The 227,852-nt window shown below is 55.9% G+C and carries 219 protein-coding genes, 2 tRNA genes, 1 other RNA gene and 1 riboswitch (1 of these 223 only partly in view); of the genes, 144 read left to right on the forward strand and 78 right to left on the reverse strand.

Annotation, left to right across the window (positions count from 1 at the left end; translation table 11 throughout):
* The 18 genes from AC2Q8J_RS13320 to lipA form a co-directional block, all read left to right on the forward strand.
* Nucleotides 1–1,248 carry the 3' portion of a bifunctional protein-serine/threonine kinase/phosphatase gene (locus AC2Q8J_RS13320; RefSeq protein ID WP_486451503.1) on the forward strand. It extends 447 nt beyond the left edge of the window, so only the last 1,248 of its 1,695 coding nucleotides appear in the window; its start codon lies beyond the left edge, outside the window; the stop codon is at nt 1,246–1,248.
* Between the two features lie 401 nt (nt 1,249–1,649).
* Entirely contained in the window at nt 1,650–2,849 is a 1,200-nt protein-coding gene (locus AC2Q8J_RS13325) for an alginate export family protein (protein ID WP_486451504.1), read from the forward strand.
* Between the two features lie 154 nt (nt 2,850–3,003).
* On the forward strand, nt 3,004–4,374 hold the full coding sequence (mpl, locus tag AC2Q8J_RS13330; protein WP_486451505.1) for a UDP-N-acetylmuramate:L-alanyl-gamma-D-glutamyl-meso-diaminopimelate ligase: 1,371 nt from the start codon (nt 3,004–3,006) through the stop codon (nt 4,372–4,374).
* Nucleotides 4,375–4,376: 2 nt separating this feature from the next.
* Entirely contained in the window at nt 4,377–4,976 is a 600-nt protein-coding gene (locus AC2Q8J_RS13335; protein ID WP_486451506.1) for a flavin prenyltransferase UbiX, read from the forward strand.
* Between the two features lie 60 nt (nt 4,977–5,036).
* A complete protein-coding gene (locus AC2Q8J_RS13340) occupies nt 5,037–7,694 on the forward strand; it encodes an efflux RND transporter permease subunit (protein ID WP_486451507.1) in 2,658 nt (885 codons plus the stop codon).
* Entirely contained in the window at nt 7,684–8,286 is a 603-nt protein-coding gene (locus tag AC2Q8J_RS13345) for an LON peptidase substrate-binding domain-containing protein (RefSeq protein ID WP_374973737.1), read from the forward strand. The genes AC2Q8J_RS13340 and AC2Q8J_RS13345 overlap by 11 nt, the downstream gene beginning before the upstream one ends.
* Nucleotides 8,287–8,337: 51 nt before the next feature.
* Nucleotides 8,338–9,657: a glutamate-5-semialdehyde dehydrogenase gene (locus AC2Q8J_RS13350; RefSeq protein ID WP_084498004.1), complete on the forward strand. Its 1,320-nt coding sequence runs from the start codon at nt 8,338–8,340 to the stop codon at nt 9,655–9,657.
* Nucleotides 9,658–9,663: 6 nt separating this feature from the next.
* Nucleotides 9,664–10,338, forward strand: a complete 675-nt coding sequence (nadD, locus tag AC2Q8J_RS13355; protein ID WP_486451508.1) for a nicotinate-nucleotide adenylyltransferase — start codon at nt 9,664–9,666, stop codon at nt 10,336–10,338.
* On the forward strand, nt 10,338–10,700 hold the full coding sequence (gene rsfS, locus AC2Q8J_RS13360; protein WP_286694603.1) for a ribosome silencing factor: 363 nt from the start codon (nt 10,338–10,340) through the stop codon (nt 10,698–10,700). The genes nadD and rsfS overlap by 1 nt, the downstream gene beginning before the upstream one ends.
* Nucleotides 10,690–11,157, forward strand: a complete 468-nt coding sequence (gene rlmH / locus AC2Q8J_RS13365) for a 23S rRNA (pseudouridine(1915)-N(3))-methyltransferase RlmH (RefSeq protein ID WP_286694602.1) — start codon at nt 10,690–10,692, stop codon at nt 11,155–11,157. The genes rsfS and rlmH overlap by 11 nt, the downstream gene beginning before the upstream one ends.
* Before the next feature lie 3 nt (nt 11,158–11,160).
* Nucleotides 11,161–13,026 carry a penicillin-binding protein 2 gene (mrdA, locus tag AC2Q8J_RS13370; RefSeq protein WP_486451509.1) on the forward strand — a complete coding sequence of 622 codons (1,866 nt, stop codon included), beginning with the start codon at nt 11,161–11,163 and terminating at the stop codon, nt 13,024–13,026.
* Nucleotides 13,023–14,168 carry a rod shape-determining protein RodA gene (gene rodA, locus AC2Q8J_RS13375; RefSeq protein ID WP_027873963.1) on the forward strand — a complete coding sequence of 382 codons (1,146 nt, stop codon included), beginning with the start codon at nt 13,023–13,025 and terminating at the stop codon, nt 14,166–14,168. The genes mrdA and rodA overlap by 4 nt, the downstream gene beginning before the upstream one ends.
* Before the next feature lie 108 nt (nt 14,169–14,276).
* Nucleotides 14,277–15,236 (forward strand): lytic murein transglycosylase B, encoded by a 960-nt coding sequence (mltB, locus tag AC2Q8J_RS13380; protein WP_204996346.1) that lies wholly within the window; start codon nt 14,277–14,279, stop codon nt 15,234–15,236.
* A complete protein-coding gene (locus AC2Q8J_RS13385) occupies nt 15,233–16,051 on the forward strand; it encodes a septal ring lytic transglycosylase RlpA family protein (RefSeq protein WP_486451510.1) in 819 nt (272 codons plus the stop codon). Before mltB ends, AC2Q8J_RS13385 begins: the two co-directional genes overlap by 4 nt.
* A 52-nt stretch (nt 16,052–16,103) precedes the next feature.
* On the forward strand, nt 16,104–17,264 hold the full coding sequence (locus AC2Q8J_RS13390) for a D-alanyl-D-alanine carboxypeptidase family protein (RefSeq protein ID WP_204996324.1): 1,161 nt from the start codon (nt 16,104–16,106) through the stop codon (nt 17,262–17,264).
* A gap of 10 nt (nt 17,265–17,274) precedes the next feature.
* Entirely contained in the window at nt 17,275–17,544 is a 270-nt protein-coding gene (locus AC2Q8J_RS13395) for an HP0495 family protein (protein WP_027873959.1), read from the forward strand.
* Nucleotides 17,544–18,215 carry a lipoyl(octanoyl) transferase LipB gene (gene lipB, locus AC2Q8J_RS13400; protein WP_486451511.1) on the forward strand — a complete coding sequence of 224 codons (672 nt, stop codon included), beginning with the start codon at nt 17,544–17,546 and terminating at the stop codon, nt 18,213–18,215. The genes AC2Q8J_RS13395 and lipB overlap by 1 nt, the downstream gene beginning before the upstream one ends.
* A gap of 25 nt (nt 18,216–18,240) precedes the next feature.
* Complete coding sequence (gene lipA, locus AC2Q8J_RS13405; protein ID WP_204996325.1) at nt 18,241–19,224, forward strand: lipoyl synthase; 984 nt, start codon at nt 18,241–18,243, stop codon at nt 19,222–19,224.
* A gap of 1 nt (nt 19,225) precedes the next feature.
* On the opposite strand, the gene AC2Q8J_RS13410 is transcribed toward lipA, so the two are convergent.
* On the reverse strand, nt 19,226–20,203 hold the full coding sequence (locus AC2Q8J_RS13410) for an integron integrase (protein ID WP_486451512.1): 978 nt from the start codon (nt 20,201–20,203) through the stop codon (nt 19,226–19,228).
* 228 nt (nt 20,204–20,431) lie between these two features.
* Between AC2Q8J_RS13410 and AC2Q8J_RS13415 the strand changes: the two genes are divergently transcribed.
* From AC2Q8J_RS13415 to AC2Q8J_RS13440, 6 genes are all read left to right on the forward strand, one after another.
* A complete protein-coding gene (locus tag AC2Q8J_RS13415) occupies nt 20,432–20,836 on the forward strand; it encodes a hypothetical protein (protein ID WP_486451513.1) in 405 nt (134 codons plus the stop codon).
* 93 nt (nt 20,837–20,929) lie between these two features.
* The gene (locus tag AC2Q8J_RS13420; RefSeq protein ID WP_486451514.1) at nt 20,930–22,060 is read left to right on the forward strand and encodes a GIY-YIG nuclease family protein; all 1,131 of its coding nucleotides are present in this window, start codon (nt 20,930–20,932) and stop codon (nt 22,058–22,060) included.
* 134 nt (nt 22,061–22,194) lie between these two features.
* Nucleotides 22,195–22,515, forward strand: coding sequence for a hypothetical protein (locus AC2Q8J_RS13425; protein ID WP_486451515.1), 321 nt, complete (start codon nt 22,195–22,197; stop codon nt 22,513–22,515).
* Nucleotides 22,516–22,651: 136 nt separating this feature from the next.
* Nucleotides 22,652–22,981 (forward strand): hypothetical protein, encoded by a 330-nt coding sequence (locus tag AC2Q8J_RS13430; RefSeq protein WP_486451516.1) that lies wholly within the window; start codon nt 22,652–22,654, stop codon nt 22,979–22,981.
* A 112-nt stretch (nt 22,982–23,093) separates the two neighbouring features.
* Nucleotides 23,094–23,285, forward strand: coding sequence for a hypothetical protein (locus AC2Q8J_RS13435; protein WP_486451517.1), 192 nt, complete (start codon nt 23,094–23,096; stop codon nt 23,283–23,285).
* A gap of 345 nt (nt 23,286–23,630) precedes the next feature.
* Nucleotides 23,631–23,876 (forward strand): hypothetical protein, encoded by a 246-nt coding sequence (locus tag AC2Q8J_RS13440; RefSeq protein WP_486451518.1) that lies wholly within the window; start codon nt 23,631–23,633, stop codon nt 23,874–23,876.
* Between the two features lie 107 nt (nt 23,877–23,983).
* Here AC2Q8J_RS13440 and AC2Q8J_RS13445 read toward each other — a convergent pair whose 3' ends face one another.
* Nucleotides 23,984–24,385: a helix-turn-helix domain-containing protein gene (locus AC2Q8J_RS13445; RefSeq protein ID WP_486451519.1), complete on the reverse strand. Its 402-nt coding sequence runs from the start codon at nt 24,383–24,385 to the stop codon at nt 23,984–23,986.
* 94 nt (nt 24,386–24,479) lie between these two features.
* Between AC2Q8J_RS13445 and AC2Q8J_RS13450 the strand changes: the two genes are divergently transcribed.
* The 12 genes from AC2Q8J_RS13450 to AC2Q8J_RS13505 all read left to right on the forward strand — a co-directional run bounded on the left by AC2Q8J_RS13450 (nt 24,480) and on the right by AC2Q8J_RS13505 (nt 35,306).
* Nucleotides 24,480–25,555 (forward strand): IS3 family transposase gene (locus AC2Q8J_RS13450; protein ID WP_486451520.1). Its coding sequence is split into 2 segments (ribosomal slippage): nt 24,480–24,729 and nt 24,729–25,555, totalling 1,077 coding nucleotides; the frame shifts between segments, so codons are not numbered across the junction.
* Between the two features lie 54 nt (nt 25,556–25,609).
* Nucleotides 25,610–27,247, forward strand: a complete 1,638-nt coding sequence (locus AC2Q8J_RS13455; protein ID WP_486451521.1) for an alkaline phosphatase D family protein — start codon at nt 25,610–25,612, stop codon at nt 27,245–27,247.
* 225 nt (nt 27,248–27,472) lie between these two features.
* Complete coding sequence (locus AC2Q8J_RS13460; RefSeq protein WP_486451522.1) at nt 27,473–27,658, forward strand: type II toxin-antitoxin system RelE/ParE family toxin; 186 nt, start codon at nt 27,473–27,475, stop codon at nt 27,656–27,658.
* Complete coding sequence (locus tag AC2Q8J_RS13465) at nt 27,658–27,951, forward strand: HigA family addiction module antitoxin (RefSeq protein WP_486451523.1); 294 nt, start codon at nt 27,658–27,660, stop codon at nt 27,949–27,951. Before AC2Q8J_RS13460 ends, AC2Q8J_RS13465 begins: the two co-directional genes overlap by 1 nt.
* 83 nt (nt 27,952–28,034) lie before the next feature.
* Nucleotides 28,035–28,730 carry a dioxygenase family protein gene (locus AC2Q8J_RS13470; RefSeq protein ID WP_486451524.1) on the forward strand — a complete coding sequence of 232 codons (696 nt, stop codon included), beginning with the start codon at nt 28,035–28,037 and terminating at the stop codon, nt 28,728–28,730.
* Between the two features lie 98 nt (nt 28,731–28,828).
* Nucleotides 28,829–29,140 (forward strand): YdhR family protein, encoded by a 312-nt coding sequence (locus AC2Q8J_RS13475; protein WP_486451525.1) that lies wholly within the window; start codon nt 28,829–28,831, stop codon nt 29,138–29,140.
* Between the two features lie 88 nt (nt 29,141–29,228).
* Nucleotides 29,229–29,993, forward strand: coding sequence for an exodeoxyribonuclease III (locus tag AC2Q8J_RS13480; RefSeq protein WP_286839161.1), 765 nt, complete (start codon nt 29,229–29,231; stop codon nt 29,991–29,993).
* A 44-nt stretch (nt 29,994–30,037) separates the two neighbouring features.
* Nucleotides 30,038–30,481, forward strand: coding sequence for a hypothetical protein (locus AC2Q8J_RS13485; protein WP_204997221.1), 444 nt, complete (start codon nt 30,038–30,040; stop codon nt 30,479–30,481).
* Nucleotides 30,482–30,548: 67 nt separating this feature from the next.
* Nucleotides 30,549–31,259 (forward strand): SGNH/GDSL hydrolase family protein, encoded by a 711-nt coding sequence (locus AC2Q8J_RS13490; protein ID WP_486451526.1) that lies wholly within the window; start codon nt 30,549–30,551, stop codon nt 31,257–31,259.
* A gap of 250 nt (nt 31,260–31,509) precedes the next feature.
* The gene (locus AC2Q8J_RS13495; protein ID WP_486451527.1) at nt 31,510–33,888 is read left to right on the forward strand and encodes a DUF6351 family protein; all 2,379 of its coding nucleotides are present in this window, start codon (nt 31,510–31,512) and stop codon (nt 33,886–33,888) included.
* A gap of 83 nt (nt 33,889–33,971) precedes the next feature.
* Nucleotides 33,972–34,835 carry a lysophospholipase gene (locus AC2Q8J_RS13500; protein WP_486451528.1) on the forward strand — a complete coding sequence of 288 codons (864 nt, stop codon included), beginning with the start codon at nt 33,972–33,974 and terminating at the stop codon, nt 34,833–34,835.
* A gap of 87 nt (nt 34,836–34,922) precedes the next feature.
* Nucleotides 34,923–35,306 carry a VOC family protein gene (locus AC2Q8J_RS13505; protein ID WP_486451529.1) on the forward strand — a complete coding sequence of 128 codons (384 nt, stop codon included), beginning with the start codon at nt 34,923–34,925 and terminating at the stop codon, nt 35,304–35,306.
* 15 nt (nt 35,307–35,321) lie between these two features.
* On the opposite strand, the gene AC2Q8J_RS13510 is transcribed toward AC2Q8J_RS13505, so the two are convergent.
* A complete protein-coding gene (locus tag AC2Q8J_RS13510; protein ID WP_486451530.1) occupies nt 35,322–36,146 on the reverse strand; it encodes an MBL fold metallo-hydrolase in 825 nt (274 codons plus the stop codon).
* Between the two features lie 166 nt (nt 36,147–36,312).
* Here AC2Q8J_RS13510 and AC2Q8J_RS13515 point away from each other — a divergent pair, with 166 nt between their 5' ends.
* Nucleotides 36,313–36,924, forward strand: a complete 612-nt coding sequence (locus AC2Q8J_RS13515; RefSeq protein ID WP_027874621.1) for a response regulator transcription factor — start codon at nt 36,313–36,315, stop codon at nt 36,922–36,924.
* On the opposite strand, the gene AC2Q8J_RS13520 is transcribed toward AC2Q8J_RS13515, so the two are convergent.
* Nucleotides 36,911–38,662 (reverse strand): ATP-binding response regulator, encoded by a 1,752-nt coding sequence (locus tag AC2Q8J_RS13520; RefSeq protein WP_486451531.1) that lies wholly within the window; start codon nt 38,660–38,662, stop codon nt 36,911–36,913. The genes AC2Q8J_RS13515 and AC2Q8J_RS13520 overlap by 14 nt on opposite strands.
* Before the next feature lie 152 nt (nt 38,663–38,814).
* On the opposite strand from AC2Q8J_RS13520, the gene AC2Q8J_RS13525 reads away from it, so the two are divergent.
* Together AC2Q8J_RS13525 and AC2Q8J_RS13530 are read left to right on the forward strand one after the other, a co-directional pair.
* Entirely contained in the window at nt 38,815–40,401 is a 1,587-nt protein-coding gene (locus AC2Q8J_RS13525) for a hypothetical protein (RefSeq protein WP_486451532.1), read from the forward strand.
* 238 nt (nt 40,402–40,639) lie between these two features.
* Nucleotides 40,640–41,155 carry a hypothetical protein gene (locus AC2Q8J_RS13530; protein ID WP_486451533.1) on the forward strand — a complete coding sequence of 172 codons (516 nt, stop codon included), beginning with the start codon at nt 40,640–40,642 and terminating at the stop codon, nt 41,153–41,155.
* On the opposite strand, the gene holA is transcribed toward AC2Q8J_RS13530, so the two are convergent.
* The 9 genes from holA to miaB all read right to left on the reverse strand — a co-directional run bounded on the left by holA (nt 41,145) and on the right by miaB (nt 52,137).
* Complete coding sequence (gene holA, locus AC2Q8J_RS13535) at nt 41,145–42,164, reverse strand: DNA polymerase III subunit delta (protein ID WP_486451534.1); 1,020 nt, start codon at nt 42,162–42,164, stop codon at nt 41,145–41,147. The genes AC2Q8J_RS13530 and holA overlap by 11 nt on opposite strands.
* On the reverse strand, nt 42,148–42,675 hold the full coding sequence (locus tag AC2Q8J_RS13540; RefSeq protein WP_374973708.1) for an LPS-assembly lipoprotein LptE: 528 nt from the start codon (nt 42,673–42,675) through the stop codon (nt 42,148–42,150). The genes holA and AC2Q8J_RS13540 overlap by 17 nt, the downstream gene beginning before the upstream one ends.
* Nucleotides 42,665–45,115, reverse strand: a complete 2,451-nt coding sequence (leuS, locus tag AC2Q8J_RS13545; protein ID WP_486451535.1) for a leucine--tRNA ligase — start codon at nt 45,113–45,115, stop codon at nt 42,665–42,667. Before leuS ends, AC2Q8J_RS13540 begins: the two co-directional genes overlap by 11 nt.
* A gap of 103 nt (nt 45,116–45,218) precedes the next feature.
* Entirely contained in the window at nt 45,219–46,691 is a 1,473-nt protein-coding gene (gene lnt, locus AC2Q8J_RS13550; protein ID WP_288364724.1) for an apolipoprotein N-acyltransferase, read from the reverse strand.
* A gap of 37 nt (nt 46,692–46,728) precedes the next feature.
* Nucleotides 46,729–48,291: an FMN-binding glutamate synthase family protein gene (locus tag AC2Q8J_RS13555; protein ID WP_486451536.1), complete on the reverse strand. Its 1,563-nt coding sequence runs from the start codon at nt 48,289–48,291 to the stop codon at nt 46,729–46,731.
* A 67-nt stretch (nt 48,292–48,358) separates the two neighbouring features.
* The gene (locus AC2Q8J_RS13560) at nt 48,359–49,216 is read right to left on the reverse strand and encodes a CorC family transporter (protein ID WP_204997236.1); all 858 of its coding nucleotides are present in this window, start codon (nt 49,214–49,216) and stop codon (nt 48,359–48,361) included.
* Nucleotides 49,217–49,243: 27 nt separating this feature from the next.
* Nucleotides 49,244–49,735, reverse strand: a complete 492-nt coding sequence (gene ybeY, locus AC2Q8J_RS13565; RefSeq protein ID WP_486451537.1) for an rRNA maturation RNase YbeY — start codon at nt 49,733–49,735, stop codon at nt 49,244–49,246.
* Between the two features lie 2 nt (nt 49,736–49,737).
* Nucleotides 49,738–50,709: a PhoH family protein gene (locus AC2Q8J_RS13570; RefSeq protein WP_486451538.1), complete on the reverse strand. Its 972-nt coding sequence runs from the start codon at nt 50,707–50,709 to the stop codon at nt 49,738–49,740.
* Nucleotides 50,710–50,799: 90 nt separating this feature from the next.
* The gene (gene miaB / locus AC2Q8J_RS13575; protein WP_486451539.1) at nt 50,800–52,137 is read right to left on the reverse strand and encodes a tRNA (N6-isopentenyl adenosine(37)-C2)-methylthiotransferase MiaB; all 1,338 of its coding nucleotides are present in this window, start codon (nt 52,135–52,137) and stop codon (nt 50,800–50,802) included.
* 169 nt (nt 52,138–52,306) lie between these two features.
* On the opposite strand from miaB, the gene AC2Q8J_RS13580 reads away from it, so the two are divergent.
* On the forward strand, nt 52,307–52,648 hold the full coding sequence (locus AC2Q8J_RS13580; protein WP_027874607.1) for a DUF1820 family protein: 342 nt from the start codon (nt 52,307–52,309) through the stop codon (nt 52,646–52,648).
* A 57-nt stretch (nt 52,649–52,705) separates the two neighbouring features.
* Here the strand turns inward: AC2Q8J_RS13580 and AC2Q8J_RS13585 are convergent, their stop codons facing one another.
* The 15 genes from AC2Q8J_RS13585 to AC2Q8J_RS13655 form a co-directional block, all read right to left on the reverse strand.
* Nucleotides 52,706–53,986 carry an aspartate aminotransferase type Ic gene (locus AC2Q8J_RS13585; protein ID WP_486451540.1) on the reverse strand — a complete coding sequence of 427 codons (1,281 nt, stop codon included), beginning with the start codon at nt 53,984–53,986 and terminating at the stop codon, nt 52,706–52,708.
* A 109-nt stretch (nt 53,987–54,095) separates the two neighbouring features.
* Complete coding sequence (locus tag AC2Q8J_RS13590) at nt 54,096–55,559, reverse strand: DUF1631 family protein (protein ID WP_486451541.1); 1,464 nt, start codon at nt 55,557–55,559, stop codon at nt 54,096–54,098.
* Nucleotides 55,560–55,747: 188 nt separating this feature from the next.
* Entirely contained in the window at nt 55,748–56,731 is a 984-nt protein-coding gene (gene cmoB / locus AC2Q8J_RS13595) for a tRNA 5-methoxyuridine(34)/uridine 5-oxyacetic acid(34) synthase CmoB (RefSeq protein ID WP_486451542.1), read from the reverse strand.
* Complete coding sequence (gene cmoA, locus AC2Q8J_RS13600) at nt 56,728–57,450, reverse strand: carboxy-S-adenosyl-L-methionine synthase CmoA (RefSeq protein ID WP_204997243.1); 723 nt, start codon at nt 57,448–57,450, stop codon at nt 56,728–56,730. The genes cmoB and cmoA overlap by 4 nt, the downstream gene beginning before the upstream one ends.
* A 69-nt stretch (nt 57,451–57,519) precedes the next feature.
* Nucleotides 57,520–58,101 carry a hypothetical protein gene (locus tag AC2Q8J_RS13605; RefSeq protein ID WP_486451543.1) on the reverse strand — a complete coding sequence of 194 codons (582 nt, stop codon included), beginning with the start codon at nt 58,099–58,101 and terminating at the stop codon, nt 57,520–57,522.
* 104 nt (nt 58,102–58,205) lie between these two features.
* Complete coding sequence (locus tag AC2Q8J_RS13610; RefSeq protein WP_204997245.1) at nt 58,206–59,882, reverse strand: Ig-like domain-containing protein; 1,677 nt, start codon at nt 59,880–59,882, stop codon at nt 58,206–58,208.
* 469 nt (nt 59,883–60,351) lie between these two features.
* Nucleotides 60,352–60,428 (reverse strand) — tRNA-Met (locus tag AC2Q8J_RS13615).
* Nucleotides 60,429–60,498: 70 nt separating this feature from the next.
* Nucleotides 60,499–61,590, reverse strand: a complete 1,092-nt coding sequence (gene ychF / locus AC2Q8J_RS13620) for a redox-regulated ATPase YchF (RefSeq protein ID WP_486451544.1) — start codon at nt 61,588–61,590, stop codon at nt 60,499–60,501.
* A 4-nt stretch (nt 61,591–61,594) separates the two neighbouring features.
* Entirely contained in the window at nt 61,595–62,182 is a 588-nt protein-coding gene (gene pth / locus AC2Q8J_RS13625; protein ID WP_204997247.1) for an aminoacyl-tRNA hydrolase, read from the reverse strand.
* 23 nt (nt 62,183–62,205) lie between these two features.
* Complete coding sequence (locus AC2Q8J_RS13630; RefSeq protein WP_486451545.1) at nt 62,206–62,853, reverse strand: 50S ribosomal protein L25/general stress protein Ctc; 648 nt, start codon at nt 62,851–62,853, stop codon at nt 62,206–62,208.
* 83 nt (nt 62,854–62,936) lie between these two features.
* Nucleotides 62,937–63,869, reverse strand: a complete 933-nt coding sequence (locus AC2Q8J_RS13635) for a ribose-phosphate pyrophosphokinase (protein WP_239547908.1) — start codon at nt 63,867–63,869, stop codon at nt 62,937–62,939.
* A gap of 332 nt (nt 63,870–64,201) precedes the next feature.
* Nucleotides 64,202–64,276 (reverse strand) — tRNA-Gln (locus AC2Q8J_RS13640).
* 8 nt (nt 64,277–64,284) lie between these two features.
* Entirely contained in the window at nt 64,285–65,127 is an 843-nt protein-coding gene (gene ispE / locus AC2Q8J_RS13645) for a 4-(cytidine 5'-diphospho)-2-C-methyl-D-erythritol kinase (protein ID WP_286839126.1), read from the reverse strand.
* Nucleotides 65,124–65,693, reverse strand: coding sequence for a lipoprotein insertase outer membrane protein LolB (gene lolB / locus AC2Q8J_RS13650; RefSeq protein WP_486451546.1), 570 nt, complete (start codon nt 65,691–65,693; stop codon nt 65,124–65,126). The genes ispE and lolB overlap by 4 nt, the downstream gene beginning before the upstream one ends.
* Nucleotides 65,686–67,398, reverse strand: coding sequence for a tetratricopeptide repeat protein (locus AC2Q8J_RS13655; protein WP_486451547.1), 1,713 nt, complete (start codon nt 67,396–67,398; stop codon nt 65,686–65,688). Before AC2Q8J_RS13655 ends, lolB begins: the two co-directional genes overlap by 8 nt.
* A gap of 233 nt (nt 67,399–67,631) precedes the next feature.
* Between AC2Q8J_RS13655 and hemA the strand changes: the two genes are divergently transcribed.
* The 6 genes from hemA (at nt 67,632) to rhlB (ending at nt 74,054) form a co-directional block, all read left to right on the forward strand.
* Nucleotides 67,632–68,909 carry a glutamyl-tRNA reductase gene (gene hemA / locus AC2Q8J_RS13660; RefSeq protein WP_286693832.1) on the forward strand — a complete coding sequence of 426 codons (1,278 nt, stop codon included), beginning with the start codon at nt 67,632–67,634 and terminating at the stop codon, nt 68,907–68,909.
* Between the two features lie 66 nt (nt 68,910–68,975).
* Nucleotides 68,976–70,058, forward strand: a complete 1,083-nt coding sequence (gene prfA, locus AC2Q8J_RS13665) for a peptide chain release factor 1 (RefSeq protein ID WP_486451548.1) — start codon at nt 68,976–68,978, stop codon at nt 70,056–70,058.
* A gap of 22 nt (nt 70,059–70,080) precedes the next feature.
* On the forward strand, nt 70,081–70,932 hold the full coding sequence (gene prmC / locus AC2Q8J_RS13670; RefSeq protein WP_486451549.1) for a peptide chain release factor N(5)-glutamine methyltransferase: 852 nt from the start codon (nt 70,081–70,083) through the stop codon (nt 70,930–70,932).
* Nucleotides 70,929–71,684 (forward strand): HesA/MoeB/ThiF family protein, encoded by a 756-nt coding sequence (locus tag AC2Q8J_RS13675; RefSeq protein ID WP_286839115.1) that lies wholly within the window; start codon nt 70,929–70,931, stop codon nt 71,682–71,684. Before prmC ends, AC2Q8J_RS13675 begins: the two co-directional genes overlap by 4 nt.
* A gap of 57 nt (nt 71,685–71,741) precedes the next feature.
* Complete coding sequence (locus tag AC2Q8J_RS13680) at nt 71,742–72,620, forward strand: HvfX family Cu-binding RiPP maturation protein (protein WP_486451550.1); 879 nt, start codon at nt 71,742–71,744, stop codon at nt 72,618–72,620.
* A gap of 246 nt (nt 72,621–72,866) precedes the next feature.
* A complete protein-coding gene (gene rhlB, locus AC2Q8J_RS13685; protein WP_286693908.1) occupies nt 72,867–74,054 on the forward strand; it encodes an ATP-dependent RNA helicase RhlB in 1,188 nt (395 codons plus the stop codon).
* Between the two features lie 5 nt (nt 74,055–74,059).
* Here rhlB and cysZ read toward each other — a convergent pair whose 3' ends face one another.
* A complete protein-coding gene (gene cysZ / locus AC2Q8J_RS13690) occupies nt 74,060–74,803 on the reverse strand; it encodes a sulfate transporter CysZ (protein WP_204997259.1) in 744 nt (247 codons plus the stop codon).
* Between the two features lie 153 nt (nt 74,804–74,956).
* On the opposite strand from cysZ, the gene AC2Q8J_RS13695 reads away from it, so the two are divergent.
* Both AC2Q8J_RS13695 and AC2Q8J_RS13700 read left to right on the forward strand, forming a co-directional pair.
* A complete protein-coding gene (locus tag AC2Q8J_RS13695; protein ID WP_286693837.1) occupies nt 74,957–75,214 on the forward strand; it encodes a hypothetical protein in 258 nt (85 codons plus the stop codon).
* Nucleotides 75,214–75,570, forward strand: a complete 357-nt coding sequence (locus tag AC2Q8J_RS13700; protein ID WP_424144650.1) for a hypothetical protein — start codon at nt 75,214–75,216, stop codon at nt 75,568–75,570. Before AC2Q8J_RS13695 ends, AC2Q8J_RS13700 begins: the two co-directional genes overlap by 1 nt.
* Here AC2Q8J_RS13700 and AC2Q8J_RS13705 read toward each other — a convergent pair.
* Nucleotides 75,567–75,818, reverse strand: a complete 252-nt coding sequence (locus AC2Q8J_RS13705) for a cysteine-rich CWC family protein (protein ID WP_372879651.1) — start codon at nt 75,816–75,818, stop codon at nt 75,567–75,569. The two genes, AC2Q8J_RS13700 and AC2Q8J_RS13705, sit on opposite strands and share 4 nt — an antisense overlap.
* A 17-nt stretch (nt 75,819–75,835) precedes the next feature.
* Here AC2Q8J_RS13705 and smrA point away from each other — a divergent pair, with 17 nt between their 5' ends.
* The gene (gene smrA / locus AC2Q8J_RS13710; protein WP_204997263.1) at nt 75,836–76,411 is read left to right on the forward strand and encodes a DNA endonuclease SmrA; all 576 of its coding nucleotides are present in this window, start codon (nt 75,836–75,838) and stop codon (nt 76,409–76,411) included.
* A 16-nt stretch (nt 76,412–76,427) separates the two neighbouring features.
* On the opposite strand, the gene AC2Q8J_RS13715 is transcribed toward smrA, so the two are convergent.
* Genes AC2Q8J_RS13715 through gatC form a run of 4 tightly spaced genes read right to left on the reverse strand, consistent with a single transcriptional unit; the run spans nt 76,428 to nt 79,993 of the window.
* Nucleotides 76,428–76,721, reverse strand: coding sequence for a PA4642 family protein (locus AC2Q8J_RS13715; protein WP_204997264.1), 294 nt, complete (start codon nt 76,719–76,721; stop codon nt 76,428–76,430).
* Between the two features lie 29 nt (nt 76,722–76,750).
* Entirely contained in the window at nt 76,751–78,199 is a 1,449-nt protein-coding gene (gene gatB / locus AC2Q8J_RS13720) for an Asp-tRNA(Asn)/Glu-tRNA(Gln) amidotransferase subunit GatB (protein WP_486451551.1), read from the reverse strand.
* A 12-nt stretch (nt 78,200–78,211) separates the two neighbouring features.
* Nucleotides 78,212–79,666, reverse strand: coding sequence for an Asp-tRNA(Asn)/Glu-tRNA(Gln) amidotransferase subunit GatA (gene gatA, locus AC2Q8J_RS13725; protein WP_204997266.1), 1,455 nt, complete (start codon nt 79,664–79,666; stop codon nt 78,212–78,214).
* A 39-nt stretch (nt 79,667–79,705) separates the two neighbouring features.
* Nucleotides 79,706–79,993: an Asp-tRNA(Asn)/Glu-tRNA(Gln) amidotransferase subunit GatC gene (gene gatC / locus AC2Q8J_RS13730; RefSeq protein WP_286693841.1), complete on the reverse strand. Its 288-nt coding sequence runs from the start codon at nt 79,991–79,993 to the stop codon at nt 79,706–79,708.
* 249 nt (nt 79,994–80,242) lie between these two features.
* Between gatC and AC2Q8J_RS13735 the strand changes: the two genes are divergently transcribed.
* The 7 genes from AC2Q8J_RS13735 (at nt 80,243) to AC2Q8J_RS13765 (ending at nt 89,389) form a co-directional block, all read left to right on the forward strand.
* Entirely contained in the window at nt 80,243–81,280 is a 1,038-nt protein-coding gene (locus AC2Q8J_RS13735; RefSeq protein ID WP_027874581.1) for a rod shape-determining protein, read from the forward strand.
* Nucleotides 81,281–81,351: 71 nt separating this feature from the next.
* Nucleotides 81,352–82,185 (forward strand): rod shape-determining protein MreC, encoded by an 834-nt coding sequence (mreC, locus tag AC2Q8J_RS13740; RefSeq protein WP_204997318.1) that lies wholly within the window; start codon nt 81,352–81,354, stop codon nt 82,183–82,185.
* 3 nt (nt 82,186–82,188) lie between these two features.
* On the forward strand, nt 82,189–82,674 hold the full coding sequence (gene mreD, locus AC2Q8J_RS13745; protein WP_204997268.1) for a rod shape-determining protein MreD: 486 nt from the start codon (nt 82,189–82,191) through the stop codon (nt 82,672–82,674).
* A gap of 1 nt (nt 82,675) precedes the next feature.
* Nucleotides 82,676–83,257: a Maf family protein gene (locus tag AC2Q8J_RS13750; RefSeq protein ID WP_486451552.1), complete on the forward strand. Its 582-nt coding sequence runs from the start codon at nt 82,676–82,678 to the stop codon at nt 83,255–83,257.
* A 4-nt stretch (nt 83,258–83,261) separates the two neighbouring features.
* Nucleotides 83,262–84,737 (forward strand): ribonuclease G, encoded by a 1,476-nt coding sequence (gene rng, locus AC2Q8J_RS13755; RefSeq protein ID WP_204997270.1) that lies wholly within the window; start codon nt 83,262–83,264, stop codon nt 84,735–84,737.
* Between the two features lie 33 nt (nt 84,738–84,770).
* The gene (locus AC2Q8J_RS13760) at nt 84,771–88,583 is read left to right on the forward strand and encodes a YhdP family protein (RefSeq protein ID WP_486451553.1); all 3,813 of its coding nucleotides are present in this window, start codon (nt 84,771–84,773) and stop codon (nt 88,581–88,583) included.
* A complete protein-coding gene (locus AC2Q8J_RS13765) occupies nt 88,580–89,389 on the forward strand; it encodes a carbon-nitrogen hydrolase family protein (protein WP_486451554.1) in 810 nt (269 codons plus the stop codon). The genes AC2Q8J_RS13760 and AC2Q8J_RS13765 overlap by 4 nt, the downstream gene beginning before the upstream one ends.
* Nucleotides 89,390–89,391: 2 nt before the next feature.
* On the opposite strand, the gene yjgA is transcribed toward AC2Q8J_RS13765, so the two are convergent.
* From yjgA to AC2Q8J_RS13825, 12 genes are all read right to left on the reverse strand, one after another.
* The gene (gene yjgA / locus AC2Q8J_RS13770; RefSeq protein WP_286839096.1) at nt 89,392–89,916 is read right to left on the reverse strand and encodes a ribosome biogenesis factor YjgA; all 525 of its coding nucleotides are present in this window, start codon (nt 89,914–89,916) and stop codon (nt 89,392–89,394) included.
* Nucleotides 89,917–89,953: 37 nt separating this feature from the next.
* Entirely contained in the window at nt 89,954–91,312 is a 1,359-nt protein-coding gene (gene mgtE / locus AC2Q8J_RS13775; RefSeq protein ID WP_027874574.1) for a magnesium transporter, read from the reverse strand.
* A gap of 130 nt (nt 91,313–91,442) precedes the next feature.
* A complete protein-coding gene (locus AC2Q8J_RS13780) occupies nt 91,443–91,712 on the reverse strand; it encodes an HPr family phosphocarrier protein (RefSeq protein WP_027874573.1) in 270 nt (89 codons plus the stop codon).
* 18 nt (nt 91,713–91,730) lie between these two features.
* Nucleotides 91,731–92,588: an RNase adapter RapZ gene (gene rapZ, locus AC2Q8J_RS13785; protein WP_424144642.1), complete on the reverse strand. Its 858-nt coding sequence runs from the start codon at nt 92,586–92,588 to the stop codon at nt 91,731–91,733.
* Between the two features lie 2 nt (nt 92,589–92,590).
* Nucleotides 92,591–93,040: a PTS IIA-like nitrogen regulatory protein PtsN gene (ptsN, locus tag AC2Q8J_RS13790; RefSeq protein WP_204997274.1), complete on the reverse strand. Its 450-nt coding sequence runs from the start codon at nt 93,038–93,040 to the stop codon at nt 92,591–92,593.
* A 29-nt stretch (nt 93,041–93,069) separates the two neighbouring features.
* Nucleotides 93,070–93,357 carry a ribosome hibernation-promoting factor, HPF/YfiA family gene (gene hpf / locus AC2Q8J_RS13795; protein ID WP_204997275.1) on the reverse strand — a complete coding sequence of 96 codons (288 nt, stop codon included), beginning with the start codon at nt 93,355–93,357 and terminating at the stop codon, nt 93,070–93,072.
* A 69-nt stretch (nt 93,358–93,426) separates the two neighbouring features.
* Nucleotides 93,427–94,920, reverse strand: coding sequence for an RNA polymerase factor sigma-54 (locus AC2Q8J_RS13800; RefSeq protein WP_204997276.1), 1,494 nt, complete (start codon nt 94,918–94,920; stop codon nt 93,427–93,429).
* A gap of 143 nt (nt 94,921–95,063) precedes the next feature.
* Nucleotides 95,064–95,789 (reverse strand): LPS export ABC transporter ATP-binding protein, encoded by a 726-nt coding sequence (gene lptB, locus AC2Q8J_RS13805; protein WP_204997277.1) that lies wholly within the window; start codon nt 95,787–95,789, stop codon nt 95,064–95,066.
* A gap of 1 nt (nt 95,790) precedes the next feature.
* A complete protein-coding gene (gene lptA, locus AC2Q8J_RS13810) occupies nt 95,791–96,348 on the reverse strand; it encodes a lipopolysaccharide transport periplasmic protein LptA (RefSeq protein ID WP_204997278.1) in 558 nt (185 codons plus the stop codon).
* Complete coding sequence (gene lptC / locus AC2Q8J_RS13815; RefSeq protein ID WP_486451555.1) at nt 96,335–96,907, reverse strand: LPS export ABC transporter periplasmic protein LptC; 573 nt, start codon at nt 96,905–96,907, stop codon at nt 96,335–96,337. The genes lptA and lptC overlap by 14 nt, the downstream gene beginning before the upstream one ends.
* On the reverse strand, nt 96,908–97,429 hold the full coding sequence (locus AC2Q8J_RS13820; protein WP_204997280.1) for a KdsC family phosphatase: 522 nt from the start codon (nt 97,427–97,429) through the stop codon (nt 96,908–96,910).
* Between the two features lie 13 nt (nt 97,430–97,442).
* Entirely contained in the window at nt 97,443–98,411 is a 969-nt protein-coding gene (locus AC2Q8J_RS13825; protein ID WP_286839086.1) for a KpsF/GutQ family sugar-phosphate isomerase, read from the reverse strand.
* A gap of 202 nt (nt 98,412–98,613) precedes the next feature.
* Between AC2Q8J_RS13825 and AC2Q8J_RS13830 the strand changes: the two genes are divergently transcribed.
* From AC2Q8J_RS13830 to hisC, 6 genes are all read left to right on the forward strand, one after another.
* Nucleotides 98,614–99,288 carry an MlaC/ttg2D family ABC transporter substrate-binding protein gene (locus AC2Q8J_RS13830; protein ID WP_204997282.1) on the forward strand — a complete coding sequence of 225 codons (675 nt, stop codon included), beginning with the start codon at nt 98,614–98,616 and terminating at the stop codon, nt 99,286–99,288.
* A gap of 85 nt (nt 99,289–99,373) precedes the next feature.
* Entirely contained in the window at nt 99,374–99,601 is a 228-nt protein-coding gene (locus tag AC2Q8J_RS13835; RefSeq protein ID WP_027874562.1) for a BolA family protein, read from the forward strand.
* A 35-nt stretch (nt 99,602–99,636) separates the two neighbouring features.
* A complete protein-coding gene (murA, locus tag AC2Q8J_RS13840; protein ID WP_486451556.1) occupies nt 99,637–100,902 on the forward strand; it encodes a UDP-N-acetylglucosamine 1-carboxyvinyltransferase in 1,266 nt (421 codons plus the stop codon).
* Nucleotides 100,903–100,965: 63 nt separating this feature from the next.
* Nucleotides 100,966–101,613: an ATP phosphoribosyltransferase gene (hisG, locus tag AC2Q8J_RS13845; RefSeq protein WP_027874560.1), complete on the forward strand. Its 648-nt coding sequence runs from the start codon at nt 100,966–100,968 to the stop codon at nt 101,611–101,613.
* 2 nt (nt 101,614–101,615) lie between these two features.
* Nucleotides 101,616–102,938 carry a histidinol dehydrogenase gene (gene hisD / locus AC2Q8J_RS13850; protein WP_486451557.1) on the forward strand — a complete coding sequence of 441 codons (1,323 nt, stop codon included), beginning with the start codon at nt 101,616–101,618 and terminating at the stop codon, nt 102,936–102,938.
* On the forward strand, nt 102,931–103,992 hold the full coding sequence (hisC, locus tag AC2Q8J_RS13855; RefSeq protein ID WP_486451558.1) for a histidinol-phosphate transaminase: 1,062 nt from the start codon (nt 102,931–102,933) through the stop codon (nt 103,990–103,992). The genes hisD and hisC overlap by 8 nt, the downstream gene beginning before the upstream one ends.
* Here the strand turns inward: hisC and AC2Q8J_RS13860 are convergent.
* Entirely contained in the window at nt 103,989–105,044 is a 1,056-nt protein-coding gene (locus AC2Q8J_RS13860) for a trypsin-like peptidase domain-containing protein (RefSeq protein ID WP_286693855.1), read from the reverse strand. The genes hisC and AC2Q8J_RS13860 overlap by 4 nt on opposite strands.
* A 121-nt stretch (nt 105,045–105,165) precedes the next feature.
* On the opposite strand from AC2Q8J_RS13860, the gene AC2Q8J_RS13865 reads away from it, so the two are divergent.
* On the forward strand, nt 105,166–105,939 hold the full coding sequence (locus AC2Q8J_RS13865) for a Nif3-like dinuclear metal center hexameric protein (protein WP_414711274.1): 774 nt from the start codon (nt 105,166–105,168) through the stop codon (nt 105,937–105,939).
* A 6-nt stretch (nt 105,940–105,945) separates the two neighbouring features.
* Here AC2Q8J_RS13865 and AC2Q8J_RS13870 read toward each other — a convergent pair whose 3' ends face one another.
* Entirely contained in the window at nt 105,946–106,422 is a 477-nt protein-coding gene (locus AC2Q8J_RS13870; protein ID WP_204997286.1) for a Z-ring associated ZapG family protein, read from the reverse strand.
* Nucleotides 106,423–106,568: 146 nt separating this feature from the next.
* On the opposite strand from AC2Q8J_RS13870, the gene zapE reads away from it, so the two are divergent.
* From zapE to AC2Q8J_RS13905, 7 genes are all read left to right on the forward strand, one after another.
* Nucleotides 106,569–107,675, forward strand: a complete 1,107-nt coding sequence (gene zapE / locus AC2Q8J_RS13875; protein ID WP_486451559.1) for a cell division protein ZapE — start codon at nt 106,569–106,571, stop codon at nt 107,673–107,675.
* 117 nt (nt 107,676–107,792) lie between these two features.
* Nucleotides 107,793–108,221 carry a 50S ribosomal protein L13 gene (rplM, locus tag AC2Q8J_RS13880; RefSeq protein WP_204997288.1) on the forward strand — a complete coding sequence of 143 codons (429 nt, stop codon included), beginning with the start codon at nt 107,793–107,795 and terminating at the stop codon, nt 108,219–108,221.
* A gap of 12 nt (nt 108,222–108,233) precedes the next feature.
* Complete coding sequence (gene rpsI / locus AC2Q8J_RS13885; protein WP_204997289.1) at nt 108,234–108,626, forward strand: 30S ribosomal protein S9; 393 nt, start codon at nt 108,234–108,236, stop codon at nt 108,624–108,626.
* A 231-nt stretch (nt 108,627–108,857) separates the two neighbouring features.
* A complete protein-coding gene (gene petA, locus AC2Q8J_RS13890; protein WP_204997290.1) occupies nt 108,858–109,454 on the forward strand; it encodes a ubiquinol-cytochrome c reductase iron-sulfur subunit in 597 nt (198 codons plus the stop codon).
* Entirely contained in the window at nt 109,454–111,508 is a 2,055-nt protein-coding gene (locus tag AC2Q8J_RS13895) for a ubiquinol-cytochrome c reductase (protein ID WP_286693857.1), read from the forward strand. Before petA ends, AC2Q8J_RS13895 begins: the two co-directional genes overlap by 1 nt.
* Before the next feature lie 97 nt (nt 111,509–111,605).
* A complete protein-coding gene (gene sspA / locus AC2Q8J_RS13900) occupies nt 111,606–112,250 on the forward strand; it encodes a stringent starvation protein SspA (protein WP_204997292.1) in 645 nt (214 codons plus the stop codon).
* A 5-nt stretch (nt 112,251–112,255) separates the two neighbouring features.
* The gene (locus AC2Q8J_RS13905) at nt 112,256–112,663 is read left to right on the forward strand and encodes a ClpXP protease specificity-enhancing factor (RefSeq protein WP_204997293.1); all 408 of its coding nucleotides are present in this window, start codon (nt 112,256–112,258) and stop codon (nt 112,661–112,663) included.
* Nucleotides 112,664–112,698: 35 nt separating this feature from the next.
* Here AC2Q8J_RS13905 and AC2Q8J_RS13910 read toward each other — a convergent pair whose 3' ends face one another.
* The 4 genes from AC2Q8J_RS13910 to AC2Q8J_RS13925 are packed head-to-tail and all read right to left on the reverse strand — an operon-like array spanning nt 112,699 to nt 116,172.
* Complete coding sequence (locus AC2Q8J_RS13910; protein WP_486451560.1) at nt 112,699–113,271, reverse strand: BON domain-containing protein; 573 nt, start codon at nt 113,269–113,271, stop codon at nt 112,699–112,701.
* Nucleotide 113,272: 1 nt separating this feature from the next.
* The gene (locus AC2Q8J_RS13915; protein ID WP_204997294.1) at nt 113,273–113,860 is read right to left on the reverse strand and encodes an SIS domain-containing protein; all 588 of its coding nucleotides are present in this window, start codon (nt 113,858–113,860) and stop codon (nt 113,273–113,275) included.
* Nucleotides 113,861–113,872: 12 nt separating this feature from the next.
* The gene (locus AC2Q8J_RS13920; RefSeq protein ID WP_486451561.1) at nt 113,873–114,232 is read right to left on the reverse strand and encodes a YraN family protein; all 360 of its coding nucleotides are present in this window, start codon (nt 114,230–114,232) and stop codon (nt 113,873–113,875) included.
* A gap of 2 nt (nt 114,233–114,234) precedes the next feature.
* Nucleotides 114,235–116,172 (reverse strand): penicillin-binding protein activator, encoded by a 1,938-nt coding sequence (locus tag AC2Q8J_RS13925; protein ID WP_204997296.1) that lies wholly within the window; start codon nt 116,170–116,172, stop codon nt 114,235–114,237.
* Nucleotides 116,173–116,187: 15 nt separating this feature from the next.
* On the opposite strand from AC2Q8J_RS13925, the gene rsmI reads away from it, so the two are divergent.
* The 21 genes from rsmI (at nt 116,188) to mutT (ending at nt 140,056) form a co-directional block, all read left to right on the forward strand.
* A complete protein-coding gene (gene rsmI, locus AC2Q8J_RS13930) occupies nt 116,188–117,033 on the forward strand; it encodes a 16S rRNA (cytidine(1402)-2'-O)-methyltransferase (protein WP_486451562.1) in 846 nt (281 codons plus the stop codon).
* Between the two features lie 45 nt (nt 117,034–117,078).
* Nucleotides 117,079–117,429: RNase P RNA component class A (rnpB, locus tag AC2Q8J_RS13935), an RNA gene on the forward strand.
* A 291-nt stretch (nt 117,430–117,720) separates the two neighbouring features.
* Entirely contained in the window at nt 117,721–118,164 is a 444-nt protein-coding gene (gene mraZ / locus AC2Q8J_RS13940) for a division/cell wall cluster transcriptional repressor MraZ (protein ID WP_027874545.1), read from the forward strand.
* Between the two features lie 9 nt (nt 118,165–118,173).
* The gene (gene rsmH, locus AC2Q8J_RS13945; protein WP_486451563.1) at nt 118,174–119,106 is read left to right on the forward strand and encodes a 16S rRNA (cytosine(1402)-N(4))-methyltransferase RsmH; all 933 of its coding nucleotides are present in this window, start codon (nt 118,174–118,176) and stop codon (nt 119,104–119,106) included.
* Nucleotides 119,107–119,442, forward strand: coding sequence for a cell division protein FtsL (gene ftsL / locus AC2Q8J_RS13950; protein ID WP_204997299.1), 336 nt, complete (start codon nt 119,107–119,109; stop codon nt 119,440–119,442).
* Nucleotides 119,426–121,147, forward strand: coding sequence for a peptidoglycan D,D-transpeptidase FtsI family protein (locus tag AC2Q8J_RS13955; protein WP_204997300.1), 1,722 nt, complete (start codon nt 119,426–119,428; stop codon nt 121,145–121,147). The genes ftsL and AC2Q8J_RS13955 overlap by 17 nt, the downstream gene beginning before the upstream one ends.
* Nucleotides 121,144–122,634, forward strand: a complete 1,491-nt coding sequence (locus tag AC2Q8J_RS13960; protein WP_486451564.1) for a UDP-N-acetylmuramoyl-L-alanyl-D-glutamate--2,6-diaminopimelate ligase — start codon at nt 121,144–121,146, stop codon at nt 122,632–122,634. Before AC2Q8J_RS13955 ends, AC2Q8J_RS13960 begins: the two co-directional genes overlap by 4 nt.
* A complete protein-coding gene (locus tag AC2Q8J_RS13965) occupies nt 122,631–123,992 on the forward strand; it encodes a UDP-N-acetylmuramoyl-tripeptide--D-alanyl-D-alanine ligase (protein WP_486451565.1) in 1,362 nt (453 codons plus the stop codon). The genes AC2Q8J_RS13960 and AC2Q8J_RS13965 overlap by 4 nt, the downstream gene beginning before the upstream one ends.
* Nucleotide 123,993: 1 nt before the next feature.
* On the forward strand, nt 123,994–125,076 hold the full coding sequence (gene mraY / locus AC2Q8J_RS13970; RefSeq protein ID WP_486451566.1) for a phospho-N-acetylmuramoyl-pentapeptide-transferase: 1,083 nt from the start codon (nt 123,994–123,996) through the stop codon (nt 125,074–125,076).
* Nucleotides 125,077–125,089: 13 nt separating this feature from the next.
* A complete protein-coding gene (murD, locus tag AC2Q8J_RS13975) occupies nt 125,090–126,436 on the forward strand; it encodes a UDP-N-acetylmuramoyl-L-alanine--D-glutamate ligase (protein ID WP_486451567.1) in 1,347 nt (448 codons plus the stop codon).
* Nucleotides 126,429–127,568 (forward strand): putative lipid II flippase FtsW, encoded by a 1,140-nt coding sequence (gene ftsW / locus AC2Q8J_RS13980; RefSeq protein WP_486451568.1) that lies wholly within the window; start codon nt 126,429–126,431, stop codon nt 127,566–127,568. Before murD ends, ftsW begins: the two co-directional genes overlap by 8 nt.
* Nucleotides 127,558–128,643: an undecaprenyldiphospho-muramoylpentapeptide beta-N-acetylglucosaminyltransferase gene (gene murG, locus AC2Q8J_RS13985; protein WP_486451569.1), complete on the forward strand. Its 1,086-nt coding sequence runs from the start codon at nt 127,558–127,560 to the stop codon at nt 128,641–128,643. Before ftsW ends, murG begins: the two co-directional genes overlap by 11 nt.
* The gene (gene murC, locus AC2Q8J_RS13990) at nt 128,633–130,051 is read left to right on the forward strand and encodes a UDP-N-acetylmuramate--L-alanine ligase (protein WP_286838422.1); all 1,419 of its coding nucleotides are present in this window, start codon (nt 128,633–128,635) and stop codon (nt 130,049–130,051) included. The genes murG and murC overlap by 11 nt, the downstream gene beginning before the upstream one ends.
* A gap of 3 nt (nt 130,052–130,054) precedes the next feature.
* Nucleotides 130,055–131,008: a D-alanine--D-alanine ligase gene (locus AC2Q8J_RS13995; protein WP_486451570.1), complete on the forward strand. Its 954-nt coding sequence runs from the start codon at nt 130,055–130,057 to the stop codon at nt 131,006–131,008.
* Complete coding sequence (locus AC2Q8J_RS14000) at nt 130,998–131,777, forward strand: cell division protein FtsQ/DivIB (protein ID WP_286693872.1); 780 nt, start codon at nt 130,998–131,000, stop codon at nt 131,775–131,777. The genes AC2Q8J_RS13995 and AC2Q8J_RS14000 overlap by 11 nt, the downstream gene beginning before the upstream one ends.
* 84 nt (nt 131,778–131,861) lie before the next feature.
* On the forward strand, nt 131,862–133,091 hold the full coding sequence (ftsA, locus tag AC2Q8J_RS14005; RefSeq protein WP_204997309.1) for a cell division protein FtsA: 1,230 nt from the start codon (nt 131,862–131,864) through the stop codon (nt 133,089–133,091).
* A 97-nt stretch (nt 133,092–133,188) separates the two neighbouring features.
* Nucleotides 133,189–134,346: a cell division protein FtsZ gene (ftsZ, locus tag AC2Q8J_RS14010; protein WP_204997310.1), complete on the forward strand. Its 1,158-nt coding sequence runs from the start codon at nt 133,189–133,191 to the stop codon at nt 134,344–134,346.
* Between the two features lie 90 nt (nt 134,347–134,436).
* Entirely contained in the window at nt 134,437–135,351 is a 915-nt protein-coding gene (gene lpxC / locus AC2Q8J_RS14015; RefSeq protein WP_027874531.1) for a UDP-3-O-acyl-N-acetylglucosamine deacetylase, read from the forward strand.
* Nucleotides 135,352–135,617: 266 nt separating this feature from the next.
* Nucleotides 135,618–138,362, forward strand: a complete 2,745-nt coding sequence (secA, locus tag AC2Q8J_RS14020) for a preprotein translocase subunit SecA (RefSeq protein ID WP_486451571.1) — start codon at nt 135,618–135,620, stop codon at nt 138,360–138,362.
* A gap of 45 nt (nt 138,363–138,407) precedes the next feature.
* On the forward strand, nt 138,408–139,625 hold the full coding sequence (gene argJ, locus AC2Q8J_RS14025; RefSeq protein WP_486451572.1) for a bifunctional glutamate N-acetyltransferase/amino-acid acetyltransferase ArgJ: 1,218 nt from the start codon (nt 138,408–138,410) through the stop codon (nt 139,623–139,625).
* A complete protein-coding gene (gene mutT, locus AC2Q8J_RS14030; RefSeq protein ID WP_486451573.1) occupies nt 139,625–140,056 on the forward strand; it encodes an 8-oxo-dGTP diphosphatase MutT in 432 nt (143 codons plus the stop codon). Before argJ ends, mutT begins: the two co-directional genes overlap by 1 nt.
* Here mutT and AC2Q8J_RS14035 read toward each other — a convergent pair.
* The 5 genes from AC2Q8J_RS14035 to pilB form a co-directional block, all read right to left on the reverse strand.
* Nucleotides 140,041–140,268, reverse strand: a complete 228-nt coding sequence (locus AC2Q8J_RS14035) for a DNA gyrase inhibitor YacG (RefSeq protein WP_348655233.1) — start codon at nt 140,266–140,268, stop codon at nt 140,041–140,043. The two genes, mutT and AC2Q8J_RS14035, sit on opposite strands and share 16 nt — an antisense overlap.
* Nucleotides 140,265–140,879, reverse strand: coding sequence for a dephospho-CoA kinase (coaE, locus tag AC2Q8J_RS14040; RefSeq protein WP_486451574.1), 615 nt, complete (start codon nt 140,877–140,879; stop codon nt 140,265–140,267). Before coaE ends, AC2Q8J_RS14035 begins: the two co-directional genes overlap by 4 nt.
* Nucleotides 140,880–140,898: 19 nt before the next feature.
* A complete protein-coding gene (locus AC2Q8J_RS14045) occupies nt 140,899–141,777 on the reverse strand; it encodes a prepilin peptidase (RefSeq protein ID WP_486451575.1) in 879 nt (292 codons plus the stop codon).
* Between the two features lie 71 nt (nt 141,778–141,848).
* Nucleotides 141,849–143,063, reverse strand: a complete 1,215-nt coding sequence (locus AC2Q8J_RS14050; protein WP_204997315.1) for a type II secretion system F family protein — start codon at nt 143,061–143,063, stop codon at nt 141,849–141,851.
* Between the two features lie 20 nt (nt 143,064–143,083).
* Nucleotides 143,084–144,802, reverse strand: coding sequence for a type IV-A pilus assembly ATPase PilB (gene pilB / locus AC2Q8J_RS14055; protein WP_486451576.1), 1,719 nt, complete (start codon nt 144,800–144,802; stop codon nt 143,084–143,086).
* 299 nt (nt 144,803–145,101) lie between these two features.
* On the opposite strand from pilB, the gene AC2Q8J_RS14060 reads away from it, so the two are divergent.
* The 3 genes from AC2Q8J_RS14060 (at nt 145,102) to AC2Q8J_RS14070 (ending at nt 148,819) form a co-directional block, all read left to right on the forward strand.
* Nucleotides 145,102–146,259 (forward strand): O-antigen ligase family protein, encoded by a 1,158-nt coding sequence (locus AC2Q8J_RS14060; RefSeq protein WP_486451577.1) that lies wholly within the window; start codon nt 145,102–145,104, stop codon nt 146,257–146,259.
* A 131-nt stretch (nt 146,260–146,390) separates the two neighbouring features.
* Nucleotides 146,391–146,894 carry a pilin gene (locus tag AC2Q8J_RS14065; protein ID WP_486451578.1) on the forward strand — a complete coding sequence of 168 codons (504 nt, stop codon included), beginning with the start codon at nt 146,391–146,393 and terminating at the stop codon, nt 146,892–146,894.
* Nucleotides 146,895–147,067: 173 nt separating this feature from the next.
* Nucleotides 147,068–148,819: an LTA synthase family protein gene (locus tag AC2Q8J_RS14070; RefSeq protein WP_486451579.1), complete on the forward strand. Its 1,752-nt coding sequence runs from the start codon at nt 147,068–147,070 to the stop codon at nt 148,817–148,819.
* Between the two features lie 7 nt (nt 148,820–148,826).
* On the opposite strand, the gene nadC is transcribed toward AC2Q8J_RS14070, so the two are convergent.
* Complete coding sequence (nadC, locus tag AC2Q8J_RS14075) at nt 148,827–149,666, reverse strand: carboxylating nicotinate-nucleotide diphosphorylase (RefSeq protein WP_204997409.1); 840 nt, start codon at nt 149,664–149,666, stop codon at nt 148,827–148,829.
* 399 nt (nt 149,667–150,065) lie between these two features.
* Here nadC and AC2Q8J_RS14080 point away from each other — a divergent pair, with 399 nt between their 5' ends.
* The 4 genes from AC2Q8J_RS14080 to AC2Q8J_RS14095 all read left to right on the forward strand — a co-directional run bounded on the left by AC2Q8J_RS14080 (nt 150,066) and on the right by AC2Q8J_RS14095 (nt 154,805).
* Complete coding sequence (locus AC2Q8J_RS14080; protein WP_486451580.1) at nt 150,066–152,330, forward strand: DUF1631 domain-containing protein; 2,265 nt, start codon at nt 150,066–150,068, stop codon at nt 152,328–152,330.
* Nucleotides 152,331–152,453: 123 nt separating this feature from the next.
* Nucleotides 152,454–153,002, forward strand: a complete 549-nt coding sequence (gene ampD, locus AC2Q8J_RS14085) for a 1,6-anhydro-N-acetylmuramyl-L-alanine amidase AmpD (RefSeq protein WP_204997411.1) — start codon at nt 152,454–152,456, stop codon at nt 153,000–153,002.
* A 35-nt stretch (nt 153,003–153,037) separates the two neighbouring features.
* Entirely contained in the window at nt 153,038–153,889 is an 852-nt protein-coding gene (gene ampE, locus AC2Q8J_RS14090; RefSeq protein WP_204997412.1) for a regulatory signaling modulator protein AmpE, read from the forward strand.
* Nucleotides 153,890–153,926: 37 nt separating this feature from the next.
* Nucleotides 153,927–154,805, forward strand: a complete 879-nt coding sequence (locus AC2Q8J_RS14095; protein WP_486451581.1) for an ROK family protein — start codon at nt 153,927–153,929, stop codon at nt 154,803–154,805.
* 1 nt (nt 154,806) lies between these two features.
* On the opposite strand, the gene AC2Q8J_RS14100 is transcribed toward AC2Q8J_RS14095, so the two are convergent.
* On the reverse strand, nt 154,807–155,361 hold the full coding sequence (locus tag AC2Q8J_RS14100; protein ID WP_204997414.1) for a cob(I)yrinic acid a,c-diamide adenosyltransferase: 555 nt from the start codon (nt 155,359–155,361) through the stop codon (nt 154,807–154,809).
* A gap of 128 nt (nt 155,362–155,489) precedes the next feature.
* Between AC2Q8J_RS14100 and cobU the strand changes: the two genes are divergently transcribed.
* The 3 genes from cobU to cobC are packed head-to-tail and all read left to right on the forward strand — an operon-like array spanning nt 155,490 to nt 157,665.
* Complete coding sequence (gene cobU, locus AC2Q8J_RS14105) at nt 155,490–156,008, forward strand: bifunctional adenosylcobinamide kinase/adenosylcobinamide-phosphate guanylyltransferase (protein WP_374972705.1); 519 nt, start codon at nt 155,490–155,492, stop codon at nt 156,006–156,008.
* Between the two features lie 2 nt (nt 156,009–156,010).
* Nucleotides 156,011–157,060 (forward strand): nicotinate-nucleotide--dimethylbenzimidazole phosphoribosyltransferase, encoded by a 1,050-nt coding sequence (gene cobT, locus AC2Q8J_RS14110; protein ID WP_424144609.1) that lies wholly within the window; start codon nt 156,011–156,013, stop codon nt 157,058–157,060.
* Nucleotides 157,057–157,665: an alpha-ribazole phosphatase gene (cobC, locus tag AC2Q8J_RS14115; protein ID WP_486451582.1), complete on the forward strand. Its 609-nt coding sequence runs from the start codon at nt 157,057–157,059 to the stop codon at nt 157,663–157,665. The genes cobT and cobC overlap by 4 nt, the downstream gene beginning before the upstream one ends.
* 17 nt (nt 157,666–157,682) lie before the next feature.
* Here the strand turns inward: cobC and AC2Q8J_RS14120 are convergent, their stop codons facing one another.
* Nucleotides 157,683–158,159 (reverse strand): EexN family lipoprotein, encoded by a 477-nt coding sequence (locus AC2Q8J_RS14120; protein WP_372878479.1) that lies wholly within the window; start codon nt 158,157–158,159, stop codon nt 157,683–157,685.
* A gap of 36 nt (nt 158,160–158,195) precedes the next feature.
* On the opposite strand from AC2Q8J_RS14120, the gene AC2Q8J_RS14125 reads away from it, so the two are divergent.
* Together AC2Q8J_RS14125 and AC2Q8J_RS14130 are read left to right on the forward strand one after the other, a co-directional pair.
* Nucleotides 158,196–159,869, forward strand: a complete 1,674-nt coding sequence (locus AC2Q8J_RS14125; protein ID WP_486451583.1) for an alkaline phosphatase D family protein — start codon at nt 158,196–158,198, stop codon at nt 159,867–159,869.
* A 29-nt stretch (nt 159,870–159,898) separates the two neighbouring features.
* Nucleotides 159,899–161,929, forward strand: coding sequence for a metallophosphoesterase (locus tag AC2Q8J_RS14130; protein ID WP_486451584.1), 2,031 nt, complete (start codon nt 159,899–159,901; stop codon nt 161,927–161,929).
* Here the strand turns inward: AC2Q8J_RS14130 and AC2Q8J_RS14135 are convergent.
* The 9 genes from AC2Q8J_RS14135 to AC2Q8J_RS14175 all read right to left on the reverse strand — a co-directional run bounded on the left by AC2Q8J_RS14135 (nt 161,906) and on the right by AC2Q8J_RS14175 (nt 172,544).
* Nucleotides 161,906–163,378 (reverse strand): cobyric acid synthase, encoded by a 1,473-nt coding sequence (locus AC2Q8J_RS14135; protein WP_486451585.1) that lies wholly within the window; start codon nt 163,376–163,378, stop codon nt 161,906–161,908. The two genes, AC2Q8J_RS14130 and AC2Q8J_RS14135, sit on opposite strands and share 24 nt — an antisense overlap.
* Nucleotides 163,371–164,033, reverse strand: a complete 663-nt coding sequence (gene bluB, locus AC2Q8J_RS14140; protein WP_374972699.1) for a 5,6-dimethylbenzimidazole synthase — start codon at nt 164,031–164,033, stop codon at nt 163,371–163,373. Before bluB ends, AC2Q8J_RS14135 begins: the two co-directional genes overlap by 8 nt.
* A complete protein-coding gene (locus AC2Q8J_RS14145) occupies nt 164,023–164,820 on the reverse strand; it encodes an ABC transporter ATP-binding protein (RefSeq protein WP_286839572.1) in 798 nt (265 codons plus the stop codon). Before AC2Q8J_RS14145 ends, bluB begins: the two co-directional genes overlap by 11 nt.
* Entirely contained in the window at nt 164,820–165,809 is a 990-nt protein-coding gene (locus AC2Q8J_RS14150; protein WP_486451586.1) for a FecCD family ABC transporter permease, read from the reverse strand. Before AC2Q8J_RS14150 ends, AC2Q8J_RS14145 begins: the two co-directional genes overlap by 1 nt.
* On the reverse strand, nt 165,796–166,674 hold the full coding sequence (locus tag AC2Q8J_RS14155; RefSeq protein WP_289083574.1) for a cobalamin-binding protein: 879 nt from the start codon (nt 166,672–166,674) through the stop codon (nt 165,796–165,798). The genes AC2Q8J_RS14150 and AC2Q8J_RS14155 overlap by 14 nt, the downstream gene beginning before the upstream one ends.
* The gene (gene cobO, locus AC2Q8J_RS14160; RefSeq protein ID WP_204997425.1) at nt 166,674–167,276 is read right to left on the reverse strand and encodes a cob(I)yrinic acid a,c-diamide adenosyltransferase; all 603 of its coding nucleotides are present in this window, start codon (nt 167,274–167,276) and stop codon (nt 166,674–166,676) included. Before cobO ends, AC2Q8J_RS14155 begins: the two co-directional genes overlap by 1 nt.
* Nucleotides 167,277–167,311: 35 nt before the next feature.
* Nucleotides 167,312–169,186: a TonB-dependent receptor domain-containing protein gene (locus tag AC2Q8J_RS14165; protein ID WP_486451587.1), complete on the reverse strand. Its 1,875-nt coding sequence runs from the start codon at nt 169,184–169,186 to the stop codon at nt 167,312–167,314.
* Nucleotides 169,187–169,277: 91 nt separating this feature from the next.
* Nucleotides 169,278–169,429: riboswitch (cobalamin riboswitch) on the reverse strand.
* Nucleotides 169,430–169,669: 240 nt separating this feature from the next.
* Nucleotides 169,670–171,337, reverse strand: coding sequence for a DUF3108 domain-containing protein (locus AC2Q8J_RS14170; RefSeq protein ID WP_486451588.1), 1,668 nt, complete (start codon nt 171,335–171,337; stop codon nt 169,670–169,672).
* Nucleotides 171,338–171,629: 292 nt separating this feature from the next.
* Nucleotides 171,630–172,544 carry a 2-dehydropantoate 2-reductase gene (locus AC2Q8J_RS14175; RefSeq protein ID WP_486451589.1) on the reverse strand — a complete coding sequence of 305 codons (915 nt, stop codon included), beginning with the start codon at nt 172,542–172,544 and terminating at the stop codon, nt 171,630–171,632.
* A 103-nt stretch (nt 172,545–172,647) separates the two neighbouring features.
* Between AC2Q8J_RS14175 and AC2Q8J_RS14180 the strand changes: the two genes are divergently transcribed.
* Together AC2Q8J_RS14180 and AC2Q8J_RS14185 are read left to right on the forward strand one after the other, a co-directional pair.
* Nucleotides 172,648–173,130 carry a YajQ family cyclic di-GMP-binding protein gene (locus AC2Q8J_RS14180; protein ID WP_486451590.1) on the forward strand — a complete coding sequence of 161 codons (483 nt, stop codon included), beginning with the start codon at nt 172,648–172,650 and terminating at the stop codon, nt 173,128–173,130.
* Between the two features lie 50 nt (nt 173,131–173,180).
* Entirely contained in the window at nt 173,181–174,440 is a 1,260-nt protein-coding gene (locus tag AC2Q8J_RS14185) for an AmpG family muropeptide MFS transporter (RefSeq protein ID WP_286693904.1), read from the forward strand.
* On the opposite strand, the gene AC2Q8J_RS14190 is transcribed toward AC2Q8J_RS14185, so the two are convergent.
* The 3 genes from AC2Q8J_RS14190 to AC2Q8J_RS14200 are packed head-to-tail and all read right to left on the reverse strand — an operon-like array spanning nt 174,437 to nt 176,443.
* Nucleotides 174,437–174,763 (reverse strand): MGMT family protein, encoded by a 327-nt coding sequence (locus AC2Q8J_RS14190; protein WP_486451591.1) that lies wholly within the window; start codon nt 174,761–174,763, stop codon nt 174,437–174,439. The genes AC2Q8J_RS14185 and AC2Q8J_RS14190 overlap by 4 nt on opposite strands.
* Nucleotides 174,753–175,397, reverse strand: a complete 645-nt coding sequence (locus tag AC2Q8J_RS14195) for a carbonic anhydrase (protein WP_204997432.1) — start codon at nt 175,395–175,397, stop codon at nt 174,753–174,755. Before AC2Q8J_RS14195 ends, AC2Q8J_RS14190 begins: the two co-directional genes overlap by 11 nt.
* 32 nt (nt 175,398–175,429) lie before the next feature.
* On the reverse strand, nt 175,430–176,443 hold the full coding sequence (locus AC2Q8J_RS14200; RefSeq protein WP_486451592.1) for a phospholipase A: 1,014 nt from the start codon (nt 176,441–176,443) through the stop codon (nt 175,430–175,432).
* Nucleotides 176,444–176,590: 147 nt separating this feature from the next.
* On the opposite strand from AC2Q8J_RS14200, the gene AC2Q8J_RS14205 reads away from it, so the two are divergent.
* From AC2Q8J_RS14205 to AC2Q8J_RS14235, 7 genes are all read left to right on the forward strand, one after another.
* A complete protein-coding gene (locus tag AC2Q8J_RS14205) occupies nt 176,591–177,061 on the forward strand; it encodes an FxsA family protein (RefSeq protein ID WP_204997434.1) in 471 nt (156 codons plus the stop codon).
* 213 nt (nt 177,062–177,274) lie between these two features.
* Nucleotides 177,275–177,565 (forward strand): co-chaperone GroES, encoded by a 291-nt coding sequence (locus AC2Q8J_RS14210; protein WP_027874494.1) that lies wholly within the window; start codon nt 177,275–177,277, stop codon nt 177,563–177,565.
* A 46-nt stretch (nt 177,566–177,611) separates the two neighbouring features.
* The gene (gene groL / locus AC2Q8J_RS14215; protein ID WP_204997438.1) at nt 177,612–179,258 is read left to right on the forward strand and encodes a chaperonin GroEL; all 1,647 of its coding nucleotides are present in this window, start codon (nt 177,612–177,614) and stop codon (nt 179,256–179,258) included.
* 282 nt (nt 179,259–179,540) lie between these two features.
* On the forward strand, nt 179,541–180,191 hold the full coding sequence (locus AC2Q8J_RS14220) for an SAM-dependent methyltransferase (RefSeq protein WP_204996808.1): 651 nt from the start codon (nt 179,541–179,543) through the stop codon (nt 180,189–180,191).
* Entirely contained in the window at nt 180,184–181,059 is an 876-nt protein-coding gene (locus AC2Q8J_RS14225) for a D-hexose-6-phosphate mutarotase (protein ID WP_486451593.1), read from the forward strand. The genes AC2Q8J_RS14220 and AC2Q8J_RS14225 overlap by 8 nt, the downstream gene beginning before the upstream one ends.
* A 123-nt stretch (nt 181,060–181,182) precedes the next feature.
* Nucleotides 181,183–181,725 carry a CC0125/CC1285 family lipoprotein gene (locus AC2Q8J_RS14230; RefSeq protein WP_051171192.1) on the forward strand — a complete coding sequence of 181 codons (543 nt, stop codon included), beginning with the start codon at nt 181,183–181,185 and terminating at the stop codon, nt 181,723–181,725.
* 92 nt (nt 181,726–181,817) lie between these two features.
* A complete protein-coding gene (locus tag AC2Q8J_RS14235) occupies nt 181,818–182,183 on the forward strand; it encodes a CoA-binding protein (RefSeq protein ID WP_486451594.1) in 366 nt (121 codons plus the stop codon).
* Nucleotides 182,184–182,278: 95 nt separating this feature from the next.
* Here the strand turns inward: AC2Q8J_RS14235 and AC2Q8J_RS14240 are convergent, their stop codons facing one another.
* Nucleotides 182,279–182,938, reverse strand: coding sequence for a urate hydroxylase PuuD (locus AC2Q8J_RS14240; protein ID WP_486451595.1), 660 nt, complete (start codon nt 182,936–182,938; stop codon nt 182,279–182,281).
* 218 nt (nt 182,939–183,156) lie between these two features.
* On the opposite strand from AC2Q8J_RS14240, the gene AC2Q8J_RS14245 reads away from it, so the two are divergent.
* From AC2Q8J_RS14245 to ispH, 13 genes are all read left to right on the forward strand, one after another.
* Nucleotides 183,157–183,915, forward strand: a complete 759-nt coding sequence (locus AC2Q8J_RS14245) for a hypothetical protein (RefSeq protein ID WP_372878499.1) — start codon at nt 183,157–183,159, stop codon at nt 183,913–183,915.
* Between the two features lie 139 nt (nt 183,916–184,054).
* Nucleotides 184,055–185,572, forward strand: coding sequence for a fumarate hydratase (locus AC2Q8J_RS14250; protein WP_204996597.1), 1,518 nt, complete (start codon nt 184,055–184,057; stop codon nt 185,570–185,572).
* Between the two features lie 95 nt (nt 185,573–185,667).
* A complete protein-coding gene (gene sbcB / locus AC2Q8J_RS14255; RefSeq protein ID WP_486451596.1) occupies nt 185,668–187,104 on the forward strand; it encodes an exodeoxyribonuclease I in 1,437 nt (478 codons plus the stop codon).
* Nucleotides 187,101–187,412, forward strand: coding sequence for a GIY-YIG nuclease family protein (locus AC2Q8J_RS14260; RefSeq protein WP_486451597.1), 312 nt, complete (start codon nt 187,101–187,103; stop codon nt 187,410–187,412). The genes sbcB and AC2Q8J_RS14260 overlap by 4 nt, the downstream gene beginning before the upstream one ends.
* Nucleotides 187,405–189,213: an ABC transporter transmembrane domain-containing protein gene (locus AC2Q8J_RS14265; protein ID WP_486451598.1), complete on the forward strand. Its 1,809-nt coding sequence runs from the start codon at nt 187,405–187,407 to the stop codon at nt 189,211–189,213. Before AC2Q8J_RS14260 ends, AC2Q8J_RS14265 begins: the two co-directional genes overlap by 8 nt.
* Before the next feature lie 32 nt (nt 189,214–189,245).
* Nucleotides 189,246–190,262 carry an aspartate carbamoyltransferase gene (locus AC2Q8J_RS14270; protein WP_286696208.1) on the forward strand — a complete coding sequence of 339 codons (1,017 nt, stop codon included), beginning with the start codon at nt 189,246–189,248 and terminating at the stop codon, nt 190,260–190,262.
* A complete protein-coding gene (locus AC2Q8J_RS14275; protein WP_486451599.1) occupies nt 190,262–190,870 on the forward strand; it encodes an NUDIX domain-containing protein in 609 nt (202 codons plus the stop codon). Before AC2Q8J_RS14270 ends, AC2Q8J_RS14275 begins: the two co-directional genes overlap by 1 nt.
* Nucleotides 190,867–192,456, forward strand: coding sequence for a murein biosynthesis integral membrane protein MurJ (gene murJ, locus AC2Q8J_RS14280; RefSeq protein WP_486451600.1), 1,590 nt, complete (start codon nt 190,867–190,869; stop codon nt 192,454–192,456). The genes AC2Q8J_RS14275 and murJ overlap by 4 nt, the downstream gene beginning before the upstream one ends.
* Nucleotides 192,457–192,558: 102 nt before the next feature.
* On the forward strand, nt 192,559–193,506 hold the full coding sequence (ribF, locus tag AC2Q8J_RS14285) for a bifunctional riboflavin kinase/FAD synthetase (RefSeq protein WP_338061848.1): 948 nt from the start codon (nt 192,559–192,561) through the stop codon (nt 193,504–193,506).
* Nucleotides 193,507–193,542: 36 nt separating this feature from the next.
* Nucleotides 193,543–196,362 (forward strand): isoleucine--tRNA ligase, encoded by a 2,820-nt coding sequence (ileS, locus tag AC2Q8J_RS14290; RefSeq protein WP_486451601.1) that lies wholly within the window; start codon nt 193,543–193,545, stop codon nt 196,360–196,362.
* A complete protein-coding gene (lspA, locus tag AC2Q8J_RS14295; protein WP_286696186.1) occupies nt 196,355–196,861 on the forward strand; it encodes a signal peptidase II in 507 nt (168 codons plus the stop codon). The genes ileS and lspA overlap by 8 nt, the downstream gene beginning before the upstream one ends.
* Before the next feature lie 30 nt (nt 196,862–196,891).
* On the forward strand, nt 196,892–197,353 hold the full coding sequence (locus AC2Q8J_RS14300; RefSeq protein WP_486451602.1) for an FKBP-type peptidyl-prolyl cis-trans isomerase: 462 nt from the start codon (nt 196,892–196,894) through the stop codon (nt 197,351–197,353).
* A 3-nt stretch (nt 197,354–197,356) separates the two neighbouring features.
* Entirely contained in the window at nt 197,357–198,304 is a 948-nt protein-coding gene (gene ispH / locus AC2Q8J_RS14305; protein ID WP_486451603.1) for a 4-hydroxy-3-methylbut-2-enyl diphosphate reductase, read from the forward strand.
* A gap of 28 nt (nt 198,305–198,332) precedes the next feature.
* Here the strand turns inward: ispH and AC2Q8J_RS14310 are convergent, their stop codons facing one another.
* On the reverse strand, nt 198,333–198,833 hold the full coding sequence (locus AC2Q8J_RS14310) for a GspH/FimT family pseudopilin (protein ID WP_486451604.1): 501 nt from the start codon (nt 198,831–198,833) through the stop codon (nt 198,333–198,335).
* 286 nt (nt 198,834–199,119) lie between these two features.
* Between AC2Q8J_RS14310 and pilV (AC2Q8J_RS14315) the strand changes: the two genes are divergently transcribed.
* The 11 genes from pilV (AC2Q8J_RS14315) (at nt 199,120) to AC2Q8J_RS14365 (ending at nt 212,563) form a co-directional block, all read left to right on the forward strand.
* Complete coding sequence (pilV, locus tag AC2Q8J_RS14315; RefSeq protein ID WP_486451605.1) at nt 199,120–199,566, forward strand: type IV pilus modification protein PilV; 447 nt, start codon at nt 199,120–199,122, stop codon at nt 199,564–199,566.
* Between the two features lie 3 nt (nt 199,567–199,569).
* Nucleotides 199,570–200,598, forward strand: a complete 1,029-nt coding sequence (locus AC2Q8J_RS14320) for a PilW family protein (protein ID WP_486451606.1) — start codon at nt 199,570–199,572, stop codon at nt 200,596–200,598.
* Nucleotides 200,595–201,119 (forward strand): pilus assembly PilX family protein, encoded by a 525-nt coding sequence (locus AC2Q8J_RS14325; protein ID WP_486451607.1) that lies wholly within the window; start codon nt 200,595–200,597, stop codon nt 201,117–201,119. The genes AC2Q8J_RS14320 and AC2Q8J_RS14325 overlap by 4 nt, the downstream gene beginning before the upstream one ends.
* A gap of 11 nt (nt 201,120–201,130) precedes the next feature.
* Nucleotides 201,131–204,955, forward strand: coding sequence for a pilus assembly protein (locus AC2Q8J_RS14330; protein WP_486451608.1), 3,825 nt, complete (start codon nt 201,131–201,133; stop codon nt 204,953–204,955).
* Nucleotides 204,955–205,404, forward strand: a complete 450-nt coding sequence (locus AC2Q8J_RS14335; protein ID WP_486451609.1) for a type IV pilin protein — start codon at nt 204,955–204,957, stop codon at nt 205,402–205,404. Before AC2Q8J_RS14330 ends, AC2Q8J_RS14335 begins: the two co-directional genes overlap by 1 nt.
* 331 nt (nt 205,405–205,735) lie before the next feature.
* Nucleotides 205,736–206,107: a type IV pilin protein gene (locus AC2Q8J_RS14340; protein WP_374972773.1), complete on the forward strand. Its 372-nt coding sequence runs from the start codon at nt 205,736–205,738 to the stop codon at nt 206,105–206,107.
* On the forward strand, nt 206,095–206,550 hold the full coding sequence (locus tag AC2Q8J_RS14345) for a GspH/FimT family pseudopilin (RefSeq protein WP_486451610.1): 456 nt from the start codon (nt 206,095–206,097) through the stop codon (nt 206,548–206,550). The genes AC2Q8J_RS14340 and AC2Q8J_RS14345 overlap by 13 nt, the downstream gene beginning before the upstream one ends.
* On the forward strand, nt 206,550–207,113 hold the full coding sequence (gene pilV / locus AC2Q8J_RS14350) for a type IV pilus modification protein PilV (RefSeq protein ID WP_486451611.1): 564 nt from the start codon (nt 206,550–206,552) through the stop codon (nt 207,111–207,113). The genes AC2Q8J_RS14345 and pilV (AC2Q8J_RS14350) overlap by 1 nt, the downstream gene beginning before the upstream one ends.
* Nucleotides 207,110–208,150: a PilW family protein gene (locus AC2Q8J_RS14355; protein WP_486451612.1), complete on the forward strand. Its 1,041-nt coding sequence runs from the start codon at nt 207,110–207,112 to the stop codon at nt 208,148–208,150. Before pilV (AC2Q8J_RS14350) ends, AC2Q8J_RS14355 begins: the two co-directional genes overlap by 4 nt.
* A complete protein-coding gene (locus AC2Q8J_RS14360; RefSeq protein WP_486451613.1) occupies nt 208,147–208,698 on the forward strand; it encodes a hypothetical protein in 552 nt (183 codons plus the stop codon). Before AC2Q8J_RS14355 ends, AC2Q8J_RS14360 begins: the two co-directional genes overlap by 4 nt.
* A gap of 37 nt (nt 208,699–208,735) precedes the next feature.
* Nucleotides 208,736–212,563 carry a pilus assembly protein gene (locus AC2Q8J_RS14365; protein ID WP_486451614.1) on the forward strand — a complete coding sequence of 1,276 codons (3,828 nt, stop codon included), beginning with the start codon at nt 208,736–208,738 and terminating at the stop codon, nt 212,561–212,563.
* A gap of 43 nt (nt 212,564–212,606) precedes the next feature.
* On the opposite strand, the gene AC2Q8J_RS14370 is transcribed toward AC2Q8J_RS14365, so the two are convergent.
* Both AC2Q8J_RS14370 and AC2Q8J_RS14375 read right to left on the reverse strand, forming a co-directional pair.
* Nucleotides 212,607–213,959: a sigma-54-dependent transcriptional regulator gene (locus AC2Q8J_RS14370; RefSeq protein ID WP_486451615.1), complete on the reverse strand. Its 1,353-nt coding sequence runs from the start codon at nt 213,957–213,959 to the stop codon at nt 212,607–212,609.
* 15 nt (nt 213,960–213,974) lie between these two features.
* Nucleotides 213,975–215,567: a sensor histidine kinase gene (locus AC2Q8J_RS14375; protein WP_486451616.1), complete on the reverse strand. Its 1,593-nt coding sequence runs from the start codon at nt 215,565–215,567 to the stop codon at nt 213,975–213,977.
* A gap of 126 nt (nt 215,568–215,693) precedes the next feature.
* Here AC2Q8J_RS14375 and AC2Q8J_RS14380 point away from each other — a divergent pair, with 126 nt between their 5' ends.
* A complete protein-coding gene (locus AC2Q8J_RS14380) occupies nt 215,694–217,322 on the forward strand; it encodes an NAD+ synthase (protein ID WP_288362508.1) in 1,629 nt (542 codons plus the stop codon).
* 63 nt (nt 217,323–217,385) lie between these two features.
* Here the strand turns inward: AC2Q8J_RS14380 and AC2Q8J_RS14385 are convergent, their stop codons facing one another.
* Nucleotides 217,386–218,255, reverse strand: a complete 870-nt coding sequence (locus AC2Q8J_RS14385; protein WP_027874214.1) for an outer membrane protein assembly factor BamD — start codon at nt 218,253–218,255, stop codon at nt 217,386–217,388.
* Between the two features lie 97 nt (nt 218,256–218,352).
* Here AC2Q8J_RS14385 and rluD point away from each other — a divergent pair, with 97 nt between their 5' ends.
* The 7 genes from rluD (at nt 218,353) to AC2Q8J_RS14420 (ending at nt 226,953) form a co-directional block, all read left to right on the forward strand.
* Nucleotides 218,353–219,309 carry a 23S rRNA pseudouridine(1911/1915/1917) synthase RluD gene (rluD, locus tag AC2Q8J_RS14390; protein WP_486451617.1) on the forward strand — a complete coding sequence of 319 codons (957 nt, stop codon included), beginning with the start codon at nt 218,353–218,355 and terminating at the stop codon, nt 219,307–219,309.
* Nucleotides 219,306–220,079 (forward strand): peptidoglycan editing factor PgeF, encoded by a 774-nt coding sequence (gene pgeF / locus AC2Q8J_RS14395; RefSeq protein WP_486451618.1) that lies wholly within the window; start codon nt 219,306–219,308, stop codon nt 220,077–220,079. The genes rluD and pgeF overlap by 4 nt, the downstream gene beginning before the upstream one ends.
* A 120-nt stretch (nt 220,080–220,199) precedes the next feature.
* Nucleotides 220,200–222,788, forward strand: a complete 2,589-nt coding sequence (gene clpB, locus AC2Q8J_RS14400) for an ATP-dependent chaperone ClpB (protein WP_424143317.1) — start codon at nt 220,200–220,202, stop codon at nt 222,786–222,788.
* Between the two features lie 155 nt (nt 222,789–222,943).
* Entirely contained in the window at nt 222,944–224,485 is a 1,542-nt protein-coding gene (locus AC2Q8J_RS14405; protein ID WP_486451619.1) for a DUF4331 domain-containing protein, read from the forward strand.
* A 20-nt stretch (nt 224,486–224,505) separates the two neighbouring features.
* The gene (locus AC2Q8J_RS14410; protein WP_204996625.1) at nt 224,506–224,724 is read left to right on the forward strand and encodes a hypothetical protein; all 219 of its coding nucleotides are present in this window, start codon (nt 224,506–224,508) and stop codon (nt 224,722–224,724) included.
* A gap of 58 nt (nt 224,725–224,782) precedes the next feature.
* Nucleotides 224,783–225,889, forward strand: coding sequence for a hypothetical protein (locus AC2Q8J_RS14415; protein ID WP_486451620.1), 1,107 nt, complete (start codon nt 224,783–224,785; stop codon nt 225,887–225,889).
* On the forward strand, nt 225,886–226,953 hold the full coding sequence (locus AC2Q8J_RS14420; RefSeq protein WP_486451621.1) for a HupE/UreJ family protein: 1,068 nt from the start codon (nt 225,886–225,888) through the stop codon (nt 226,951–226,953). Before AC2Q8J_RS14415 ends, AC2Q8J_RS14420 begins: the two co-directional genes overlap by 4 nt.
* Before the next feature lie 9 nt (nt 226,954–226,962).
* Here AC2Q8J_RS14420 and AC2Q8J_RS14425 read toward each other — a convergent pair whose 3' ends face one another.
* Nucleotides 226,963–227,409 carry a DUF4124 domain-containing protein gene (locus AC2Q8J_RS14425; RefSeq protein ID WP_486451622.1) on the reverse strand — a complete coding sequence of 149 codons (447 nt, stop codon included), beginning with the start codon at nt 227,407–227,409 and terminating at the stop codon, nt 226,963–226,965.
* Between the last annotated feature and the right edge of the window lie 443 nt (nt 227,410–227,852).

Below are 227,852 nucleotides of genomic sequence, written 5' to 3' on the forward strand. Positions count from 1 at the left end.
TATTTGACCCGGGCAATGGGGCTGGACGTCAATCTCGATGTCGACTATCGCTCAGTCGATATCTGCTGTGGGGACCTGTTTTTACTTTCTACCGACGGTATTCACGACGTGCTGCCTGACGAGCAGATTCGCCAGCGCCTTGCCGAGGCGTCCGGTGCGCTGGAGCCCGCCTGCGAGCAGTTGATCGACGATGCATTGGCCGCGGGCAGCAAGGATAACCTCAGTTGTCAGCTGCTGCGTGTAGAGGCGCTGCCGCTGGCCGATGCCGACGATGTTTATCAGCAGCTGAGTGCCTTGCCATTCCCGCCGCCGCTGCCGCCGGGTGCGGTGGTCGACGGTTTGCGCATTGAAGAAGAACTTCACGCCAGCCCGCGCAGCCAGTTGTATCGGGTTGTGGATACTCGCAACCAGCGCCAGTTAGTGATGAAAACGCCGTCATTGCTGTACTTGGATGACCCGGCCTACATCGAGCGCTTTGTGCTGGAGAGCTGGATCGCGAAGCGATTGGAGCATCCGGCTGTTGTGTCGGTGGTTGAGCCGCCCCAGCGGCCAAGCTGTTTGTACTACCTTGCTGAATATATTCCCGGTCAGTCGCTGGCGCAGTGGATGGCCGCGCGCGACCGATCGGCCGTGAGTGAGGCGGTGGCGGTGCTCAGTCAGTTGGCCAAGGGCCTGCAGGCGATGCATCGGCGCGATACCCTCCACCAAGACATTAAGCCCGACAATGTAATGATGGACGGTGATGGCAGGGTGCGCATTATCGACTTTGGCAGCTGCCATGTGGCTGGCTTAGCTGAGATCGCGGTGCCGTTAGAGCGTGATCATATTCTGGGTACCGCGCAGTATTCAGCACCGGAGCACGTATTGCGCAAACCGCCGAGTGCGCGGGCTGACCAGTTTTCCCTGGCCGTCGTGGCCTTTGAAATGCTCTGTGGAACCCTGCCCTATGAGGGCAAGCTGGAGCAGTGCCGCAGCGCCGGTGATTACTCGCGCCTGCAGTACGTTTCTGCCAGTGATTACAACCCGCATATTCCGTATTGGATGGATCGCGCGCTAAAGCGTGCGTTGAGTATTAACCCCGACCTGCGGTATCACGACATCGCAGAGTTTATGCACGATCTTCATCACCCCAACCCCAGCTATCAGGTCAGGGAATTTCAGCCCTTGGTTCACCGCAACCCCCTGCGGTTTTGGCAGGGGGTCAGCGCCGTCTTGCTCGTGGCGCTGCTATGGAGCTTGAGCCGATAGCGGAGGGCTTTTGCTGGGCTGCGTGGTGGTGTGCAGTATTGTGGTGCGCCAAAAATGCCGATTGCACACTTCTACATGCAATATTTTTGGGCGCGGTCGTCTTGTTATGAGGCGCCGCTAAAGGCGCGTCGTCGTGTTTTGGGGCGGCTCTGGCTTTTGAGGTTTTTTGAGCGAATTGTTTTTCGCTAACGTATTGAAAATTATAGAAATAAATTAATTGTTTTGATCTCTTCGCGGCTGGCATACCGCTTGCTAAATATCCCTGCGATGGGCGACGTCGCCCAAACCGAATGCCCACAATAATAGGTGTTAGAGATAAACGGCGTTCTCAATTCGGCCTGATGGTCGTGGTGCTGCCGGCCTTGTGTCGGCCGATAAAAAATAGTGTAGGAGAGAACTGCATGAGAGTTATTGCAAACGCCGTACTGCTAGGAGCCGTGGCGGCAACCTTGCCAGCCACCTCATTTGCCGATTCCCTTGCCGACGCGTTGGCAAACGGCAAGGTGTACGGTGACTTTAGGCTGCGTTATGAAGCGGTGAGTCAGGACAATGCCCTGGATGATGCCAGTGCCCTTACCCTGCGTAGCCGGCTGGGATATCAGACCGCCGCCTATCAGGGTTTTTCCGCGCAACTGGAGTTTGAGGATAGCCGCATCGTCGCGGGAGAGGGCGAGTTCAGTGCGCCGCCAGCCGGGTATAAAGCCGGGCAGTACTCGGTGATTGCCGACCCGGAAACCACCGAGCTGGATCAGGCCTTTCTGCGCTACCAGCACGGTGGGCTAACGGCCAAATTAGGGCGACAGGTCATCACCTACGATGGCCATCGATTTGTCGGGCACGTGGGTTGGCGTCAGGATCGCCAGACCTTTGATGGCATCTCACTCAACTATCAAGCCAACGATGCATTGTCGCTGAGCTACGCCTACCTCGGGCAGCGCAATGGCATCTTTGCCGAACAGGCGGATAAACAGGCCAAAGATCACTTGTTAAACCTGCGTTTCAACAGTGCGGTGGGCACGGTGACGGCCTATTCCTATTTATTGGAACTGAATGAGGCGGGCGAAGACCGTCTCGATACCACTGGTGTGAGCGTGAAGGGGGCGAAGCCTCTGGCTGAGGCAAAGCTGCTATACCACGCTGAGTTCGCTCGTCAGCGGGCCGACACGCCGCTGCTCGATGCCGATGCGGAGTATATGCTGCTTGAAGCCGGGGTCGCCGCCGCTGGTTTAACCGCGAAGGTTGGCTACGAAGTACTGGGCAGTGACGACGGCAGCTACGGCTTTGCCACGCCCCTGGCGACGCTACATAAATTCAACGGCTGGGCCGATATTTTTCTCAAAACACCGGCCGGCGGTTTAGTTGACCGTTACGCCTCGCTGGGCGGCAGTCTTGCCGGTGGGAAGTGGGCGCTGATTTATCACGACTACCGCGCGGACGATGACGCCGCGGGTGCCGATGCCTACGGCAGTGAAGTTAACGCGGTGTACAGCCGAAAATTTGCCAAACACTATTCGGTGGGAGTGAAGTACGCCGCCTATTCTGCCGATGAGTTAGCCGTAGACACCGATAAGTTATGGTTTTGGGTGGGCGCGGCGTTTTAACCCTGTTGCGCTCGCTTTTGCGCAATGTCACAGCCGGCCTCTGGCCGGTTTTTTATTGCTTGAGCGTATTAATGGTAGGCGCAAGCCAGCCGTAGAGCTTACTCGGGTGCAGTGATACCATGCCCAGCTAAATTCGACGGTCGAAGCACGAGCAATGCATATTCATATCCTTGGTATCTGCGGAACCTTTATGGGCGGGTTGGCCATTCTTGCGCGCGAGCAGGGGCACCGCGTTACCGGCTCTGATGCCAATGTGTATCCGCCGATGAGCACCCAGCTCGAAGCCCAGGGTATTGCGCTGATGGAAGGCTACGACCCGGCGCACCTCGACCCCGCGCCGGACCTTGTGGTGGTGGGCAATGCCATGTCGCGGGGCAACCCGGCCGTAGAATATGTTTTAGAAAGAGGTTTACCCTATACCTCGGGGCCGCAGTGGCTAAGCGAACATGTGTTGCAGGGGCGCTGGGTGCTGGCTTGTTCCGGCACACACGGCAAAACCACCACCAGCAGTATGTTGGCATGGATATTAGAGAGTTGCGGCTATGAGCCGGGCTTTTTGATCGGGGGTGTGCCCGCCGACTTCGGGCTGTCTGCGCGTATCGGCAAGTCGGACTTCTTTGTGATCGAAGCCGATGAGTACGACAGCGCTTTCTTTGATAAGCGCTCCAAGTTTATCCACTACCGTCCGCGCACCTTGATCATCAACAACCTGGAATTCGATCACGCCGATATTTTTGATGACCTGCACGCCATTCAGCGTCAGTTTCACCACGTGGTGCGCACCGTACCCGGCAGCGGCCGCATTATCACCCCGGCGAGCGTGCCCGCTATTGAAGAAACCCTGGCAATGGGTTGCTGGAGTGAGCGCGAGCAGCTGAGCGTTAGCGGCGATACTGCCGAGTGGCAGCGCGGTGAATGCAGTGAGGACTACTCGCAGTTTCGCGTGCTGCATCAAGGGCAGGATCAGGGGCAAGTGTGCTGGCAGCACACTGGCGAGCACAATGTGGCCAACGCTTTAGCTGCCATCGCGGCGGCGCGGCATGTCGGCGTCCTGCCGGCTGACAGTATCGATGCGCTCTGTCAGTTCCAGGGCGTGAAGCGCAGAATGGAGCTGCTCGGCTGCGTAGACGGCGTGTCGGTCTACGATGATTTTGCCCACCACCCCACCGCCATTGAAACCACCTTGCAAGGCCTGCGCGGTCGTGTGCAGAAAAACGGGCGAATTATTGCCCTGATAGAACCGCGCTCGAATACCATGCGTATGGGCATCTATAAAGACCGTCTGGCAGCCTCGACGGCCTCGGCAGATCGCGTTATTTGGTATCAGCCACCCGGACTGGACTGGTCGCTTGACGGCGTGATCGCCAACAGTCCCGTGCCCGCCGAGTTAAGTCGCGACCTCGATGCCTGTCTCCAGCAGCTTGTCGCCATGCTGCGCAGCGGTGACCACGTGGTCATCATGAGTAACGGTGGCTTCGGTGGTATTCATCAGCGCCTGATGACGGCGCTTAATAACAGGGCCTAATTATGAAAGCGGTAACCTTGGCAATGACCGGCGCATCGGGCGCGCAATACGGTTTGCGCCTGCTCGAATGCCTGCTGGCCGCGGGCTGTCCGGTTCACTTTATGATCTCCAAGGCGGCGCTGTTAGTCGTGGCAACAGAAACCGACGAGCCCCTGCCAGCCAAACCCCAGGCCCTGCATAAACATCTGGTGGAGCGCTTTGGTTGCCCGTCCGATCAGTTGCAGGTGCACGGGCCGGAAGATTGGATGGCCGCCGTGGCCTCGGGCAGCGGTGCGCCAACCCGTATGGTGGTCTGCCCGGCAAGTACCGGCACCTTGTCAGCCATTGCCTGTGGCGCCAGTAATAATTTAATTGAACGCGCCGCCGATGTTGTGCTCAAAGAGCGGCGTCAGTTAATTTTGGTGACGCGAGAGATGCCCTTGTCGAGCATTCATCTGCAGCATATGCTCAGCCTCAGCCAAATGGGCGCGACCATTATGCCGGCGTCGCCAGGCTTTTATCGGCGCCCGACAAGCGTGGATGAGATCGTCGATTTTGTCGTCGCGAGAATATTGGACCACCTCGACGTAGCGCAAACGCTGCTGCCGCGCTGGGGTGAATAACGGCCGTTACCGGCCCGGACGCAGAGACCCTGTGCCCGATAATGACAATAAGGAAACACCATGACTGGGCGGCTTGCCAACGCATACCAGACACTGATTCTCCGCAATGCTACCTGGGTGTTGCTGCTGTTGATGGCGGTGACCGGATTCCTGGGTAGCCATATACCCGCGATGAAGCTCGATGCCTCCTCCGAGGCTTTGGTGCTGGAAGGGGATACGTCGCTGGAGTATTTCCGCGAAATCAGCAAGCGCTACCAGACCGAGGACTTCCTGCTGGTCACCTACCAACCTGAGGGCGACCTGTTCGCGCCCCAGCAGCTGGAAACCATCGCCAAGCTGCGCGATGACCTGGCGAAGCTGCCGCGGGTGTCGAGCATTAATTCTATTCTCGATGTGCCCTTGTTGCAGAGCCCGCCAGTGAGCCTGGGTGATGTCACTGCGGGTGAGATTCCCACCCTGGGTGACGGCACTGCCAATGTCGACATGGCGCGCGAGGAGTTTGCCAACAGCCCTATTTATCGTTCGCTGCTGACCAGCCCCGATGGTACGACCACGGCGCTGCAGGTGAACCTGGAGCGCGACCAAAAATTCTATGAACTGCTGGACGCCCGCGATGTGCTGCGCGCCGACGCGGCGCAGCGCCCCCTGACTCTGGACGAGCAGGCCAAGCTCGAGGCGGCCGAACAGGCCTTTGATGACTACGTCACCGAAATTCACGGCCGCCAGGAAGCCCTGGTTGCTCAGGCGCGAAGCGTGCTCGACAACTACCGCGACGGCGCCAAATTGTTCCTCGGCGGTGTGCCAATGATCACCGTGGATATGATCGACTTTGTAAAAAGCGATCTGAAAGTGTTCGGTACCGGGATATTGGTGTTCATTGTGGTCTTGCTGGTGGTGATTTTCGGCAGTCCGCGCTGGGTGCTGATTCCGCTGCTGAACTGCGTGGCCACGGTCACCTTCATGCTGGGGCTGCTGGCCTTTATGGACTGGCGACTCACGGTTATTTCCGCCAACTTTGTCGCGCTGCTGCTGATTATTACGCTGGCCATTACCATCCACTTGGTGGTGCGCTACCGGGAGATTTCGGCGCTGTCGCCGCAAAGCAGCCAGCTGCAGCGAGTGAGCGACACCGTTCGCCTGATGGCGCGGCCCTGTATCTACACCGCCCTCACCACGCTGGTGGCCTTTGCGTCACTGGTGGTCAGCGGTATTCGTCCGGTCATTGATTTCGGTTGGATGATGACCATGGGGGTGATGGCGGCGCTGATACTCAGCTTCCTGATTCTGCCCTGTGTACTGATGCTTTTGCCCGCCCGCGAAGAGAAAAACGGCGCCGGTGGCGAGGGCGCTTTTACCCGCTATTTTGCTGTTGCTACCGAGCGTTTTGGCGGCACCATTGTGGTGGTGTCGGTAGCCTTGCTGGCGGTGAGTGCCTGGGGTATTTCACAGCTTAAAGTGGAAAACCGCTTCATCGACTACTTCCACGAAGACACCGAAATTTATCAGGGCATGGAAACCATCGATGCCGAGCTGGGCGGCACCATCGGGCTGGATATTATTCTCAATCGCCCGAGTGAATCGTCCGCGCCGGCGGTTGCCGACGGTGCGCCTGCCGCCAATGATGCCCCTGTCGACAATGCCGCCGCCGAGCAAGCGGGCGAGGAATTCGATGCCCTGTTTGGCGACGCCGAATTCGACGAGGCTGACGACAGCTTTGCCGCTGAGCAGGGCGACGACTTTGCCGATGATTTCGCTGGCGACTTCGATGCGGGCTTTGACGATTTCAGTGCCGGCGACGATTTTGGCGGCAGTGCTGCCAGTCCCCAGAGCGAGTGGTTTACGGTGGCGGGCATGCGCCGTATTCAAGAGGTGCACAACTATCTGGACAGCTTGCCCGAGACGGGCAAAGTGCTGTCCCTGGCCACCTTCTACGAGCTGATGCAGATGATTATGGGGAATGTCGACGACCTGCAATTGGCGCTCGCTCAGCGCTCACTGCCGACGTCGATCAGCAGTATTCTGCTCGACCCCTACTTGTCTGCCGAGGTGGATCAGGCGCGGATTAGCCTGCGGGTGAAGGAAACCAGCCGCAGCCTGGAGCGCGATGCCTTTCTTAAGGAAGTGCGCAGACACCTGATTGAAGAACTGGGTTTTGAGGAAGAACAGGTGCGCCTGACGGGCTTACTGGTGCTCTACAACAATATGTTGCAGAGCCTGTTTACCTCGCAAATTTTGACCTTGGCCGCAGTGTTCGTCGCCATCCTGGCAATGTTTATGGTGCTGTTCCGCTCCTTTAGTCTGGCGATGATCGCGCTGACGCCCAACCTGTTGGCCGCCGGTGCGGTGCTTGGGGGGATGGGACTGGCCGGCATTCCGCTGGATATGATGACCATTACCATTGCGGCGATCACAGTGGGTATTGGGGTCGACGACACCATTCACTATGTGCACCGCTTCCGGGATGAATTCCCTCGCGACCGCAACTATCTGCAAACCATGTATCGCTGCCACGGCAGTATCGGCAAGGCGATGTACTACACCTCGGTGATTATCGTCTTTGGCTTCTCCATTCTGGCGCTGTCGAACTTTACCCCGAGCATCTACTTCGGCCTGCTCACCGGTCTGGCAATGATCGCTGCGCTCATGGGCGCGATGTTGCTGTTGCCGAAATTGATCCTGATGATTCAGCCACTGGGGCCGGAAGGTAATGCACGCTGAGCAACAAGATCACTACCCACTGTTTCCGCTGGGTGGTGTGTTATTTCCCGGTGGCCGCATGGCGCTGCGTATCTTCGAGCGCCGCTATCTGGATTTGCTGCGCAATACCCTGCGCGACGACGGTCACTTCGGCATTGTTCACCTGCACGCCGGCAGTGAGGTGGACGGTAAGGGCGATGAGCCGCGTATCGCCGCCGTGGGCTGCCAGGCCCGGGTCGTGGACTGGGATCAAACCGAAGACGGTTTGTTGTCGGTGGTGGTCGAGGGCGGCCCGCGTTTTCGCCTGCTGCACAGCTACCGCGACGACGCCGGGCTGAATCGCGGCCGCGTTGAATGGCTCGGCGAACAGGCGGATATTCCTCTGCCGGAAGAGGCTGAAGAGTTGTCTGCCTTGTTGGCGCAGTTGTTGGAGCACCCCCATGTGCAGCGCATGGGTTTCAGTGCCGAGGTCAGCGGCACCGGTGAGCTGGTCAACCGCCTCGCCCAGTTATTGCCGCTCAGTCCAGAGGATGTGTATCCGCTGCTGGAGATAGACGAACCTCTGCACCGGCTAGACGCCCTGCACGACCTGCTCGAGAGCCTTTCACAATAGCGAGCCTGTGCATCGCCACCGATAGTGAGTGCCGCCGCATTCCGGTATACTGTGCGTTTTTTCCGCCCCAGCACGGGCGGGCAGTTCGCGCAGTATTCAAGGGGATTCGCGTCGATGGAAGTCAAACAGTATATGCAGCAACTCGGACAGCAAGCGCGCGCGGCTTCGCGGGTGTTGGCCGCCGCCGATAGCGGGGCAAAAAACCGCGCGTTGCTGGCCATTGCCGAGGCGGTAGATGCTGCCCGGCAAACCATTGCTGACGCTAACAAAAAAGATCTACAGGCCGGTGAAGCGGCGGGCCTGGATGCCGCATTATTGGACCGCTTGGCACTCACGCCAGCGCGTATCGACGGCGTGATCGAAGGCCTTCAACAGGTGGCGGCGCTGCCCGACCCCGTTGGTGCTATCAGCGACATGAACTACCGCCCCAGTGGTATCCAAGTGGGTAAAATGCGCGTGCCCCTCGGTGTGGTCGGCATTATTTATGAGTCGCGTCCCAATGTTACCGCCGAGGCAGCAAGCCTGTGCTTGAAGTCGGGCAATGCGGCAATTCTGCGCGGCGGCTCCGAAGCTATTCATTCCAATCAGGCGCTGGCGGCGTGTATTCGTCAGGGCTTGGCGGTGGCCGGGCTACCTGAAACGGCGGTGCAAGTGCTGGAAACCACCGATCGCGCCGCCGTTGGCGAGCTGATTACCATGCCCGAATACGTGGATGTGATCGTTCCCCGTGGCGGCAAGGGCTTGATCGAACGCATTTCGCGCGATGCTCAGGTAACCGTTATCAAGCACCTCGACGGCATCTGTCATGTTTATATCGATGATGCTGCCGATGCCGACAAAGCGCGCGCCATTGCCCTGAATGCCAAGGCCCAGCGGTTTGGCACCTGCAATACCATGGAAACACTGCTGGTTGCCGAGAGCCGCGCCGAAGAATTACTGCCTGGCATCGCCGAAGATTTACAAGCCGCTGGTGTTGAGCTGCGCGGCTGCCCGCGCACCCGCCAGGTATTGATGGGCGCCGTTGAGGCCAGCGAAGAAGACTGGGCGACAGAATATCTGGCGCCGATCTTGTCGGTGAAGGTGGTGGCCGGTATCGATGAGGCGATGGACCATATCGCCCAGTACAGCTCAGGCCACACCGAATCCATCGTTACTGAGAACTACACCCTGGCGCGTCGCTTCCTGCGCGAAGTCGATTCCAGCTCGGTAATGATCAATGCCTCCACGCGTTTTGCCGACGGCTTCGAATACGGCCTGGGCGCCGAGATTGGTATTTCCACCGACAAAATTCACGCCCGTGGCCCGGTCGGTCTGGAAGGACTGACATCGCAAAAATGGGTGGTGTTCGGCGACGGCCATGTGCGGAGCTAAGCACTCTTGACGGCACCTCTGCGCAAGCATTGTTTGGTATTTGGTGGCACCTTTGACCCCATTCACCACGGCCACTTGCGCTCGGCGATTGAGCTGCGCGAGCTGCTTCAGGCCGACGAACTCAGGCTGATGCCCAGCCACCAACCGCCGCTGCGCGGCCGCCCCAGTGGCACGGCCCAGCAGCGATTGGAAATGGTGCAATTGGCCGCCGCCAATGAACCGGGCTTTGTGGTCGACGACCGCGAGCTCAGCCGCGATGGCGCGTCCTACACCGTTGACAGCTTGCAAGAGCTGCGCGCTGAACTGGGCGATGGCGTTGGTTTAACGATGGTGATGGGCAGCGATGCCTACGCTAAGCTGCACCGCTGGCACCGTTGGCAGTGCCTGCTTGATTACGCCAATGTCTGGGTGATCGAGCGCGCCGACCATCCACTGCAGGCCGATGGTGAAGTTGCTGCCGCAATGGACGCGCGCCGGCTCGCCAGCGTTGAGCAATTGCGCACGCGCGCTGCCGGTGGTTTTTTCAGCAGCCGCCTGATCCAATTACCTATCTCCGCCACCGATATTCGCGCCCGCGTTGCTGCCGGGCGCTCTATTCGCTACCTGCTGCCCGATGCTGTGGCAGAGCGTATCGCCCATTGGGGGCTTTATCAGAACATGCAAACAGGAACACAAAGTTAATGGCCGTTGAGCAATTGAAAACGCTGGTGATCGACGCACTGGAAGAAGTAAAAGGGCGCGATATTACGACGCTGGACGTACGCGGAATCAGCGGCGTAACCGACTACATGGTTGTGTGCAGTGGCACCTCGAATCGCCACGTTAAGTCGCTGGCAGACAATGTCTGGGTAGAAGCCAAGAAAGCAGGTTTTACCCCAATGGGCATGGAAGGTCAGCAGACCGCGGAATGGGTGCTGGTTGATTTTGGCGATGTGGTTGTACACGTGATGCTGCCCGAAGCGCGTCTGTTCTACGACCTTGAGCGGCTCTGGCAAGTGCCGGCGGCCGATGGCGAATCAAGCGACGGCGGCGATGAGAGTTAGCCTGCTCTGTATCGGCGGCAAAATGCCCGACTGGGTTGAGGCCGGTGTGGCGGAATACCGTAAGCGCCTGCCCCAGGAAATCCAGTTGGATATTCGCGAGTTGCCGCTGGCCAAGCGTGGCAAAAACACCGATATTCGCCGCGCCATCGCTCAAGAGGGCGAGGCGATGCTGGCGGCCATTCCCCGTGGTGACAAGATCATCGCGCTGGATGTAAAAGGTCGCTCTGTCAGTACCGAGTCGCTGTCAAAATCCTTGGCGGCGTGGCGCATGGAGGGCGATAACGTCAGCATACTGGTCGGCGGTCCCGACGGTTTGGCTGCGCCCTGTCTGGCGGCGTCCAGTGAAAAATGGTCGATGTCTGCAATGACCTTGCCGCACCCACTGGTGCGGGTTATGTTTGCTGAGCAGCTCTATCGCGCCTGGACTATCCTAGCTAATCATCCCTATCACCGTTGAGTCATGGCCACCATACCCCGACGCCAGACCCTAAAAAACACCTACCGCGAGCGCTATGTTTACCGGCGCCGAATGTTTGTGTGCATTGTGTTATTGATGGTGATGACCGGGGTGTTGGTGTCGCGCTACACCCAGTTGCAAATCCTCGACTACGACATTTACAAAACTCAGTCTGACCGCAACCGCATTCAGCTGATGCCGATAGCGCCCAAGCGCGGCCTGATCTTTGACCGCAATGGCATACTGCTCGCGGAGAATATTCCCAGCTATACACTCACGGTGATTCGCGAGCGCGTTGACGAGCTGGATGAAACGCTGGCCATTATTGGCGAGCTTATCGAACTCAGCGACGACGATATCGAGCAATTTAAAAAACGCCTGCGTCGGCGTCGGCCCTACGAGGAGGTGCCGCTTAAGTTCCGCCTCAGTGAAAAAGAGATCGCCATTATTGCGGTCAACCGGCACCGCATTCCCGGTGTCGATGTCGACGCCCAGCTGGTGCGCCACTATCCCCAGGGTGAGTTATTTGCCCATGTATTGGGCTACGTTGGCCGAATCAGTGAGCGCGAGCAAGACACCATCGACCCCGTTAACTACAGCGGCACCCACCATATCGGCAAAATTGGTCTGGAAAAATACTACGAAGACCTGCTGCACGGCACCGTCGGCTACCAAAATGTCGAGAGCAATGCCCACGGCCGAATTCTGCGCGTGTTAGAGCGCCACGACCCGCTGCCGGGCGGCGATATTCAGCTGCATATTGATGCGCAGGTGCAGAAAGTTGCCTACGACGCCATGGCCGGACGACGCGGCGCCGTGGTGGCCATCGACCCCAAAACCGGGGGCGTGATCGCCATGCTCAGCACGCCGAGCTACGACGCCAATTTATTTGTTGGCGGCATTAGCGGCAAAGACTACCGCGCCCTGCAAAACGACAACGACCTGCCGCTGTACAACCGCGCCTTACAGGGCCAGTACCCGCCGGCCTCTACCGTAAAACCGCTGTGGGCGCTGGCTGGCATGTATTACGGTGTGGTAACGCCAGCCACGCGCTACGCTGACCCCGGGTTCTTCAGTCTGCCCAACGACACCCGGCGCTACCGCGACTGGAAGCGCGGCGGCCACGGCGCCTCGGTGAATATGGATCAGGCCATTGCCGAAAGCTGCGATGTGTACTTCTACGAGCTGGCCTACAAGCTGGGTATTGATCGCCTGCATGACTTTGGCACGCGCTTTGGCTTGGGGGATGTCACTGGCATCGATAACACCAACGAGCGCGGCGGGCTGTTGCCGTCGCGGCAGTGGAAGCGCGACACCCGCGGCAGCCACTGGTACCCCGGCGAGACCATCAACGTGGGCATTGGGCAGGGCTTTATGTTGGCAACGCCGCTGCAAATCGCTGTGGCCACCTCGGTGCTGGCCTCGCGCGGCGAACTGCGTGCACCGCGGCTGTTAGCCGCCGTCGGTGGCGAACCGGTTGAGGCGCCGCTACTGGGCAAAATGGAAGATGTCCCCGAAAGTCAGTGGGATGCGATCCAGCATTCCATGGAAGAAGTGATTTACGACGTGCGCGGCACCGGTCGCTCGCTGCGCAACGGTCTGCAATATCGCATGGCGGGTAAAACCGGTACCGCTCAGGTAATTAGTATCGCCGCCGGGGAAGAGTACGACTCGGAATCCCTGGAAAAGCGCAAGCGTGACCACGCCCTGTTTGTTGCCTACGCCCCGTCGGAAGACCCGCAAATTGCCGTCGCCGTGATTATTGAAAACGGCGAGAGTGGCGGCGGTGTGGCCGGGCCGGTTGCGCGCGCGGTGATGGACGCGTATTTATTGAATTCGCCGGATGTGGCGAGCGGAGAGCAGCAATGAGCCAGTCCGATTTTCTGCGCCAGTTGCCCAGTGGCGCAGGTCCTATGTACAGCCAGCGCACACTGTCCCAGCGCCTGCGTATCGACCCGGTAATGTTGTTTCTGCTGTTGTTGTTAAGCGGTGTGGGTTTAATGGTGCTGTACAGCGCCAGCGATGAAAACGCTGCGGTGGTGTTGCGGCAGGGCCGCTTCCTCTCCGTTGCCTTTGTGGTGATGGTGCTGGTGGCCCAGCTTCACCCGGAACAGTTGCAGCGCTGGGCGCCGTTTGCCTTTATTGGCTGTATTTTACTGCTGATCGCCGTGCATTTTATGGGGGTTGGCGCGAAGGGCGCGCAGCGCTGGCTGTCGCTCGGCGGCTTTCGCTTTCAGCCCTCGGAGTTGGCAAAACTGATCATGCCGATGACGGTGGCCTGGTACTTGTCGTCGCATCCACTGCCGCCGAGCTGGCGCTATACCGCGGCGAGTTTGGTGATTATTTTTGTGCCCACCGTGCTGGTTGCCACCCAGCCCGACCTGGGAACCTCCATCCTGATCGCCGCCTCGGGCATGTTCGTGCTGTTTTTGGGGGGCATTAGCTGGACCTTTATCTTCTCCGCCTTTGGCCTGCTGTTGGCGGCCGCGTGGCCGATGTGGGAGTTTGTGCTGCACGACTACCAGCGCCGCCGAATCCTGACGCTGCTAAACCCAGAGAGCGACAAGCTGGGCGCGGGTTGGAATATTATTCAGTCCAAAACCGCCATCGGTTCCGGCGGCTTCGAGGGTAAGGGCTGGCTGATGGGCACCCAGTCTCACCTGGACTTCCTGCCGGAGAGTCACACCGACTTTATAATTGCGGTACTCGCCGAAGAATACGGCCTGCGCGGGGTGTTGCTGCTGTTGCTGTTGTACGCCTTGATCATTGGCCGCGGCATCTGGATCTCCACCCAGGCAAAACATTGCTTCGGTCGCTTATTAGGCGGGAGTATTATCCTAACTTTCTTTGTCTACGTATTTGTAAATATGGGCATGGTCTCCGGGCTGCTGCCAGTGGTGGGTGTGCCCCTGCCGCTGGTCAGCCAGGGCGGTACATCATTGGTGACATTGCTGGTGGGTTTTGGCATCTTGATGGGGATTTATGCCGACGAGCGATTGGTGCATCAGTAAACGCGCTATCGGCCGCTGTTCACGGGCCTTCAATAAAAGAGAGAATACACAGTGATTTTACGCAAATTGATTTCTTCGCCGCTGCGCTGCTTTGCTGCCGCCGTGGCTATGTCGACGCCGCTGCTGGCGTCGGCCGATTACAGCCAGCACGACAAGGCCGCTGAATTTGTCGACAAAGTGGTCGAAAAACACAGCTTTGACCGCGACTGGGTGGTCAATATTCTGCAGCAGGCAGAAAAGAAGCAGTCCATTATCGACGCCATGGAGCGGCCGGCCGAGTCGGTAATGACCTGGGCGCGCTACCGCAAAATATTTATTCAGGACTCGCGCATCAAGCAGGGCGTGAAGTTCTGGCAGGAACACGCCGACACGCTGGCGCGGGCGGAAAAAGAATTTGGCGTTCCCGCTGAAATGATCGTCGGTATTATCGGTGTGGAAACCCGCTACGGCCGCAATAAAGGCAGCTACCGCGTGGTGGATGCGCTGGCGACTCTGGGTTTCGACTTCCCCCGCCGCAGCACCTTCTTCCTCGGTCAGCTGGAGCAGTACCTGTTAATGGTACGCGAGCAGGACTTTGACCCGCTTAGCTTCAAAGGCAGCTACGCCGGTGCAATGGGTTATGGTCAGTTTATTCCCAGCAGCTATCGCGCCTACGCGGTCGACTTTGACGACGACGGCCAGGCAGACATAGTGAACAATCCCGTTGATGCCATCGGCAGCGTTGCCAACTACTTTGCCGAACACGGCTGGCGCAAAGGTGAAACCGTGGTTACGCCAGCGGTATTGAGCGAGCCAGTAGATGAAACCCTGTTTAACGCGGGCCTGAAGCCGGTAAAAACCCTTGCCGAGTTGAAGCTGGGCGGTATCAGCAGCAATCAAGCGCTGGATGAAAGCATGAAGGCCACGGCAATGAAGTTTGACGGTGCCAAGGGCGACGAGTACTGGGTAGGGCTGAAAAACTTCTACGTGATTACGCGCTACAACCACAGCTCTATGTACGCATTGGCCGCGCACCAGCTCAGCCAAAAAGTGGCCGAGGCCTACCGCAGTGAAGTCGCGCAGAAATGACGCGACGCTTATCTTATGGCCTGTTGTTGTTACTGCTGCTGCAGGCCTGTAGCCAGCCGGCAATTCGTCAAAGCGGGCCCGTTGAACCACCGGTAACGCCCACCGAGAACGACGGCGCACCGCTGCACGACGTCGACCCAAATAGCCTCGCCGATGCCACGCCGCGCCCCGAAATCATCCGTATGGCCGGCAACAGCAACCCCTACAAAGTGCTGGGAAAAACCTACCACTTGGTGGACGACCACCGCGGCTTCAAGCAGCGCGGCATCGCCTCGTGGTACGGCACCAAGTTTCACGGCAAAGCCACCGCCAATGGCGAGACCTACAGCCTCTACCAAATGTCGGCGGCGCACAAAACACTGCCCATTCCGGTGTATGTGCGGGTGAAAAATTTGGAAAATGGCCGCGCAACAATTGTTCGCGTGAATGATCGCGGGCCATTCCATTCAGACCGCATTATCGACCTCTCCTATGCTGCCGCGGTTAAGCTCGGCTTTGCGCGCAAAGGCACGGCCGCAGTGGAAATTGAGGTGATTGACACGGATAATATCGAAGGCGAACAAAAAGCCGCTGCCGATTACTATTTGCAGGTGGCCGCTTTCTCGCAGCTGGACTCCGCCCAGGCCCTGAAAGATGCACTCGGCGCCGGAATGGCCTACCCGGTATCCATCGCGAGCCAGGCGTCGTCGGAGCCGGTGATTCACCGCGTGCGCATTGGCCCGCTACCGGACTACGCAACGGCACAGGCGGCGCGCAAAGCGTTGCGCAGTCGCTGGTCTGGTGAACCGCAGTTACTGGTCGACGAGCGTCAATAGAGCGCCGTCGCGATAAATTAGCTAACGAAAACTCATCGAAAAAGGTTTTGTTTTGAAACGCTTAGTGTTGTTGATTGTCTCCGCCCTGGTCTTTGCCAGTCACGCTGCCGCCCAGCAAAGCCTGGTGCCAGCGCCACCGGCTATCTCCGCGTCTGGCTACTTGCTAATGGACGCCGACAGCGGAGAGGTATTGATTGAACACAATGCCGATGAGCGCCTGCCGCCCGCCAGCCTTACCAAACTGATGACCAGCTATGTGCTGTCATACGAGTTGGAGCAAGGCCAGGTGAGCAACAGCGACCTGGTTACCATCAGCAAAAATGCCTGGGCGCAAAACCCCATCTTCACCGGCTCGTCACTGATGTGGATCGAAGTGGGCAAGCAGGTCACCCTTGGCGATCTGCATAAAGGTGTGGTGATCAGTTCGGGTAACGACGCCAGTGTTGCCGTGGCCGAATACCTCGCCGGCAGCGAAGATGCCTTCGCGGGCATTATGAATCAACACGCACAAATGCTGGGTTTGGAAAACACCCACTTTGTGAACTCCCACGGCTTGCCCCACCCCGAGCACTACACCTCGGCGCGTGACCTGGCCATTCTGGCGCGGGCGATTATCGACTTCCCCAATGAGTACGCGCTGTACAGCGAAAAAGAGTTTGTCTACAACAACATCCGCCAGAACAATCGCAACGGCCTGTTGTGGACGGACCCCAGCGTCGACGGCCTAAAAACCGGCCATACCAATGAAGCGGGTTACTGCTTGGTGACCTCCGCCAAGCGCGAAGGTATGCGCCTGATCTCCGTGGTAATGGGCGCCTCCAGTGAGCGGGTTCGTGAGCGCGAAACGCAAAAGCTGCTGTCGTACGGCTTCCGTTATTTTGAAACCCACCACCTGTATTCGGCCGGCACTGAGCTGACCAAGGCCAAGGTGTGGAAGGGCGGCAGTGCCGATGTGGCGCTGGGCGTGCAAGACGATGTCTACCTGACCATTCCCCGCGGCAAGGCCGACGACCTGGATGCGCAGTTAATTGTTAACGAGGTGCTTACTGCGCCCATCGCCGCCGACAGTGAATACGGCGAGCTGCAAGTAAGCCTGGACGGCAAGTTGGAAGTGAGCGTACCACTGGTGGCACTGGAGTCAGTGGAAGAGGGCAGCATTTTCAAACGCCTGTGGGATAGCATCGTGCTGTTCTTCCTGAGCCTGGTGTCGTGAGGGTAAAAGCATGACGCAGCAAGAACCACCGAAAATTGAATTCCCCTGCGACTATCCCATCAAGGTGATCGCCGACAATCACGAGGAAGCGCGGGGCAAGGTACTGGCGGTGATGGAACAGCACGCCGCGCCACTGGCCGAAGGCTGTGTTACCGAGCGGCTGAGCCGCGAAGGGCGCTTTATGTCGCTCACCGTGACCATTGTGGCCACCGGCAAAGACCAGCTTGAGCGCATCCACGTAGACCTGAAGGCGACCGGCGTCGTCAAAATGGTAATGTAGTGAGCGAGAAAATCCTCTATCAGCGCCGCTTGGCCGGGCTGCAAGACTACCAGCCAGTGTGGCAGGCCATGCAGGCCTATACCGATCAGCGCGATGCTGCCAGTCCCGATGAACTGTGGTTTTTAGAACACCAGGCGGTATTTACACAGGGGCAGGCTGGCAAGGCCGAACATATTTTAATGCCCGGCGACATTCCCGTGGTGCAAGTGGATCGCGGCGGCCAGGTTACCTACCACGGCCCCGGCCAGTTGGTGGGCTATGTGCTTATTGATCTGCGGCGGCTCGGTATTGGCGTACGTGACCTGGTTACCGCCATTGAGCAGAGCATTGTCGACGCCCTTGCCGAGCTGTCCATTGCCGCTCACCCGCGTGCCGACGCCCCCGGCGTTTATGTGCAAAGCGGCGCTAAAATTGCCCAATTGGGCCTGCGCGTACGGCGCGGTTGCAGCTTTCACGGCTTGAGCCTGAATGTCGATATGGACCTGTCGGTGTTTCAGCGCATCAACCCCTGCGGCCATGTCGGTATGGAAGTTACCGACATTCTTCGCCAGGCACCGCAGCAAAACAGAGACATGGCAAGGCTGATGGACAGCCTGTCGCGTCAACTAGCCACGCGTCTGGGCTACAGCAATAGCCCCGTGCTGGACGACAATCAACTACCCGAGCTGTAGTCGCAGCCCGGCAGAGGTAATAGTAATGAGCGAGACAAGCCAAGGCCAAAAACGCCCCGCCGCCAAAAAAGTGGTGCAGGGCGAAAAATTGCGCGGCGCCGAAAAAGTCGCCCGTATTCCGGTCAAGGTCATTCCCTCGGTCGAACTGCCGGTTAAACCGAGCTGGATTCGCGCCAAGCTGCCCGCCAGCCCGGAAATCAGCCGTATTAAGCAAATTCTGCGTAAGCACAAACTCGCTTCGGTATGTGAAGAGGCCGCTTGCCCCAACCTGGGCGAGTGCTTCAGTGGCGGCACCGCCACCTTTATGATCATGGGCGAAATCTGTACCCGTCGCTGCCCCTTCTGCGACGTTGCCCACGGCCGCCCCAATGCCCTGGACGAAAACGAGCCTCGCGAGCTGGCCGAAGCCATTGCCGAAATGCAGCTGAAGTACGTGGTCATCACCTCGGTGGACCGCGACGACCTGCGCGACGGCGGTGCCCAGCACTTTGCCGACTGCATTCGTGAAACCCGTCAGCGCAGCGAAGGCATTCGCATTGAAGTGCTCGTACCCGACTTCCGTGGCCGCATGGATGTGGCGCTGGATATACTTGAGCAAGAAGCGCCCGACGTGTTCAACCACAACCTGGAATCGGTACCCAGCCTCTACAAAAAAATCCGCCCGGGTTCCGACTACCAATGGTCGCTCGACTTGCTCAAAAAATACAAAGAGCGCCGCCCCGACGTGCTTACCAAGTCCGGCTTGATGCTTGGCCTCGGTGAAACCGCCGACGAGCTGATTCAGGTAATGAAAGACATGCGCGCCCACAACATCGACATGATCACCCTCGGGCAGTACCTGCAACCCAGCCGTGACCACCTACCCGTGGACCGCTTTGTTACCCCCGAAGAATTCGACGAATTCGGCCGCATCGCCGAAGAACTCGGCTTTAAAAGCGTTGCCAGCGGCCCGATGGTACGCTCCTCTTACCACGCCGACAAACAAGTCGATCTTAGTCTGCTGAAGTAACTCAGCCCTCAGCAAGCAAACCGCTCAAGGGGCTGCGCACACCGTGCGCGCCGTGCTTGAGTACGTGGGTATAAATCTCCGTTGTCTTAACATCGCTGTGGCCCAGTTGCTGCTGAACCGTGCGAATATCCGCGCCTGCCTGCAGTAAATGGGTGGAGAAACAGTGGCGCAGAGTGTGCGACGTCACATTCTTACGCAGTTTGGCGCGCAACGCGGCGGCGCGAATATATTTGTTAAGGGCCGATTCGTCGAAATGATGGCGCCGAATCAGTTTTTCATAGGGGTCGATGCTGAGTCTGCTGGCGGGGAAGAGATACTGCCACGCAAGGCTCTTGTTGGCGTTGGGGTACTTTCTTGCCAAGGCATCAGGCATCCATACGCCAGCAAAACGCGTGTCGGCTATATCCGCTATTAAGTAGCGCTCAACAACGATTATCTGTCGGCGTAGCGCGGGTATGAGTTCAGGCGCTAACGTCACCAGACGATGCTTGCCCCCTTTGCCCTGCCATATCTGCAGTTGCAAATTATCGAAGTCGATATCCTTAACGCGTAGGCGCAATAGCTCCATACGGCGAAGGCCAGAAGCGTACAGCATAGACACCATCAGTTTCGGTGTGCCCTCCAGTGTATTGAGCAGGCCGGCGACCTCCTTTCTGGTCAAAACCACCGGCAGTTTGCGTTGTGGCTGAGCGCGTCGAAATTGAGCAATACTCCCTAAGGGTTGTTCGAGGTATTGGTTATAGAGAAACGCCAAGGCGTTGAGCGCAATGGCTTGCGTTGCCCCGGAAACGCGACGTTCACAGGCGAGATAATTAAGAAAAGCCTCCACCTCTGCGCCAGCCAACTCTGCCGGGTGGACCTTGCCATTAAAAATAATGAAAGACTTGATCCAGTAGCTATACGACTTTATCGTACGTAGGCTATAGCGACGCACTAGCATGTGCTCCCGCAATGACCGAAGGAATGGTGAAGCGCTCATAATGACAATCCCTGTCTTTATTCTGTATGTATATACAGTATATCCCGTTAAGTCCTTCTTGCCAGTGAAATGGCCCTGTTATTGGTCGCGACCAAACCAGAGTTCGAAATACTCTATAAAAAACAATGCATTAATAAAGGGTAGAAAAAGAGCCGGCGTGATAGATGGCCGCCCGATAATATTTATTATGTGGCCGCAGGCCACATAAACAGGCTGTTAGGAGTTCAAATGGATTGGCCGTCAGCATTAATAGGATTTCTCGCCGGAGCATTGACCGGGGCGGCCGGTAGCTATCTCGGACAAAGGTTTACCGACCAGAGATATCGCTCTGAGGAAAAGAAAGAGTCTGAGAAACTTTGGCTAGATTTGAAGCGCAGATATCCGGATGTCATCCGAGAAATGGAGGAAGATATTCGGAGGGAGCCTCACGTAAGAAACTTCTTCATAAAGGAATCCACAGTAGCTGTTTCAGCCTCTGGCCCTTGTTTTGAGTACAACACAGATAAACATGAGAATTTGCAAGCAGCAATCGCGTATATAGAGGAGCTGGGGTTGATTGAAGATATCACTCCGGGAAACTGCCCAATGTATCGTATCCGTGAGCATTTCTATGATCTCCTGCAAAACTCCTAACAAGGCCAAGCACCGCGACGTATTTTTCGTTGCGCCTGCGGCTCCACAAAAAATACGCGCGTGTTGGCGGCGTTAGCTGCTTGGAGGAGAACCGTGGCCGGGGTAACAATCAATCGCGCATGGTGGGAACACCTGGCGCCTAAGCGGCTGATCAAAAAGCGCAGGGAAGTAGAAGCGTTGCTCAATACTTTCGTGCATTCTTCCGACTACGGGAAAGAGTGGTTCAAGGCTGCTAGGCACCCTGGGGGAGTATTTCGGCTGAGGCCCGGGCAAGTGATACCTGAGATCAAGGTGGTTTTTCTCGGAGACTCGCCGGGCTTTGTTGCGCCACAGCAAAAATTACGGGTCGGTCATCGAACAGTTGGCGGCAGCGATACCTTCGAATCTGGGAAGGCTCTCGCCGAAGAAGAGCTCGTCTTTCCACCAGCCATTTTAGTGGATTTGGTAACAGACCCAGTTTTGCTGCATGCCGCGAAGAATCGAATCACTGATATCGATGAGCGGACTATAAAAGAGCCTAGTCAGGTGTTCTCGATCCCCGCACGAATGCTGCTATCGCCTCAGCATTTTCCGAAAAAAGCCTACGTTCTCTATCAACACATTTTTGGCCCCGGGGGTAGTTACCCTACCGACGGAGCGTTCTATGTTGGAGTGACTACACGTAGCTGGCAGAAACGTTGGGCGGAGCATCGGCGCGCAATTCACTCGGGTAGTCCTTTACTGTTTCACCGCAAATATCGTGAAGAGCAGCAGGCCGGTCGGATCTCATACGTACATCACAAAGTGATGGCTATTACCGACAATCTCGAAGAGCTATATGACATGGAGGAATTTCTAGTCAAAGGTCACTGGGACGATGAGCGTCGGTTGAACATGATTCCGGGCGGGAAATCCGGCCTAAAGTACTTGCGTGAAAATGGTCTGCTATCGAAGTCCGTCATACCTATGCCTGATGACCGAGATCGGATAGTTGGCGAGTGGATGAAAGATCATCCGAGAAAAGGACTTCCGGCTCCATGGGTTTCAGAGAAATGGCAGGATGAAAATTGGGCGGTAGCGCAAATATGCGGTCGAGATGGCCGGCTATCCGTTGAACAAGTGCGGGCAATACGAGAACTGTCCGGGCAACACTCGGCGGAGGAAATTTGTGAACGAATTGGCGCCAAGAATGTGGACCAGGTGAAAAGGGTCATTGATGGAAAGACATACACGCGCGTCACATAGAAGCCAGGCTGTGTGCCAACTCAAGCACGCAGCTAACAACATGCTGCAAGGGACGTTTGACCTGCTGGCCATTTTTGCTGGCGCAAAAACGTCCATCACCTCAAACGCCCCTGAGTATAGGTGTTAGGCATAAAATGAGATTCACCCTAGTTCCAAATATGTGGTATGCGGCTGAGATTATTGGTGAAGAGTTTTCGGAATCTATACGCAGCTATACCCCAATTAAGGTTTTTGAGGTCAAACAAAGCTCAACTGGCAACAGGATTTTTACATTAGATTTTTACCATGCGAATTATCCTGAGGGTGTGAGAGATAAGTCCTTTAGCATGAAAACTATCGAAAGAAATAGAGAGTTTATTTTTGGCTTCATCTTTAGATCACAAACCAACTCGATTTATGCTTATTTATCCAATTTCAGAAGCTTGGCTTCAAAAGCATTTTTCAGCAAGTCTTGAGGCTGGCCAAACTACAGAGCAGTGGCTTGAGAAAAATGCCTAACAAGGCCAATCACCGCGACGTATTTTTCGTTGCGCCTGCGGCTCCACAAAAAATACGCGCGTGTTGGCGGCGTTAGGCTAGGAAAGGAACGGTATGGAAGTTAAGTACAGCCTGGTGGACGGCTTAGAAGTAATGTCCAATCATCCCGATACATTTCAAATGCCAAGTCCTTTTGATATGGAAAAGATATCAATAGGAGAATATGTAAAATTGATTTTCGAAATCACTCATCCAGATGAGAGCGGTGAGTGGGTGGTAACTGGGGAAAGGATGTGGGTAAGAGTTACAAAAAATGACTTCCCTTTTTTTGCCGGGGTTCTCGACAATGATCCCTATTCCACTAATGAAATTAGAGCGGGATTAGAGCTTGAGTTCTCGATGGAAAATATAATTGCAATTTTTAGCCTTGAAGAGGAAGAATAACCTTTGCCTAACAAACGCATATTGTTCGGCCACTACGTGGCCTGGGACCTTCGTTTCGGTGCTTCGCACCTACACTGCGGCCCCAAATGCGGGCGTTATATGGAGAGACTTTATGAATATAGTTGGTAAATTTAAATCGCTGGTATCTTTCTTGTTTAATAAAGATACGCTTATCAAAATTATACTTGTCCAAGTTATTGTTGTATTGCTCGCTTCTATGGAGCGTGGTGGTTTCGTTATTTATCACAAAGGAACAGTCTTTTTAGATAGTACTTATGGCGGATTCGAAATTAAAAATCGTTAAAAATAATTTGCGAGACTAGCTAATGGATATATTAAATAAGCTCTATGAGATGAAAAGTGGTGAAGGTGTAATGTCATATGAAGAGTGCCAGAAACTCAATGTGGAGATATCCAATTTAGAGTTCGGTCACATACCAAGTGATCAATGTCGCAACGTCGCAGATTACTTGGTGTTTACTCTTAATCACCATACTGTAAAACCGGAACTGAAAAAAGCTTGAAGATTTGTTGTCGAGCCTGAACAAAACCATATAACAAGCAAAGGCAGCATCGCCCTGAGGGCTGGACGCGCTAACGCGCGCCGCTGCTTTGGGCGTTAAGTATTTGTATGAGCATGGATATCATCGTGAAGAAAAAAGGATCCGTTTTTGAAGCGACCGCTTATGATGAATCTGGGACTGAAGTAGATCGGCTGGTTGCGTTCTCTGAATCAAAAGCTAGGCGACTGCTAAAAATTCGGCTCGGCATAGAAGTGAAAAAGGAAAAGAAGGCCAAAGAAAAAAGAAAACCGTCAACGATGCTAGAAAGCAAATGCGTAATGAGCGGACTTAAAGGAAAAACTTCATCTAGGCCGTGGAAGAAAACAAAGTAGAAATACTTAAAAAGCGAAAGCAGTCGCTCCCTTTGGTCGCTGGGACGCCCAAAACCCTGCGCTTATTTGTGCGCCCCTGTTGCGGGCGTTAGGCTAAAAGCTTAACTTTAATTATTGCGTCTTTGTTGTTGATAGTTGGAAGGTGTCATTTTTATTTTCTGCTTAAAGAGACGACGAAATACGCTATCGTCCGTATAACCCAGAGAAAGGGCGATTTCCTTTACGGACGTATTGGTGGTTGCTAACAATGTGCAAGCATGGCTTATTCTAACCCCGTCAATAAAGGCTTTGGGGGTTTCTCCGGTTAACTCTTTTAACTTACGATTTAGCGTACGTTCAGAAACAGCCATTATTTTTGCCAAATCACCAGCGTTCATAGTTTGGTAGTGTGCTTTACGAATGGTATATTCCGCTTTTGCAAGGAATGGATTGTTTGAAGCCTGATACCCCTCCGGCACATACAGGTTTTGAGATTTTGGTATCGCATCAACGACAGAAAAATCAGCCACAACCTTCGCCGTTTCAATACTGACCTTTCCCCCGATTTTAGAACCATGACCACGATGAGATTTCCAGTTAACCTAACGGAATGGAGATCTCAGCATGAAGAAGCGATACAGTGACGAACAAATCATCAAGGCCATCAAAGAACATGAGGCCGGCGCCAAGGTAGACGACATCTGCCGTAACCTGGGTATCTCAAGCGGTACCTTTTACAACTGGCGTAGCAAGTTTGCGGGCATGGAGGTAAACGAAGCTAAGCGGCTTCGGGAACTGGAAACCGAGAACAACAAACTCAAGAAGCTATTGGCTGACAAGCTCCTTGAGGTTGAAGCGATGAAGGACGTACTTTCAAAAAAGTGGTGAGGCCCGCCGATCGCAAACAGGCGGCGAAGTACATGATTGCCCAGCATAGCATCAGTGAACGAGCCGCCTGCAAGTTAGCGGGCATCAGTCGCACGGCGTATCGTTACCAAGCGAGACCAAGCAATGACGAGGCTTTGAGAGCAAGATTGAAGGCATTGGCGGTTGAGCAGTCTGCCTATGGTTATTTGTTACTGCACGGCCTTCTCAAGACAGAAGGGCTTGTTGTTAATAGGAAGCGTACTTACCGGATTTATACGGAAGAAGGACTTCAGGTGCGCACCAAGAGGCGGAAGAAGCTACAACGCCCACGCCAGCCAATGGAGGTGCCTCTGAAGGTTAATCAGCGCTGGTCGATGGACTTTGTATCAGATCAACTGAGTAGCGGACGGCGTTTCCGGGTACTGAATGTCGTTGATGATTATTCCCGCGAAATGGTTGGTCAATTGGTTTCAGTATCAATTAGTGGACGGCAAGTCGCACGTTTTCTTGGCCAGTTAACTGAGGAGCGAGGCAAACCCAATACCATTATTTGCGACAACGGCACCGAGTTTACCAGTAAGGCGATGTTCTTCTGGAGCCGCGAATCAACGGTAAAGCTCGGATTCATACAGCCCGGCAAACCGACGCAGAATGCCTTTGTAGAAAGCCTGAATGGAAAGTTCAGAAATGAATGCCTAAACCGTCATTGGTTTAGATCATTAGAAGAAGCCCGAGTCGAGATCGATCAGTGGAGGCATCACTACAATCACGTTCGGCCACACAGTTCTCTGGGCTATCTACCGCCTGTTGCATTTGCAAAGCAGGCGGCATAAATTTTGGAGAATCTCATCAGGGCCGTGGTACTAACTCTGGGGAAAGGTCACGCCATGCCGCTGACCAGACGCCGTATTCTCGGTCTTGTGCCTGCTGTTGCAGGCGTATCACTATTGAGCGCATGTGGTGGTGATGCCGGGCACGGCGGTTCGCTAATGGTGGATGATGAAACGCTGTTGCCGCCGCTGGGGGCTGGCGATGCGGCGTCGGTATTTCCCTCTTCCGTGGCGAGCGGTGATCCTGCACCCTCGGGCGTTATTCTCTGGACGCGCCTTGAGCAATCGGCAATCGAGCCTGACCAGGATGTGCTTTGGGAAGTGGCCGAGGATGAACGCTTCTTGCGTCGGGTGGCGGCTGGGCGCGTTCCGGTGTCGGCATTATCTCCGGACAGTGATTACGCTCTGAGGTTGGACGTAGATGGGTTGTTGCCCGCCAACCGATTCCTTTATTACCGCTTCGCCCACGCTGGCGTGTCCAGTCGCGCGGGGCGGCTGCGAACATTACCCGAGTCGGACGATGAGGTTGCGAGCCTTCGCTTGCTAGTCGCCTCTTGTCAGGACTACACCCTCGCGTATTTCCATGCCTTTGGCGAAATGGCGCAGCGAGAGGCTGATTATGTCCTTCACATGGGCGATTTTATTTACGAAAGCGCTATCGTGCCGCTACGGCCCATAAACCTGCCCTCGGGTGGGCAATATGCGAGCTCGCGGGAAGACTTACTGACGATCTATCGCACGCATCGTAGCGACGCGAATCTGCAAGCGTTGCTGGAGGCGCACACGCTGATCTGCACTTTTGATGACCACGAGTTTGCCAATGATCTGTACTTCGATGGCGAGCGCCCACGCGGTCCCGATCATCCGCTGGACGGTGATCCGGAGGCGATGACCCAGTATGTGCGAGAGGCGTTAGATGTCTGGTACCACTATTTGCCGGTGCGAGTGCAGTACGCGCCCGAGGCGGCTTTTCCTAATGTGATGACCGCGCAGCGGAGCTTTCGTTTTGGGCGCCTGGTTGAGCTTGCAATGACCGAGCTGCGAATGCACCGCTCACCGCACCCCTGTGGAGAGGGCAATTTCGGAGAGCGTCAGCTGGTTGTTGAAAGTAATTGCGAGGCCCGGCACGACGAAGGGCGCACCTTGCTGGGCGACGTGCAGAAGCAGTGGCTGTTGCAAACACTGACCACTAGCAGTGCGCGTTGGCGGGTATTGGGGTTGCCGATTCCGTTTTCACCCATTTCTATCGCGCAGTTGCCACCCACGGTGTACGAGGTTGATCACTGGGACGGATATACCGCTGAGCGAGCAGAGCTGTTGCACGCGCTGCGCGACACCGAAAATTTGGTGGTGCTGGCTGCCGACTTGCATGCATTTGCCGCGGCGACATTGCGTGACGGCTACCCGGATGGCCCCGCTGTAGGTGCGGAATTCACCACAAGCGCAGCGGCCGCGACGCCGATCGCGACCATTAATCCGCCAGCCAATGTATTCCTGCAAAGCCCCTTTATATTGGCAAATAACCCGCATTTTTCATTTTGGGATGGCACTCGTAATGGCTGGCTTGAAGTCGAGTTTAGCTACCAGGCCTGCACCGTTACCGTACGTGCGATGCAAGCGCAGATTCCAATACCCAACCCCTCAATCGAAACGGCGCGCTTCACCGTAACAGATGGTGTTCCCGGCCTGGCTTAACGTTGGGCAGTACGCTTTCCGAGAGGCTGGGTACGAGCAGGCTGCACGCGGATACAGTCACAGGGCCTCACCAATTGTTAGCCTGTGTTGTTGCGTGGTGCGCAACGTGCTGTGGTCTGTGTATGATTAAATCATTCCGTCACAAAGGACTGAAGCGGTTTTACTTGACTGGCAACACGCCTGGAATACTCTGGAATACAAAGAGATCACGCCAAGAAGCCGCGTATGCAGCTGGCTGCTCTGGATACGGCCACTTCGGTAGAGGATATGGATATCCCCGGTTTTCGGCTTCACCCATTGGAGGGGCAAGACAAAGGGCGATGGTCGATTCGGGTTAACGGAAATTGGCGCATGACCTTCGAGTTTACAGACGGCAGTGCCTACATTCTTGATTATGAGGATTATCACTGATGACTATGCAGAGACCGCCGCATCCTGGTGAATTCATTAGGGAGGTGTATCTGGAGCCCTTCGGCATCAGTTCCCGTCAGCTTGCGTCCAGTCTAGGGGTCTCGACCTCCACGTTGTCTCGACTGCTGAAAGGGGATAGTGGAATTAGCCCTGAAATGTCTTTGCGGCTGTCCAAGGTGCTAGGGCGTGCTCCCGAGAGCTGGCTGGCGATGCAAGATATGTATGACCTGTCGGTGGCTCGCAGCACGGTCAACCTGGATGGCATTCGCCCTCTGGATTTCGAAGCAGCTTAACGAGCGGCTGTTTTCCGAGGTTGAGAGTCAATCTCCAGCGCTTGGCGCTACGGCATGCCGAAAAGTGAGGCATTAGCGATGTTATGAAAAAGCACTATTTGCCAGCGCCGACAGGCCACACGTTCACGAGACGTGAGTTAATTTTACTCGGTATTGGGGTGTCGCTGCTGCCTCCCGGTTTGGCAGCTGCTGATACCCGCCGAGGATTACTTAAAGCGACGCCGAGGCAGACGGCCGGACCCTTTTATCCTAAATGGAGCCAGGCGGATCGCGATGCCGATTTAACCAGGGTTGCCGGTCGGAGTGAGAGTGCCAGCGGTGAGCTTATTCAGGTGTCAGGCCGGGTGCTGACTCCTGATAACAAACCTGTTGAGGGCGTATTCGTCGAGGTTTGGCAGGCCAATGCTCAGGGGCGTTACGCTCACGAGGCCGATAGTAACCCTGCCCCTATTGATCAGAATTTTCAGGGCTGGGGGCAAATGACCACCGATGCCAATGGCGCTTACCAGTTCACAACCATCATGCCGGGGCCGTATCCGGTTAGCCGCAGTTGGTCGCGGCCGCCTCACATTCATTTTAAGCTGCAGAAACCGGGATTTAGTACGCTTACAACGCAGATGTATTTCGCGGGCCATCCCCTGAACGATGTGGATGCGCTGCTATTGCAGCATGGTGCTGAAGAGCGAGATCAACTTATAGTCGCGTTTGATGATCGTGGTGTGTCCAATGGTAGTCGGCCGGTGCGGTCGGGCGTTTTCAATATTGTGCTCGAAGCGTAGGTATAGTGGCGTAGAAACGGATATGTGGCCTTTCCCCTAGGGCGTTATGTTGGCAGTAAGTGCCCACAATTGATTACAGCCTCAGCGAGAGGGCGACGATGATCACCGTTATTAACAGTATTCGACTGCCTGAGCCGATCAGCGTGGCCGAAGCGCGCGCCTTATTTTTGCAAACGGCCCCCCAGTACCAGAAGCTGCCAGGGCTGATTCGCAAGGTGTATACCCTGTCGGAAGACGGCGCCACCGTTGGCGGAGTGTATTTGTGGCGCAGTCGTGAAGAGGCGTGTGCCCTCTATACCTCGCAGTGGAAAGCGCGGGTGGCTGAGCATTACGGCGCGTCGCCGACACTGGTATATCTGGAAAGCCCTGTGGTAGTGGACAACGTTAGCGGTGAGGTCATCAGCGACTAACGCGTTGTACATCCGCTGCGCCTGTTCCTTTGAGGGCTGGTAGTTTGCGTGGTATATAGTGCCCCTGCTTTGATTAAGGACGGGACATATGCGCATAGCTTCTTGGAACGTGAACGGTATTCGCGCGGTAATGAAGAAAGAGTTTCTGGAGTCGGTGGCGACGCTGGATGCCGATGTTTTATGCCTGCAGGAAACCAAGGCGCAGGACGACCAAGTGGCCGCGGCGCTGGAAACCCTTGAGGGTTACCACATTTACAGCAACTCGGCGGAGCGCAAGGGCTATTCGGGCGTGGCCATTCTGAGCCGCAAAGCGCCGCTGCGAGTGTTCGCGGATATCGGCATTGATGAGCACGACAAGGAAGGGCGCGTGCTCACTGCCGAGTTTGACGACTTTTACCTGCTCACCGTTTACACCCCCAACTCCGGCAGTGAGCTGGTGCGCTTGCCGTATCGTGAGCGCTGGGATCGTGATTTTCTGGCCTATGTGAACAAGCTCGGTGAAGACAAGCCGGTACTTATGTGTGGCGACTTTAACGTTGCCCACACTGAAATGGATATCGCGCGCCCCAAGCCCAATTACAATAAAAGCGCGGGTTACACCCAAAAGGAAATCGACGGGCTGGACCATATTCTGGCGGCCGATTTTGTTGATACCTATCGCGCCCTGCATCCGGAAACGGTGAAATACAGCTGGTGGAGTTACCGGGCCGGTGCCCGTGGTAAAAATATTGGCTGGCGGATCGACTACTTCCTCGGCAATCGCGACTTTGTCGAGCAGCGAGTGACGGCGGCAGAGATCTGGAATGATATTCACGGCTCCGATCACTGCCCGGTCAGTGTGGATTTAAGCTAGTCGGTGCAAAACAGGGCCAGTGATGATACGAGGGCGACAGGGCAATGGCATCTGAAGCGGAAAAAGGCCGTGTGGAAGTCAGCATTTTCTGCCGCTTTGCCGAGGCCGCAGGCCTGGATTACCGCGACGTTGAAAAACAATTGCCGGAGGGCGGCAAGCCGGATATTCGCTGTCGGCTCAATGAACACGTTACCTATTTTGAATTGACCGAGGCCTGCTCGGAAGACCTGGCCAAGGCGGTCGCCGGGGCAGGGCGCGTTGACAGCGAGGCCCTCGCCCGCGTTACCGACTACACCTCTGCGACCTACCTGAAGAAAATTGCCAAGCGCTACCAAGTGAGCGAGCCCGTTGAGCTACTGATCTACAACATTGGCCGCACGCTGCTGCCCGATAAGGTGATTATCGACAATCTGCGCAAGCTCGCGCAGCGTGATAAAGGCCAGTTTCGCCGTGTGTGGTATTTCGGCGACAGTGTTGTTCAGCTCTAGCGTGGTGATGTGAAGGGGGGAGTTGTCATGGAAAAGGCCGGGGCGGCTTGGCGTTGAGGCGACGTAGATGATCTATCCTCTGTCGGGAATATTGCTCGGGCCGGTCTTATTAGCTCAGGGTCGCTATGTGCGCGGCACTACGCCGCGTCTGCCCGAGGCCGCGGGGCTGCGCTCGGGGCAAATGGGCGACAGCGGGCAAGCACTGCGCTTGTTGTTGGTGGGCGACTCTGCGGCGGCGGGGGTTGGCGTTGCCCGCCAGGAAGAGGCCTTGCTGGGCCAGTTGGTCGCCGGGCTTGCGCCGTTGCGGCCGCTACATTGGCGCCTGCTGGCGCGCTCCGGCGATACCTCCGCACAGTTATTGGCACGTTTAGCCAGCGAGAGCGCTGACGCCGCCGACGCTGTGGTGGTGTCTATTGGGGTGAATGACGTGCTTGCCGCCACTGGGCGGGGCCGGTGGCGCAACAACATTAGCGAGATTATCCGCCTGCTGTGCGAGCGCTTTGCCGCCAAGCATATTTATTTTTCCGCGCTGCCACCCATGCACGCCTTTCCTGCATTGCCGCAACCTCTGCGTTGGTGGTTGGGCCTGCGCGCTCGGCAATTAAATACCGAGCTGAGACAGCTTGTTGAGCCGCTGGCAGACTGCAGCTACGTTCAGGTGCCTTACACCTTGCACCCAGCGGCTATCGCCGAAGACGGTTTTCACCCGGGTGCGGCGGCCTATCGGGAGTGGGCGCGCTATCTTGTTGACGAGGTGGGGTTGGGCCGCGGTCACTGACGCTGAGCTATACCATTACCGAATCATGAGTTGACGCGCTGCCTTGAGTGTTCGTTGGATTGTCTCGTTATTCCTTGAGTTGTAAATGAGTGCCGGCCGCTATTTTCGCGGCTTACGCCCCCCGTTTTCCGCGGCTCTACTATGCTGAATTCAGTCTTTGCATTTGACACTGCACGCTAAGTCTATAAAGTGACATAGCGGTTTGCGCGGCTAGGCGGTTGCGTCAGCCGGAGCGTGGAGGAGGACACCCGTGAATAATAAGATAATGTTAGTCGTTTTTACCCTACTGCTTGCCGCGTGCGGCGGCGGTAGTTCAAGTAGCAGTAACTCGGGTGGCAACCCAGATCCCGGCAATGGCGGTAACCCCGGTGGTCCCGGTACGGTCGATGACCGCGTAAGCCTGCAAGTGCTGTCGAACCGGCCTGACCTAGTCTCTGCTGGCGATGTGTTGGTAGAGGTGGTTGCGGAAGATGCAGCCGCCGTCGACGAGCTGGTACTGCTGCGTAACAACACCGATGTGACTCAGCTGCTGCAAGCTGACCCGGATAATCCGCTGCGCTTGTTGGCCCTGGTTGATGGCCTGAGCGTCGGCGAGAACACCCTAAGCACCAATATTGGCAACAGCCTGACGGTGGTAAACCACCCCTCTGGCGGCCCCGTGTTTACCGGCCCGCATATTCAGCCCTGGAAGTGTCAGGACAGCGCTGTGGACGAAAACTGTAACCAGCCTGTTGAGTACCGCTGGTTGTACAAGTCCAGTAACTCCCTGCAGGGCGGCTTGCAGGCTTATGACCTGGACAATCCGCCCGATGATGTGGCGATGACCACCACAGATAACGGTGAAACGGTGCCGTTTATTGTGCGCCAGGAAATCGGCTATCAGGCCCGCGATCAATACACGATATTTACGCTGCAAAAAGTCGGTGAAGACTGGACGCCAATGCAGCCGCAGTCGCAGTGGAACCGCCGCCTGTTGGTGACCCACGGCGGTAACTGTCGCGGCGACCACGACACCAGCTCTGCGCGCACAGACGATTACGCTGGCACCATTCCCGGCAACCCGCTGATCGAGCAGTCCTATATTACTGCGCTGGGGCTGGGTTGGTCGGTGCTGTCCACTGCTCAGCTGAACCTGGGCCACAACTGTAATTTGAGCTATCAGGCCGAGTCGCTGCTGATGGCAAAAGAGCGCTTTATCGAGCAGTACGGCGAGCTGCGCTACACCGTTGGTACAGGCTGTTCAGGCGGGGCGATTACCCAAAATATGATCGCCAATGCCTACCCCGGCTTGTATCAGGGCTTGCTGACCACCTGTACCTACCCGGATGTGATGAGCACCGCGACCCAGTTTGCGGACTACCACATTTTGTTGAAGTACTTCGACTTTAACGTCGATACCACCGAGCCCAGTACGCCGGAAGACCTGATCGCTCATGTGGAAAATATTGCCGGTGCGCAAGTTGCCCGCGATGGCACGCCGTTTACGGTGCTGCAGCAGAACGCCATTTACGGCCACCTTAATGGCATCGTGAATGCCTCGCTAGCCGACTCAGCGCTGTTTGCCGAAGCGGTCGACCCCGCGTCTAACTGCGGGGGAGTGAGTACCGAGGAGCGCTTCGACCAGGACACCAACCCCGGCGGTGTGCGCTGCGATGTACTGACCTTTATGCAAAATATGATCGGTGAGCGCGAGCGCTTCCCCGCCGAGGACCCCCGCGACCGCTGGAGCCAGATTGAAAAAGACCTGGGCTATGCGTTCTCGGGTTTTCCGCTGGGTAATGAAGGGGTGCAGTACGGCCTAACGGCCTTGCAGCAGGGTATTATTTCGCCGGCGCAATTCCTGGCGCTCAACACCAATATTGGCGGTGTTGACCCCAGCCTGAATGTGACCCAGGAGCGTTTAAAACCGGACTACCCGGCGCTGCCCAATGCTTACCGTACAGGCATTATGAACACCATTGTGAATATGGATACGGTGCCCATCATTAATATGACCGGCCCTGATCCCGGTGCCGCCCACGACAGCGTGCACGGTTACTGGGTGCGCTGGCGCCTGGAGCGGGAGTTCGGCCACCGCGACAACTTTGTGCACTGGGGCGGCCTGACACCGCTGGTTGGTGACCTGAATTATATGAATCAGTCGCTGGTCGCGATGGCCTCCTGGCTGGACGCCATTGAAGCCGACACCAGCGATACGCCACTGGCACAAAAAATTATCGCCAATAAGCCCGCCGATGTGCAGGACCAGTGCAATGGCATTCCCGGTGAGATGTGCCCGGAAGAGTTGATGCTGGTATTCGGCACGCCGCGCACAGTGGCCGGCGCCGATAAATATGGCGACCAGGTGCAGTGTGAACTCCGGCCTTTCAGTCGCAACGACGACTACGGTCTGGGGAACGTAATGTGGCAGGAAAGCGATTGGCAGGCGCTTGAGCAAACCTTTGCGACCGGCGTTTGCGACTGGACCAAGCGCCCGCTGGAATGGCAGCGCACGATCACTTGGCTGAAATACCAGGATGCTCAGGGCGATGTGATTACCGGTGGCGAGCAAATGACGCCCGCTGCCTTCCCGGCCGGTTGGGCGAGCCCGGCGTTTGCCAAGACCTGGGAGCCAGGCTGGCAGCAGTAAGCCGACAGTCGTAACAAGGCGACCTCAGGACGGGCGGGATAGTGAATCATCCCGCCCGTTTCTGTATGGTGTGCGCTCTTTTTGTGACTGCGACTCGCCTCATGCCCGATCACCACTATTCTGAATTGCGCCTCCTCAGTGCCGATGGCACGCCACTATTTGCACGCGAATGGCGTCCGGCAGGGCCTGCCAAGGCCTGGGTAACCCTGAGCCACGGCACCAGCGAACACTCCGGTCGCTACGCCCATGTAGCGAAGGCGTTTAACGATGCGGGCCTTGGCCTGGTGATGGCCGACCTGCGCGGCAGTGGTCAGAGCCCCGGAAAACGCGGCCATATCGAGCGGTTCTCGCAGTATTGTGACGATGTTAAGGCCGCGATCCTGCACACCCAGAGTCATCAGCCTGCCGTGCATTTTCTGGGTGGGCACAGCCTGGGCGGTTTGATCGCAGCCTGTATAGCGACTGAAAACCCCGAGGGTATCGATGGCGTATTTTTAAGCTGCGCCGCTTTTCAGTTGGGTTTTGCACCCGCGCCCTGGAAGCTGGCGCTGAGCCGCGTACTTGCCACACTGTGGCCCAGCCTGCCTATTAGTAACGAGATTGATGTCGCCCAGTTGAGCCGCGATGCCAGCGTGGGGGAGAGCCAGCAGCGCGATCCTTATAACCACGGCAAAGTGACCCCCAGTATGTTTTTGGCGTTCATTCAGGCCCAGCAGCAGGTGATGCAGGATGCGCCGAACATTGAGTTGCCGATGCTGCTGATGCACGGCGGCGCTGATGCCATCAGTGCCTGCGAGGGCAGCGAGCGGTTCTTCGCCAAATTGCGCAGTGACAATAAGGCGCTAAAGATCTACGACGGCATGTACCACGAGATCTTTAATGAACTGGGCAAAGAGCAAGTGTTTAGCAATGTGCTGGATTGGATGGCCAAAGTCGGCGAGCAATAAGCGCTATCTTGTCCGTCCTTCGCATCCACCGAATGGGAATAACGCGCTATAGTGCTAGCCGTTTTTGCTCAACAGTAAGGAAGAGATATGTTCAGTCATGTAATGGTGGGTGCGAATGATGTCGCTGAATCAAAGCGTTTTTACGATGCGATTCTCGGCGCCTTGGGCTATGAGCCGGGAATGATGGACGAGCGCGGTCGCTGTTTTTATTTCACCGCCAGCGGTGTATTCGCCATTACGCCACCAATTAACGGTGAGCCCGCCTGTCATGGCAATGGCAGCACCATTGGTTTTGCCGCGAGCAGCCCGGAACAAGCCGATGCCTGGCATGCTGCCGGCGTGGCCAATGGTGGAACGTCTTGTGAAGATGCGCCGGGCGTGCGCGAGGGGGCAATTGGCAAGTTGTACCTCGCTTATCTGCGCGACCCCTCCGGCAATAAGGTGTGCGCGCTACACCGCGTGGAAAGCTAAGTCTGTTAGTCGGCGCTAGGCCAGCCCGAGGCTGGCCAAACTGGCGCTGACCATATTGCGCTTGCTCATATGCATGAGTGAGAGCAGGGCGTTGGCGTCTTCGCGCCCGAGCAGTTTGCGCGTTATCTGGCGCTCGCTAAGGCCAGAGCGGTGCAGGGCTGCCACCTCATCGCGAAAGCCGCGAATATGGTCCAGTTTTTCCTGCAGTACGGCTTTGCCATTGCTCACAACCGCGCGGTGAGAGCAGAGCAGCGTGTCGAAGTCGAGTGATAGCACTTTCTCCAGACTGTCGATCCACTCGCCCACATTGTCTTCAATGGTCATGTATTTCAGCCGGCTGGAAACATATAAATCGCCTGAAAATAGCCAGCCTTCATTGGGCTCTAGATAGCACACCAGATCGGAGGTATGGCCGGGGGTGTGAATGGGAATCAGCCGGTGGCCACTGCTGGTGTCGATATGCGTAGGCAGGGTTGCGGGCTGGCAAGCGGGAACATTACCAAAGGTCATTCGACGGATCGCCGACAGGCGCATGCCCGCTTTTAGCCTGTCGTGATTATTCGGGTGGCTGTAAAGCGCGGCGCCGTGTTCGCGCTGAAAATAGTCGGCATTGCCGCTGTGGTCTTCGTGGTGGTGGGTCAGCACCACCTGGCGAACGGCAATGTCGGCAAAGTGCCCGCTCAATGCCTCGCGCTCGCGCGACGGCCCGGTATCGATGACGGTGTCGCCCAAACGGTAGACGATGCAACTGGCGGTAAGGTGGTAGCCGCCACGTCGGTTAACACGGCCCAGGCGTATGCCCTCGATGCCGTTGTGAGAAATGCTGTGTATCAGTGCCATAGGTCTTATCCATTATTTGCGCCTAGCCTATCACTGCATGAGCCATGGGGTAACTTAACGGCTCGTAATGATGTGCGGTGCCGAGCCGGATAAGGGTGAACCCCAGCTTATTTTGCCAGTGCATTCTGGGCTACTATGTCGTCGCCAATAACAATAGAGAAGTTCCTTGAAGGTTTTAATTGTTGATGATCATTTGATGTTTGCCGAGGCTCTGGCGCTGACCCTGCAGGCGAAACTGCCCGGCTGTGAGGTGGGGCAATACGGTTGTGCGCAGGCGCTATTGGGCGATGAGGCGGCGTTGGCCGCTGCCGATTTGTTGATCGTCGATGTGGCCATGCCGGATCTGGATGGACTGTCGCTGTTACGGATTTTGGCGAGTTCGCGGCACACGCTGCGGGTGTTGTTATGCTCTGGCGCCATCGATGAGGACGTGGTGGAAAAATCCCAGCGCCTGTCGGTGGATGGTTTTGTCGACAAGTCTGAGGCCGCTGCCGAATTGGTGACGGCGGTGACGAAGGTCATGGCTGGCGAAGGCTATTTTTCGGAATCCTACCGGCTGTTGGCTAGCCAAACCGCCGCACCCAGTATTAAGCTCAGCCGCCAACAGGGGGCGATATTGGCCCTGCTTCAGCAGGGGCAAAGTAATAAGGAAATTGCGCGCAGTCTGTCGGTGAGTTTGAACACCGTGAAAACCCATCTGCGGCTGCTGTTTGATAAATTGGATGTGCCCAACCGTACCGCCTGCCTGGAAAAAGCCCGCTCCCTTAAGCTCTTGTAAGCGTATCTGGCGCGCACAGCGAGGCGATACGCTGTAGCAGCTCCGGCAGGGCAACGGGTTTGAGTAGCAGGGCATCGGCGTTGAATGTTTGTTCATGCTGCCCGCGGCTATTGCCACTGAGCACGACTTTGAGCACAGGCTGTGGCCATCTCGACGTTAGTGCAGCAAATACATCGTTGGCAGTGTCGCCATTGGCGAGCTGGCCGTCGCTAATAATCACATCAGGGTTCATCTCGTCGGCGCCGGGCAGGTCGGCGAGCGCTTCTGCCAGGCTGTTAAAGGCGTAGACATCGGCGCCCCATTCCACCAGCGCCATCGACAATGCGTCGGTGATACGTGGGTCGTCGTCCACAACAATAATGCGCAGCTGGCGCCCAGGCGGTAGAGGAGCCCCTTCACTTGCCGGCGCCGCACTGGGTTTTTCCGCTAGCGGCAGTGCGACGGTGAAGCGGCTGCCTTGGCCGGGAGTGGAGTCCACGCGCAATGTGAGCCCGCATAGCTCGCAGACGCGGCGGACAATGCTCAGGCCCAAGCCCAGCCCATCTTCGGCGTCATTGGATCGACTGGCTAGCTGGGTAAATTCCTTAAAAATACTGTCGTGGCGCATCGGGTCAATGCCGATGCCGGTGTCACTAACGGTGAGTTCGAGCTGTTTTTCTGTGTGGTGGCTACTAAGCCGAACGGTGCCGCGTTCGGTGTACTTAACGGCGTTGCCAAGCAGGTTGCGCAATAGCTGGTCAAATAACAGCGGGTCGGTATTAAGCCAGTGTTGGCGCTGCACATCATTGTGTAGTGCCAGGCCTTTTTGTTGGGCCTGAGGTAAGCACTCATTGATGAGCTTGGCGAGGTGCTCATCCAGACTGAAGGGCTGGGGTTTGGCGGAGAAGTGCCGGCTTTGCAGGCGGGATAACAGCAGTAATTGCTCCAGCAACTCCCCGCCGGAGGCGATGGCAGTGAGGATTTTTTCGCTGAGCTCACGGCTCGGTGCATCGCCCTGCTCGTTAATCAGCGAGGCGTAAAGCGACGCGGCTTGCAGTGGCTGGCGCAGGTCGTGACTGACCGCCGCCATAAATTGATTCTTGCTGCGATTGGCGCGCTCGGCGTCGCGCCGGGCGATATCGGCCTCGATGCGCAAACGAATATTGTTGAGCTGGGCTTTGTGTATGAACAGGCTGAACGCGGTCAGTGAGCACAAGGTGAGTAAGGGGATGCCTTTGATGAACCAGCTTTGCTCTGCGTGAAAGCGGATTAGATAGAGCGACAGAGAGATAAACAGCGGCGTAATAAAACTAATGAAGATATCGGGGTACACGCCCATGGACACCGAGGGTGTGGAGCTGATCAGGGTAATAACAAGCAGGAAGACTAAAATTTTCTCGGTGCTGGCGCCGTCAAAAAATAGATAGGGCGCAACGCACCAGAGTCCGCTCCACATCAGCGCCATGCCAATATTGATGGCGTGCCACTTCTTGATTTTGCCACTTTCACTGTCGCGGTGGCGTTTGTAGAAGCTGACGACCAGCAGTGAAACGACGCTGGTTGTTAGCACCAGCGTCGCCCACAACAGTGCATCAGCCCGGCTCATGGCGCTGTTAAACGGCAGCAGCAAGGCCAGGGCTATGGCTGCGGAAACCACAATACGAGACCCCACTTCTGCCATAAACAAATTGTGCCGTTCGCGGGTGATCTGACTTTCCAGCGGGAGGTCGGGTAAGTAGTCGTTAGCAGGTGCTTTCATTGGGGCATCGTTCAGACAGAGTCAGACCATAGTGTCGCAGCCTGTCATTCTGTTGGCTTCGCCCATCAGAGTGAAGTTTTATTTTTATGGCTTTGCTTAAATTCCATCCGACGACAAGTGTTCCTGTTAGGTGACTGAGAGATTTAAGCACGATGAAGAGACCCGTTTTTTTCCAAGCAGCCCTGGCGGGCGCTATGTTCACCCTTGCTGCCTGTGGCGGTGGAAGTGGTGGTGGCAGTACCACCAGTGTGCCGGAGGGCACGCCGGGAAGTGTTGAGCGCCTGCTCTTTCCTGTGAACAGCACGTCAATTCCCAAACAGTTCGACATGTACGCCACTGACGGCAGCGCTGAGGGCACGGGCTTGCTGAAGGACTTCAATGAAGGACAGCCGGCGATACAACAATTTAACGGCCGAAACCCGATACTTTTTGATGATGGAAAGTTCTATTTTAGTGCCCAATCCCCCAACGAGGGGCGTGAGCTGCGGGTCAGTGACGGCACCGAGGCCGGCACATCAGTGCTGGTGGATATCGAAGGCAGTAGCGGTCCGCTGGATTTACAGTGGATGGATGGCAAGCTGGCGTTCAGCGCGGGTACAACGGACTTCGCTAGGGAGCTGTTTGTTTACGATCTCGACGCGGAAACGCTGACAGAGATTGATGTGGGTGGCGAGGATTCAAAAAACATTCAAGGCATGCAAGTGGTCGGCAACTCAATCTTTATCCTTGGCCGAGGGGTAAAATCAGATAGCAGTAATGTCCCTGCGTTGTACGTGAGCGATGGCAGCCAGGAAGGGACGCAGCTGGTGTTTGTTGAAGGTGAGCCGGTTGGTGGTAGTGTGGCCGTAAAGCAGCCGAACGAATCGCTGGCGGTGCAGCGCGCTGAAGCGCCAGCAAATACGCCCTATGTGCTGGCAGACGGCGATTACTACCCCACGAATATTAAGCTGCATAGCCTGACCAGCTTTGCCGGGCGGCTGTTCTTTTTGGCCAACAATGACCCCAACAACCAAAGCTCGTTGCTACTGTACAGCGTGGCGGAAGACGGCAGTGATGTGCGCCGCGAGATGGGTGAGGATGTGACCTTCGTTCAGAATTTAACGGTGGTGGGCGATACGCTGTACTTCTATGCTGACCGCAGGATCAATGCCGCTAACTTCACCCGCCATGTCTATGCCTATGACGGCACCACACTGCAGGAGAGTGGTAATTTCCCCGAGGGGCTGTTTGCCTCGAGGTTTTACGCCACCTCGCTGGGCTTGTTCGTTGTGACCACCAACAACGTGTATCGCACTGCGTTTGAAGACGGGGAGTTCACCTTTGCCTCCATGCACCCCGGCGACACTATGACCACCTACACGGGCGTGAAATCACGGACGCAGTTCGGTGAGCTGTTCACCGAAGTTGAGGGCACCATTTACTTCGTGGCTGACACCGTTATTGACGGCACGGCGGTTGGTGAAGAGCTGTGGAAAACCGACGGTAGCGCTGAAGGCACCTCGCTGGTGCTGGAAACTAACGACCTGACCACTGGCGATAATCTGTCTTCAGCGCCACGGCCGCTGTTGGCTCGCTATGCAAACGCGCCCTTAGTAAGCGGCGAGGTGGCCGGCAAGTTGTTTTTCTCAGCCTATGACAACTCGGAGACACCCACCCTGCATGCCTACATGACAGACGGCACAGCCGAGGGCACGGTTAAGCTGCTTGAGCTACCCAACCAAAGTCGCCGGGACCTGTAGCGTAAATTTCGAGTGGCCAGATAGGGATGCGCCACTGGCAGGGACTGCTCTAGGCACGGATGTCGGCAGGGAAGCACATTCACCCAAACACCGCAGGTGGCTCTCCGCCTGCGGTGTTTTTGTTTTATAAAATATTGAGAAGGCCGTGAGTAGGTCAAAGCGCATGTAGGGGGCGCGTCGCGGCAGCACCCACAATGGCTATAATAACCCGCTGGCACAATTGGTAAGTGGAGGCCTTATGAGGCGAGTTCAGCGGGCGCAGTCGCCGTGGTGGCTGTGCGGGCTCTTGTCACTCGGGATGAGCCTGATGTTGGTCTCCCTGATTAAGCCCGTGGCGCTGCCGTGGTGGGCGTGGCTGCTGATGTTCGTCGTGGTGGTGGCAGTGCTGCGGCGCGGTTATGTCACGCGCAGCGAGCTGGAATGGCGGCAAGGCGAGGGCCAACCTGTGCTGGCGGGGCTGCGAATTTTTGACCGCTATAGCGTCGTGCCGCTATCGATTGCGATGGACCAGATCGATGCGGTCTACCTCGTCCACTACGCGTCGCTTTGGCAGTGCCCGCGCGCTCGCGCCGAGGACGAAGCCAACCCCTACCATCGACCGTATAGGCAGATGGGCTATCGCGGCCCGGGTTTGGTATTGCGGTACCGCTTGCCTGCAATGGCGGGCGACCCCTCGATGCTGCGCAGTGTGCAGTTGCCGATGCCGGAAGCGGCTGATGTTGAGCGGGTGATCAGTCGCGCGCTTAGCCAGTAATAATTGGCTGACCAGCGAGGCCGGTGACAAGTTCGGTGAACAGCAGGCGAGGTGATTCGTCGCTCTGGCCTTTTTGCGCGGCATCCAGACGGCCGGCGAGTTGCAGCAGGCGAGAAAGTGAGCCGACGCTGTGTTGGCCTAGGCAGCGCTTGTAGAGATTTTTACGCTTGTCCCACACCCGCGCACCGTCGAGTACACGATCGATGCCATTGCCTTGTTCAATGGCGGCAGCGCAGTTGTAGAGGCTGCGCAGCTCGCGGCTGATGGCGCCGAGCATGGGAATTTCTTCGCTGCCTTCGGCTACCAGGCCGTTGTACATGTTCAGCGCATAGGCGGCGTTACCGGCGAGGGCGGCGTCGATCAATTTGAATACATCGTAGCGGGCGCTGCTTGCCACGGCGGCGGCGACAGTCTCAACACTGACGGCCTGCTCGCCGAGTAAAATTTTTAGCTTTTGAATCTCTTGGTCTGCGGCGAGCAGATTACCCTCCACTCGGTCGGCGAGCAGCTCGGCGGCCTCGCGGTCAGCACTCATACCATTGTCTTTAAGGCGCTGCTGTATCCAGCCGCCAAGCTGGCGGCGGTCTACCGGCCAAATTTGCATGACGGCGCCCGCTTGGTCGATTGCCTTTACCCATTTGGCATTGAGGCTGCGGCTGTCGAGACGCCCACAGGTGATAAGCAGAATATTGCTGCCGTCGGCGTGTTCTAAGTACTGTTGCAGGGCAGCGGAGCTTTTCTGGTCCATGCGAGCGCCGCCGAGACGCAGCTCTATCAGTTTGCGGTCGGCAAATAGTGATAGGGATTGGCCCGCTTCCAGCAAGGCATTCCAGTCAAAACCGCGCTCGGCCTCCAGAACGTCGCGCTCGGCGATGCCGTGTTGGCGGCAGTGCTGACGGATAGCGTCGGCGCATTCCTGCTGAATGAGCAACTCATCGCCGCTCAATAGATACACGGGCAGCAGCTGCTTGGTTAACTGGCTGGCAAGTTGCTCAGGGCGCAGTCGCATTGGCGGGGTCCGCTGGTAGCTGTCGCGACCAGTACTCAAGCTGCTGGGCGAGACGGATACTGAGTTGTTCACGCATTTCGGCGCGCACAATGCTGGATTCCGTTTCCTCGCCGACGGGGTTGTTGGCATCGTTTACAACGAGCCGGCGCTGTTCCAATACAACGGGGCCTTTGAGCAGCTGGCCCTGGGGACTGAACAGGCTGAGGCGGGCGCGTTCGAACAGGGCGTATTCGGCATCGCGGGCCTCGCGGTCGAGAGCGATACTGCGCTTGTCGTAGCGCAATAGCTGGACTTCGGCAATAAGCTGAGCTTGGCCGCGTTTGCGCGTGGTGCCCACCTGGTTGATTTGCAGTTGCCGGCGCAGGGCCTGCTGTAACTCTTGGCTGTCGCGACTACCGCCGACATAAATCGGTTGCAGCGTGCTGGCAATGCCAGTGCTGCCGCGCAGGGCAAAACCGCAAGCGCTTAGCAGCAACATGGCAGCAATGAGTACGAGCGCATTAATTCGCAACGATATTCACCAGTTTTTTGGGTACGACAATTTCCTTGCGGATAGTCAGGCCGTCGATAAATTTCTGCACATTTTCCTGGGCCTTGGCCATCGCTTTAATGGTCTCAGCATCGGCGTCGGCAGGTACTTCCATTTTAGCGCGCACTTTACCGTTTACCTGAATCACCATTTCGATACTACTGCGAACCAGGGCGGATTCGTCAACGGTTGGCCAGGAGGCGTCAATCACGGCTTCGCTGTGCCCGAGTTGCTGCCATAATTCGTGGCTGATATGCGGCACGATTGGCGACAGCAGGGCAACGGCGGCTTCCAGGGCTTCGCGTTCAACGGCGAGGCACTGATCGGTCTTACGCTCAAAGCGCGACAGTTCGTTGACCAGCTCCATGACGGCGGCAATGGCGGTATTGAACGTTTGGCGCCGGCCGAAGTCGTCGCTGACTTTGGCAATGGTTTCGTGTGTTTTGCGACGCAGGGCCTGCTGATCTGCTGTCAGTCTGCCAGTGTCGAGCGTCGGTGCGGCGCCAGCCTCCAGGTGGTTGGCAACCAGTTTCCACAGCCGACGCAGGAAGCGGTTAGCGCCTTCAACTGCGCTGTCAGACCATTCCAGACTTTGCTCTGGGGGGGCGGCAAACATGATAAACAGGCGTACCGTGTCGGCGCCGTATTTTTCGATGAGTGCCTGCGGGTCGACGGTGTTGCCCTTGGACTTGGACATTTTTGCGCCGTCTTTCAACACCATGCCTTGGCAAAGCAGTTGTGTGAACGGCTCGTCGGAATGCACCAGCCCTTCGTCGCGCATCAGCTTGTGGAAGAAGCGTGCGTACAACAGGTGGAGAATCGCGTGCTCAATACCGCCGATGTACTGGTCGACGGGCAGCCAGTAATTGGCGCGAACGGGGTCGAGCATGCCGTCTTCATAGTCGGGGCAAGTGAAGCGAGCGTAGTACCAGCTGGACTCCATAAAGGTGTCGAAGGTGTCGGTTTCGCGCTCGACGGCCTGGCCGTTCAGCTCATCTTTGCGCCACTCGGGGTCGGCTTTGATGGGCGATTGCACGCCGTCCATTTCCACATCTTCGGGCAGCAGGATGGGGAGTTTGTCCGCGGGCACGGCGATCTCGCCGCCGTCCGGCAGATTGAACACCGGAATGGGGGCGCCCCAGTAGCGCTGACGGGAAACGCCCCAGTCGCGCAGGCGGTAGTTCGTGGTGACGCGACCTTTGCCGAGTGCGGTGAGTTTGTCGGCGATGGCGGTAAAGGCCTCGTCGAAATTCAAGCCGTCAAACTCACCGGAGTTGATGAGCGGGCCTTTCTCAGTGGCCGCTGCTTGGCCGAGGTCGATATCGTCCGCCGCAATCACTTGCTGAATAGGCAGTTGGTATTTCTGCGCAAATTCAAAGTCGCGCTGGTCGTGCGCGGGCACCGCCATGACGGCGCCAGTGCCGTAGTCCATCAACACGTAGTTGGCGATCCACACCGGTACCGGCTCGCCGGTGATGGGGTGGAGAGCGTTGATGCCAGTGGCCATGCCTTTTTTGTCCATGGTGGCCATGTCGGCTTCAGCAACTGAGCTGTGGCGGCATTCGTCGATAAAGGCCGCCAGTTCGGCGTTGTTCTCGGCCAGCGCCAGGCTAATGGGATGCTCGGCAGCCAGGCTGACATAGCTTACGCCCATAAGGGTGTCGGGACGGGTGGTGTAGACCTCAAAGTGGTCGTGGCCGGCGACGGCTTCGCCCAGGTCAAAGCGCATTTGTACGCCCTGAGAGCGGCCAATCCAGTTGCGCTGCATGGTGCGCACCTGCTCTGGCCAGCCGTCCAGCTGGTCGAGGTCGTTCAACAATTGCTCGGCGTATTCGGTGATTTTAATAAACCACTGAGGAATTTCTTTGCGCTCCACCGGGGTGTCACAGCGCCAGCAACCGCCATCGATAACCTGCTCATTGGCCAGTACAGTTTCGTCGTTCGGGCACCAGTTCACCGCAGAGGTTTTTTTGTAGACCATGCCTTTTTCGTAAAGGCGGGTGAAGAACCACTGCTCCCAGCGGTAGTAGTCGGATTTGCAGGTGGCGAATTCGCGCTTCCAGTCGTAGCCGAAGCCCAGCTGCTGCAGTTGGCCGCGCATATAGTCGATATTTTCGACGGTCCATTTTGCCGGCGCGGTGTTGTTTTTCACCGCGGCGTTTTCTGCCGGTAGGCCGAAGGCATCCCAGCCCATTGGCTGCAGAACATTTTTACCCAACATGCGCTGGTAGCGCGAAATAACATCGCCAATGCTGTAGTTGCGAACATGGCCCATATGCAGCTTGCCGCTGGGGTAGGGGAACATGGCCAGGCAGTAGTATTTTTCGCGGCTGTCATCTTCCACGGCAGTGAAGCTACCGTGTTCCTGCCAGTACTGCTGTACGCGAGCTTCAATGTCGCGGGGGGTGTAATGTTGGTCCATTGGCGATGTCGGTCTCTGGGGTTGGCAAGCGCGGGGCTCGGCGATACAAAGCCCAGCATTTTAACAGCTTGTCGCGGCGTCGCCCATGCGAATTCGCAAGCATTTAGCTGCCTTGCTGTGGGCGGCGGCGCAGCGCGGTAAGCGCCAGTGCAAAGCACAGGGCGATAATAGGTGTGGACTGGGCGTAATTAAACGGTGTGCGGCCGCTGCGGGCGTTTACCTCGCCGGTCATCGTGGTGTGAGTGAAAGACGGAATGCGCGTGGTGATATGCCCGCGGTGGTCGACGATGGCGGTGATACCTGTGCTGGTAACGCGGATGAGTTCTCGGCCATTTTCCAGTGCCCGCATCTGCGCCATTTGCATGTGTTGGGCGGGGCCAATCGAGTCGCCAAACCAGGCGTCGTTGCTGATGGTGAATAAGACGTCTGCGTCTCTTGCGCCACGCGCCACGAGGTTGGGATACACGATCTCGTAGCAGATCGATGGCGCAAATTGCCAACCCTTGGCTGAGAGGGGGCGCTGGTCAGCGTCGCCACGACTAAAGCTGGACATGGGCAGGTCAAAAAAGCCGATCAGACCGCGCAGCAGGCTACCGAGCGGAACGTATTCACCGAAAGGGACCAAACGCTGTTTGTGGTACAGGCCTTCGCCGCCATTGATGACCATTGCCGAGTTGTAGATGTCGTCGCCCTGTTTAGTGGGAACGCCGGTGATCAGCGCGGTGTTCGAGGCGGCAGCGCGCTCGCGAATGTAGTCAAAGAAGGTTTCGGCGTTGCGATACAGGGCGGGAATGGCAGCCTCTGGCCAAATCACCACATCCACCTGGGGCCACAGTTGTTCTGAGGTGACATCGTAGAGTTCGAGGGTGTCCCAGTAATGGCTATAGGCCCACTTCTTTTCTTGAGTGATATTGGACTGCACGGCGCCAATGCGGAGGGGGGGCTGCTGGGTGGCTTGTGTCCATTCAATCGTTTGCAGGGACGCGCCGAGGCCGAACAATGCGATGCAGCCAGCTATTGGCAGCCAGCGACTGGTTCTGTGTTTGGTGGTGAGTAGATGGCTTACCGCTGCGCCGCTGAGGGCCACCACAAAGCTTAAACCGTACACCCCAACAACGGGTGCCCAACCGGATAGCGGGGTTTCCAACTGGCTGTAGCCAAGGTAGAGCCATGGAAACCCGGTGAGAAACCAGCCGCGAAACCACTCAAAAATCACCCAGGCGGCGGCAAAGCCCAGCAGCCGGCCGCCCTTGCCGTCGCGCAGCCAGCGGCTGTACACATAGGCGAACAGCCCGGTGACGAGCCCCAAGCCCAGACAAAACAGGATGGTCATAAGAGCTGAGAGCAGGGCGGAGGTATTGCCGTAGACATACATGGCGACATAGATCCACGACACCCCGGCAAGAAAGCTGGCGCTGCCAAACAGCCAGCCGCGCAAAAAACCTTCCTTTGCTGTGCAGTCATCCAGACACCAGGCCAGTGCCGCCATCGCCACTATGGCGAGTGGCCAGTAATGAAAAGGGGCGAGAGACAGGGTGATAAGTGCGCCGGCTAGCGGCGCAATAATCCGTTTCATGGGCGGTGGGGGCTCCGGGGTGCGATCAGTCGCTGGGTCAGGGGGTAAGTGCCTCGTCGGCGGTACTGGCGATCAGGTATTCGGGGCGCGGCGTTTTGTCCGGATAGCGAAGGCTCAGTGGCTCGGGGACGCCGCGTTCGTCTATCAGATACACGTGTTTGCGTTGCAGTGAGCGGGCTTCGCGAACGCCGCAGGAGTGGGCGATAACCCCCACCTCATGCATTAGGTTTTTGGCGTAATTGGCCACCCGGGCAGCTTTGTCGGCGGGCACAAGGCCACGCTGTAGCTCCGGGTCGTGTGTGGTGATACCGGTTGGGCAGGTGTTCTTGTTGCACTGCAATGCCTGGATACAACCCAGGGCAAACATAAAGCCGCGGGCGCTGACGATAAAGTCTGCGCCAACGCAAATCGCCCAGGCTGCCTCGGCGGGGTTGATCATTTTGCCCGAAGCAATCACTTTTACCCGCTCGCGCAAGCGGTACTCGTTGAGCTTGTCGACCACCAGCGGCAAGCTGCGGCGCAGCGGGAGGCCGACATAGTCGATCAAACTCTGCGGGGCCGCGCCCGTGCCGCCGTCGGCGCTGTCGACGGTGATGAAGTCGGGGGCAAATTCCAGCCCGCGGCGGTGAATGGTTTCGCCCAGCTCGTCCAGCCACTCGCTGAAGCCCAGCACCATTTTGAAACCCACCGGCTTGCCGGTAACGCGGCGGATGCGCGCCAGGGTGTCGAGCAGGTCGTCGATACTGCGAATATCCGGGTGGCCATTGGGGCTGATGGAATCCTGGCCAACGGGGATGCCCCGAATGGTGGCGACCTCTTCGGTGACTTTGCCGCCGGGCAGAATGCCCCCTTTGCCGGGCTTGGCGCCCTGACTGAGTTTCAGCTCGAACATGCGTACTTGCGGGTGGCTGGCAAGATCGGCAAGGCGTTGGTCGCTGAGTTTGCCCTCGGCATCGCGAACGCCGTATTTAGCGGTGCCTATCTGGCAGACGATGTCGCAGCCCGCTTCCAGGTGATAGGGGGTGAGGCCGCCTTCGCCGGTGTTCATCCAGATTCCCGCTTCGCGCGCGCCGGCGGCCAGGGCCTGCACCGCCGGTTTGGAAATGGCGCCATAGCTCATGCCGGAAATATTGAATATGGCGGCACTGCTAAAAGGTTCACGGCAATAGCCTTCGCCAATGGTTACGCTGTGGGTGGGTGCGGCGTCTTCACTTAACGTGGGGAATAGGCAGTTCATAAACAGCACTTCGTTGCTGTGGTTCAGTGGTCGCGTAGAACCGAAGGCGACAGTGTTGTCGATATTTTTTGCGGCGCGGTATACCCAGGAGCGTTGGGAGCGATTAAAGGGCAGCTCTTCGCGGTCCATGGCAAAGAAATACTGGCGAAAGAATTCGCCGAGGTGTTCGAAGAAATAGCGAAAGCGACCGATCAGCGGGTAGTTTCGACGAATGGCGTGCTGGGTTTGGGTGACGTCGCGGTAGTAGAGCACGGCGAGGTAGATAAGTCCGGCCCCGATTAAACCCACGATTACCAATGCGCTGTAGCTAATAATGCTGTGGGCAATGGCATTGAGTGACGCAAGTGTGCTGCTGTCTGGCATAAAACTCCCCTCTTGGGCGGCGCTGCCCGGCTATTGTAGACCGTAAGCGCGAGGGGAGTTCAAGTTTTTACGCGTCGTCCTTGGCCAGCTCGCGCATGCGCAGCAAATGAATCTGGCGGTGGTCGGCATTGACCACCTTGAATTCGAAATGCTCCAGCTGGGCCACTTCATTGCGGCTGGGCAGGTGGCCAAAGGACTGCAGTAGCAAGCCTCCGATGGTGTCGAACTCGTCGTCGCTTAAATTTGCATTGAAGTAGGTGTTGAACTCTTCAATGGGCGTGAGCGCTTTTACCACGAAGTCGTTATCGGCGATCTTGCGGATCGGCAGGTCGTCTTCTTCATCGTATTCGTCTTCAATGTCGCCAACGATCTGCTCGAGGATGTCCTCGATCGTAATCAGCCCTGCGGCGCCACCGTATTCGTCGATGACAACGGCCATGTGGTTGCGCTTTTCGCGGAAATCACGCAGCAGCACATTCAGGCGTTTGCTCTCTGGTACCAGGGTGGCGGGGCGCAGCACGGTGCGTAGGTCGATGTCGTCGGTGTTGCCGGTTTTCCACAGCAGGGGCAATAGATCCTTGGACAGCAATATGCCCAGGACCTCGTCCAGTGTGTCGCCTATAACGGGGTAGCGGGAGTGGCCGGTTTCCATGATGATCGGCAGCAGTTCGCTGAGGGGTTGCTCGATCTTCAGCACCACCATTTGCGGCCGGGGAATCATGATTTCCCGCGCCTGCATTTCGCTGATATGCATGGCACCTTCGACGATGCTGGTGGCGTCGTCATCAATCACTTCATTCTGACGAGCAACGGCTAATACATCGAGCAGGTCTTCGCGGGTTTTGGGTTCAGAGGAAAATGCATGGGCAATTTTTTCGATCCAGGATTTGTCACCCGGATCGCTGCTAGATCGGTCTTCGCTCATGATTTTGTGTGCTGTCCTCGCTGTGGCCTAGTCGCCCGGCGCTAACTGCGCCTCGTAGGGGTTATTGATATTGAGCTGCTTTAACAGCGCAGTCTCAAGAGATTCCATTTCCTCGGCTTCATCATCGTCAATGTGGTCAAAACCGAGTAGGTGGAGTGTACCGTGAATTACCATATGCGCCCAGTGATCGCTTACCGCCTTGCCCTGCTCATGCGCTTCGCGTTCAACCACTTGCCGACAGATAACCAGGTCGCCGAGTAGTGGCAGCTCAAGCTCGGGGGGCAGGTCCGCGGGAAACGACAACACATTGGTCGGGGCATCTTTGCCGCGGTAGTCGCGATTGAGGGCCTGGCTTTCCTGCTCGTCGACCAGGCGAATGGTCAGCTCCGCCTGATCGCGGCGATTGGTGAGTGCGGCGCTGGCCCAGTCGCGCAATTGCTGCTCACTGGGCAGTCCCGGCTGCGGGTCGCAGGCCACTTGCAGGTCCACCTCCAGTTCAAGTGGGTTGCCGTCAGCCATTGCTAGCGAGCGATCTCGTCGTCAAACGCGGCGTAAGCTTCGACAATTTTCTGTACCAGCGGGTGGCGAACCACATCCTTGGCCTGAAAATAGGTGAGGCTGATCCCTTCGACATCGTCGAGAACCTTCATTACATGGGTGAGGCCGCTGGGTGTGCCGCGTGGCAAGTCGATCTGCGTGGCATCGCCAGTGATGACGGCTGTAGAGCCAAAGCCAATACGGGTGAGGAACATTTTCATTTGTTCGCGGGTGGTATTTTGCGCCTCATCCAAAATAATGAAGGAGTCGTTCAGCGTACGGCCGCGCATATAGGCTAAGGGCGCGATCTCAATCACATTGCGCTCGATCAGCTTGGTGACGGTGTCGTTGCCGAGCATCTCGTAGAGTGCATCGTACAGCGGGCGCAAATAGGGATCGATTTTCTGCGCCAGGTCGCCGGGCAGGAAACCGAGCTTTTCGCCGGCCTCTACCGCAGGCCTGACCAGCAGGATGCGTTGTACCTGATGGGATATTAACGCCTCAACCGCGCAGGCAACGGCGAGATAGGTTTTACCGGTACCGGCCGGACCAATGCCGAAATTGACATCGTTGCTCTGAATCGCGCGCACATAGCCCTGCTGATTGCCGCCGCGCGGTTTGATACTGCCCTTCTTGGTGCGAATAACGACGGGCTCATTATCTGAGCGGGGCAACTCTTCCAAATGTGACTGTTGCATACGAAGGTGAATGGCCTCGGGGTTGAGTGTCGTGCCAGAGACGCTCTCGCGATAAAGGTGTTTGAGCAGTTGCACCGTTTCGTCGACGGCACGCTCTTCGCCGCTAACCTGAAAGGTATTGGCGCGCGCAGCGATGTGCACCTGAAGGCGTTCTTCGATCAATTTGAGGTGTTCGTCTAAGCGTCCGCACAGTGCCGAAAGGTGCTGGCTGTCGCTGGGTTCGAGAGTGAGAACGCGCTGTGTCGCTTGTGCTGTCAATGGTGCTCCGCGTGTCGCATTGGCGATCAAGTAGTAATGGCTTAACAATACGCCGATTCTTCGCTGACGAGAATCGGCAAAAACCGATGCCTAGTTCAGCAATTCGGCGCGCAGTGAATTCGGCAGTGCCTCGGTGATCACTACGTCGACAAAATCGCCGATCAGGGCGTGATTGGTCGCCGAAAAGTTAACGACGCGATTGTTCTCGGTACGCCCCTGTAACTGGCCTGGATCCTTTTTGGAGACGCCTGTCACCAGAATGCGCTGCCGTGTGCCGACCATCTGACGGCTGATCTGGTTAGCCTGCTGCAGAATACGGTGCTGCAGGCGTTGTAGGCGCTCTTTCTTCACTGCCTCGGGAGTGTCGTCATCCAGTTGGGCGGCAGGTGTGCCGGGGCGGGCGCTGTAAATAAAGCTGAAGCTGTGGTCGAAGCCGATGTCGGCGATGAGCCTCATGGTGTCGTTAAAGTCGTCTTCAGTCTCGCCGGGAAAGCCGATAATAAAGTCGGAAGACAGGCTGATGTTCGGTCTGATTGCCCGCAGTTTGGCGATTTTGTCGCGGTATTCCTGCTGAACGTGGCCGCGTTTCATGGCCGCGAGAATACGGTCGCTGCCGCTTTGCACGGGCAGGTGGAGGTGATCCACCAGCTCGGGGATGTCGCGGTAGGCCTCAATTAAGGCGTCGCTAAACTCAACCGGGTGCGAGGTGGTATAGCGTATGCGGTCGATGCCAGGCACCTGGGCGACAAAGCCGAGCAACTCTGCGAAATCGACGATCTCGCCTTCGTGGTTTTCGCCGCGGTAGGCGTTGACGTTTTGCCCCAACAAGTTCACTTCGCGCACGCCTTTGGCGGCCAGCTGGGCCACTTCGGCAATCACGTCGTCAAAGGGCCGGCTGACTTCTTCGCCCCGGGTGTAGGGAACGACGCAGAAGGTGCAGTACTTGGAGCAACCTTCCATGATGGAGACAAAGGCACTGGGGCCGTCGACGCTGGGCTCGGGAAGGCTGTCGAATTTTTCGATCTCGGGGAAGGTGACATCCACCACCACTGGGCCGTCGGGTTTGCGCTGGTCGATCATCTCCGGCACCCGGTGCAGGGTTTGCGGCCCAAAAATAACGTCAACGTAGGGCGCGCGCTGGCCAATATCTCCGCCTTCCTGACTGGCGACGCAGCCGCCAACGCCAATCAGCAGGTCGGGGTTTTTGTCTTTCAGTTTTTTCCAGCGGCCAAGTTGGTGGAACACTTTTTCCTGTGCTTTCTCGCGAATGGAGCAGGTATTCAGCAACAAGACGTCGGCTTCTTCGGGATTGTCGGTAGGCTCCAGGTTGTGACTGACGCCCAGCAGATCCTGAATACGCGCGGAGTCGTACTCGTTCATCTGACAGCCGTGGGTTTTGATATACAGTTTTTTGGTTTTCTCAGTCATGGTGTGGCGACAAGCCGATAGAAAATGGGCCGACATTATAGCGGTGTCAACGGCTAAAGCCCAATGAGTTCGGTGCTTTGAGGTGACATGTGGTATGATCCGCCGCCGCGCGAGCGGTCGTTTTTGCGCTTGCGAGATCGTTACTGTTTGCTAGAGAACTGTGTGCTTTATGGCTAAGTCCCCAATCTATAAGGTGATTTTTCACAACAACAACCAGGTGTATGAGCTGTATGCCCGCGCGATATACCAGAGCGAGCTGTACGGTTTTATTGAGGTTGAAGAGTTTGTTTTCGGTGATCCAGGGCAAATTGTCGTCAATCCGGGTGAAGAAAAACTGAAAAATGAGTTCAGTGGTGTGACTCGCAGTTACCTGCCGATGCACTCGATTATTCGTGTGGATGAAGTGGAAAAAGAGGGGCCGGGCAAGATTCTGGATGCCGAGGGTGGCAGCAATGTGCGGCATTTCCCCATGGGAGGTCAGCCGATACCTAAGGGGCCCTCGGGCGAGTAGGGCGCACAATTGAAAAAGGGGCCAATCGGCCCCTTTTTTATTGCGCCGATAACGGCCCTAATTGGCGAGGCGCTGTCTGACCGAGGCCAGTTTTACGCAGTTGACGAACACCTGCATCGCGCGGTCAATTTCCTCCAGCGAGGGTACGCTGGGTGCAATGCGGATATTGCGATCTTCTGGGTCCTGGCCGTAGGGGAAGGTTGCGCCAGCCGGGGTGAGTTTTACGCCGGCGTCGGCTGCCATCGCCACAACCTGTTTTGCCAGGCCAGGCAGGGTATCCACAGAAATAAAATAGCCACCTTGGGGCGCTGTCCAGCTGAGCAGGCCGCTGTCGCCAATGCCTTCGTTCAGGTGCTTGAGTACGCTGTCGAAGCGCGGTTTTAACACGGCGGCGTGCTGGCGCATGTGCTCAGCCAGGCCGTTGCTGTCTTTAAGCAGGCGGGCATGGCGCAACTGGTTGACTTTATCCGGGCCAATTTGGGTCATGCCCAAGTGGGCTTTAAAGGCTTTGAGGTTGGCGGCAGACATACCGACAAAGGCGACACCTGCGCCAGCGTAGGTGATCTTAGAGGTCGAGCCAAACAAGTACACGCTGTCTTCAGTACCCGCCTTGCGGGCCGCAGCCATCAGACTGGACAGTTTGGGCGCATTGTCGCTCAAACTGTGTACCGCGTAGGCGTTGTCCCAGAAAACGCGGAAATTGTCGCCGGCGAGTGTTGCCAGCTTGGCAATGCGCGCTACCACGTCATCGCTGTAAACAATGCCGGTGGGATTGCTGAAGCGGGGAACGCACCAGATGCCTTTGATGCTGGAATCGGCCTTCACCAAGCTCTCTACTTGGTCCATGTCTGGGCCGTTGTCGTTCATCGCCACCGGGATCATGTCGATGCCCAGGTGTTCGCATACGGAGAAATGACGGTCGTAACCGGGAACCGGGCAAAGAAATTTGACGGTATCGCCGCCTGCTTTCCAGCCTTTGCCGAGGTCGCCAAAGCCCATTTGTGATGCAAACAGTACCGCGAAATACATCAGCGTAAGGCTGCTGTTGCCGCCGATGAGAATCTCGTCTTCGTTGACGTCTAATACCGGCGCGAAGAGGCGCTTACACTCTGCTATGCCATCCAGGCCGCCGTAATTGCGCAGGTCGATGCCGCCGTCGTTGCTCAGGTCATTGCCGAGCACGCCGAGAATAGCGTCGGACAGGCTAAGTTGGTCGCTGCTGGGTTTTCCCCGTGTCAGGTCGAGGCTAAGCCCTGCGGCTTTATGCTGTTCGTACTCTGCGCTGAGAGCGCTTTCCCATTCGCGTAATTGTTCCGTAGATGCTTGGTCGAGTTGCAAGATCGTCACCTTAAAATGCACTAAGCGTTGGCTGGATAGTCGCGCGACACACTGGGTGTATCGAGGCCGCTTAGTATAACTGCTTTAACTAGCCGCAGTAAGGCACAGATCAAGGTCGATCGCTTTGGCCGCTGATTCCCGACATGCCGGAGGCAATGAGTCTGAGTTGGTGGAGCTCGTCAACCAGGGAGCGGGCGCTGTCGTCGTCGAGGTTGATGCGTTTGAGCCCTTCGAGCAGGCGCTGCTCTATATCACCGCCCATGTCTTTGGCTTTACGCAACAGTGCCCAGTCGCGGTGGGGCTTGATGTACCACAAGATGTCATCAACCAGGCCGAGGTTGCGGCGCAGGGCGTCGCTGTTACTGCCGTGGCGGAGCCAGTGGTAAAGCAAAATACTGGTCATCGGGCCGTACAGCAAATTGTCGACACTGGCGGAGAGCGTGGTGCCGTGGGTTTTCTGGTCAATGAGGGCGTGCACCTTGCGGCGCAGCCGAGTAATTCTGCGTTTACCCGCTTCGGCGTGCAGCTTTCGTCGGTCGTTGAGTTTCGCGCTTTGCACTAACTGCTGGCAGCATTGATCCACGGATTCCTGCAGCGCGTTGAAGTCTGCGCTAGATGGCGTTTGCCCGCTGAGTTGTTTGACGATATCGCGGGTGGCGCGTTCGAAATTCTGTTGCAAACTCGGGTCAGCGTGCTGCCAGCGTTCGCTGCTTGCGATCAACTGGTGACTGATTTGGCGCGCAGGATGAAGCGGGTTGAGAAATAACTGGCGGTCGCGCAGCGCCACACTACTAACAATGGTTTGCAGGGTGTTCAGCGAGGCCAGGATGCTCGCGGACAGCTGCCGACGATTCACATGGCTGCGCCCGAATATGGCGGCGGCTTCGCGAATAAGCTGCTGGTCACTGAGGGTGCTGCTGTCGCCCTGCGGGCGGCTGCGGCCCCGTAGGCGCTGTAAGCGCAGCTCGTTGAGTGCGCGTTGTTGGGCGCTGAGATTTTGCTGCTTTAGCTGCTGCTCGATATGGGCGATCCAGCCTTCTATGCCTTTGCTTGTTTCTGCGTTGCCGCCATTTAGTTCTGCCAGCAGCTGCTGGTAGAGCAAGGGGGCTTCGCGCAAAATCAGAACATTAAACAGCGACAGGCATTGGCTGAGGTGGGCGGGATCAATCCGCAGTGGCTTGGCCAGGTGTTGGAAGCCGGCCAGCAATGCCATGGGGGAGATGGCGCGGCACAGTCTTGCGCAGGCGTTCTCCAGTTCGTCGTTACCCAGCTGTTGGCTGCGGGCGAGCAGTTGGTCCAGCTTGCTATGCCCGCCCATGCTGTAAGGGCGGGCGGCACGAATATTGTGCTGCAGGTGTCGCGAGAACAGTCGATAGGCTTCGTCTTGACCGCTGCGGATATGCCGTTGCTGCGTCAGCAGGGCCTGCTGCTCGTCAGGGTGCTTGCTCGTTAATGCGCGGCGGTGAAAATTGTCTTGGAGGCGCTCCAAATAGCGGTACAGATGGTCGTCAAACCACCGGCTGGTCAGCGAGCTCATTGTCGCTATCACTGTATCCGCTTGTTTTGCGTCCATGGGATGGGGCGCGTCCTTTATTGTCAGCGAGCACCGGTATGAGTGCGGCTTTCACATTACTGCAATGTACCATAGATTGAAAAATGGCCACTTGTCACCACGGCTATTTTTTCTCAAAGCATGAACAATGTCTAATAACACTGTGTCGCAGTGCGAGATTTTCGTGTAGGCACGCGGCTGGCTGGGGCTTACGGTTTTTCGGCAAGAAGGACGGCCCGCTTGGGCGCAGGGTGGCCCTCGGCGGTTAGCTGAGGGTTGTCGGGGTCCAAAAATTCCGCCAGGGAGTGAAAGCGCATCCACTCTGTGCGTCGCTGCTCGTCCGTGGTGGTCTGTGCAACATCAACTACCCGGATATTTTTGAATCCGGCTTTACTGAGCCAGCTTTCTAGCGTGGCCGTGCTGGGCAGGAACCAGACGTTGCCCATCTTGCTGTAGCGGCCTTCGGGAACCAGGCATTCGCCGAGTTGGCCGTCGATGATTAGGGTTTCCAGCACGAGCTCTCCACCGCTGACCAGTGCTTCTCGCAATTGTATTAGGTGGTCGAAGGGGGAGCGACGATGATACAAAATCCCCATTGAGAATACGGTGTCGAAGGCCGCCAGTTTTTCCGGCAGGGCCTCAATGCCCATCGGCAGCACCGCGACTGATGGGTCTTGCAAATAGTGTTGCAGGGCAAAGTATTGCACGACAAACAGGGGCGTGGGGTCGATGCCGACGACCAGCTCTGCACCGGCGCCGCGCATTCGCCAGCAGTGGTAGCCGCTGCCGCAGCCCACGTCTAAAACGGTTCGTCCGGCGAGTGGGGCAATATGGTCTTTGAGGCGCTCCCACTTCCAGTCGCTGCGCCACTCTGTATCGATATGCACGCCAAAAAGCTCAAAGGGCCCTTTTCGCCAGGGGTGCAAGCCCATCAGGGCCTCGCGCAACTGCTCGCTTTGTTGCGGGGTGATGTCGCCGCGCGCGCGCACACGCGAGGTGTTCATATCAATGGTGCGCGAGGTGAGCTCGGGGAGTGCGCTCAGTGCTTGCTGCCAGCGGGGCAGGTCACCGTAGCGTTTGGGGTTGAGGCCCGCGTCAATCTGGTCTGGCAGTTGGTTTGCCCAGGCGGCGAGGTTCTCGTTGCCCGCAAGCTTACTGAGAAAGGCCTGGTAGTTCATCCGCGGGTGGCTCATTTTACGGCAACCATCGAGGCAAAATTAAAACACTGGAACCAGACGTCCACACTGGTGAAGCCACAGTTTTTTAGGCGGCTTTGGTGTTGGCTCAGCGTCTCGGGAATAAGAACGTTCTCCAGTGCGCTGCGCTTTTGTGCGACTTCCATTTCGCTATAACCGTTGGCGCGCTTGAAGGCGTGGTGAAGGTCGGTATTTAGCTCCTGCAGGTGGGGGTCGGCAAAACGGATCTTCTCTGACAGGATCAATACGCCGCCGGGGCGCATGGCGTCGCTGATACGCTGACACAAGGCATTGCGCTCAGCCTCAGGGACAAACTGCAGCGTAAAATTGAGTACGACAACCGACGCATTGCGTATCTCTGTTTCTTGAATGGATTCGCAGCGCAGGTGGATGTCGGTATTGGACTGCTGACAGTATTCACGGCAGCGCTCAATCATTGCAGCAGAGTTATCAACACCGATCAGCTGGATATTGCGCCCCTGAGTTTCCCGCGCCATGGCGAGCGAGCTGGCGCCGAGTGAACAGCCGAGGTCGTAGCAGTTGCTCTCTGGTTGAGCATAGCGACCGGCCATTACGCCGGTCATGGCAATTATCGTCGCGTAGCCCGGGACAGATCGTTGAATCATATCCGGGAAGACCTCGACAACTTGCTCGTCGAAGGCGAAGCGCTGCAAGGCTTTGTGAGGCCTTGCGTAAATGGTGTCTGATTTGCTCATGGGCGGGCGCTGAATAAAGATGGCGATTTTAGCACAGTGCCGGTGAATTACTCAGCGCTGCCACGCCTGTTAGTAGCTCCAGCGTGCGCCAAATTCGTAGGAGCTTAGATCAAGCTTGTCGTAGTCCCTTACGCGGAAGGAGAAACCGATATCCGGACGAGGGTGGTACAGCGTTTCGAAGATAAAGGTGGTGTCGTCATCAACCACAACATTGTGTTCCCCGGCTTCCAACGTAAGGCGCCAGCGTGCATTGATATCATGGCGTACACCCACTTTATATTCCCAGCCGCGTTGATTGGGTCGGCGGCTCTGGGAGTCCATCTCGTGGCGGTCGGCACCGATCAGCACAGAGGTGCTGTTGTTAAGATAGTAGTGAGCGCCAATGCCGTAGGTCCACCACCCATCTTGAATAACACCTCGCGGCATATAGGTATCACCATCGTTGTAGCGGGCGTGTACGTGGAAATAGTCAAACGCCTCGGCACTGGCGAGGAAGGTGAAGTTCTCCTCTTCTTCGAAAGGCCCCCAATCGGTGCTTTGGTAAGCGAAGGCGGCTTCTAGATAGGAGTAATGGCGGGGCTCAGCCTGAGCAGCCGACGAAAGTAATACAATTGAGCACAGCAGGGTGTACAGGATATGCGGTCGTAGCATGGGGTGTTCCCAGAAGGTCCAATGGATATTGGCTGTGAAGTGTACCAGCTTGCCGAGGCATTGTTAGCCCCGGCAAGTGGTTTTAGCTGTCGTCTGGAAACCGCTTATGGTGGTGTGACGGTCTGATTCACACTGGCAAATGCGCGGGAGATGACGCCTTTAGGCGTGGTGACTTCCACGCTGAACGTTCCTTGCCCGGCTTTGCTGCCCTGTTTAATGCGAAACGCGAATACCGCGGGCCCCTGAGCGTTCGTGGACAACATGGTCTCCTGCGCTGGGCCACTAATCGTGCCTTGGTCGGTTTCTACCTTGATGGTGGTGCCAGCCGGAGGCACTTGGCCATTGATGTCGGCAATGCTTACCACCACGGTTGCCGTACCGCCGTCTAAGTTAACGCTGGCTGGGCTGAGGTTTACGTTGAAACTTGAGCCGGAGAGAACGATAACAATGCTTTCGCGCAGGGTTACCCGCTCCGAGTTTGTATCGCAGTTGCTGGGGCCTTTGCACAGCAGGCCATTGTACTTGCCATTGGCACCGTCATAGTCGCCTTCGTTGTCCTGGTCGACATAGGGCTCGGTGTTGGCGTCGAACACTCCGTCTTCGTCTTCATCCAAAAAGGCCTCAGGTAAGTCAGTGAAGGTTTCAGCGTCGTCGTATTGGCCGTTGGACGGGTTGGCGTCGACAAAGCTTTCCTCGCCAACCGCGGTTGCCAAAATAGTAACGCGGCCATCAGCGGGGCGTGGCTGCTGAGATGTGAGCTCCACTGAGCAGGCGCCGCCGGTAGTGGTGCAGCTGGGCTGAACAGAAGCACCTTCAGCGCGGAAGGTGATTGCCGTGTCGTCGGGCACGGGGTTGTTAAAGCGGTCAGCGGCGCGGATGGTTAGCGTAGTTGTTGTGCCATCGTAGGCCAGGCCTTCGATATTCAGAATGGAGGCGCTTAGCGAAAAGCTGTTTTGATCCGGGATGCCCGTGGTAACAGCTAGTGCTGATGACTGCGCGGTGCTCTCAATGCTGCCTTGAGTTGCCTTGGCGCTAACGCTAACGGTGGTGGCAATGGTGCCCGCCGTTACCGTTGTAGAGGCAATACCGTTGGCGTCGGTAATATCCTGAGTCGTGCTCAAGCCAATGCCGCCGGTAGTATTATTCAGGGTGAAGTCGACTGTTTGATTCTGCACCGGCCCGCCACTGGAGTTGGTGACCTTAAATGACACCACCGACTGCTCGGGAATGGCGCCCGAGCCCTTAATGCCGATAATCTGGGGCGAGGCAGAGACGAAGCCGATAGAACCCAGCGGTGCGGGGGTTGCGGTAAGTTGTACCGACGCGGTGTAGGAATTTCCGCCAATACTGGTCTGCGCAGTAATCACGTCGTTGCCGTCACAGCCTCGGCTGGTGTAAGTGGTGGTAATGGTGCCGGTGGTATTGGCGATATTGTTATCGCTGAGCTCTGATAAGCTTGATGCAATACAGGGAGAGCTAAACAGAACGCTCGCTGCCTCTGTCACCAAGTTCCCATTTTGGTCGATAATCGACACGCTAAGCGCCGCGCTTTGGCCCGCTTCCAGGCTGCTGCGGTTAGTGGAGATTGTTCCTGCGCTGAAGCTTCCACCTGATAATGCACCAAAACGGTACTCAGTGGTGCCAGTGGTTTGGCCCGAACCGCCTGTTCCTGACGAGCCGCCACCGGGGGTCAGGCTGGGGCCGCCATCACTGCCGCCTCCGCAAGCTGCTAAGATCGCCGCCGTCGATGCCAGCAGGCTGGCGCGGAACAAGAACTTCATAACCTCTTCCTCTGTTCTTTATTATCGAGTGCTGTTTATAGGTGAAGTATCACTGCTGCACTGCTTAGGTAACTGTATGTCGTTGATTAGCTTATCGCAGTAAGTCCACAACAATAAAAGCATATTAGCTTATTTCCTAGCACGTATGGGAAAGTTGTGAACAGCATAGAGTTTTTGCCATCCCGACCCTATATGGGCTTATACGGTATCAGTGGTGAGCGCGAAATAGAGGGGCTACCCGTATCGGAAGTTGGCGGCTAAGCTTTTAACAAGGTAACAAGCTGGATACACGAAAATAGGCTAAGGCCTGTTTTGCCCCTTCGGGCGGCGTTGCCGTCTGAAATGCAGCGCATTGATTTAATGCGGCGCATTTCATCGAACCGGGGCGGCGTTTCTCACCCGCCCGGCAGCTTGGGCGCATTTATTGAAGACGAAAAAAAACCACCGCTTGGGTGGTTTTTTAGAATAATGGTAGCAAGGGGCGGATTCGAACCGCCGACCCCAACATTATGAGTGTTGTGCTCTAACCAACTGAGCTACCTTGCCACTGTTCTCTGTCGAGAAGGCGCGCATTTTCCTGACTTATGCGGGCCTTGTCAAGCGTGAGTGAGGGGGCTTAGACGTTAAACCGGAAATGCACGACGTCGCCGTCCTTGACGATGTAGTCTTTGCCTTCCAGGCGCCACTTGCCAGCGTCTTTGCTGCCCTGTTCGCCTTTGTAGTTGGTGTAGTCGTCGTAGGCGATGACTTCGGCCCGAATAAAGCCTTTTTCGAAGTCGGTGTGAATCTTGCCGGCTGCCTGTGGCGCCGTGGCGCCTACCGGGATGGTCCAGGCGCGGACTTCTTTTACGCCAGCGGTAAAGTAGGTTTGCAGGCCTAGCAGCTCATAGCCAGCGCGAATCACGCGGTCGAGGCCAGCTTCGTCCATGCCGAGCTCTTCGAGGAATTCGCCTTTCTCATCGTCGTCCAGTTCGGCAATTTCTGATTCCAGTTTATTGCAGATGGGAACAACGATAGCGCCTTCTTCTTCAGCAATACGCCGCACGGTGTCGAGGTGGGGGTTGTTTTCAAAGCCGTCCTCGTTGACGTTGGCGATATACATTGTTGGTTTGGTGGTAAGCAGGTGCAGGCTGCCCATGCGGACGCGCTCGGTGTCGTCCAGCTCAAGTGAGCGAAGCGGTTTGCCTTCGTCCAGGTGGCTCTGGAGTTTTTCCAGCAGGTTCTTGGTGGCAATCGCGTCTTTATCGCCACTTTTGGCTGGGCGAACGACTTTCTGTAGTTGCTTCTCAACGGCATCCAGGTCGGCCAGTGCGAGCTCGGTGTTAATCACGTCGATGTCTGCAGCGGGGTCGACCTTGTTGGCCACGTGGATAACATTGTCGTTGTCGAAGCAGCGAACCACGTGGGCAATGGCATCGGTCTCGCGAATATTGGCGAGGAATTTATTGCCCAGGCCCTCACCCTTTGAGGCGCCGGCAACCAGCCCGGCGATATCGACAAATTCCATCGTCGCGGGAAGCACGCGCTCTGGCGAAACAATCTCTGCCAAAACGTTTAGGCGTGGATCGGGAACGCCGACAATGCCGGAGTTGGGCTCAATGGTGCAGAACGGAAAGTTCTCTGCGTCGATGCCAGCTTTGGTCAGGGCGTTGAACAGTGTTGATTTGCCCACATTAGGCAAGCCGACGATACCGCAATTGAAACCCATGATGTTATCCCTGTTTGTAGCTGTGGAGTTGATTCATCGCTTTTGCCCAGTCGCCTTGAATGGCGGGGGCTAAACTGCGTAATGCCTCATCTATGCAGTGATCGATAGCGATTCGCTCATCGGATGAGGGTTTGCCCAGTACGTAGCCGGTCACTTTGTCGGCGCTGCCGGGGTGGCCAATGCCGATACGCAGGCGGTGGAAATTCTTGTTGTTGCCGAGTTTGCTAATCGTGTCACGCAGGCCGTTGTGGCCGCCGTGACCGCCGCCCGATTTAAAGCGCGCGCTGCCAGGAGGCAGATCGAGTTCATCGTGAGCGATGAGAATTTCTTCGGGGGTGATTTTGAAGAACCCGGCCATGGTGGCGATAGCCTGACCGCTGCGGTTCATAAAGGTGCTGGGGATGAGCAGGCGAATGTCCTGTCCATCGATAAAACAACGGCCGGTGTCGCCGAAAAAGCGAGCTTCGGCCGCAAGTGAGCAGCCCTGTTGTCGGGCCAGTTCAGTAACGAACCAGGCGCCCGCATTGTGACGAGTTGGCTGATATTGCTGGCCGGGGTTGGCCAGCCCAACAATCAGTTTGATCCGGGTCACGTGGGCGCCTGCTCAGAGCGAGATTAAGACTCTTCGCTGCTTTCGTCTTCAGCGCCTTCTGCAGCGTCTTCATCGTCAGAAGCGCCACCGCGAGGAGCCTGCACAACGGCAACAGCTGAGTCGTGATCTTCACCCAGTACCAGAGCGGTGCTTTCAACACCCGCAGGCAGGGTCAGGTCAGAAATGTGAACGGTCTCGCCCACTTCTTTGTCTTTCATGTCGACTTCGATGAATTCAGGCAGGTCTTTAGGCAGACACTGAACTTCAATTTCAGTCATTGCATGAGTGATCGAGCCACCCTGCATTTTCACGCCGTGGCAGGCTTCTTCGTTGATGAAGTGCAGTGGTACTTGCAGCGTGATTTTGGTGTCCGCGCTTACGCGCAGAAAATCGGCGTGCAGAATCTGCGCCTTGGCAGGGTGACGGTGCAGGTCTTTAATAACCACAGACTCTTTGTTGCCGTCGATGTCCATGGTCAGAACCGAGCTGAAAAATGCCTCGTCTTCCAGGAACCAGAGCAGGTCTTTGTGGGCGATGCTGATCATTTGTGGGGCTTTGTCACCACCGTAGATGATTGCGGGAACTTCGGCGGCCAAACGACGTAGGCGGCGGCTCGCACCTTTCCCTACATCAGTACGCGCCTTGGCGTTTACAGTAAATTCGCTGGACATAAATGTCTCCTCATAAAAAGCGAAAACCGCCGAACTTGCGACCAGTTCGGCGGTGAAAGTCAGAAAGCGTTATGTTGCGCGGTTTAGCGGAACAGCGCGCTGATTGACTCCTCGTTGCTGACCCGTCGGATTGACTCGGCCAGTAAGTTTGCCAGGGTTAGCTGGCGAATTTTTGGGCAGTTGGCAGCGGCATCTGACAATGGAATTGTGTCAGTAACCACAAGCTCATCTAGCTCAGAGCCGCTGATGTTATCAACGGCGGGCCCGGATAATACAGGATGTGTGCAGTATGCGACAACTTTTGCTGCGCCTTGGGCCTTCAGGGCCGCCGCGGCTTTGCACAGTGTGCCAGCGGTATCGACCATGTCGTCGACCAGCAGGCAGGTTTTGCCTTCCACCTCACCGATCAGGTGCATTACCTGGGCAACACCGGCTTTGGGGCGGCGCTTGTCAATGATGGCAAGGTCGGCGTCGTTCAGTTGCTTGGCAACCGCGCGTGCGCGCACTACACCACCGATGTCCGGGGACACGACAATTTGATCGGGGTAGTTTTGGCGATTGATATCGTCAAGCAGGATTGGCGAGCCATAGACGTTGTCGACGGGAACGTCGAAGAAGCCCTGAATCTGTTCGGCGTGAAGGTCGACGGTCAGCACGCGATTAATGCCAACGCCGCTGAGGATGTCCGCAACGACCTTCGCTGAAATGGGTACGCGCTGCGAGCGCACGCGGCGATCCTGGCGGGCATACCCGAAATAGGGCACTACCGCTGTGATGCGTCCGGCTGAGGCGCGACGCATGGCATCTGCCATCACAACCAGCTCCATTAGGTTGTCGTTGGTCGGCGCACAAGTCGGCTGCAGGAGGAATACATCTGCACCGCGAACATTTTCATTAATTTCGACAAAGACTTCGCCGTCGCTGAATTTGCTTACCGTCGCATCGCCCAGGGGCAGTCGGAGGTGTTCGGCAACTTTGCGAGCCAAGTCTGGGTTGGCGTTGCCAGTGAAGACCATCATGTTGTGCACGGTCAATGTCCTGTGAGGCTGAAGGTTGATTCGCGGTGTGACGGTTCGAGCTAAAAGTGCAGCGCTTCATGTTACTCACAACTGAAACAGTGCGCCGAAACCGTAAACCATAAACAAGATTCCCGCCATTAAGGCGGGAATCTATAAAATGGCTGGGGTGGTAGGATTGGCTGCGGCCTTATCGGCCTTAGGCTTTCAGCCATCGCGTTGCGATGCCTAAGTGCAAGCACTTATCGAACCTTGGTTCGAACCTACCGGATCAGGCGATGTACGTCCTGTTCCCCTTCAGAGGGCCGACTACTTTCGGCGCTCTAGTAATATGGCTGGGGTGGTAGGATTCGAACCTACGAATGCTGAGATCAAAACCCAGTGCCTTGCCGCTTGGCGACACCCCAGTAAATCGTTACACCGTGGACAACGTTTTGTGCAGTGGCGAAAGATTAACACCCTTCGCAACAAAGCCCGATGTTGATGCAGGCTTTTGTGCCAAAACTGCTTCCGCAGCGCTCTTGCTGTCGAAGCTAGCGAACACACAGGAACCGGTGCCGGTTAACTTCGCTGGAGCAAATTGATCTAGCCAATTCAAGGCTTTATCAACATCCGGATACAGTTTTCGCACCAAATTTTGGCAGCTGTTTCCGGTGGCCCCCTCAAGAAAGGCCGCTATTTTGATGGGAGAGGCATTGCGTGTCAATTGTTCGTGGCAAAAAATTTCTGCAGTGCTCACTTCGCAGTCAGGTCGCAGCACTAAATACCAGTATCCGGGGGTGTCCAACGGGCGTAATTTTTCACCGATGCCCTCAGCCCAGGCGGTGTGTCCGTGGATGAATACCGGAACGTCGGCGCCGAGGCTCAGGCCTAACTCAGCCAGCTCGTCCAGGCCCAGGCCCAACTGCCAGATGTGATTGAGCCCCAGTAGGGTGGATGCGGCATCAGAGCTGCCGCCACCAATGCCGCCGCCCATCGGGAGGCGCTTGTCTAAACCGATATTGGCGCCGAGTGGGCGCTGCACATGCTCTCGCAACAGGCGCGCTGCGCGGAGGATCAGGTTGTTGTCGTCACTCACGCCGGCCAGTGGGGTAAGAAAGCGCAGTTCGTCATCGGCGCGCCCTTGCAGGTGAAGGGTGTCGCCGTAGTCCAGAAGTTGGAACAGCGTTTGTAATTCGTGATAGCCGTCGTCGCGCTGGCCGGTAATGTGCAGAAATAGATTGATTTTGGCCGGGCAAGGCAGGCTGAGAGTGTTCATTCTGCGCATTCCTGTTTGCCATTGCGCCATGACTTAACGATCAGTTTTAGCCGGGTATCGCCGCGTTGCGCTTCAATCAATTGGGGCAGGGCGTCGGTGTTGTCGTGTTGATAGCGGGCAAATTGAATCTGCCAGTCAAATTGCTCCAGCGAGCTGAGCTGCCCGGTTGCCGAAAGTTGCGCCGCCAGTGGCGCGTTGGGCGCGGCGCGCCCACGCAGCCAGTGGCGCAAAGCAGAAACGGGAACGGGCCAGCCGATATCGGCGGCAAGCGCTTCGGCGCTGGCGGCTCGGCGAACGTCGCCTTTATAAGTGAGCTGGGCGCCTGAGGGGTCGCTGATGATTTCGGCGCCGCCGACACCTACCGGGCCGGTCAGGCGTATTTTGGCGTAATGGTCGCCGCATTGTAGCCAGGTGATTTGGCTGCTCTCTTGCTGGCTGCCTTGCCACAGGCCGATTCGGCCTTGCATATGCCAGTGCTGCTCTCCGGGGGTGGCCGGAGGCAGGTTGCTACAGGCTGTGAGCACGGCCGCAGCGACAATGCTGATCAGGCGGATGTGTCTATTCATCGAGGAGTTTCAGTCGCTGTAAAGTGTCGTAGATAATGGGGCTGTTCGGAGTGTCTTGCAGGCCTTTCTGCCAAGCCGTGCGGGCGGCATCCTCTCTGCCGAGTAACCAGTAGGCTTCACCGAGGTGGGCGGCAATTTCGTGATCCTGACTTTGGGCAAAGGCGCGCTCAAGGTAGCTGAGCGCAGCCTCGGTCTTACCTTTAAGGAGCAACACCCAGCCGTAGCTATCCAATATGGCGGGGTCGTCGGGCGATAGCTTGAGCGCGCGTTCGATTAAGCGCTGGGCCTCATCCAGTCGTGCGCTGCGGTTGGCCAGCGTGTAGCCCAGCGCATTGAGGGCCGCGCTGTTGTTTGGGTCGCGGTCGATAATGTAGCGCAGGTCCTTTTCCACGGCGGGTAGGTTGCCCAAGCGCTCAGAAAATAGTGACCGCGCATAGCGCAATTCGGTGCTGTCCGGCAGTGTTTGTAAGCCCTGAGTCAGCAGTGAAAAGCCACGCTCGTCTAAATCGGCCTTGCGCAGAATTTCGGCTTCCAGCAAATAAATGAATTCAGCGTGTTCCGGTAGTGATTCGCGCCAGTCGGCCAGGCGCGACAGGGCCTGCTCGCGGCCCTCTGTCGATAGGCTGATACTGGCTACCCGCCGGCTGGCCTCGTTGAATTCGGGTAGGCGGGTCGCCTGCTGGTAGTGCTGCAGGGCGTCGCTCCAGTCGCGCTCTTCTTCGGCTAGGCGGCCAAGTACATAGTGCGCCCGACTGCGTTGCTGCGGATTGGCGCTCAGGCTTTCCAGTTGTTGCTCGGCTTCTTCAGTATTGCTGAGCTCGCGGTTTATCAGCATCAACTCCAGCAAGATATCGTGATCCTGTGGGTATTGCCGGGCCAGTACTTCATAGTGCGCCTTGGCTTGATAGACATCGACTTTAACCAGCTTGCGGCACAGGTCATGGCGCAGGCGCTTATGTCTCGGGTTTTGGTCTACGGCGTATTTGAGTCGTTCTATCGCTTCGTCGTCGCGCCCTAGCTGGCTCAAGGTGCGCGTTTCTATGAGCAGGGCGTGCGGATTGGTCGGCTCCTCATCCAATGCCAGGCGCACAAGTTCTAATGCGTCTTCCTCGCGCTGGCGGTATTGCAGCATAAGTGCCAGGGCAATACGCAGGCTGTTGTCGCTGGGGTGTTGGCCCTGAACAGTTTGCAGGGCCTCAAAAAAGGCATTTTTTTCAGCATCGGGGCGGCCAAGTGCCGTGGCTGCCATTGCTGCGAAATTGGTTTCATCGCCGAGTTCGAGCACGCGGATCATATGGGGGAGGCCGCTGAGCGGGTCGCCCAGGCGGGACAGCGCGCCGGCCAGTATATAGTGGGCCTCGCTGGCGTCGGCGTCGCGTTTTAGCCAGCGCTGCGCGTAAACTGCGGCGACGTTGTGTTGCTCCATATAGTCGGCTAGCCGCGCCGTGCTGGCAATCAGCTCAAGGTCGCCGGTGCGATCCGCCTGTCGGCGATAGTTGCCCAGGGCGGTGTTGAGGTCGTGGTTGCGCAGCGACAATTCGGCGAGCAGCAGGTCGTAAACGCTGTCTTCCGGCAGGGCTCTGAGGGGCGCGCTCTTGTCTTCGGCAGCGACGGCTTTCTCCGGCTGGTGGCCTGCTGGTGTCAGGGCGCAGCCAGAGGCCAAGAGGAATAGGCCAATGAGGGTGTAGTGTAAGCGTTGTGACATTGTTGTCCTGTTGCGATGGCGCCGCGTTGTCGTCGCGGTGTAATGGCTGGAATAATCCTACCTTATTTCTATCGCCAGTTGGGCGACGCGTGCCATCTATGACCGCTGCGAGCAGGAATGATCACCGGCTGGCAGAGAAATCCCGGCTTGTTTTGGTAATAAAATCCACATTTGAACGCCAACTTGATAGAATCCGCGTCAGTTTTGCGCTCCTGACTCGGCTTCCCAACTGAATGAAATTGCTCCTTGTTGGCATCAATCATAATTCCGCCCCGCTTTCGGTAAGAGAGCGCGTGGCGTTCGTGCCTGAGCAAATTCACTTGGCACTGCAGGACGCCCTGGCCTGTGGCTTGGGTGAGGAGCTTGCCATTCTGTCTACCTGCAATCGCACTGAAATATACGCGTTGGGCGGTCAAGGCGATGCGGTTGACGACGCAAAGATGCTCGACTGGCTGTCGCGTTTTCACCATGTCGAACGCAGCCATTTGGATGACTGCTGCTATATCAGTCGCGATAGTCAGGCGCTTCAACACATGATGGAAGTCGCCGCCGGCCTGGACTCTATGGTCCTGGGTGAACCGCAAATCCTGGGGCAGATGAAGTCAGCCTATGCGCTGGCAGCAGAGGCCGGTACCGCAGCCTCGGGCATGCATCAGCTGTTTTCACAGGTGTTTAGCGTTGCCAAGCAGGTGCGCACCGACACTGCCATTGGCGAGAACCCGGTGTCGGTAGCCTATGCCGCTGTGTCACTCACTCAGCATGTTTTCAGTAAATTATCCAAGTGTACGGCTTTGCTGATTGGCGCAGGCGAGACGATCGAGCTGGTGGCTCGTCACCTGCGGGAAAAGGGGGTGAAGCGCATCATCATTGCCAACCGCACCCTGGAGCGCGCGCGACAGCTGGGCGAGGAGTTCCAGGCAGAGGCGGTAATGCTGTCTGACATTCCAGCGTACTTGCGCGATGCCGATATCCTCGTGGCATCCACTGCCAGCCAGTTGCCGATTCTTGGTAAAGGCGCCGTTGAGGTGGCTCTGAAGAAGCGCAAACACCGGCCAATGGTGATGGTGGATATTGCGGTTCCCCGGGATATTGAGCCCCAGGTTGCCGAACTTGATGATGTGTATTTGTATACCGTCGACGACCTTCGTGAAATCGTTGACGAAAATAAGCGCGCGCGCGAGTCTGAGGCGCGCAAGGCGGATCAGTTAATTGTTGCGGCCATTGAAGAGTGGCAGGCACGTCTGCGGTCGCGCGGTGCCGTCGCTACCGTCAAAGACTTCCGCGCCAAGGCCGAGGGGCTGCGCGATGCCGAGCTGGAACGCGCGCGTCGGCAGTTGGCCAAGGGTGAGGATGCTGCCGTGGTGCTTGAACAACTGGCGCGGGGGCTGACGAATAAACTGATTCACAGCCCCACCACGCAGATAAAAGAAGCCGGCGCCAAGGGGCGCAACGATCTGGTCGACTGGGCCCGCGAGCTGCTCCAGCTGCGCGACCAGGACCGTGAAAACTAGCGCGGCACCCTCCGCGACTTTTGCATCACCACGTTTACTTTTCTACATGTAGCCAAGCGAGATTTTATGAAGGCATCTATTCGCAGCAAACTGGAAAGCCTGCTTGATCGGTACGAGGAGATCGGCGCGCTGCTTAGCGATGCCGATATTATCGCCGACCAAAACCGGTTTCGTGGCCTCTCGCAGGAATATGCAGAAATTGAGCCGGTAGTGGCCAGCTACGCGCGGTATCGCCAAGTGTGTGATGACTTGGACGAAGCGCGATTGATGCTAGATGAAGACGATGCCGACATGCGGGCGATGGCCGAGGAAGAAATTACCGACGGCGAGCAGCAGCTTGAAACGCTCGAAACGGAGCTGCAGACCCTGCTGTTGCCGCGCGATCCCAATGACTCCCACAACGTATTTTTAGAGATCCGCGCCGGTACCGGCGGTGACGAGGCGGCGATTTTTGCCGGCGATTTGTTCCGAATGTATTCGCGATTCGCCGAGTCCAAGGGCTGGAAGATTGAAGTGCTCAATGAGCGCCCCGGCGAGCATGGCGGCTACAAGGAAATTATTAGCCGTGTTGCGGGGCAGGATGTCTATGGCCATTTAAAGTTTGAGTCGGGGGCTCACCGGGTTCAACGCGTGCCAGAAACTGAGTCACAGGGCCGTATTCATACCTCGGCCTGTACCGTTGCCGTGATGCCCGAGCCGGAAGCGGCCGAAGAAGTAGAGATCAATAAAGGCGATTTGCGCATCGATACCTTCCGCGCCAGTGGTGCGGGTGGTCAGCACGTCAACAAGACCGATTCCGCCGTGCGTATTACGCATATCCCCAGCGGCATTGTGGTTGAGTGTCAGGATGAGCGCTCCCAGCATAAAAACCGGGCGCGGGCGATGTCGCTGTTGGCGGCCCGTATCAACGATGTGCGCAACAGTGAGCACCAACAAGCGCAGGCGGATCAGCGGCGTAATCTCGTCGGCAGCGGTGATCGCTCGGAGCGTATCCGCACTTACAACTTCCCTCAGGGAAGGGTGACCGACCACCGCATTAACTTAACGCTGTATAAGCTTGATGAATTTATGCAGGGCGACGTCGATCAAATCGTGGGTCCTCTGCGCCAAGAGCATCAGGCAGATTTGCTCGCGGCAATGGCTGAGTAAGGCAATGGTGGCGCCGGGTGCAATGAGTATCGCCGATGCGTTGGCGTGCCAGCACCAGCTTGAGTCAGTGAGTGATACGGCGGGGCTCGATGTCTCGCTGCTCCTTTGCCATGTGCTCGACCGGCCCCGCAGTTACCTCTATACCTGGCCCGAGCGGCTATTAGAGCCAGCGCAGCAGGCGCAGTTTTGCACGCTTCTTGAGCGCCGCCGCACGGGGGAGCCGGTAGCGCATATCCTGGGGTATCGGGAATTTTGGTCTCTGCCTTTGCGGGTCAATGCGCATACATTGATTCCGCGCCCGGATACGGAGTGTTTGGTCGAGCTGGCGCTGAGTCTTTGCCAGAACAATGAGGCGGGTCGCCTGCTCGACCTTGGAACCGGTACGGGGGCATTGGCCTTGGCGCTGGCCAGTGAGTGGCCTCGCTGGCAGTGTTGGGCGCTGGATCGCTCCCCCGAGGCGGCGGCGCTCGCTGAACAAAACCGCCATGCACTGGGGTTGGATAATGTTCGTGTCGCGGTGTCGGATTGGTATACGGCATTGGACGCGAGCGAGCCGTTTCATCTGATTATTAGCAACCCCCCATATATCGATGCTCAAGATCCTCACCTGGACCAGGGCGATGTGCGATTTGAGCCCGCCTCCGCGCTGGTATCGCCCGAGAGTGGCTTGGCTGATCTGCGACACATTGTTGGCTCGTCGATGCCCTATCTGGCTGACAATGGCTATTTGCTGGTGGAGCACGGTTATCAGCAAGCATCAGCGGTGCGGACATTGTTTGTTTCGGCGGGCTTTGTCAGTGTGGAAACGCACCGCGATTACGGCGGCAACGAGCGTATGACCGTGGGGCAAAAGGTGGTGCAGGCCAAGTTATGAAAGAGTTAAGCGATCAGCAATTATTGCGCTATAGCCGGCATATCTTATTGCCAGAAATCGATGTGGCGGGGCAGCAAACACTGCTCTCCAGTCGCGTACTGGTTGTCGGCGTGGGTGGTCTGGGCTCTCCTGTGGCGATGTACCTGGCCGCTGCAGGTGTGGGCGAGCTGCACCTTGCCGATGGCGATACCGTTGAGCTCAGTAATTTGCAGCGTCAGATTGCGCATACCACTGCTGATATCGGTCGTCATAAAGTGGCCTCGGCGGCGCAGCGCGTTGCCGAGCTGAACCCGGATGTCTCGGTGCACGAATATGCGCAGCGACTCGAGGGTGAAGCGCTCGACGTGGCGGTGAGTTCTGTCGATATTGTTGTGGATGCCTGCGACAATTTGGCGACACGGTTTGCGGTGAACCAGGCCTGCTATCGCGCCGGTGTGCCGCTTGTTTCCGGCGCGGCCATTCGCGCTGAAGGGCAGCTTAGCGTTTATGATTTTCGTCAGGCCGATAGCCCCTGCTATCGCTGCCTGTATCACGAAGGCGGGGATGATTTGCGCTGCGCCGACAGTGGCGTGTTGTCTCCCCTGGTCGGTATGGTGGGCAGCATGCAGGCGATTGAAACAATTAAGTGCCTGCTTGCCTTGCCGGGCACACTTTGCGGCCGCTTGATGATTATCGACGCACTTACCATGGATATTCGCCAGTTGCGGCTTGGGCGTGACCCCGGCTGCCCGGTTTGCAGCGCTGGTCGATAATGGCATAGTGCGTCCATAAACCGGCACGACAACATTAATAACAAAGAGGGATTGCCGATGGTGCACGTATTGCGAGCCTATTATTTTTTTCACGACGGCGTGGTGGCGCTGCTCAAGCGCTTGGCGTTTATCTCACCGCTGATGATGCGTTTGTATCTGGCGCCGGTGATGATCGCTGCCGGGCTCAGCAAGGTCTATCATTTGGATGCAACGGCGCAGTGGTTTGAGCACAGCCTGGGGTTGCCTGAGCCAATGCTGATGGCGCAACTGGCAGCATATACCGAGCTGATTGGCGGCTTTTGCCTGCTTTTTGGTTTTGCTTTGCGCTGGGCGTGTATTCCGCTGTTAATTACCATGGCCGTGGCTGCGGTCACGGTGCATTGGCCAAATGGCTGGTTTGCGATCGCGCCCAGTGACCCTTTGAATAGCGCCGCCAAGCCGCTAGCCGATATTGGGCTGCCAGCCGCGCGGGAGAGTTTGGAAAACAGTGTAGAGGTGGGGCGCCGACTTGAGCGTGCTAGCGCCATTCTCCAGGAGCATGGCAACTACCCCTGGCTTACCGCGAAGGGAAATTTTGTCGTCCTGAACAATGGTATCGAATTTGCCGCGACCTACTTCATTATGCTGCTGGCGCTATTGTTCAGCGGCGCTGGGCGCTGGCTGAGTCTGGATTTTTATCTTGACCGGCAGTGTCGGGCGGCGATTGCTCGCTATCACCTGCAGCGAGCGTCACAAAATTTGCAACCCGAACCCGAACCCGAACCCGAACCCGAACCCGAACCCGAACCCGAACCAGAGCCGAGCGTCTCGACAAAAAATCCATCCCCGGTCGCTGAGGAGTCAATGCACGACCCGAAGCCCCAGGCCTCCGATGCTGACGTGGGTGACCAAGCAGTTCAGGACGCCAGCTCAGACGACCCCAAGCCCTCGCGCTAAGCTGACTTTATTAACCTTAGTGCGGGTGTTTGGTGCTAGAATGGTCGAATATTGCACAGAGTCACAGTAAAAGAAGAGATCATTTTGTTAAGAAAGTTATTTTCATCCTCGCCCGCACCCCAGACTGCAGAAACCGACAAGCAGGAAAAAGCGGGTTCAGAAAGCAAGCCCGGCAATAAAGCGACCGGGCGCTCGCAGCATAAGCCACGGCAAAAACGCCCTAAAAAGCCCCAGCCAGAATGGCGTATTGAGCAGTTTGCCGTACCCGAAGCAGAGGGCAAAACGCGCTTTCATGACCTGGGGCTGGATGTTCGCCTCATGCACGGTATTGCCGATGCCGGATTTCAGTACTGCTCCCCAATCCAAGCCGCTTCGCTGCCACACACGTTGCGCGGCAACGATGTTATCGGTAAGGCGCAAACCGGAACCGGTAAAACCGCGGCGTTTTTGATCACTATTTTTAACGATCTGCTCAACAACCCCGTGGAAGAAGAGCGTTTTGCCGGTGAGCCCCGCGCGCTGGTTATTGCCCCTACCCGCGAATTGGTTGTGCAAATTGGTGAAGATGCCCGCCAGCTGGGTGCCCATTGCGGTTTGAATGTGGTGACGTTGATCGGCGGCATGGACTACCAAAAGCAGCTTGAGCGGCTCAATAGTGACCTCGTCGATATCGTGGTCGCAACGCCGGGCCGGCTGTTGGATTTCTCGGGTCGTCGCGATTTGTATCTGGATCAGGTGGAAGTGCTGGTTATTGATGAAGCCGACCGCATGCTGGATATGGGCTTTATCCCCCAGGTGAAGCGCATTGTGCGTCTGACCCCGAAAAAGACCCACCGACAAACCCTGCTGTTCAGCGCCACATTTACTGAGGATATTATTCGCCTCACTGAGCAGTGGACGGAAGATCCGGTAAAAATTGAAATAGAGCCGGAGTCGGTGGCGACGGATACCGTCGACCAAAAAGTGTATCTCGTTGAGTCACACGACAAGTTCAAATTGCTGCTGAATATTGTTAGGCAAGATGACGTGAACAGCGTCATTATCTTTGCAAATAGGCGTGATGAAACACGTCGCTTACACGAGCGACTGCGCAAAGCGGGGATTCGCTGTGGTATTCTTTCCGGTGAAATTCCTCAGAACAAGCGCTCCAGAACACTGCAACAATTCAAAGACGGTGAGATTAACTGCCTAGTGGCCACCGATGTTGCGGGGCGGGGTATTCACGTGAAGGGTATTAGCCACGTGGTGAATTACACCCTGCCTGAAGAGCCCGACGATTATGTGCACCGCATCGGTCGTACTGGTCGCGCAGGCGCGACGGGAACGTCGATCAGCTTTGCCTGTGAAGACGACGCCTTCCTGCTGCCCGATATCGAAGCAGAGCTTGCCATGAAACTGCCCTGTGAGCAGCCGCCAGCAGAGCTGCTGAAATAAGCGCGCTAGGCGCGCTTATTTCCCCCTTCCTTCAGCCTTTCCACCCACATCAGCGTGCCCCCGCATACCGCGGCGGGCATAATGATTAAGTTTACGATGGGGATCATTGTGCCCAGCATAACCAACGCGCCGAAGCTAAAGCTGGTGCCGCGTTGGCTGGCTACCCGACGACGGGCTTCAGAAAAGCTGAGCCGGTGGTTGTCCATTGGATAGTCGCAATATTCAATGGCCATCATCCAGGCATTCATTGCGAACCAAAGCAGCGGGGCCAGGGGCGAAATAATAAAACTGGCTATCAGCGTGAGGATGGCGAAGCCCGCATAGTAGAGAAGTTTGCGGCATTCACGACCGATACTGCGCGGAAAGCTCGCTAGCGCTTGGGCAATGGTTTCGCGGCCTGCCACCTCTTCCCCGCAGAGGTGTTCTTCGAGTTTTTCAGCCAATAGCCCGTTAAAAGGGGCGGCAATAAGATTGGCGATGGTGCTGAAAAAATACATCACAATGGCCAGCAGAAGAATCACGGCGAGGGGCCACAGCAACCACTCCAAAAAGCCCAGCCAGTCGGGTAGCCAGCCAATTAACTGGCCGATCCACTGAGAGAAGCGGGACATGGTTAAATAGCTAAGTGCAGCGAAAATCGCGACGTTGATGAGCAGCGGCAGTAATACAAACAGGCGAATGCCGGGCAGGCGCAACAGCTGAAAACCGCGATGGAGATACTGTGGGCCGCTGAGTAATGCAGGGGGCATAGTGCAAATCCTTGCAATGAAAAAGGCTATGGTAAGCCCGATATCCGAGCTTGCAAAGCATTGCGCCGAGTCGGCACAGTTGCTTATTGCGCTGGGCGCAGACTCCCCGTTAAATGGTAGGGAAGAATAATCAACGGCTGTCAGGAGGGAATTATGAAAGTTTGGGTAATGGTGCTGCTGATGGCACTGCTTGGCGCGGCGCACGCGGGTCAGCCGATCAAGGTAAAAATGCTGGCCAGTTTGTCACCGGGCGATGAAATTGTGGTGAGTAGCACCGCGAATACCTACCAAAAAGGTGATGCGCTGAGTTTAGTCGATGTGATTCCCGGGCCGGAGGTGGTCCACGCGCGCGTTGTTGAGCGTATCGGAACCAGTAAACTCAAAGTGCGTGTTGTGGCGGAGGAAAGCTAATGCGTAAAACAATAGCGATCCTGGCCTTGGCGGTTGCGTGCGGCGCGAATGGCCACGCCGACGAGCTCAGTGATGCGGCCATGGCAATGTGTGAAAAAGCCCGCCAGTGCGCGCGTCAGAGCATGGCCGGTGTGGAGCTTAGTGCAGATATGCGCGCGTTGGTCGATCAGCAGTTGATGCAGATGTGCGATAGCATGAAAGAGCCATTTACTGACGCGGCGGCGCGCAGTCACCCTCTGCACGGCCCCGCCGTCGCCTGCTTGCGCTCTATGGCCAAGCAGAGTTGTGAGGCCTTAGACGGCGGCGAAGAAACGGCGGCATGTAAGCGCTATGAGGCGTTGCAGGCGGACTATTAGCCAGCATCACCCTGGGCGTGTTTGATTGCCCCGCAGCCGGCGCATATGCAGCGGCGCTCGCCGGGTAGCGCTGTAGCGCGTTGCAGTGCACCTGGGTCAAGTGTTGCCGACATGCACCAGCACTGCTGGGGCGCTTCCCCCTTTGCAATGGCGCATTGATTTTCTCCCTCGCACAGAGGGCATGCCCCGGCGTTTGCGGTATCGGTAGTCATACCGGGATAATACCTCAGTTCGCCGCGAAGAGGCATGAGGGTGAGGTTGAATAATGAGCGACGACGACAAGCTATTTGCTGAAGAAATGGCGGGGGTAAAACCCCTGCAAAAGCCGGCGCGGGTGGCGCTCAAAAAAGCGGCCGTCGATGCCCCGTCGTTTGCTGCCCGCCGTGAGGCGGCGCAAGCCAAGCCGGGCGTGAAGAATTTTTTGGCAGACAACGATGTGCCGCTGCTAGACCCCTATTATATGGTGGATTTCCGGCGCGAGGGTGTGCAGCACGGTGTCTATCGCAAGCTCAAACAGGCCCGCTATGAGGCGGAAGCACGTCTGGATTTACATAAAATGTCGGTGGCGCGTGCGCGCCAGCAGGTCTTTGAGTTCATTCGCGATGCGATGTCGATGGATTTGCGCAGTTTAATTATCGTGCATGGCCGGGGGAATCACAGCGGTGTGGCCCTGTTGAAGTCACACGTTGCCCATTGGCTGCCGCAAATCGACGATGTACAGGCTTTTTGTAGTGCACAGCCACAGCATGGCGGAGCAGGGGCGGTTTATGTGTTGCTGCGTAAAAGCGAGAGGAAAAAACAGGAAAACCGCGACCGGCTAACGCGCGGTCGCAGTGTTTGATGGCGCTGCGCGGCCGTTACAGGCTGGCGCCGTGCTTCTCCAGCGCCGCAATGTAGTCATCGCTGTTGCGGTGTTCTTTTGCATAGCTAAGTACGCTACGCTGCGCGCTATCTACCGCGTTGATATTGCCGCCGGCTTCCAAAAACATACCGATGAATAATTCAAAGTCGTCGGCGCGCATGCTCTGGTAGGCTTTGAGTAGGCGGTGAAAGTCTGCATCCACGCCAGCTTTGGCTTCAACGTTGAGAAACTCGCGCACGCGGTCCTCAGTCCACACTTCATCTAATACTTTTTCTTTGTCTTTCTTCATTGTTTATCCCGTTGTGCCTTGCGGCGGTGTTAATCGCTAAGTTTTTTGTTCAAAAGTTGATTGACCATTCCCGGGTTCGCTTGCCCCTTGGAGGCCTTCATTATTTGCCCGACAAAGAAGCCGATAAGCTTTTTGCGCTTGCCGTCGTCGGCGGCGCGGTATTGCTCGACTTGAGCGGGGTTAGCGGCAATAACCTCATCTACCATTGCCTCTAGTGCGCCGGTATCAGACACCTGTTTCAAGCCCTTGGCTTCTATCACTTCGTCGGCGCTCTCGCCGTCGCCGTTCCACAGCGCCTCGAATACTTGCTTGGCGATTTTGCCAGAGATGCTGTTGTCGCGTATGCGCACTATCAGGCCGCCGAGCTGCTCTGCGCTGACCGGGCTGTCTTTTAGTGCTTTGCCTTCGCGATTCAGGGCAGCGGACAGTTCGCCGTTGACCCAGTTGGCGGCGAGTTTGGCGTCGCCCGCAACCTTGCTACATGCTTCGAAGAAGTCGGCAATGCTTCGCTCGGCGGTTAGCAGGCTGGCGTCGTAGGTCGATAGGCCGTACTCCGTTTCAAAACGCTGGCGTTTGGCGTCTGGCAGCTCTGGCATTTGTTCTTGCAGGCTATCTATCAAGGATTGCTCGATATGGACCGGCAGCAGGTCGGGGCAGGGGAAGTAGCGGTAGTCGTTGGCTTCTTCCTTGCTGCGCATGGAGCGGGTTTCGTTTTTGTCGCTGTCGTAGAGGCGGGTTTCCTGCACGACTTTGCCACCGTCCTCAATCAAGTCGATTTGGCGCTGCGCTTCTACTTTGATGGCGCGCTCGACAAAGCGGAAGGAGTTGATGTTCTTGATCTCTGCGCGGGTGCCATATTCTTCCTCGCCTTTTAGGCGCACTGAAACATTGGCGTCGCAGCGCATTGAGCCCTGCGACATATCGCCGTCGGAGATACCCAGATAAGTAACGATGGAGTGAATCTTGCGCAGGTAAGCAACCGCTTCCTCGGCGCTGCGTAGGTCGGGCTCAGAGACGATTTCTATCAGCGGTGTGCCGGCGCGGTTGAGATCGATGCCAGACATGCCGTGGAAGTCTTCGTGCAGAGATTTTCCTGCATCCTCTTCGAGGTGGGCGTGGTGAACACGGATATTGCGTGTGCTGCCATCTTCCAGGCGAATTTCCACCACCCCGTGGCCGACAATCGGCTTGTCCATCTGGCTGGTTTGATAGCCTTTGGGCAGGTCGGGGTAAAAGTAGTTTTTGCGCTCAAATACCGAATCGCGGCAAATATCGGCATCGATGGCTAAACCGAACAAAATCGCGTCGTTAACAGCCTGTTCATTGAGCACGGGCAGGGTGCCGGGCAGGGCCAGATCGACCGCGCAGGCTTGGCTGTTGGGTGCCGCGCCAAAGGCAGTGCTGGCACCGGAAAAAATCTTTGATTTGGTGGTGAGCTGGACGTGAACCTCCAGCCCGATAACAACTTCCCATTGCATCTGGGCTTCTCCTTACGCGCAGTCTGGGGCGGTACGCAGGTGCCAGTCACTGCGCTGTTGATACTGGTGAGCGGCGGCCAGCAGGCGGCCCTCGTCGAAGTCTCGGCCGATCAGCTGCATGCCGGCAGGCAACTCGCCGGCAAAGCCCACGGGCATGGAGAGGGCAGGTAGCCCCGCCAGATTGACGGCAATGGTGTAAATGTCTTCCAGGTACATCGTCACGGGGTCGCTTACTTTTTCACCGATGCCAAAGGCCGGATTCGGTGTTGTCGGGCCGGCGATAATGTCTACCTGTTTAAAGGCGTCGGTGAAATCCTGCTTAATCAGGCGGCGAATCTGCTGTGCCTTGCGATAGTAGGCATCGTAAAAGCCCGCCGACAGGGCGTAGGTGCCCACCAATATGCGCCGTTTTACTTCCTCGCCAAAGCCCTCTTCGCGGCTGCGGGTGTAGAGGTCGTCGAGGTCGGCGGGGTTTTCGCAGCGGTAGCCGTAGCGCACACCGTCAAAGCGCGACAAGTTAGTTGACGCTTCGGCCGGTGCAATGACGTAGTAGCACGGTACCGCCAGCTCGGTGTGGGGCAGGCTGATTTCAACCGTCTCCGCCCCCATTTTGCGGTACTCTTCCAGTGCGGCATGCACCGCGTCGCCAATTGCGGGGTCGAGACCAGCGCTGAAATACTCTTTGGGCAGGCCGATTTTCAGGCCGCGCAAATCCTGATCCAAGGCGCCGGCGTAGTCGTCCACGCGAACATCCATGCTGGTGCTGTCGCGCTCGTCGAAGCCCGCCATACTTTGCAGTAACAGGGCGCAATCCTCGGCGCTGCGCGCCATCGGGCCCGCTTGGTCAAGACTGGAGGCGAAGGCGATCATGCCGTAACGCGATACTCGTCCGTAGGTGGGTTTCAGGCCAGTAAGGCCGCACAGCGCCGCTGGCTGGCGGATGGAACCGCCGGTGTCGGTGCCCGTGGCCGCAGGAGCAAGGCCCGCCGCAATGGCCGCCGCACTGCCGCCCGAGGAGCCGCCGGGGACGCGATCGGTGTTCCAGGGGTTGCGCACAGTGCCGTAATAGCTGGTTTCGTTTGACGAGCCCATGGCGAACTCATCCAGGTTTGTTTTGCCGAGCATAACGGCACCGGCGCTGGCCATGTTGTTTACCACGGTGGCGCTGTAGGGCGCGATGAAATTGTCGAGCATTTTCGACGCGCAGCTGGTGCGCACGCCCTCGGTGCAGAATATGTCCTTGTGGGCGATGGGCAATCCACACAAGGCTCCGGCGTTGCCGCGTTGCCTGGCGTTGTCGGCAGCGCGCGCCTGTTCGAGGGCCTGTTCGCGGGTGACGGTAATAAAGCTGTTGATTTGGCCGTCGCGGTCGGCAATGGCGTCGAGGTATTGTTGGGTGATTTCTTCGCTGGAAAAGTCGCCGGCGGCGAGGCCACGAAGAAGATCGGCAACGGTATGACTGGGCATGGTGTCGAGTACTCTTAAATTAGGGGCTGCGGCTAGGGGCTAGTCAATAACCTTGGGAACAAGGTAGAGGCCGTCTTCGGTGGCGGGAGCGATGCGCTGAAAGTCATCCCGTTGGTCAACTTCGGTGACCACGTCTGCGCGCAGGCGCTGTGTTGCATCGTGGGGGTTGGCCATCGGATCTACGGCGTCAGTGTCGACGGCCTGCATGGTGTCGATCATGCCGAGAATGTCGCTGATTCGCTGGCGCAGCTCTTCGCTGCTTTCTTCGCTAATGCGAATTCGAGCCAGCCTTGCCAGTTTGGCGATATCGCCCTGTTCTAAACTCATGGTTCACCCTGTTGGCTTCGTGGCGCGTGTTGCGCTGATAACGCGCGCTTAGCAAGCCGAGAGCGGATGCGGAGCGCGGTTGGGAAAAGCCCGTAAACTTATCATACTTGCGCCTTGCCCTGAATCCCCGGCGTTGATAGAGTGGCAAAGTTTTTAATCTAGGGGTCAGTGCTGCCTTTTGCGCCGCGTTTTCGGCCCTGCCAGCCCGATTCTCGGTCTTCGCAGAATCGTATAAGGTGATAATCGCAAATGTTAAAACGTATCCGCGGGATGTTTTCCAATGATCTGTCGATCGATTTGGGAACGGCCAATACTCTCATCTATGTTCGCGGCCAGGGCATCGTGCTTGACGAGCCTTCAGTTGTGGCGATCCGTGTGCACAATGGCCAGAAAACGGTCGAGGCTGTCGGGATTGAAGCCAAGCGCATGCTGGGTAGAACACCGGGGAATATCACCGCTATTCGCCCTCTGAAAGACGGTGTTATCGCCGACTTTCAGGTGACGGAAAAGATGCTGCAGCACTTTATTAAACTGGTCCATCAAAACAGCTTTATTCGCCCCAGCCCCCGCGTATTGGTAAGTATTCCCTGTAAGAGTACGCAGGTAGAGCGCCGGGCGATTCGCGAATCGGTACTCAGTGCGGGTGCCCGCGAGGTGCGGTTGATTGAAGAGCCAATGGCTGCCGCGATTGGTGCCGGTTTGCGAGTCGAAGAAGCGTCTGGCTCGATGGTGGTTGATATTGGTGGTGGTACCACTGAAATTGCGATTATCTCTCTGAATGGCGTTGTGTATTCCGACTCGGTGCGTGTTGGTGGTGACCGTTTCGACGAAGCCATTGTCACGCATGTGCGACGCACCTACGGTAGCCTGATCGGCGAAGCGACCGCCGAGCGCATTAAGCAAGAAATTGGTTGTGCCTACCCCGGCAGCGAACTGCGGGAAATTGACGTGCGCGGCCGCAACCTGGCCGAGGGGATTCCCCGTCGCTTCACCTTGAATAGCGATGAAATTCTCGAAGCGTTGCAAGAGCCTCTTCAGGTAATTACCCAGGGCGTGAAGCGCGCTTTGGAGCAATCTCCGCCAGAACTGGCTGCCGATATCGCGGAAACCGGCATCGTACTGACGGGCGGTGGCGCTTTGCTGACGGGTATCGATCAGCTGATTGCCGATGAAAGTGCCTTGCCGGTAATTATCGCTGAGGACCCATTGTCGTGTGTTGCGCGTGGCGGTGGTAAGGCACTGGAAATGGTTGATCGTCACCACCTGGATATATTGTCTGCTGAATAAGCATGCTCTTGTGGCGTTGTGCCACAGGCGTGCTCGTGTAACCGTGCGTTCAGCAGAGGGAGGACGCGGCAATTAAACCGGTATTCTCCAAGCCGCCCTCATCGGGCGGTCGACTTGTCTTTTTGGGCGGCCTCGCGCTTGCCCTGATCCTTCTGGGTGCCCGCCTGGAGTCTATGGCCCCCCTTCGCACCCAGCTTTCTGTTGTTGCCGCGCCGTTTTACTGGCTGGCCGATGTGCCCTCTCGCTTGAGTGCTCAGTTTAGCGGCGTGTTTAGTAGCCGCAGCGACCTGCTTGAAGAAAACCGTGCCCTGCGTGCCGAATCGCTGATTCTTAACGCCAAACTGCAGAAATATATCGAGCTCAGTACGGAAAACGTGCGCTTGCGCGAGCTGATGAACTCGGCGGAGCGCGTCAAAGATACGGTGGTCGTTGCCGAAGTTGTCGGTGTGGCCTCTGACCCTAATCGGCATATGCTGGTGGTGGATAAGGGCAGCCGCGACAATGCCTTTGTCGGTCAGCCGGTGATCGATGCCAAGGGCCTGCTGGGGCAGATTGTCGACGTGGGCGTCTACCACAGCCGGGTGTTGCTGATTACCGACAGTGCCCACGCTATTCCCGTGCGAATCAGCCGCAATGGTCTGCGCGCGGTGGCCGAGGGTAGTGGTCGTATCGACGAGCTAAGTGTTGCCCATGTTGCCGCGACAACAGATATCCAGGTGGGGGACTTGCTGGTGAGCTCGGGCCTCGGTGACCGCTTCCCCTCAGGCTACCCTGTGGGCGAAGTCACCAGAGTTGCCATCGACCCGGGTAAACCCTTTGCTGAAATTAATGCCCGCCCCTTGGCAGAGCTCGACCGCAGTCGTAATGTGTTGCTGGTATTTAGCGACAAAATTGCGGTGGAGTAAGCCATGGACTCTCACGCTCAGGGGCTGATTTTTGTCGCGGTGAGTTTGCTGGTGGCACTGGTACTTACCATTGCGCCGCTCTCGGCTGGACTGGCCTGGCTGCGGCCAGACTGGTTGATGCTGGTGTTGATATACTGGCTGCTCGCAATGCCCGAAAACGTTGGAATTGCCCTGTGCTGGTTGGGCGGCATAATCCAGGATATTCTGCTTGGCACGGTGTTGGGGCAGAATGCGTTTTCGCTGGCCGTCGTCGCCTATATTATTCAAATATCCTACCAACAGCTGCGGATGTTCAGTTTGCGAAAGCAGGCGGCGCTGATCGCCCTGCTGGAGTTGTTCCGCATTCTTGTCGATCAGTGGGCGCAAAATTTGAACGGCGTTTCTCAGACGCATTGGTTGGTTTTTCTGCCGGTATTCTCCACCGCCTTACTTTGGTTTTTCCTGCGCCCGATGATGTCGTGGTTGCAGCGTGTGTTTGTGGCCTACTGATATGACCTTGATCCTCGCTTCTGCGTCACCGCGGCGCGCGGACCTGCTGAAGCAACTGGGGTTGTCGGCAAAGATTTGCCCTGCCGACATCGATGAGAGCGTTCGCCTCGGTGAGCGCCCCGATGACTACGTGCTGCGAATGGCGCAAGAAAAAGCCGATGTGATTGCGCAGCGATACCCCGCGGCAGTGGTATTGGCTGCCGATACTGCCATTGACCTCGACGGACGTATTCTCGGCAAACCTGGCAACCGCGCGGAGGCCGCAAAGATGTTGCACGCCTTAAGTGATCGCGGTCACCGAGTACTCAGCGCAATAGCGGTGTCACAAGGTGGTTTGCAGCACGCTGAGTTAGTGGCGACAGAGGTATTTTTTGGCCCCTTGAGCAATCGCGATATCAATGATTATCTCGCCAGCGGAGAGGCCGATGACAAAGCGGGCAGCTATGCTATACAGGGGCGTGCCGCACAGTTTGTTCAGCGTATCAATGGCAGTTACAGTGGGGTGGTAGGGCTACCGCTATACGAGACCCGTAAAGCGCTGCGCGAGGTGGGTATAGAACCCCCGACAGCATTGGCAGAGTGAAACCATGAGCGAAGAAATACTGATTAACGTAACGCCGGTTGAAACGCGGGTTGCGGTCGTTGAAAACGGGGTGTTGCAGGAAGTCTATATCGAACGTACCCGCTCTAAAGGCATTGTTGGAAATATCTACCAAGGCAAGGTCGTAAGAGTGCTACCCGGCATGCAGGCGGCGTTTGTTGAAGTGGGCCTGGAGCGAACCAGTTTTATTCACGCCTCAGATATTGTCGCCCTTGAGCAAGAGGGCGGTGAGCACGCGGATATTCGCAGCAAAATCCGCGAGGGTCAGCAGCTCACCGTTCAAGTCACCAAGGACCCTATGGGAACCAAAGGGGCACGTTTGAGTACCCGCTTGTCGGTGTCGTCGCGGTACTTGGTTTATATGCCAGGGGCGTCCCACCTCGGTGTGTCTCACCGCATTGACGATGAAGACGAGCGGCAGCGCCTGCGAGATTTGATGGAGAACATCCTGCGGGACGGCGATGACGATGAGCCTTTAGTACTGACGGATGGCTACATTCTGCGCACCGCTGCCGAAGGGGCGGGCGAGGATGAACTGCGCGCGGATGTCGCGTTTTTGCGTCGGCTATGGCTGGCGGTAGAGCGTCGTATGAAGCGTGATACGGCACCCTCAGTAATCTATGAAGACCTGCCGCTGTTTATGCGGACAATGCGTGATTTGGTGCATCCCGGGTTGGAAAAAATCCGCATCGATTCCCGGGAGAGTTTCCAGCGTGTCGATGAGTTTGCCAAAGACTATCTGCCAGAGATTCGCTCTAAGCTGGAGTACTACCCCGGTGAACGCCCGATTTTCGACCTGTACAGCGTTGAAGACGAGATTCAGCGCGCCCTTGGCCGCAAGGTTGAATTGAAGTCCGGGGGTTACCTGATTATCGACCAGACCGAGGCGATGACCACCATCGACATTAATACCGGGGCATTTGTCGGTCATCGCAACCTGGAAGAAACCATATTTAAAACGAACCTCGAAGCGGCGGCAGCGCTGGCTCGCCAGCTTCGCCTGCGCAATTTGGGCGGCATTATTATTATCGACTTTATCGATATGAAAGATGCTGAGCACCGTCGGCAGGTATTGCGCGCGCTAGAACGGGCGATGGAGAAGGATTACGCGAAGACCAGTATTACCGGGGTCTCAGAGCTGGGCCTGGTTGAGATGACGCGAAAGCGTACTCGCGAGAGCCTGGAACACGTGCTGTGTGAAACCTGCCATTACTGTCATGGCCGCGGTTCATTGAAGTCGCCGGAGACGGTGTGTTACGAGGTGTTTCGAGAAATACTGCGCGAAGCCCGAGCCTATGAAAGCAACAGCCTATTAGTGCTGGCCTCGCAGGAGGTGGTCGACCGCTTGTTAGATGAGGAGTCGGCCAGCGTTGCCGATTTAGAAGAATTTATCGGTGCCAGTATTCGCTTTCAGGTTGAGGCGATGTACACCCAGGAACAGTTCGATGTCGTTCTGCTGTAAATCCGCTGTTTTAGTGCGAGTGGCTTGATCGCGATGCTACAGGGATTGTTGCGACGAGCCTACGCTCTGGTCTGGAGCTTAGCACTGCTGCTACTCGTGCTACTGGCGCTCTACGCCAGTTTGGGGCGTCAATACATCGGCTTGGTGTCGCGCTACCAAGCGGAAATTTTTAACGAACTTGAGGCGGCACTTGGTATTGAACTTCAGGCGGAGGCGCTGACGGGAAGTTGGTCGGGGCTGTCGCCGGTCTTGCGCGTGGAAAGCCTGGATATTGGCGGCGGTGCCATCAAGCTGGACCGAGCCAAAGTGGTGCTCGATCCAATTGGCAGTTTGCTCGGTGTTGGTCCACGGCTTAAGCAACTGCGTGTGGGTCACATTGAGCTCGACTTACTTCAAGATGAGGCCGGGCGCTGGTCGATCCCCGGCATGTCCGGTGGCGGTGGCGGGACAAATCTAGACACCCTACTCGATGTTGTACTCGCGGTGCGTCGGGCGAGTATGCAAGGCCTGGATGTTAGCTTAACGTTTGCTGATGGCAGCAAAACCTCGGTGCGCAGTCGCGACTTCAGTTGGTCGAGCGATGGGCATTTTCGGCGTAGCTATGCCAGCCTGAGTGCGGATCAAACCGGCGAGATCCGCCTAATTGCCGAAGCCTATGGTGACCCGCGCGATCGCGATTTCCGGGCGTCGGCATTTGTATCGCTTGATGACAGTCGCTTCTCAGCCCTCGCTCCTCTGTTTCGCAATCAGCAGATTATTCACAACCCGGTGGATGGCCGTCTTTGGCTGACTTGGCAAGCGGGGCGCCGCATGGTGGCAAAGGGGGCGATTCGGGCAGATACCCTGGCGGCGGGTGCTCTGTGGGGGTCGACAGAACAATTTCACGATGTCTCAATGGAGTTTGTCGGCCATCACCGCGGTGACTTCTGGCAGATAGGCTTTAGCGATTTCTCGGCCAAGTGGCGCGACCAGCAGTTGGATTTGGCGGGCCTGTCGCTCACCCATCAGGGCGCCGTGTCGTGGACATTTTCTCTGCCCGCGCTGGATTTGGCTGCAAGTACGGCGCTGCTGAGCGACAGCGGTGTGCTGAAGCGTGACCTGCAGGACACCCTCGATACCTTGCAACCATCGGGGCGGCTTAACAACCTCCATTTGAATATTAAGCGCGGCGAAGCATCCAGCTTCTCGCTGCGAAGTGAGCTTTCCAATGTCGCGCTAGCGCCCTGGCAAGGGGCGCCGGGTGCAGAGGGGGTAAATGGCTACCTGGAGCTCGATGAAAATACCGGAACCGCGGTGATCGATACCGACACGCTTAGCCTGGCGTTTCCCAATTTATACCCCCAGGCCTTCACGCTCGACAATATGAGCGGCGAGGTACATTGGCAGTTGAACAATGATCGGCTGGTACTGCGAAGCTCGCCGCTGCAGGCGCGAGACGGAGACGCACCGCTAACAGCCCTGCTGCGTTTAGATCTGCCACTGTCAGAAGAGGCCCCAGAGCCACCGCTAATGACCCTGGCAATAGCGGCGCAGCAATTACCGCTGGCGTCGGCGAAGGCCTATGTTCCCGAGGTGCTGGATGCCGGCTTGCGGAGCTGGTTGGATCAAAGTATTCGCGCGGGCCGCGCAGCCACGGCTGAATTTATATACCGGGGGTCGCTACGCAGTGGCGACCACGATGGGCGCACGGTGCAGTTGAAGCTTGATACGCGGGCGTTGGCGTTGGTCTTTCACGATGAGTGGCCCGAGGTTGCCTCTGAGCAGGCGCAGGTCTACCTCGATGACGGGCAGGTGTGGGCCACGGCGTATGCGGGAAATTTCGTGGGCATGCAGCTGCCACGGGTTGATGTGCGCCTGGATGATCATGATGGCCCGGTACTAACAGTGAATACCGCAGCTAGTGTGCAAGCGACGGCTGTTCAGGACCTGTTTAAGCGCAGCCCCCTCGGGGCAATGACGGGGGGAGTGTTAAATGACTGGCGCATGGAAGGTGTGGTGGAGAGCAGCTTCGCGCTGACAATGCCGTTAGTCGGTGAGCCGCGTGCAGAGGTGGCGGTGCAAGCGGATTTAGCACTGTCAGAGCTTACCTTGCCGGATGTTAATTTGTCCTTGAATAACGTCCGTGGCCCTCTTCAGTATCGCAGTGATAGCGGTTTGAATAGTTCCGGCTTGCGGGCGTCGGTGTTGGGGGAGTCGATTCAAGGACGCATAGAGCAGCGCGATGACGTCGTCCATGTGAAGGCGTCCGGGAAAATGGACATGGCTGCCGTTCGCGCATGGTTACAGCAGCCTGCGCTCGGTTATTTGCAGGGGCGCACAGATGTGAATGTGCATGTGCAAGCGGGTGGCAAGCGCCCTGGGATTGAAATCGAGTCGGCGATGCGCGGAGTGGAAGTGCGATTGCCACAGCCGCTATACAAGGCCGCCGATGAGCCTCGGACATTGAAGATTTATCAGTCCTTTGCCGGTTCAGGGGCACCGCTCAGCGTCGAGCTTTCTGAGTTGTTTCGTTTGCAGTACCGCCAGCGTGATGGCGCTATTTCCGTGACACTGGGCGATGGCAACCGAGCGCCGTTGCGCGAGGGCGCGTTGAGTATTGGTGGGGGGCTGGCGTTTGCTGCCATGGATCAGTGGCAGCTGGCCCTCGACAATTATTTAGAATGGCAGTCTCTGCAACCTGTTGCCACGACGGGAGGGGGAATCCCGGTGTTTGTCGATCGCTTGAAGGTCGATGAACTGGAAGTCCTTGGGCGAATCCTCCATTCCGCAAATATCAGTGCCCGGTCTGAAGGCGGGGATTGGACGCTGCGTGTCGACAGTGACGAGGTAGCAGGGAATATTGCCCTGCCATCGCAGCTGGGTGACCCCTATGTGTTGATGCTGGAGCGTCTCGCACTGCCAAGCCTTGCCAGCAGTGGCTCCGCTGCCGAACATCTGGGCGATATTGATCCGAGGTCGTTTCCGGCCTTGGATGTCGATATTGAATCACTCAGTATTGGCGAGAAAAACTATGGCCGTGTCGGTTTTGACCTTCGCACAGACCTGTTTGGCGCGCATTTCTTAGCCCTGCGTGGGCAAGTGTTGGGCATCGACCTGGGCGACGCCAGCAGGCAAAACGCTTTGCATTGGTGGTATCAGGAAAATGGTCGCCGAGGCTCTCAGCTCAAGGGCAAATTTGCGGTTCGCGATATGGGCAAAGTGCTCAGCTCGCTCGGTTATGAGCGCTCTCTAGAGACGCGCTCCGGCGGCTTTGATATCAATGTTAGCTGGCCAGGCTCACCGGACCAATGGGCGATGAGCGCGAGTCAGGGAAGAGTGAAATTTGCCTTAAAGAATGGTCGGTTTTTAAAGACCTCAGATGCGGCCAGTGGCGCATTGCGCGTGTTGGGTATTTTTAATATGACCAATATTGTGCGCCGCTTGAAATTTGATTTTCGAGATGTCTTCCGCAAAGGCGTACATTTTGACGACATGCGCGGTGAACTGGGCTTTGGTCAGCAACGATTGGTGCTAACCCAGCCACTGGAAGTCAGCGGGCCGTCGAGCCGTTTTCAGATGAGCGGTAATATTGACCTCGTGTCGGAGGCCTTAGATATGCGCCTGGTTGCCACGTTGCCTGTTGGCAGTAACCTGCCCTGGGTCGCGGCGCTGGTTGGCGGCTTGCCGGCGGCTGCGGGAGCGTATGTGGTAACCAAAGTGTTCGAAGAGCAAGTCGATAGCTTCTCCAGTGCGGTGTATGACATTCGGGGCACTGTTCAACAGCCTGAACTCTCCTTCAAAAAGATTTTTGACGTCTCACCCACTGAGTTGAAGGGGCAAGAGACGCCATCGCAGGTTGCGCCATGAGTCTTCGTGTCTCAGCGGTGCAAATGGTGTCCGGCGCAGCGGTGAGCGTCAACCTGAATGACGCGTTGGAGCATCTGGAGAAGGCCTCTCGTCAGGGAGTGCAGCTGGCGGTGCTGCCAGAAAATTTTGCCTGTTTTGACAGTGGGTCAGCGCTGGCCGAATTGGCATGCCAGGAGCAACAGTACGCAGCGATACGGGGACGGCTGGCCGAGCAGGCTAAACGTTTGGGGATGTGGATTGTCGCGGGAACGCTGCCACTGCCTGCGGCGGATGGTCGTTGTTATGCCAGCTCGCTGGTCTTCAATGACAGCGGTGAGTGTGTCGCCGATTATCGCAAGTTACATTTGTTTGATGCCGACGTTGGCGATGCACAGCAACGCTATCGGGAGTCGGAACGCTACGCCCCCGGAGAGCGGCCCTGCGTTATTGATACCCCCTGGGGGCGGCTTGGCGTAGCGGTCTGTTACGACCTGCGCTTTCCCGAGTTGTTTCGCCTGATGCTTGATGACGGGATGGAACTGTTGGCGCTACCGGCGGCGTTTACGCGGCGCACGGGGCTGGCGCATTGGTTACCACTGCTGCGTGCGCGTGCAATTGAAAATCAGGTGGCGGTTATTGCAGCAAATCAGGGTGGTGTTCACAGCGCGCGCCGAGAGACATCTGGAGGTTCTTGCGTGATTGACAGCTGGGGGGGCGTACTCGCCGAACTCGGCTTTGGCGCCGGTATTGCGACAGCTGACATCGACATGGCGGCGCAGCGAGCGCTGCGTCAAGAAATGCCAGTGTCGCAACACCGGCGATTCTAGTTCTACGCCTGGCTTTCTTCTTCGTTGGCAATTTGCTGAAGTTCGCGCAGGTAGCGAAAGAGCTTGCGCGCTGCTGCGGGCGGCTTATTCGCCGTTTTTTCTTTGCCAGCTTGCATGAGTAATTGGCGAAGTCGCTGTCGATCGGCATTGGGGAAACGTTGCAGTGCGGCGTCGACGCCCTTGACGCCAGCAGCTAGCATATCGTCTCGCAAGTCCTCGAGCTCGTGAAAGCGTCGCGCCAATGCTTTTTGCCCTTGCTCCTGTTCAAGCAGGGCGGCTTCAATGCCGCTGGCATCAATGCGGCGCATCAGTTTGCCGATGTACTGCATTTGCCGGCGAAGCCCCTCGCGGCTCTTAATCCGCCGCGCCGTGGCGATGGCTTCCTCAAGGTCGGGATCGTTGATGGGAACCCGGGCCAAGTCGGCATTGCTTAAGCCCACGAGGCGACTGCCCAGTTTTTGCAGGGCTTCCATTTCGCGCTTCAGTGCGGTTTTACTCGGGCGTTCTTGATCGTCTATATCGGTCACAATAACGGTTGCTCTATCGGCTTGGCTTGAGTGGAACTCAAGCGTAAAAATACGTGGCTAATCCGAGGAAGGACATAAAGCCGACAACATCGGTAACCGTGGTTAACACAACGCCGCCAGCTAACGCGGGATCGATGTTTAGCGCCTTCATTACCAGCGGCAAAATGGCGCCGGCCAGTGATGCGGTGATCAGGTTAATTACCATGGCGGCGGCGATAATGGCGCCGATTAAGGGGTCGTTAAACCAGTAACTGGCGGCCAGCGCGACAATGAGTGCCCACAGCAGCCCGTTCATGAGTCCTACCAGAACCTCTCGATTGATCAGCCAGCGACTGTTATTGCGGCTGATATGGCCAAGGGCCATCCCGCGAATCACCACGGTTAAGGTTTGTGTGCCGGCGACACCGCCCATGCTCGCGACAATGGGCATGAGTACGGCCAGTGCGACGACTTTTTCAATAGTGCCTTCAAAAAGGTTGATAACACCGGAGGCAATAAAGGCCGTTAACAAATTGATGCCGAGCCAAATGGCGCGGCGCGGCGCGGTGGTCATTACCGATGCAAAGGTGTCTTCGTCTTCATCCAGACCGGCCATACTCATCAGTGAGTGGTCGGACTCTTCGCGGATAACATCGACGACGTCATCGATGGTGATTCGGCCAAGGAGCAATTGATTGTCGTCGACCACGGGGGCACTGACCCAGTCCCGCCGCTCGAAGAGGTTGGCAACATCGCGCGCAGGCATGGACGCCACAATGGGCTCAACTTCGGTGTCCATGATTTCACGAACGGTAACGCTGGGATCCGAGACCAGCAGTTTCCGCAGCGACAGTGAGCCAATGAACTGGTCATTACGGTTAACGACCAGCAGGCTATCGGTCATTGCGGGAAGCTCTTCGTGCCGCCGCAGGTAACGCAGCGCGACATCCAGGGTGATGTTCGGCCTTACAGTGATGGTGTCGGTGTTCATCAGACCACCGGCACTGTCCTCGTCGTAGGACAGTATGTGCTCCACACGCACCCGGTCTTGATGGTCCATCGACTCCAGCACTTCGCGAATCACGCGGTCCGGAAGTTGCTGGAGTATATCGGCGATATCGTCGGTTTCGAGACCCTCGGTGATCGCGGCGACTTCCTCGGCATCCATGTGCCGCAGGAACTGACTCTGCACCTCGTCGCTCAGGTGCTGGAGAATGTCACCCTCATTTTCGGTATCGACAAGTTGCCACAGCACGCCCCGTACTTTTTGCGGTGTCGACTCAATAAGGTGGGCGGCATCGACGGGAGGCAGGCCGTTGAGCATACGCCGAATTTGCAGAAACGCGCCGGAGCCCAGAGCTTCATTCAGTAGCTCTAGGCGGCTTTCAGCTTGGGGCTTTTCTGCGGTTTGGGCCATATAGCTCTCTGCGTTGCGTTCGGCTTTCTGCTGGATAGCAGTCACACAGTGTGGCGAGAATTATCCTTTAATCTTCGCTGGGCAACAATTGCAGACGGGCGAAATCGCGCTGAAATGCGCAGTATTTGATTTATTCGCCTTCGTCAAAGCGGCGTTCGATCAAGTCGACGAGAGCGTCGAGGGCGGCTTGTTCGTCTTCCCCTTCGCAGCGAATATGCAGTGTCATGCCTTTGCTGGCCGCGAGCATCATTACCGACATGATACTTTTTCCGTCGACCCATTGCTGCCCCGCCGACACCTGAATGCGAGAGGCAAATGCGGTGCTGGTGGTCACGAATTTGGACGCAGCACGGGCGTGAAGGCCGAGTTTATTGATGATAGGAATTTGGATTTCTTGCATCGCCTTGTCCAGCCCAGGTTAGTGCTGAAGTTCGCGGTGGCGAACTTGCAGGCCAGGACAGGTGTCGCGAAGCGCCTTAGCCAGCTTTTCGGCCATGTATACTGAGCGATGTTGTCCACCCGTGCAACCGATCGCGATGGTGAAGTAGCTGCGACCGGCAGATTCTATCTCAGGCAGCCAGCGCAGCAGGTAAGTGAGTATGTCGTTATACATCTGTTGGACTTGCGGCTGGGCATCTAGGAAGTGCTGAACGGCCTCGTCGCGGCCGCTAAGGCTGCGCAGCGCCTCGTCCCAGTGAGGGTTGGGGAGCATGCGCAGGTCGTAGACCTGGTCGGCATCAATGGGCAGGCCGCGCTTAAAGCCAAAGGACTTTAGCTGTAATGCCATGCGGCTAGCGTCGACGCCGAGAACGCGGTCACGTATGGTGGCGCGCAATTGATGCACAGTCATGTCGCTACTATCGATGGTCAGCGATGCCTCTGCGACAATGGGCTCCAACAGCGCAGACTCTTGCTTTATCGCGTCGCTAAGCGGCTGGGAGTCGGTGCTCAGCGGATGCCGTCGGCGGGTCTCGCTAAAACGCTTAATGAGCTTGTCGTCGCTGGCATCCAAAAAAAGAATACGCAAGCTGGCCAGGCTTCGAACTTGTTTGCACAGTTCTTGGAAGCGGGCGAGCTCTGTTTGTGAGTTTCTCGCATCGATACAGACAGCAACCTGCTGATGAACTTTCAGTGTGCTTTGAGAGAGTTCGGTAACGAGTGCGGGCAGCAGTGACACCGGCAGGTTGTCGATGGCGTAAAAGCCTTCGTCTTCGAGCTGGTGCAGCGCCGTGCTTTTGCCCGAACCTGAGCGGCCGCTGAGAATAATAAGCTTCACGCCTAGCTCGCTACCGCACGTTCATAAAGACTGCTGTCGCTGTCTGCGCTGCGAAGCTGCTGGCGGAAAGCGTCATCGTTGAAGGCGTTGGCCAAGCTTGCCAATACTTTAATGTGTTCGTCGTGTGCTTCGGCAGGAACGATCAACGCAAACACTAAGTCCACGGGTTGGTCGTCTATCGCTTCGAAGTCGATAGGCTCGGCAAGTTTAAGCAGCATGCCGGTAATTTCGGTGCACTGCTGGCTGCGACAGTGGGGAATCGCAACCCCGTGCCCGATACCGGTGCTTCCGAGTCGCTCGCGGGCGAGCAGTTCGTTGAACAGTTCGTCGGCGTTGAATTGCGCATTATCCTCACTGACAAAAATAGAAATTTGTTCCAGTAGGCGTTTCTTGCTGCCCACAGACGTACCGCAGTGGGTACGTCCGGGGCTGAGTATTGAATCAAGGGTCATGTTTACGTTTCCGGAACATCCCCGGGCCTTTAGTGGCCCAGGTTTTTCTCCTTGTGTTTAATAAGCTGGCGATCGAGCTTGTCGGTGAGGCTGTCGATGGCCGCGTACATATCCTCTGATTCACAGGTGGCGAACAGATCGGCGCCGGCCACATGTACGGTGGCTTCAGCTTTTTGAACCAGCTTTTCTACTGACAAGGTAACGTCGGTATTGGTGATATTGTCGAAGTGCCGTTGCAGCTTGGCGAGTTTGTTGTTGACGTAATCGCGAAGTGCCGGGGTAACTTCAACATGGTGACCACTGACGGTTATTTGCATATCTTGCTCCTTCATCGCTGAGAACATCCGGCGCCTCCCGGCGCGTTGTTTGGGCCTTTTGGGGCCTTATTAGACCAGTCTTTTCCGTTCGTTAGAGGGCGGAATGACTAGTGATTCCCTGTACTTTGCAATGGTTCGCCGGGCAACTTTGATGCCTTGCTCGGCCAACAGTTGGGTGATTTTGCTGTCGCTTAGCGGTTTCTTGGGATTTTCTGCGGCAATTAATTTTTTGATTAGTGCACGAATCGCCGTGGAGGAGCATTCTCCTCCGGTATCGGTCGAGACGTGGCTGGAGAAAAAATATTTGAGTTCGTAGATGCCTCTCGGGGTATGCATATATTTTTGCGTGGTAACCCGTGAGATCGTCGATTCATGCATGCTCACTGCATCGGCGATATCGTGGAGCACTAGCGGTTTCATCGCTTCGTCGCCGTACTCCAGGAATCCGCGCTGATACTCAACAATTTTGGTGGCGACTTTCATCAGTGTTTCGTTGCGGCTCTGCAGACTTTTAATGAACCAGCGCGCTTCCTGGAGGTTGTCGCGAATATAGTCTTTGTCGCTGCTGGTGCCGCTGTCTTTGGCGAGCGATGCGTAGTGGCTGTTAATTTGTATTTTCGGGGCAATGTCCGGGTTTAACTCAACCAGCCAGCGGCCTTCTTTTTTGCTGACGAATACGTCTGGTACCACATACTCCGTTTCGTCGTTGCCCACGCAGTCACCGGGAGTGGGGTTCAGCGTTTGAATGAGTGCCAGGGTGTCGCGCAGTTGGTCTTCTTTTAGCCGGCAGCGACGCATGATTTGGTTGTAATCACGGTTGCCGAGCTGCGGCATATGTTGCTCGACAATCTGCAGCGCTTCAGCCAAGTATGGGGTGTCTGGGGAGAGCTGTCGAAGTTGAATCAGCAAGCATTCTTGAAGGTCCTGGCCGCCAACACCTGGGGGGTCAAACTGCTGGATGAGGTGAAGGACTGCATTCACTTCTTCTATTTCGATATTGTCGTCGTCGAAGGCGTCCACCAGCTCTTCGGGGCTGACGGTGAGCCGCCCTTTTTCATCGATCGCGTCGATGATGGCATCAGCGACGATGCGGTCAAGTTCTGAGAGCCGGCTGAGGTTGAGTTGCCAGCGCAGGTGGTCCTGGAGCGACTCTGAGCTGCCGTGGCGATAGTCATTGTTGTAGTCGTCGTCGGCGCTACCGGCCGCGGAGGAGCTTGGTGCGGAGCTTTGGTAGACGTCTTCCCACTGGCTGTCTACCGGCAAATCTTCGGGGATGTCGCTGCGCTCGGCCCATTCACTGTCAGCGTCGTTGCTGGGCGCCTCCTCAGCAGAGGTCGTTTTGCTGTCAGCCTCATTGGCGTTACTTTCGCTCTGGCTGTTGCTGCTCTGGGGTTCCGGGCTGTCGCTGTCTTCCTCTACTTCCAGCAGGGGGTTGGAGTCCAGTGCCGACTGAATTTCCTGTTGAAGGTCGAGGGTGGAGAGCTGTAATAAACGAATCGCCTGTTGCAGCTGGGGCGTCATGGTCAGCTGCTGACCGACTTTTAGCTGGAGCGATTGTTTCATAGGCAATGACTTCTACTACAACCATACCTGAGGGATTAAATGCCGTTATGTAGCCATAAACGACGATGCTTCAGGGTCAGTGTAGTCCCGCAGCCGCACCGCTGCAATAGGCGTTTAAAGCAATTGCTGTGCCGATTTTTTGATCAAAGGGTAAATGTGTCGCCGAGGTAGATGTCCCGCACGATTTGGTTGTTGAGCACGGCCTCGGCATTGCCCTCAGCAACGATGCGACCTTCGCCAACTATGTAGGCTTTTTCGCAGATATCGAGGGTTTCTCGCACGTTGTGGTCGGTAATTAGGACGCCGATGCCGCGCGCCTGCAGGTGGCGAATAATCTGCTGAATATCGTTCACCGATATGGGGTCTACCCCGGCAAAGGGCTCGTCGAGCAGAATAAAACTGGGCTCGGTGGCCAGTGCTCGTGCAATTTCTACTCTGCGCCGTTCCCCGCCCGAGAGCGCCATACCCGGCGATTGGCGAATATGGGCAATGTGAAATTCTTGTAGCAGTGCATCGAGCTTTTCTTTGCGTTGCTTGCGATTCAGGTCGCTGCGGGTCTCCAATATCGCCATGATGTTGTCAGCGACGCTCAGCTTCCGAAATATGGATGCTTCCTGAGGGAGGTAGCCAACGCCGTGTTTGGCCCGACCTTGGATGGAAAGCGGTGTCAGGTCTTTGTCGTCGAGCTGAATGCGGCCGCGGTCGGCGTTGACGATGCCGACGATCATATAAAAACAGGTTGTTTTTCCCGCCCCGTTGGGACCCAACAAGCCGACTATTTCACCGCTGTTAATACTCAGGGAGACGTCTTTGATTACCTCTCTGCCTTTGTAGGCTTTAGCGAGGTTGCTGGCTTTCAATACGGGCATGTTAGCGGGGAGTCTCCGGGGTGTCGGGGGTGGTGCTTGGCGCGGGGCTATCGGTATCACTCACGCCCTGCTGAGGCTGTAGGGTCATTTGTACCCTGCCATCGAGTTTGTGGCTGCCACCATCGGCAATGACCATTTGCTTGCGCCCGCTGTATACAATGCGATCGCCACTGATCTTGGAGCCTTGATGTCGGATGGTGGCATCTTTTTGCAGCAGGATTTCCTCGGCATTTAGGCTGTATTCTATGAGTCGGGCACTGGCGACCACGACGCCTTCCCCGGCGCGGGGTTGTTGCTCAAAATGGGCGGGGCTGCCATGGGCAATAACCTTGGTTACTTTTCTGTCAGCCTCGACAATAATCAGCTTGTCTGCGCGAATAATCAGGCTGCCCTGCGACATATTGACGTTGCCCGTGTAAATGCCGCGATTGTTTTCATAGGTGGCTTTATCTGAGCTGAGGTTGATGGCCTGGCGGCGGTCATCGGGCAAGCCGTGCACGCTGCTGGCGAGGCAGAGCAGGGCGCTAATAGCGAAGGTGCGTAGATTATTGCGGTTCATAGTGTCCTTTTACCTTCGCGAGCAGCTCGACTTTCTCGTTAACGAGGTCGGCCGTCATGCCCTCCGACTGGGTTTCGCCATTGGGTAGTTGCAGTCGCAGTGGCTGATCCGTCGCAACCAGGCTTTGCTCCAGGTCAATGCTGAGTTGCTCTGTGTGGATTTGCGCTTCGCGAATTAAGTCTTCAACAACAACACTGCCACGCAACTGCAGTTGTTGGCCATTTTGTGACAGTGTGCCGGTAATGGCTTGCGCCGTCCACGGCCGCTGCTCGCCGATATTGCCGATGTAGAAGGGCTGATTGAGCTGGATGTTGCCCGAGGAAATCATGCGTTCGGCACTGTCGGCGCGCCACCGGTATGCCACATTGCCGTCTTGGCGATATTTCGAGCCTTCGATGCCCTGGAGGTGGGAGTCAACATCGGGGATGGCTTCGAAGCTGTCAGTCAGGCTCAATTTCCCGCTCTCACTAAATTGCGTGAGGTAGATCACGGTGCCCGCGATAGCGGCCAGTACCGATAGGACCGATGCAGCGTTGATATTGAATGACGGCGCAGCCATTTACAGGAACTGCTCAAGTGCGTCGTTGAGCTTGCCTTGAGACATCAAAATAAGCTCGGCGATCTCTCTCACAGCGCCACTGCCCCCTGCGGCACGCGTTTGCCAGTCGGCATGGCGAGCGACGAAGTGGTGACCATTGGCGACGGTAATGCCCAGGCCCGCTGCTCGAATCGCGGCTAAGTCGGGTAAATCGTCACCCACGTAGGCGATTTGATCGTAGCTTAGCTTTAGGTCTTGGCGCAGTTCTTCGAGTGCCGTGCCTTTGTCTTCCCTGCCTTGGTAGATTAACTCGATGCTCAGTTCTCGCGCGCGTCGCAGCAGCAGTTCAGAGGTTCTGCCGGTGATTATGGCGGGGCGGATGCCGGCGTCGCGCAGCAGTTTAATACCCAGCCCGTCAAGGATGCTGAACGCTTTCATTTCCTCGCCGCTATTGCCAAAGTAGAGGCTGCCATTGGTCAGTACGCCGTCGACATCCATTGCCAGTAGGGTGACCGTTTTTGCTTTTTCGAGAATGGTTTGCATGGTGTTCCCTGTTTTAGGCGACGCCGGCTTTAAGCAGGTCGTGGGTGTGGATCACGCCTACTGGTTTTGCGTGATCGTCCAGAGCGACCAAGACGGTGATTTTATTATCTTCCATAATGCGCAGTGCTTCTGCGGCCAGTGTGCCGGGCTTGATGCTGCGGCAGTTGGCGGTCATCACGTCGTCTATTTTCGCCTGGTGAATGTCAATGCCGCGGTCGATCGCGCGCCGCAAGTCGCCGTCTGTGAAAATACCCGCCAGGCTGCCGTCTTCATTGAGTACCGTGGTCATACCCAGCGCCTTACTGCTCATTTCCAGCAGGGCATCGCTGAGCTTGGCGCCAGTATTGATGTGCGGTATGGCTTCCCCGGTGTGCATAATATTGTCGATCTTCAGCAGCAGGCGTCGACCCAGCGCGCCGCCGGGGTGAGAGAAGGCAAAATCATCGGCGGTGAAGCCGCGGGCCTCCAGTAACGCGATGGCGAGCGCATCGCCCATTACAAGTGTTACGGTCGTGCTGGATGTCGGGGCAAGATTCAGTGGGCAGGCCTCTTGTTCTACGCCGACGTCGAGATGGACATCCGCGCTGCTGGCGAGCTCCGAGTTGGGCTTTCCCGTCATGGCGATCACGGGTACGGCCAGCAGCTTAAGCAGCGGGATCAGGGTGACCAGTTCTGCAGTTGACCCCGAGTTTGACAGGGCTATCACCACGTCGCCGGCGGTAATCATCCCCATATCGCCGTGGCTGGCCTCCCCGGGGTGTACAAAAAATGCGGGGGTGCCTGTACTGGCCAGGGTCGCCGCCAGTTTGTTGCCGATGTGGCCCGATTTACCCATGCCGGTGACAACGACTCTGCCCTTGCAGTTTAGAAGAAGTTCGCAGGCGCGATTAAAGCTGTCGTCGATACGCTCGCCGAGCGCGTCGACGGCGTCTCCTTCCATGCGAATAACGCGTTTAGCAGTGTCGAGATAAGAAGATGCCATCGTTGGGAGGAAACCTCGTTATTGCAATAATGCCGTTAAGCGGCGGCTAATTTTCGCTATGATAATTTCCAATGTGAAAAATTAACAGGTTTACCTCGTCGTCGTGCGGGGAGCCAATTCCGTAAACTGCTGTCTTAGCAAGGGTGTAGAGCAGGCTATTCGCGGTAATGCGGGTCGTGGCTTAACTATCGGAGATAAAAAAATGTTCAAACAAATGCTTTTGGCGCTGGGTTTGGTGGTATTTGCGGGCGCCGTGTCGGCGGCTGACGCACAGCGCGGGCCTCATGAAGTGGTGGCGGGTACCACTCAGGAATTGATGAAAGTGATTGAAGAGGCGCGCGAGTACGTTGCTGAAGATCCGCAACGCTTTAACGACGAAGTGCGTCGAATTATGGATGAGGTTGTGGATTTCCAGAGCTTTGCTCGCGGGGTAATGGGCAAATACGGTAGTCGTGCGTATTACCAGAGCTTGCGCACCAAAGAGGAGCGGGAGCAATTTCGCGACAATGTGATTCGCTTTACCAAGAACTTCAAAGACGGTTTGATCAACACCTACGCAAAGGGTCTGCTTGGTTTCAATGGTAACAAAATAGAAGTACTTCCGCTGCCTGCGGATGCGGATTTATCGGGTAGCGTCGGCGTGCGCCAGCACATCTACGGCGAGCGTGCTGAGCCCTATGAAGTTGTTTATACCCTTCGTCGTGGACGCGACGGTAACTGGATGCTGCGCAACGTGATCATAGAGGGGCTGAATTTGGGGTTGATCTACCAAAACCAGTTCACTACCGCAGTGGCGACCTATGATGGCGACATTGATAAAGTGATCGACAACTGGACGGTTGCTCCGAGAGAGGTGATGGAGCAGGCCGCCAAGTGAAGACCTGCGGCGGTCTTCTCGCCAAGACCGCCGCAATTGCGTACAATTCGTCGCCTAATTTTTGTATTTACGGAATACCTTAGGCATGCAAGCAGAACAGATCCTGGCGCGACTCCGCGAACACTTCGCAGATGGTGTTTTTGAAGTGAGTGGGGAAGGTAATCATTACGATGTGCAAGTGATCAGCGATGCCTTTGCCGGTCTTCGCCCGGTGAAGCGTCAGCAGCTGGTATATGCCGCCGTGAACGACTGGATTAAAGACGGTTCTCTCCACGCTATTAATATTAAGGCGCTGACCCCTGCCGAAGCCTGATGGGCAAATAGGTAGTTGGCGGCGCAGGAGCTCTCATGGATAAATTGTTAATCCGCGGCGGTGGTCCGCTCAGCGGAGAGATACGCGTTTCAGGTTCAAAAAATGCGGCCCTGCCGATACTGGCGGCGACTCTGCTATCCAGTGAGCCGGTAAGAGTCAGTAACCTGCCCCATCTTCACGATATTACTACCATGATCGCCCTGCTGCGTAGCATGGGTACTGAGTTGTTGGTCGACGAGAAACTCTGCGTTGAAATCAACGGTGCCACAACGAAGCAGACCACCGCGCCCTACGAATTGGTGAAAACCATGCGGGCGTCGATCCTAGTGCTTGGTCCGCTTTTGGCCCATTTTGGGCGCGCCAGAGTGTCTTTCCCCGGCGGCTGTGCGATCGGCAGCCGTCCTGTTGACCAGCATTTGCGTGGCCTGGAGGCCATGGGCGCGCAGATCGACGTCGATGGAGGCTACATTACCGCAACCTGTCCCAACGGGCGGTTGAAGGGCGCCCATATTTTGTTTGATATGGTCACCGTCGGCGGCACCGAGAATGTTCTTATGGCGGCGTGCTTGGCCGAGGGGCGAACAGTTCTGGAAAATGCGGCGCGAGAGCCAGAGATTATTGACTTGGCGAATTGCTTGATCGCTATGGGAGCCAAGATTTCCGGCCATGGTAGTGCAACCATCACCATTGATGGTGTAGAAAAGTTGGGTGGCTGCAGTTATTCGGTGATGCCAGACCGCATAGAGGCGGGAACCTACTTAGTTGCCGCTGCAGCAACGCGCGGCAATATTAAACTGCGGGATATCGATCCCAACACGCTAGATGCTGTGTTGGTTAAGCTTGAAGAAGCCGGCGCTAAAATTGAGCATGGCGAAGACTGGATTAGCCTGGATATGGAAGGCCGACGTCCCAAGGCCGTGAGTTTCAAGACGGTGCCATACCCGGGATTCCCCACAGATATGCAAGCGCAGTTCACAGCGATGAATGCGGTGGCTGAGGGCGTTGCCAAAGTGAGTGAAACCATCTTTGAAAACCGCTTGATTCAAACCCACGAAATGAATCGTATGGGTGCGAACATTAGCGTCGATGGCAATACCGCGTTGATTACCGGAACTGAACGCCTGAAAGGTGCACCGGTAATGGCCAGCGACTTGCGCGCGTCGGCGAGTCTGGTGATTGCTGGTTTAGTGGCTGACGGTGAGACACTCGTGGACCGCATCTACCATATTGACCGCGGCTACGAGTGTATTGAAGAAAAGTTCTTGTCGCTCGGCGCCGACATTCGCCGGGTCAGCAGTTAAAAAATATTAGTCTGGCCATTGCCGCAAGTATTGGCGGTAAAGCCTAATTCGGGAGTTGTAAGCGTGGATCAGCCAATTACCATAGCGCTAACGAAGGGGCGTATTCTCAAAGAGACGCTGCCTCTTTTGGCGGAGGCGGGTATTGAACCGCTGGAGGATATTTCCAGTAGCAGAAAGTTGATCTTCGCGACAAATCATCCCCATATTCAATTGATCGTGATTCGAGGTACGGACGTACCCACATACGTAAAGCTGGGCTCGGCTGATATCGGCATTGCCGGTAAAGATATGCTGCTCGAGTTGGGGGCTGAGGACATGTATGAGCCTCTGGATCTGAATATCGCGCGGTGCAAGCTAATGACCGCTGGGCGGGTGGGCGAGCCTCTGCCTCAAGGGCGCGTGCGCGTTGCGACAAAGTTTGTAAACGTTGCGCGCCGCCACTTTGCCGAGCGCGGTATTCAAGTGGAATTGATCAAGCTTTACGGTGCCATGGAGCTGGCGCCGCTGATGGATCTTGCCGATCTAATCGTCGATATCGTTGATACCGGTAATACCTTGCGAGCGAACGGTATGGAGCCCCTGGAACTGATCTCCCCAGTGAGTTCGCGGTTAGTGGTGAACCGAGCGGCAATGAAGCGCAAGCACGCGGTCATTCAGGGCATTATCAACGATTTGGAAAAGGCAGTTAGCGCACGAGCCGCGGAGGCCTGAAAATGAGCAAGGCAGTGATCAACAGAATGAGCCGCAGCGCGCTGGACTTTGATGCCCGGCTCGATGCTTTGCTCGCCTGGGACTCTGTGTCGGATGCGGGCGTGGTGAGTACGGTCGCCGGTGTGCTGGGCGATATACGTGAGCACGGCGACTCGGCGCTGCTGGACTACACGCGCCGTTTCGATAACGTGGAAGCGTCGTCAGTTGCCGAGCTGGAGTTCAGCCAGCAACAGTTGCACGCGGCATTGCAGCGTATTGATGCGCAGCAGCGGCAGGCTCTGGAGCGGGCGGCGGAGCGAATTCGTTTGTACCATGAGCATCAGCGTCAGGAGTCGTGGCAATATCAAGAGGCTGATGGAACGGTGCTTGGCCAGCAAGTGCGGCCTATGGATCGCGTGGGTTTGTATGTGCCGGGTGGCAAGGCAACCTATCCTTCATCAGTGTTAATGAATGCAATTCCTGCCAAAGTGGCTGGGGTGGCTGAGTTGGTTGCCGTGTCCCCCACGCCGGGTGGTCAGGTGAATGATATGGTCTTGGCCGCTGCTGCCATTGCCGGGGTGGATCGGTTGTTTGCGATAGGTGGCGCGCAGGCGATTGCAGCACTTGCCTATGGTACCGAAACCATTCCCAAGGTGGATAAGATTGTCGGGCCTGGCAATATCTATGTCGCCACGGCAAAGCGGCAAGTTTTTGGTAGCGTGGGCTTGGACATGATCGCGGGCCCCTCCGAGATACTGGTCGTTTGTGATGGCAAAACCGATCCCGACTGGATCGCCATGGATTTGTTCTCGCAGGCCGAACACGACGAAGACGCGCAATCATTGTTGATATCGCCCAGCACGGAATATCTGGATCAAGTGGCGGCAAGCATCGACCGACTTTTACCGACAATGGAGCGCGAGGATATGATCCGGCGTTCGCTGAGTGAGCGCGGCGCGCTGATCGCTGTGGCGGATATGTCGGAAGCTATCGAGCTGGTGAACCGCATTGCGCCGGAGCACTTAGAGCTATCCGTTGACGAGCCCGAGCAATATTTGCCGCAGATCCGTCATGCAGGAGCGATCTTTCTCGGTAGGCACACCCCGGAAGCCTTGGGGGATTACTGTGCAGGACCTAATCACGTGCTGCCTACGTCAGGCACCGCGCGTTTTTCATCGCCGCTTGGCGTGTATGACTTCCAAAAACGCTCCTCGGTGATTAACTGCTCTCCCGCCGGTGCTGCTGTGCTCGCTGAAACCGCGTCGGTGTTGGCGCGTGGTGAATCGCTGACGGCACACGCGCGAAGTGCCGAGTATCGACTCCGGGATGGGGGTGGCGATGAGTAGGTTTTGGAGCCCTCGCGTCAAAGAGCTCGAGCCATACGTGCCGGGCGAGCAGCCCAAGTTGAGCAAGTTGACGAAGCTCAATACCAACGAGAATCCCTTCCCACCGTCGCCTAAGGCTATCGAGGCAATGCAAGCGGCACTGGGTGATGATTTGCGGTTGTACCCGGACCCCAATGCGGACAGCTTGCGGGCGGCGATTGCTAATTATTATGGCGTTGAAGCCAATCAGGTGTTCGTGGGGAATGGCTCCGACGAGGTGCTGGCTCATATTTTTAATGGTCTATTCCAACACGGCCGCCCGCTGCTCTTTCCCGATATCAGCTATAGCTTTTACCCCGTGTATTGCCAGCTGTATAACATTCCTTTTGAGCGCATCCCGTTAACGGACGATTTTGCGATAGATGTCAGTGACTACACCGGCATCAATGGTGGCATTATTTTCCCTAACCCCAATGCCCCCACTGGACGCTTGCTGCCCTTGGATGAAATTCGTCGTTTGCTGGCGGTGAACAACGAAACCGTTGTGGTTGTTGATGAGGCGTATATCGACTTTGGTGGCGAGTCGGCGGTCGGCTTGGTGAATGAGTATCCCAATTTGCTGGTAACGCAAACCTTCTCCAAGTCGCGCTCCTTGGCGGGCCTGCGAGTGGGTTTGGCGATTGGTTCAGCAGAGCTGATTGACGCTTTGGATAGGATAAAAAACAGCTTCAATTCCTACCCATTGGACCGTTTGGCATTAGCGGGGGCGGAAGCGGCGATTAACGATCGCGAGTACTTTGCGCAGTGCTGTGATGCGGTGATTGGCGAACGTGAGCGCTTGCGCGCTCAGCTTAGCCAGCGTGGGTTTGAGTCGCTGCCCTCTGCGGCGAATTTCTTGTTCACGCGCCACCGGACGCTGGCAGCCGCGGATATTGCCGCGGCCCTGCGAGAGGATGGAGTGATTGTGCGGCACTTCAAGCAGCCGCGTATCGATAATTATCTGCGTATTACTGTGGGCACTGCCGAGCAGCATGCTCAGTTGTTGGCGTCTTTCGACGCTCGCTTTCCCCGCTAGCCGCCCTGTTGCTCAGGGCGCATCGTAACTTTAGTGGTTACCGAGAATGGCTTGTTGCTGCGCAGCAGACCTAGTCGAACGGTTTCGCCAGGGCGGGTGTCGGTGATGAGTCTCATCCCGGCGTGGCCGTCGCCAACTTTCTCGCCGTTGATCTCCGTTAAAATATCACCCAGTTGAAGACCCGCGGTGGCCGCTGGACCATTCCTAGCCAGGCCAGTGATAACCACGCCATTGGTGCCTGTGCCCAGAGGCTGAACTTCAATCCCCAGCCAGCCGCGTACCGGCCGTCCGTAGCGGATGAGGTCGTTCATCGTGCGCAGCGCAAGGTCGGTGGGTATCGCAAGGCCAATACCTGTGGAGCCGCCACTCTGGGTATAGATCGCCGTGTTAATGCCCAGGAGCTTGCCGTCGCGGTCGATCAATGCACCGCCGGAGTTGCCGGGGTTGATCGCGGCGTCGGTTTGAATAAAGTTTTCGAACTGGCTCAAACCCAGTCCATAGCGTCCCGTTGCGCTGATGATCCCCTGGGTTACGGTTTGGCCAAAGCCGTAGGGGTTGCCGATGGCCAGCACAATATTGCCAACCCGCGCCTGCTCTGGCTGCCCGGCTTGGATCGCGGTTAGGTTTTCCAGGTCGATCTTGAGTACCGCCAGATCGGTGTCGGAATCACTGCCGATCACGCTGGCCAGCGCTTGGCGGCCGTCTTGCAGCATCACCAAAATTTCGTCGGCATCTTTAATAACGTGAAAGTTAGTGAGCAGATAGCCGCGCTTGTCGACGATAACCGCCGAGCCAAGGCTGCGCTCCAAGTGTTGCCGTGCCCTGCCACTGCGATTAAAGAAGTGCTTGAACAAGGGGTCGTTGGCGAGAGGGTGGCGCTGCTGTACCACTTTGGTGGTGTAGATGTTAACGACCGCAGGTGCTGCCTTCTCCACGGCTGCTGAGAAATCGCCCGGTGCTGCGCCGCCTGGCTGGTAAGAGAGGATGAAGAGCCCGAGCAGCAATCCGCAGATACTCGGCCAGAAAAGCGTTTTCAGAAAGTGCAGTTTCACCGCAGCGCCTCAATTTTCAGCAGCATAATCGTTAGCCGGGAGCAGGCTGTGGTTCTGGCGTCCGGCGGGGCGTGATAGCCTATCACGAATGTGAACGATTCCGAATTAACAAGGGGGAAATGTGGCGACGAGTTTGCAGGAGACGAGTTTGCAAGAGTTGGTGGCGGAGGCGAACGCTATCATGGAACCTGAGGCATTTACGGACTACTGCCCGAACGGCCTGCAAGTAGAAGGGCGGGCTGAGGTGCGGCGTATCGTTAGTGGCGTGACGGCCAGTCAGGCGATGATTGATGCTGCTGTGGACGCAGGCGCTGATGTCCTGCTGGTTCACCACGGTTTTTTTTGGCGCGGAGAGGACCCCTGCGTCAAAGGTATGAAGCGCCGGCGCCTCCAGCGTCTGTTAGAGAGCGGCGTTAGCCTTGTTGCCTACCACCTGCCTTTGGATGCCCACCCGGTGCTGGGTAATAACGCTCAGTTGGCAAAAGAGCTGGGGTTTGTGGTGGAGTCGGGGTTGGATGGTTCGGCCAGGCCGGTCGGCAATGTGGGGCGTTTGAGTGAGCCGATGGCCGCGCGCGACTTTGCTGCCAAAGTGGCCAGCGTTTTGGGGAGAGAGCCACTGCTGGAGGAGGTGGGGGAGCACCCCATTCACCGAATTGCCTGGTGTACCGGCGCGGCGCAATCGTATATCGATCGTGCGGCAGAGTTGGGGGTAGATGCCTACCTGAGTGGCGAGGTATCGGAGCCGACCATTCACAGCGCAAGGGAGCAGGGGCTGCACTACATTGCGGCGGGCCACCACGCCACCGAGCGCTACGGCGTGCGCGCGCTTGGCGCCAAGCTAGCGGAGACGCTGGGAATCGAGCATCAGTTTATCGATGTTGATAACCCAGCGTAAGCGGGGTTAGGCGTGGGGCGCCACCGGCGGTTTAGGTTCCTGTTCGGATTCTGAGTCCTTGTCCAGGCCAAACTCTTCATGGAGGGCGCCCTTGCTGCCCGGTTGGCGCGGCGCATAGTCCAGTGGCTGCTGAGAAGGTTTGCCGGCAGCGGGGTTGCCCTCGAGTACGGGGCGGCCCTCGGGAAGGGTTTGCAGGGGACTGATGCCCGTGCTGTGCAGGTCGCGTGCGCCACTGGCGATGTGGTTGTGAACATTGCGGTAGCTTTCAGCAAGGTCGTTGAGTAGCTCTGCGGTGCGGTCAAAGTGGCCGCTGACTTCTTGCTGGTAGTCCTGTTGCTGCTTTTGCATGTCATTAAACTGCTTTTCCAAGGCAGCGCGACTCTGCTGTTCTGGCCTGATGCGGCTGAGCATAAAGTAGCCTGCGGCACTGCCTATCAGCAGGCAGATAATGGCTACGGCGATCAGGGTGCTCAATTCGTACACGGTGTTTCCTCCTTGCTCACGACATGTTGCCGTGTTTCGCCACAGTATAACTGGCTCGGATGATTGGGGCAGCCAGCTGAAGCGAAAAATTGCCAATTGGCATTGCGCTGGGTAAAGTTGCCGCCGTCAAAACTAGGGAGAGCAGTATGTCTTCACCTCTACAGCGCTATCAGAGAGATATTGAGTCGGGCGGGTTTTCCCATGACCAAGCTCAGGCGCATGCTGTTGCGTGTTTGCAGCGTTTGTACGAGGAGCTGATTGCTGCACCGCCGAAAACTCAGGGGCGCGGTTTGGCAGGAGTATTTGCCAGGTTTCGCAAAGCGCCGCCGGTTGCCTCTATTAAAGGGCTCTATTTTTGGGGTGGAGTGGGGCGCGGCAAAACGTATTTAATGGACACGTTTTACGACACGCTGCCGTTTGACGATAAGCTGCGTGCGCACTTTCATCGATTTATGCAGCGCGTTCATCGCGAGCTAAAGGACCTTGCCGGGGAGAAAAACCCCCTGGTTATGGTGGCAGACCGCATAGCGGATGAGGCGAGGGTCATCTGCTTTGACGAGTTTTTTGTCTCCGATATCACCGATGCCATGATTCTCGCAGGCTTGTTCGAACGCTTGTTTGAGCGCGGCGTGGTGCTGGTTGCCACCTCAAATATTGTTCCCGACCAATTGTACAAAGATGGCTTGCAACGGGCGCGCTTTCTGCCGGCTATCGCCTTGATTCAAGAAAATGTTGAGGTTGTGAATGTTGATGGTGGGGTGGACTACCGTCTGCGTGCCCTCGAACAGGCAGAGTTGTACCACAGCCCCCTGGACGACCAGGCGGAGGCCAGCTTGCAGCGCAGCTTCACCAGTTTGGCGCCGGAGGCACCCGAGGCGAATGTTGCGCTGGATATAGAGGGGCGAAATATTGTCGCCAAGCAAGTGGCTGACGACGTGGCGTGGTTTGAATTCGATGAGCTGTGTGATGGCCCCAGAAGTCAGTACGACTATATCGAACTGGCGAGAATCTTCCATGCCGTGGTGATTGGCAATGTGCCAATATTGGGCGCCGGAAGAGATGACCAGGCGCGACGTTTTATAAATTTGGTCGATGAGTTTTACGACCGCAATGTAAAACTGGTATTGTCTGCAGCCGCACCGTTGGCGTCGCTGTATGCTGGCGGACGATTAGATTTTGAATTTGAGCGTACCCAGAGCCGTTTGCTCGAAATGCAGTCCAAGGAATATCTGGCGCGAGAGCACCGCCCATAGTGGCGGCTTGCTCTCGCGGTGTTTGTTTAAGAAAGCTGTGTTTTTAGCTTGAAAATCATTTGGCGCTTATGTAGTATTCGCGCTCTTTGTTCGGTACGGTCCCCATAGGCGAGATTCATGAAAACCTTTAGTGCAAAACCCAACGATGTCACTCGCGACTGGTTCGTGGTTGACGCCGCCGACAAAACATTGGGTCGTCTGGCCAGTGAGATTGCGCATCGCTTGCGCGGTAAGCATAAGCCTGAGTACACGCCTCATGTCGATACCGGCGACTACATTGTTGTTGTCAACGCGGAGAAAGTTCGCGTAACTGGCAAGAAAACGACAGACAAGATTTACCATCATCACACTGGCTACCCCGGTGGTTTGAAGTCAATCAGCTTCGAAAAGCTGATCGATAAAGCCCCCGAGCGAGTTATTCAGGGTGCGGTTAAAGGCATGCTGCCTAAAAACCCCCTGGGTCGAGCTATGTTCAAGAAACTGAAAGTTTATGCTGGCGCTGAGCATCCTCACACTGCCCAACAGCCCATCGAACTGAATATTTAACGGAAGCGTACTATGTCAGCCACTCAATATTACGGCACTGGTCGCCGTAAAACTTCTTCAGCTCGCGTCTTTCTGAAGGCGGGAAGCGGTAAAATTTCGATCAATGATCGTGAGCTAGATCAATACTTTGGTCGTGAAGTTGCTCGTATGATCGTTCGTCAGCCTCTGGAGCTGGTCGATATGGTTGAGAAGTTTGATATCAAAGTAAACGTCAGCGGTGGCGGCAGCTTTGGTCAGGCCGGTGCGATTCGTCACGGTATTACACGTGCGCTGATGCAGTATGACGAAGCCTTGCGTGGTGACCTGCGTAAAGCCGGTTACGTGACTCGTGATGCTCGTGAAGTTGAGCGTAAGAAGGTTGGTCTGCGTAAAGCGCGTAGAAAGCCACAGTTCTCCAAGCGTTAACCACTGCGGCCGAATGGCCGGAAGGCGCTTTGGCGGCTATCGGAAAACGCCCAACAGAAAAACTGTGGGCGTTTTTTTTTGCCCGTTTGAGAGGCGGGATAATGCTGGCGAGCAGGGAATTGATTGTCAGTCCGGGCCAAGTTCATTAGTATTTGGCCCACTTGAAATTAGCTGTCGCTCCCTTATTGGGGCGGTTTAGTCTGATTATTCGTATGTTATGGGGGAAACGTCATGAGTAATGACGGCGTAAACACGGGGCGTCGGCGCTTTCTGACCGCAGCTACCTCGGTGGTCGGTGCCGCAGGCGTAGTTGGGGTGGCAACGCCATTCGTGGGCTCTTGGAATCCCAGTGCCAAAGCTAAAGCGGCAGGTGCACCGGTAAAGGCAGATATCAGTAAATTAGAGCCGGGCCAAATGGTCGTAGTAGAGTGGCGCGGTAAGCCAGTTTATGTACTGCGCCGCACAGAAAAGCAGATCGAAGAGCTTTCTACTATCGAAACACATTTGAAAGACCCCGCATCTGAAGGCGCGCAGCAGCCGGAGTACATTGAAGGCATTGCTCGCTCTATTCGTTCTGAGTATCTCGTTTTGATCGGCTTGTGCACCCACTTGGGTTGTGCACCTAAGCACCGTCCAGAAGTCGGTGTTCCCGACTTGGGTGGCGATGCCTGGGTAGGCGGCTTCTTCTGCCCTTGCCACGGCTCACGCTTCGATCTGTCTGGTCGCGTCTACGCGGGCTCACCTGCGTCGCGTAACTTGGATATTCCGCCATATTCATACGAAGGTGACAATGTACTCGTCATCGGTGTCGATCAGGGGGCTGCGTAATGAAGATGTTAATTGGTCTGCGCGACTGGGTTGATGCCCGCCTACCAATTATGCGTGCATGGGATACCCATATGGGTAAGTACTATGCACCTAAGAACTTTAATTTCTGGTATTTCTTCGGTGTGTTGTCGTTGCTGGTGTTGGTGAACCAGCTGCTGACCGGTGTATGGCTGACAATGAGCTTCACGCCGAGTGCTGAGGAGGCGTTCCGCTCCGTTGAATACATCATGCGTGATGTCGAGTACGGTTGGATTATACGCTATATGCACTCAACCGGAGCATCGGCGTTTTTCGTTGTTGTTTACTTGCACATGTTCCGTGCCCTGCTTTACGGCTCGTATAAGAAGCCCCGTGAGCTGATTTGGGTATTCGGTATGTTCATCTTCCTGGCGCTGATGGCAGAGGCCTTCGTTGGTTATGTATTGCCATGGGGTCAAATGTCATACTGGGGTGCGCAGGTAATTATCTCGCTGTTCGGCGCCATTCCGGTTGTCGGTGAAGATATTGTGCAGTGGATCCGCGGTGACTACCTGATTTCTGGTATTACCTTGAACCGCTTCTTTGCGCTGCACGTTGTTGCGCTGCCGATCATTCTTCTGGCCTTGGTTGTTCTGCACATCCTTGCGCTCCACGAAGTGGGCTCCAATAACCCTGACGGCGTTGAAATCAAGAAGAACAAGGACGAGAACGGCATCCCCCTGGATGGCGTGGCGTTCCACCCGTACTACACTGTGCACGATTTGACAGCGGTGGCGGTGTTCTTGTTTGTCTTCTGTAGCATCATCTTCTTCATGCCTGAAATGGGCGGTTATTTCATCGAGTTTGCGAACTTTGAAATCGCCAATGGTTTGAAGACGCCTGAGCACATTGCTCCAGTTTGGTACTTCACGCCGTTTTACTCGGTGCTGCGTGCCGTTCCCGATAAGCTGTGGGGCTTCGTTGCATTCGGCGCGTCTGTAGCGATTCTGTTCCTGTTGCCTTGGCTTGATCGCAGCCCAGTGAAGTCCATTCGCTATAAAGGGCGTATCAGTAAGATTGCTATCGTACTGTTTGCGGCAGCCTTCCTGATCCTGGGTGTGCTGGGTGTTAAGGCGCCGACCGAAGGCCGTACTTTGCTGGCTCGAATTTGCTCAGTGATTTACTTTGCCTTCTTCCTGTTAATGCCTTTCTGGACCAAGTGGGAAGCGACTAAAGCTGAGCCGACCCGGGTGACCGATGGCGGCATGGGCTTCTGGAAGAGCATGGGCGTTCTGCTGGTCGTTGCGCTGTTGACCATCGTTCCGCTGAAGGCGGTCGGTGCGGAGTCAGCGCATAACTGCGGCACTATGGATTGCGATGAAATTCAGACGGACGTTACCAACCTGCCGTCCTTGCAGCGTGGCGCCCAAACCTACATGAACTATTGTATGGGGTGTCACTCTTTGCAGTACGGGCGTTATCAGCGTACTGCCAACGACCTGAATATCCCCGAAGACTTGTTTGAGCAGTACCTTAAGTTCGATCAGTCGGCCAAAATCGGTGCATTGATGACCAATGCCATGGACGAGGCCGAAGCAAAGAAATGGTTTGGCGCTGCGCCACCGGATCTGACGCTGGTTGCGCGTGCGCGTAACCCCGACTGGCTTTACACCTACCTGCGCACTTTTCACGCTGACCCTTCACGTCCGTACGGCGTAAATAACCGCGTGTTTAAAGATGTTGGTATGCCTCACGTTCTCGCTGAGCTGCAGGGTATGCCTGAGTGTGCGCCGGGCCCGGTGCAGGCGGCCAATGGTGGTATACTGCGCGACCCGTTAACGGGTGAAGATGTGCTTTTCGATGAAAACGGCAATGCCCTGAACCCATGTGGCAGTTTCACCTACGCTACTGAAGGGTCGTTGACTCCGGAAGAGTATGATGCCGTTATCTACGACCTGGTGAACTTCCTTGAGTACATGGGAGAACCTGTACAGGCGAAGCGTAAGCGCATCGGCGTCTATGTGCTGGCGTTTATTGCGCTGTTCTTCGTTTTTGCTTACCTGCTTAACCGCGAGTACTGGAAAGACGTGCACTGATGTAAACCTGCGAACAGCTAGGTTTTATAGACGGGCGGCTTCATTTTGAGGTCTGCCCGTTTCTTGTCATATAGATTGATAGTTTGAGGTGAGTTCAATGGGCGTTGTTGCCAAGCGTTCTACAATGACATTTTTTTCTGATGCAGCCAGCCACTATAGCCATCGTGTGCGGATTGTATTGGCAGAAAAGGGTGTAACCGTCGATATTGTTGACGTTGATCCAAGCAACCTTCCCGAGGAAGTCGCTGAGCTCAACCCCTATGGTAGTTTGCCGACCCTGGTGGATCGCGATTTGGCTTTGTATGAGTCAAAAGTGATGATGGAATACCTCGATGAGCGTTTTCCTCATCCGCCATTGCTGCCGGTATATCCAGTAGCGCGTGGTGAGAGCCGTCAGTACATCTATCGCATCGAGCGCGACTGGTGTCGTCTGGTCGATGAAATTCAGAACGGCAGCCAAAAAGCACAGGATAAAGCACGCAAAGAGCTGCGTGACAGCCTGCTGACGATCGCACCGATTTTCGCGGAAAAGCCATTCTTTATGAATGAAGAGTTCACATTGGTGGACTGTTGTTTAGCTCCGATTCTATGGCGATTGGAGCTGCTGGGCGTGGAAATTCCTCAGACTCGTCAGTCCAAGCCACTGCTGGAATACATGGTTCGCCTGTTTGAGCGCCCCTCATTCCAAGAGAGCTTGACCCAGAAAGAGCGGGAAATGCGCGGCGAAAACAGCGCGGCCTAATCACTATGGCAATGAACTCCAGCCGCCCTTACATGATCCGAGCGATCTATGAATGGGTCGTCGATAATGACTGCACTCCCTACATTCTGGTGAATGCCATGATGGAGGGGGTGGAGGTACCCCAGCAGTTTGTGCAAGACGGTCAAATTGTTCTTAATATCTCTCCGTCTGCTGTTGTTGGTCTTGATGTCGGCAACGACGAGTTGGGTTTTCGGGGGCGGTTTGGCGGTGTTGCGCAAGATATCCGTGTGCCCGTTGCGGCTGTGCTCGGAATTTACGCCAGAGAAAATGGCCAGGGCATGCTGTTTGATGCCGACGAACCGCCGACAACACCGCCGGATGGGGCGGGCTCCGACACGACGTCGAGTGCTAAGCCGCAGCCTGGGCGGCCAAGCCTGAAAGTAGTCAAGTAACAGTAGTAGCTCGAATCCTCGGGCTACTTACCTCCCTAGTAGTATTCAAATACCCTTACCACTTTTTGCACGCCTTTTGTTTCGCTGGTCACGCGCGCCGCGATATCTGATTCACTCTTTGATACTAAACCCATCAAATAGACGACACCCTTTTCTGTAACGACCTTGATGCGCGATGCATCCAGCTGTTCGTTAAGGGATAGGCGGCTTTTGACCTTTGTACTCAGCCAGCTGTCATTGCTGCGTGTGAGCATGCTGCTGGCTTCGCCAATGCTGAGTTCGTTGTGCACCTTTCGCACTTTTTTGAGCTTGTCAGCAACGGCGGCGGCTTGCTGTTTTAGCTCGGCGTTAGCCACTTGTCCTGTGAGCAACACAATGCCGTTGTGACTGGTGACGTTAATGTGTGCGTCCTCGAGCTCCGGGCGGGTTTTGCGGATATTGACGGTGGCTTTGGTTTCAATAAGTTGGTCGTCAATATAGCTGCCAAGGCTGCGACTACCGGGGTCTTCCTGTATCGGTGCGTCGTTAGTAGCAGTGAGTATCTGCGTGCAGGAAGCAAGACTCAGGGACAAGGCTAGCGCCTGCAAGGTGCGAAGGTAAGTATTCATATCAATAACTTCCAAATAGTTGGCTGTCGATGAGCTCGCATATTGCGTGAACAGCAACAAGCTGCATTTCTGTTAGGCGGGCGGCATTGTCCACGGGAAAGACCAGCTCAATATCATCGGCTTGCAGCAGCGCGCTAGCGTCACCGGCATCTGGGCCCGAGAGGCCGATTACGCGCATTTCGCGTTCGTGTGCAGCCTGAATGCAGCGCAGCGTATTCGCACTGCCGCCCTGATAGCAGATGAAGAGGCAGTCACCGCGATGACCTAATGCCCGGATCTGATTGGCAAATATATCGTTGTAACCTGACTGGGATGCGATTGCCGTGGCAGTCGCTGAATCCGTCGTTAGCGCCATCGCCGGAAGCGCTGGGCGCTCATGCTGAAAATGGTTGAGCAGGTTGGTAACAAGATGTTGGGCGATTAAGCCCTGAGTGCCCTCGCCACAACAGATCACTTTGTTCTCGCTGAGCATGGACTCGACGATACCGTCACTGGCTTTCGCAATACCTTCACCAAGTGCTTCCATGGTGTACATGCAGCTCTCTATGTGGCGGTGAAACAGGTCTACCACGTGTTCTGATTGATCCACAGTGCGGAATCCTTATAGCTGAAAGGCGTTAGGTAGCCAGTGTAGTTGGAATTCGCCTTGTTGCTCCGATGCTTCAATGACATCGAAACGGCAGGGAAGTTCGCACTGGCTGTGGGTTGCTAGGTAGAGTGAGGCCGTTTGGATAATGCGCTGTTGCTTGTGTCGGTTGACCGATTCCGCACCTCCGCCGAAGCGACGGTTATTGCGCAAGCGGACCTCCACAAACACCAGTGTTTCTCCGTCCTTAGCAATAATGTCGATCTCTCCAAAGCGGCTACGAAAATTTTGCTGGACGATGATAAGGCCTTGTTTGCGCAGAAAGTCGCAGGCTGAACGCTCGGCGTTATCGCCTTTTTGCTTGCGGTTAAACAAGTTTATTCCTGGCTTGATGCATCGATGACCGCGACACCCCCGCGAATTTCCGCCAGTGTGAGTTCGCGCTCTATTTGGCCCAAGGCATTCAGGGTGAGTGTGCCTGTTTCGCCGAACACTTGCCCACTGCCTGTGCGTAATTGATTAATACGCATATGCAAACGGAAGCTGTCTACGCCCAGGGCATACATCCGCTGAAAGGCATCGCTGCGAGCAAAGTGCGCATTAATGGCTTGGCGTATGGCGGAGTCACTGTTGAATACCCAGGGGATATCGACAAAGTGAATACCGTTGATGTCCTGGTCCCGGGAGCGGTCAGTATTGCCGCGGTAGATATGTGATGTCGCGTAGACGGGTAGGTCGCCCGCATAGTGGTAGGCCAGAAGCGGCTTCACGGCGCGGCCTTCGTTCGGGCGAGCCACCAAGAAAATCATGTCAGCATCGCTGCGGCGATAGGGTTCGAAGTAAGGCGTCATGCCAATAATTTGTTGCAGTCGACGTCGACGCTGTTCACTTTGATCGATATGAAGCAGTTGTTTTATGCGCTTGGAATAGTCGTTGGATTTAGCGTTAAAGTTGGTGCTATCGCTAATATAGCCGCCGGCTTGTTGCCAGCGCTGGGCGAAGGCCTGTGCCACCTTGCTGCCCCAGTTGCCCTCTGGGGTGATGATCATCGCTCGTTGTAGGCCTTTATTGCGCGCAATATCCGCAATCTGCTCCGCTTCATCTTGCGGGTTAAGGCCGAATTGATAGAGGCCGCTGGGGAATTGATCCCCTTCAATACGGTTGAGCGCCAGGGTGGGGATCGGCATCATTTTGGGGTGCTGACTAATCAGCTCGTCGAGTTTTTCCTTGCGCAGAGGGCCGATAGCCAATTCGCAGCCGTCGCTAATGGCTTGATCGAGCAGCCGATTGATGTCGCCGCTCCCGCTATCGTAGAGAATAATTTCCGGGGTCCTGGCCTGGTTTTCCTGCGCCTGCATGTAGGCGGCGATAAAGCCGTCGCGTATGGCCTTGCCATAACTGGCAAAGCGCCCGGTGAATGGCAGGATGAGCGCGAGTTTCGTGGGCTGGTCAACAATTAGGCTGTCGAGTTGATCCAGGCCGCCGGGTAGTGGGTGGCGACCGGGGTGGTTGGGCCAGCGTGCCAGCCACGTATCGCGCTGGCGAATCTGCGCTTCAATATCGCCCTGATTGTCTTTGGCAACCGAGGCAAGCTCGAGCCAGCCAAGATAGTCGCGGTTGCTGGCGCTGTCGAGTTTGTCGAGCAGTACGGACGTTGGAATCTGCATCAGCGATTGCCAAATAGCATCGCGGTTCTGCTCCTGCTGACTGCGGGTGAGCAGCGGATCGATAAATATCCATTCCCGTACGGCGGCAAGGTGGTCGCCCTCAATGGCAAACAGCGACGCCCTAAGCTGGCTGAATTGCAGTTGGCGCCGAAGGGGGGCTTCCAGCATTGCCTGCTCAATTAATGGATCTGACAGCTGGATCAGCGCCTCGCTAAATTCCGCGTGCGCGCGGTGAATTCGCGCTCTGACAAGGGCCAGGCGAAGTGCTTGATTCGGGGTTAATTCCGGTGCGACCAAATCTCGTACGGTGTCGTCCGCGCGCCCCATCTCTCCGTCTCTAAGAAGCACTTCGGCCGCGCGCAGTTGAAGCTCCTGTGCGGCTTCTGGGTCCAGACTCATGGCTTGTTGCAGCCACAATTCAACATCTTCGGATTTCGCCGTGGCAGGGTTAAACTCGAGTGCTTGCCGGTTTATCGGGGTGCTGGGGCGCTGGCGAATCTCATCGTAGCTTGTCAGGGGTTCCTGCTGCGTAGCGGTTGGCGAACTCGGTGCGCTGGAACAGGCCGCGAGTGCTGCGCCAATGATCGCGAGCGCGAAAAATCTTGTCTTCATCATTATGCCGTTGTTAGTCTTCGCCAGCTGGTTCATTAGAGGATAGTCCTTTTGGAGTCGACTCCCACGCTTTTCGTCGTTGCCACACCTCTCGGGAATCTCGCCGATATGGTACCCCGAGGGCTGGAAGTCCTACAATCGGTAGATCGGATTGCGGCGGAGGATACGCGCCGCAGCGCCCCTTTATTGGCGCATTTCGGTATTACTACCCCTATGATCGCCTACCATGACCACAGCGGCAGCAAGGATACTGAGCGCTTGCTCGATATTCTGCGCAGCGGCGGTAGTATCGCGCTCATTTCTGATGCCGGTACGCCGCTGATCTCAGACCCCGGTTATCGCCTTGTCGATGCAGTGTTGGCGGAGGGGTTTCGGGTATCGCCCATTCCCGGAGCAAGCGCTCTGATAGCGGCTCTGTCGGTCGCAGGTTTGCCGTCAGACCGTTTTACATTTGAAGGGTTTATGCCCGCCAAAGAGCAGGCCCGCTGCAAGCAGCTGGACGCCCTCAAAGCAGAGCCTCGCACCATGATTTTTTATGAGGCTCCCCATCGGTTGCTGGATTGTGTGCGGGATATAGCGCGGTGCTTTGGCGGTGATCGTGTGGTGGTGTTGGCGAGGGAGCTCACTAAATTATATGAGACGGTGGCAAGGCTTCCCGCTGATGAATTGGCTGCGTGGGTGGCTGGCGATCGCAATCAGCAGCGGGGTGAGTGTGTGCTGTTGGTGGCTGGGTATCAGGCGAAGGAGGGCGACCTTAGTCCGGAGGTAGTGCGCTGCTTCGATATACTTCGCAGCGAACTGCCGATGAAGCAGGCCGCTTCGATAGCGGCGAAGCTTACCGGTGTTAAGAAAAACCGTCTTTATCAATACGGGTTAGAGCAACCCCTAAAAAAATAGCCGCTCGGGCTTGTGTCTTTTTAAAGTACTGGTTATTCTTACAGTTGAGTCGGCTGGGCGGCCGCTCTGCGCGCAAGCGCGGGGAGGAAAGTCCGGGCTCCATAGGGTAAAGCGCCAGGTAACGCCTGGGGGGCGAGAGCCTACGGAAAGTGCAGCAGAAAATATACCGCCTACGTAGCTTCGGCTGCCGGTAAGGTTGAAATGGTGCGGTAAGAGCGCACCGCGCGACTGGCAACAGTTCGTGGCATGGTAAACCCCGCTTGGAGCAAGGCCAAATAGGAATCCTACGCTGCGACCCGCAGTGGATTCGGGTAGGCTGCTTGAGGTTTGCGGTGACGCAGGCCCCAGATGAATGGTCGTCCACGACAGAACCCGGCTTATAGGCCGACTCATTTTTCTTCTCTTTCTGATTATTTCTCCTATAACGAGCTATCTACTTAAGGATTTACTTTAAGTAGTGTTTTTATGTGCTTGTTTTCTATGTCTTAGTTTTCTTTGTTTTTGCAAGTTCCGCGATTTTACCTGCCATTTCACAACATATTTGCGAAAAATCCCTGCGTTTTGCGGTGCGTCTTCCTTGACATAAATGCTGCACAGTTCATATAGTGTCGCGTAGTGGTGAAAAGTGGCATTTTGTGGGTTTAGGTGGTGTGAAAGTGGATTCTGAAGGGATAAAGGTGGGCTAGCGTGTTTATCGGCAGCTACGCAATCACAATGGATGCAAAGGGGCGCATGGCGATTCCAGCCAAAGTGCGCGATGCCCTGTCGTCCGTGTGTGAGGGGCGTTTGGTTGTCACTGCTCACACAGAAGAGCGCTGCCTGTTGGTCTACCCCGAGCCCCAATGGCTGGATTTACAGCCAAAAATTGAGGCCTTGCCCAATATCCATCGCAAGGCCAGGCGCATGCAGCGCTTGTTGCTTGGTTATGCCACGCCGCTTGAGCTTGATGGCAATGGGCGCGTGTTATTGCCACAGACCCTGCGTGACTACGCAAATTTAGAAAAGAAATTGATGCTTATCGGGCAGGGGAAAAAATTAGAGCTTTGGAGTGAGTCGGGCTGGAACCAGGAGCTCGATACCGGCGATGACGATGAGTCGATGCCGGAAGAAATGCTGTCGCTGTCACTTTAAGGGGGCGCTTTGGAACAGCATCTGACGGTACTGCGCAACGAGGCGGTTTCGGCACTCATGGGGCCAAGTGATGGCTGCTATGTGGACGGAACGTTTGGGCGTGGCGGCCACAGCCGGTTAATCCTGGAAAGCTTGGGCGAAGCGGGACTGCTAATGGGGATCGATAAAGATCCTCGTGCCTGTGAGTCTGGCGCTGCCTTAATGGCTGAAGATCAGCGTTTCCAGATGCGCAAAGGTTCATTTGCCGAGCTGGACGAATTGCTGGAGTGTGCCGGTTGGCGCGAGGGTGTCGACGGCGTGCTGCTTGATCTTGGTGTCTCGTCGCCGCAGCTGGATGAAGCCGAACGCGGCTTTAGTTTTCTGCGCGATGGCGACCTTGATATGCGCATGGATACCGAGTCAGGCCAGAGTGCAGCGCAGTGGTTGGCTGAGGCGGAAGAGAGCGATATCGCGCGGGTGCTCAAAGTCTATGGCGAAGAGCGCTTTGCCAAGCGTATCGCGCGAGCGATTGTTGAGGCTAGAGCGGAACAGCCAATAACAAGAACGCTGCAGTTGGCAAAAATTGTGGCGGAGGCGAACCCCTCTTGGGAGAAGCACAAGCACCCAGCAACGCGAGCGTTTCAGGCGATACGCATATACATCAATAACGAATTGGGCGACCTAGAGCGCCTGCTAAAAAAAGTTGTTGAGCGCCTGAGGCCCGGCGGCCGGTTGGTTGTTATCAGCTTCCACTCGCTGGAAGACCGCATCGTAAAGCGTTTTATGCGTCGACAAGCCCAGGGCGAGTCGGTGCCGGCGTATTTGCCTGTTACCGATGATCAGGTTGGGCGGACGATGCGACTGGTCGGTAAAGCAGTGAAGCCGAGTGAGCAAGAGGTGGCAGCGAACCCCAGAGCGCGCAGCGCGGTGATGCGAGTTGCTGAAAAACTGGGGGAGCGCTAGGTGGCGGCCGCTGGTAAGCCGAAAAAAAAGCAGCGTGAGAATGCTGAGGTTGCGCCTTTTGGCGGGTTTTGGGTGCCGCTGCTGTTTGTTCTGGTTTTGGTGTCAGCGTTGGCGCTGATTCAAAGCTCGCACAAATCGCGCAAGTTATTTAGTGAACTACAAGATTTGCGGCGCGACGCTATGCAGTTAGATGAAGAGTGGGGGCGTCTGTTGTTGGAGCAGAGCACATGGGCGTCGCCCGATAGAGTGCAGAGTCTGGCTGAAGATAAATTAAAAATGAAAGCGCCTGATATGCGTGAGGTAGAAATGGTTAGGGGTTATGGCAAAGCAGGTTAAAGCACCGATATCGCCTTGGCGGTTTCGCGTTGTTGTGGCCGGCCTGCTGGTGCTGGCTGCCATGCTGCTTGCGCGCACCCTGACCTTGCAGGTGCTTGATGTTGATCGCGGCTATGAGTTCCTGCAGGGGCAGGGTAATGCCAGGACGATTCGCAGCGAAGTCATTCCCGCGCACCGTGGCATGATCTCGGACCGCAATGGCGAACCGCTGGCGGTTAGCACACCGGTAGCGTCAATTTGGGCAAACCCCAGAGAGCTCGGCAAACAGAAAGACGCCTGGCCGAAGCTGGCGCGTGCACTGTCGATGTCGGTTGCAGAATTGTCCAGAAAAATGGAGCGTTACAGCAATAGCCAGTTTATGTACCTGCGCCGCCATCTCGCACCGCAAGACGCGAAAGCTATCCTCGCATTAAAAGTGCCGGGGGTTTACCTGCAGCGCGAATACCGGCGGTTTTATCCCGCGGGTGAGGTCACGGCACATTTACTGGGTTTTACGAATATCGATGACCGAGGTCAGGAAGGCTTAGAGTTGGCCTATGACGAATGGCTCAACGGCGAGCCCGGCCGCAAGCGAGTATTAAAAGATCTGTATGGCAATATTATTAGGGAGATCGATGCCGGGAAGGAGGCGAGCCCCGGAAAGAGCCTCCAGCTCAGCATAGATTTACGCTTGCAGTACTTGGCCTACCGAGAATTAAAAGCAGCACTTAAACGAACCGGCGCTAAAGCCGGTTCGGTCGTTATTCTCGATAGTAAGAGCGGTGAAGTGTTAGCGATGGTGAATCAACCCTCGTACAACCCGAATAACCGCAGTCAGCTTAATCCGAGCGCGCTGCGCAATCGCGCTGTTATCGACATGTTTGAACCGGGTTCAACGGTGAAGCCGATGACATTGGTCGCTGCACTCGAGAGTGGCCGCTATCAGCCGGATACCGAAATAAACACCCACCCCGGTTATATCAAGGTGGGGCCTAAGCTACTTGAAGATCATCGCAACTACGGCGTGCTGACCGTAGCGGAAGTATTGAAAAAATCCAGCCAAGTCGGCACTACCAAAATTGCACTGTCGCTGGACGAGCAAGAAGTGTGGCGTGTTTTTCAGCGATTCGGCTTTGGCCGTGATACCGGCTCTGGGTTTCCCGGGGAGAGCAGCGGAGTACTGCCTAACCGTCCGAATTGGCGAGCGATCGAACGGGCGACGTTGTCCTTTGGTTATGGCATGACGGTTACCAACCTCCAGCTCGCTCAAGCTTATTCCGTATTTGCGAACCACGGTGTGTTTCAGCCGGTCAGTATGCTGAAGCGTCAGGAGCCCGCCGAGCACCGGCAGGTGATTGCTCCGAAAGTCGCCCGCCAGGTGGTTGATATGCTGGAGCTGGTTACTCAGCCTGGCGGCACAGCCACGCGAGCCCGCGTAGCGGCATACCGCGTTGGAGGAAAGACTGGAACATCGCACAAAGCCGTTGCTGGTGGCTATGCGGAAGACCGCTATTTTTCGCTGTTTGCCGGCGTGGCGCCGGCCAGTGACCCGCGCATTGTTGCAGTCGTGACGATTGATGAGCCGGAGGGTGATTATTTTGGCGGGCTAGTGGCCGCGCCGGTATTTTCCAGTGTCGTTGCCGACGCGCTGCGCTTGATGAATATTGCGCCGGATGATGTTGAGCCTGAAGCTGAAGGCGAAGACCGGGGGGATGCCGCCGCATGACCCCTGTAGCCCGCTATAGCAAGCCGAGTGAGCGCAGTCTGGGTGATTTACTGCCTGGTGTCAGTGCCGATGTGGCGGCAATTCCCGTGGCTGGCCTGTGCCTGGATAGCCGAAAAATTAAGCCGGACCAGGTTTTTCTGGCATTAAAAGGCCATGCTCACGATGGTCGTGACCATATCAATGCGGCCGTTGCGGCAGGTGCTGTTGCGGTTATTGCCGATGCGCCGTGTGACACTTCGGCATGGTCGTTGCCGGTGTTGCCCGTTGACCAGCTGGCTGAGCGCGTTAGTGAAATTGCCGGTAATTACTTTGCTCACCCTTCACAGGCTATGCGCCTGATAGGTATAACGGGCACCAATGGCAAAACCAGCTGCAGTTGGATGTTGGCGCAACTGCTTGAGGCCATGGGTGAGCCCTGCGGGATCGTCGGTACCTTGGGCAATGGTCGTCTGGGCGACTTGAAACCAGCCGGAAATACGACGCCCGACGCGGTATCCATACAGGCGCTGCTAGCCAGTTGGTGTGAGGGCGGCGCGCGCTGGGCCTCTATGGAAGTGTCCTCTCACGGCTTGGCGCAACACCGCGTTGAAGCGCTGCATTTCGACGCGGCGATATTTACCAATTTAAGCCAAGATCATCTCGATTATCACGGCAGCATGGCGGCGTACGCTGCGGCGAAGGCCCGTTTGTTTAACTGGCCAAATCTGGGGCTGGCGGTCATCAATCGCGACGACGAATTTGGTCGGCAATTGATAGCCAGTGCAGCGGCGTCGCAGATAATTGATTACAGCCTGAGTGATGCCGCTGCGCAGATCTATGTTGAGCGGCTGGCAAGCGATATTTCCGGCAGCCGAGCCGTGCTGCACAGCCCCTGGGGGCGGATCGATATTGATACGCCGTTGTTGGGCGACTTCAATTTGGCCAACCTGGCAGCCGCATGCGGTGTGTTGCTCGCTCGGGGCATTGCTCCACAGCAGATTGCCAATGTATTGGAGGCCCTGCAGCCAGTGCCGGGCCGAATGCAGTGCTTGCGCAGTGAAGACGGGGTGCTGGTTGTGATCGATTACGCCCATACAGAAGATGCGTTGACGAAAGTGCTCGATAGCTTGCGTCCTGTATGCAGTGGCCAGCTGCTTTGTGTGTTTGGTTGCGGTGGCGAGCGAGACCGTGGCAAGCGCCCGTTGATGGGACGCGCAGCCGCCGCTGGGGCTGATCGTCTTTATGTTACTAGCGACAACCCTCGCAGCGAGGCGCCACAAGACATTATCGATGATATCTGCGCTGGTATTTCTGACCTTAGTGGCGTTGAGGCAGAGGTTGATCGCGAGCGTGCCATATTGGCGGCGATTACCGGTGCTCAGCCGGGTGATGTGGTGCTTATAGCCGGGAAAGGCCACGAGCAAAGCCAGGATATCGGTGGTCAACAGCTTCCTTTTAGCGACCTAGCGGTGGCCCATAGGGCTATCGGTCGCAGGGAGGCAATATGATTCAGCCAATGTCGCTGTCGACAATCGCTGCACTTTGTCAGGGACGCGTTTACGGCGAGGATGTAGCGGTGTCTTCGGTGGAGATCGATAGCCGCCGTAGCCGTGACCAAAGTCTTTTTGTCGCGTTGCCGGGTAAGCACGTTGATGGTCACAACTTCATTGACGCAGCGGCGGAAAATGGCGCTGCTGCAGCGCTTGTGAATACAGTGAGTGAACGTCTGCCCTGCGTTCAAGTTGAAGACAGCTATGCCGCTATTGGCGCAATTGCCCGGGAGAATCGCCGACAATACCGCGGCGCGTTGGTCGCGCTGACTGGCAGCAGCGGCAAGACATCAACCAAAGAAATATTGGCGGCGCTGTTGAGCGTGAGTGGCAATGTGTTGGCAACGGCGGGCAATTACAACAATGAACTGGGTGTTCCCCTTACGTTGCTGCGACTGAGCGCTGAGCACGATTTTGCGGTGATCGAAATGGGTGCCGCCAAGGCTGGCGACATTCGCTACCTGTGCGACTTTGCTAGCCCTCGTGTCGCGATTTTGACCAACGCACAGCCGGCACATATAGAAGGCTTTGGCTCGCTGGATGGCGTGGCAAACACCAAGGGCGAAATATTTGAAGCCCTTCCGGCTGATGGCCTGGCGGTCATTAACGCCGACGATCAGTACTGCTCGCGCTGGCAAGAAAGGGCCGCGCATTGCCGACGGGTCACGTTTAGCGTCGAGTCTGCGTCGGCAGATATTTACGCCAGCGATATTCAGTTGCAGGCAGGGAAGTCGCTATTCACCTTGCACTGCTCGGAGGGCAGCGTAGCGGTCGAGTTGCCCCTGCCGGGTCGCCATATGGTTGCCAATGCCCTGGCGGCGGCGGTGGCCGCATTAGCAATGGGCGTTGAACTTGGGCAATTGCCCGAGGGGTTCCGGCGGGTACGAAATGCCAAAGGCCGGCTGTCGCGGGAAACAATTGCAGGTGTCACGCTTATCGACGACAGCTACAACGCCAACCCTGGCTCCGTGCGAGCGGCGATTGATGTTCTGGCCAATGAGCCAGGGCAGCGGGCGCTGGTGCTTGGCACTATGGCTGAGCTGGGAGAGAACGCCGCTGACCAGCACCTGCGAATTGCCGAGTACGCCGCGAAAGCGGGTATCGAGCGTTTCATTGTCGTTGGCGAATATGCCAATGCGATGGCGGCGCGCTTTGGCGAGGGCGCGCGCGCTTATGGCGATAATTCAGCGCTGCTATCGCAGCTGGCTGATGACACACAGGGCATTGATGCCGTGCTAATTAAAGGATCCCGCAGCGCCGCAATGGAGGCCGTGGTGCAGGTATTACAACAACAATTGTCCAAGGGGGACAGCTGACATGCTGTTACTGTTATCAGAATACCTGAGCCAGCATATTAGCGGATTTGCGGTTTTCCAATATCTTAGTTTTCGCGGCATTCTCGGGGTGTTAACCGCTTTGGCTATTTCGTTGTTAGTCGGGCCGGCGATGATCCGCAAGTTGAACTTCTATCAAATTGGTCAGGCCATTCGCGATGATGGCCCGAAGTCCCACCTGAGTAAATCCGGGACTCCGACTATGGGCGGCGCCTTAATTTTGGTCGCGATATTTACCAGTACCTTGATGTGGGCCGACCTGCGCAACCCCTTCGTGTGGACAGTATTGATCGTCACCTTTATTTTCGGCGCGGTGGGCTGGGTTGATGACTACCGCAAGGTTATCGAGCGCAATCCCCGCGGACTGCCCGCGCGATGGAAATACTTCTGGCAAAGTGTTGCGGGCGTCGGTGCGTCGGTTTTCTTGTATATCACCGCAGACAGCCCCGTCGACACTACGCTGTACTTCCCGTTCTTTAAAAATCTCAGCTGGCAAATGGGGCCGCTGTTTATGGTGCTGTGTTACTTCGTGATCGTTGGCGCCAGCAACGCGGTGAACCTGACTGATGGTCTAGATGGCTTGGCGATTCTGCCCACGGTATTGGTGGGCGCAGCGCTGGGCTTGATCGCCTACCTTACCGGGCACGTGAAGTTTGCCGAATACCTGCATATTCCTTACGTCGCGGGCGCAGGGGAGCTCATTGTGATATGCGGCGCCCTGGCTGGCGCCGGGCTCGGTTTCTTGTGGTTTAACACCTATCCCGCGCAAGTTTTTATGGGTGATGTGGGCGCCCTGGCTCTGGGGGCAACCCTGGGTTGTATTGCGGTGATTACCCGCCATGAGATCGTGTTTTTCATCATGGGCGGCATATTTGTATTGGAAACGGTGTCGGTCATTTTGCAGGTTGCATCGTTCAAACTGACGGGACGGCGCATTTTCCGTATGGCGCCTATCCATCATCACTTTGAATTAAAGGGGTGGCCTGAACCGCGGGTAATCGTACGTTTTTGGATCATTACGGTGATGCTGGTGCTGTTTGGCCTGGCAACATTGAAACTACGGTAATAAGAGAGTCAAGGTGAGCGTAATAGCGTCGGACAATAAACGCGTCATTGTGGGGATCGGAGCCACCGGGCTTTCTGTTGCCCGCTATTTGAGTGCGCGTGGCTTGCCCTTCACTGTTGCCGACAGTCGAGAGCAGCCGGCAGGGCTCGATGCGTTTCGCCAGGCGTTCCCCGATGTTGAGCTGCAGCTCGGCCCCTTCTCTGAAGACCAGTTTATCGGCGCCAGCGAATTGCTGGTGAACCCGGGTATACCGTTGAGCGAGCCGGCGATTGCCGCGGCCTCGGCGGCGGGCGTTCGCGTCAGCGGTGACATTGATTTATTTCACCAAGCGGCAAGCGCGCCGATTGTGGCAATCACCGGTTCTAATGGGAAAAGTACGGTCACCACGCTGGTGGGTTTAATGGCTGAGCGGGCCGGCATTCGCGTTGCGGTCGGCGGGAACCTGGGCACGCCAGCGCTGGAATTGTTGGACGACGATGTCCAGCTGTATGTATTGGAGCTCTCGTCCTTCCAACTAGAGCGCTGTGCAATGCTTGGTGCAGAGGTGGCGACAGTGCTGAATATCAGTGCTGATCATTTAGACCACCACGGCAGCATGCTCAACTATCACCAAGCGAAACACCGAATTTTTCAAGGCTGCAAGAAAGCGGTTGTCAATGCTGACCAGTCACTCACGCAGCCCCTGGTGCCCGACGATGTCGAAGTATGGAGCTTTTCTCTGGGCCACTCAGATTTTCGACGCTTCGGCGTTTTGGAGCAGCCGGGCGGGCGCTACTTGGCACTGGCGCGCGAACCGCTAATGGCGGCAAGTGAATTGCGCATAGCGGGGCGCCACAACCTGAGCAATGCACTGGCGGCACTGGCCATAGGCGCCGCAGCAGGGATTGATTCACCGGTAATGCTTGACGCTTTGCGAGAATTTTCGGGTCTGCCGCACCGCTGTGAGTTTGTGGCAGAGATTGATGGCGTGCGTTTTTACAATGACTCGAAAGGCACCAATGTTGGGGCATCGGTCTCGGCAATAGAAGGCTTAGCTGAGAGTGGAAAAATCGTATTGATTGCCGGTGGTTTGGCCAAGGGCGGGGAGTTTTCGCCGCTGGCTGAAGCCATGCGCAGAAGTGGCCGAGCGGCAGTGGTGATTGGCGAGGCGGCCGCCGCAATCGAGGGCTGTCTCGGAGAGCACGTACCTTGTCGACGCGAGCAGAGTATGGCGGCTGCTGTGCAAGGCGCGTTTGCCTTTGCTCAAGCTGGAGACGTTGTACTTCTCTCTCCGGCCTGTGCAAGTTTCGACATGTTCCGCAGCTACAGCGATCGCGGCGAACAGTTTAGTGCCGCCGTGCGGGAGCTTGCCCATGGTTAAGCCCCTGATGATTTGGCAGGAAGTTCAGCAAATAGATCGGCACTTGCAGCTGCTGTTATTGGCATTGCTGGCCGTGGGCTTTGTCGCGATGACCTCGGCATCGGTAGAGCATGCCGCTAGTCGCTATGGCGACACGTTCTTCTTCGCTAAGCGCTACGGCATGCATTTTACATTGGCGCTGGCATTGAGTGCGGTGATGTATCTCACCCCCATCGATTTTTGGGAGAAAACCGGTTGGTTGTGGTTGCTGATTGGCTTCTTGTTGTTGGCGCTGGTGCTGGTGCCGGGCGTAGGGCGTGAAGTAAACGGCAGTCGCCGCTGGTTGGCGGTGGGGCCATTGACGCTACAGGCCTCGGAATTTGTGAAGCTCTTTGTCATCTTTTATTTGGCGGGCTATCTGGTTCGTCGCGGCGATGAAGTGAAGGAACGGTGGTCTGGGTTTATCAAGCCGATGGCCGTGCTATTTGCGCTGACGCTGTTACTGATGTTGGAGCCGGATTTTGGTGCCACGGTGGTAACTGCTGGCACTGCCTTTGTCATGATTTTCTTGGGCGGCGTGAAACTTGGTCAGTTTTTACTGGTCATTCTTGGCTGCGTTGCGGGCGCCGTTGCGCTGGTAATTTTTGAGCCCTATCGGATGAAACGTTTAACAGCATTTACCGATCCTTGGGCGGACCAATTCAATAGTGGCTATCAGCTCACTCAGTCATTGATTGCTTTCGGTCGTGGCGAGCTGACGGGCGTTGGTTTTGGCAACAGCGTACAGAAGCTGTTTTACCTTCCCGAGGCGCACACGGATTTTGTGTTCGCAATTTTTGCCGAGGAGTTCGGGTTTATCGGCACCTTGGTCATTCTGGGGCTCTTTGTTGGGTTGGTGGGACGTATCATGGCGATTGGGCGGCATGCGGAGCTTACCAGTAGGCGTTTTCATGCGTTCGTTGCCTACGGTGTAGCGATGATGATCAGCGCCCAGGCATTTATCAATATGGGAGTGAATACCGGCTTGTTACCGACCAAGGGCCTGACCCTGCCCTTCTTTAGTTACGGCGGTAGCAGCTTGATGGTGTGTATGGCCATGGTGGCATTAGTTGCGCGTATAGAACGTGAATGCAGGGGGGAACATGGCCGATAAACCCTGTGTACTTATTATGGCGGGCGGCACTGGCGGGCATGTTTTTCCGGCGTTATCGGTGGCCGGGGTATTGTCCGAGCGCGGTGTTGATGTGCATTGGCTGGGCACTGCTGCCGGTATTGAGGCGCGCCTGGTCCCCGCTGCGAATATTCCTTTGCATTGTTTAAATATGGCGGGCGTGCGCGGTAAGAACCCGATTTTTCGCATTGCTGCCTTGTTTAAGGCGGGGACTGCGGTGCTGCAAAGCATGAGGCTGCTGCGAAAGATCAAGCCGTTTTGCGTTATTGGCTTGGGGGGCTACGCCTCGGGGCCTGGCGGATTGGCCGCAAAAATTCTGGGTATTCCGGTATTGATACACGAGCAAAACGCCATCGCCGGCACCACTAACCGGGTGTTGGCGAAGCTCGCGCGGCGCTGCCTGACCGGTTACCCAATTGCACTTGGCGGTGCGAAAAGCTGCTATATCGGTAATCCCGTGCGTGCCGAAATTGCCAATATTGCTGCACCGGAGCAGCGTTTATCCGGCCGTGATCAAGGCTTACGGGTGCTTGTACTGGGAGGCAGCTTGGGCGCGAAGGCCATCAATGATTGCATGGTCAATGTGTGGCCATTGCTGTCAGGGCTCACCGGGGTGCAACTGTGGCATCAGACTGGTCGCGCTCACGAGGGTGTGGTGCGGGAGGCCTACCAAGCCATTGGCGCCGAGGTGCGCGCTGACGCCTTTATTGATGATATGGCAGAAGCTTACAGCTGGGCTGATGTAGTGATATGCCGGGCGGGGGCGCTGACGGTAGCCGAGCTTGCCGCGGCAGGTTTGCCAGCCATTCTTATTCCCTTGCCGCATGCCATTGATGATCATCAGCGGGCCAATGCCCAGTGGTTTGTCGACGGTGGGGCAGGTGAAATCCTCGACCAAAAAGAGCTGACTCCCGAGGCCTTGGCGGCACGCTTAACTGACCTTGCGGCGCAGCCAGCCTTGCGTCTGCGCCAAGCTCAATCGGCGCGGGCCCTGGCCAAAACTGATGCTGCCGAGGTGGCTGCGGACTACTGTATGGAGTATGCCCATGGTCACTAAGCATCCTTTCATTGTTCCAGAGATGCGCCGCGTGAAGCGCATTCACTTCGTGGGTATTGGCGGCGCAGGAATGTGCGGTATCGCCGAGGTATTGCTGAATCTGGGTTACGTTGTTTCTGGCTCGGACTTGAAGGCATCGCCCAGTACGGCGCGGCTGCAGCGCCTTGGCGCCAGTATTGCTTTCGGTCATGAAGGTGAGCGCATTGCCGGTTGCGATGTTGTGGTTGTCTCGAGTGCGGTGAACAGCGACAACCCCGAAGTTATTGCCGCGCGCGAATTGCGTATTCCCGTTGTGCCTCGCGCGGAAATGTTGGCCGAGCTGATGCGTTATCGGCACGGCATTGCAGTTGCGGGTACCCATGGGAAAACGACGACAACCAGCTTGATTACCTCCATTTTCGCCGAAGCGGGCCTGGACCCGACATTTGTTATCGGTGGGTTGGTAAACAGTGCGGGCACCAATGCGGCGCTGGGCGAAAGCCGCTACCTGGTTGCCGAGGCCGATGAGAGTGATGCCTCGTTTTTGCATCTGCAGCCCATGGTGTCAGTGGTGACCAATATTGAAGCCGACCACATGGATACCTACGACGGCGATTTTGGCCGTTTGAAGAAAACCTTTATCGAGTTTTTGCACAACCTGCCGTTTTACGGTGTGGCTGTGGTTTGCGTAGACGATCCGGTGATTCGTGAGTTGCTCCCCGAGATTGGTCGCCAAACGCTGACCTATGGCTTTTCGGAGGACGCGGATTTTCGTATTCAAGACGTCAAGCAGGACGGACTGAAAAGCCATTTCACCGTTGCGCGGCGCAGTGGTGAGGCCTTATCGCTGTGTATTGGGCAGCCCGGTATTCACAATGTACTCAACGCCACAGCGGCGGTGGCGGTGGCGAGTGACGAGCGTTTGGCTGACGAGGCCATCTGTCGAGGCATTGCAAACTTTCAAGGTGTGGGGCGGCGCTTCCAGCGTTATGGCGAACAAGCACTTGCCGACGGCAGCTTTATGTTGGTCGATGATTACGGCCATCACCCCACCGAGGTCGCCGCCACTCTGGCCGCTGCGCGTCAGGCGTGGCCGGATCGGCGCCTAGTGATGCTGTATCAGCCTCACCGCTACACCCGTACTCGCGATCTTTACGAGGATTTCGTCAAGGTACTGGGCAGCGCCGATGCGCTGGCGCTGTTGGATGTTTATGCCGCCGGTGAGAATCCGATCCCCGGTGCCGACAGTCGCAGTCTGTGCCGCAGCATCCGCTTGCAGGGGGCGCTTGAACCGCTGTTTATCGATGGGCCGGAGCGCGTTTTTGAACAGCTCAAGCCTCACTTGCGCCCCGGCGATGTGCTGTTGACGCAAGGTGCCGGCAATATCGGCGCTGTTGCGCAGCAACTGGCCAACCAGGATTGGACATAAGTAATGACGAAAGTAGTGCTCAACGACATTGTGCAGGCGACAGACGGCAGAGTCGCTGTGCTGCTGGGTGGCAACAGCGCGGAGCGTGAAGTCTCGCTGCGCAGTGGCGCGGCCGTTGCTGACGCGCTAGCCGCACAAGGTTTGGCGGTCACTAAGATTGATACCGCTGGCGATGGTTGGATGAGTGAGCTTGCGGCGTTCTCTCATTGTTTTTTGGCGCTACATGGCCCCGGTGGCGAGGATGGCACCGTTCAGGGCGCACTGGAGTGCCTGGGTGTGCGTTACACGGGCAGCGGCGTCATGGCCTCTGCGCTGGCAATGGACAAGTTGCGCTGCAAATTATTGTGGCTGGGCTGCGGGCTTAGCACGCCGAAGTTTGTGGAATTGGACGAGCGCAGCAGCTGGTCGGCGATCGCCAACGAGTTGGGTGAGGCCATTGTAAAGCCTGCCTGTGAAGGCTCGAGTATTGGCATGTCGAAGGCGTGTAATGCCAGTGAATTAGAGCAGGCGTGGCTTGCCGCAAAACCCTATGGGCGGGTGTTCGCTGAACAGTGGGTAAGCGGTGGTGAATATACCGTGGCGATACTCGATGGCGAGGCCTTGCCTGCGATTCGTTTGGAAACTGATGCGGCGTTTTACGACTTCAATGCCAAGTATTTATCGGATAGCACCCGCTATCACTGCCCAGCGGGACTGAACGATCACGATGAGGCGGAGTTACGTGATCTCGCGTTAAAGGCCTTCAACGCGGTTGGCTGTCGAGGTTGGGGGCGCGTTGATGTAATGCGTGGTGCCGACGGCCGTTTTTACTTGTTGGAAGTCAACACCGTACCGGGAATGACGGATCACAGTTTGGTGCCAATGGCCGCTAAACAAGCAGGCATGAATTTCGAGCAATTGGTACTGCGGGTGCTGCACAGCAGCCTCGCCGGTGAGGCAGACGCGAATGGCCGCTAAGCAAAACCGCTTTAAAAGCTCGCGCAAAGAGACAGAGCGCAGCAAGCGCGGCAATCGCCGTGAGTGGGGCCGAATAGCCAACCGACTGCTGTTGTTAGTTGCTGTGCTTGGCTTTGTTTACGGAGTGGAGCGGCTGTCCGCCAAGTTGGATGCCATACCAGTGGAGCGGGTGGTGTTTGCCGGTGACTTGCAGCGTGTGGATCGCGATGTGTTGGTTGAACGGGTTACTGGTCAGTTAGCGGTGGGATATATCGGCTTGGACCTCGAGGCTATTCAGGCCGAACTTGAGCAGGAGCCATGGGTATATCGCGCAGTGGTGGAGCGGCTTTGGCCGCGGGAATTGAAGATCACCATTGTTGAAGAAACCCCGATAGCCGTGTGGGGACGGGGCGGTTTGCTTAACCATCGAGGGCGGATTTTCGTTCCTCAGGATGGCAGTGATTACGGTGCAGACTTGCCGCGCTTAGATGGCCCGAAGGGCAGTGCGATAGAAATAATGCGGCAGTACCGGTTGATGAGTCAGTTGCTGGGTGATGAACAGCTCACCTTACAACACTTGGAAATGGATGCGCGAGGCAGCTGGACCGCCCGCATCGACGAGAATGTGGAGCTGGTGTTGGGGCGCCAGGAGCCACTGGAAAAATTACGGCGATTTCTGTGGGTTTACCGCAAGTATTTAGCGGCAGATTTCGCCACCGTTGCGCGGGTTGATATGCGCTACATAAATGGTCTCGCGGTTGCGCGGACTCAACACAGTGATAAGGGATAACCATGCACAGTGAGTTAGGAAAAATAGTTAGCGGCAATGCACGCTCACACTATGCGCCGTGCAGAGCTTGGGGGAAGTGCAGCTATGTCTAGTTCAAATGCCGGAAGAATGGTTGTCGGTCTCGATATTGGCACGTCGAAAGTCGTGGCGATTGTCGGCGCCATTAATGACGAGGACAAACTGGAGATCGTTGGCATCGGCTCTCACCCATCGCGCGGCTTAAAGAAAGGCGTGGTGGTGAATATCGAGTCCACCGTGCAATCCATCCAGCGGGCCATCGAAGAGGCTGAGCTGATGGCGGGTTGCGAGATCCACAGTGTGTATGTCGGGATTGCTGGCAACCATATTCGCAGCCTGAATTCCCACGGCATTGTCGCCATCCGCGATCGTGAAGTGTTCCAGCTGGATCTGGATCGCGTTATCGATGCCGCGCAGGCGGTAGCGATCCCGGCTGATCAAAAGGTGCTGCATATCCTGCCGCAGGAATTCGTCATCGATGAGCAGGAAGGCATCAAAGAACCGCTCGGGATGTCGGGGGTTCGGCTAGAGGCAAAGGTGCACTTAGTTACCTGTGCGGTGAATGCCATCCAAAACATTGAGAAGTGTATTCGTCGCTGTGGGCTGGAGGTTGAAGACGTCATTCTGGAGCAGCTGGCATCGAGCTATTCCGTGCTGACTGACGACGAAAAAGAGCTGGGTGTTTGCCTGGTAGACATAGGCGGTGGTACCAGCGATATCGCCATCTTTACCGACGGTGCCATTCGCCATACCGGCGTGATTCCCATAGCTGGCGACCAGGTGACCAATGACATTGCGATGGCGTTGCGCACACCGACCCAGTACGCCGAAGAGATCAAAATTAAATACGCCTGTGCCTTAACCCAGCTTGCCGGTGAGGGCGAGACGATCAAGGTTCCCAGCGTTGGCGAGCGGGCGCCGCGTGAGTTGTCGCGTCAGGCGCTGGCAGAAGTCGTCGAGCCCCGCTATGACGAGTTGTTCACCTTGGTACAGGCTGAGCTGCGACGCAGCGGCTACGAGGATTTGTGCGCGGCCGGCATCGTGCTGACCGGTGGCACCTCCAAAATGGAAGGGGTTGTTGAGCTTGCCGAGGAAATTTTCCACATGCCGGTGCGCATTGGCTCACCGCAGGATGTTCGCGGTTTGAACGACATTGTGCGCAACCCGATCTATGCAACTAGCGTGGGCCTGCTGCACTACGGCATTAAGCATCAAACCGAAAGTGGTGGTCATGGCCGCGTACGCCAAGACGGTTTCGTATCGCGGCTCAAGAGCTGGTTTCAAAACAATTTTTAACGAATCTGCAGCGGCGCCGATGTTGCCGCAGATGATAACGAAGTAGTAACGGGTCGTGTTTGGCAGCACGGCCAATATTGTAAAAGGGAGAAAGACCATGTTTGAACTCGTAGATAACGTTCCTCAGAACGCTGTGATTAAGGTTGTTGGTGTCGGTGGTGGCGGCGGTAATGCCGTTAAGCACATGATCGCTAACTCGGTAGACGGCGTAGATTTCATCTGCGCGAATACCGATGCGCAGGCGCTAACCGACGTCATGTCTAAAACTGTGCTGCAGTTGGGCACAACGATTACCAAGGGCTTGGGTGCTGGCGCGAATCCAGAAGTGGGTCGTCAGGCCGCCATGGAAGACCGCGATCGCATCGCTGAAGCGCTGGAAGGTGCTGATATGGTGTTCATCACCGCAGGTATGGGCGGCGGCACCGGCACCGGCGGTGCGCCAGTGGTTGCTGAAGTGGCGAAAGAGCTGGGTATTCTTACCGTTGCAGTCGTGACTAAGCCCTTCCCGTTTGAAGGTAAAAAGCGCTTAACCGTTGCCGAAGCGGGAATGAAAGAACTGCGTCAGCATGTGGATTCGCTGATCACTATCCCCAATGAAAAGCTGCTGCCAGTGCTGGGTAAAAACACCAGTCTGCTCGACGCTTTTAAGGCTGCTAACGACGTATTACTCGGCGCCGTGCAGGGTATTGCCGACCTGATTATCCGCCCGGGTATGATTAACGTCGACTTTGCTGACGTGCGCACAGTGATGTCAGAAATGGGTATGGCGATGATGGGTAGCGGTATTGCTCGCGGTGAAAATCGCGCCTGTGAAGCGGCTGAAGCGGCGATTCGCAGCCCACTCCTAGAAGACGTGAATTTGGAAGGGGCGCGGGGCATTTTGGTTAATATTACCGCAGGATTGGACCTCTCCCTAGGCGAGTTCAGCGATGTCGGGGATACTATCAAGGAATTCGCGTCCGAGGACGCAACCGTGGTGGTTGGTACGGTTATCGACCCAGAAATGAGCGAAGAGCTGCGGGTTACTGTGGTGGCGACAGGCTTGGACGGTGTGGCACAAGAAGTGCCCTTGAAAGCCGTTGAAAATAAACCTGTTGAGCGTGCGAGTGACTACCGCAAGTTGGACCGCCCAACCATTATGCGTAATCAACAAGCGGCGGCAGCGCGCGAAGCGGTTGCGGCGGCGCCTGTCGTTGAAGACAAGGATATGGAATACCTGGATATTCCAGCGTTCTTGCGCCGTCAGGCAGACTGATACGCAGCAGCGTTAGTCGCGCGGGCGCCGCCGACCTTGGGTCGGCGTAGCGTGCGATGGCGTCTTTGCGTCTTTAAAAGAGTATAGAAAATGATCAGACAACGAACATTGCGCAATACCATCCGGGCGACCGGGATAGGTTTGCATACTGGGGAAAAAGTCTTTTTGACCCTGAAGCCAGCGCCCGTTGATACGGGTGTGATCTTCCGGCGAACGGACCTGAACCCCGTTGTCGAGATTCATGCTCACGCAGAGAATGTCGGTGATACAACGCTTTCCACAACGCTGGTTAATGGTGATGTTCGCGTGTCGACCGTAGAGCACCTGCTGTCAGCGATGGCAGGACTTGGTATCGACAACGCCTATGTGGAGCTGAGCTCCTCAGAAGTGCCCATTATGGATGGCAGTGCGGGTCCGTTCGTGTTTTTGATTCAGTCTGCGGGAATCGAAGAGCAGGACGCGCCCAAAAAGTTCATCCGTATTAAGCGTCCAGTTACCGTGAAAGACGGCGATAAAGTCGCGAGTTTTCTCCCTTTTGACGGCTTTAAAGTTTCTTTCACGATCGACTTTGATCACCCTGTTTTCAGGGATCGGACAGGGCACGCTGAGTTGGATTTTTCCAGCACCTCTTTTGTTAAAGAGGTGAGCCGCGCTCGCACATTTGGGTTTATGCATGAAATCGAATACCTGCGCTCCAAGGGTCTAGCTCAGGGAGGCAGTGTCGACAATGCCATCGTGGTGGACGAGTACCGTATTTTGAACGAAGACGGCCTTCGCTATGAAGACGAATTCGTGAAACACAAAGTGCTCGATGCTATTGGTGACCTCTACCTCCTGGGTACCAGCCTTATCGGTGAGTTCAAGGCGTTTAAGTCTGGCCACGGCTTAAATAATGCCTCGCTTCGCAAACTCATCAAAGAGACTGACGCCTGGGAGTGGGTGACCTTTGAAGACCCCGCCGACGCCCCCATCACCTACGCCGCTGCGGCTGCAGTTAACGCGTAATTTCTGGCCATTTCCGGCGCGAGCAACGGCCGCCGGGAATGGCAATCTTTTCTCATCTATGCGATATTGCCACCCGGTAGCGCAGTGCTCGCACAGCTCCTGCTCGCGCCCACTTGCTGGGTGTCGGTCGCAGTGATCTTCACCGATACGCCCTTGAATTTTTGTCATCTGACCCTCATTGACGTAGTTTAGCGTGGCGCTGCCATTAGGGTTCACAGGCCCTAGCACGCAGGAACTCATATTCCCCGGGAAAGCAACGACTCATCATGATCACATCCGTAGTCAAAAAGGTATTTGGAAGCAAGAATGATCGCGAGCTGAAACGCATGCGAAAAGTTGTTGCACGTATATCCGCCATGGAAGAGGAGCTAACCGCTTTAGACGATGCCTCGCTCCAGGCCAAAACCGGTGAATTTCGCCAGCGATTGAGTGCCGGCGAGTCCTTGGATCAGCTCTTGCCGGAAGCGTTTGCGGTGGCCCGAGAGGCTGGCCGGCGGGTGCTCGGCATGCGCCACTTTGATGTGCAGTTGATCGGTGGTATCACCATGCACGAGGGCCGTATTGCTGAGATGCGCACGGGTGAGGGTAAAACGCTCGTGGCGACATTGCCGGTCTATCTTAACGCGCTTGCAGGCAAGGGCGTGTTCGTTGTTACCGTGAACGATTATCTCGCCCAGCGTGATGCCAACTGGATGCGGCCACTCTACGAATTTCTCGGCTTAAGTGTGGGTATCATTCGCTCTGGGCAGGGTGCGGAAGAGAAGCGCGCCGCTTATGAGTCGGATATCACCTACGGCACCAATAATGAATTTGGTTTCGACTATCTGCGCGACAATATGGCCTTCGCGATTGAGGACCGTTATCAGCGCGAATTGAATTTTGCCATTGTCGATGAGGTCGACTCGATCCTGATCGACGAGGCGAGAACGCCGCTGATAATTTCTGGGCCGGCGCAAGACAGCTCAGCCCTTTATAAACAGATAAACCGTTTTATTCCCCAGCTGCAGCCCGTGCCAGAGAGTGAAGGCGAGCCACAAGCGGGTGTTGAAGCGGCAGAAGGTCATTACACCGTTGACGAGAAAATGCGTCAGGTGGAGCTCAACGAGGCAGGTCACCAACTGGTTGAAGACCTGTTGATTCAGGCCGGCCTTTTGGAAGAGGGCGACAGCCTGTATTCGGCTAGCAATCTTAGCCTCCTGCACCATGTTAATTCGGCGCTGCGCGCCCACGTGCTGTTTAACAACAACGTGGAATACATCGTTCAAAATGACCAGGTTGTGCTGATCGATGAACATACTGGCCGGACAATGCCAGGGCGACGCCTGTCTGAGGGCTTGCACCAAGCGATCGAAGCAAAGGAAGGGGTCACTGTTCAAGCTGAGAGCCAAACGCTGGCGTCGACAACCTTCCAGAATTATTTCCGCTTGTTTAACAAGCTCGCCGGTATGACGGGCACGGCAGACACCGAAGCCTTCGAATTTAAGCAGATCTACGGTTTGGACGTGGTGGTCATTCCCACCAATAAGCCCAATGCGCGTCGCGATTTGAATGACCTTGTATACCTGAGCAAAGAAGAAAAGTACGACGCCATTGTTGAAGACGTTAAGGGCATTGTCGAAACGGGCGCCCCGGTTCTGGTGGGTACTGCCTCGATTGAAACGTCTGAAGCAATGTCCAAACGCTTCAAGCAAGCGGCAATCCCTCACAAGGTGCTGAACGCGAAGTATCACGAGCAAGAAGCGGAAATTATTGCTCAGGCGGGACGCCCCGGCGTGGTAACGATTGCCACCAACATGGCGGGTCGAGGCACCGATATTGTACTCGGCGGTAGCGTCGATGCAGAAATTGAACAGCTCGATTCGCCCTCTGACGCGGTGATCAGTGAGCTCCGTGAGGCCTGGAAGCTGCGCCATGAGCAGGTGATTCAAGCGGGTGGTTTACATATTATCGGCACAGAACGTCACGAGTCTCGCCGTATCGACAACCAGCTCCGCGGTCGTGCGGGGCGCCAGGGCGACCCGGGTCTATCGCGGTTTTACTTGTCTCTGGAAGACAACCTGATGCGTATTTTTGCCTCGGATCGGGTTCGCGGCATTATGCAGGCATTGGGCCTGGAGAAAGGCGAAGCCATTGAGCATCGCATGGTTTCAAACGCCATTGAGAAAGCGCAGCGCAAGGTAGAGGGACGCAACTTCGACATTCGTAAGCAATTGCTGGAATACGATGATGTTGCCAATGACCAGCGGCAAATTATCTACCAACAGCGCAATGAGCTGCTGGAGTCAGACGACATTAGCGAGATGCTATCGGCTGTTCGCAACGACGTGGTGCAAGATGTCGTCAGCGAGTATATCCCTATGCAGAGCATGGTCGAGCAGTGGGATGTTGCGGGCTTGGAGCGCCGTATCGAAGCGGACTTCGGTGTGAAGTTGCCGATTGCGCAGTGGCTGGATGAAGACAAAAAGCTGCAGGAAGAGGGCGTTCGTCAGCGTATTATCGACGCCGTCGACGCTGCCTATGCCAGCAAGTGCGCGCAAGTTGGGCCGGACATGCGCAAAATTGAGCGCCACATTATGCTGCAAGTGCTCGATACCCTGTGGAAAGAGCATCTGGCAACGATGGATCACCTTCGTCAGGGTATTCATCTGCGCGCTTTTGCTCAGAAGAACCCAAAGCAGGAATACAAGCGCGAGGCCTTCGAGTTATTCCAGCAAATGTTGGAGAGCTTAAAGCACGAGGTTGTGCGCTTCCTGTCGCATTTGCAGCTGCAGCAAGATGAGAGCGCTGAAGCACTTGAGCAGCAGCGCCGCGAAGAACAGGCAAAGCGCGCGATGGAATTCCAGCACGCGGAAAGCTCTGCGCTGGACGATGAGGGGCTGCAAGATGAGCCCAGCGACACGCCAAAAACCCCCGAGACCTTTGTTCGAGAGGGACGTAAGGTTGGGCGCAATGAGCCCTGTCCCTGTGGTTCAGGCAAAAAATACAAACAGTGCCACGGTAAGTTGGACTAACCCTTAGCCTTGTTGAAGGGCAGACAGTCAAAATAGGAAACAGTGATGGCAGTGGGTTCGGGGAAATTTGGGCATTTGCACACCGTGCCAGGTGTGCGTCTTGGTATTGCCAGTGCGGGTATCAAGAAAGTCGGCCGTAAAGATATTGTGGTTTTCGAATTGGCGCCAGGCAGCAGTGTTGCCGGCGTGTTCACGCAGAATGCATTTTGTGCTGCGCCGGTAACGGTGGCCAAGTCTCATATTGCTGGTGCCGAGAGCCGTTACCTTCTGGTGAATACCGGCAATGCAAATGCGGGCACCGGTGAGCAGGGCTTACGCGATGCTAAGCGCTGTTGTGAGGCCTTGGCCGAGCTGACATCGGTATCCCCCGAGCAGGTGTTGCCATTCTCAACAGGTGTGATCGGTGAGTCTCTGCCGGTTGATAAAATACTGACGGCGTTGCCCGATGCTTTGTCTGACCTATCAGAGGATAACTGGGCGGCGGCGGCCAGCGGTATTATGACGACGGACACGCGTCCAAAGGCCTGCTCACGTCAATTAGAATGGCAAGGCAGCACGATTACAATCACCGGTATCTCCAAAGGTGCCGGCATGATCAAGCCGAATATGGCGACGATGCTTGGCTACGTAGCCTGCGATGCACGCATTGAACCGGGACTGCTTCAGTCCATGGTCACGCGCTGTGCTAATGGCTCGTTTAACCGTATCACGGTCGATGGCGATACCTCGACAAATGACGCCTGCATGCTGATCGCCAGCGGCGAGTCAGGATTGGAAGTGACTGAGCAAACGCCCGAATTATTGGCCGCCTTGCAAACACTGTTGGATGAGGTCTTTCTGGAGTTGGCGCACGCCATTGTGCGCGACGGTGAAGGGGCTACGAAGTTTGTAGAAGTGGCGGTAAGTGGGGCGCGGACGTCTGACGAAGCGCTAAAAGTGGCCTACACGGTTGCCGAATCTCCTCTGGTGAAAACTGCCTTGTTTGCCAGCGATCCCAACTGGGGACGTATCCTTGCTGCCATCGGTCGTGCAGGTGTCGAACGCCTAACGGTTGAAGATGTTAGGGTTCACCTTGACGAGGTGTTGATTGCCGAGCGCGGCGGCCGTGCGGCGTCTTACACTGAAGAGGCTGGCGCTGCTGTGATGAAGAAAGACGAGATTGCGATCCGCATTGATCTCGGTCGCGGCAATGCGCGGGAGACGGTGTGGACCACCGACTTCTCTTATGACTACGTCAAGATTAACGCGGAGTATCGCAGCTAGTGGCGGTCGTGCACGTTGCGGTGGGCGTTATCTGCGATGACCAGCACAATATCCTGATTGCCAAACGCTCTGCAGACCGCCATCAAGGTGGCCTGTGGGAGTTTCCCGGAGGCAAGGTAGAAAGCGGGGAGTCTCTGGTTGACGCGTTAGAGCGGGAGCTACAAGAAGAAATAGGGATTAGTCTTGTGCCTGAGCAGTGCTCGCCGCTGCTCAAAATTGAGCACGACTACGGGGATAAACAAGTTTGTTTAGATGTGTGCTGGGTCAGGGAGTTTCGCGGTCAGCCTGAGGGCCGAGAGGGGCAGCCCCTAAAGTGGGTTGCGCCGCAGAACTTGAATCAGTACCCCTTTCCCGAAGCGAATCGCGCGATTATCGACGCGATAATGGCTAGTGCCCGTTCACAGATGCTAGCCAATCAGCGCGGCTTGTAGTCGTCGTTTAAGTCGCCACTCAGAATATCTTCATAATCGGGTTGCCCCGGAATATGGTGTTCCTCGTTTGACCAAGCGACAAAGTCCTGATTTTTGCAGTTCTCGCTGCAAAATGGACGGTAGGGATTGCCGCTGTCCCATTTTAATTTTGCGCCACAGTTTGGGCAGGGCACGATGGTGCTAAGTGTCGTGGGCTTGTTTGCTGTGCTCACTGCGCTTTTTTCTCCTCGGCATAGGCCAAGTACTGCTGGTGCAGTGTTTCCACTTTTGCATCCAATTGTTCGATATCGCCACTATTATCAACCACATCATCGGCGGCATCCAATCGTTGTTGGCGGCTGGCCTGGCTGGCCATAATCCGCTCTACTTGGGCCCGATCATTGTCATCACGCGTCATTGTGCGAGCAACCTGGACGGACTCCGGAACATCGATCACTAATAGGCGGTCACAAAGCGCCTTCTGCCCGCCCTCTACCAGTAATGGTGAAACGTAAATGACGTAAGCGCCTTTGGCTTGCTCAAGTTGGTTTAGCGTCTCGGTGGCAATTAGCGGGTGCAGGAGTGCCTCTAACCACTGCTTGTCTTCGGCATTGCTGAATATTCGTTTTCTCAACTCCGCGCGCCGGAGTTCCCCGTTTGCATCCACAATCGCATCACCAAAATGCTGTTGAATAGCCTTTAATGCGTCGCTTCCTGGTTCAACGACCTGGCGGGCTATCACGTCTGCGTCCACGACGGTAATGCCGCGCGTTGCAAAGCGGTCCGACACGGCGGTTTTACCGCTGCCAATGCCGCCACTGAGTCCTACAATGAAGTTGCTCACAATCGAAATTCCGTGTTTATCAAAGCGGTGGTAGCCCGGCGAACGTCAGATAGCCGTTCAATAAGGCAGGGCCCCAAAATAAGGCGATCCAGCCTGCCATCGCAAGGTAGGGGCCAAAGGGAATGGTGCCGGTATTGTCCCGACCTTTGATCGCCAGTAGCATGCCGCCGAGCACCGCGCCGACTACCGAAGACAGCAAAATGATAACCGGCAGCATCTGCCAACCGAGCCAGGCACCGAGGGCGGCCAGTAGCTTAAAGTCGCCGTAGCCCATCCCCTCTTTACCCGTTGCCAGCTTAAACAACCAGTAAACCGACCACAGAGACAAGTAGCCAAAGATCGCGCCCCAAACGGCGTCCTGAAGTGGCACCGTCCCACTCAAGGCGTTGTACGCCAGGCCGAGCCAGAGCAATGGCAGGGTCAAGCTATCTGGCAGGAGTTTGTGGTCGATATCTATCATGCTCATCACCAGCAGCAGCCAGCTGAAGACAATGACGGCTGCTGTGTGCCAGGACATGCCGAACTGAATGGCGGCAAAAACGGCGAGTATGGCCGTTGCGAGTTCTATCGCGGGATAACGCAAGCCGATTCCCGCTTTACAGTTGGCGCAGCGACCGCGTAAAAGTATGAAGCTGATAAGAGGGATATTCTGCCAGGCTCTCACGGGGGCGTGGCAATGGGGGCAGTGCGAATGGGGGTAAGACAGCGTAAAGTGTTCCTGCGAATCCGTCCCGTCCTGCTCCAGAATGAGCCTGCACTCCTGCTTCCAGTGCGCCTCCATCATTTTAGGTAAACGGTAAATAACAACGTTAAAAAAACTGCCAAACAATAGGCTAAAGACGGCGAGCAGCGCCATGCTTAGCGCTGGGTTGGAGTGTAAATAGCTCAGGGTAGACATGAATAAAACCTAGCGTTGCGCCGCGCTATGTTGGCTAGCGGCGCTTGAAGTAGTGGACAAGCCCGAGATGGTTAAATCGCGGAACCCAGCATGAAGATTGGTAGGTACATTGCGATCATCAAACCGCCAACCAGTACACCGAGAACCGACATAATGAAGGGCTCTAGCAGCGCCGTCAGAGAGTCTACCGCATTGTCCACGGCTTCTTCGTAATGATTGGCCACTTTATCGAGCATTTCGTCCAGCGAGCCAGACTCTTCACCTATCGAGACCATCTGCAGCAGCATGGTGGGGAAGAGATTAGTAAAGCGGATGGCAGAATACAGCGTCTGCCCCGTGGTCACGTCGTCGCGAATTTGAATAATGGCTTTGTTGTATACGGCATTGCCCGCGGCGCCGGCAACAGAGTTGAGGGCGTCTACCAGTGGAACACCGGCACCGAAAGTGGTGGCGAGGGTGCGAGAGAAGCGGGCAATGACCGAGTTGTAAATAATATCGCCGACAGCGGGTATTTTAAGAGAGACCTTGTCGACCCAGTCTGAAAAAGCCTGAGAACGCCGGCGTGCCTGACCAAAGGCATACACCGATACGCCGATAGCGGCGAACATTATATACCAATTGGCCTGCATCCACTCCGACATCCCCACTACAAGTTTGGTGAATGCTGGAAGATCAGAGCCGAAGCTTTCAAAGGTAGCGGCAAACTGGGGAACGACCTTGATAAGCAGTATCGCGGTGACCACGATAGCAACACAAATAACCGCAATGGGGTAGGTGAGGGCTTTTTTGATCTTGGCTTTCAGTGCCTCGGTTTTTTCCTTGTAGGTCGCTACACGGTCAAGCATGAGTTCAAGCGTACCGGATTGCTCGCCGGACTCGACCAGGCTACAAAACAAATCATCGAAGTACTTGGGGTGTTTGGCGCAGGCGGCGGCAAAGCTGCCGCCGGAGGCCACATCGTTTTTAATGGCGTTGACCAGCTCGGTCATTGTCGGGTTGCCCGCGCCCTCGGCGACAATGTCGAAGCTTTGCACCAGTGGCACCCCGGCTTTAAGCATGGTGGCCATTTGCCGGGTGAAAATGGCGATGTCTGCCGGTTTGATCGGCTTTTTGCTACTGAACAGTGGCTTGGGCTTACGCTTTACAACTTTGGGGGCAATGCCTTGCTTGCGCAATTGCGCCTTGGCTATCGCCGGAGAAATAGCAACCATTTCTCCACGGGTTTTTCGGCCTTGCTTATCGGTACCCTGCCAGACAAAAACGGCATCTTTATTCTGTGCGGCCATAATGCTTCTCGAATCTTGTTTTAATCTTTGGTCACGCGGTTAACTTCACTGAGGCTGGTGACGCCTTGTGCGCACTTCTTGAGTGCAGACTGGCGCAAATTATTAAAGCCTTCTCGTTGCGCTTGGTCGGCAATTTCTAATGAGTTGCCGTTCTCCATGATAATACGAGAGATATCTGGTGTTATGCGAACAACTTCGTATATCCCGACACGACCTTTGAAACCGTTGTTGCAGCGCTCACAGCCAACTGGCTCCATAATCATAGCTGAGCTTAGCATTTCTTCCGTAAAACCTTCCTCTAACAGGGTTTCTTTGGGAATGTCCGCAGGTTTTGCGCATTCCTTGCAGAGTCTCCGAGCCAGACGCTGGGCAATAATCAAGCTGACGGAGGTTGCTACATTGAAGGCGGGTACACCCATGTTCAGCAGGCGGGTTAAGGTTTCCGGGGCGCTATTGGTGTGCAGGGTAGATAAAACCAAGTGACCAGTCTGCGCGGCCTTAATGGCAATTTCGGCGGTTTCGAGGTCCCGTATCTCACCCACCATGATAATGTCGGGATCCTGACGCAGGAAGGATCGAAGGGCCTCGGCAAAGCCCAGGCCGACTTTGGTATTCACGTGTACTTGGTTAATGCCTTCCAGGTTGATTTCTACTGGGTCTTCTGCCGTGGAGATATTGAGCTCTGGGGTATTGAGAATGTTCAGGCCGGTATACAGCGATACCGTCTTACCTGAGCCTGTCGGCCCCGTCACCAAAATCATACCTTGAGGCTGGTTGAGGGCCGATAGGTACATCTCCTTTTGCTCGGGCTCATAACCCAGAGCGTCGATGCCCATTTGTGCGGAAGACGGATCGAGGATCCGCAGCACGACCTTCTCTCCCCACAGTGTGGGCAGCGTGTTTACACGAAAGTCGATAGCGCGGGTTTTGGACAGCTTCATTTTTATGCGGCCATCCTGGGGGATGCGCCGCTCAGAGATGTCCATTTGTGACATAACTTTCAGGCGCGCAGCCAGTCGAAAGCCCAGTGATGCGGGCGGGCGGGCGACTTCCTGCAAAATACCGTCTGTGCGAAAGCGCACACGGTAGGTCTTTTCGTAGGGCTCGAAGTGAATATCGGAAGCGCCGCCGCGAATTGCGTCCAGTAAGACTTTGTTCACGAATTTGACGACGGGCGCCTCGTCGGCACCGCTGCTATCGCCTTCAGCAGCAGCGTCCTCGTCTACCGCCTGAACGTCCAAGTTCTCCAGGTCGATATCATCCATCTCACCCAGGCTGTCGGTGAGAGACTCTTCCTGGGCGGCCATATAGCTATCGATGGCTGCGTTCAGCGCGGATTCCTCGACAACAATGGGCTCAGTGCTGAGGTTGGTATGAAATTTTACCTGATCCAAGGCATGGAGATTGGTGGGGTCCGACATGCCTATATAGAGGCGCTTCCCCCGCTGCCACAAAGGCACAATGCGGTGGCTGCGTATCAACTTGCTGTCTACCAGTTTTTTCGGCGCCAAGTCGATATTGAAGGCCCGCAAATCCAAAAAGGGGATGCCGAACTCATCCGCGGCTGCCTCGGCCACGGCGATGCCATCCACCAGCTTGCTGGCCACCAAATGGCTGACAACGCTTTTCTTCTCCTTGCTCGCGGCTTCTTGCGCCCTGCGAATGCCGGCCTCATCGATTAAACCGTCGAAGACCAGTCGGCGAGCCAAACCGGTTAAGGGCGTGCTGGAAGAGTTCATAAGCCGTTCTTTTTCTTGGTATTGGATAGAGAAATATCGAAATGCATACAGTACTCTAGCACGCTCGCTCGGGTAGTTGGATAGGGAGTTCAACAGGAAAGTCTCTTCCCATCGACTGTCGACACACTTGCCTCATCTGGTATTGGAGAAAAATAATAATGTCAGCCCTGCCCTCGCTACAGGCTTTCGGCTTTGACCTAAAGCGTCCCGCAGACTTGCTGCAACTAATCTTGCTACTGTTGGTGTTCTCAGTCGCCTTGCTAACCGGTAGCTGGGATCTGGGCAACTCTCGAATTGTGATGTACCACCAGTTGGTATTTATTGCCGCATTTGCGTTGCTGCAGGCGTGGCGGGTCGCTTGGTTACCGCTCATTCGCCGTAACCGCTGGATTTTGGTGCTTACCCTTGCTTGGGTGGTGTCGGTTTCGGTGTCTTTTTACACCTCGCCGCTGAATTTGCAGTTTCTGACGGTGGCGCAGTTTCGCTATGCAGAAACGCTGGTACATATCTTTTTTTTCTTTTCATTGTATGTTTTCAACCAATTAGCTCCTTTACCAATCAAGAGGGTGCTGATCGCTATAGTATTCAGTAATGCGCTGGTTGTAGTGCATGCCTTTTTAACTTGGCACTATAGCCCCGAGCCAAATGTACACACTGAAAGTATGTGGTCGAATTATTTCCCCATGTCCGGCAATATTCGTCATGCTGGCTTCAATATGCTTGTGGCGGTTGCGGCGGCAATAGGGCTAATATTTTCAGCCAAAAACAAGGTTGACGCATTGTTAGGCGCGCTGGGCCTGCTGCTGGTATGTGGCTGTCTTGTTTGGCTAGGTGGTCGCGGTTCAATGCTCTCGTTAATCATTGGTATAAGTTTCGCTTGGTGGGTGGTGAGTCCGAAGGTGTTTCTGTGGAAAAAGGCTGCAGTTATCGGCTCGGTATTGCTGTCAGTAGTGTTGGCCGAGCAGCTATCTCAGTTTAAATTTAACGGATTGCGAAACTCAGTTTCAAAATCTGTTGCCGCAGAGGATTTCAATCGCTTGTCGTCTGGCCGCTTGGTAATTTGGCAAGACTCAATGGAAAAGCTTGAAGGACACTGGGTAATGGGTTTTGGTTCCCAAGCCTATTTAATGCTGCCGGACAGGGTTGTTCGCAAAACCTCCTCGCCTCACAACGTTTTTGTTCAGTTCCTGCTTGAGTGGGGGGTAATTGGCACGCTGTTGTTTTCTGCACTATTCGCCACTCTGCTACATAGTATTACTGGTGTATCCGCTAAGTCGCTGGGGCAGAGCGAGCATGGGTTGGCATTTTCTGCGTCGGCGATTGTTGTTGCACTGTCTGCACACGGCCTAACGGATGGCACCTTTTACCACGGTAAAGCGAGCTTTTATTTGGCGCTGGCGGCCGCGCTTTGCTTTGCGTTTACTAGGCGTCAAAATTTGGCAGTCACTGACAAATAGTGTCACTTCTTGTACTGGCAGTTTGGTTAAGGCCCGCATTTTACGAAGCGAGGCGGGTTGGCACGAAAACCGCATAGCTAGTTACAGGTTGATAATGGTCAATCGCAATAAATAAGTATCTGGAGAAGACTATGAAGCAAGTACAACAGGGTTTTACATTGATTGAATTAATGATCGTGGTGGCGATTATCGGTATTTTGGCGGCGGTCGCGTTGCCTGCTTATCAGGATTACACTAAGAAGGCAAAACTGTCTGAGGTCACTTTGGCTGCGAGCTCGTGTCGAACAACAATTACTGAAAAATTCCAGTCTGCACCCAGCTCCGATTCGCTAATTGCCGGAAACTGGGGCTGTGAGTCTTCTGGGGCGACTACTCAATACGTTGCTAGTATTACAACAACAGAGGATGGTGCTGTCCGTGTCGAGGTTGCAAATATAGATACTACAATTAATGGCGACTACGTATACATGGAGCCAATGCTTGATAGCACGAACCGTATGACAAAAGCCAATGCTGGCTCGTCAGTTAATCAATGGCGTTGTGGTGCCAGCTCAAACGAACTACGTAAGCTAATGCCTGGTTCATGTGCTCATAACTATGACTCCGCTCCTGCAGGTACTTTCGCCGCTAACTAGTGGATATCGAGAGTTAGCGATAGGCGCCCGAGGGCGCCTTTTTTATTTGGAGTTCAGCAACATTGTCAGCTCTTGCATTTTTTGTCGTTATCCTGCTTTCGTTTTTTGGCTCTGTAAACCCAAACCCATTAGGGCTAATTAGCGGAATCTTCATTTTTTGTGCTGGCGTTGCCATGCTGTGGCTGGTGGGCGGAAAGCGCGCTTGGCTGGGGCGTGCAGTATCCTACTTGGTCGTCGCATTATTTCTTTTGATCACCATTTGTAATTGGTGGTACTTCCAGTATTTTCAGTCTTACTTTAATTATGAAGCGCTTGTCTTAATTGGCGACACGCCTGAAGCACTGAAAAGTGTTTCGCAATTTGAATACACGCGCGAAGCCGTCGTCCTGGCCGTCGTAAGCCTACTTCCTTTAGTGCTAGCGCAGCTATTTGGTCTGCCTCTTATGCCGCGCTCGCCGCGCGTGCGGTATGTTGGAGCGGCGGTTTTTTTGGTCGCTGCGCTGGTTTCAGGTGGTATCGTTCACGGTTCAGTGGCGAACTATAAAAGCGTGGGGATGTTCAGTTTGTCGCCTGCTTACCTCCATCCCGTGCATGCTTTTTTTACGCCGATGTCGAGCCAGCAAGAGCATGTTGACGCGGAGTTCGAGGCGCTTAATTTATTTCGGCAGGCGAATCGTGGTGCCCCCACATTTGTTGAGCGTAACAACAAAAATATCATTGTCATTACGCTTGAATCTGTTCGTGCTTTCCAGCTGGATTACTATGCAGCATTGGGTGGTAAGGAAGGTATAGCGGCGACTCCTGTATTCAACGCCTTTGCTGCCAACAATATTTCGGCAAAGAATTTTTACGCTAACACCAATTTCACTGTTAAAGGCGAGATGGCGATTTGGTGTGGTTTGTTGGATCGCAACGCAAAGCCGCCGCTGTCGACGATTAGTGAACAGCTAGCGAACAACTTACCTTGCCTGCCGTCAATGCTTCGCGAATTGGGGTATGACACGCGCTTTTATCACGGCTATCAATCGCGCTTTTATAACCGCCGTGCGTTTTTACCTAAAGTGGGTTTTGAAAACAGCCTCTTCTTTGCTGATGTGAGTGAGGGGCGTTCGGTTGAAGAAATTGGCTGGGGTATTTCCGATGAGGCAATGTTGGGCCTGATGCTCAACGAGCTTCAGTCGCTAGCTTCGCCATTTTTTGCTCATATCACCACACTCAGCAGTCACTACCCCTTTCATTGGCAGTGGCCGGAGGCGTCCCAGTCCGCCCAGTTCGTGGAGAGTGGAGATAAGCTTTACGACAATTACCGAAGGGCCGTGGCCTACGAAGATTATGCTTTTGGCAAATTTTGGGAGGCTTTTCAGCGCTCCCCTCTTGCTGAAAATACCATTGTTGTCGTCACGGCTGACCACGGTGTGTGGACGTTTTCGCCGGAGGATGCCGCGCAGGGCGACAATGTTGTGTTGGATGAAAAATTTTTCCGTATGCCGCTGGCAATATACCATCCTAACGTGGACGAGCCTCAGGTCATTGAGCAGGTTTCCAGTCAAATTGATATCGCGCCGACGCTGCTGGCAATGCTGGGTTTGCCCCATGACGAGTTTGTTGGAAAGAACATGCTTACCGAGGTGGAGCGGCCCTGGGCGCTGATGATGAAAAGTGGCCAGCTAGTGGTGCGCGTTGAGAATACGCTTTGCCGGATAAACGGGCGGGAATGTGCAGGCCTGCATCAAGAGTGCATCGCTCACCAGTTTGGTGAGCTCTTTCTGAAGAAATTCACTGACATGCAGACTTGTTATAACGTGGATGGCGACCTGCTTCAGGGTGGCACCTATTCAGAGGTGTCAGAGAATGAGCCGTGGTTGCAGCACGGTTTCAATCTCATTAATTATCACAATAAGCGTGCCCTTGGTGCCACCGACTAAGGGCTTCTTATGTCAGCCGCATCGACAAATCCACTGCCCTGGCATGCTTAGTCAATGCGCCTATCGAGATGTAATCGACACCGGTCTCAGCGATGCCTGCCAGTGTGGCTTTGCTAACATTTCCCGAGGCCTCTAGTTTGGCGCGGCCTGCGGTAAGGTCCACGCCTTTGCGCATATCGTCCAGGCTGAAGTTATCCAGCATGATGGTGTCAGCGCGGGCATCGAGGGCTTGTTCCAGCTCGTTCAATGACTCTACTTCAACTTCCACGGGTTTGCCTGGTGCCAGCTGGCGGGCAGCAGCGATGGCGTTGGCGATGCTGCCGGCAGCTGCAATGTGGTTCTCTTTAATAAGAAAGGCGTCGTAAAGGCCGATGCGATGGTTATGGCAGCCGCCGCAGGTTACAGCGTATTTTTGCGCGGTGCGCAGGCCGGGAATGGTTTTGCGGGTGTCCAGAAGTTTGACCTGGGTATGCGCCACAATGTCGGCGTAGTCTCGGCAGGTAGTGGCGGTGCCAGAAAGCAGCTGCAGAAAATTGAGAGCACTGCGCTCACCGGTCAGCAGGCTTCTGGCTTTTCCTTGTAGCTCAAATAACACGCTATTTGGTTCAACGCGGTCCCCGTCTTTGACGTGCCAGGTAACTGTGACTGAGTTATCAATTTGTCGAAATACTTCGTCTACCCAGGCCTGCCCGCATATAACCGCTGCCTCTCGGCTGATAATTTTTGCCGCGGCGATTTCTGTGTCCGGGATTAACATGGCGGTGATGTCACCGCTGCCGATATCCTCCTTCAGTGCTGCGCGTACAGCGGATTGAACGTCGTTTTCAGTGGCTGTCGGGAGGGGCATGGATAGGCCTCAATGGCAAATTTACTGATAAAAATTTATGGCGATTCCGCTGGCAACAACACAGTTGCCCCTAGTCTTCTAGGTAGTTTCCCGCGCTGGTCGCTGGGAAATGGCAGCTGCTATAAAACGCCTAAGTGAAAGGTTGCGGATGCGCGACGCAGGCGGAGTTTACCAAGATGGGAGGTATAGGTGTAGTTGAGTGGGCAGATATGCATAATTCGCTACTGACGACTCAACGACACTTTGGTATAACTGTGTGACCTAGGAAGGGTTGAAGCAAGCAAGGACGGCTAAGGTCGTATCCCGAACGGTGGGTTTCCAACGCATTGCCGCTGCATATCGAGATACAACGTACAAATAGAATACTAGCAGTTCGACAGATGGCTGGCAGAAATCAAAATGACTGATAAACCCAACAATGTTGTGGATTTAACCGCGCGCAGAGACCCGACACCCGGCGCCGCTGACGCCAGCTCGGCTACGTTGCCTGCCAGTATGGCGGCCCTGCGTGAGAAATGTCAGTTATTCTTGGCAGAGCGTCTTACCAGCTTATTGGACGATGTTGATGACACGCTCTTTGAGCTTGCGGATGAAGCGAGCAGTGCGAAAGAACAGCATCTGTATTTTGACTCGATGCGTGAAATTCGCGTTCATCGCCAAGTGATAGAGCAAAAATTTAGCACAAAACTTCGCGACAATTTTACGGATCAGCTGAACGCCGCCGTCAACGGCGCTGCAGATAGAGGGCGAGCTAAGTTAAAGCTGCTTGAGTCGGATGCACTGGAAGAGCTGGTTGCTATTGAAGGCATGGCGAAGAAGGCCGAGCGCCAGCACTTGCAACAATTGTGGCAGTTGAGTGTTGCCTGGCAACACAGTGTTGGTGGCGAAAGTATCAGTGCGGCGGAGTTGCCAATGGGGCCGGCAAAAATTGCCAAGGCCTTCAGCGAGGCATGCCGCGACCTGAATATCGATATCAAAGCCCGTTTAATACTTTTTAAGATGTTCGACAGCCAAATCATCTCCCGCTACGGCGAGCTGTTTGATTTGATGCTGCCGGTGTTGGAGACAAGCGGCGTCGCCTTGGAATCAGAGCGACCTGAGCCTCGTCAGCGCGAAGATGAGTCCTCGGCGGCAACGGAGTCTTCTGGGGCTGTGGATGAAGGGAATTCGCGTCCGGCCGCTGAATTAGTGAATCAATTGGTCGATGCCATGGACGAGGTCTTTCAACAGGCCTCTGCGAATGAGTCGGCGACCCTTTCCAAGCCGTCGTTTATGGTCGCCCTGCAAGATATGCAGGACGAGCAGTTTAGCCACTTGAAAACCCGGGGTGCGGCAAACGACAGTCACGCATTTCTGGAGATTTCGCAAAAGCTGGTTTCCCGGCTACGCGAAGTGAGCCGGGTTTCGCAAAATGATGCGTCGGCGCTCTCCCTCGAGAGAGATCAGGATACGGTGCATTTCGTCGGTACCTTATTCCAGTACATGCTTGAAGGCGATGGGCTTTCCGATCCTCTCAAGCGCTTGTTGGCTCACTTGCAGATCCCGATTCTAAAAATGGCGATGCTGGATAAGAGCTTCTTTAGTCGAGAAGAGCACCCGGCCAGAAAGTTGCTCAGTGCGATCGTTGGCGCAGGCATTGGTTGGTCGCCTGTTTCCACGCCTGAAAAAGACCCGCTGTATAAAAAACTCGAAGAAGTCGTAATGCGTATTCTGGGTGACTTCGGTGTAGATACCCAGATTTTCGTCGATGTTTTGATGGAATTTGGCAAGTTTCAAGAAAAGGCCCAGCGTCGCGCTGAGCTGGTGGCCCAGCGCACAATCAACGCAGAGGATGGCCGGGCAACTGCCCAGGCAGCGCGCTCATATATCTCCGGCCTGCTGGAAGACAAGCTCCGCGAGGCGGATTACCCTCCGGTGGCCCGCAAAGTCTTGTTAGACGGCTGGAGTAAGGTACTGTTCCTAAGCTATGTGCAGTCTGGCCCCGAGAGCGCAAGTTTCAAAGACGAAGTGCAATTTGTTGAGCGCTTTTTGTGGAGCGTTGCCCCAAATAATGAAGCCGAGCACCGCAATGAGCTGATTACCGCGCTGCCGGTGCTGATTGAAACGCTTCGACTCGGATTTAATCGGGTGTCGCTAAACGCGTTCGAAACCGGTAAGTGGTTTGAGCAGCTTGAGCGTTTACATCTAGCCAAATTAAGCCGAAATGAGGCGCCGTCGGCACCGCGCGCGGCAGATGAAGAGCAAGCATTAGAAGATTTGGACGCCGCCTTGGCAGAGCTCGATGAGCCAGCGGTGGTATCAACGGAAAACGTTACTGCCGATGAGGCGGTTGAGCCTGAGTTAGGTTCAAATGAGTCGCCGATTGACGATGCGGCAAGCACCGCCGCGGCGCTTGAGGCCTTGCGCGTTGGCAACTGGGTGGACTTGCGTCAAGACGACGGAAAAATGCTGCGTTGCCGCTTGGCGGCAGTGATTAACGGCATTGGTAAGTACATCTTCGTCAATCGCGCTGGAATTAAAGTCGCTGAATACGATATGGATACCCTGCGATCAGCAGTGGTTGACGGCGATATCGTGCTGATCGAAGACGACAGAATGTTTGACCGGGCACTGGAGTCGGTGATTAGTAACCTGCGCGACATGCACGACAAGCCGCTAAGTTAAGGCATCTCTGAGTTATCACCGAATTAATCAGAGGCGCCTTAAGTACTGCGCGGCTGGGCTTGTCCGGCCTCACTAAATTTCTCATGGCCTGTTACACTTTCCCGCAGAAACGCGGGAGTGCAGATGTACACGATTGATAAAAATGGGTGGTTTGAACACGCCCGCAAAACCCCCTCCGAAAACTTCAATGCTCGCCCCGAAGGGGAGGAGATTGACCTTCTGCTCATCCACAATATCAGCCTGCCACCCGGGCAGTTTGGCACGGGCTGCGTGCCGCAGTTTTTTTGTAATACCTTGGACTGCAGTCAGGATCCGGCGCTGGCCGATATTCAGGAGTTGAAGGTCTCGGCGCACTTATTCATTGACCGCGAAGGCGAGTGCTTCCAGTTTGTCTCCCTGCTCGACCGCGCCTGGCATGCGGGGGTGTCGCAATTTTGTGGCCGGGACAACTGCAACGACTTTAGTATTGGCATTGAGCTGGAGGGTGAAGACCACCGCCCCTATACCGAGCGGCAGTACCACGAGCTGGCGGCAGTCACGCGCGCCTTGCGTCAGCGGTTTCCAAAAATTAATCTAGAGCGTATCGTTGGGCACTGTGATGTTGCGCCCGGAAGAAAAACCGATCCGGGGCCGGCCTTTAACTGGGACAAATTGCGCGCCTTGTTAGCTTAACGCCTTCCTGTAGCGGTAATGAGTGGAAATTAACTATGGAATTTTTCGCGATTTTGATCGCTTGGGGTGCGGTACAGTTCTGGGGTAGCGCGGAACTGTTCCAGCGCGATAGTTGGGTGGTGCAATACCGCCAGCTGCTGAAAGGGTTTGCCAGTCCCGCTCTTCGTTTGGGGCTGTTTGTATTAGTGCCGGTGTTATTATTGGCGCTGCTGTTGTGGTTGATTGCTCCGCTCGTTTTTGGCTTACCGCTGTTCTTAATTAGCGTGGCGGTATTGCTATACAGCCTGGGAAGGGGAGACTTTCAAATACAGCTGCGCCTCTACCTAAACAGCTGGCAGCGCGGAGATTTAGAAGGGGCCTTCCTCTATGGTCAGCACTTTAGTGAGGAGCTCTGTGACAGCGGTGCGGACAATGCCCTGCAAATGCACAACGCCGTGCGCAAGGCCGTGTTCTATCAGGGGTTTGAGCGCTGGTTTGCGGTGGTGTTTTGGTTTTTTGCCTTGGGACCGGCAGCGGCATTGCTCTACCGTTTGGTGTTCATGACCGCGCAAGATGCCCTTGCCAGTCAGCAAGAGCGGGATTTAAGTAAAAACTTACTCTACTACCTGGAGTGGTTGCCCGCCCGCCTGCTCGGTTTTGCCTTCGCACTGATTGGCGATTTCGAGGGGTGCTTTGGGAAATGGCGGGCTATGGTGCTGGGGGATCTACCCAGCGACGCTTACCTGGATGAGCTGGGAAGCTGTTCTATGGCCTCAGCGGTGAACGCTGAGCTCGATGGTGATCAATTCGTTCAGCAGGCAGCGCAAGAGTTGCAAAAAGTGCAGCAGTTACTTTCTCGCAGCCTACTGTGTTGGATCGCCGTGATGGCGTTAATGCAGTTGTTCTAAGTCTTGCTAAAACAATGAGTGTTAACAGGCCCTAGGCATGCGTATTGGCATTGATCTCGGCGGCACCAAAATTGAGGCCGTTGCCATGGACGACGGCGGCGACATTCTTTACCGGCAACGCACGCCGACTCCTCGCGATAATTACGCCGCTATTCTCCGTGCTATTGCCGATCTTGTTGAGCGCGTTGAAACGACGCTCGGCCAGACGGGCAGTATTGGTATTGGCACGCCGGGCGCCGCCTCAGCGGTCGACGGCAGGATGAAAAATTGCAATACCACCTGTTTGAACGGGCAAGCGCTACAGCGGGATTTAGAGGCGTTGATGCAGCGCCCGCTGCGCCTGGCGAACGATGCGAACTGTTTCGCCTTGTCTGAGGCGGTTGACGGCGCGGGGCAGAATGCGAGCAGTGTCTTTGGTGTCATTATTGGGACCGGCGTTGGCGGTGGCTTAGTGTTTTCTAAGCAGCTTCACGTGGGCGCAAATGCCATCGGGGGAGAGTGGGGGCATAACCTTATGCCAGGCGCTGACGAGGGGCGTCAGTGTTATTGTGGTCGCCGCGACTGCATAGAAACCTACCTCAGCGGCGCAGGTCTGCTGCAGAGTTACCAGCGGAATCAGGGGTGTGCTGACAACGTACAAGGCATTGTGGCTGACGCCGAAGCCGGTAGCGAGCGCGCTCGTGCGCAGCTTGACGATTACTGCGAAAAGCTGGCCAGAGCCCTGGCATCAGTCATCAATACGGTCGACCCAGAAGCGATTGTGTTAGGCGGTGGCCTTTCTAATATTCCACTGCTCTATACCCAGGTGCCTGAATTATGGGGCAAGTGGGTATTCAGTGACCAATGCCGCACGCAATTATTGCCCGCGCGCTACGGTGATAGCAGCGGCGTTCGCGGTGCGGCCTGGCTGTGGTGAGTTAGCGTTTATCGGCGGGTTGCCAAAGTACTTCATTGTCGCCATTGCGGCGCGCAAGTAATCGCGCCATCACAAATAAAAAGTCAGAGAGGCGATTGAGGTACTGCCTGCTAGTGTCGTTGATGGCTGTCTCGCGGTGCAGGGCAACAAGGCTGCGCTCCGCGCGACGGCAAATGGCTCGAGCAAGGTGGCAGGCAGCGGCCGGTTTATTGCCGCCGGGTAAGATAAAGTTCTTCAGTGGCGGCAGGTCGTCGTTGAGCGTGTCCAGGCTCTCTTCAAGTTCGCCGATGCGCTCTGCACTAACCAGGGTGTAGCCCGGTACAGCGAGTTCACCGCCAAGGTCGAAAAGGTCGTGCTGAATGCGTGCCAGTAGGCGAGCGTAGTCGTCTTGTTCGGGGAGTTCGGCAATCAATACGCCCACTTGTGAATTGAGTTCATCTACTGTGCCTATCGCCTCCATTCTGGCGTGATCTTTGTCAATCCGCGAGCCGTCGCCCAAGCCCGTTGTCCCGTCGTCTCCGGTGCGGGTATAAATCTTGGATAAACGGTGTCCCATATTTCCCTCTGCTGACTGCTGTCTTGTAGAATGACGTGCCGGTGCGGAATTTCGCTGCCGGCGTAAGTATACGTGACTTACAGAAACTGGGCAGCCGAGTGCCCATAAAAACGATAATAGGAGTCAGGGTGCTGGAATTATATTTAGGTGGTGCGCGGTCTGGTAAAAGCCGCTTGGCGGAACAGCGCGCCTGCGACAGTGGCCGGGAATTGATCTACATCGCCACAGCAACCGCGGGGGATGCTGAAATGGCTGCACGTATTGCCCATCATCGGCAGCAGCGTGCAGGCTGCGGTTGGCACACCGTTGAGGCGCCTGAGCAGCTTTGCCAAGCCATCGCCGAACACGCCGCTGAAAACCGATGCATCTTGGTAGACTGTTTAACGCTGTGGTTGAGCAACTGGCTCATTAAAGATGATGAGCAGCAATGGCAGAGTGTAAGAGCCGGGTTTCTGCAGTGTATTCAGCGTAATCCGGGGCAGGTGATACTGGTCAGCAACGAAGTTGGTCAAGGCGTTGTCCCCACTGGAGCGCTGACTCGCCGCTTTGTAGATGAAGCGGGCCGCCTACATCAGGATATCGCCGCTGTCGCCGACCGCGTGGTATTTGTTACAGCAGGCTTGGAACAAGTTTTAAAAGGGAAATAACCGTGACTGAGTGGTATTTAGAGGCGGCGCCAGAGCCGGACGAGGAAATGCGCGCCGCTGCGCAGCAGCATCAAGACAATTTGACCAAGCCGCGTGGCGCTCTGGGGCGACTAGAAGATGTTGCCGTGCAACTGTCGGCGGTTCAGCGCACGCTGACTCCCAGGCTTGATCGGGCATTTATTGCAGTTTTTGCCGCTGATCACGGTGTCGCTGCCGAGGGCGTGTCGGCATATCCCCAAACGGTAACCGCCGAGATGGTGCGTAATTTTGCCAGCGGCGGCGCGGCAATCAGTGTATTAGCCGACAGCGTCGGCGCGTCGTTTAAAGTGGTGAACACCGGAACGGTTTACGCGATTGAAGACCTGCCCAATGTGGTTGATCGGCGCGTGGCTGCCGGAACACAAAATATGTGCGTCACCGAGGCGATGGATCGCGAGCAGTGCTTGGAGGCCTTTGCCGTGGGCCGGGATATTATTGATGAGGCGGGGGATATTGATATCTTTCTCGGCGGTGAGATGGGCATTGCCAACAGTACCTCTGCTGCGGCACTTGCGGTGGCGCACACGCGGCTGTCGGCAACGGCAATGGTCGGGCGCGGTACCGGTATTAGTGAACAGGGCTTAGCCAAAAAAGCAGCGGTGGTCACGCGGGCAATGTCGCGGCACTTGCCGCATATGAAAGACGGTGTCGAAACCTTGCGGCGTATCGGTGGATTAGAAATTAACGCCTTGGTGGGTGCTTATATTCGCGCCGCGCAGAAAGGCATCGTTGTTTTGGTTGATGGCTATATTTGCACGGCGGCAGCAATTTCTGCTGTGAAGGTGAACCCTTCTATTCGACCGTGGCTGTTCTTTTCTCACTGCTCGGCTGAGCCCGGTCACAAGCGACTGTTGGCGAAAATGGATGCGCAGCCGCTGCTAGAGCTGGATATGCGCTTGGGCGAGGGCAGCGGTGCCGCATTGGCTCTGCCAATTTTGCGTGCGGCCTGTCGATTGCACAACGATATGGCTAGCTTTGAGCAAGCCGGTGTGAGCCGGGGTAGCGACGCGTGACGGTAACGAGCAGCCGCATTGACCTGCTGCGTCACGGCGCCTGCGAGGGCGGCGAGATATTTCGCGGCAGTACCGACGTTGCCTTGAGCGAAACCGGCTGGTCGCAAATGCGTGACAAAGTCGCCAGCGTGGACGAGCCTCACTGGGATCATATTGTCACCTCGCCGTTGCAACGCTGTGCGCGTTTTGCAGAAGAGTTGTCTAGCAAGCACGGTATTAAACTTTCGGTAAACGATGACTTGCGAGAGATCCATTTTGGCGACTGGGAGGGGCTGCCGCACAGTGAAGCCCAACAGCGAGACCCAGAGGTGTGGCGCAAGTTTTGGCAGTCACCGGATTCGGCTAGCCCGCCCAATGGCGAGGCGATGAGTGACTTTTGCGCGCGGGTGACAGGAGCACTGGATGCCATTGCCAAGCAGCACAGTGGGCAGTCGGTGTTGCTGGTGGTGCACGGCGCGGTTATCCGCGTGATGATATGCCATTGGTTGGGTATGCCAATGGGCGCAATGACGCGGCTATCGGTGCCCTATGCCGGCTTTAGCCGCTTTCATATTTACCACCAAGATGGTCGGGAGCCGTGGGTGCAGTTGCATAGCCACGGCTAGGCCTTCAGTGGTGTGGATTATGGGCGTTCAATTTTCGGAGCAGATAGCGCCTTACTGCCTGCAATAAACCACTTGCCGTCCCGGCGCACAAATTGGTAACGGGCGTGATGGCGCTGGGTTTCCCCGGCTTTGAAACTACCAAAGCTGCTTTTGTACTGTTTGTACTCCATATTGAAAGGCGCGAGCTTTCGCATGCCGACCACGGTGTCGAAGTCTTCAGGGAAGCGCAGCGTCACATAGACGTCAGCGCTCGCGGACTCGCCGCCGTCGTTTTTATTCAATACCTCGACACTCTCCAACTCAAAAAATGCGGGTTCAGCCAACTCGGCGATGTTTTTCTTTAACAGTTCTTGCACGGTGTAGTCGGTAAATGCGATGGGCTTCTGGCTGCAGGCAGCCAGCACTATCGCTGCGGCGAACACTGCGAAAATGCGGCGTAATGCAAAGGGAAAAATACACATAAATAGGTAGCTCGTTAGAAACATAACTGTCATCTTTGGGCAGTAGGCTCCTCTGCGTGCGAGATTTGCATGCTTCACGCCCTGTTTGATGACAACGAGTACACTATGGATCGCCGACTATTTATCAAAGCGCTTACTACTGCCAGCATTGGCATACCTATACTGACAGCCTGCGGAGGCGGTAGCAATAACAGCGGCGGTGGCGGTGGTACCGGTGGTGGCGTAACGCCAAGTGCCGGGCTGCGATTTGAACACGGTGTTGCCAGTGGTGACCCCTTGGACGACCGCGTAATTTTATGGACGCGAGCAACTCCAGCGCTTGGTCACACCGGCGATATTACGGTGCTGTGTGAAATCGCCGAAGATCCGGGTTTCGAGCGCATTGTGCTTTCAGAAACCCTGAGTAGTAATGCCAATCGCGACTACACAGTAAAGTTCGACGCTGCCGGCCTACTGGCTGACCGACGCTACTGGTACCGGTTTAAAGGTGCCGACAGCAGCTCGCCGGTTGGTCGCGCGCGAACCTTACCCCTGCCTGGTCAATACACTGACCGCCTGCGCTTTGCCGTGTGCTCGTGTAGCAGCTATCCCCACGGTTACTTCTCGGTATACCGCATGATGGCAAACCGCGCAGACCTCGACTTTGTTATGCACCTGGGCGACTACATCTACGAATATGGCCAAGATGAGTACGGCGACCACCCAGAGCGTCTGCTCGATCCGGCCCATGAAATTGTCAGCCTGGACGATTACCGGCGCCGCTATGCGTTATACCGTCGCGACGTCGACCTTCAGGCCGCTCATGCCACTCACTCCTTTGTTACGGTATGGGACGACCATGAAACCACCGACAATTCTTATAAAGATGGCGCGAACAATCACAATGAGGGTGAAGGCGATTGGTTTGAGCGTAAACGCTTAGCGATTCAGGCCTATTTTGAATGGCTGCCGATCCGTCCGCCAACCGCAAGTCAGGACAGCATCTACCGCGCCTTCCGCTTTGGCGATCTGGCTGACTTTGTCATGCTCGATACCCGTTTGGAAGGCCGGGAAAAGCAGCTCGATAACCCGGTTGATCCGGCGCGCATTGAGCAACGTGACCTGCTGGGGCAAACGCAAAAAGACTGGTTTAAAAATCAGTTGGCGGTGTCTCAGGGGATATGGAAATTCGTCGGTCAGCAAGTCATGTTTGCCCAGCTGCAGATCCTCGAGTTGCAACGCCTGCTGCCAGGTGTCCCGACTAACGATTTCAGCCCGCTCATTGCCGTCAATATGGACCAATGGGACGGCTACCCCACCGAGCGCGAAGAGATACTCGATTTCATCGACGAGCAAGGTATTCAAAACACTGTAATTCTAACCGGTGATATCCACACCAGCTGGGCGAACGAGGTGTATAAAAGCAGTGCAATTTTAACCAGCGGCGTATTGGATGAGCCCTTGGCCGTCGAGTTCGTGACCAGCAGTATTACCTCGCCCGGTTTCCCCGACGGCGCCGCCGAGTTGGTATCAGCAGTGCTGCCCGTGGCGAACCCGCACATGAAATATACCGACCTGAAAAACAAGGGTTTCATCTTGATGGACGTCACTCGCGAACGCACACAGGCGGAGTATTACTACGCCGCTGATATCAGTCGTGCTGACCAGTCCGGGGTGGAAATGGACAAGGTTAAAACACTGTCTGTGAATGTCGGCAGCAGCCGCTTAGTCGAAGACACCCCAGTGAGCCGTCCGCGTAGCTAAGCCGCTGTAACCTAAAAGGAAGTAGATAAATGTCTCATTTGTACAACGCACTGGGTCGCGCTCTGGTATTTGGCGCAGCGGTGGCCTTGAGTGCCTGCGGTGGTTCCTCATCAAGCAGTAACAGCGGTTCTACGCCTAGTGTTGATAACGGCGTTGAGCAACCCGTTGATGGTAACGTCGACACCCTGCGCTTTATTCTGCTGGGTGACAGCGGCAGCGGCAGCGATGGTGCTTATGCAGTCGGGCAGGCGATTGAAAAAGTCTGCGCGGCTCGCGGGTGCGACCTTGTCCTTGGACTGGGCGATAATATCTATGAGTCCGGGGTGAGCTCGGTGATGGATAGCCAGTTCGAAGAAAAATTTGAACAGCCTTTTGCCCCCGTTGATCTGCCGTTCTATTTTGTTTTGGGTAACCACGATAACACCGAATTTTTCGGTGGCGATGGTGCGGGAAATGCCAACGGTGATTTCCAGGTAGATTACCATTATCGCGACAGCGAACACCCCGATGCGCCCCGCGCCAGCGACCGCTGGAAGATGCCGGATCGCTATTACCGTTTTACTCAGGGGCTGCAGGAAAATGGCCAGCCCTTGGTGGAGTTCTTCGCCATTGACTCCAGCCAGGTGGCTGGCGGTTTCCCCGATAGCGATGAAAACTACGCCTACAACAGTTACGGTCTGGCACAGGCGCGTTGGTTGAAAGCGTCAATCGATGCCAGTCAGGCCAAATGGAAAATGGTGTTTGCTCACCACCCCTATGTTTCCAATGGCAGCCACGGCAACGCCGGGAACTATGACGGCGTCCCCGGCTTCTTGCTGCCGGTTCTCGCGGGCGAGCGCTACAAGGCCTTCTTAGAAGAAACCATGTGTGACCGTGCCGATTTTTTCTTTGCGGGCCACGACCACGACCTGCAGTGGCTAATGCCGACACCATCGTGTGGAAAGACGGAGTTCATTCTATCTGGCGCGGGAAGTAAAACCCGCAGCCTGGTGCGGCGCGACGAAAACCCCGTGTTCTACGAGCGCGGCGACAGCTACGGGTTTTTCTGGGTAGAAATCAAAGGCGACCGCATGCGTGGTGAGGCCTATGAGGTTGATCCCAATGACCCTGCTCTAGGACTGGGGTCGCTCTCCGACCCCCAGCCGGCCTATGGCCGTCAAACACCGCAACAGCCCTCACAGGGACTGGCGGCAAGCGATGCCTTTAGCAACCCCTTGCAGGGCGATCCGAGCTTTGATGTGTCGTCGGAGCAGGGCAACCTCGACCCTGTGCAGGAACAATTGCGCGCTGGTTTTGATGGTTTGGCAGCGGCCGTACCAGAGGAGAATTTGGCGGCAGTCATCGCCTCGCTGGGCGCTGCGACGGAAGGCTTGATTGAAGTCGTGGACGCGCTGGCAAGTGGCGCCCAAGCTGCTGCGACTGAGCAAAACCCGGAATTGATACTGGCGGGTTCTGCCAGGGCGTCGCAGGCATTGCTGTACTCGTTGCAGCAGTTGCAAGCCATTGCCGACCGCGATGATTTACCCGCGCCGTTTGACCAGTTAGCGCCAGCACTGGATGCTTTCAAAGCCGCCAACAACCAAGGTGGTGAGCAGCAGGCTGCGGACCTGCGCAGTTTGACTGACCCGCTGCGGGGCCTGGCTGGCAATATTCAGGGCATTGTCGATGCCATTGAAGAAGAGGCCGGTATCGTCCCGGTGGTGGGTGGCAGCTTTGCCCTGCTGTCTGAGCTATTGCTGGACGTGGGCCGCAGCATCGACGCCATCGGCAATGTCAGCGTTAGCGAGCTGGGACAAGTGCTGTCTTCTACCGTGGAAGATCTGCTGAATAATATTCTCGTGGGTGTGATCCCCATTGAGCAGTTTGCGCCGGCTGAAGTGACTCAGGCCATCGGTTTGGGGCCGGCCTTCCTGAGCAGCGCTTTGCTGGCAGTCACCCGAGAATTGGGCTTCCATATTGATAATTTGCTGTTGTCTCAGTTGGATCCGCTGATCGGCGCCCTGGATCAGCTGCTGTTGCGGCCGCTGTTTGATGCCTTAGCGGGACTGTCTGAATTCTAGTGAGCAGGTATGGAGCAGTTTATCGAGATCGATGTGCTGCTCCACGCTGTCGGCAATGCGGTCTAGATTCGTTTCTATGACCGCGTCGTAATTGTAGGCAGCCTGCTCGGTGGCACCAGCCCAGGTGAGCAGCTGTTGCCGAGCGTTGTCATCGTCGAACAAGCCGTGGATATAGCTGCCCAGCACTTGTCCGTCGTCGCTAACGGCGCCATCAAGGTGACTTCCCAAATCGGCAAAATGGCGCTCGAGGCCAGCGCCCTCACTGACCCCAGCGTGAATTTCATAACCGCGGATTGAGGTCGCTTTGCCGTTTAGATAGCAGTGTCCGCTGACTTGGCGCAGGGTTTTCTCGCTGGCCAGTGTGGTGGTGATATCAAGCAGGCCTAAGCCCTCACTGCTACCGGCCGGGCCTTCAATACCCAGCGGGTCGTGCAGTTCACTGCCCAGCATTTGAAAGCCGCCGCAAATCCCCAATACTTTGCCACCGTAACGCAAATGACGTTTGAGCTGATCGGCCCAGCCATTGTCGCGCAGCTGCTGTAAGTCAGCGCGCACGCTTTTGCTGCCGGGCAGGATGAGCAAGTCGCAAGGCGGCAGTGCCTCGCCCTTGCGTACGAAGCAAAGGTCAACATTGGGGTGCAGGCGAAGGGCGTCGAAGTCGGTGTGATTACTGGTGCGGGGCAATACCGGTACCGCCACCCGCAAACTGATATCCTCGCGAATTTGCCGGGTATCAATGGCATCCTCGGCTTCCAGGTGCAGGTCGTGCAAATAGGGCAGTACACCTAATACGGGCTTGCCGGTGCGCGCTTCCAACCAGTCCAATCCGGATTGCAGCAGGGCAATATCGCCGCGAAAACGGTTGATGACGAACCCAACAACCCGGGCTTGTTCACTTTCTGACAACAACTCCAGCGTGCCCACCAAATGCGCGAAAACGCCACCGCGATCGATATCTGCAATAAGGATCACCGGGCAGTCAACCGCTTCTGCAAACCCCATGTTGGCAATATCGTTCGCGCGAAGATTGATTTCAGCGGGGCTGCCGGCGCCCTCCACCACAACCCAGTCGTATTGTTGAGAAAGGCGCTGGTGGGACGCCAATACCGCCTTTCGCGCAGTCGCTTTATAGCCGTGGTAGTCCTGCGCCTCCATATTGCGCAGGGCCTGCCCATGAATTATCACTTGTGCGCCGGTGTCACTATTGGGTTTAAGCAGAACCGGGTTCATATCGCTGTGGGGGGCTAGTCCGCAAGCCCGCGCCTGCACGGCCTGGGCGCGGCCGATTTCCTTGCCATCGGGGGTGACGGCGCTGTTAAGCGCCATATTCTGTGGCTTGAACGGCGCGACATGTAAGCCGCGGCGATGCAGGGCGCGACACAGTGCGGCGACGAGAACGCTTTTGCCGGCATCGGAGGTGGTGCCCTGAACCATTAGCGTATTAGTCATCGTCTGCCTCGTTCTCGATTTGCCAGCCATCCTCCATAATGAGTGTGTGGAGGGGGCGGCGTTGATCCCACTGCGCCGTCTCCAGCATTGGGCGGTCGTAAAATTCCTCTACGGGTCCCAGACACAGCAGGGCAATGGGGTGGCTACCGTCCGGCATTTTTAGCAGTGCCTTCAAGGGTTCTGGCTCAAATAGCGATACCCAGCCCATCCCTAAGTTTTCGGCGCGTGCAGCCAGCCAAAGGTTTTGTATGGCGCAGGCGGCGGACGCCAGGTCCATTTCCGGCAGCGTGCGGCGGCCGAACAGGTAGCGCTCTCGCTGGTCGCACAGTGCCACCACAATGAGTTCGGCGCACTCGCGTATACCTTCTACCTTTAGCTGTAAAAACTCACTACCGCGTTCTTCCAGCGCCTCGGCTGAGGCAGTGATCTCCTGCTGCACCAGGTCATAGAGTTGCTCCCGGAGCCGGGGCTTGCGGATGCGGATAAATCGCCAGGGTTGCATGTAGCCGACGCTGGGCGCTTGGTGTGCGGCGCTTAGCAGGCGTGTCAGTGTGGTGTCGTCAATCTCGCCACCGGTGAAGTGACGCATATCCCGCCGCGCGGCAATCACGCGATAGATGGCGTCGATATCGTCGCGGCTAAAGTCAGTTTTCATTGCCGGTATGTCGCTGAGTGCGGGGAATAAAAACGCGCTGGCCTTGGTCTTCGAGTACGGTAAGCGGTTGCCGATACAGTTTTTCCAGGGCGGGGGCTTGTAGCATGATCGAGGCGTCTCCCCAGCAGGCATTGCCGTCGGGGTAGAGCAGAAGGAGTTGGTCGCAGTAACGTGCTGCCAGGTTGATGTCGTGCAGGCAAAGCAGAACGGCATTTCCCTGTGCGGCCTGTTCGCGCATCATCGACATGACCGCAACTTGGTGGTGAAGGTCCAAGTGATTGCCGGGCTCGTCGGCCAGCCAAATATCCGCTTGCTGAGTCATGGCGGTGGCAATGGCCAGGCGCTGTTTTTCGCCGCCGGAAAGGCTGCTCACCAGGCGCTGCTCCATGCCACTTAACTCCATTCGCGCAAGTGCGGCGCGAGCGATCTCAAGGTCCTCGGCAGACTCCATATCCCAGGCGCTTAAGAAGGGATGGCGGCCGATCATCACCGATTCCATCACCGTTGCCGGGAAGCTGTCCGAGCGCTCCTGAAAGACAACCGCCATTTGCTGGGCGATTTGCCGCCGGCGCAGCCGTTGAATGGCCGAACCTGCGAGATATACCGTACCTTTACGAGGTTTGCGCAGTCCGGCCAGGGTATGGAGTAGGGTGGTTTTACCCGCGCCGTTGGGGCCGAGAACGCCCCAAACTTCGCCGCGCTGAATCGCAAAGTTAAGCTCGCTGCCATCGCTGCGACCCGGCACATCAATGCAAAGCTGGGCGGCTTGTAACAAGACCTCGCTCACTATCGGCTCCGGTATAACAGTAGCAAGAAGGTGGGAACGCCGAGCAGGGCGGTGATAACGCCAACGGGCAATTGCTCCGGTGCGATGATGGTTCTGGCCAGCGTATCTGCCAAGGTGAGCAGTGCACCGCCTGCCAAGGCGCAGGCGGGGAGAATCAGCCGCTGGTCATTCCCCAATATCAGCCGCAGCATATGTGGCACGACCAAGCCAACAAAGCCGATGCTGCCGGCGGTGGTGACCGCCAAAGCGGTGAGTAGGCTGGCGGCAATATAAATACTCCACTCCATGGGCTTAACGGCAACGCCCAGCGCCGCTGCTTGCAGCGGGCCGCGGGCCATTGCATTGAGGCTGCGCCCGAGTGGCAGCAGAAGCAGAGACAGAGCGAGTAGAGTCGTCAGTGCTGGCCACGGGCTGCGAGCATAGGCGAGATCACCCATCAGCCAGAACAGCATGCCGGGCAGGCTTTCGGTGGGGGCAATGGCAAGCATAAAGGTGACCACGGCTCCCCATCCCGCCGCAATAACCACACCGGTAAGCAGTAAGCGTGTGGGTGTCCAGCTGCCGGTGCCGTGGGCTAAGCCGAATACCGTGATCGCCGATACAATGGCGCCGATGAATGCCGAGCCTGAAACCGCCGCACTGCCCAGACCAAGTAGCATGGCGCTCAGGGCGCCCACCGCCGCGCCACCGGAAAGGCCGAGCACATAGGGGTCCGCCAGCGGGTTGCGCAGCAGCACTTGCATAAGTGCGCCCGCCGCGGCCAGTAGCCCGCCGGTGGCAAAGGCAGCGAGGCTGCGCGGTAATCGCAGGTCGAATATCAAGGTGTGGTGTAGGGGGTCTCCCTCTCCTTGCAGCACCGCCCACAGCTCCGCGGTGCTAATGGCGACACTCCCAGTGCTTACACTAAGCGCAACGGCCAACAGCGCGCCGAGGCTGAGCAGGGCGAGTGCGGGTAGCAGGCGCGGGGTGTGATAGCTAGCGGCGGCCACGTGCGGTGTCCAGGTGCTGGCACAGCATACGGGTGCCGCTGAGGAGTCTTGGTGTTGGCCGTTGCAGAGTAGAGGGTGGAATAAAGAACAGGTTATCTCTCTGCACGGCCAGCAGGCCTGAGTAGGGGCGCCAGTCGTCCAGCCAGCTGCGATTTTCTTCTCCCATGCCGCCGGCGATAATGGCTTCGGGGTTGGCGGCTAATACGGCCTCGTGGTCGATGCGAGCAGCCAAGCGCGGCAGGTTGCCAAAGACGTTTATGCCGCCGCACAGGCGTGTCGCTTCGCTAATGAGGTGTTGGTCGTTAACCGTCATTAAGGGGTTAACCCAAATTTGCTGAAAAACGCGAACGCTCTCAGCGTTCTGGTACTGCTTGCGTAAGGCGGATATGCCTTGGTCAAAATGCTCGGCGGCGGCATTTGCTGAGGGCTCGCTGCCGGCCAGCTCGCCAAAACGGCGTAGGGTGCGACTAACATCGTCAAAGCCGCGCAGCTCGCTGTAATACACCTTAAGCTCCAGTGCTTCGAGTTGCGCCAGTTGCTCTGTCGGGTTGCCACTGTGCCAGCCGATTAGCAGGTCCGGTTTTAAGCTGAGAATCGCTTCGAGGTCAAAACGGTTGTAGCTGCCCACTCTCGGCAGGGCTTTCGCTTCATCAGGGTAGTCACTAAAGCTGACGGCAGCGATTAATTTATCGCCCGCGCCTGCGGCATAGAGCAGCTCCGTCGCACCGGGTGACAGGGCGATAATGCGCGCAGCCGGAGCATCCAGGCAAACCTTTACGTTGCGGTCATCGTCAACGCAGCGCTCGCTGCTGGCACTGGCTATATGCGCGAGCAGTAGGCTGAGTACGACAAGCAGGCGGCGCATCAATACTCCACGCCTTTTCTCGCCTTAATGCCCGCGCGAAAGGCGTGTTTTTTATCATCGATCATCGATACGGTGTCGGCCAGTTCTTTGAGGGCTGGCGGCGCACCACGGCCAGTAATAATCACGCTCTGCTCCCGAGGGCGGTTGCGCAGCGCTTCGTAGACTTCTTCGGCGTCGATGTATCCGTACTTCAATATGTAGGTCAGTTCGTCGAGCAGCACTAAGTGTAATGAGGCATCGTTCAACAGTGTTTTCGTTTGCTGCCAGGCTTGCTGAGCGGCTTCGCGATCGCGTTCCCGGCTTTGTGTTTCCCAGGTAAAACCGGAGCCCATCACAATGAAAGGTACCTCGGGACAGCGCTGTTGCAAGAAGTTTCTCTCACCGCAGTCCCAGGTCCCCTTGATGAACTGCACCACCGCGGCCTTGTAGCCGTGACCAATACAGCGAATCACCGTGCCAAAACCCGAGCTGGATTTCCCCTTGCCCGGCCCGCTTAAGACGATAAGCACGCCGCGCTCTTCGGTAGCTTTCGCGACCTTGGCGTCGATCAGTGCCTTCTTCTTCTGCATGCGCTGTTGGTGGCGCTTTTCTTCTTCATTCATTGTGACGGAGCTCCATCGCTGTCTAAGCTTTCGCCTTAGGGGGCGTAGGTCACGCTTAGCAGCGCTTCACGCCCAATTGACTCATAGTTGCCGAGGCTGAAGTGTCTGGCGCTAACGTAGTCTTTGTCAAACAGGTTCTTTACCAGCAGTTGCAACTTGAGGCTGTCATTGATCTGGTAGGAAACACCGGCATCGACCAGGCCGTAGCCCGGCAATTCGTCGGTATTGCTGGTGTTTTCGTAGCGGTCACTGGTCAAGCGAACACTGGCATTGACTCCCCATTGCTGCCATTGGCGGTCAACATCGATGTTAACCTGGCTGTCGGCGCGGCGGCGCAATTCCTTGCCTGAATTTTTGTCTTCGGTATCCAGGAGCGTTGCATTGGCTTCGATATGCCACTGTCTTACTACGGTTGCCAAGCTTAGCTCCAGGCCCTCGATGCGCGCTGATTCAATTTGGTCCGGCCCGAAGGTGGCGGGGTTGTATTGGATGAGCTTATCCACGTCGTTGATGAAATAGTTAACGCTCCACTGCCCCCAGGCGTGTTTGCCGCGCAACTCCAGCTCCCGGTTTTTTGAGCTTTCAGGCTCGAGGTTGGGGTTGCCGTAGCCGGGGTAGTAGAGGTCGTTAAAAGTGGGGGCGTTGAAGCCCTCGCCGTAGGAGGCGATCAATTTCATGCCCATGGGTAAGTCCAATCCGGCGGCGGCGTTGCGGGTGTCGCTGGAGCCAAATTGCTCGTTGCTGTCATGGCGCCAGCCCAGTGCGTAGTCGATGCGGCCATAGTCGGCTTGCCATTGCGCAAAGCCTGCATTGTTCTCGCGTTCGTCTTTGCCGTAGCTCAGCGTGCTATCGACCTCGTCATTAATATGCTCGCCACCCAGGGTGAGTACGTGGTGTTTACCGAGCTGCCAGTCATTCTGGGCGGTGAATTGCTTGCGAGTGGTTTCGAATACATCGCCGCGAAGATTCGCGGCAACCAACGCGGGGTCGCGATAGCGATAGCGCGTTTGGCTTTCATCGGTAGATTGGCCCGCGGTGAGCTTCAGTGCCCAGTTGTCGCTTAGCTGAAATTCACCGCGCAAACCCGCGACGGTAACCGTGCTGTCTGTGTAGGGCTCGCAGCCAAAGTTATTGGGAAACGGTGCGTAGCAGTTGGTGTCGTATTCGCTCTCGCTATCGCTGTGCTGGTACAGCGCGTGAACGTTGGCGCGTGCGTTAAAGCGATGTGACACGCTGAAATTGATAGCCTGCTGCTCAAAACCGTCGTCATCGCCGTGGCGCAGCGCCTTGCTTGTGGTGTTGTCGACGCCGTCGGTCTCCTCGTACAAGCCGCTTAGGCTGAACTGAGTGTCGGCGTTTCCGCCGTTCACAGCAGCAACCGTTTTAACAGTGCCCTGGGTGCCCGCGCTAAGTTGTACAAAGGGTTTCACGCCATCGGTGTCGTGGTACTTCTTGGTGATGATGTTAATGACACCGCCAATCGCCTCGGAACCATACAAGGCTGAGCGAGGCCCGCGAACAATTTCTACGCGCTCGATCAGCTCCGGGGGCAAGTTAGTGAGCGAGGGGCTGCCCAGTGTTGCTGAGCCTACCCGCACGCCGTCAACCAACAGCAGCGTATGGTTGCTTTGGTTGCCGCGAACAAACAAGCTGGTGGCGGCGCCGCGGCCACCGTTGCGCACGAAGCTAATGCCAGCAGCGCGAGACAGCAATTCCTGCAGGTCTAGGGGTGCGATACGTTCGATATCGGCACGCTCGAATACCGTGACGGGCGCCAGTACTTCGGCAATGCTTTGCTCAGTGCGTGTGGCGGTAACGACGGTAGTTTCTATTTCACCGGCGCTGGTAAACAGCGGGCTGGATAAGGCTGCAAGCAGAGCAGTGTTCACAACAAGTGGACGGTTTTTCATGACTTACCTCAAAGCTAAAAATAGGAAGCAATGAGGGAGGGATAGTGGTGATATACAAGTATATGACCGCTGATGAAGCCCTCCGCTACATCGGGTGATAACTGATTAGGCCGGTTCCGGGCTCTCACCAAAGGTGATTACCGTTGCGGGGGCAGCGTCGGTCTTGTCGAGTGGTCGACTCACCGAACTTCCCGTTTAACCCTCAAACTAATGTCTTTGGGCACCTAACACAGGCGGCGCAACTCTATTCGGGCGCGAAGGCGTTGTCAAATTGTACACATCGGTGCAGCTTGTTCTGTGCCAAAGTTTGTATGAGATGTTTAGGTGCCTTAAGCCTTCATACCAATTTGGTGTTGCATAAGCTAACCGTTTGCACTCAGCAGATAGTTCGTTTAATGAATGGAAGGGTGTGGACGACGGGGTCGTCCACGAGGTGCGTTTGGGGCATGCGGTGATCTGGGGTGCCCCAAAGAGCCTTAAGCTTTATATCGGATTGCCATTAATTGAAGCGCTTTCAAGAACGTCTTCTTGGTCCCCGGAAGTTTGTTTGACCATTATCCCGTTCCCTGGCGCGAACCAAGTAGTGGTTTCGTCGCCACTGCTTGTTGTACGCATTTTGCAGGCGTGAAAGGTTCCAGCGGGTACAGTGATAGTTTCCCGTCCGAGGTAGGTCGTTTTATCAGTAACTTCTGTGGATGTTGAGGGTGCACCAGGAATATCTGACTCAACGTTAACGGTGTAAGTCTGGGTATAACTTTGATTAACCGTAAGATCGAAGCGTTTTTCCATGTAGGGCTCTATTACAGTGGTGACAGTGGTCTTTCCAAACCCAGGGACGTTAGTTTCAGTGATTGTTCCAAATGTGCGAAGAGTTTTATTGCCATCGGCAAGCTTTGTGTAGGTGTAAGTTGTCGATTCAGAGTCGGCAAAGTCTTGACTGGCGTCCGCTACAACGTCTGACTTGGCTTCAACAGCATTATTACCATTGTAGGTGGTGTTTTTGAGAAGCTCAGTATCGGCAGTCGTTCGGATATCGCCTTCAGGCGAGCTCGACAAGATCACCTGTTTCACTGTAGTGCCAACTGCTTGCAGAGATGCGTCAAAGCAGGCTAATGCACTACCGCTGCTACCGTCGTTCCCGTCGTTCCCGTCGTTCCCGTCGTTCCCGTCGTTCCCGTCGTTCCCGTCGTTCCCGTCGTTCCCGTCGTTCCCGTCGTTCCCGTCGTTCCCGTCGTTCCCGTCGTTCCCGTCGTTCCCGTCGTTCCCGTCGTTCCCGTCGTTTCCGTCGTTTCCGTCGTTCCCGCCATTGCCACCATTATTTCCAATATTGGAAGCATCAAGTGTGGTGCTGGCAGGCGCTAGTACTTGTGCGTCACCTGAGTAGCCCCATTTTTGCGCGGCGGTATCAAGTGCTGAGCTCATTTCATTCAAAAAGTTTACGTATGGAGCGTTAATTGCAATGCCATTGTTCGCCGCATCAATTATGCCGTCGGCGGCGTCTTTCGCTAATGCATTCAAAGCGTCGAGAGCCGGTGCCCCCGAGCTATTTGCCAGCTCTGCTAACGCGGCGAGTATCAGCGCATATCGGCCTGCGTTATCATCATTAAAGCTATTTGCTGACGCTGAGCCCGCTAGTTCGGGCAATGAGAGAATACCCTCAAGTTGGGGGGCTAGGCTGTTTTTAACGATATCGTTTAGCTGTTTTGCTACTGACGGCGCTAATGGCAGCAGTTGATGGACTTCTGCTAGTCTGAAGGCAATTTCGGTAAGCGGCGTTACGGTTGTCTTGCTTAACCCAGCTGGGACAAGTGCGTGCATTTTTTGCCCTGCTGGAAATGGCACGGTCGTTGCCAGAGCCTCGTCAAAATATGTTGCATCTACATTGCCCTCTACAACCACAATTTTTGCTTTGCTATTAAGGCTTGCGGGAATAGAGAGCGTTATTTGGCCTGACTCATCAAGGGTGCCAGATGTGATGATTGTTGTCCCATCTCGGCGATATACACTGACGTTGACACCGTTCATTATTCCGAGAGAAGGTGCTATTACTAGCGGCTCATTTTTTTCGGTATTTTTATCGTCGCTGCTATTACACGCAACGAGCATAGCACTTGCCATGCAAAGCGAGACAATTCCTTTGAGTTTTTTCATTGCTACATCCCATCCTTGGATATGTTTTGATTCTGCGCGCCTTACAGCTAATCCTGCTGATCGCGCTCGGGCTAAGCTATCACGCAATTTATCAGCAGACTAGTAGTAGTTTCTTTCGCCAATTCACTTTGAGCTCGCTCGTTATCTTCTAATGGCGGTTTTGTTGTTGGTAGGTTTTGCCTCGCCGTTTCATGCGTTTTGGTGGTATCGATTAGCTTTTCCCGAGTCGCAGTCTTTTCGATGAAGTGTGCAGTGAGCGCTGGAGGATAGAATGACCTTTCTTGCTATAAAACTACTCGACGGAAAGTGCTTTGATCCCGCGCAATAGGCTGAGATTCACGGGAGTAGGCAGGCCCTTTTGTTCTGCCATGCGACAGAGGTAGCCCGTGATGTAGTCGATCTCACTGCGGCGACCGGACTCGATGTCTTGTAACATCGAGGAGCGGTTGAGGGCGGTATTTGCGACGACGTCCAAGACTTGCTCCCGCAGGCCGTCAAAGACATCGCCGAGTTGCAAATGCGGCGCCAGGCAGAGCGCCTCGTCGATGACGCCGTGCAGTTGCTGAAGCGCCTGAGGATTGTCCAACAGCTCGCCGTTGCGGCAGCGATACAGCGCCGTTAAGGGGTTGATGGCGCAGTTGATAATGAGCTTGCGCCACAGGGCTTGCTCGATGTTCGGGTCGGGGGTAACAACGAGCGGCCCGACGCTGAGTTCCCTCGCCAGGGCTTTATCATTTGAGCCGCTGCCAAGCAGCGTGCGACCGCGACCCGCGTGCACGACCTGAAACGGAGCGGGGCGAAACGCTCCTTCCGTGGTGACGGCGTGATAGCACTGCAGGTCGGGCCGAAGTTTGAGCAATTCTTCGCGCACGCCCAGGCCATTTTGAAGCAACACCACGCAGGCACCCGAGGCCAAGCGAGGGCTGATAGACGCAACGGCTGACAAACTGTCTGGTGCTTTGGTGGTAAGGAGTAAACGCGCTATCGGCGGACCGTTTTGTTCGCATGATTCTGCCGCCAATGGCAGCAGTTCAGCGCTCCCTGCCAGAGTCGCGAGAATTCCCCCTGCCATTTTAAACTGCGAAAGTCGTTCGTCGCTGCGTAGCAGCAATGTGGTTGGTAGGCCATGTTTAACGGCGTAGCTGGCCCACAGGCTGCCTATCGCGCCTGCGCCAAGTATGTGCCAATGTGAGCGGTGTGAGGTCATGGTGGCAGCTTACGTGATGGCCGCGGTGCGGAGCAACGGTGCTGTTTGCGCGCGTCAGCCCTTGTTACACTTGTGCCCGTTCATTTGTATAGGAAGAACCTGAATGCCGTCGTTTGATATCGTGTCTGAAGTGGATTTGCACACCTTTACCAATGCCCTTGATCAGGCCAACCGCCAGTTGGATACCCGCTTTGATTTTCGCGGTGTTGAAGCCAGCTTCGAGCGCGACGGGCTCAATGCCACGGTGTGGGCCGAGGCGGAGTTTCAGCTGACTCAGATGGAAGACATACTGCGCAGCACCCTGATAAAGAACAAGATCGACCCGAAGGCGATGGAACTGGGTGACATGGAGGGCTACGGTAAGCAAGTGCGGCAACGGGTGACCATGAAAAATGGTTTGGAGTCGGATCTGTGCCGCAAGATCGTCAAGCTGATCAAAGACAGCAAGCTGAAAGTGCAAAGCCAAATTCAGGGTGACCAGGTGAGGGTCACCGGTAAGAAACGCGACGACCTCCAGCAGGTAATGGCACTGTTGCGCGATGCTGATCTAGAGCAGCCCCTGCAATTCAATAATTTTCGCGATTGATTGCACCGACTCCGGCCTCTGGGCCGCAGCCCAATTAAGGATAGGCAATAATGCAGCCCCAGCCGTCACCGGACGTCACCGACCTGCCATGGTATCGAGCCATTTTTACACAGCAGATGTTTATCTGCGTGCTTACTGGGTTGGCCTCGGGGTTGCCGTTGTATTTCCTCATTCAACTGGTGCCAGCGTGGCTGCGCAGCGAGGGAGTGGGGCTAACCGAGATCGGCTTATTTGCCCTGGTGGGCTTCCCGTATAACTGGAAGTTTGTATGGGCACCGCTGATGGATCGCTATGTGCCGCCGTTTTTGGGCCGCCGGCGCGGGTGGATGTTGATCACGCAGATCGCTCTCATGCTGTCCATGGCGGCACTGGGTTTTATTGACCCGACGATGTCTGTCGGGCTGGTTGCCTACGTGGCGGCGGGGGTCGCTTTTTTTAGCGCCAGTCAGGATGTTGTGCTGGACGCGTATCGCCGTGAGCTTCTGAAGGACGAGGAGCTGGGGCTGGGCAACGCGATACATGTGCAGGCCTACCGCTTGGCCGGTTTGGTGCCGGGTTCTCTCGGGGTGATCATGGGGGACTACTTCCCCTGGAGTACGGTGTTCATGGTGATGGCCGGCTTCATGCTCATCGGTGTTGCGATGACCTTCTGGGTAAGCGAGGCCGGTGATGACAGCGCGGCGCCTCTTACCCTGCGCGCGGCAGTGGTCGAGCCATTTAAGGAGTTTGTGCAGCGCAACGGGCTGGGCAGTGCGTTGTGGCTGCTGACCTTCCTGTTTCTATACAAGCTCGGTGACAATATGGCCACCGCGCTGTCGTCGCCTTTTTACTTGGATATCGGTTTTAGCCTCACGGAAATTGGCACGATCGCTAAAACGGCCTCGCTGACGGCCGCGATTATTGGCGGCCTGGTGGGCGGCGTGATAATGATTCGGCTGGGCATCAATCGCGCGCTTTGGCTATTTGGTGTGGTGCAACTGCTGAGCATCTTTGGCTTTGCGGCATTGGCTGAAATCGGGCCGAACCGCCTGGCGCTGACCCTAGTGATTGTATTTGAGTACCTCGGGGTGGGTTTAGGCACCGCCGCCTTTACCGCCTTTATTGCCAGGGCAACAACACCGGCCTATGCGGCCACACAGTTTGCCTTGTTCACCGCGCTGGCGGCACTGCCGCGCACCTTTGCCAATGCCACCACTGGCGCCATTGTTGAAGTGGTCGGTTGGACGAATTTCTATTTGCTCTGCGCTGCATTGGCGATCCCAGGCATGTTGATGCTGGTTAAGGTTGCGCCGTGGTCGGCAGAGCGCTAGTGCTGACCCGGCCACCGGCATCGCTGCCACGCGATTTTGCCGTCGGGTGAGGCGCTGCCTTCATCAATCAGCCGTGAGAGCTGCCGACGATAAGCCTCGGAATTGTGTGGGAAACTGATTTTGCCTTGTGCATTGATAACGCGGTGCCAAGGCAGGGTGTTCTGGTCGGGAAGTTGGCTGAGCTGGCGCCCAACCCAGCGGGCCCGGCCGGGCAGTCCTGCTTGGCGGGCGAGCTCGCCGTAGCTGCATAAGCGGCCAGGAGGAATCTGACTCAGCGCCAGCAGTAGCTGACGCCGAGCTTGGTCGGAAGGCTTATTCGTCAAGGTTGCGAATACGTTCCCAGTAGTCTTCGTAGAAGAAGTCGACCTTTCCGGTTTCCAGCGAGTACTCTGCGCCCACGACCATTAGCTTCCCTTCGCTAATCAGCTGTTCCAATGTGGATGAGCCGCTGCAAAGGTGCTCTACCGAGGTCCGTACATTGGCGCGTACCGCCTGCTTAACCAGTTCCTCTGGGTTGTCTTTTAACTCGGTGACTAGCAGAGTTTCCACGGCTGGGCGCACGCGCTTAACAATGGAGTGTAGGGCGGAGGTGGGGATTTTGGAGTTGCCACTCAGTGCGTCTACCGTGGCTTTGACAGCGCCACAGCGCGAGTGACCCAGCACTACAACCAATGGCGTGCCAAAGTTGAGGGCGGCAAATTCAACACTGCCGATGCCCGACGGGGCTACAACATTGCCGGCTACGCGAATAACAAACAGATCGCCCAGAGTTTGGTCAAACACCATCTCAGCGGGAACCCGCGCATCGGAGCAACCCAAAATGATGGCGAAGGGGCTTTGCTCCTCAACCAGCTCGGGTTTTTTATTCGATATGTAGTCTTTGTTTTCAGCCAGCTTTTCAACAAAGCGGGTATTGCCTTCTTTTAAACGCGCAAGCGCTTCCTGAGCATTGATCATTATCTACCTTTATATGTGTTTTCTGTCGAGTGTTACAGCCAATCGCTGATCAGCACGCCAAAACCGACGCTCTGCAGCGAGTTATTGTATTCGATCAGGCTTTCGCCATAACCATTAAAGTATTTTACATAAGCTTTGATCTTGGAACTAATCGGAAAGCTCCAGCCGATTTCCACTGCACCACGGTTGTCGCTGCGCAAGTTGTTGCGCAGCATCACGCTGAGTGTACGGTCTTTCCATTGATAGAAGCCCATCCACTCAAAGTGGCCGAGATAAAATTCGATGTCGCGGTTATCGTCGTCATCGGCGGCCTCGGGGATGCGGTACCAGGGCTTAAAGGTCATGGCGAAGCGGTCGTGCTCAAACACCATATTGAGCATGATGCGATTCCAGCTGCGTGACAACGGCTCGCCGCGGCCGTTGGACTGATGGTTAAATATTAGCTGGTTGCCCACATTGCGAATCCCCTTCCATTGCCAGTCGTTGCTGTAACTGAGAATGAGCTCGGGCTCGTGGTTGGTCTCGCGAAACGGTGCGGAAAACTCCTTGTTGTAGGCCTGCCAGAAGGAGCGGTTGGTATAGGCGCCGCTGAGAATGCCGCCCCCGAGGATTCCCTTGGCGATGTGTACTTTTACACTGAGCTGAAATTCGACCTCAGTGCTATCAACATTTTCCTCTTTGATCGGCAGCGACGAGCTGTAGTCTGCGGTGTCGTCGCGCCAGGACAGGGGAAGCAAGTAATTGGCGCGGTGGGGGGTGAGTACAAAGGGGTTGTCATCGGTGAAGCGCTCTAGTGCAACACGCTCTTCGATAACGCCCTTGGTTTGTTTGCGAATATGCTCTTCGGCAGCATCGGGGCCTTGAAGGCGCTGTTGGCACTGTTCGCGCAGCTGGCCGAGCGTGATCTCGTCGGAGGCGCTCTGAGCGGCCAGCGATAGGCATTCTTCCATATCCATCGCTGGTGTTGGCGCACTCGACGGTGCAGCGTAACTTTTTGAAATATATGGTGTTAGCAGCAGTAATAAGGCGGCGCGAGCGAGGTGCATAGGGCTGAGGTCTCGAAGGTGGTAGAGGTCGCAGTGGCGTTGCTGACATAATAAGTTGTCAGCAAGGCGGGCACTAGGCGCTTTGGTTTTTTTCTTTCCTTGGGGCTAATGACGGCACCATTTTTGATTCATCAGGTCAGCATAACTATGAGAGTCCTATTTAGTATTTTTGTCATCGCCCCCATCTTGGAAATGTGGCTGCTTATCGAGGTTGGGGGGCTGATCGGTGCCCTGCCTACGATCGCGTGTGTATTGCTAACCGCGTTAATCGGCGCCACATTGCTGCGCCAGCAGGGCGTGTCTACGTTATTGCGTGCGCGCCAGCGCCTGGATCACGGTGAGGTGCCCGCCAGAGAGATACTCGAGGGCCTGATGCTGGCAATCGGCGGCGCATTACTGCTCACACCGGGCTTTATTACTGATGCGGTGGGTTTCGTCTGCCTGATTCGTCCCTTGCGCAACGCCGTTATTGACCAGATGCTGCGCCGCGGCGTTATTCAGATGCAAGCCGGTGGCTTCAGCGCCAGTGGCGGCCCGCGCGGCAATTCTTCGGGCGCGGAAGGGCGCCGCGAGCCTGGCCATATCACCATCGAAGGTGAATACCGAAAAGAAGACTAAAAATTTTCACTCTTTGCCCTTGAAAAGCATTTTCTCGCCCCCAGTTACCTGAGCAGCCCACGGTGACTGCATGTCCAGTCTGCGCGATGGGAAACCTGATGATTCCCGATCCGTGTGAAAGGGAGGTCGCCAAGTAGGTAATCACTACCTGGCGGTGCCGGAATGTCCGGTCAAATAAAAATCTGTTCATTGATTTAATGGAGATTGATCAAGATGAAAATTCGTCCCTTATACGACCGTGTAGTGGTTCGTCGTAGCGAAGAGGAGCAGACCAGCGCCGGCGGTATCGTTTTGCCCGGTTCTGCCAAAGAGAAGCCGAATCAAGGCGAAGTATTGGCTGTAGGTGAGGGCAAATTGCTGGAAAACGGTGAGTTGCGCCCTGTTGGTGTCAAGGTTGGCGATCGCGTGATCTTCGGTCAGTACTCTGGTAACGCCGTTAAAGTCGACGGTGAAGAGCTGATTGTTCTCGGTGAGTCTGAAATCTTCGGTGTTATCGAAGGCTAATTTCTAGCGCTCAATTGAATCAACGAATTAGTAGGAAGGTAAGACAATCATGGCTAAAGACGTAGTATTTGGTAACGAAGCCCGCCAACGCATGGTGGCTGGCGTTAACACCCTGGCAAACGCTGTTAAGGTAACGCTTGGTCCCAAGGGCCGCAATGTTGTTTTGGACAAATCATTTGGTGCGCCAACCGTAACAAAAGACGGTGTCTCTGTTGCCAAAGAAATCGAGCTTGAAGACAAGCTGGAGAACATGGGTGCCCAGATGGTCAAAGAAGTGGCTTCTAAAGCTTCTGACGACGCGGGTGACGGCACCACCACTGCCACCGTACTGGCCCAGGCCATTGTTAACGAAGGCCTGAAAGCGGTCGCTGCTGGCATGAACCCAATGGACCTGAAGCGCGGCATCGACAAGGCAATCGCGTCAGCAGTTGAAGAAGTTAAGAAGCTGTCTATCCCCTGTGCGGACAGCAAGGCCATCTCTCAGGTTGGCACCATCTCGGCCAACAGCGACAGCCACGTCGGCGCTATCATTGCTGAAGCGATGGAGAAAGTCGGCAAAGAGGGTGTGATCACTGTAGAAGAAGGTCAAGGCCTGGAAAACGAGCTGGATGTTGTTGAAGGTATGCAGTTTGATCGCGGCTACCTGTCTCCTTACTTCGTGAACAACACCGACAACATGTCTGTTGAGCATGACAACCCCTTCATCCTGTTGGTTGACAAGAAAATCTCCAATATTCGCGAGCTGTTGCCGCTGCTGGAGAACGTTGCGAAGGCCAGCCGTCCACTGGTGATTGTTGCCGAAGATGTTGAAGGCGAAGCCCTGGCAACACTGGTTGTTAACACTATGCGCGGCATCGTTAAAGTGGCTGCGTGTAAAGCGCCTGGCTTCGGCGACCGCCGTAAGGCCATGCTGCAAGACATCGCCATCCTGACCGGTGGTACTGTGATCTCTGAAGAAGTTGGTCTCGACCTGGAGCAAGCGACCCTGGAGCACTTGGGTACCGCTAAGCGCGTAACCATGGACAAAGAAAACACCGTGATCGTTGACGGTGCCGGCCAAGCGGGCGATATCGAGGCACGCGTTGCCGAGATTCGCACTCAGATCGAAAACACCAGCTCTGATTACGATCGTGAGAAGCTGCAAGAGCGCGTAGCCAAGCTGGCTGGCGGTGTTGCCGTGATCAAAGTGGGCGCAGCCACTGAGATCGAAATGAAAGAGAAAAAAGCCCGTGTTGAAGATGCGCTGCATGCAACACGCGCGGCAGTTGAAGAAGGCGTTGTACCTGGCGGTGGTGTTGCCCTGGTTCGCGCAATCAGCAACCTGGCTGCGGTAGAAGGCGACAATGAAGACCAGCTGGCGGGTATTAACGCCGCGCTGCGTGCGATGGAAGCTCCTCTGCGTCAGATTGTGACTAACGCGGGTGACGAAGCCTCTGTAGTACTCGACAAAGTGCGCTCTGGCGAAGGTAACTTCGGTTACAACGCTGGCAACGGCACCTACGGTGACATGATGGAAATGGGTATCCTCGACCCAGCCAAAGTGACCCGTACTGCTCTGCAGGCGGCCGGTTCGGTGGCAGGTTTGATCATCACTACTGAGTGCATGATTGCCGACGCACCGAAAGATGAAGCGCCAGCGATGCCTGATATGGGCGGCATGGGCGGCATGGGTGGTATGGGCGGCATGATGTAAGCCCACACATCCATAAAAATGAGAGCCCCGCACCGCGGGGCTTTTTTTTGCCTGGCCATCCGTGGCAGGACAGGCTTCGCCGCTGACTTGCCCTACCTCAGTATTGCGGGAATGTAGCTGTAGGGTGGCGTTTTAGCTGAGTTATTGGCGCCATGCTGGCCCCAGGATTTATACTGCGTTATTCGAGCCCGCCACGCGGGTTTTTTCTGGTTATTCGGTGGATTATTTTTGGAGCTATCATCAGTAGTGCCGTGGGGGCGATCCCTGGCGGAGTATGCAGCGATGTTTGCGCTGCGAGAGGAAGACCTAGAGCGCAGCATCCTTGGCTGCGGTGACGGCACGGCGAGTTTTAATGCCGAAGTAACGGCGCAGGGCGGTAAAGTGTTGTCGGTCGACCCGATCTATCAGTTCAGCGCCGACGATATCCAGCAGCGTATTCGCCGTGTCTACCCCGGTATGCTCAGCCAATTTGCGCGGCAGGCAGACCAATATGTATGGCGCCACTTTCGCGACCCAGGACACTTGGGCTCAGTGCGTATGTCGGCGATGAATCGATTTTTGGAAGATTACCCAAGCGGTTTGCAAGCGGGTCGCTATGTTGAGGCCAGTTTGCCTGAGCTGCCGTGTTTTGATGGCGAGTACGACTTGGCCCTTTGTTCACACTTATTGTTTCTCTACAGCGAGCACATCGATCTTCAGGCCCATGTTGAGGCAGTGCTTGAGCTGTGCCGTGTTGCCCGCGAGGTGCGTATTTATCCGCTGGTCTCAGTAGATGGTCGTGTGTCGCAGCACCTGCCCGCCGTTGTGCGGGAGCTGGGGGAGCGGGGCTATGATGTTGGCATGGAGCGCGTGGACTACCAATTTCAAAAGGGGGCGAACGATATGCTGTGGGTGAAGTCTGCGTCCGCCGCCGAGGAAAATACTGATGATTGATCTTCCCAGTGGAGTGAGGGTCAGCGATAGCCGCAGGGAATATGGCAGCGAGCAGGCTTTGCCGCTAATCGTTGCAGACACCGCACAATGTCGGGCGGTGTTTGCGCTGCAGGGCGCGCAGTTGTTGTCATTTGCGCCGGTGGGCGACGAAGACTGGCTGTGGCTGAGCCCCAAGGCGGTTTTTTCCGACGGCGCGGCCATTCGTGGGGGGATTCCCCTGTGTTTGCCGTGGTTTGGTGTGAATCGTCGCGACGCCACCTTGCCCAAGCACGGGTTTGCCAGGCAGCGAGAGTGGCAATTGCTGGAGGCGAGTAGCGACAAGGATGGCTTGAGCCTTCGATTTGCCATCGAGTCTGTACCTGACGAGCAGGCACGCTTTCCCTGGATGTATAGCGCACAGGTGGTGTACCGATTGGGGCGCGAGTTGGCGTGCGAGTTAGTGATTTGCAATCGCAGCCAGCAGAGCCTGCCCTTGAGTTTTGCCATGCACAGCTACTTTGCCGCAGAGACTGCTGCGGCGAGTGTTCAGGGCCTGGGCAAGGGCGACTATTTGGATAATACCCAGGGCTTGGCTAAATGCCGACTTAGCACCGTCCAGCGCTTTGATGGTGAGGTTGATCGCGTATTTGAGCAGGTGGGTGATGTTCAGGAATTAGCAACGGGAAAAGGGGCGCTGGCTATTGCGGGGCAGGGGTGCGATACCGTTGTGGTGTGGAACCCGGGTGCAACATTGGCCGAGAAAATGGATGACGTTGCCGAGCACTACAACGAATACATTTGCGTAGAGAGAGGCATGGCTTTCGCCGATGAATTATTACTAGCGCCGGGGAGCTGCCACCGCGCGCAAATGCGTATCTGGCGCCCTTAAGTCTGTGGAGTTGCGGCAACTAGGTAAGGGTTTTTACTTATTCAGCTTCAGTTCAGGCGAGGCTATTAGAGTACAGGTCGGAAAACAAAAAGCAGTTAGCTTTCACAAAAACGAGGAGATTTTATGCGTACCCAGATGATGTTTGTCGCATTGCTTTCAGTGCTGATGGCTGCATGCAGCAGCAGCACTAGTTACCAGCCCGCTGAAGAGCGTGGTGCATACGGCTACACCGAGACCGCTTTGGGCAAGGACCGCTACCGCGTGACTTTCACAGGGAATACTGTGACGGATAAGGAAACGGTTAACGATTACGCACTGCTTCGTGCGGCAGAACTGACTTTGCAGGAAGGTTATGACTGGTTCCAGCTGGTGAATCGCGATACGGAGAGCAAAAGCCGCAGCAGTAGCACTATTTCGGGTGTAAATGAGTTTGGAGGCAGTACTCAGGTATATCGTCGCTGTGGCTTGCTAAGCTGTGACACCGTTGTTGCTCAAACACCAGGGCGTTTAAGTGGTGGTGTTGCATCGACGACCACCCGTACCTCTTATCAGGCGTCTTTAGAAATTAAAATGGGTAACGACCCGATGCCTGAAAGTGCAGAGGCCTACAATGCGCAAGAGTTGGCATCGACACTGCGCCGTTGGATGGGCACGAAAGAAAAGTAAGCGTAGTTCGCTATGATATAGCCGGGGCTTGCGCCCCGGCTTTTTTATGCCCGAACTAATTGGGTTGGCGAGTGCGGGCTTGGAGGGAAGACATGTCTGAACGGGTTGTGGTACTTGGGGCAAGCCCTAAACCGGAGCGATATTCAAACAAGGCAGCACGAATGCTCATCGAATACGGGCATACGGTCGTGCCGGTGAACCCCTATCACCGCTCGGTTGCGGGAATTCACTGCCAGCCTGATATTGCCAGTGTTGACGGTCCTGTCGATACCGTCACCGTGTATATGCGTGGCGAGCTACTGGCTCCGCACATGGATGCGCTAGTTGGTTTGTCTCCCAGGCGGGTCATTTTCAACCCGGGGAGTGAGGACGAGGGCTTGGCCAGTGAGTTAAGGGCGCGCGGCATTGTTTGCGAGGACGCCTGTACCTTGGTGCTGTTGCGCAGCAAGCAGTTCTAATATGAAATGCCCGACTTGTGGGGCTTAGGCTGGCGAAAAAAAGGGGGCGAAAGCCCCCTTTTTATATTGAGCCACGTGCTGTGGCCTCTTCGGTATTACACGTACTGAAGCAGTGCCACCATGGCCAGAGCCAGCGCGATGCTGCAATGGACAACGCCTTTGACCGTGGTCATTGGGCCAGTCTTGCCGAACAGGGCGTTCAGCTCGAGGAGCGCGATTAAGCCCAGGCAAATCCACAGGCCGAGGCTCAGGTCGCCGCTTGCCGTTTTACCTACTTGGGCGAGAGCGGCATTGCCGTCGCCGTGGAAAGAGCCCAGCATGCCGATCAGCATGGGCGCTGAGAACAGGGTGTTGGTGCGAGAAGCCAGGCCAGCTTTTGGCGCGGCTTTAGCGGCGTCGCCCGGGGTAATGCCGCAGACAATCTTCTGGTTGGGCCAGATAATCAGCCAGACGTTCAAAAACATCAGGGTGCCCATCAGTGCGCCGATGATGATGTAGCCATTCAACCCGCCGCGGCTCATCGTGAAGTGCAGCAAGCCCAGACCAGTCAGAAAGGTGAACATCGCTCCCCAGCGGAACCACCACAGCGCGCGAGGCGCCAGCTTTTGTACGGCGTCTGCCTTGGCAGAGGGCTCTGCCTCCTTGAAGTATTCAGTTTGTACAAAGTTGAAATAGTACAGCAGGCCAATCCAAACGATGCCGAACAGTACGTGCAGCCAGCGCAAGGCCAGATCCGCAGAAATGAACGCGTCCATAAAACCCCTCTCTCATCTTGTTGTCTGTTTTTTTGTTGGGTCTCGCAGACTCCGAGGCCCAGGCAGCGCAAGTATAGCAAAGCCGCCGTGGCTGCACAGCGAAACTGCATGCTGGGGCTGGAGGCGAACGAGACAGACGTTCATAATGCGCTGAATTACCACGCTGATGCGCGAGTGTAGAGTGGCGCTTTAACTACAATTAATTGGAATACTGAATTGTGAGTACTGATAAACAAGAACCACGATTTTCAATTGCTGTTGACGAGGAAGATGTCGCACAGCGGGCGGCAGCAAGCTCGAAGGAACTACCCCCTGCCGCTGCGGCGAGTGGCGGAGGTGGTTTCGTCCTGTTTATGTTAACGCTGTTAATTGTTGCGCTGGCGGCCGCTGCTTACTACCTGTTTGATCAACTCACCATTGCTCAGGGTGACTTAAAGCAGGCTCAGCAGCGCCTGGAAGTGCTGGAGCAGCGCTTATCGTCCGCGGATGAGAGCCTGGAAGAGAACAGTGTGACCACGGCGGTGAAATTAAAAGAGCTGGATTTTGAAATCCGCAAGCTGTGGGACAACGTGTGGAAAAAACAAAAACAAGAGTTGGCTGAGCACGATGCGCAGTTGGCGAAAAATGAAAAGCGACTGGCGGCCATAGAAAGTCGCCACCGCTCTTTAGACGCAAAGCTCAAGAGTGCATTGCAGGGTTATGATGCCGACCGTGAGGCAATGGCTTCAATGTCTGGCAAACTTGACCGCGTCATTGCCCAGTCTGAGGTAAATCGCAAGACGCTGCTGGAGGTGAATAAGCAACTCACTGCGGGCGGCAGTCTGGATGCCCGGGTGAAGGCGGTTGAACGTCGTGTACAGCAGAGTGAAGAATGGCTTGATTCGGTGAACGCCTTCCGCAAACAGGTGAATCGCGATATCGAAGCGCTGCGCCAAACGGTCACGCAATATCACAGCGGCAGTCCCCAGGCCCGCTGACGGCGAGGCCGCAGCTGGTGTATACTTCTGCGCCGATTCCAGCTGTTGCGGCACATGGCTGCAACAGCACAGTGTGATCAGGTGCGGCAACCGTCGCACTTTGGCACCGACACCACAACGTTATCAAGGACCTCGCCCAATGACTGTTATCCGCCAAGATGACCTGATTCAGAGTGTTGCAGATGCGCTGCAATACATCTCCTACTACCACCCGGTTGATTTCATCAAGGCGGTAGACGAAGCCTATCAGCGCGAGCAAAACCCTGCCGCTAAAGACGCGATGGCACAGATTCTGATCAACTCGCGGATGTGTGCAGAGGGGCATCGTCCCATTTGTCAGGACACAGGTATTGTGACGGTGTTTTTGACCGTGGGCATGAATGTGCAGTGGGACGCTGAGATGTCGGTTACCGACATGGTTAATGAAGGCGTTCGCCGTGCCTACAACTTGCCTGATAATGTACTGCGCGCCTCCATTCTTGCCGACCCCGACGGTGCCCGCAGTAACACTAAAGACAATACCCCCGCGGTGATCCACTACGAAATTGTTCCCGGTGACACCGTTGAAGTGCATGTTGCAGCAAAAGGCGGCGGCTCAGAGGCCAAGTCTAAATTTGCCATGCTCAATCCCTCTGATTCTGTGGTGGACTGGGTGTTGAAAATGGTGCCGACAATGGGCGCAGGCTGGTGCCCACCGGGTATGCTGGGTATTGGTATTGGCGGTACTGCCGAGAAGGCGATGCTGTTGGCAAAAGAAGCGCTGCTCGACCCCATCGATATTCACGACCTGCAAAAACGCGGCGCGTCAAACCGCTCGGAAGAGCTGCGTCTGGAGCTGCATGAAAAGGTCAATCAGCTCGGTATTGGTGCCCAGGGCTTGGGCGGTCTGACCACCGTCTTGGATGTTAAGGTTAAAGATTATCCGACCCACGCTGCTAACAAGGCGATTGCCTTGATCCCCAACTGCGCGGCAACCCGCCACGCTCACTTCACCCTGGATGGCAGTGGCGCCGTCGCTCTGACCCCGCCAAAACTCGAAGAGTGGCCAGAGGTAACGCGTCAGTCTGGTGGCGACGTGAAGCGAGTGAACCTGGATACCGTAACGGCCGATGAGATCAAAACCTGGAAGCCCGGCGATACGCTCTTGCTCAACGGTAAGATGCTGACCGGTCGCGACGCTGCGCATAAGAAAATGGTCGATATGCTGAGCAAAGGCGAAACTCTGCCTGTCGACCTGAAGGGCCGCTTCATCTACTACGTTGGCCCCGTTGACCCCGTGCGTGACGAAGTCGTTGGCCCCGCAGGCCCAACCACGGCAACGCGAATGGATAAGTTTACCCGTACCATGCTCGCCGAAACCGGATTAATGGGCATGATCGGTAAGTCCGAGCGCGGCGACGGTGCGATCGATGCCATCAAAGAGTTTGAAGCGGTGTACCTGATGGCCACCGGTGGCGCGGCTTACTTGGTTGCCCAGGCGATTAAAAAGTCTGAAGTGGTGGCCTTTCCAGAATTGGGTATGGAAGCCATTTACGAGTTTACCGTTGAAGATATGCCTGTGACGGTCGCGGTAGACACCGCCGGCGACTCAGTGCATAAATCAGGCCCGCAAATTTGGAAAGCGAAGATCGAAGCGGAAAATATCAACGTTAGCTAAGTTGACGGCAGCGCCGTGCCGGCTTTGGGCGACGCCCTGGCCGGTGCATTGGCGCTGCCGTTTTTGTATCTGCTTCACAGGTGGCGAACTGAGTGATGAGTGAGACCTTTTACTGGCACGATTACGAAACCTGGGGAACTCGCCCCGCCCTGGATCGCCCCTCGCAGTTTGCTGGTGTGCGCACCGATGCTGAGCTGAACATTATCGGCGAACCGCTGGTGCAGTTTTGCCGCCCAACTCCCGATTACCTGCCCAATCCCGAGGCCTGCCTGGTTACTGGGATTACCCCGCAGCAAGCCTTGGAGGAAGGGCTTAGCGAGGCGGAGTTTGTCGCTAATATCCACGCGGAATTGTCTCAGCCCGGCACCTGCACGGTGGGTTATAACAGCATCCGCTTCGATGATGAGGTGACCCGCTTTGCCTTGTATCGCAATTTCTACGACCCCTATGCCAGGGAGTGGCAAAACGGTAACTCTCGCTGGGACCTGATCGATGTCGTTCGGCTGTGCTACGCGCTGCGCCCCGACGGTATTGAGTGGCCCAGGCGCGAGGATGGCTCGCCCAGCTTCCGGCTGGAAGAGCTGACCGCGGCCAACGGCCTGAGTCACGAGTCGGCGCACGACGCACTCTCAGATGTACTGGCAACGATCGACTTGGCACGTCTGATCCGTCAAGCCCAGCCCAAACTCTACGACTATGCCTTGAGCCTGCGGAACAAGCGCACGGTGGCGGCCATGCTCAACACCGACAGCCAAGTGCCGGTGCTGCATGTTTCCGGGCGCCTGCCCGCGGCGCGAGGCTGCTCGGCATTGATGATGCCGCTGGCACCGCATCCGGTTAACAAGAATAGCGTGATCGTCTATGACTTAAGTGTTGACCCGAGCCCGCTGATTACGCTGGACAGTGATGAGGTAGCACGGCGAATCTTCAGCTCCAGCGAGGAGCTGGGGGAGGACACGCCGCGTATTCCGCTCAAGGAAATTCACCTCAATCGCGCACCGATTGTTGCCACCCCTAAATTATTGGACGATGCCAGTGCACAGCGTTTGCAGATCGACTTAGACCAATGCCGACGGCACTGGTCGATGCTGCGTAAGGCCGAGGGGCTTAATGAAACCCTGGCATCGGTGTATGCCCAGCGTGAATTCAGCGAAAACCCCGACCCGGACACGCAGCTCTATGGCGGCGGCTTTTTTAGTGATGGTGATCGCCAGCAGATGGAGCGCCTGCGAAAAATGCTGCCGGAGGATCTTGCCGGGCAGCATTTTCAATTCAGCGACCGTCGCCTTCCCGAGATGCTGTGGCGCTATCGGGCGCGTAACTTCCCCGAAACCTTATCGGCGGCCGAGCGGCAGCGCTGGCTGGAGTTCTGTCGGCAGCGGCTGCGCCAACCCGGAGAGCATCTGCACGGGTTCGACAGCTTTCGCCAGCGGTTAGTGGAGTTGTCCGACTCCATCGATAACGACTTCCAGCAATTTGTACTGCAGGAACTCAATGACTACGCCGATGCACTGGAGCAGGAGGGGCTTTGAGTCAGTGGTGGGTGTATATGGTGCGCTGCCGCAGTGGCCGCCTGTATACCGGGATCACCACGGATACCACGCGGCGCTTTCGCGAGCACTGCGGCGAAGGGGGTAAGGGCGCGCGATTCTTTCGCAGTGACCCTGCCGAGGCCATTGTCTACACCGAACCAGCGGAAAACCGTTCAGTGGCATCGCGCCGTGAAGCGGCGATAAAAAAATTACCGCGTAAACAAAAGTTAGCGTTGGTTGATGCGGCGCTTTTACCTGCCGGGAATACGGGCAATAATGCGCGGCCAGAAGGAGAGCTAAATGGCTGAGCAACAACACAGTGAGCGTGGTACCGCAAAGCTAGGTGTATTAAGGGCGATGCTTGGGTTTTTGAAGCCCTATCGCTGGCAGGTTATCGGTGCCAGCGTGGCGCTGATCTGCACGGCGGGGATCACGCTGTCGATCGGCCAGGGGCTGCGTTTGCTGGTGGATAATGGTTTCTCCAGTAACGCCAGTGAAGCGGCGCTAAACCAGGCCTTGATGCTGTTTTTCGCACTGGTATTACTGTTGGCGACCGGCACCTTTGTGCGTTTTTACTTGGTGTCCTGGATTGGCGAACGCGTTAGTGCAGACCTGCGTAAAGCCGTGTTTGCCCATGTCGTCACCCTGCACCCCGGCTTTTTTGAAAGCCAGCTGAGTGGCGATATTCAATCCCGGATCACCACGGACACCAGCCTTCTGCAAACTGTGATCGGGTCCTCGGTGTCCATCGCTCTGCGCAACGCGCTGATGTTTATCGGCGGTTTAATCTGGCTGTTCATCAGCAACCCGAAACTCACGGCATTGGTGATGCTGAGTGTGCCGCTGGTGATTGTGCCCATCCTGGTATTTGGCCGCCGCGTGCGGCGGCTGTCGCGCAGCAGTCAGGACAAGATTGCCAGTGTCGGCAGCTTTGTGGGCGAGGCAGTTAAGAATATCAAGCTGCTGCAAGCGTTTAACCATCAAACGCTTGATCGCAGAGCCTTTGATGGCCATGTAGAGGTGGCCTTCGATGTTGCCATCGTGCGCATTAAGCAGCGCGCATGGTTGTCGACGGTGGTGATAGTGCTGGTGTTAGGCGCCGTTACCGGCATGCTTTGGGTGGGTGGACACGATGTCTTGGCCGGCCGAATCAGTGGCGGTGAACTGGCGGCGTTTATTTTCTACGCGGTGATGGTAGCCGCCTCCGTCGGTGCCATTTCCGAAGTCTATGGTGACTTACAGCGAGCGGCGGGAGCGACCGAGCGCCTGTTGGAATTGTTGGCGGCAGAGAACCGTATATTGCCGCCCGCAGCCCCGGCGCATTTACCGGTGCCGGTGCGTGGCGATATCGATTTTAGGTCGGTGAGCTTTGCCTATGCCTCGCGGCCGGAACACCCGGCGATAAGCAATGTTAGTTTGCAGGTGCCGGCGGGTAGCAGTTTGGCGCTGGTGGGCAGTTCCGGGGCTGGCAAGTCAACGTTGATTGATTTGTTGCTGCGTTTCTACGATGTGAGTGACGGGGCCATTTGCTTTGACGGCGTCGATATTCGCAATCTCGATCCGGACGAGTTACGTGCAAATATCGCGATGGTGCCGCAGCAGCCAGTGCTGTTCACTGGCTCGGTGGCCGACAATATTCGCTACGGCCGCCCAGATGCCAGCGATGCGGAGATAGTGTCCGCGGCTAAGGCAGCCTTTGCTCACGAATTTATTGAGCGTTTGCCCGAGGGCTATCAAAGTTTTGTGGGCGAAGGCGGGGTGCGGTTGTCGGGTGGTCAGCGTCAACGCGTCGCGATTGCCAGAGCAATATTGGCAGACCCTAAACTGCTGTTGCTCGACGAGGCGACCAGTGCCCTGGACGCAGAAAGTGAATATCAAGTGCAGCAGGCGCTGGAAAGGTTGATGGAAGGCCGCACGACGGTGGTGATTGCCCATCGCTTGGCAACCGTGATCAATGTCGATCGCATTGCGGTACTCGAGAATGGTGAACTGGTTGCCAGTGGGCGTCACAGTGAACTTTTGGTGCAGTCACCCCTCTACGCCCGTTGGGCGAGCTTGCAATTTGACGACGCCAATAATCAGGCGGCTTCGGCTGCCAGTGAATCATAGCGGCCGGGCCGCAGTATAAAGGGAGAGCAGTGTTGAAATTTGCCGGTAGTCATATTCTCTCTATCAGTCAGTTTGAGCGCGAAGATATAGAGCGCGTGTTTGCGGTGGCTGATCGCATGGCGCCCTATGCGCACCGCGAGCGTATTACCAAGGTGCTCGATGGGGCAATTCTGGGGAATATGTTCTTTGAACCCTCCACGCGAACGCGGGTGAGTTTTGGCTGCGCCTTTAACTTACTCGGCGGTGAGGTGCGTGAAACCACGGGCTTTGAAAGCTCGGCCATTGCCAAAGGTGAGTCGCTATACGATACCGCCCGGGTACTCAGTGGTTACAGCGACGTGATCGTCATGCGCCACCCGGCTTCGGGCTCGGTATCGGAGTTTGCGGCGGCCAGCCGCGTGCCGGTGATTAATGGCGGCGATGGCGCCAATGAGCACCCCAGCCAGGCGCTATTGGATCTGTACACTATTCGTAAAGAGTTGCTGCACCAAGGGCGCAGTGATCTGGATGGCCTGCGGATCGCGATGATTGGCGATCTGAAATACGGCCGAACGGTACACTCACTCTGCAAATTGCTGGGCTTGTATAACAATGTCCATATCGTGTTGATTTCGCCGGATGAACTGAAAATGCCCGGTGAAATTGTTGACGCCCTGCGCAGTGCCGGCCACACGGTGATTGAATCCGATGTGATGGAGGGCAGCCTTGCCAAGGTGGATATTGCTTACTCCACTCGCATTCAGGAAGAGCGCTTTGCAAGCAAGGCTGAAGCCGATATGTATCGCGGCCGCTATCGTTTGAATCAGGCAATCTACACTCGCTACTGCGAACCCAATACGGTGATTATGCACCCGCTGCCCCGTGATTCGCGTCAAGAAGCCAACGAGCTGGACAACGACCTGAATGACAATCCTAACTTGGCAATCTTTCGTCAAGCGGACAATGGCGTGCTGGTGCGCATGGCATTGTTTGCCATGATCTTGGATGTCGTCGATCAAGTGGATAAATCGGCGCGGGATGTGAATTGGTACACCGAAAGGCGCTTCTGATGAGCCGTTTTGGTCGCGACGATGTCGAGGTGCTGGAAAAACGCAGTGCCTGGAAAGGTTTCTTTGAAATTCGCCAGCTGCGTCTGCGCCACCGACTGTTTGCCGGCGGCTGGGGCAAGCCGCTTAATCGCGAGCTTTTCGTGCGCGGTGCGGCGGTCGGCATGCTCCCCTATGACCCCGAGCGCGATGAGGTGTTGTTTGTCGAGCAATTCCGTGTTGGTGCCATCGACAGCGGCGATTCGCCCTGGTTGCAGGAGCTTGTGGCGGGAATTATTGATACCGATGAAGCGCCCGAACAGGTCGCGCGGCGCGAAGCGCGCGAGGAGGCTGGGTTAACGGTATCTGAGCTGGAATCGATAGCGGAGTATTTTTCCTCCCCCGGCGGCAGCGATGAATATTTTTACCTGTATTGCGGCCGCTGCAATCTGGCGGATGCCGGCGGCCTTCATGGCTTGCCGGGCGAAGGCGAAGACATTCGCGCAAAGGTCTACGGTTTTGACCAGGCGATGCAAATGCTCGCCGACGGCGAGATTAATAACGCCCACAGCCTGATCGCCCTACTGTGGCTGCAGCGCCATCGTCAGCGCCTTCGTGAGGCCTGGCAATGAGTGAGGCGGAGGCTCCTCGCGGCGGCGGACTATTGCGCTCCAGTCTGGTGGTGGGCGCCATGACGATGTTGTCGCGGGTGTTGGGTTTGGCGCGCGACGTGGTCATTGCGGTGGTGCTCGGCGCCAGCGCAAACGCCGATGCTTTTTTTGTCGCCTTTAAGATCCCCAATTTTTTACGCCGCTTATTTGCCGAGGGCGCTTTTGCCCAGGCCTTTGTGCCCGTACTGTCAGAATATCGGGAGCAGCGTGACCACGCCGCTGTGCGAGAACTGCTCAATCGCGTGGTGGGGGCATTGGGTGGGGTGCTGTTGTGTATAACGATTCTCGCCGTGGTGGCCGCGCCGATGGTGGCGTCGATCTTTGCGCCGGGGTTTCGCGACGATCCGCTGAAGTTTCAGCTCACCACAGAGATGATTCGCATCACCTTTCCGTATTTGATGCTGATTTCACTGACCGGTTTTGCCGGGGCTGTTCTCAACAGTTACGGGCGCTTCGCGGTGCCCGCGTTTACGCCGGTGTTGCTCAATGTCTGTTTGATTACCGCCGCCGTGGTGGCCGCGCCATATTTTGCCGAGCCCGCGATGGCGCTGGCCTGGGGTGTGCTCATGGCCGGTTGTGTGCAGTTGTTGTTCCAGCTGCCATTCTTGCAGCGCTTGCACCTGCTGCCAACACCGCAGTGGCGATGGGGCGATGAGGGCGTACAGCGCATTGTGCAGCTTATGCTGCCGGCAATGTTCGGTGTATCGGTTAGCCAGATAAACCTGCTGCTCGATACTGTGCTGGCATCTTTTTTACCCACTGGCAGTATCTCCTGGCTGTATTACTCCGATCGCTTGGTAGAGCTGCCGCTCGGTGTGTTCGCCATTGCCATCGCGACGGTGATCTTGCCCAAATTGTCTCGCCAGCGAGCCGGCGGCGACGAGCAGGCATTCTCACAGACCCTGGATTGGGCGCTGCGTGGTGTGTTGCTGATGGCGCTTCCTGCGGCGGCGGCGCTGTTGATTCTCGCCGAGCCAATACTGATTACGCTGTTTCAGTACGGTGAATTGCAAAGCCGCGATGTCGCCATGGCCGCGCTGAGCCTGCGCGCGTACACGTTGGGCCTCATCGCCTTTATGTTGATCAAAGTGTTAGCGCCCGGATTTTTTGCCTGCCAGGATACCAAAACACCGGTAAAAATCGGCATATACGCGATGGTGGCGAATATGGTGTTTAATATCGCCTTAGTCGTTCCCTTGCATTATTACCTTCAAATTGGCCACGTAGGGCTGGCCCTGGCCACCGCCATGTCGGCGTGGCTCAATGCCATGTTGCTGCTGCGTGGCTTGCTGGCGCGCCAGGTGTATCGCCCCGCGGCAGGCTGGCTGCGATACACGCTACAGCTCTGTGTTCCCGTGGTACTAATGTCGGCGTTGTTGCTGCTGTGCCGCGCGCAAATCAGCGATTGGTCGCTGTGGTCTGCCTGGCAGCGGGCGGCGGTGCTCGGCGGCGTTTGTGCAGCAGGCGGCGTGGCCTACCTGCTGGGTTTGCTGCTTATGGGGCTGCGGCCCGCACAGTTGCGCGGCGGCGCTAACCCGCCGACTTAAGCGTTTTTGTCACGTGGCTGAGTAAGTTATAATCAGCCGCTTTATTACTGCTCGGCGCATTCACTGGCGACTTCGTCGCGGTGCTGATAGCGGGGCGTGCATATGGGGTCGGCCACAGGCATGGAGTTAATCCGCGGATTTCACAATTTCCGCCCGCGTCATCGCGGCTGCGTTGCTACGATTGGCGCTTTTGACGGCGTTCATCGCGGTCACCAGGCGGTGCTGCGGCAGCTGATTGATAAGAGTCGGGAGTACGGCCTGCCCTCAACAGTGGTATTGTTCGAACCCCTGCCGCGAGAATTCCTAGCGCCGGATGCCGCGCCGCCACGGCTGATGTCATTTCGTGAAAAGTTTGAGGCGATTCGCGACCTGGGTATTGATCGTGTGGTTCGCATTCGCTTTAACAACGCGCTACGCAATATGAGCGCAGACGAGTTTATAACCAGCCTGTTTGTTAAAAATCTGGGTGCGAAATACATCGTTGTTGGTGATGACCTGCGCTTTGGTCGCGACCGAAGCGGTGATTTCGACCTGTTGCGTAAGTACGGCGCTCGCGACGGCTTTGACGTGATGGACACCGCGACCCTACTTCACGAAGGTGAGCGAGTAAGCAGTACGCGGATTCGCGAAGTGCTGGGGCAGGGCGACTTCGCCCTTGCTGAGCATCTGTTGGGCCGCCCTTATAGTATTGCCGGGCGGGTGATTGTCGGTCAGCAACTTGGTCGTACCATTGGTGCGCCGACGGCGAATATCCAGTTGCGCCGCCTGCGCTCGCCGCTGTCAGGCGTGTTTGCCGTGCAAGTTGCAGGCGTGTCGGATTCTCTGCTGCCGGCGGTCGCTAACGTTGGGGTTCGCCCAACGGTGGGCGATTTGAGCAAGGCCATACTCGAAGTGCATTTATTGGATTTTGAAGGCGATCTGTATCGCCGCAATATCCGCGTGTTGTTTAGAGAAAAACTGCGCAACGAAATTAAATTTGATGGTATCGACGCCTTGAGCGAGCAAATTTCTCGCGACATCGCACAGGCGCGACGATTCTTCTCCCTTTAACTTTTCCCTATTGCCGGGCCTTTAAGACTAGCTTTTATGAGTGATTACAAGCACACCCTGAACCTGCCAAAAACGGATTTTGCCATGAAGGCAAATTTGGCGAATCGTGAGCCGCAAGCGTTAAAGCGCTGGTACGACGAGGACTACTACGGCCAGATTCGCCGCGCGCGCGCCGGGCGGGAAAAGTTTGTACTGCACGATGGCCCTCCGTATGCCAATGGCGATATCCATATCGGCCATGCGGTTAATAAAATCCTGAAAGATATGATCGTTAAGTCTCGCACGCTAAGCGGCTTCGATGCTCCCTATGTGCCGGGCTGGGACTGTCACGGCTTGCCGATCGAGCTCAATGTCGAGAAAAAAGTGGGCAAGGTCGGGCGCAAGGTTGACGCCGCCACTTTTCGTCAGAAGTGTCGCGACTATGCCTACAAACAGGTCGACGGCCAGCGAGAGGGTTTTAAGCGGCTGGGTGTGCTGGGTGATTGGGAAAACCCCTATCTGACGATGAGCTTCGACTTTGAAGCCAATATCATTCGCGCCCTGGGTAAAATTGTTGAAAACGGTCACCTGCACAAGGGCTTTAAGCCAGTGCATTGGTGTATGGACTGCGGCTCGGCGCTGGCCGAAGCTGAGGTGGAGTACAAAGATAAGACGTCGCCGGCGATTGATGTGCTGTTCCCAGTGGTGGACGCCGCGGATGCTCGCCAGCGCTGCGGGCTTGCCGATAGCGCTGACGGCGCAATGAACCTGGTAATTTGGACCACAACGCCGTGGACCATTCCGGCGAATATGGCTGTGTGCCTGCATGCCGAGCTGGACTACGTTTGGTTGTCCTATCAACGAGACGGCAACGCAGAGTTACTGCTGGTTGCTGAGGCCCTGCAGGAGTCCGTGGCGAAGCGTGCGGGTATTACTGATTACGCGGTGGTTGGCCAGTGCAAAGGAGTGGCGTTGGAGAACCTCGCTCTGCAGCACCCCTTGTATGCACGCCAAGTCCCGGTGATTTTGGGTGAGCACGTCACCACTGATGCGGGTACCGGCGCAGTGCACACCGCGCCAGCCCACGGCCAAGATGACTTTGTTGTCGGTCAGAAATATGGCTTGGATGTGTACAACCCCGTTGCGGCCAATGGTACCTACATCGAAGGTACGGAATTATTCGCCGGTCAGCATGTGTTTAAAGCTAACGAACAGGTGATCGCGGCACTGCAAGAGCGCGGTAGCTTGTTGCACAACGAGTCCTACGAGCACAGCTATCCGCATTGCTGGCGGCATAAATCGCCAATCATCTTTCGCGCGACCCCGCAGTGGTTTATCAGCATGAAGCAGGGCGGCCTGCTCGACAAAGCCATGGCCGAAGTGGATGCGGTGAACTGGATGCCAGGCTGGGGCCGGGCGCGTATTGAGTCGATGATGGGTGAGCGGCCCGACTGGTGTATCTCGCGTCAGCGTACCTGGGGCGCACCAATCGCCCTGTTTGTTCATAAAGAAAGCGCTGAACTGCATCCGCGAACGCCAGAACTGATAGAGCAGATTGCTGAGCGGGTGGAGCAGGGGGGCATTCAGGCCTGGTTTGACCTGGACGCTGCCGAGCTGCTGGGAGACGAAGCGCAGAGCTACGACAAGGTCGCGGATACCCTCGATGTATGGTTTGACTCCGGTGTTACGCACTACGCCGTATTGGCGCAGCGTGAGGAGCTAGCCTTCCCCGCAGATTTGTACCTTGAAGGCTCTGACCAGCACCGCGGCTGGTTCCAGTCCTCGATGCTCACTTCGGTGGCAGCGCAGGGCTGCGCGCCCTATAAGTCAGTGCTGACACACGGCTTCACGGTGGATGCAAACGGTAGAAAAATGTCCAAGTCCTTGGGCAATGTGGTGGCGCCACAGGAAGTGATGAATAAGCTGGGCGCAGACATTCTCCGTCTTTGGGTGGCGGCGACCGACTACCGCAATGAAATGACGGTATCGGATGAGATATTTAAACGCACTGCCGATTCCTATCGGCGCATCCGCAACACCGCGCGCTTCCTGCTTGCCAATATGGCAGGTTTTGAGCCGGGTGAGCATGCGCTGGCCAGCGACGAGATGCTCGCGCTGGATAAGTGGATCGTCCATCGCGCTGCGGTTTTGCAAGATGAACTGCTGGCCGCGTACGATGCTTATCAATTCCACGTGGTATACCAAAAGTTGCACAACTTCTGTGTGCTGGAGTTGGGCGGCTTCTATTTGGATATTATCAAAGACCGCCAGTACACCACGCCGGAAAACAGCCAGTCGCGGCGTTCGGCGCAAACGGCTCTGTACCACATTGCCGAGGCGCTGACGCGCTGGATCGCGCCGATTCTCAGCTTTACCGCCGACGAGTTGTGGCAGGTTCTGCCCGGCGAGCACCAAGGGCCGGTATTTGCCGCTGAATGGTACCAGGGCCTGCAAAAACTCTCGGACGATGACGAGATGGGCGACGCCTTTTGGCAGCGTGTGCAGAGCGTGAAAACGGCGGTCAATAAAGTGCTGGAAAACGCCCGTAACGAGGGCATTGTGGGCGGCTCCCTGCAGGCTGAAGTGACGCTGTTTTGTGACGATGAATTGATCGAGACGCTGTCGGCGCTCGGTGATGAGCTGCGCTTTGTGTTGATCACCTCTTCAGCCATGCTCGCACCGATTTCCGCGGCGAACGAGGCTGAGACGACAGAGCTGGAGGGCTTACAGGTACGCGTTGGCGCCAGTGAAGGCATGAAATGTACGCGCTGCTGGCACTATCGCGAAGACGTTGGTCAGTCGACGACGCATCCAGAACTGTGTTTCCGCTGTATAGATAACGTCGATGGTGATGGTGAGGTCCGCCACTATGCCTAATAGCGGCGCTGCGCAGCAGCGGCGGGGGCGATTGCTGTGGGTGATATTTGCCGCGGTTATTGTTCTGGTCGATCAAATTACCAAGGTTTGGGCCGACGCCAGTTTGGTGTATGGGCAGCCAAACCCCGTGTTGCCGGTGCTGGATATTACGCTGCACTACAACCCTGGAGCCGCTTTTAGCTTTTTGAGCGATGCCGGGGGATGGCAGCGTTGGTTTTTTACCGTTATCTCCGCGGCGGTAAGCGTTTACTTACTTGTGTGGCTAATGAAGCTGCGCCGACAGCAGTGGTTGTTGTCGATGGCACTGACCTTAGTGCTGGGTGGTGCGCTGGGAAACCTGTGGGACAGGGTTCGCCTCGGCCATGTTATTGATTTTATTTCGGTGCACTGGGGTAACGCGTATTTCCCCACGTTCAATATTGCCGATGCGGCGATATCGGTGGGTGCCGTGCTGTTAATCATCGATACGTTTATTCATTCAGATGCCGGCGACAAGTAAGGTCGGCATAGCGCTAACAGAGAAGCGATTATGACTATTGCGATTGGTCCGGGAACCGCCGTCACCCTGCATTTTGCTCTGCTGATGGAGGATGGTAGCGAGGTGGACTCCACCTTCGAGCGCAGCCCGGCGAGCTTCGTATTCGGAGACGGTAATTTGCTCCCCGGTGTGGAGGCAAAGCTGCAAGGCTTAACGGCAGGTCAGCAAGCGACGCTGACACTCGCCCCCGAAGATGCATTCGGCCAGCGCAACCCTGCAAATATCCAGCGTATGCCACGCAGCCAGTTTGCGGATATTGAACTCAGTGAAGGCCTGGTACTCAATTTTGCTGACGCAGCAAATACTGAGCTTCCCGGCGTGGTAAGCGCGATTGATGGTGAGCAGGTCGAGATTGACTTCAACCACCCTTTGGCGGGGCAGCAGCTCGGTTTCCGCGTTGAGATTCTCGACGTGCAGGTCCATGCTGGCGATGAAGAGGCCGGCGCGGAGTAAACTATGAAAATTGTTCTCGCTAACCCCCGTGGGTTCTGTGCTGGTGTGGATCGCGCTATCGAGATTGTGAATCGCGCCCTGGATGTGTTTGGCTCACCAATCTACGTGCGCCACGAAGTTGTTCACAACAAGTTTGTTGTTGAGAATCTTCGGCAGCGAGGTGCCATATTCGTCGATGAGCTGGATGAAGTGCCCGACGACAAAATCGTGATTTTCAGCGCTCATGGTGTCTCCAAAGCAGTTAGGAACGAGGCAGCGCGCCGTGGCTTGAAGGTATTTGACGCGACGTGCCCGCTGGTGACCAAGGTTCATATGGAAGTGGTCAACTACAGCAACGCCGGGCGCGAATGTGTACTGATCGGCCACAAGGGCCACCCCGAAGTTGAAGGAACGATGGGGCAGTACGACGTTAGCCAAGGCGGAAATATCTACCTTGTCGAGGATGTTGAGCAAGCACTCAAACTCGAGGTTAAACAGTCGGAAAAATTGTCATTTGTCACGCAAACGACGTTATCCATGGACGATACGGCGGCGGTGATCGATGCCCTGCGGCAGCGCTTTCCCGCTATCGAGGGGCCGCGCAAAGATGACATCTGCTACGCCACTCAAAACCGCCAGGATGCGGTGAAAACGCTTGCCCAGCAAGCCGACTTGGTGCTTGTCGTGGGGTCTCCGAACAGTTCTAATTCGAATCGCTTACGTGAATTAGCCGAGCGCTTTGGCTGTCAGGCGCAGCTGATCGACAATGAGAAAGACATACAGCCCCAGTGGCTCAAAGAGGGCTTGCGAATCGGCATCACGGCCGGGGCCTCGGCGCCGGAAATACTGGTGAAAGCCGTGATCGACAGGCTCTGTGAGCTGGGCGCGTCAGCCCCCGAGGAGCTTGAGGGTCGTGCAGAAAATATTACTTTTTCCCTGCCTCGCGAACTGCGTTGGGTTGAGGCCAATTAAGCCCGAGAGCCATCGCCACTGCTCGCCGCTACTCGCCACAGTGGGAATCTGCCCTGCGAATTCGTCCGCCAATACTGATGACGAGCTGCCGGCCTTCTTCGCCCGTGCTAGGGCATATCGTCAGCGTACCCACCTGAAAGGCATTACTTTTGAGATGCGCGCTGCCGTCTGGTCGGTAGCTGATGTAATGACTCACGTGGCGGTTGCCCAATGCTTCGACCCCACCTAAAGGGGGAATAGTGCGAAGGATTTCTTCATCGGCGCTGTGCTCGCCACTGCTGTCAGCGTCGACATAGATAATGGCGCCGTGACTCCAGTTACCGTCAGTATTACTAATGGTAATGGTCTGTTCCAGATAAATGGCTTGTTCGCGCGCAAATTGGGCGGCGGAATGCAGCGTGTTGGTGGCGTGGCTCAGCTGTTGCTGACGGGCAAAGCGCTGCAGCGAGGGGGCTGCCCCAGCGCCGATAACGGCGGCAATACTGAGCGTCACCATCAACTCGATAAGTGTCTTTCCCTGTTCATACATCTTGGAATCCTTTCCAGTCCGTAGTGTTAGCTTTAGTTCACGGATGCATTTTTTGCAATGTCTCACTATTTGTCGCTATGTCACTAGGCTGCGGAATTTGCGTATTAACGCTTTGAAAGTGATCATATATCTTGCAAAAAATGGTTTTTTTTATGTCCAATGCTGGTAAAGCGCAGAAAAATCGCTCAGTGTTCGGTTCATAAAAATAAATCTGCTGTCTTGCGGGGCGTCGATATTATGTCCCTCGGGTCCAAAGCCAGTTAGCTCAGTAGGTAAGGGAGTACACATGACTAACTCTCCACGTCGCCAGGACGGTGCCACGCTTATTGAAGTGCTGGTGGCATTGCTGATCACCGCCATTGGTGTCATGGGCGCGGCGGCCGTTCAGCTGAACTCTGTCAAATTCAATCAGGCCGCGAAATTCCGCTCCAACGCTGTGTTTTTGGCCAACGATATCAGTGACCGAATGCGGGCCAACCGGGTTGTCGCGTTAAAAGGCGACTACGATATTGCTATCGATGATGACGCTCCGACGGGCACGGGTGCGGTTGCCGTCGACCTGCGTGAATGGCTGGGAGAGGTTGCGCTGAGGCTTCCCGCGGGCGATGGCGCGGTAATTCGCGACGATACGCGTTTCACCATCCGGATTCAGTGGAGCGAAGGTCGCTTGGAAAAGACCCGTGAAGGGTCAGCGCCCTCCCTGCAAACCTTTGATTTTGTTACGGAGCTATAAAGCGTGAATGCCCAACGAGGTTTTGGTCTGATTGAACTAATGATCGCGATCACTTTAGGGCTGATTTTGAGTACCGCGATCATTCAGGTTTTCCTTGCATCTAGAACAAGTTATCAACTCCAAGAATCACTGTCGATGATCCAGGAGAATGCGCGTTTCGGCATGCATTTTATGGGGCGTGAAGTGAGAATGGCGGGGTATATGGGGTGTAATTCCATCGGCAATCTTAACGTTAATGTTATCGCCAAGCCAGCGACCTATGCGGCCGATTTTGTTCCCGTTAAAGGGGAGAATGATGTCGGCGCGGGGCACACTCTAGGCGCCGTTGAAGGCACCGATACGATACAAATACTCAGAGGGGGTGACGGTTCAGTACGGCTGACCGGAAACCTAGCGCCGAATAATGCCAACGTTCAAATCGAAGACAATACCTACAATATTGCTAAAGGCGACTACGTGTTGATTTCGGACTGCACATCGGCTGATATTTTCCGCGTTACTAACACGCCGAAGGAGAGTGGCAAAGGCACTGCCACTTTGACCCACAGCAAAGGTAATGATTGGAATACCAGTAATCGGCTGAGCAAAATATACGGTGGTGACGCAGAAGTGTTCGGTTTTGAAGTCACCCACTTCTTTGTGCGAGACACAGGGCGTGATACCGCTGGGGGCAGGCCTGTACTCAGCCTCTACAGCCAGCAACGACCAACGGGTAGTGGCGGTTCGATGGCAGCAGCGGTTGAGCTCGTCGAAGGCGTCGAAAATCTCCAAATCGTCTACGGTCTGGATACCGACAATGATCGAGCGATTGATAGCTACGCCGACGCATCAGCGGTGACGGATTGGCAGCAAGTGGTGAGTGCCAAGCTCGAGTTGACCCTGGTCGCGAATGATGAGGGGGTTGTGGGGCGTACCGGCTCTGTTGATGCGCAGAGCGTATACGACTCTTCCGGGCAATTGCTGAGTAATACTGACGGGCGTATGAGACAGGTATTTTCATCGGTATTCGCAATAAGGAATCGCTTGCCATGATCACAGCAAATGCGCAGCGTGGCGCGGTACTGATTGTTGCACTGGTGTTTACCGCCATTTTGACGGTCATCGGCGTTGGCGCCATGCAAAATGCCACGCTCCAGGAACGCATGGCGGGCAACAACAAGGATATCAATGTGGCATTCCAAGCGGCTGAAGCGGCCATTCGTGAGGCCGAAGCGGCAATGCCCGGTCTCTCCAGTGCGGATTTCGATGGCGCAAATGGGATGTATCTTTCATGCCCGGATCCATCAGACAGTCGTCAAGCCTGCTCTGAACCGGATTGGAAAACCAAGGCCTCGACGGGGTGGGCGGTGGTAGGTGAGAAAGTCGACGATGTGAGCCGGCAACCGGAATTCATTATTGAGCAGATTAGTGCGATGACAGACCCCAACGCCGCGTTGGACTCCGACAATACGGTTTCGCTGCTGGGCTTCTATCGCGTTACCGCCCGAGGCTTTGGTCTTAGTGATCGCAGTATGGTGGTTTTATCAACCACCTATAAGCGCGTTGAAAACTAGTAGGTAGTGATATGGCCTTTGGAAGAGTATGCATTTTACCGAGCTTTCTAGTTATGTTGGTGTTATTCGGTGGTGCGGATGTGTCGGCAGAAAATTGCACTATTCAGGCAACTGGCCCTTTGGATGACTGGCTGGGGAAAAAAAACAAAGATGATACATACACTTTTGACGACTTAGAGAGTATTGATCGAGTAGTTACTTGGCAGCCTAAGAATGCGAGTAAGCATTCCTGCAGTGCCAGTTCCTACTTTTATAATTCGAATCATTTAACCGTTAAGGCATTCAAAAATAGAGAGAAAAAGTGCAAGGCACGGTTCACTGTTGAAGGGCCGAGGAAAAACTGTGTTGATGTGGTGTCTGATGGGAACATAGCGCAATCGCCATTATTTCTAGCGCAGAATGCCGAGCCTAACGTGCTATATATACTTGACGATTCTGGTTCAATGCGATTCGAAATAATGCCCGGTGAAAATATACAGGCTGACGCACGCTTTTTATATCCACGAGTTCGGGGCGTATATGGGGATCCAAAATATTATTCAAATAGGATTGTGACTAACGACGATAGATCTGCATTTAATGTGCGAAGCCGCTCGCCACAGTTAAATGCGCTTTATTACAACCCGTCGATAACATATTGGCCATGGGTTAAGGCGGATGGCAGCTCTTATCCCAATGCTGATATTAATTGTGCTCCGCATAACCCTGCCGACCGAGTAGGTAGTGGTTCCGATTATTGTAGAGATATGACGAGGCGAAATAATGGCGATATCGCAGAGTTTAGAGAGCCTGACGACAATGGTTGGAAGACACATGGATGGATTGACTGCGACAAAGAAGGAGCTTGTGTATGGGACGATGGTTCTAACGAGAAGTTTTGGCCAGCCAAGTACTATTGGTATCGAGGGGCAGGTGATCAATGGAATGTATCGAATTATACAAAGGTTGAAATTAGGAGCGGTGGCACTTTTGTTGGTCATGGCCGAGAGTCTAGAGACGACTGTGCCCAGGCGGAAGAGGCGACCTGCACCTATGACGAAGAAATTCAAAACTTTGCGAATTGGTATAGCTATTATCGCTCGCGAATAAATGCAGCACGCGCCGGGTCAGGGTTTGCTTTCGTTCAGCATGGCTCTAACCTGAGGGTAGGCTTTGGTAGTTTAAATGCCACTGAGAGCCGGGTTGATGGCGTCAATACAAAAATGATTAAACACGGAGTTAGAGTATTTGAGGGTAGCGATAGAGCGACGTTTTTTGACTCTCTCTACAATATCGATATACCAGCAGACGGCACCCCTCTTCGCGGTGCGCTAAATTTAGCGGGACAATATTATATGCGAAGGGATAATAGAGGGCCTTGGTCAAAAAGTCCTGGGTTGAATGATGATGAGCCCGATTTAGAGTGCCGTCGAAATTACTCGGTGCTGGTGACCGACGGTTATTGGTCGGGTAGTGATGTCAGCGGTGATCCAGGTAAGAATAATGATGGCTCGAATAACCCGGGTCATTCTTCGCCCACGGGTAATAACTACACCTATAAGGCCGTGCCGCCGTTTTCCGACAGCCGAGACGATACCTTGGCAGATGTTGCCATGTACTACTGGAAAAATGATTTGCGCAACGACCTCGATAACGTTGTGCCCGTTACAAAAGGGAACCCGGCTTTTTGGCAGCATATGGTGACTTTTGGCGTTGGTTTAGGTGTGACGGGAACGATAGACCCGGATACCGCTTTTGCCGCGATTGAGAGCGGTGCATCAATTTCATGGCCCAACCCCACCAGTGCGGATCAACATAAAATCGATGACCTGCTTCACGCGGCGGTGAATTCACGCGGCGGCTTTTTTAGTGCAGCCGACCCCGGCACGTTCGCCGATGAGTTGTCGGATGCTTTGCAGGTTATCGCCAACGAAGCCAAATCCTCTGCATCGGCCATTGCGGCAAACTCGACGCGTCTGGATTCTGGCACTTTGGTCTACCAAGCCAGCTTTAACAGCTTGGATTGGAGCGGCAGGATGGTCGCCTACAAGGTGAATGATGACGGCACGCTGGGCGATGTGAAGTGGGATAGTCAAAAAGATAGTTATGGAACGGTGTCGTCTCGAAAGGTGTTTACTGCGGTGGGGGCGCCGGGAGCATTGACCACAACCGCAGTTGATTTTTCGACGTCGTCTTGGTCGTTGCTAGATATAACTCAGCGCGATGCGCTTCGCAATGGCGGTAGCATTGCCGACGGCCAGCTGCTTCTGAATTGGCTGCGAGGCGATCGCAGCCAGGAGGGAAAAGCGTTTAGAAGTCGCGGCGCAATACTGGGCGATATTGTTAATTCCGACCCCGCCTTTTCAGGAAATCTTGATGACTATGGTTTCCACGTGCTCTCCGGTACAGAGGGTAGCACTTACAGGACTTTTCTAAAGTCCAAGAAAGCACGCCCACCATTCATAGTAGTTGGGGCGAATGATGGTATGTTGCACGGGTTTCATGCAGATAATGGTAAAGAGCTATTCAGCTTTATGCCTGCCGCATCGTATACGGCAATTGCAGAACTGGCCGACCCGGACTATCAGCACCGTTACTATGTAGACGGTTCGCCGCGCGTGAGTGACGCCTACCTGGTGAATAAGTGGCGCACCGTAACTGTCGCTGCGATGGGGGCCGGTGGGCGGTCAGTCTTTGCGGTGGATGTCACTGACCCAGAAGCGATGAGTAAGAACAATTTCCTCTGGGAATTTTCAACCTCCAGTAGCGATACCGATAAATTGGGTGTCGCGATGAGTGCGCCCGCCATTGCGCGCCTCGCCGCGGGTAATCAGTGGGTTGCCGTTTTTGGCAACGGCTATAATTCCGGCGACAACGTAAAATTGTTTATCGTTGATCTGGCCGACGGCAAGTTGTTGAAGGCCATTGATACCGGGGTTACAGGCTCTGGAAATGGCCTCGCTTCTCCCGTGCCTGTCGACGTTGATGGCGACCGCGTAACGGATTTTGTTTATGCCGGGGATTTGCAAGGCAATTTGTGGAAATTTGATTTGCGTGGCAGTACGGCAAACAAGTGGGAAGTCGCGTTGAAATCCGGGTCTAACCCCGCACCGCTGTTCACCGCAGTCGATGACAATGGCGATCCTCAGCCCATTACAAGCCGACCAACAGTTGGCAACCATCAAGAAGGTGGGTACTACGTTTATTTTGGTACCGGTAAGTTCTTCGAAACCGGGGATGCCAAGGTGGGTAATAGCCCACAACTGCAGGACTTCTACGGCATTCGGGATGTCGATGCGGCGGTAAGCCGCTCGGACTTGCTCGTGCAGGATGTGATCTTCGAGCAGGTAGGCGTTACTAAAGACGGCAGTAACACCCCCTTTCAAGTACGCCTCGTGACCAATAACGCGGCGGATGACGCCCCCGATTACGGTTGGCGCCTGCCATTGCAGCCACCGAATAGCGTCGAGGGCGAGCGCGCAGTATCGCGCCCGATACTACGCAATGGCCGTATCGTGTTTACCACGCTAATACCTACTGACAATATTTGCGGGTTTGGCGGGCGTAGTTGGTTGATGGAATTGGATGCGCAGACCGGTGGGCGTTACGCCGATCCGGTTCTGGATACGAACGGTGACGGGCTGATTAACGAGTTGGATGTTGTGCTCTACAACGGTGAGTACTTGCCAATTAGTGGCCGTGGAAGCAACGAAATTATTAAGACCCCAGGTATCGTTAGCGCCGGTGATATCGAGTATAAATTCACCTCAGGCAGCAGCGGTACTATCGGCATTGTGGTCGAAAAGGGCGATGACAACGGTATTGTTGGGCGACAGTCTTGGAGGCAATTACAGTAATGACTCATCGCCATTTATTTAATGGATTTACCTTGATAGAGCTCATGATCACCGTGGCAATCGTGGCAATACTCGCCTCGATTGCCTACCCGAGTTATCAAGAGCAAGTGGCTAAGTCGCGGCGCAACGAAGCGGCCAATGCCCTGATGATTGGCGCCCAGGCGCTAGAGCGCTACTACTCCGCTAATGGTCGTTATACCACCACTGCCGGGGGGAGTGACTTGCCTGCGGTGTTTCCCTCTCGGGTGCCGGAGAATGGCGGAACGTATTACACGATATCTGCGGATGGCACACCGACAGCGAATACGTTTACCTTGATCGCAGCGCGCAGAGGTACGATGGCGGGCGACAGTTGTGGAGATTTCACTCTGGATGAAACGGGTGATATGGCGTTAAAAAACAAGCCCTCTGGATCGACTAAATCCCTGGCCGACTGCTGGCGCAGGTAGTGCCGTTATACGTAGATATGCGGGTGTCCATACGCGTTTTCAGAGGTGTCGAGTGGCTCGCGAAACACGTCATTTGTTTTGTACATGGCGGTAAATCTGCGTATTCTTGCCCAGTCGCTATAGAATTATAATCAAAGTGCTGGCCGTGCTGATTGGCATTTAAGCGTTTGTGCTTTTGCAAACCATCACAATGACTACGGAAAGTCGCTGGTACCTGCTACCGGCACCCTTACGCAATGCTCCATTTGTTCGGCCGATAATAATTTCCATGCTTGGGAGAAGAGGCCGAGTGCGAGCTAAAGATATTTCCGGTTTTACCCTGATTGAATTAATGATCACTGTCGCGATCATTGGCATATTGGTTGCCGTAGCGCTGCCCTCTTATCAGGAGTATGTCGTGCGCACGAATCGATCGGCAGCGCAAAACTTCGCGATGGAGGTGGCAAATATGCAAGAGCGATTTTACTTGGACAATCGCAGTTATGCTGCCGACCTTGCTACCCTCGGCGCTTCTTTGCCGTCAGAAATTTCCGGCGCGTATGTCGTTAGTGTGACGGCCGACAACACTGCTAACCCTCCTAGCTATATGATTAGCGCTGCTCCGAAGGGGACGCAGGCAAGTCGCGATGATTGCGGGACGCTTACCCTGAACAATAAGGGAGAAAAAGGTTATGCCTCGGGGGCAACGCGATGCTGGGAATAAGTAGGTTTAGAGGCTTTACGTTACTTGAGCTGTTAGTAACCTTGGCGGTAGTGGCCATCGTGACCGCCATTGCGGCGCCGTCATTCAACGACGTTATTGAGCGCCAGCGCGTTCGCAGCGCTGCCGATACCTTACGGTCTACCATTGACTTGGCGCGCAGTGAGGCAATTAAGCGCAACGCGGTGGTTAGTGTCAGTCGAATTGGCGATAACTGGAACAAGGGGTGGCAGGTACTCGATGGTGCAACTGTACTACAGGTCGCACCGTCTCAGCCGAGCCTGACCATTACCAGCGCGGTCAATACGGTGCAGTTTAACGGCTCGGGACGGAGCAATGCCGCGGCAGAGTTCAGTCTAGTGCCCGATTCCGGGAATACCGCAAACGCCTACTGTGTGGATATAAGCCTCAGCGGCCGCCCGCGAAGCCGGAAGGGAGGCTGCTAATGCCAAAACGGCAAGTCGGATTTACCTTAGTGGAGATTCTTGTTGCCCTACTTATTGTCCTGGTCGGTTTAATGGGCGGAGCGGGCTTGATAGCGCGCTCTGTTCAGCAGGAAGTGGAGGCTTATCAGCGCTTACAGGCGCTTAATTTACTCCAGGATATGGTGAGTCGGATTAATGCAAACCGGATTGTCGTGAGTTGTTATTCTGCGGGTGCCACAGGTATGGTCTTAGGGCATGGTGCCTCCACTCCGCCCGCCTGTGCTCAAGGTTCTGCCGAGCAGCGCGAGACCGCAGACGAGGATCTTTCGCAGTGGAATGCCGCATTGATTGGCAGCGCCCAACAAAATAAAAGCGACGAGAGTATCGGCGCGATGGTTGGCGCCCGTGGTTGTATACAACAACTAGACGCCGCCACGCGTCGATACCGCGTGAGTGTCGCCTGGCAAGGCCTGAATGAAACCTCTGCGCCCTCTGATAACTTGACCTGTGGAAAGAACCAATACGGTGACGAAAAGCAGCGAAGAATTGTTACCGCGATCGTGCGAATTGGAGACTTAACGTGAACCTGTCTAGGCGGCAGCAACGGGGCCTTTCTTTGGTTGAGCTCATGATTGCTCTGGGTTTGGGCGCCTTTATGCTATTGGGGATTATTTCCTTAGTTGCCTCCGTCAGTCAGACCCGCACCAAGCTCTCTCTGGTATCAGATCAAGCAGAGAGCGGGCGGTATGCTCTGCATGCACTGAATGAAGAGTTGGCACTGGCGGGTTTTCTCGGCACCTATCATCCGGGTGTTGGTGTGGCCGATTACCAGCTCGTTGACCCATGCGTAAATAGTGGCAATGCGAGTGACTTAGGCTTTGATCCGAGTACGCTTGCGCTGCCGCTGGCAGTGTCTGGTGTTGTCAGCGGCGCCACAATGCCGGCATGTATTAGCGCAGATAGTCCCGTGGCGAACTCGCCGATGCTGAATATTCATCGTGTGGATGTTGCAGAGGTGGACGTCGCGAGCATCGCGACGGGAAACACGACGCCCTACTTGCAGGTTTCAGACTGTGAACTCGATGCTCTGCCTTATGTACTGAATACAGACCCTGCGGCACTTACCTTGCGAGCCAAGGGCTGCGCGTCATTAGCCAGCGCTCGCCCTTATCTCGTTCGCGGCTATTTTATAAGCGATTGTGAAGATTGTGCCGATGGTGGTGATGGTCGCCCCACACTTAAAATGCTGGAGTACAGCAGTGGGGTTCGGCGCGTACTTCCGCTGGTCTCCGGCGTCGAAGACCTGCATATCGAATATGGATTAGATTTAGACATCGATGGTGGCCCCGATTGCTATGTGAGTGATCCGGGTGCCGCTGTTGTGCCCAGTGGCTGCCCTGCGGCAGAGTGGTCTGGTACGGCAACGGAAAACTGGCGGGACACCGTTGCTGTACGCGTACATTTATTGATTCGCTCTGAAGAACCGGTTTTGGCAGAACCAGTTGACGACACCTTTGACCTTGGTCGTGCTGATAGGGTGGGGCCTTTCGACGATCGTTTTAAACGGCAAGTTGTGTCGACCGTTGTGTTAATACCTAATGTTGCGGGGCCGAGAGAATGATAAGTATAAAGCGACAATCAGGCTTGGTATTAATCGTGGTACTCGTCATGTTGGGTATCTTCAGCGTTATTATTGTCAGCATGCTGAGCGGCAGCAATATCAATTTTAAGATTGCCGGCAATCAGCAGTATCACATCGAGTCAAAAAATGCGGCGAGTAACGCCATAGAATCTTTTGTCAGCAATCCGGCTAATTTCGCAATTCCATTGCCAGATGGGAATACCGAGTTCGGCAGCGACTTCAACGGCGACGGTAGCGATGACGTGATCGCTGTGGTCGCGCCGCCAACTTGTCTGAGTACAGACCCAATAAAGCAGGTAGAGCTTGATGTCGCTGATCCGGCGGATGCTCAGTGTCTGGGGACTGGAAAAAATAATACCAGTGGTGTCCTGACGGACGACGATGTTGCCCTCCAAGGTAACTCCTGGTGTACGAAAATGCGCTGGGATATTGCCGCAACAGTGGGGGATGCCAAGACTAAAAGCCGCTTGGAAATGCACCAAGGGGTGTATTTGCGCGAAGTCATTGGGACGCCCTGTTTGAATTAATTTTCCGGTATAACCGGTGTTGGAAAGAGTGAAGGCCATGAAAACGCTAATTAGTTGGATCCGTCTGTCGCTTATATTTATGGCGATATCTGCGCCGACACAGGCAGAGGATATCGATTTATTTGCAGGGATCACCCCAGGGGGGGCTAACCCTCCTACTGTGTTACTCGGCTGGCATAGTACGGCGAATTCCAATGCCAACGTCACCCACGGCTGCGTTTACGGAGATAGCGGCGCTGCCCCATCACTTGGCGATACGGTGGGCGGTATGGAACAGTGTGCCTTGGTAAATACCATGCTGTCGCTGCTAGACATAGAGAACGACTATTTGTTGGGTGCGATTAAAATCGGCCTGATGGTATTCAATGAAACTGGTTACAGTAGCTTCAATAATGGCACGGGCCTGGGCAATGGTAATAATAGTTGCGGCTATCTGCTCGTGCCACCAACACTGATGGACAGCTCTGGCATCAACAGCTTCATCACCAAGCTAAAGAGTATTGATAAAAACAATCTTGCGAACCAATCGCGACTGGGCGACTTGATCGCCGAAAGCTGGGCCATGCTGAATGGTTTGGCGACCTCTTGTTCAGGGGTTGACTACTCCGGACTCGCGGAAACGGCAACCCAGTGTCGCGACGCCGTGCTCGTCTATATAGGCAATGCGACCAAGGAGAACTCGAGTGTTGCCGACGGTATTGGTAGTCCGGACACGTTATTGAAAAACCAATTAACAAATGAATTTTCCTACAGCACCGGTTCCTCTCAGTATAAATTTTTTGCCACACCGCGTGCGGTTACCCAGCTTAGTAATTCAGATTCGTCCAATAATAAATACTGGGGTGATGAATGGGCGCAGTTTATGAACTTGGTAGATACCAGTGACAGCGCACAATCTGATCGCAATGTCAGTACCTACTCTATAGCGGTTTACGATCCTAGCTTAGAAACAAAGCTGGCTGGCGAGATCAACTTCCTCGCAGATTTAGCCAATGTCGGTGGCGGCAAGGCCTTCAAGGTGACTGCCGATAATCATGCTGGTTTGGCGGAGGTGCTCCTGCAGATATTCAATGAAGTGCAGGATATTAACAGTGCATTTTCATCGGCGACACTGCCCGTTAGTGCCAACACGCAAGGTACTTTTCTTAACCAGGTTTATATCGCCAGTTTTAGACCCGATAGCGATGCGGCACCCCGCTGGAACGGCAACGTTAAACAGTATCAGCTCGGTTTTGACGCCGGTGGAAATATCGTTTTAACAGATTCGACCCAGGATGTGGCGTCGGTGGTTACTTCTGTTACTAACCCCATCACCGGAGCAATTGTTGATGATGCAGTGAGTTTCTGGACGACAAACACGCCCAAGGATGCGTCAGGCGCCGCTGTGGCGGATTGGCCACTGGATGGTTTCTGGCGTAACAGCCCGGAAGGTGAGGGCTTCGCGTTTGATTCGCCAGACGGTGATTTAGTTGAGAAGGGTGGTGCGGGCCAGCTGTTGCGGGTGAATAACCTGACCACGTCATCAGGCCGCAAAGTCTATACCTGTAACAGTGTTGGGAGTTGTCCGAGCACGTCGGTTTTACCTGAATTTAAGACGACGAATACCGCGCTAGTTTCGCAGCTTGATGCAGAGCTGGGCGCCGCCGAAGAGGGCGGGACTGCATCGATCAGTGTGGGTCGCTATGACGATGGCGAAACGATATCAACAAGCTGCTCAGGTAATGGCAATAATATCACCTGCACTATCACTCATGATGGTAGTGGCGGTACTCAGCTGAACGCCTCAACCGATAAGGTAGTAATACTAAACGCATGGAATGAATCGCTGCAGGCTAATAAACAGAGCTGTACCTTTGCCGAACCGTGCAGTATTAGCAATGTCACGGCCACCAGTTTTGACGTTGCCTCTCGAAATATCCCCGATGGCCAGACATATAACGGTGCGGTGATTGTTGAAGTGAGTCGGGCTGCTCGTGTCGCGCAAACCTCCCATGGCTTGTCATTGGGCGACCAAGTTGAATTGACGGGCTGTACAGTTGGCTCTACGACCAATACACACAACAGCGCTCTGCTGAACGGCACAGTGCTTGGCAGTGTGATCGCGCTTACCGATGCCGATAACTATGTGCTAAGGCTTGGGGACTACGTGCTTGCGGAAAACAACAATGTAAGTTGTGGCAGCAGTGCAGTGTCGCTAACCGCCGAGACCCTCATCGACTGGGTACGGGGGGAAGATATTATCGGCAATGAAAGCCGTCGAGGCCCATGCCCGCCCGAGCTACGCGGGAGCGATTGTCCGATCACCGCGCGTGGGTCGATTCATGCAGATGTCCTGCACTCACGCCCCGCGGTTATCAACTACGGCGGCACTACCGGGGTTGTTGTGTTCTACGGCTCCAACGATGGCCACTTCCACGCCATCAATGGTAATCAGGCAGGTAATATCGCCGGCGTACAACCCGGTGGTGAGTTATGGAGCTTTATTGCGCCGGAGTTCTTTGGCAAGTTTAAGCGGCAATTCAATAACGACCCGCTGGTGAAGTACCCAAATGTGCTCGACAGCCGGGCTCAGCCGCGCGACTACTTTTTCGACGGAAACACCACGATTCTGCAGGACAAGCGCACCGGTAAGCCCACGTCTGGAAAGTCCTTGATCTTTATGTCGGCGCGCCGTGGCGGACGTTTACTTTATGCACTCGATGTCAGCAATGTCGCGGAACCGCGTTATCTGTGGTCGCTGACGAATGATCAGGTTCCGGAGTTGGGGCAGACATGGTCGCAGGCCCAGCTGACCTTAATCAAAGGTCACAGCAACCCCGTATTGATCTTAGGGGCGGGCTACGACCCTGCCGAGGACCAAGAGCCAGCACCTGCGACGAATAGCCAGGGGCGGGGTATTCTCATTCTGGATGCGATGACGGGAGGAGTACTGTGGGCAGCGCTGGCTGACTGTACCGGTGTCACCGTGGCAACAGGCGGACACTGCGAGACCGTTTCCGCGATGACGAAATCGTTTCCCGCTGATGTAACGGTTCTGGATAAGGACTTAGATGGCTTCACCGACCGCCTCTATGCGGCAGATGTGGGCGGGAATATATGGCGTGTTGACCTTGAGGCAGCCAGCCCCGCGACAACCGCCTTTAGCGACATTGAAGTCAATAAGTTCGCAAGCTTGGGGGGCAGTGGCAACAGTGCTCGGAAATTCCTCTTCGCCCCGGATGTCGTGCCCACGAATAATTTCGACGCTGTGGTGGCGGTCTCCGGCGACCGCGAGCACCCGCTTTATACCAGTAGCACCACCGCCGGGCTTGCCTACAATGTCGAGAATAAGTTTTTCATGATTATGGACAAAAATACCGGTAAGTCGATGCCCTCGACTCACTCGGCGGTGACCGTAAGTGACCTCGTTGACCAAAGCACTTTGCAGTGTACCGACGGCAGCGGTGGCATTGTGTCCTGTGGTAGCGAAGGAGCGACCGAACTGTATTTTAGTGGTTTGGATAGCGGTGTCGCAGGGTATTACTTTGACCTGTTGGTGGGTGAAAAAGGCGTTAACGCACCATTGGCGGTTGCCGGGAAAGTCTATTTTGGTACCAACCAGCCGGATGTGCCCGATGCTGAAAGTTGCAGTGCAAATTTGGGTAACGCCGGCGCCTATGTCGTGAACCTTGTGACGGGTGAGCGGCAGAGAAATGAATTCTCTGGTGGTGGACTTCCACCGTCGCCCATTGCCGGGCTTGTGACGATTGACGGAAAAACCGTGCCCTTTGTGATTGGTGGGGCGGGGCCATCACCCTTTGATCCCAGCACCCCCGCGCTCGACCTGTCCGGCGGGCGAAAACGCACCTACTGGTATTACGAATAAAGAAAAAGGCAGCCTCGGCTGCCTTTTTCGTTCTGTGAGTTCATTAGTCGAGGTTGTACTTCTTTAGTTTGTAGCGAAATTGCCGGAAGGTAAGCCCCAGCAACTTCGCTGACTCCGTCTTATTGCCCTGTTGGGCTTTTAGCGCGGCATTGATAATGTTTTGTTCAATGCTCGCCAGATACCCCTCCACGTCTCCGATAGCTGCCGATAGGTGGTCGGTATGTTTATCCGGGTTCACGCTGCTATTTGATGCCGGTAGCGATAGGTCCTTGGCAGTGATGATCTCGTCGTCGCACAGTGTTGCGGCGCGTTCAATAATGTTTTCCAACTCGCGGACATTGCCGGGAAAGGGGTAACTGCTCAACGCATTAAGAGCATCTTCACTGAGGCGGGGGGCCGGTATACCCCACTCGCTAGCGATTTTCTCTAGCATAAAGTTGGCTAGTAACGGGATGTCGCTGACCCGTTGCCGTAGGCTGGGCACCGCGACCTCGATAACGTTAATACGGTAGAACAGGTCACTGCGGAAGTGTTCTGAGGCGACTTCGCGGGATAGGTCTCTATGCGTGGCACTGAGTATGCGAACGTCGACGGCAATTTCCTCATTTGAACCGATGCGTCGCACTGCCTTTTCCTGAATGGCACGAAGCAGTTTAACCTGCATGTTCAGCGGCAGGTCGGCGACTTCGTCTAGGAAGAGAGTGCCGCCATTGGCGGCTTCAAATAAGCCTTCCTTATCACCGTAGGCGCCAGTAAAACTGCCCTTAACATGACCAAAAAACTCACTTTCGACAAGCTCGTCTGGGATGGCGCCACAGTTCACTGGGACAAAGGGAGCATTGCGGCGCGGTCCATTGGCGTGGATCATGCGCGCCACCACTTCCTTGCCACTGCCCGATTCGCCACTGATGTAGACGGGAGCCTGGCTGCGGGCAAGCTTGGTGATTTGCTGGCGCAGTCGGCTGATAACGTCGGTTTCGCCGAGTAAGCGGGTGTTGCGGCTGCTGTCGATGGCGGTGGCGCTGCTACTTTCCAGTTGCAGGGCGGTTTTGATCAGGTTGCGCAACTGCTCAATAGACACCGGCTTATTGATGAAGTCGAATGCCCCCGCCTTTAGCGCTTCGACGGCAAGCTCTGTGCTGCCGTAGGCGGTTAACACCGCAACGGCGGTTTCACTGCACTGCTGCTGGATGTGGTGAACGACGTCCAAGCCCGAGCCATCTGGCAATTTGATATCGGTAAGACAAAGCTGAATAGTGTTTTGCTGCAGGAGCGCGATAGCGTCACTGACACAGCCGACCGACTCGGTATGAAGGCCCATGCGACTGATGGTAATTTCCAGAAGTTCGCGAATATCCGGTTCGTCGTCAATGATGAGTACGGTTTTCTGTGTCATATCGGCTTGTCAGTCTTAATCGGGGAACGCACTGCGCTGCGGGTGGGCGAATTGTAATCGAAAACAGCTGTCGCCGCTGGGTTCCCGCCGGTAGCTAATAGCGATTTGGTTCGCCAGGCAGAGCTCGCGGCAAAGGTACAAACCGAGCCCATTGCCTTGAGACTCCGTGGTGAAAAAGGGCTCAAAGATTTTGTCTTGATTGTCCTGTGAAATGCCGGGGCCATTATCGATGATATCCAGTGTTACACCGCCGCTAATACCGTTGCTCAAACGGTAGCGGATAACGGCCTTGTCGGCCTCTGCCAGGCTATGGCGAATACCGTTCTCTGTGATATTACTCAGTATCTGGTTTAATTGGCTTTGGTCGACATTCACTGTGTCGTTACTGCATTGTGAGTCGTCAGTTAGCAGCTGAATTTGCCCTTGATGAATGCTGTGCCAGTCCCGGCAAAAGCGCTGCAACCAGGGCATTAGTGCGAAGGCCTCAGGTTTGGGCAGTCGGCCGCGAGACAGCTCGAGAACATTTTTCACAATATCGTCCATGCGTTTTGCATGGTTTTGGATAATGCCGACAAAGCGCGCATCGCCATCGTCGAGGTGAGGGCCTTCGGCGAGCAGTTGCGCCGCATGGCTGATTGCCGAAAGAGGGTTGCGTATTTCATGCGCGATGCTGGCGGTGAAGCGCCCAAGCGAGGCGAGCTTCAAGTTTTGCGCGCGCTGATTGATCTTGCTGATATTTTCAATATACAGCAGGAAGTCTTCGTCGTTGTCTTGGTCCAGCTGGGCGATGTTGACGTGTAATTCCACACCGGAGGGCTGCAACTGAATGATTTTCGACAAGCTGCTACCCGGTGCGGTGAGCGCGGTGATTTGCGGGGGAGCATAGAGTGTGTCGGGTCGGCGTTGGTAGGGGACTTGTAAGAGCTCTGCGGCGGCGGCGTTGCAGAGCTTGATTCGGCCACTGCGTGACATGACCACAATGCCAGTCTGCATTCGTTGCACAATGCTTTGGTTGATTTGCGATAGCCGCTCTAAGTCACTGCGGCGGCGCTCTGCCAACTGCTGAGCGGAAATAATTCGTTGGCTGAGGTAGCGAATGGCAATGGCTGTCGAAAAATAGGCCATCCCCATCATGCCAGCGACGACAAATTGCTGGGTCTCTACGCGCTCGTACAGGGTGTTGGCTGCAACTTCGGCGATGGCGCTGATGGTCGCCAACGAGGCCAGAGACAGGCACAAGCGGGCGGGTAAGGTCATGCTGGCAGCGCTGATGCTAACCATCAACAGGGAGGCGAGGCCAGAGTCGGCGCTTGCCGAGCAGTAGCTCATCAGCATGATGCAGCCAATGTCGATGAAAAACTCGAAGAACAGCCCCGTGTCGTGGTAGTGACGACTGGTCAGCAAGTGCTGGAACAAGGCAAGCAGTGAAAAAGCCAGGTAAGCAAAGGAAATCAGCGAATAGATGCCGGGGGCGGTGCTCCCCAGCACTGATTGACTGAAGCCGTAAATGAAGATGAAAAACAGCGCGCTGGCTAGCAGCAGGCGGTACACCGCATATACCCGCATGACGGCGCGGCGTTGGCTGTGGTCGATGCTGGCGCTATGCATGATGATCTCGTTCAGATAATGCCAATAAGTGTATCTGGCAATTCCTGCGGATGCACATCGCGAGTTTTGATAGAATGCCTGCGCACCGCGGTAAGCCAACGCCTATTAACGGGGATACACAGATTCATGACCACGCTTCGTATTGTTACTGCTCAGATCAACCCGGTAGTAGGGGACATCGAAGGCAACACCGACAAAATTCTCAACGCCGTTGAACAGGCAATGCAGGCGCACAACCCCCAGCTCATATTGTTCCCAGAGCTTGTTGTAACGGGGTATCCACCCGAAGATTTGCTGCTGCGCAGCAGCATCAGTCATCGTGTAGAGCGCGCGTTGGCGCGCATTGCCAAAGCCGCGAAAGAGACCTATATCGTTGTTGGCTATCCGCGCAGCCGAGAGCAGGGTTTGTACAACACGGCCGGGGTGTTCTACCGCGGCCGTTTGCTCCACGAATACCACAAGCAATGTTTGCCGAACTACCGCGTATTTGATGAAAAGCGCTACTTCAAAGAAGGCCGTGAAAGCGTCGTCTTTGACCTGTTTGGTGTGCCCACGGCGCTGAGTATTTGCGAAGACATTTGGCAGGATGGCCCCACCGCGGCTGCCAGAGCCGCCGGGGCACAGCTGATGTTGAATATGAGCGCCTCGCCCTTCCATGCGGGTAAGCAGATAGAGCGCGAAGCCCTGCTGGCGCAACGGGCCTGGCAAGGCGGCATGCCCATCGTCTACTGCAATTTGGTGGGAGGGCAGGACGAACTGGTGTTTGATGGCGCGTCAATGGTGGTTTCCAAAGAGGGCGAATTACTGGCGCGAAGCCCCGCCTATGTCGAGCATCTGGCCTGTGTTACGGCACATTGGCAGGACGGCACGCTGAGCATTGATGAAGGGGCGGTGACCGACCTTAAGCCGGTGCTGGACGATGTCTACGAAACGCTGGTGCTGGGGGTGCGCGACTACGTTGAGAAAAATGGCTTTAAGGGCGTGGTGTTGGGTTTGTCAGGCGGTATTGATTCCGGTTTGACGCTGGCGATTGCCGTAGACGCGCTGGGCCCTGAGCGCGTGGAGGCGGTGATGATGCCCTTTCGCTACACGGCGTCCATGAGCGTTGAAGATGCCGAGGAACAGGCGAATATGTTGGGTGTGCGCTACTCCTGTCTGTCGATCGAGCCGATGTACGACGCCTTCATGGCGACGTTGGCAGACGAGTTTGCCGGCACCCAGGTCGATACCACGGAGCAGAACCTACAGGCCCGCTGTCGTGGTGTTCTGTTGATGGCAATCTCCAACAAAAAGGGCTACCTGGTCCTCACCACGGGCAACAAAAGCGAAGTGGCGGTCGGCTACTCGACGCTATACGGCGATATGGCCGGTGGCTTTGACGTACTGAAAGATGTCGCCAAAACCCGGGTGTTTGAACTGGCTCGCTATCGCAATACTCGCTCTCCAGCGATCCCGCAGCGCGTTATCGACAGGCCGCCCTCGGCTGAGTTGGCGCCAGATCAGAAAGATGAAGACAACCTGCCGCCCTACGATACGCTGGATGAAATCCTGGAGCGCTATATTGAGCGCGATGAAAGCGCTGAAGCGATTATCGCCGATGGCTTTGACCGCGACACCGTGTACAGGGTACTGCGCCTGGTAGATTTAAACGAGTACAAGCGTCGGCAAGCGCCGATCGGTACGCGCATCACCGAGAGAGGCTTCGGGCGTGACCGTCGCTACCCCATCACTCAGAAATGGCCGATTGGTGATTGATAGACCGGAAATAAAAAAGGGCGCCTATGGCGCCCTTTTTTTGTACCTCGCCGTCGCGACGACCTATTCTTCACTCTTGCTGCGGTTGTCAAAACGCGGCGGCTCATAGCGGTCAAACAGGCCGAAGGTGGCTTTATTGATAAATGAGCCTTCCTGTTCGATACCGACTTCGCTGATGAAGTTACCGTTTTTGTCGAGGTTGGGGTGGTCAGGATAGTTCTTGCGCAACACGGCAAGTGACTGCTCCGCCAGATCATCCATGCCTAACAGCAGATAGGCTTGCACCATTACCGCCAGTGCATCGGGTACGGCCGGTGTTTGCGGCAAATTTTCGATAACATAGCGCCCGCGGTTGGCCGCGGCCAAGTAGGCTTTGCGCTTGAAGTAGTAATTCGCCACATTGATCTCGTAGCGCGCGAGACGGTTGCGCAGGTAGATCATCCGGGCGCGCGCATCGTCGGCGTACACGCTATTCGGGAAGCGCTGCAACAGCTGACGAAAATCCTCGAAGGATTGGATCGCTGAACCCGGGTCGCGCTGGGTCATGTCAGTGGGGATGAAGCGTTCCAGCAGGCCCTCTCCCTCGGTGTAGTTCGAGAGGCCGCGCATGTAGTAAGCGTAATCCACTTTCTCGTGCTGTGGGTGCAGGCGAATAAAGCGATCGGCAGCAGCGATCGCTGCCTCGTTGTCACCGCCGCGATAGTAGGCGTAGATAATCTCCAGCTGCGCTTGTTCGGCATAGGGGCCGAAGGGGTAGCGGCTTTCCAAAAGCTGTAGGTTCTGAATAGCCAGTGAAAAGTTCTTGCTGTTCAGGTAGCCTTGCGCGGTTTCGTATATCTCCCGCTCCGACAGTTCCTGTCGTTCAGGTTCGCTGGCGCAACCCGCGAGGGTGGCGATGAGAAGGAGTGCTAGGAGCTTGTTAAACGCTTTCATTTACCCGTTCCAAATGGCGGAAGAACCCCGCATTTGCGAGGGCCTGCTATTTAACCACAGCGTGTCAGTGGTATAAAGAAGGCCTCGGAGAATCACTATGACAGAAACCATCAATCGCCAGGAAATCGTTCCCGCCGACCTCAACTTTGCACGTTTCGACCAGGCCGCCAGCGCCTTGTTCCCCGAATATTCGCGATCGCGCCTACAAAGCTGGATAAAAGGCGGCCAATTAACGGCCAATCACAGCAGCTGCCGCCCTCGGGACAAGGTTCACGAAGGCGACGTGCTGACCCTGCAAGCGGAGCTGCAACCCGAGGGGCGTTTTGAGGCCGAGGCGATAGCGTTGGATATCGTCTATGAAGACGACGATATTATCGTGATCAATAAGCCCGCTGGCCTGGTTGTTCACCCGGGTGCCGGTAATCCCAGCGGCACCCTACTTAATGCCCTACTCAGTCACTGCCCGAGTATTGATAGCGTGCCGCGCGCGGGTATTGTTCACCGTCTCGACCGCGATACTACAGGACTCATGGTGGTTGCCAAAACGCTGCAAGCCCACGCCGACTTGGTGGCGCAGCTGCAAGCGCGCGATGTTCACCGTGAATACGACGCCGTTGTGATGGGCAGCATGACCGGTGGGGGTAAGGTTGAGGAGCCAATGGGGCGTCACCCTCAGCAGCGCACAAAAATGGCGGTGGTGCAGTTTGGCGGCAAGGAGGCGATTACGCATTATCGCCTGCAAAAACGTTATCGCGACCACTGCCACGTGCGCTGTTTTCTTGAAACCGGCCGCACCCACCAGATTCGTGTGCATATGGCCCATATTCGCCACCCTCTGGTGGGCGACGCCACTTATGCCGGTCGGCCGCGCCTGCCCAAGGGCGCGAGCGATGCGCTGGTGAATATGCTGCGCAGCTTTCCCCGGCAGGCGCTGCATGCCCGCAAGCTTGAACTCGAGCACCCCATAAGTGGCGATACCATGAGCTGGGAAGTGCCTTTGCCCGACGACATGCAAGCCCTACTTGCCGTATTGGATGCCGAGGAAAAGTTGTGATTCGCGCCGCCTGGCCAGCGCCCGACAATGTGGTCGCGCTGACCACAACGCGGCATGCCCCAGCGGGCACCGTCGGTGCCAGTGAAGGGGCGTATGCGGATTTTAATCTTGCCCAGCATGTTCACGACAAGCCGCTTGCGGTCGCCGCAAACCGCGCGGCGCTTTTCCACCAATTGCAGCCACAGGGCTTGCGTCGTATTCAATGGCTGAACCAAACCCATGGCACTGCCGTGTATCGATCTCAGGCCGATGTGCAGGCGCTGCCCGATGCCGATGCCGCCATCACAACGGACATTGGCCAGGCGCTGGCCGTATTAACCGCCGACTGCCTGCCGGTGCTGCTCTGCGACCGGTCAGGGCGTCAGGTGGCCGCTGTTCACGCAGGTTGGCGCGGTCTGTGTAGCGGTGTGGTCGCCAATGCCGTTGCCGCCTTTGAACGCCCCGCTCAGCAATTAATGGCGTGGTTGGGGCCGGCGATTTCCCCTAAACACTTTGAAGTTGGCGAAGAGGTGCTACAAGCGTTTGAGTGCCAATTTTCCGGCCCGGATACCGCGGCCATTCGCGCCGCCTTTGTGCCGGTAGACGGTTATTCTGGAAAATATCTCGCCGATTTGTATCAATTAGCACGGCTGCAGTTGAAATCGCTCGGTGTCGACGCCATCTATGGAGGAGAGTACTGCACGGTGGCCGACGAGGAACTGTTCTACTCCTATCGGCGACAGCCCCAGTGCGGGCGCCAGGCCAGCATTATTCTGTTGCGCGACAACTAAAAATCTCTCCAGTCAGGCTTGAAAGCCAGCGAAGCATCCCCATCTAGTAAGTAGAAAGACCTTATTAATAGTGCGGTTATCGCTCTGCGTGAGCTGGGCCGCATGGATGGAGAGCCGCGAATGCGTATAGATCGATTTACCAACTCACTGCAAACCGCGCTGCAAGATGCCCAATCCTTGGCGCTGGGACGCGACCACCAATATATTGAAGCCGAGCACCTGTTGGCGGCGATGCTAAAACAGTCCGGCGGCGCGGTAAAACCCATGCTCAGCCAGGCGGGGGCGAATGCCGCTGCGCTGGACGCTGCGGTTAATGACGCCCTGGACAAGCTACCCCGTGTCGAGGGCAACCCTGGCGATGTTCATGTGTCGCAGGGCCTGGCGCGGGTATTTAATATCAGCGACAAACTTTCCCAACAACGCGGCGATGCCTACATTTCCAGCGAGCTTGTGGTGTTGGCGATGCTCGAGTCGGCGACGTCGATTAGCAAAGTGATGAAAGAGGCTGGCATAGAGAAAAGCCGCCTTGAATCCGTGATAGAACAATTGCGAGGAGGGCAGTCGGTGAACGACGCATCGGCCGAGGAAAATCGTCAGGCCTTGGATAAATACACCATTGATCTGACCGAGCGCGCTGAGTCGGGCAAGCTGGATCCGGTGATCGGCCGCGACGATGAAATTCGCCGCACAATTCAAGTGTTGCAGCGCCGTACCAAGAACAATCCGGTGCTGATCGGCGAGCCGGGCGTGGGTAAAACTGCCATCGTTGAGGGCTTGGCGCAGCGCATTATTAACGGTGAGGTGCCCGAGGGCTTAAAAGACAAGCGCGTGCTGTCTCTGGATTTGGGGGCACTGCTTGCCGGCGCCAAATTTCGCGGTGACTTTGAAGAGCGCCTGAAGTCGGTGCTTAACGAACTCGCCAAGGAAGAGGGGCGGGTCATCCTGTTTATTGATGAACTGCACACCATGGTCGGTGCCGGTAAAGCTGACGGCGCGATGGACGCAGGCAATATGCTCAAACCTGCGCTGGCGCGCGGTGAGCTGCATTGCGTGGGCGCCACAACCTTGGACGAATACCGCCAGTACATCGAAAAAGATGCGGCGCTTGAACGTCGTTTCCAAAAAGTCTTGGTGGACGAACCCTCAGAAGAGGACACCATCGCGATACTGCGTGGCCTGAAAGAGCGCTACGAGGTGCACCACGGCGTCGACATTACTGACTCCGCCATTATTGCGGCGACCAAGTTGTCGCAGCGATACATCACCGACCGCCAGTTGCCGGATAAAGCCATCGACCTGATCGACGAGGCGGCCAGCCGTATTCGCATGGAGATCGACTCCAAGCCCGAGGTGATGGACAAGCTGGAGCGCCGCTTGATTCAACTGAAAATTCAGCGTGAAGCGGTGAAGAAAGACGACGATGAGGCGGCCAAGAAGCAACTCGCCTTGCTCAATGCCGATATCGATAAAGTGGAGAAGGAATTCGCCGATCTCGACGAAGTTTGGAAGGCTGAGAAGGCGACCCTGCACGGCAGCGCGCAGATTAAGAGTGAGCTCGAGCAAGCTAAGCTGGACCTGGAGGCCGCGCGTCGCAGTGGCGACCTAACCAAGATGTCGGAGCTGCAGTACGGCGTGATCCCCGATATGGAAAAACGTCTTGCATCGGCAGATGCCGCAGAGCACGGCGAAATGCAGCTGCTGCGTAACAAGGTCTCGGACGAGGAAGTCGCCGAGGTGGTATCGCGCTGGACGGGTATTCCCATCAGCAAGATGCTGGAGGGCGAAAAAGACAAGCTGCTGCGCATGGAAGAAGCGCTGCACAAACGCGTTGTCGGGCAGAGCGAAGCGGTGGACGCCGTTTCCAATGCGGTGCGCCGCAGTCGCGCGGGCCTGAGTGACCCGAATCGCCCCAATGGCTCGTTCCTGTTCCTGGGGCCAACCGGTGTGGGTAAAACCGAGCTGTGCAAGGCGCTGGCAACTTTCCTGTATGACAGCGAAGAGGCGATGGTCCGTATCGATATGTCGGAGTTTATGGAGAAGCACTCCGTCGCTCGCTTAATTGGTGCGCCTCCGGGCTACGTTGGCTATGAAGAGGGCGGCTACCTTACTGAGGCGGTGCGTCGTCGCCCTTATTCGCTGTTGTTGCTGGATGAGGTTGAAAAGGCCCACCCCGATGTGTTCAACATCCTGCTGCAGGTGCTCGACGATGGCCGCCTGACCGATGGTCAGGGCCGCACGGTGGATTTTCGCAACACGGTGATTGTGATGACCTCGAACTTAGGTTCCGATGTGATCCAGGAAATGACACGCGGCGGTAGCGACTACCCGGCGATTCGCTCCGCAGTGCTCGACGTGGTATCCGGCCACTTCCGTCCAGAGTTTGTTAACCGCGTCGATGAGCTGGTGGTATTCGAGCCGCTGGGCAGAGAGCAAGTGCGTGAGATCGCGCATATCCAGCTGGGTATACTCAATAAACGGTTGGCTGAACGGGAATTGTCACTGGTGCTCAGCGATGCGGTGATGGATCGCCTGGCGGATGTGGGCTTTGACCCCGTATTTGGTGCCCGCCCGCTGAAGCGTGCGATACAGCAACAGCTGGAAAACCCCTTGGCGCAGCGCCTGCTGCAGGGTGAGTTTACGCCGGGGCAGCAAATTCGCGCAGAAATTGATGGAGATCAACTGGCATTTAAGGCGGCTACGCTACAGTAGACCTGCGACAAAACATACCCACCCTTATCAATTGCCCGGCACCCACCGGGCTTTTTTTTGCCCTTTCCATTCATCTGGTGATCGAAACGCTGGTTCATAGCGTATGCCTTAGCGGTAAACAATTATAAAACCGTGTACAAACTCGAGGTGATATTATGGGTTCCCCTGTCAAAAGTGGCCTGGCACTAGCTGTGCTCGGGACGATTTTTAGTTCCCAAGCGCTAGCGTCAAGCCACCGAGAAGCGCCGTTCATAGCGTCTTCTCCCAAGGTCGACGGTACCGACTTCTACATGTTCCGCAGTTACGAGGCTGGGCGAGACGGATTCGTGACGTTGATCGCCAATTATCAGCCACTCCAAGACGCCTACGGTGGCCCAAATTACTTCACTATGGACCCGCAAGCGCTCTATGAAATTCACATAGACAATAATGGCGATGCCGTTGAGGATCTGACGTTTCAGTTTCAGTTCAGTAACGACTACGGTCAAGCGTCAGCGGCGGGGCTGATTGATGCGGGTAAGGTTAAAACCGGTGAGGACGATCAGGGCAATGACATTTTGGTACAGGTCCCGTTAGCCGCCGTGGGCGGTGGCAGTGGCACGAGTACGGGCTTGCTGAATGTCGTAGAGACTTTCTCTGTGGAGCTGGTTGCCGGACCACGCCGCAGTGGTAACGCGACGCCGGTTTCGAATCTGGCTGATGGTTCTACAAGCTTCGTAAAGCCGGTGGACAATATCGGCAACAAGACCATTCCTGACTACGAGGGCTACGCCTCGCAGTTCGTATACGATATTAATATTCCCGGGTGCATGTCTCCGGGCAAGATGTTTGTCGGCCAGCGCCAAGAAGGGTTTGTTGTAAACCTGGGTCAAGTCTTCGACCAAGTAAATCTCAACCCTCTGGGCGCTCGAGACAGTGCTTCAAATACAATCGGCGATAAAAACGTAACGTCGCTGGCGCTTGAGCTGCCGATCAGCTGTGTGACCGCTGGCAGCGAAACCGTTATTGGCGCCTGGACAACGGCAAGCAAGCCACAGGCACGATTGCTGAACGCTAAGCCCGTCGGGCCGACAGCCTCGGCTGACGGACAGGGGCCCAGCGTGGAGGGCGGTGCCTGGACTCAGGTGTCTCGTCTGGGTAGCCCGCTAGTTAATGAAGTCGTCATCGGGATCACGGACAAAGACAAGTTTAACGCCAGCCATCCAAAAGATGATGTCGAAAACTTCGGCGCCTATGTGTTGTATCCCACATTACCAGTCTTGGTCGATGTTCTGTTCCCCGGTGCAACGGTCGTACCCGACACTCCGCGAAACGATTTGCTCGCGGCATTCGTGACCGGTGTTAACGGCCTGAACCAAGCCGCTGCCGCACAGCCGGGCGAAATGCTTCGCTTGAATACCGCGATTGCGCCAACGGCGTTAGTGAGTCAGGGGGAGTTGGGCTTTTTGGATTGTGACTTAGCGGGTTTCCCAAATGGGCGTCGCCCAGTCGATGATGTTGTCGACATTGCGTTAAGTGTTGCTGAAGGCGCAATTACCGCTGCCAACCCCAATGGCTTGCAGACATGCGATTTGTCAGGAGCAGCACCAGCGGTGGTGAATGCTGGCGCCGTCGTCAATGATGGGGCGAAGCCCGACCGCTTTGATTACCTCGGTGGCTTCCCCTATCTCGCTACGCCCATTGCGGGTTCACCCTGAACAATACGAGGACTTTACCTATGAAAAAGCGACTCGTTATAGCAATCGTGGCGGCAGCGGTGTCGGCGTGCTCACTTGACGACGACGGCGACGGACCCGCGCAAGCCAAGCGCGATGGCGTCTTTGCTGTCACTTTTGCACAGGCCTTTTCTCAGGAGCCAAATGACGCGCCTGTGGAGGTCAACGATATTAAGCCTGAAACACTGGATAAACAGTCTTTCGACGGCTTTATTCGCTAGCCAGTCCACTGGCATGCAGGGGCAGCTGGGCTGCCCCTTTTACTATTGAGTAAATAATATGAAAGGACTCATCCTTACCGCTTTTATCGGCTTTTTTAGCGCGAGTATATACGCCTTCCCCGCCGCGTCCTGGCCCGCGCCGAGTACCGAACTAATTACCGTTGAGGTTAAGACTGAGTCTGTGGATAGTGCGGATCGACCGCCTGCAGAGCAGCTGGCTCAGGTGCAAGATTATCTTCAGCAATACCGTCGTGAGGGTAACCCCCGGCGTTTGGGCGAGGCCAGCGGCGTATTAGCCAAATTAGAGCCGCCTACGACGCTTTCTCCTCTTCTGAAATGGCGATTTCATTTTTTAGCGGCTCAAATTGCAGAGAGCCTTCACAAGTTTGACGAGGCCCAGCGAGGTCTCGAAAGTGCATGGCAAGTGCTTAGCAATGCAGGCGAGGCTGAAGTCGATGACCCCTACGAGCAAACGCTGCTCGCCCTCATGAATTTGGCCGTTGTGCGAGGTGAATACAACGCCGCGAAATCGCACTGTGAGCAACTGGGCGTCGTAAGTCCATCGTTGTATTCCCAAGCATGCCGCGAATACCTGCGTGGACTCACCAGTGATATTGGGCACGCTTTCGAGGCGCTGCAAGGTCTTGTAAGAGCAAAAATGCTGCAAGGCACAGGCCCTGAATTACACTGGTCATTGGTCAGCCTGGCTGACTTGGCTGACCGGGGGCGCCGTGCAGAGGCGCTCTCGCTATGGCGCTCCGCCGCTGCGCTGTCGCCAGGTGATCAATACGTGCGTGATCGTTTTTGCCTTGCGGCACTGCAGCAGCGTGAGTACGCGTTGGTACTGGATATCAGCGAGGGAGCGCGCTCAGATGGCGTACTCACTTGTCGCGCGGTCGCGCTAAAAAGTCTGGCAGCAACCAACGCAGTGGATCACAAAAAGCAGTATTTACAGCTCAAGGAAGAACTTCTCGAAAAGTTTGAGGATGCTCAGTGGCGCGGGGAGCGGCTCCACAAGCGTGCTTATGCGCACTTTTTGCTCGATGTTGTAGACAAGCCGCAACTGGCTTTGCGTGTTGCTAGCAGTAATTGGCAAGAGCAGCGTGAGTGGCCGGACGAGCAGTTACTGGCCCGCAGTCGGTCGGCGGGGGGAGCACAACAATGAGTCGGTGGTTTGTTCTCTTTCTTTGCTTTGCCAGTACCAGCGTATTTGCGCATAAAAATAGTGACAGTTATCTGTATATCACTTCGGAGCAATGGCGGCTCGATATTGCCGTGGAAGATCTGCAGCGAATCTACGATCTGGATACAAACCCAGTGGATGGGCGGGTCACTGCCAAGGAGCTTCGCGGTGCGGCGATGGGGCTTGAGGCGTCTGTTCTAGAAGGTATACGTGTAACGCGAGAAGGTGGCGATTGCCCCCTCAATTTACAACGCCTGGGCGTAGCGAGCCACAGCGGCGAGTACTATGCAGCGTGGGAGCTTAAGTCACCTTGTTTTGCTGAACCGGACAGGCTGACGCTGAATTACGACTTGCTCTTTGATATCGATCCACTTCACAGACTGCTCTACCGCAATGATGTGGCAGAGCAGCCGCTGCTCGGTGTACTGACACCTTCCGAAAGAACCTTGGCTTTGCAGTCTCATGGGCCCTGGGCGACCGTAACCGCCTTCTTCAAGGAAGGTGTCCTGCATATGGTGTTGGGCTACGACCACCTTCTTTTCTTGTTGGCTTTGCTATTGCCTCTGGTAAGGGCATCCTCCTCAGATGAGTCGCTTAGACCGTTGCTATGGCGCTGCGCAGGCGTTGTGACGGCTTTTACGGTATCTCACAGTATTACGTTAACTGCAGCAACCCTGGGTTGGTGGCAGCTACCCATTCAGCCTGTCGAAATAGTCATCGCGCTATCAATAAGCGTTGCGGCGTTGGCCGCCTTGGTCGGCGAACGCCACCGGTTTCAATGGCAGCTGGCGGGGGTGTTTGGGCTCATTCACGGCTTTGGCTTTGCCAGTATGTTGGCCGGATTAATGGATGAGGGCAGCAGTGCGGTTCTGGCATTAGCCAGTTTCAATATTGGTGTGGAGGCTGCGCAATTAGCGGTAACGGTGGCTCTGGTACCGCTTCTGGTGTACTGCCAGAAAAAGCCCCTCTATACCCGCTGGGGATATCCCGCTGTATTACTTGCGGTTGCCGCCACAGGATTGTGGTGGGCGTGGCAACGTGTTTAACAGAGGGCGTTATTCGCAGTGCACTTTAATCGCCTCTTGAGCGCGCAGTTTTTGCACCTCAATTTCTTCCGGCGTCAGGTAGCGGACTTCGCCATTCTTTCCGGTTGCGCGAATTCGCGCCCCGGCTGCATTCAGTGATTGCATATTGCTCTTCGCCTGCTGGCAAATTGCCGGGTCCTTGGGCGGGAGCACTTCCATTTTTGCGTCCGGGGATAAGTCCTGCTCGGACTCAGGTGGGGGCGTTGTTGAATCGTTAGCGCTTTCAGTCGCGGCTGAGCGTTTGCCGGTTTGCGATTCGATAAACTCGTAGGCTTTCCCTACCGGGGGTTTTTGGCTGAAGTGCACCTCGCCCTCTGCATCGGTCCAGCGGTAGTAACCGGACTTGGCCGCAAGGGCGGCGTGGCTGGTCAATAAGCTCACACTTATCAGGGATAAAAACAGCAAATTTCTGCGCATATTCAGCGGCCACAACAACATAATTGATGGACTGATTATGGCAGATTCTAGCGGGGCCGCAAAAAGCGCTGTCACAAAACCACAAAACAGCCAGATTGCCAGAAAAAACACGGTCTTGGCGCACCCATTGCCTTGACAAAAAACAGGTGAGGTTAAAAAATATATCGTCCTCCCAATTAGGGTGGCGATGGCTGTTTTCCGCGCTGCTTACCTGCGGCCAATATACAGAGTGTGACTAAAGCTGTTGCACTGCTACTCAAGGTAGTTCCATTCACTCTGCAGACACATGACCTGTGTTGCGAGATTGCCCGCTTTGCGTACCCCGCAAAGCAAAGATAGCCGCTAGCAGCGGCATTAGGCGATTCGCCCGAGCACCAGCAAATGTGCTCGGAAGGTATGTGTTTCGGCATCTAGGCGTTCACATTGAGCGTTTCCGGTGGGCA

Source organism: Spongiibacter sp. C9W, assembly GCF_057370015.1.

Excerpts from the sequence above, each read along its gene's own strand:
- AC2Q8J_RS14240 (WP_486451595.1), bottom strand. The coding sequence starts at position 182,938 with ATGGACGCGTTCATTTCTGCGGATCTGGCCTTGCGCTGGCTGCACGTA.
- AC2Q8J_RS13700 (WP_424144650.1), top strand. The coding sequence starts at position 75,214 with ATGCGTAAAACAATAGCGATCCTGGCCTTGGCGGTTGCGTGCGGCGCG.
- AC2Q8J_RS14045 (WP_486451575.1), bottom strand. The coding sequence starts at position 141,777 with ATGTCTACCCTGAGCTATTTACACTCCAACCCAGCGCTAAGCATGGCG.
- AC2Q8J_RS14210 (WP_027874494.1), top strand. The coding sequence starts at position 177,275 with ATGAAAATTCGTCCCTTATACGACCGTGTAGTGGTTCGTCGTAGCGAA.
- AC2Q8J_RS13480 (WP_286839161.1), top strand. The coding sequence starts at position 29,229 with ATGCGCATAGCTTCTTGGAACGTGAACGGTATTCGCGCGGTAATGAAG.
- AC2Q8J_RS13655 (WP_486451547.1), bottom strand. The coding sequence starts at position 67,398 with ATGTCACAACGCTTACACTACACCCTCATTGGCCTATTCCTCTTGGCC.
- AC2Q8J_RS14135 (WP_486451585.1), bottom strand. The coding sequence starts at position 163,378 with ATGACTAATACGCTAATGGTTCAGGGCACCACCTCCGATGCCGGCAAA.
- prmC (WP_486451549.1), top strand. The coding sequence starts at position 70,081 with ATGAGTATCGCCGATGCGTTGGCGTGCCAGCACCAGCTTGAGTCAGTG.
- AC2Q8J_RS14120 (WP_372878479.1), bottom strand. The coding sequence starts at position 158,159 with ATGACAGTTATGTTTCTAACGAGCTACCTATTTATGTGTATTTTTCCC.
- AC2Q8J_RS14365 (WP_486451614.1), top strand. The coding sequence starts at position 208,736 with ATGAAAACGCTAATTAGTTGGATCCGTCTGTCGCTTATATTTATGGCG.
- AC2Q8J_RS13780 (WP_027874573.1), bottom strand. The coding sequence starts at position 91,712 with ATGCAAGAAATCCAAATTCCTATCATCAATAAACTCGGCCTTCACGCC.
- ampD (WP_204997411.1), top strand. The coding sequence starts at position 152,454 with ATGTACACGATTGATAAAAATGGGTGGTTTGAACACGCCCGCAAAACC.
- leuS (WP_486451535.1), bottom strand. The coding sequence starts at position 45,115 with ATGGACCAACATTACACCCCCCGCGACATTGAAGCTCGCGTACAGCAG.
- AC2Q8J_RS14060 (WP_486451577.1), top strand. The coding sequence starts at position 145,102 with ATGTACCACCAGTTGGTATTTATTGCCGCATTTGCGTTGCTGCAGGCG.
- AC2Q8J_RS14345 (WP_486451610.1), top strand. The coding sequence starts at position 206,095 with ATGCTGGGAATAAGTAGGTTTAGAGGCTTTACGTTACTTGAGCTGTTA.
- ychF (WP_486451544.1), bottom strand. The coding sequence starts at position 61,590 with ATGGGTTTCAATTGCGGTATCGTCGGCTTGCCTAATGTGGGCAAATCA.
- mreD (WP_204997268.1), top strand. The coding sequence starts at position 82,189 with ATGGACTCTCACGCTCAGGGGCTGATTTTTGTCGCGGTGAGTTTGCTG.
- AC2Q8J_RS13435 (WP_486451517.1), top strand. The coding sequence starts at position 23,094 with ATGAATATAGTTGGTAAATTTAAATCGCTGGTATCTTTCTTGTTTAAT.
- pilV (WP_486451605.1), top strand. The coding sequence starts at position 199,120 with ATGACTAACTCTCCACGTCGCCAGGACGGTGCCACGCTTATTGAAGTG.
- AC2Q8J_RS13475 (WP_486451525.1), top strand. The coding sequence starts at position 28,829 with ATGATCACCGTTATTAACAGTATTCGACTGCCTGAGCCGATCAGCGTG.
- AC2Q8J_RS13905 (WP_204997293.1), top strand. The coding sequence starts at position 112,256 with ATGGCAATGAACTCCAGCCGCCCTTACATGATCCGAGCGATCTATGAA.
- bluB (WP_374972699.1), bottom strand. The coding sequence starts at position 164,033 with ATGAAAACTGACTTTAGCCGCGACGATATCGACGCCATCTATCGCGTG.
- AC2Q8J_RS14235 (WP_486451594.1), top strand. The coding sequence starts at position 181,818 with ATGTCTGAACGGGTTGTGGTACTTGGGGCAAGCCCTAAACCGGAGCGA.
- AC2Q8J_RS14325 (WP_486451607.1), top strand. The coding sequence starts at position 200,595 with ATGATCACAGCAAATGCGCAGCGTGGCGCGGTACTGATTGTTGCACTG.
- hisC (WP_486451558.1), top strand. The coding sequence starts at position 102,931 with ATGAGTAGGTTTTGGAGCCCTCGCGTCAAAGAGCTCGAGCCATACGTG.
- AC2Q8J_RS14420 (WP_486451621.1), top strand. The coding sequence starts at position 225,886 with ATGAGTCGGTGGTTTGTTCTCTTTCTTTGCTTTGCCAGTACCAGCGTA.
- AC2Q8J_RS14310 (WP_486451604.1), bottom strand. The coding sequence starts at position 198,833 with ATGTATGAACAGGGAAAGACACTTATCGAGTTGATGGTGACGCTCAGT.
- gatC (WP_286693841.1), bottom strand. The coding sequence starts at position 79,993 with ATGAGTTTAGAACAGGGCGATATCGCCAAACTGGCAAGGCTGGCTCGA.
- AC2Q8J_RS13635 (WP_239547908.1), bottom strand. The coding sequence starts at position 63,869 with ATGGTCTTCACTGGCAACGCCAACCCAGACTTGGCTCGCAAAGTTGCC.
- AC2Q8J_RS13505 (WP_486451529.1), top strand. The coding sequence starts at position 34,923 with ATGTTCAGTCATGTAATGGTGGGTGCGAATGATGTCGCTGAATCAAAG.
- AC2Q8J_RS13590 (WP_486451541.1), bottom strand. The coding sequence starts at position 55,559 with ATGGACGCAAAACAAGCGGATACAGTGATAGCGACAATGAGCTCGCTG.
- rluD (WP_486451617.1), top strand. The coding sequence starts at position 218,353 with ATGACAGAAACCATCAATCGCCAGGAAATCGTTCCCGCCGACCTCAAC.
- mltB (WP_204996346.1), top strand. The coding sequence starts at position 14,277 with ATGTCGACGCCGCTGCTGGCGTCGGCCGATTACAGCCAGCACGACAAG.
- AC2Q8J_RS14205 (WP_204997434.1), top strand. The coding sequence starts at position 176,591 with ATGAGAGTCCTATTTAGTATTTTTGTCATCGCCCCCATCTTGGAAATG.
- AC2Q8J_RS13430 (WP_486451516.1), top strand. The coding sequence starts at position 22,652 with ATGGAAGTTAAGTACAGCCTGGTGGACGGCTTAGAAGTAATGTCCAAT.
- AC2Q8J_RS13760 (WP_486451553.1), top strand. The coding sequence starts at position 84,771 with ATGCTACAGGGATTGTTGCGACGAGCCTACGCTCTGGTCTGGAGCTTA.
- AC2Q8J_RS13695 (WP_286693837.1), top strand. The coding sequence starts at position 74,957 with ATGAAAGTTTGGGTAATGGTGCTGCTGATGGCACTGCTTGGCGCGGCG.
- AC2Q8J_RS13560 (WP_204997236.1), bottom strand. The coding sequence starts at position 49,216 with ATGAGCGAAGACCGATCTAGCAGCGATCCGGGTGACAAATCCTGGATC.
- AC2Q8J_RS14340 (WP_374972773.1), top strand. The coding sequence starts at position 205,736 with ATGATCACTGTCGCGATCATTGGCATATTGGTTGCCGTAGCGCTGCCC.
- clpB (WP_424143317.1), top strand. The coding sequence starts at position 220,200 with ATGCGTATAGATCGATTTACCAACTCACTGCAAACCGCGCTGCAAGAT.
- AC2Q8J_RS14155 (WP_289083574.1), bottom strand. The coding sequence starts at position 166,674 with ATGCGCCGCCTGCTTGTCGTACTCAGCCTACTGCTCGCGCATATAGCC.
- AC2Q8J_RS14050 (WP_204997315.1), bottom strand. The coding sequence starts at position 143,063 with ATGGCCGCACAGAATAAAGATGCCGTTTTTGTCTGGCAGGGTACCGAT.
- AC2Q8J_RS14165 (WP_486451587.1), bottom strand. The coding sequence starts at position 169,186 with ATGAAAAACCGTCCACTTGTTGTGAACACTGCTCTGCTTGCAGCCTTA.
- AC2Q8J_RS13485 (WP_204997221.1), top strand. The coding sequence starts at position 30,038 with ATGGCATCTGAAGCGGAAAAAGGCCGTGTGGAAGTCAGCATTTTCTGC.
- AC2Q8J_RS13525 (WP_486451532.1), top strand. The coding sequence starts at position 38,815 with ATGAAGAGACCCGTTTTTTTCCAAGCAGCCCTGGCGGGCGCTATGTTC.
- ftsW (WP_486451568.1), top strand. The coding sequence starts at position 126,429 with ATGGTTAAGCCCCTGATGATTTGGCAGGAAGTTCAGCAAATAGATCGG.
- ampE (WP_204997412.1), top strand. The coding sequence starts at position 153,038 with ATGGAATTTTTCGCGATTTTGATCGCTTGGGGTGCGGTACAGTTCTGG.
- pilB (WP_486451576.1), bottom strand. The coding sequence starts at position 144,802 with ATGAACTCTTCCAGCACGCCCTTAACCGGTTTGGCTCGCCGACTGGTC.
- ptsN (WP_204997274.1), bottom strand. The coding sequence starts at position 93,040 with ATGACCCTTGATTCAATACTCAGCCCCGGACGTACCCACTGCGGTACG.
- AC2Q8J_RS13955 (WP_204997300.1), top strand. The coding sequence starts at position 119,426 with ATGGCAAAGCAGGTTAAAGCACCGATATCGCCTTGGCGGTTTCGCGTT.
- lptC (WP_486451555.1), bottom strand. The coding sequence starts at position 96,907 with ATGGCTGCGCCGTCATTCAATATCAACGCTGCATCGGTCCTATCGGTA.
- petA (WP_204997290.1), top strand. The coding sequence starts at position 108,858 with ATGAGTAATGACGGCGTAAACACGGGGCGTCGGCGCTTTCTGACCGCA.
- AC2Q8J_RS13605 (WP_486451543.1), bottom strand. The coding sequence starts at position 58,101 with ATGCTACGACCGCATATCCTGTACACCCTGCTGTGCTCAATTGTATTA.
- AC2Q8J_RS14415 (WP_486451620.1), top strand. The coding sequence starts at position 224,783 with ATGAAAGGACTCATCCTTACCGCTTTTATCGGCTTTTTTAGCGCGAGT.
- AC2Q8J_RS13510 (WP_486451530.1), bottom strand. The coding sequence starts at position 36,146 with ATGGCACTGATACACAGCATTTCTCACAACGGCATCGAGGGCATACGC.
- AC2Q8J_RS14330 (WP_486451608.1), top strand. The coding sequence starts at position 201,131 with ATGGCCTTTGGAAGAGTATGCATTTTACCGAGCTTTCTAGTTATGTTG.
- gatA (WP_204997266.1), bottom strand. The coding sequence starts at position 79,666 with ATGCCCAGTCATACCGTTGCCGATCTTCTTCGTGGCCTCGCCGCCGGC.
- mrdA (WP_486451509.1), top strand. The coding sequence starts at position 11,161 with ATGGCCACCATACCCCGACGCCAGACCCTAAAAAACACCTACCGCGAG.
- AC2Q8J_RS14095 (WP_486451581.1), top strand. The coding sequence starts at position 153,927 with ATGCGTATTGGCATTGATCTCGGCGGCACCAAAATTGAGGCCGTTGCC.
- AC2Q8J_RS13750 (WP_486451552.1), top strand. The coding sequence starts at position 82,676 with ATGACCTTGATCCTCGCTTCTGCGTCACCGCGGCGCGCGGACCTGCTG.
- AC2Q8J_RS13415 (WP_486451513.1), top strand. The coding sequence starts at position 20,432 with ATGGATTGGCCGTCAGCATTAATAGGATTTCTCGCCGGAGCATTGACC.
- ispH (WP_486451603.1), top strand. The coding sequence starts at position 197,357 with ATGAAAATTGTTCTCGCTAACCCCCGTGGGTTCTGTGCTGGTGTGGAT.
- AC2Q8J_RS13520 (WP_486451531.1), bottom strand. The coding sequence starts at position 38,662 with ATGAAAGCACCTGCTAACGACTACTTACCCGACCTCCCGCTGGAAAGT.
- AC2Q8J_RS13910 (WP_486451560.1), bottom strand. The coding sequence starts at position 113,271 with ATGAATACTTACCTTCGCACCTTGCAGGCGCTAGCCTTGTCCCTGAGT.
- ftsA (WP_204997309.1), top strand. The coding sequence starts at position 131,862 with ATGTCTAGTTCAAATGCCGGAAGAATGGTTGTCGGTCTCGATATTGGC.
- lipA (WP_204996325.1), top strand. The coding sequence starts at position 18,241 with ATGAGCGAGACAAGCCAAGGCCAAAAACGCCCCGCCGCCAAAAAAGTG.
- AC2Q8J_RS14185 (WP_286693904.1), top strand. The coding sequence starts at position 173,181 with ATGCAGCCCCAGCCGTCACCGGACGTCACCGACCTGCCATGGTATCGA.
- cmoA (WP_204997243.1), bottom strand. The coding sequence starts at position 57,450 with ATGAGCAAATCAGACACCATTTACGCAAGGCCTCACAAAGCCTTGCAG.
- AC2Q8J_RS14065 (WP_486451578.1), top strand. The coding sequence starts at position 146,391 with ATGAAGCAAGTACAACAGGGTTTTACATTGATTGAATTAATGATCGTG.
- cmoB (WP_486451542.1), bottom strand. The coding sequence starts at position 56,731 with ATGAGCCACCCGCGGATGAACTACCAGGCCTTTCTCAGTAAGCTTGCG.
- lptA (WP_204997278.1), bottom strand. The coding sequence starts at position 96,348 with ATGAACCGCAATAATCTACGCACCTTCGCTATTAGCGCCCTGCTCTGC.
- AC2Q8J_RS13470 (WP_486451524.1), top strand. The coding sequence starts at position 28,035 with ATGAAAAAGCACTATTTGCCAGCGCCGACAGGCCACACGTTCACGAGA.
- AC2Q8J_RS13800 (WP_204997276.1), bottom strand. The coding sequence starts at position 94,920 with ATGAAACAATCGCTCCAGCTAAAAGTCGGTCAGCAGCTGACCATGACG.
- smrA (WP_204997263.1), top strand. The coding sequence starts at position 75,836 with ATGAGCGACGACGACAAGCTATTTGCTGAAGAAATGGCGGGGGTAAAA.
- AC2Q8J_RS13325 (WP_486451504.1), top strand. The coding sequence starts at position 1,650 with ATGAGAGTTATTGCAAACGCCGTACTGCTAGGAGCCGTGGCGGCAACC.
- AC2Q8J_RS14410 (WP_204996625.1), top strand. The coding sequence starts at position 224,506 with ATGAAAAAGCGACTCGTTATAGCAATCGTGGCGGCAGCGGTGTCGGCG.
- argJ (WP_486451572.1), top strand. The coding sequence starts at position 138,408 with ATGGCAGTGGGTTCGGGGAAATTTGGGCATTTGCACACCGTGCCAGGT.
- AC2Q8J_RS14265 (WP_486451598.1), top strand. The coding sequence starts at position 187,405 with ATGGCTGAGCAACAACACAGTGAGCGTGGTACCGCAAAGCTAGGTGTA.
- AC2Q8J_RS13715 (WP_204997264.1), bottom strand. The coding sequence starts at position 76,721 with ATGAAGAAAGACAAAGAAAAAGTATTAGATGAAGTGTGGACTGAGGAC.
- murC (WP_286838422.1), top strand. The coding sequence starts at position 128,633 with ATGGTCACTAAGCATCCTTTCATTGTTCCAGAGATGCGCCGCGTGAAG.
- AC2Q8J_RS14370 (WP_486451615.1), bottom strand. The coding sequence starts at position 213,959 with ATGACACAGAAAACCGTACTCATCATTGACGACGAACCGGATATTCGC.
- AC2Q8J_RS13490 (WP_486451526.1), top strand. The coding sequence starts at position 30,549 with ATGATCTATCCTCTGTCGGGAATATTGCTCGGGCCGGTCTTATTAGCT.
- AC2Q8J_RS13610 (WP_204997245.1), bottom strand. The coding sequence starts at position 59,882 with ATGAAGTTCTTGTTCCGCGCCAGCCTGCTGGCATCGACGGCGGCGATC.
- AC2Q8J_RS14275 (WP_486451599.1), top strand. The coding sequence starts at position 190,262 with ATGAGCCGTTTTGGTCGCGACGATGTCGAGGTGCTGGAAAAACGCAGT.
- ftsZ (WP_204997310.1), top strand. The coding sequence starts at position 133,189 with ATGTTTGAACTCGTAGATAACGTTCCTCAGAACGCTGTGATTAAGGTT.
- AC2Q8J_RS13425 (WP_486451515.1), top strand. The coding sequence starts at position 22,195 with ATGAGATTCACCCTAGTTCCAAATATGTGGTATGCGGCTGAGATTATT.
- lpxC (WP_027874531.1), top strand. The coding sequence starts at position 134,437 with ATGATCAGACAACGAACATTGCGCAATACCATCCGGGCGACCGGGATA.
- rpsI (WP_204997289.1), top strand. The coding sequence starts at position 108,234 with ATGTCAGCCACTCAATATTACGGCACTGGTCGCCGTAAAACTTCTTCA.
- AC2Q8J_RS14375 (WP_486451616.1), bottom strand. The coding sequence starts at position 215,567 with ATGCATAGCGCCAGCATCGACCACAGCCAACGCCGCGCCGTCATGCGG.
- AC2Q8J_RS14170 (WP_486451588.1), bottom strand. The coding sequence starts at position 171,337 with ATGAAAAAACTCAAAGGAATTGTCTCGCTTTGCATGGCAAGTGCTATG.
- AC2Q8J_RS13630 (WP_486451545.1), bottom strand. The coding sequence starts at position 62,853 with ATGTCCAGCGAATTTACTGTAAACGCCAAGGCGCGTACTGATGTAGGG.
- AC2Q8J_RS13385 (WP_486451510.1), top strand. The coding sequence starts at position 15,233 with ATGACGCGACGCTTATCTTATGGCCTGTTGTTGTTACTGCTGCTGCAG.
- AC2Q8J_RS13395 (WP_027873959.1), top strand. The coding sequence starts at position 17,275 with ATGACGCAGCAAGAACCACCGAAAATTGAATTCCCCTGCGACTATCCC.
- gatB (WP_486451551.1), bottom strand. The coding sequence starts at position 78,199 with ATGCAATGGGAAGTTGTTATCGGGCTGGAGGTTCACGTCCAGCTCACC.
- holA (WP_486451534.1), bottom strand. The coding sequence starts at position 42,164 with ATGCGACTGCGCCCTGAGCAACTTGCCAGCCAGTTAACCAAGCAGCTG.
- sspA (WP_204997292.1), top strand. The coding sequence starts at position 111,606 with ATGGGCGTTGTTGCCAAGCGTTCTACAATGACATTTTTTTCTGATGCA.
- AC2Q8J_RS13825 (WP_286839086.1), bottom strand. The coding sequence starts at position 98,411 with ATGGCATCTTCTTATCTCGACACTGCTAAACGCGTTATTCGCATGGAA.
- AC2Q8J_RS14335 (WP_486451609.1), top strand. The coding sequence starts at position 204,955 with ATGACTCATCGCCATTTATTTAATGGATTTACCTTGATAGAGCTCATG.
- AC2Q8J_RS14100 (WP_204997414.1), bottom strand. The coding sequence starts at position 155,361 with ATGGGACACCGTTTATCCAAGATTTATACCCGCACCGGAGACGACGGG.
- AC2Q8J_RS13340 (WP_486451507.1), top strand. The coding sequence starts at position 5,037 with ATGACTGGGCGGCTTGCCAACGCATACCAGACACTGATTCTCCGCAAT.
- AC2Q8J_RS14385 (WP_027874214.1), bottom strand. The coding sequence starts at position 218,255 with ATGAAAGCGTTTAACAAGCTCCTAGCACTCCTTCTCATCGCCACCCTC.
- AC2Q8J_RS13530 (WP_486451533.1), top strand. The coding sequence starts at position 40,640 with ATGAGGCGAGTTCAGCGGGCGCAGTCGCCGTGGTGGCTGTGCGGGCTC.
- lptB (WP_204997277.1), bottom strand. The coding sequence starts at position 95,789 with ATGCCCGTATTGAAAGCCAGCAACCTCGCTAAAGCCTACAAAGGCAGA.
- ileS (WP_486451601.1), top strand. The coding sequence starts at position 193,543 with ATGAGTGATTACAAGCACACCCTGAACCTGCCAAAAACGGATTTTGCC.
- miaB (WP_486451539.1), bottom strand. The coding sequence starts at position 52,137 with ATGACTGAGAAAACCAAAAAACTGTATATCAAAACCCACGGCTGTCAG.
- AC2Q8J_RS14230 (WP_051171192.1), top strand. The coding sequence starts at position 181,183 with ATGCGTACCCAGATGATGTTTGTCGCATTGCTTTCAGTGCTGATGGCT.
- prfA (WP_486451548.1), top strand. The coding sequence starts at position 68,976 with ATGAAGGCATCTATTCGCAGCAAACTGGAAAGCCTGCTTGATCGGTAC.
- AC2Q8J_RS14200 (WP_486451592.1), bottom strand. The coding sequence starts at position 176,443 with ATGCACCTCGCTCGCGCCGCCTTATTACTGCTGCTAACACCATATATT.
- murJ (WP_486451600.1), top strand. The coding sequence starts at position 190,867 with ATGAGTGAGGCGGAGGCTCCTCGCGGCGGCGGACTATTGCGCTCCAGT.
- rplM (WP_204997288.1), top strand. The coding sequence starts at position 107,793 with ATGAAAACCTTTAGTGCAAAACCCAACGATGTCACTCGCGACTGGTTC.
- AC2Q8J_RS13555 (WP_486451536.1), bottom strand. The coding sequence starts at position 48,291 with ATGCCAGACAGCAGCACACTTGCGTCACTCAATGCCATTGCCCACAGC.
- AC2Q8J_RS13735 (WP_027874581.1), top strand. The coding sequence starts at position 80,243 with ATGTTAAAACGTATCCGCGGGATGTTTTCCAATGATCTGTCGATCGAT.
- cobO (WP_204997425.1), bottom strand. The coding sequence starts at position 167,276 with ATGAATGAAGAAGAAAAGCGCCACCAACAGCGCATGCAGAAGAAGAAG.
- AC2Q8J_RS13895 (WP_286693857.1), top strand. The coding sequence starts at position 109,454 with ATGAAGATGTTAATTGGTCTGCGCGACTGGGTTGATGCCCGCCTACCA.
- AC2Q8J_RS14300 (WP_486451602.1), top strand. The coding sequence starts at position 196,892 with ATGACTATTGCGATTGGTCCGGGAACCGCCGTCACCCTGCATTTTGCT.
- AC2Q8J_RS14125 (WP_486451583.1), top strand. The coding sequence starts at position 158,196 with ATGCTTCACGCCCTGTTTGATGACAACGAGTACACTATGGATCGCCGA.
- AC2Q8J_RS14070 (WP_486451579.1), top strand. The coding sequence starts at position 147,068 with ATGCTGTGGCTGGTGGGCGGAAAGCGCGCTTGGCTGGGGCGTGCAGTA.
- hemA (WP_286693832.1), top strand. The coding sequence starts at position 67,632 with ATGAAATTGCTCCTTGTTGGCATCAATCATAATTCCGCCCCGCTTTCG.
- AC2Q8J_RS13335 (WP_486451506.1), top strand. The coding sequence starts at position 4,377 with ATGAAAGCGGTAACCTTGGCAATGACCGGCGCATCGGGCGCGCAATAC.
- mgtE (WP_027874574.1), bottom strand. The coding sequence starts at position 91,312 with ATGGCCCAAACCGCAGAAAAGCCCCAAGCTGAAAGCCGCCTAGAGCTA.
- AC2Q8J_RS13465 (WP_486451523.1), top strand. The coding sequence starts at position 27,658 with ATGACTATGCAGAGACCGCCGCATCCTGGTGAATTCATTAGGGAGGTG.
- AC2Q8J_RS13455 (WP_486451521.1), top strand. The coding sequence starts at position 25,610 with ATGCCGCTGACCAGACGCCGTATTCTCGGTCTTGTGCCTGCTGTTGCA.
- AC2Q8J_RS14175 (WP_486451589.1), bottom strand. The coding sequence starts at position 172,544 with ATGACCTCACACCGCTCACATTGGCACATACTTGGCGCAGGCGCGATA.
- AC2Q8J_RS14380 (WP_288362508.1), top strand. The coding sequence starts at position 215,694 with ATGACCACGCTTCGTATTGTTACTGCTCAGATCAACCCGGTAGTAGGG.
- AC2Q8J_RS14000 (WP_286693872.1), top strand. The coding sequence starts at position 130,998 with ATGGCCGCTAAGCAAAACCGCTTTAAAAGCTCGCGCAAAGAGACAGAG.
- AC2Q8J_RS14225 (WP_486451593.1), top strand. The coding sequence starts at position 180,184 with ATGATTGATCTTCCCAGTGGAGTGAGGGTCAGCGATAGCCGCAGGGAA.
- lnt (WP_288364724.1), bottom strand. The coding sequence starts at position 46,691 with ATGAAACGGATTATTGCGCCGCTAGCCGGCGCACTTATCACCCTGTCT.
- AC2Q8J_RS14250 (WP_204996597.1), top strand. The coding sequence starts at position 184,055 with ATGACTGTTATCCGCCAAGATGACCTGATTCAGAGTGTTGCAGATGCG.
- murG (WP_486451569.1), top strand. The coding sequence starts at position 127,558 with ATGGCCGATAAACCCTGTGTACTTATTATGGCGGGCGGCACTGGCGGG.
- rlmH (WP_286694602.1), top strand. The coding sequence starts at position 10,690 with ATGAGAGTTAGCCTGCTCTGTATCGGCGGCAAAATGCCCGACTGGGTT.
- cysZ (WP_204997259.1), bottom strand. The coding sequence starts at position 74,803 with ATGCCCCCTGCATTACTCAGCGGCCCACAGTATCTCCATCGCGGTTTT.
- sbcB (WP_486451596.1), top strand. The coding sequence starts at position 185,668 with ATGAGTGAGACCTTTTACTGGCACGATTACGAAACCTGGGGAACTCGC.
- AC2Q8J_RS13675 (WP_286839115.1), top strand. The coding sequence starts at position 70,929 with ATGAAAGAGTTAAGCGATCAGCAATTATTGCGCTATAGCCGGCATATC.
- AC2Q8J_RS14220 (WP_204996808.1), top strand. The coding sequence starts at position 179,541 with ATGTTTGCGCTGCGAGAGGAAGACCTAGAGCGCAGCATCCTTGGCTGC.
- AC2Q8J_RS13960 (WP_486451564.1), top strand. The coding sequence starts at position 121,144 with ATGACCCCTGTAGCCCGCTATAGCAAGCCGAGTGAGCGCAGTCTGGGT.
- AC2Q8J_RS14195 (WP_204997432.1), bottom strand. The coding sequence starts at position 175,397 with ATGATCAATGCTCAGGAAGCGCTTGCGCGTTTAAAAGAAGGCAATACC.
- AC2Q8J_RS14405 (WP_486451619.1), top strand. The coding sequence starts at position 222,944 with ATGGGTTCCCCTGTCAAAAGTGGCCTGGCACTAGCTGTGCTCGGGACG.
- AC2Q8J_RS13345 (WP_374973737.1), top strand. The coding sequence starts at position 7,684 with ATGCACGCTGAGCAACAAGATCACTACCCACTGTTTCCGCTGGGTGGT.
- ybeY (WP_486451537.1), bottom strand. The coding sequence starts at position 49,735 with ATGGCTGACGGCAACCCACTTGAACTGGAGGTGGACCTGCAAGTGGCC.
- AC2Q8J_RS13460 (WP_486451522.1), top strand. The coding sequence starts at position 27,473 with ATGCAGCTGGCTGCTCTGGATACGGCCACTTCGGTAGAGGATATGGAT.
- lolB (WP_486451546.1), bottom strand. The coding sequence starts at position 65,693 with ATGAATAGACACATCCGCCTGATCAGCATTGTCGCTGCGGCCGTGCTC.
- ispE (WP_286839126.1), bottom strand. The coding sequence starts at position 65,127 with ATGAACACTCTCAGCCTGCCTTGCCCGGCCAAAATCAATCTATTTCTG.
- AC2Q8J_RS14130 (WP_486451584.1), top strand. The coding sequence starts at position 159,899 with ATGTCTCATTTGTACAACGCACTGGGTCGCGCTCTGGTATTTGGCGCA.
- AC2Q8J_RS14080 (WP_486451580.1), top strand. The coding sequence starts at position 150,066 with ATGACTGATAAACCCAACAATGTTGTGGATTTAACCGCGCGCAGAGAC.
- secA (WP_486451571.1), top strand. The coding sequence starts at position 135,618 with ATGATCACATCCGTAGTCAAAAAGGTATTTGGAAGCAAGAATGATCGC.
- rng (WP_204997270.1), top strand. The coding sequence starts at position 83,262 with ATGAGCGAAGAAATACTGATTAACGTAACGCCGGTTGAAACGCGGGTT.
- nadC (WP_204997409.1), bottom strand. The coding sequence starts at position 149,666 with ATGCCCCTCCCGACAGCCACTGAAAACGACGTTCAATCCGCTGTACGC.
- mpl (WP_486451505.1), top strand. The coding sequence starts at position 3,004 with ATGCATATTCATATCCTTGGTATCTGCGGAACCTTTATGGGCGGGTTG.
- pilV (WP_486451611.1), top strand. The coding sequence starts at position 206,550 with ATGCCAAAACGGCAAGTCGGATTTACCTTAGTGGAGATTCTTGTTGCC.
- ribF (WP_338061848.1), top strand. The coding sequence starts at position 192,559 with ATGGGGTCGGCCACAGGCATGGAGTTAATCCGCGGATTTCACAATTTC.
- AC2Q8J_RS13705 (WP_372879651.1), bottom strand. The coding sequence starts at position 75,818 with ATGCCTCTTCGCGGCGAACTGAGGTATTATCCCGGTATGACTACCGAT.
- AC2Q8J_RS14360 (WP_486451613.1), top strand. The coding sequence starts at position 208,147 with ATGATAAGTATAAAGCGACAATCAGGCTTGGTATTAATCGTGGTACTC.
- AC2Q8J_RS14180 (WP_486451590.1), top strand. The coding sequence starts at position 172,648 with ATGCCGTCGTTTGATATCGTGTCTGAAGTGGATTTGCACACCTTTACC.
- murA (WP_486451556.1), top strand. The coding sequence starts at position 99,637 with ATGGATAAATTGTTAATCCGCGGCGGTGGTCCGCTCAGCGGAGAGATA.
- AC2Q8J_RS13410 (WP_486451512.1), bottom strand. The coding sequence starts at position 20,203 with ATGAGCGCTTCACCATTCCTTCGGTCATTGCGGGAGCACATGCTAGTG.
- AC2Q8J_RS13820 (WP_204997280.1), bottom strand. The coding sequence starts at position 97,429 with ATGCAAACCATTCTCGAAAAAGCAAAAACGGTCACCCTACTGGCAATG.
- AC2Q8J_RS13995 (WP_486451570.1), top strand. The coding sequence starts at position 130,055 with ATGACGAAAGTAGTGCTCAACGACATTGTGCAGGCGACAGACGGCAGA.
- AC2Q8J_RS14425 (WP_486451622.1), bottom strand. The coding sequence starts at position 227,409 with ATGCGCAGAAATTTGCTGTTTTTATCCCTGATAAGTGTGAGCTTATTG.
- AC2Q8J_RS13830 (WP_204997282.1), top strand. The coding sequence starts at position 98,614 with ATGTTCAAACAAATGCTTTTGGCGCTGGGTTTGGTGGTATTTGCGGGC.
- AC2Q8J_RS13580 (WP_027874607.1), top strand. The coding sequence starts at position 52,307 with ATGGCTAAGTCCCCAATCTATAAGGTGATTTTTCACAACAACAACCAG.
- zapE (WP_486451559.1), top strand. The coding sequence starts at position 106,569 with ATGTCTTCACCTCTACAGCGCTATCAGAGAGATATTGAGTCGGGCGGG.
- lspA (WP_286696186.1), top strand. The coding sequence starts at position 196,355 with ATGCCTAATAGCGGCGCTGCGCAGCAGCGGCGGGGGCGATTGCTGTGG.
- AC2Q8J_RS13925 (WP_204997296.1), bottom strand. The coding sequence starts at position 116,172 with ATGAACCAGCTGGCGAAGACTAACAACGGCATAATGATGAAGACAAGA.
- rodA (WP_027873963.1), top strand. The coding sequence starts at position 13,023 with ATGAGCCAGTCCGATTTTCTGCGCCAGTTGCCCAGTGGCGCAGGTCCT.
- hisD (WP_486451557.1), top strand. The coding sequence starts at position 101,616 with ATGAGCAAGGCAGTGATCAACAGAATGAGCCGCAGCGCGCTGGACTTT.
- AC2Q8J_RS13680 (WP_486451550.1), top strand. The coding sequence starts at position 71,742 with ATGGTGCACGTATTGCGAGCCTATTATTTTTTTCACGACGGCGTGGTG.
- hpf (WP_204997275.1), bottom strand. The coding sequence starts at position 93,357 with ATGCAAATAACCGTCAGTGGTCACCATGTTGAAGTTACCCCGGCACTT.
- AC2Q8J_RS13765 (WP_486451554.1), top strand. The coding sequence starts at position 88,580 with ATGAGTCTTCGTGTCTCAGCGGTGCAAATGGTGTCCGGCGCAGCGGTG.
- AC2Q8J_RS13965 (WP_486451565.1), top strand. The coding sequence starts at position 122,631 with ATGATTCAGCCAATGTCGCTGTCGACAATCGCTGCACTTTGTCAGGGA.
- rsfS (WP_286694603.1), top strand. The coding sequence starts at position 10,338 with ATGGCCGTTGAGCAATTGAAAACGCTGGTGATCGACGCACTGGAAGAA.
- mraY (WP_486451566.1), top strand. The coding sequence starts at position 123,994 with ATGCTGTTACTGTTATCAGAATACCTGAGCCAGCATATTAGCGGATTT.
- AC2Q8J_RS13835 (WP_027874562.1), top strand. The coding sequence starts at position 99,374 with ATGCAAGCAGAACAGATCCTGGCGCGACTCCGCGAACACTTCGCAGAT.